The sequence below is a fragment of the Paenibacillus dendritiformis genome (genome assembly GCF_945605565.1).
GTDB lineage: Bacteria > Bacillota > Bacilli > Paenibacillales > Paenibacillaceae > Paenibacillus_B > Paenibacillus_B dendritiformis_A.
On the sequence record NZ_OX216966.1, the window covers coordinates 1,024,945 to 1,255,630 of the forward strand.

The window sequence follows — 230,686 nt, forward strand, 5'->3', positions numbered from 1 at the left end:
TATGATCTTATTTTGTACGATGGGCAAGGGGCCCATGTCGAGGAAAATTACTTCGGTTCCACAAACAAGATCGGCCTTGCCGTTTCTGCTCCTTTTGCGGACGCGGTCATTGTCAACAATCATTTTGACGGTTCCAAGATTGTAGCGGTGAATGACGCCGTCTTTACAGGGAACAAGATGAATGATTCCATTGCCAGTTTTCAGGGGCCGAACATTCAGGTGAACGGCATGACGCTGACGGACGCCGTATTCCGGGTGGATGGCAAGGAGAAATTCGGGGTGAAGGTGTCTGAACTTACGATTTACAATAACAAGAAGAGAGAATCCGGGCTGATCGTTAACGGCATGCCCAGTGAGTTCAGGGACGTGAAAATCATCGGGGAGTCCACCCTCCGGGTGATAACAGGCAACGCCCCGGGAGGCAGTGTGTTTCATAATCTGCAGGTGCTCGGATATAATTCCACGTACGGCTTGAGCCTGCCCCCTGGAACGTATACGGATTGCCGGTTCGAGAATGCCGATACCGGAACGTTGGGAGCGGTCTTTATCAATACGGCCGGGAAATACGTGTTTAATAACTGCACCTTTGTCTCCGCTTCTATGGCAACGAATAATGTGATAGCAGACCATAAAGATCTCGATTTGTCCATTAAAAATTCAACCTTCGAGGTTCAGGGAACTGCCCCGGCGATCCGTGTTCAGGCCGTCAAAAAATTTGTGTTCGAAAATAACCTGGTCAATGCCTTTTATTTGGATAACAGCGATATTGAATTGGTCAAGATCAATGATTATAGCAAACGCCAATTAAAAGCGCCTGTGCGGAGCGCGGCAATTCGGGGGAACACGATTCGGAGCAACAGGCCGGCCGCGGGAATATCGACAATCAACGCAGGGATCGGAGCGCCTGTATATACGGTGGAAGACAATACTCTTCATACCGCGAAACTGGCTTTAAAACCGAACGATAAGTCCCAGAACAATCAGGTTGAATAAAACTGCACGCCGTGCTTCGACCGCCTAAGGATCGGATTCTGTGACAATCACGGAATTGTCACAATCAAGGAATTGTTTATTATTGACATGTTCTTTATTGAGAACTAAAATAGGTGATATCGTTCTTAATAAAGTCCAATCCGTGATTAGGCAGGTGAACTTCGTGATGAACGATGAAGCATTTACATCCGACGGCAAGATGGCGGTCAGAGAAATTAACTTGAAGGAAACATACGGTGTCCTCCAACGGCGTTGGTGGATCATTCTCGTATCCATCATCATTTGTGGCGTGTTGGGCGGTCTTTATGTTTCCAGGCCGAAGCCGGCCGTGTATGCATCTTCAGCACGTATTATCCTGTCTTCCAGTGAAATAAACATGAGAGGGACCATGCTGGTCATGATCCGTGAACCGGTCGTGATGGAGCGCGTGATCAAGGAATTGGGGTTGAAGCAGTCGCCCGAAAGCTTGCGAAAACAGATCTCCGTAACCAGCGTCGATAACTCCCTCGTTACGTTGGTAACGGCTTACCATGAACATCCCGGGCTGGCTGCTCACATCTCGAATGCTGTTGTCGAGGCTTTTAAGCAGGTAGCAGCCGAAAGTTTAAAGTTTCATGGCGTGATCCTGCTAAGCGGAGCCAAGGAGGATCCCAACCCCGTTCCCGTGAATAAGCCGAGTTATGCAGGGCTGTATATTGCACTGCTTGCAGGGGCCATTGCAGGTGTGGGCCTGATCTTTGTGATGGATTCGCTGGACGGCTCGATACGTTCGGCGCGCGAATTGGAGAGACTGCTGCAATTGCCGGTACTGGGACAAATGGACTGTGTGCGCAAGAGAGATATCCTTCGCACGATGAAGAGCGAGAACATGGGTCAAGGGGGAAGAGGTGAATCCCTTGGCACATGAGCGGAATCGTTCCAACGCTATACTGGTGGATTACAGCACGATAACTTATCATCATGCCTCTTCAGCCCAAGCGGACCAATACCGCGTTCTGCGCAACCATATTCGATTTGCTGTTACGGACGCTCCGATTGCTTCGTTGGCAGTTACCTCGCCCCGACCGGGAAACGGAAAGACGACGGTGGCGGTCAATCTCTCCATTGCTTTCGCCCAGCGCGGCGATCGGGTGTTGCTGATTGATGCCAACGTTCGGCGTCCGGCCATTCACCGGATTCTGAATGTGAAGGCTGGCCCGGGTCTGGCAGAGGCTGTGGGACAGCGAGCGGTTATTGAGGAAGTAATCCAAGAGACTCTGATCGAGAACCTGTGTGTGATATCCAGTGGCTCAGCGGTTACGCAGCTGCTGGATTTATGCGATTCATCGTTCATGGACCAGCTTGAGCTGACACAGGATTTTGATATCGTTCTGGTGGATTGCCCGTCCGTGCTGTCGGCCAGTGAGGCCAGTGTGCTGGCCAGCGGATGCAGGGCGACCTTGCTCGTGATTGAGAACGGCAGGACGTCCGCCGAGGATGCTCTTGAGGCCAAGAGACTGCTGGAGTTTGGACATGCCCGAATTGTGGGCACGTTTTTCAATAAAAAGTGATCAGATACATGGTAACAGCGGGTTCTGTATATCGTTTTGTTCGTTATTACGAACGAATTGGCAAAATGTTCTGCTGGAGTGAAGGCAGGCCGCACAAGAACAGCACAAGAACAAAGGGGAAGGGGGAGTGAACGCATTGACTTACAAGCAAAGGCTTTCGCTGCTCGCCATGCTGGATTCGCTTATCGTCCTGTTATCGATTTACATCAGTTATTTCCTCGTGTCCGCGACCGTCATGGTATTCGCGGACCCGTTGATCGTAACTTCTTCCGTCGCGCTGCTGCTTGGATATCATCTGTTTGCTTTTGTGTACAACTTGTACAAGAAGGCGTGGGAATATGCCAGCATAGGTGAGCTTGTCGGCATCGTCAAAGCGGTAACGCTGTCTAGTCTAACGGGTGTAGCGGTACAGTACATGGCTGTTCAGGAATTTCATGTGCGGTTAATGGCCGTGACCTGGATGATCATGATGATCCTGATTGGGGGTTCGAGGTTCTGCTGGCGCTTAATGCGCAATGTTCCCCCGAAGCAGGAGCAGCGAAGCCTTTACAGACGCACTCTGATCGTGGGCGCCGGCTCGGCGGGAACGATGGTGGCAAGGCAGTTGCTTCATTCCCCGGATCAGGATATGAGGCCGGTGGCTTTTGTAGACGATAATCGGCACAAACATGGCTTGGACGTGTTGGGGGTGCCCGTCGTCGGCGGCACGCGTGCCATCGAACGGATTGCCAGGGACTATCAGATCGAACTTATTGTCATCGCCATCCCCTCTCTTAACAAACCCGGGCTGAAGGCTATTTTCGATGAGTGTGCGAAAACCAAGGCCAAAACCCAAATTATTCCCATGATTGAGGATATCGCCAGCGGCAAGGTATCCGTCAGCCAGTTCAGGGATGTGCAGGTGGAAGATCTGTTGGGAAGGGAACCTGTGCAGCTTGATCTGGCAAGCATCAGCGATTATGCAACAGGCAAAGTGATCCTGGTAACGGGAGCCGGCGGCTCTGTCGGCTCGGAAATATGCAGGCAATTATCGAATTTCAATCCTCGCAAGCTGATCCTTCTCGGGCACGGAGAGAACAGCATTTATTCCATTGAGATGGAACTCCAAAACCTTTTCAAGGATAAAAGCATTCAGTTCTATACGGAGATTGCCGATTTGCAGGACGAGAGCAAAATTGTCCAGGTATTGAACAAGCACAGACCGGATGTCGTCTATCATGCCGCAGCCCATAAGCATGTTCCGCTGATGCAGCGGCACCCGGAGGAAGCGGTGAAAAACAATGTTATCGGCACTTTGAATGCGGCCAAGGCCTCCAGTCAGGCAGGCGTGTCGACGTTTGTTATGATCTCTACCGACAAAGCCGTCAATCCGACAAACGTCATGGGCGCAACGAAGCGGATCGCGGAGATGATCATTCAATACATGGATGAGATAAGCCCCACCACATTTGTAGCTGTGCGCTTCGGAAATGTCCTGGGAAGTCGGGGGAGCGTCATCCCGCTGTTCAAAAAGCAAATCGAGAGCGGGGGGCCGGTCACGGTCACCCATCCGGATATGGTGCGTTATTTTATGACGATTCCGGAAGCCTCGCGTCTCGTTATTCAGGCCGGGGCTTTGGCCCGGGGCGGCGAGATTTTCGTGCTGGACATGGGCGATCCGGTGAAAATCGTGGATTTGGCCAAAAATGTGATTCGCCTGTCGGGATATTCCGTTGAGGAAATCGGAATCGAATTTACGGGAATCCGCCCGGGCGAGAAGCTGTATGAGGAGCTTTTGAAAGAAGACGAAGTACATGAGCAGCGGGCATATCCCAAAATTTATATCGGGAAGTCTTCGCAGGTCAACTTCAAGGAAATCGAGTATCTGTTGCAAGTATACGACAAGCTGCCTGCTGATGAATTGAAACAAATGCTCCTTGATCTGGCCAACAAAAAAGTGAAGCCGAGGGAGCTAGTAAAGACGAGTTAGACCGGGAGGTGAGCATGGTAATGAGCAAGGTCAAAAAAGCTATCATACCGGCGGCCGGACTTGGTACGCGTTTTCTGCCGGCTACGAAGGCAATGCCTAAAGAAATGCTTCCTGTCGTGGATAAACCAACGATTCAATATATCGTAGAGGAGGCCGTCGAATCCGGAATCGAGGATATTATTATCGTGACGGGCAAAGGGAAGCGCGCCATTGAAGATCACTTTGATAATTTCCTGGAGCTGGAGCAGGTGCTGTTCCAAAAACAAAAGCTGGAATTATTGAGCGAGGTACAGAAGCCGGCTCAGATGGTGGACATTCACTACATCCGGCAGAAAGAACCGAAAGGACTTGGGCATGCGATATGGTGCGCGCGCAAGTTCATAGGTAATGAGCCGTTCGCTGTCCTGCTTGGCGACGATATCATTACCGCGGAGAAGCCTTGCCTCCAACAGATGATGGAAAAGTACGACAGGTATCATTCATCTATTATTGGAGTCCAGCGCGTAAGAGATGAAGAGGTGTCACGCTATGGAATCGTGGACGGCATCAAAGTGGAGGAAGCCCTGTATCAAGTGAAGCATCTGGTGGAAAAGCCGCGGCAAGGCACGACACTGTCCGATCTGGCCATTATGGGAAGATACATACTGACCCCGGAGATTTTCCGTATTTTGGCCCGGCAGGCCCCCGGCGCCGGCGGCGAGATTCAGTTGACGGACGCATTAGACACCCTGAATCAGGCGGAAGCGGTGTATGCTTACCAATTTGACGGAACCCGCTATGACGTGGGCGAGAAAATGGGATTTATTCAGACAACGATTGAATTTGCCTTAAAACGCGACGATCTCCGCGGTGATCTGCTGAACTATATGTCCCATGTTCTGGCGAGGGAGACCGTGAATGTCGAATAAAATACTGTTCTGTGCCACGGTCGATTATCATATAAGCTCGTTCCATATGCCCGTGCTTCAGTGGTTCAAACAACGGGGATGGGAGATTCATATCGCGGCGAAAGGCGAACGGGAGCTTCCGTATGCAGACCGGAAGTTCGACATCCCCTTTGAACGTTCTCCCTTTCGCTGGCGGAATCGTGAAGCCTACCGGCAGGTAAAGCGGCTGATCGAGCATCATGGTTATCAGATTGTGCATTGCCATACCCCGGTGGGCGGTGTTCTGGCGCGTCTGGCCTCAAGACGTGCCCGGAGACAGGGGACGCAGGTCATGTATACGGCGCACGGGTTTCATTTCTGCAGAGGCGCGCCGCTAATCAATTGGATGCTTTATTACCCGGTGGAAAAGCTGCTGGCCCGTTCGACCGACTGTCTCATCACGATCAATCAGGAGGACTACCGGTTGGCCGTTCGCCGGCGCTTCAAGGCGGCGCGCATCGAGCATGTGCATGGGGTTGGCGTGAGCGGCGAACGTTTTTATCCGGCACTTCCGGAAGACAAGGCAAGCCTGAGGGAGCGGATGTCATTCGATCGGAATGATATTTTGTTATTTTATGCGGCCGAGTTCAACCGCAACAAGAATCATCAGCTGCTTATCCATGCCTTGGCCCGAATACGGGAGCGGGCCCCGCAAGTAAGACTGCTCTTGGCGGGAGAGGGCGCATTGCTGGAAGCCTGCAAAAGTGTATCCGCGAAATTGGGCGTGGATCGGCATGTTCACTTCCTCGGGTATCGTAACGATATTCCCAATCTGCTGCATATGAGCGACATTGCCGTCTCCGGCAGCTTGAGGGAAGGACTGCCGGTTCAGATGATGGAGGCGATGGCCTGCGGGCTTCCGGTCATCGCCACCCGGAACCGGGGGCATCTGGAGCTGGTATGCGACGGACGGAACGGTTATATTGTTCCTCCTCAGGCTCCTGAGCAATTTGCGGAACGCATCGCAACCCTTGCGGCTTCTGCTGACCTGCGGGAGAACATGGGGAGGGAAAGTCTTCAGATGTTCCGGAAGTATGAGCAGAAGGCAGTCCTCCATGAGCTGGGGCTGATCTATGAATCCCATATGCACAACTTGACGGAAGGGGAGGAAAAAGCATGTCAGGTCCTGTAAGAGTGCTCCATGCGGTCGTCAATATGAACCGGGGCGGGGCCGAGACCCTGATCATGAATTTGTACCGCAATCTGGACCGAAGCAAGATTCAGTTCGATTTCCTCACCTGCAAGCCGGGGGTATACGACCGTCAAATTGAACGGATGGGCGGCAAGATATACCGGATTCCGTATATTTCAGGCGTTGACGTCATAGGGTATTGGCAGGCATTGAGCAGCTTCTTCAAGGATCATGCCGGCTACAGACTCATTCACGCTCATATGGACAAGATGAGCGGTTGGGTTCTGAAGGCGGCGCGTCAGGCAGGCATTCCCTGCCGCATTGCGCACAGCCATAATACGAGGAGCGAAGGGGGCTTTGCCGCCAAGGCATTCAAATGGTACGCGGGCCAAAGCATATCTTCATCGGCAACTCATCTCTTGGCCTGTTCGCAAGCCGCTGCCCGTTGGCTCTTCAAGCAAAGTTCAGACACGGCAGGCATCGTGAAGAATGGAATCGAACAAGAGCGTTTTTTCTTCCGTTCCGAAGTAAGGGATGCCGTGAGAAAGGAGTTGGGGATTGGCGAGAGCGCCTTTGTTCTGGGGCATGTCGGGCGCTTCCAGCATCAGAAGAATCATGCGTATCTGATTGAGGTGTATGCCAAGGCAAGGCCCATGCTGAACGACTCCGTGCTTCTTCTAGCGGGTGATGGTCCGCTGCGCGATGAATTGCAGCGCCAGACGGAACGTTTGAAGCTGGAGAATAGCGTGCGTTTTCTGGGTGTGCGAAGCGACATCGACAGATTGCTTCAGGCATTGGATCTGTTTGTTTTTCCCTCGCGCCATGAGGGCCTGCCGTTGACGTTAGTCGAGGCTCAAGGAGCGGGACTTCCCTGCATCATTTCGGATAACGTCACGCGGGAAGTTGATCTGGGGCTGGGGCTAATTCAGTCTCTATCCTTAAAAGATCAGCAGGCGTGGGTGGAACGGGTGCTTGAAGCTGCCCGCGACGGCGCCAGCAGGGAGATTCCAGGGGATGCCCTGCGGATGCAAGGCTATGATATCCGCGACACCGCACGCTGGCTCGAGAATTATTATTTATCGATGGTGAGGTAGGATGCGAACATTAACGGTATTTACCCCTGCATATAACCGTGCTTACTGCTTGACGCGTTTGTATGACAGCCTCGTTAGACAGAACAGCGGCGAATTTGAGTGGCTTGTGATTGATGACGGATCTACCGATGAGACACCGGAACTGGTTCGGGCCTGGATTGCGGACAACCGGATTCCTATACGTTATGTCCGTCAGGAGAATCAAGGCATGCATGGAGCGCATAACACGGCTTATGACCAGATTGAGACCGAGCTGAATGTCTGTATCGACTCCGATGATTATATGCCTGACGGCGCGGTGGAGAAAATTATAGATTTCTGGCGCACATACGGCAGTGATCAGGTAGCCGGCATCGTTGGCCTGGATTGCGCACTGGACGGAACCGTGATTGGGACGCGGCTTCCGGAAGACAAGGCAAGGTCCACGCTGTTCGATCTGTACTACAAGCATGGCGTTACGGGCGATAAAAAGCTGGTGTACCGTACGAAACTTACGAAAATGTACCGCTATCCCCTGTTCGAAGGAGAAAAGTACGTTGGATTGGCCTACAAGTATTACATGATTGACCGCGATTATGAGCTGCTGCTGATGAATGAAGTCCTGTGCTATGTAGAGTACATGCCGGATGGGGCTTCCCGGAATATGCTGCGCCATTATCGCAATAACCCGAGGGGATTCGCCTTCTATCGCGTTCAGCTTATGAAGCTCCCTTTCGCGGGACTTTCCTTTAAATTTAGACAAGCGGTGCATCATGTCTCAAGCTGCTGCCTGGCCCGCAGTCCGGCCATGCTCCTCGAGTCGCCCGCAAAGCTGCTTACCTTGTTGGCGCTGCTGCCCGGATTTGCGCTTTATGTATTTATCGTAGCAAAGACGTAGCGTGTGATTGGATGGGAGAGGAACCCTGCGATGACGATCATATGGCTCACGCTTCTGATGGTTTTCATTTTTTCATATACAGCCAGGTATTTTGCGGTATCCCTTCCCCATAGCCCAATACCTATCCGGCCGAACCGGCTGCTCGTTGCCGCGGTATGCTTCGTCATCGTCATGGTTGCGGGGCTGAGGAAGAATATCGGGGATACGTTTTTCTACATGCATGCTTATGCGCTCAAAAATTTCACATGGGCGACCATCGCAACAGAGAAGGATGTTGGCTTCAATCTGTTCCAAATGCTTCTGAAACAAATTTCAGAAGACCCGCAAATCCTCATTTTTGTGACGGCACTGATAACGAATGTATTGATTGTGGTTATGATGCACCGCTATGCGAGATTGTTTGAACTGGCGATGTACGTATACATCACGTCCGGCGCATTCATTGTCTCCATGAACGGCATCCGGCAATACATGGCGGCCGCATTACTCTTTGCCGCGACAGCTTACTTGCTGAACGGCAGTTGGAAGAAATACATGGTTGTGGTGGCGCTGGCCTCCGTTTTCCATATGAGTGCGCTTATCCTTATTCCTTTATATTTTATCGTCCGCAGGGAAGCTTGGACCGGCATGACTTTTGGCTTGCTGGCTGCCGGTGTTCTCATCGTCGGTCTGTTCAACCAATTTTCCGATGTGCTGTTCTCGGCACTCAGCGAGACGCAGTATGGGGAATATAAGGAGTTTAAGGAAGGGGGGGCTAACATCATTCGGGTCGGCTTCTATATGATGCCGCTGCTGGTTGCCTATTGGGGAAGAGATAAGCTGCGAATGTTGTTTGCTGACATTGATATTATCGTCAATTTGTCGTTGATCGGGTCATTTTTTATGCTGATTTCTACGCAAAACTGGATTTTTGCCAGACTGGCCATTTATTTTAACTTGTATCAGATTGTTCTGACATCATGGATCGTCATGGCTTTCCGCAAGAAGGATCAGAAGCTTATTTATTTGTGCATTCTGGTTATTTACGGCATCTACTTTACTTATGAAAATATGTTTGTTCTCGGCATTAAATATCGCAGTGATTTCTTAATCTGGTTTCATTAAGGGGGCAAAGGGCTTGGACGGAGCGGAGAAAATTCCCCGGGTTGTGCATTACTGCTGGTTCGGGCGCGGCGAAAAACCGAAGCTGATCAAAAAGTGTATTCAAAGCTGGCAGAAGCATCTCCCGGATTACGAGCTGGTCGAATGGAATGAAGATACTTTTGACGTCAAAGCCAATCTTTATGCAAGGGAAGCCTATGAGGCGCGCAAATTCGCGTTCGTTAGCGATTATGTCAGACTCCATGCCTTGTATCATGAAGGCGGGGTGTACATGGATACGGATGTGGAAGTGATCAAGCCGCTGCATCGCTTCCTGGTGCATGAAGCCTTCTCGGGATTTGAGGACCATCAATTTTTGCAATCAGGAACGATGGGGGCCGTTAAGCATCATCCCTGGATCGGAGAGCTGCTTCAATATTATGCCGACAGGCCTTTTCTGCTTCAGGGCGGGGATGTGTTCGATCTGACGACGAATACGGCCATCATGAGCCGGATCAGCCAGAAGCATGGATTGAAGCTTAACGGACAGCACCAGACGCTTCCGGGCGGGGTTGTTTTTTATCCCCGATGGTTCTTCAGTCCTTACGATTATATCAATGGAGGCAATTACATCAACGACGATAGTTACACGATCCACCATTTTGCCCAATCGTGGCTTCCTGCCCATGTCCGCGTAAAGAGCTACATCAAGCGCAAAGCAAGCCGCTTGATCGGTGCGGAGAACATTGCAAGGCTTAGAAGGATATTATCGCAAAAAGGTGCGCAGTCATGAAACGCATATTTGATTTTGTTATTGCGATTGTGCTGCTGGTGTTATTGCTGCCGCTGCTGGCCGTCATTGCGTTCTTGGTACGAATGCGAATCGGTTCGCCCGTTATGTTCCGTCAGATTCGACCGGGGAAACATGGGGTCCCGTTTTATTTGTTGAAGTTCAGAACGATGACGGAAAAGACAGACAGCTCGGGCCAGCCGCTTCCGGATCATGACAGGTTGGTTCCGTTCGGCCAGTTCCTCCGGAAATACAGTCTTGACGAGCTTCCCCAGATATGGAATGTGGCCAAAGGGGATATTAGCCTGGTGGGGCCAAGACCCCTTCTTATGGAATATCTGCCGCTGTATACCGAAGAGCAGGCCAAGAGACATTGCGTGAAGCCGGGCATCACGGGCTGGGCCCAAGTCAACGGACGCAATGCGATCTCCTGGGAGGAGAAGTTCAAGTACGATGTCTGGTATGTGGAAAACCAAAGTTTCTGGCTGGATTTGAAAATTTTGTGGATGACGTTCTTCCACGTATTGAAGCCCGGAAACATTCAACATGGCAACCATGTTACGATGCCGGTATTTAAGGGCACCGTGAACTATGAACAGGAAAGGTAGAGGAGTCGGCAGATGACAGCGAACCGGAGAATATGGCTATCGCCCCCACATACGAGTGGAAGGGAACAAGACTTGATTAACGAAGCCTTCACTACGAATTGGATTGCTCCACTCGGGCCTCATGTCGATGCGTTCGAGGCGGAAATCGCGGCTTATGCCCAAGTGAAGGGCGCGGCTGCCGTCAGTTCGGGCACCGCAGCGATTCATTTGGCTTTGACCTTGCTTGGCGCAGGGAAGGGCGACCTTGTATTTTGTTCCAGTCTGACGTTTGTAGCCAGTGCGAATCCAATATCATATACAGGCGCGAAGCCGGTGTTTATTGATTCCGAACCGGAGACCTGGAACATGTCTCCTTCGGCCCTGGAGAGGGCGCTGAATGAAGCGGCACGGGCCGGAAACCTCCCCAAAGCGGTGATCGTCGTTCATTTATATGGCCAGAGCGCCAAGATGAATGAAATTATGGAGGCGTGCGGACGTTATGAGGTTCCGGTCATTGAGGACGCGGCAGAATCGCTTGGTTCTCTCTATTACGGCAAAGCCAGCGGGTCTATGGGACGCTTTGGCATTTATTCATTCAACGGAAATAAAATCATTACTACCTCAGGCGGCGGAATGCTTATATCCAATCATCCGGACGAATTGCGCCGGGCGCGCTTTCTTGCCACGCAGGCAAGGGAACCGGCGTTGCATTACCAGCATCAAGTGACGGGCTTCAACTATCGAATGAGCAATGTGTTAGCGGGAATAGGGCGTGCGCAGCTTCAGGTGCTGAATGAACGGATTGAGGCGAGGCGGAGCATTTTTGAAAGGTACCGGAAGGCGCTGGGGGGAATAGACGGAATTCATTTCATGCCTGAACTGGACAACACCCGATCGAACCGATGGTTAACCGCCTTAACTATGGATGGCCGGATAACCGGCGTGGCTCCTGGCGAGTTGATCCATGCGCTTGAAGCCGTCAACATCGAGAGTCGCCCGGTATGGAAGCCGCTGCATCTGCAGCCGCTGTTCCACGATTGTCTGTTCTATGCTCATGGTGAAGGGAAGCCGGTGTCAGAGCAGCTGTTCGAGACCGGGATTTGTCTGCCTTCCGGTTCGGGAATGAGCGAGGCGGACCAGCAAAGAGTCATTGACTGCATCCAAGAATTCTTGTCCCTTCGGTCCGCGAATGCCCAAGTCTACAGATAACGCTCCCCGGGGTGCCGGTTTCTCGCGATTGTGGCGGGTATGCCGTAAGCGATGGAGCAACCGGGAATATCATGAAGAACGGCGGCACCGGCACCGATGACGCAATGCTCGCCAATGATCACGCCGTGGATCACGCTTGCGCCGATAGAGATCATGCTGTAGTCGCCAATCCGGACTTGTCCGCCGGTCGCGGCATTCGGGGCGAGCGCCGCATAATGTCCGAGCCGCGAGTCATGATCGAGCGAGGATCGGGTGTACATCACACAATGGTCTCCGACGATGGCATCGCTGCCGATTACGGCGCCGGCCATGATAACGGAGCCTTCGCCGATTCGGGCTCCTCTCGCGATAGAAGCCTGCGGGTGGACGGCCCGAATGAAGCGAAAGTCAGGCATGACCTGTCTTATGCTTTGTGTGATGCGATAGCGGGTCCAGTTGTCTCCAATGGCCACGATTCCTCCCTGAATTTGTTGCCGATGCGCGGACAAGTAATCCAGATCTCCAACAATTTCGTATCCATAGCACTCGGTACCAGGCGGTTTATGGCTGTCGAGGATACCAAGGATTCGGTATTCCCCAGTCTTCTCAATCACGTCAATGACGGCTTTGGCATGCCCGCCGGCACCAAAAACAATAATATCGAGCATTAACTTAGATCCCTCCTCTAGTTAAGGTGAATCGGGGAAGAATGGCAGTAGGGTGTTGTTCTTTAATAAGAACAATTATAGATTGTTTTGTTCTTTAAAGCGAGCGATATCTGACTGAAGGAGTAAGTTCATGGAGAAGTCCCTTATCTTGGACACAGACATGCTGACGAACGAAATGAAGTTGATTCTGGAGATTATTTCAATTGATCGTCCCGAGGATTTGCGCAAGGACAAAGCCGGGCTCTTTCAGGACTGCAAGTGGGATGCATTTTTTCGGCTTGCGATGCATCACCGAGTCTATTCCGTGCTGTATATGCAGATGAAGGATATGGGCGATGATATGGTGCCTCCGGCGGTCATTCAACGTCTGTACCGCCAATATTGCGCCAATACGCTCCGAATGCTTCATCTGAGCAGCGAGATCGAACATATCGGCAAGGAATTGACCGGAAGAGGCCTGCGTTGTTTATTTTTGAAGGGACCTGTCCTTGGCCAGGATTTATATGGAAGTATCTCGCTTCGCACCTGCTCGGATCTGGATCTCCTCGTTCCCTTGGCCGAATTAGTTAGGGCGGAAACGATACTTATCACGCTAGGGTACGAGAAAGATGACTACATTGAGTCCGTACTGGGGGACTGGAAATGGCGGCACCACCATCTGACCTTTTTTCACCCGGTCAAGGGCATCAAGGTTGAGCTTCATTGGCGGCTGAACCCGTTCCCGTCCAAGGAACCAAAATTTAACGACTTGTGGCTCAGGAAGCGAAGAAGCACGCTGTTCGGCAGCCCGATCTATTATTTGGGCAGAGAGGATTTGTTCGTCTTTCTCGTGACCCACGGCGCCCGCCACGGCTGGTCGCGACTGCGCTGGCTGCTCGATATCAAGCAGCTTCTTAACCAACAGCCGGATCACGGCCAGATCATGAATAGATTGAGGCGGCGCCGATGTATACGCGCCGGAGGACAATCTGTCGTCCTGGCCTCGTCGCTGCTTCAAGCGCGGTTAGCCCCGGAACTGCATCGGCTTGCAAGCAGGCGGAGATCGGTGCGGCTGGCCCAGGACGCCATGTTCTATCTGTCGCAGATGGTTCATCTCCATAAGGAGCCGGTACCTGAAGAAGTCGGAGCCTACCATAAGCGCCATCTGTTTGCGTTAATGCCGCTGCGGCATAAATGCTTGTTCATTCTAAGCTTCATGCTGCCTTATCCCGAGGATGTCAAGGTCATTCGATTGCCGAGAATGCTTCATTATATCTATATTCCCTTAAGGCCCTTCTTGTGGGCATGGAGAAAAAGCGTGGGTGTACAGAAATGAAAAGAGTATTGTTCGCATCCTTCGATATGGAGGTTGGAGGAGTCGAGAGAAGCCTGGCTGGTTTGCTGGAGCATTTTGATTATGAACGCTATCAGGCGGAGCTGATGCTGTATCGCCATCAAGGCGATTTTATGCCTTTGCTCCCCGAACAAGTCCGGTTGCTGGAGGAGCAGCGAGCCTATGCCACATTCCGCAAGTCCATCGGCGACATTATGAAGAGCCGGCAGCTGCTGATCGGGCTCGGAAGGCTGACCGCAAAAGTGCATGCCGATATGGCCGGGAAAGTGAGAGGGTTTGCAGAAACGGGATATCATCAGATGCAGCTGATGTGGAGATATACCCTTCCCTTCCTGCCCCGGAACAAACAGCTCTACGATGCGGCTGTAAGCTTCTTATGGCCCCATTACTATGTTGCCGAGAAAGTCGATGCCCGCACGAAAATAGCCTGGATTCATACGGATTATTCGACCGTAGCTACGAATGTGCGCTCTGATTTGAAGCTGTGGAGCAAGTTCGATCATATCATCGCCGTATCTCCTTCATGCAGGGAAGCCTTCTTGGCAAAGTACGAAACCCTGAGAGACAAGGTGACGGTAATCGAAAACATTATCTCTCCGGACTACATCAAGATGATGTCCGAGGTGTCTGTTGATTCACCGATGGCAGCGGATCCGCGCTTCAAATTGGTCACCGTCGCCCGTTTGTCGCACGCCAAGGGAATCGACCAGGCTGTCATGGCCTTGAAGAAGCTGAGAGAGAAGGGGCTTGAGGACATTGCCTGGTACGTTGTGGGTTACGGAGGGGACGAGGAGATGATTCGCGGTCTCATTGCGAAAAATCGGCTGCAGGATCATTTCATTTTGCTGGGCAAGCAGTACAATCCCTATCCTTTCATCAAGCGAGCCGATCTCTATGTACAGCCTTCCCGTTACGAGGGGAAAGCCGTAACCGTAACCGAAGCCCAGATTTTGGGCAAGCCTGTTCTGATTACCCGCTATCCTACGGCACAGAGTCAGGTTGCCGACGGCAAGGACGGATATATTACGGACTTATCGGTCGAGGGCTTAGCGGAAGGGATTGAGCATTTATATCGAGATCGGCAGCTAAGATGCCGGCTCGCGGACATGTGCAGCAGGACTCAGTATGGCAATGCGGGCGAACTCAATAAACTATACGCATTGTTGGATGACAATGGATAGGAGGCGAGGCTATGGATAACATCCTGCTGCTCGACACCTCAGTCGGTTCCTTGAATAAAGGGGATGAGATCATCATGAAATGCGTGAGGCGCCAATTGTCTGGTATTACGCGCCAGGCCAATGTGTTTACCGTGCCTACACATCTTTCCCCCTTCGGCTGGTTCCAGGTGATGCGAGATTCATTACGTGTTCAATTCTATACAAGAGCCAAATACAAGTTCGTCGGCGGAACGAATCTATTGACCATGGACATGTTCACCCATTTCCCGCAATGGAATATTAATGTGTTTAATTATCGTCCGTTACAAGGCAGCATTCTCCTGGGGGTGGGGGCGGGCAAAGGAGAAAAAATAAAACGGTACACGAAAATGCTGTACCGCAAGGTGTTGTCCCATGAATATGTGCATAGCGTTCGAGATGAACGAACCTGGAGATTCGTCACAGATTTAGGGCTCAAAGCGTTAAATACGGGATGTCCGACGATGTGGGCATTAACGCCCGAGCATTGCCAGGATATTCCTAAGGGGAAATCGGATGCCGTCGTGTTTACGTTGACAGATTACGCAAGAGCGCCCCGTCAAGATCAGCTCCTGATCGATCTTCTGATTAGAAGTTATAAAAAAGTATATTTCTGGGTGCAGGGAGCCGATGATTATGCGTACTTTCATACGTTATCGAATACCGACAGCATTCACGTCATTCCTCCTTCGCTGGAAGAATATGAAGCTGTGCTCAGCACGGATGTCGACTTTGTAGGCACGCGCCTGCATGCCGGAATTTATGCGATGCGCCATAAGAAACGTTCCATCATTATTGCGGTTGATGAACGGGCCAGAGGAATGAGTGAGACATACGCCCTGAATACCGTTGACCGTACGGATCTCGCCGGCCTTGAAGCCATGATCCATTCGGAATTTGCGACGAATGTCCGGATGAACCTGGAGGCCATCCAAGCGTGGCTGGATCAGTTCAAGCAGCGGTAAGACCGGTCTTGAAGGAGGAAACCCATGATACAACTGACACGGGAACAAATCAAAGTAAATCATAACCGTGTGGACTATTTTTTTCAGGTGGACCCCAGGCTTCAAAAATACTTCAGAGCAAGCAATCATTTATTTATGAAATATAACTATGATATCTCGGGTCTTCCAGCAAGCATATTGTCGATTCCGTTTGCAGCGAACATGATGCCGCTCGCGTGGCTTACGGATGCGACGCTATACGTCGACGAACTGGATCGTTCCTTCTATGACTGTCTTGCGGAACTGAAGCAGGCATATCAGAAGATGTTCCCCCACTTTCCGCTCAAGGGGCAAATCAAGGTGGGGCAGGTTTCTACCTTTGATTATCAACCGGAGCATGAAGCTGCCGTGCTATTTAGCGGGGGATTGGACGCCTTGACGACCTATATCCGCCACCGGGATAAGAAGCCTTTTCTCATTACGGAGTACGGATGGCATGAAGGGGAATGTGCAGACAGCGAGGTATGGACGGCAGACCGTGAGCATGCGGAGGCTTTTGCCCGCAAGGAAGGGCTCTCCAATATCCTGGTGGAGTCCAACTACGGCACCTTCGTCTATCCTCAGCGAATCGACCGGGATTTCCGGCGCTCGCTGGGGGACACCTGGTGGCATGGACTGCATCACGGTCTGGCGATTATATCGGCTGCGGTTCCTGCAGCCTGCTTGTTACAGGTGAAAACGATTTACATTGCGAGCTCGCATACGATCGGCAACACGTATTCATGTGCTTCCGACCCATCGACGGACAATCTGATTCGTTACGGAGCGGGAGATGTGTTCCATGACGGATACGAGCTGTCCCGGCAGGATAAAGTCAAAGTGGTTGTCGATCATTATGCCAATACCAATGACAAGACCGCGGTCCGGGTATGCTATCGCAACACAGAAAACTGCTGCCAATGCGAGAAGTGCGTAAGAACGATCATGGGGATTGCGGCAGAGGGCCATGACCCGAATGACTACGGTTTTCCGGTGCCTTATGAGCTCTCCGGTTTTCTGAAGCGGTTTTTGAAGCGGGAGGTCAAGTTTTTCACGAATATCCAAATCGAACGGTTATGGAAGCCGATTCAGGAGCGCATGCGGGAGAACCCTGACAACGTGAAGGATCAGGATCTGCTGTCTTGGTTTCCGGATTACGATTTTGTGGCCCAGCGAAGAAAAGAACGGTTCCGCTACCGTGTCACGCAATTTTTCCCGATCATCAGAAGGAAAGTGAGAACGGGTTTGCAGCAAATCCGTGAAACCAGGTAAAAGAGCAGGTACAGGGATGAGAATTCGAAATTCGCTTTATAACATTTTTTTTGGTCTGCTGGGGCAAGCCATTAGCACCATAATGGGTTTTATCGTTAGAACGGTTTTTATATGGACGCTTGGTATTGAGTATCTGGGAGTGAGCGGTCTGTTTTCCGATGTGCTCATGCTCCTGTCTCTAGCGAATCTCGGTTTTGAGACCGCCATCATTTACAGCTTGTATCAACCTCTTGCCGATCGGGACGAGGCCAGGATAAAAGCTTTTATGCATTTATTTCGAAAAGCCTATCTGTTCATAGGTATGCTTGTGCTCGTGCTGGGGCTCTCCCTGATTCCTTTTCTTGATGTTTTCATTCGGGGGGAAACGACGGTTGCTTATCTCGAAGTCATCTATGTCTTATTTCTGCTCCATTCCGTGTCCACCTACTTCTTCGCTTATAAACAGGCCCTAATTGTGGCCGACCAGCAGCAGCATGTGATATCGCGAATCCATAGTGTGTATGTGATTGCCATGAACACGATCCAAATCATCGTGCTTCTCTTTACGAAAAACTACATTCTGTTCCTTGTCATCCAAATCGGAATGAGCGTTCTTAGAAACAAGTATATTTCCCGTGTGGCCGACCGAAAATACGAATTCCTGAATGAGCCGGTCAGCACTCCTTTGGACAAAGAAGAGAAGAAGACCTTTTTTCAAAACCTGCGCTCCCTGCTTATGTACAAAGTGAGCGGCGTTGTCATCAATGGGACGGATAATCTGATTATTGCCAACCTATTTGGCGTCATATGGGTCGGACTCTATTCCAATTATTATTTGATTCTGACAACCTTAACTACATTTCTGAGCTATTTCTTCTATTCTCTCACGGCCAGCGTGGGGAATTTGAACGCTACGGAGGATAAGGAGAAGAAGTTTTTCTTCTATCGTGTGTTACGCTTGGCCAACTTTTGGGTGTTCGGGCTTTGTGCCGTATGTTTGTGGAATTTGCTTGATCCGGTGATTGTTTTATGGCTCGGAGGTTCTTTTGTCCTCGGCAAGGAGACCTTGCTTGCGATCCTGCTCAATTTTTATACGACGGGGATGCAAAATGCTTCGACCATGTTCCGGGATACGACGGGCATGTTCCGAAGGGGAAGGTACAGCCCGTTGATCGCAGCGGCAATGAACATCGCATTATCGATTACGCTTGCACGCTTCATCGGGATGCCGGGAGTGTTCCTCGGAACTGTCATTAGCCGATTGTTAACCTATTTTTGGGTTGATCCTTATTTGCTTCATAAGCACGTATTCTTTCAACCGCTGCGCCCTTACTTTACCCGTTACGGACTGCATGCCGTGTTAGTTCTTCTGGCGGCATCCTTATGCGGCTGGCTTGCAGAATTACTCACGCTGCCGCTGTTATGGGATATCGCCGTCAGGGTCCTGCTGTGCTTGTCCGTAACGAACCTGATCTTCTATGTGTGCTTTCGCAAATCGAGCGAGTTTATCTACTTAACGAACATCGCCAAGGCGAATCTGGGAAAGCTGTCGATCCTTACTAAATTCAATCCGGTCATACGGAGAGAGGAGACAAGGTAATGGCCATTATGATCACGGGTGGCGCCGGTTATATCGGAAGCCATACTTGCGTAGAAATGCTGGAGGCGGGATATGAAATCGTCGTTCTTGATAATTTCTCCAACAGCCATCCGGAAGCGATTCGTCGGATCTCGGATATTACAGGCAAAGGATTTGCTTTTTATGAAGCGGATCTTCTCGACGAGCAACGCTTGAATCGGATATTCGAGGGACATCGCATCGATGCCGTGATCCATTTTGCCGGCCTGAAAGCGGTTGGGGACTCGGTTCAGGTGCCGCTTGAATACTACCATACGAATCTTACCAGCACGCTGGTTCTGTGCAGGGCGATGGCCAAGCATGGCGTGTACAACCTGGTATTCAGCTCATCCGCCTCGGTGTATGGGGTACCGGAATGTGTTCCCATTTCGGAGGAAGCCAGCCTTGGGGCGGTGAGTCCCTATGGAAGAACCAAACAAATGATTGAGCAAGTACTGCAGGATCTGGCTTCTTCTGACCCGAGATGGAGAATTTCCATTCTCAGGTATTTCAATCCCGTCGGTGCACATAAAAGCGGAAAGATCGGAGAGAGCCCTAATGGGACGCCCAACAATTTAATGCCGTTTATTACGCAAGTCGCTGTGGGGAGATTGCCGTCGCTTAAAGTATACGGCTCCGATTACCCTACAAAAGACGGAACGGGAATCCGAGATTATATTCATGTCGTGGATTTGGCGCAAGGCCATCTGAAAGCATTGGAGCATTTGGATCATACCAATGGGGTCGAATTTTACAATCTGGGTACAGGTCGGGGGTTTACGGTGCTGGAGATGATCCATTCCTTCGAGAAGGTGTCGGGGATTCAGATTCCCTATGAAATTGTGGGGCGAAGACCAGGGGATATCGGGATATGCTATGCTGATCCGACCAAGTCCCATATGAGCCTGGGGTGGTTCCCGAAATACGGCATTATCGACATGTGTGAGGATAGCTGGAATTGGCAAGTTCACAATCCGCAAGGGTATTGCGAGAGGATCACGGCCGGGTAATCATCGAATTCGACAAAACTAGTGCTCCAGAGACGACATACTATGACACCATGGAACGTCAAATATCGTGTATAATACTACTTAATAAGTATATATTAGGAAACGATGAAATGCGCTTGTTGTCTGGGCACTTTAGGCGCGTGGAGTTAGTGGTGCAACCGGCCGAGTACATTCGGGAGGCAATGCAGTCATGGTTGAAGCGGTTCCAGGTAACAATGAACAATTGGACAAGGATTGGGTAGCTATTATTTTAACTGCGCGACAAATGGGCCTTTCCATTGCGGACATTCGTAAACTTCTTCGCGATTTTCAGGCACAATCTGATCCCGAATGGCCGCTCCATGTCAATTCAGAAGCATAACTCACGATTGTTGACATTATCGAAAAGAAATCTCCTTCGTTGAGGCATGTTTACAGATAACGCGTGGTGAACTCAACAATCGGAGATTTCTTTATTTTTGGCTGCGTCAACGCTAGGGAGCATCATGACTCTTCGCGTGTTAGCTTCCACTTATTATATTCCAGAAATTCTTTGAATTGCTCTTTACTTACGCCAGAAGCCATCGCTTCTTTTACGAGATTAGTCCATTCTTCATCCAACGCCTCAGCTTCATTCGAAGCTTCCTTGTCTTGCAGCAGCTCCTCAACTGAGACCCCGAGAATAACACTAATCTTCTCCAGAAATTGAATGGAAGGATTCTGCTGAATTCCTCTTTCAATTGAGCTTAAATAGGATTTTGCGACACCTGCTCTTTCGGAGAGTTCTGACAGTGAGTAATTTTTCTTCCTTCGAAGGATTTGAATCCGTTCTCCGATCATGATTTAACCTCCGTGTATACATCTGCTTGTCCCTATTATATCCGATTTCCCCCACCTCCGAAAGCGGCTACAGCGTATAGACGTTAACAGGCTGCGCCTCTTGATTTTGTAAAAGATTTACAAATATGCTCTTTTTTTCTGAGGATAATGACAAAAAGGTTCCCTGTTCAACCAATTTCCCGTCATGTATGACTAAAATTTGTTCCGCGTTTTGGATGGTGGACAGCCTATGGGCAACCACAATGACCGTAATGCGATCCTTCAACCGATGTAAAGCGGTCAGAATCTTTTGTTCATTCTCCGTATCCAGTGCGCTTGTCGCCTCATCCAGAACAAGGATCGAAGGCTGCCGGATGATGGCTCTTGCCAGGACCAGGCGCTGCCGTTCTCCTCCTGACAAACGAATGCCTCGATCTCCAATGAGCGTCTCCAATTGGCGAGGAAGCTTGCGTACAAATTCAGCCGCCGAGGAGAAATCGAGTGCTTCCCACAGCTCGATCTCCGTGGCACTCGGTTTAACCATCAACAGGTTTTCTCTTATGCTCGCATTATAGAGAAACGGATCCTGCGCCACATACCCGATGGAGCGTCTGTACGCGAGCAGATTGTCATTCGTGATCGCCATGCCATCCACGAGGATTTGACCGGATTCAGGCTGCATCAGGCCCATTAGGAGGTCGATCAACGTGCTCTTGCCGGCCCCTGATTTGCCAACGATAGCGGTCATCCCTTGGGCAGGAATATGAGCGCTGATATTTTGCAAAGCATACACAGGCAGTTGCGGCTGATAGCGAAACGAAAGATTTCTGACTTCGATTCCTTGCATAACGAACCAATGGCCAGGTCCCGGAGCGGGCGATTCTATAAGCGTAATCGCCTGATCTGCGGCTAATTTGCAGTCATGCTGCAATTGCTGAAGAGCCTGGAAGGCCGGGATGGTCGAGGCCAATTGTTCCAGTTTGGATTGAAGGCTGGTAAATCTCGGCCATAACCTGGCAAAGACCAGAATAACGATCAACAAAGACGGCCCTTCACTCGGAAAAAAGCGAAATGACGTAAAGATAAATCCGGCGATAAGCAGTGAGGACGATATTTTATACAACAGCTGGGAATTCAGCCGTAGCCGCACATAATCCAGCTGCTCTTGCATGGTTCCTTCGGTAAGCTGCTGGTGCCACTCCAAGCGGGAGGGTTCCAGGTTGTTGCTCTTTATATCTTTCATTCCTTGAAGCTGGTCAGTGATTCCTGCCAGATAGGCTTGGGCGAGCTTGGACGTCTGGCTGCCGAGCTGCTTGGATTTGCGAATAAATCCGCGGGAAAGAAAGGCAAGCATGGCTCCGCAGGCAATAACGAACAGCGTCATCTTCGGTGAGATCCAGAAGGCGAAAATAATCTGAACGAGGGTAAACAAGGCAGATGTAATGAATTGGAGGAGCAGACTGATTCCCCCCAAGACTCTGGCGGTTTCGGTCGTTAGGGCATTCACCAGATCGGAAGTTCTGCGGTGTAGGAAAAAAGACCATTGCGCTCTTAGAAGAGCGCTGTAGTTCTCGTAGCGCAGTTGTCGGCTGAAATGTTGCTCTATCTCGGCATTGCGGATCGTAACGGCCCGATGAATGAGGTTTTGTGTGACGACAATCAGCAGGTATACCGTTAGAATGATGGCTAGGGAAGCAGCCTGTGGCAAGCTGTGCAGGATGTTCAAAAACCGCAGCCTGTTCTCCCAAGCCGGCTCTGACAACAGAACGCCGCCAACCGTAAGCATGGGGATGAGCAGAAGAAATGTCATGCCCTCCAGGAGACTGCTGATCACCATGCCGATAATGTTGATGCTTAATCGTAACCCTGCCGTTTTATGAAGCCGCTTCATGTAAAGAATAATCGAATTCATGAGTCTGTCCCTGCGCTCTTCGCGAATTTCTCCACCACGACGAACTGCTTCATCATCTCGGCGCCGGTAATGTATATCGAGCCGCTGCGAAGCCAGGCGTGTGCGATCAGTTCACCGTTTTTATTTTTCCCGGTTCCCAAATATAACGTGCTGTGCAGGTTTCTTTTCTCAAGCATCTTCATGCCTGCTATCGCTCTTACCAAGCATTTGCTCTCCCAGAAAGTGTGCCGGCTCGCGATATGGATCGCGCTCCGAATATGCTTCATGGTTTTCGTATCCGACGGATCATGGACTTCTGGCGTTTCCATGGATCGTCTCCCCAGCAACGGCGAGATCTTCGCGAACGGAAAATACAAAAGAATGCGCGCCCAGCCCAAATAAAGAAAAGCTTCCGCAAATAAAAGGAATGTCTTCCGGTCAAACAAGCATAACCATATCCATCTTCTCAACCGGTTCATCGTTGCTTCACATGCCGTATCAAACCCTCATGTTCCAAATCCGAGAGGAACAAGAGAATGTCTTCCTCGCATTCCGACGACTCCACCTCATATTCGGATAAAATGGATTGAATAATGTGTTCCGCCTTCACGGGCGTGATAAGCATGTCCCAGATCTCGCCGCCAAGCGTACCGAGATTATAGTATTTTCCCTTCTGGACGCTTAACATCACTTTTTCGCCGGCCATATCGCTAACGATATGGCCCTCGCATTGAACAAGCGTATCGACAGGGGTGATCGAATGAAGTTTGCTCATTGGTCATTCTCTCCTTGCCGGGTAATGTTTAAAATGTGCGATGTCAGATCAAGCGTGCTGAATCCAACCATGGGACGGTGTAAACGGTACATCCCGATCTGGTGAACGAAGGATGACAGGGTCTTGAAGTGCCATTCCATCAATCCCAGCGGCTGCACCAAAAAATTACGGTACGTATGGTGAAAGAGGACGCGAAAGCGCTCCATCCCCTGGATCGGCGCAATATGAGTTGCGGCATCCCATGGAACCAACTCAAAGATACTTGCCAACGGAAGAGGTTCATCATGAAAGTTGGACCCCACGGGCACGGCAAATTTCGTATTCCGCTCATAAAGCGGGGTGTAATTGGCATTGTCCATTCCCATGTGCTTCAGTGTGTCCAGCCATAATTTTTGCTGTGGGTAAGAAGGAACAACCCAAGGAGAGCCTTGAGTCATCACGACGGGAATAACATCATCGCTAAGCAGCGGATATCCCTCGGACACCAGGTGCAAGGCCAAGGTCGATTTGCCCGCCCCGGATTCGCCGATAATGGCATAGGCCTTCCCGTCAATAGCTACGGCGCTGCCGTGCAAAGGCATAATTTTGCGCTGCAGCAAGATAATGCCCATACAAGTCCCCAGAATAAAAAGCCGAACCCAGTTCTCTTCCGCCTGATCGAACGGAGAGACCAGGATGGAGGAGGCATCCTGTACCGCATATATGGCAGCCCCAGGTACCCGAAACATAACCGTACGGCCGTGATCCAGAATAGCGAAGTTTCCATAGAAATGAATGGAGCTGTTCCAGAGAGGCTGCAAGTCTGTCCGCCGTACCGTAATGTTGTCCAGAGGCTCGCGCTCGCCAGCCGGAGGCAGTTCCGGTAATACAAAGTCGCTCTCAATACGGAAGCCAAAAGCTTTATAATGGTCAGTCCTTACCGCTGCTCGTTCGGTCATGCTCATCTCTCCAAGAGTTTGTAAAATGAGAACAGGGGAACCCTTATACCCGTTGAGATGTATAAGGGTACCGCACCAGTAACCGCATTCATTAAGCCAATTGTCTAGCTATCGTAATGCACGTCTTCATCCGGGTCCGGCTGGAAAGCATCCGGGGTAGAGGTACCCGGGCCAGCCATGGTCTGATGAACATCCAACACTTCAAGGGACGGCTTGCTGTACTGCTTTTTCATGGTTACACCTCCTTTCCTGAGATTCTTGACAGGAATTTATGAAAGATGAACCCGCGCATCAGCACGCGGAACTTCAGATCGAACGCAAGCTCCGGCCGCGGGCGATGCCGGATATCGTCCAGCAGCTCCTGAAGCAGGGGGGCATTCAGATAATAAGAAGCTTGCGGATCGCCAATCATCTGTTCAAGATCCTGGATGAATTCACTCCAGTCAGGCATGAGCCTGAACACGCCGTCAGCGCCCTGCACGCCGCGTCTTTTGCGATTTAATCTCACCTTGTCGGGCAGGTAGCGGGCGGTTGCCCTGCGTATCAGCGAACGGTCGACGCCTTGCTGAACGAATTGTTCATCGGGTACCGACAGACAGAAGCGGACGACCCGCAAATCATTGGTGGGATCCCTGTCCCAGATTTTATGCTTAAGGGAAAGCTTCGTGCCGATCGTTCCGTTAATATTCCAAAAATACAGTTGATTAAAGTGATCCTTGCGGATGTCATACGCATTCTGAGTCGATGATCCCCAGACGTCCATGCCGCAGGCCTTCATGCAGTCAGTTACATTGGTTTTTCTGGCGAAGTCCGGGTTAATCAAGACCGGCAGCGCAGGGTCGCCTCCCGGAGCAATCAGCGGGGCGAGCCAAGGAAAGCTCTTCTTGCCGACGATTTGAAGCACTTTCCAGGGATTGGCCCCAAGCGATTGGCAATAACGTCTGTGCTCCCAGAAGAACGACACGAGACGCCCCTTCCTTAGCAGACTGGCCTGGTAATCCATGGCGGGCCCCCAGGAAATGGTCCAGTTCCCCCTCTGTCCGGTAAGCATAACCCCGATGTCCCGGGCAGCGGCTTGTTCATAGATTCCCTTAAGCCAAAAAGAGTTCTCGAAAAATTTATACGGCATCTCCAGTGTATCAAGCCATTCGTCAATGACGGAATAAGGGTTGCTTGACGGATAACTGGATACATTCATCTCGATATTGCCTACATGCTCCGCCGTGGACCGTATGTATTCTCTTTCATCCGCAAAACGGTTGCATGAAGTGAAATCGGAAAAGCCTTCGACCGGGTAATAGCTGAAGGTATAGAGAGGCTTGTTGTTGGCTTTCAACATCGGTGCGGCAAAGCTCACAACCGAACCGGAATCAAGTCCGCCGCTTAGATGTGCTCCGACCTGGCGGAACGTTCTTAACCGAGCTTGAACGGCAGTCTGAAAAACATCACGGAACGCTTCCTCATATTCCTCGTTGCTCGTAAGCACAAGCTTGTCAGTATGCTGCAGACGGCAATATTGTTGAAAGATTACTTTCCCATTGGCAACGAAAATGGAATGCGAAGGGGGGACCTGCTTAATGGATTGATAAACGGTAGAAAATGAATCTACGGCGTCTGTCGTGATCGGGATAGCAAGGAATTGGGAAATCCAGTGTTCGTTCAAGTCTCTTGTAACGTGCGGCAGCTTAAGCAGAGGCTCCATGATGGTACAGAATGAGAACAGTTCCGGGGATTGATGAAAGTAAAGGGTCCGTGTTCCGGAAAAATCCCTTGCGCCAAACATCGTGCGATCCCTTCCATCCCAAATGATAAAAGCGAAATCCCCTACGAGATGTTTGGGCATATCATGGCCCCATTTCATATATGCTTGGAGAATAAGCTGGCTGTCCGTTATGGTCTGACGAGCCTGCTTGGATAGTTGAAGCTGGTCTGCTAATTCGTCCTGATTATCAATAATCGCATCCGAAGTAATGGCGAGCGATGTAACCGGATCATAGTAGGGGAGCACCTCGCTGATGGATTGCGGCGTAATGCACTGCTGGAGGCTGCCCAGAAATAAGGAACCGTTACTCAAACTAGTTACATAATCAGCGGGAAAGCGCCGCAAGGCATCGATCATTTGTCTGCCAAGTCCGGGTTCCAACTTATCGTGTTGAAGGTGATAAATGCCTGCTACTGCACCCATCGTCGTTCTCCTCCAGATACACGTTTTGTTCTTGTGAAAGAACGATAAAAATAAAATTGTTCTTAATAAAGAACATGAATAAAGAGTAACATCCCTCTTTAAGGATTGTCAACCCTGAATCATCCCATTCGAGGCGGAGCAATATGTCACCTTGTGGTTGATCATGTTCATATATGTTTTATAATGAAGTAAACGGTTATGCAGCGGAGGTAATGATATGCTTTATTACGTTTTCGCCTTCCTTCTTTCTGCTTGTATCGTCCTTATGCTTATTCCTCCATTCAAGAAACTGGCCTTCCGCATCGGCTTCGTCGATCAGCCGCAGGCGGATAACGAACGGAAAATACATAGGCAGCCCATTCCTTTATTGGCGGGGGCTGCGATTTTCATCGGCTTTTGCGTCACCTATGTGCTATTCGTCCCGCATTCCTTGACGAAGATGGCCGGCATTCTCGGCGGCGGGCTGCTCATCCTGTCCATCGGCATGGTGGATGACTGGTACAAAACCCGGCGCAAGGACTTCCCCGCGCTGCCGAAGCTTATCGTGCAGGTAGGGGCCGCCGCTCTGATCTACGCCTCGGGAATCGCTTTCATCGGCTTCAACAACCCGTTCACGGGGCAGTTCGTTTACTTGCCGGAATGGCTTCAGTTCCTGCTGACGGTAACCTGGATATTCGGGGTGACGACGGTCATTAACTTTTCGGACGGGATGGACGGTCTGGCTGGGGGGCTGACTGCGATCTCGGCAGGCACGCTGTTCGTCGTCGGCATCTCGCACGGACAAGGGACTCCGGCGATGATGGCCTTGATTCTGGTTGGTGCGGCACTCGGATATTTGCGTTACAACAAGCCGCCGGCCAACGTCTTTATGGGCGATGCGGGGGCGACGTTTCTCGGCTTCATGCTGGGGGTGGTGGCGCTCGACGGCGCGTTCAAGCAAGCGACGCTCTTATCGCTCTTCATTCCGATTCTCGCGGTGGGCGTGCCGATATTCGACAATATTTTGGTCGTCATCCGGCGGATGCTGAACGGGCAGCCGATATACAAAGCGGATGCGACCCAGGCGCATTACCGTCTGCTTGCGGTCGGATTGAATCAGAAGCAGGTTGTTATCTTCTTGTGCCTGCTGAATCTTTGCTTCGGGCTGACTTCCATTATTTTATCGCTGCTGCCTGTCTGACGGATGCAGCGCTTGGCGGACGTAGACCCGTCTCACACGAATGCCAACAACCTATACACCATATGAAATCAGGTGAATGCGTATGACGGAAGAAGAAGTGCAGGCTCCCGGCTGGGACGCGATTGATGCGAAATTGAAGGAACTGTACGGGGACACGGAGCCGCTCCATTATGGCACCGTCCTGCCCTTTATGCTGGGCGGCGAAGATCCGCTGGACGGGATCAGCGTCTATGCGCAGACCGAGCCGGTGCCGCATTGGCATTATGTCACATACGGCTTCTCGGAGCTGTACGAGAAGGAAGGGGATGACCCGGACATCAGCGGCTATGGCTTCGAGCTGACGATGCGGCTGAAGCGGGAGGGGGAGGAGGAGCCTCCGGCATGGCCGATGAATATGCTGCAGAATCTGGGCCGGTATGTATTCCGGTCGGGCAATGTGTTCGCGGCAGGGCATTATTTGGATGCGAACGGACCGATCGAGCTTGACTCGGACACGGAGCTGAGGGCGCTCTTCTTCATGCGGGACAGCGAGCTGGGCGAGATGGATACGCCGAACGGAAGCGTGGAATTCCTGCAGGTGGCCGGCATTACGCTGGACGAGCTCGACATGATGAAGTCATGGAGAAGCAGCGGCTTCCTGCCGATGATGGAGGAGGTTCTGCCGCTGGGCATCACCGACATGAAGCGGACGTCGGTGCTCCGCAATCCGGCTATCGCCGCCAGAGCGGAAGAGGGAATTCAGAGGGACGGCTCCGGGACGGGCAGCCTGTTCATCGATAGTCTGGCCTGGCAGGAGGAGAAGAAGTTCCTGCGGGGGGCGGCTTTTACGATTGAGATCGGGGCGAAGCAGGCACCCTCGGTTGCCAACATATTACGCGGCCGCATTCCATACCGGGAGCCGCTGTATTTGATCGGCCCGAACCAGCATGTCGCCTGCCTTCCCGGCGACGAGCCTCATGCCGTCGTGCAGGACGACGCTCTGGAACTGCATCTTAACGAGCAGGCGCTGGAGGAGCTGGCTTCCCGGCTCGTGCCGCGTCAAGGCTCGTTCACGCTCGCTTCCTTGCCGAAGGTGCAATTCCACATCGTCAAGACCGAAATCCGCAATCCGAACGGCGAGGTCGTCGAGACGATCGGTTAACGGAATCGAATAATATGGCGCTGAGATGCCCTCTGTCTTCTCTGAGAAGATGGGGGGCTTTTTTCCATCAAAAAAAGAGCCGCGCAGGCACGGGGAAATGCGTTCGCCGTGCGCGGCCCTTCGAAGAGGGGCTTGATTATAAAAGCTTGAACAGGGAATGGGCCGACAGTTACTGGCGAATGCGCTGCTCGATCTTCCCTGTAATGTCTTTCTTCGCCTTCATGTACTGTTCGACCACTTCATAGAGCGTGACGCCGGTATCGAGCGATTTTTTGTTCATGAACATGGAATATCCGTCACCGCCCGCGATCAGGAAGTCGTTCGTCGCGACATGATACGTTGTATCTTCTTCCAGCGCCTTGCCGCCTACCTTGACATCGGTCACGCGGCTTCCCTTCGGCTGCTTCATGTCGAAGGCGAAGGACATGCCCGCAATTTGCGGGAAGCGTCCGGAGCCGGACTCGATTTCGCTCACGCCGTTTTCGAGAGCCGCCTTCAGGTCGCTGCCCTTCACTTCAACGACAGCCAGCGTGTTCGGGAACGGCAGCACGTCGTACAAATTCCGCTTCGTCACATCGCCCTTCATAATGGTCGTACGGATGCCGCCCGAGTTCGTGATGGCCAAATCCGCTTCGAAGCCAGGCATTGTACGGGTGCGTTCCAGCATCGCGTCCGCCACCAGGTTGCCCATGATCGTCTCCTGCTTCCGCACTCTCGACCGGTCCCCGTCCAGATCGACGCTCGCGGTCGCGATTTTTTCATTCAAGAGCGAATCGGTCTCTTTTTTAAGCGACTCGACGATGGCGGATACGGCCGGGTCGGGCTTCGTCGCTTCGTCATATTTGAGCAAGCCGCCGGAGAAATGAACCAGATCTTCGCCATGATAGTACAGGTCTACCCGGCCCAGCGACTTGGCGTATTCCCAATCCTGTACAATGTAAGTGCCATTGACCAGCTCCGGCTCATCGACCGGGGTATGGGTGTGACCGCCAACGATGATGTCGATGCCGGGAACCTGCTTCGCCATCTCCCGATCATACTCCAGGCCGGTATGGCAGAGCACGATGACATGATCGGCCTCTTGGCGCAGCTTCGGCACCCATTCCTTCGCGACTTCGATCGGATCCCGGAACGTCAGACCCTTCACATTGTCGGGATGGGTAACGATCGGCGTGTCCTTCGTGACGAGGCCGAGGATGGCGAAGGTCTTGCCACCCACCTGCTTCTTGACATAAGGCTGAAGCAAAGGCTTGCCTTCCCCGTCGAAGACGTTCGCGGCCAGCACAGGGAATTCGAACATCTTCGTCAGCTTCGCGAGCTGCTCATAGCCGAAGTCATATTCGTGGTTACCCGACGCCATGAAGTCGTAGCCGAGGGCATTGGCCAGCTTCGTTGCCGTTTCCCCTTTGGACAAATTCACGTAAATGGTGCCTTGAATCATATCTCCGGCATCCAGCAGCATCGTATTCGGATTTTCCTCCCGCAGCTCCTTCATCAGGGTGGCGAGCTTCGCATAGCCCATTTCTTTCGCTTTGGCATCTTCGAGAACGTGGCCATGCAGATCGTTCGTATGTCCGATCGTGACATGCGTCGTAATCGCGTCGCCGAGCGCCTTGAAGAACTGGTCGCGGGTCACCTTCTCTCCGGCCAGATCCAGACGTAACCCCGCTTTTTCCGCCACGGTCTGCAGCGTTGCCGCATTGGCCGGACGATGAAGCTCTGTCCACTGCTCCGCATCGACGATACCCTCTTGCTTCGCCCACGTAAGCGACTTGGCGGCCCAGTGCTTGATCGCCGGATCGGCAGCCTTCACGGACTGCACCGCGTCCTGTACGCGTGCGAGCATCGCGATGGCTTCCACAAGAGTGATCGGGCGCTCCAGCGCGAGCCCGTCTTTGGTCCCGAAGATGTAGTTCTTGTCCTGCATCCATTGGATATGATCGATAGGGTGGATCGGCGCCGCAAATAAGGAACCGGCGAACAAGGCGCTCATCAGAGTCGTCAGTACCGCGGCTGTGCCAAGCTTCTTTTTGTTCATAAATGACCTCCGTCGCATACGAAATCGTGAAGATGTGAGAGAACTCGATATGACATATATATTTATCGTAGGGCATGCGAATGAGGGGATTGTTAACGGAAGTTATCGTTTTTGTAAAGGCGGGTGCGGTCAGGGGATAGAAAAGCAAGGCCGTTCCGGTCACAGGTGACAGGACGGCCTTGCCGCATAAAGCTGGATATACATGCACGGGGCAGGTCCCGGCATCACTTCGGCTTACAGTTCGTCGAAGCCGTTGTCATCGCCAACCTTGCCGTAGTTGCGCGATTTGGCTTCGAAGAAATCAGTCTTCGTCGAATTGAGCGCCTCGTCGGAGAAGGGCTTAATCCATGGCATGCAGTTCACGTCGACGCCTTCATAGGCCTTCTCCATGCCCATCAAAGCGAGGCGGCGGTTCGCGATATATTTAATGTAATCGCTCAACTCGCGCAGATCGATGCCGCGGATATTGCTGAGCGTATAATGCGCCCAGTTCGTCTCCAGCTGAACGGCCCGGTCGATCGTATCGTAGACGAACCGGCGGTTCGCGTCGATATTCAATTCCGGGAAATCGCGCAGCAACTGCTTGAACACTTCGCCGAAGAAGTAGCAGTGCTGATTCTCGTCGCGCTGGATGTATGAGATCATCTGGCTCGTCGCCATCATCTTCTGGTCGCGCGCGAGATTGTAGAAGAAGGCGAACGTGCTATAGAAAAATACACCTTCGAGAATCAGATCCGCAACGAGCGCTTCAAAGAACGTCTGCGGCGTCGGATTGTCCCGGAATGTCTGGTAAATGTCCGCGATGAAGCGGTTCCGCTCCAGCAGCACGGCATCATGCTTCCAATATTCGAAAATCTCCTTCTGCTCCTGCTCCGACACGAGCGAGGACAGCACATAAGAATAAGATTGATTGTGAACGACTTCCTGCTGGGCAATAATGGCCGCAATGGCCTCCAGGGAGGAATCAGTGAAAAACCGCTTCACATCGCCGACGAACATCGTCTGCATCGAATCGAGCACCGCCAGCAGCGAAATGTTGATCTTGAAGGCACGCTGCTCATCCGGCGTCAGGTTCGGAAATTGCTGGGCGTCCTTGGACATCGGAATCTCATCGGCGATCCAATGGTTTAACAGAAGCACCTTGTACAGCTTGTACATGTGCGGCATCCGGATATCGTCCCAGTTCAGGATGCCGGAGCATTCGCCCAAAATAATGCGGGTCGATTGGTTCGGCGCCTCGGTATTGAATATTTTTTGCAGTTTCAGCTCGCGATCGAGTAAAGTCATCCATTTTCTTCCTTTCCGCACATAATCATTATTCTATCTGTCGCCTGGGGGAGGGAGCCGCTCCCGAAGAAGCGGGATTCCTTCCGGAGAAGCGAAGCAGTCCCCGAAGAAGCGGGACTGCTTTCCGGAGAAGCGAAGCCGCCCCCGGAGGCAGCGGCCGTCTGGCGTTCGCTTTACGAACTGCACGCTTCGCATTCCTCGACGGTAAGCGCCTGGCTGCGCACATAGTAGGTCGATTTCAAGCCCGCCTTCCAGGCATGCAGATGCAGGTTAAGGAAATCGACGGCCCGGATATCCGGACGGACGTACAGGTTGAAGCTCTGACCTTGGTCGATATGGCGCTGGCGGGCTCCCGCCATGCGGATGGACCAGTTCTGATCGAGGCGGAATGCCGTCTTGTAATACCACATCGTCTTGTCGGACAAGTCCGGCGCCGGATTGGCGATCTTGTACGTGGTCTTCTCTTCATAGCTGAGCAGCTCGTATACCGGATCGATGCTCGCGGTCGAGCCGGCGATGATCGAGGTGGAGCCGTTCGGCGCGACCGCCATCAGCCATGCGTTGCGCATGCCGTTCGCCTTGACCTCGGCAGCGAGCTCGTTCCACTGCTCGGTCGTCACGAAGCGGCCGGGGCGCGTTCCGGTCGTATATTCGCGCTGTTCGAAGTAGCGGCCGTTCTCCCATTCGGACTGAGTGAACAGCGGGTAGGCGCCTTTTTCCTTCGCCAGCTCCATGCTCGCCCGCACCGCCAAATAATGAATCCGCTCATACAAATGATCGTTATACTCCACGGCCTCATCCGACTCCCAGGCGATGCCTTCCAGCGCAAGCAGATGATGCAGCCCGAAGGTGCCGAGCCCGATCGCGCGGTAGCGCCGGTTCGTATGCTGGGCTTGCAGCACCTCGATATTGTTGATGTCGATGACGTTGTCAAGCATCCGCACTTGGATCGGCACGAGGCGTTCGAGCACGTCGGCCCGCACAGCGCGCGCCAGATGAATCGAGTTCAGGTTGCAGACGACGAAGTCGCCCGGAATCTTGCTGATGATGATGCGGGCCCGCCCGTCCTCCAGCACGAGCTCTTCCTGCTCGATCGTCGTCGGCGACATGTTCTGCATAATCTCGGTGCACAGATTGGAGCAGAAGATCGTGCCATGCGCCTTGTTCGGGTTGGCCCGGTTGGCGGTATCCTTGTAGAACATATAAGGCGTTCCGGTCTCCAGCTGAGACTTCAGGATGCGCTTCATGATGTCGATGGCCGGCAGCGTAATGCGAGACAGCCGGGGATTCGCCACCGCCTCGGCATACTTCTCGCGGAACTGCCCCTGGCCCGCCTGCTCGTCATAGAAATCTTCCAGTCCGAGCGGACGGCCGTTCCCGTCGGTCCAGCCCATCGTCTTCTTCACTTCATGCGGGCAGAACAGATGCCAGTCTTCGCGCTTCTCGACCGCTTCCATGAACAGATCCGGGATGCAGACGCCATGGAAAATATCATGCGCGCGCATGCGCTCGTCGCCGTTATTTAATTTGAGATCGAGGAAGGACAGAATGTCCTTGTGGTACACGTCCAGATAGACGGCAATGGCGCCCTTGCGCGTGCCGAGCTGGTCGACGCTCACGGCGGTATTGTTCAGCTGGCGAATCCAGGGGATGACGCCGGAGCTGGTATTTTTGTGGCCGCGAATATCGGAGCCGCGCGCCCGCACCTTGCCGAGATAGACGCCGATGCCGCCGCCCATCTTGCTCAGCCGGGCCACGTCGGTATTCGAATCGAAGATGCCTTCCAGCGAGTCGTCCACCGTATCAATGAAGCAGCTCGACAACTGGCCGGCGACCTTCTTGCCCGCGTTCGCCATCGTCGGCGTCGCGGCGGTCATATAGAGATTGCTCATCGCCCAATATGCTTCCTTGGCCAGCTCGACCCGGCGCTCCTCCGGCTCCTGATGCATCAGATACATGGCGATGATCATGTAGCGCTCCTGCGGCAGCTCCATCGTGCGCCCTTCGAAATCGACGGCCAAATACCGCTCCGCGAGGGTGAGCAGCCCGATATAGTCGAACAGCTCGTCGCAGGCTGGATCGATCGCCTGGCCCAGCTCGCGAATCTGATCGGGCGTATAGGCTTCGAGCAGTTCCTGACGGTAAATGCCGATATCGGCCAACTGCTTAATCAGCTTGTAGAAGTCACCGTACGGGCGATCGGCGTACGCCTTGTAGCTGCGGTGCAAGGCTGCTTCCTTATACAGCTTCGTCAGCAGCGCGCGCGCAGCGACGAACTTCCATTGCGGCTCCTCGACAGAGACCAGCTCCAGGGCGGTCATGATGCAAGCCTGTGTGATGTCGGATGCCTCAACATGGCTGTGGCGCAGCTTGGCCAGGACGCCCCGGTGCCAGCGTTCGCGGTCCAGCTCCGGGTAAGCGCCCATGATGCGCTCGCCATAACGCATGATGCGGTCCGCATCGAACGCGAGCGAGCGATTATTCGGTTTGTGTACGGTCTGAACGGTATGATTGGTGGTTAGCATCCGTATTCCTCCTCGAAAAAGAGCAATAAAAATAGCCGTCCCTTCGCGAGAACAGCTCAGGACGGCATGGCAAAGCCGTATGTATCCGGGGGGTTCTAATCATGGCGGCTCTCCATATCTTGGACAAGACGCAGCTCCCCCTGCAACCACGCAGCTGCATTCGCCCGCCGCAAGCGGTACCGCAGTGCAGCGCGCGGCCTGAACACGTTCCCTATTCCGCGCAGGGAAATGAATGTGCTGCGATACAGGCAGGTCTCCTGGCTGGAAGCCGTATACCTCGGCGGCCTTCCCGGGACATTCGTCCCAGTGGACATAGAAAAGGCCGCTCTCTACAGAGCGCCTGTTCTGCCGGGTACTTGCTGCCGGAACGGTGATGACCATTGCTCCGGAAGCGCTTCTTACAGTGGCGGGACCGCGACGGATTCGCACCGTCTTCCCTATTAAGCCGGGGCCCGACGCGCATCGCTTTGTCGAACCGCAGCACCTGTATCGTTCAATATGTTGTTATACTCATGATAATATACTACAACATATTGGGGAAGTAAATAGGTTTTAGGTGATATTCCGCATAGGAAAACGACAAGATTTGAGACAGTTCCGTGCGTGGTCCGGGCCTTAAAAAACACCAGCGCAGCAAATACCGCCCCATAGTGGCGGCCGTCTTTCTGTCCTAGAATAGAGGAGATGGAGGATATTCAAAGCAACCAGGATTACCCAGAAAACCACGGTTCGAAAGGGAGTAAAATCGCCGGAACTGAACCGGTACGAGCGGGAGATCCATCTGTTGAATGACCGCTATGTCGTCATTGTCGACGGGTCGATCTGGAAGCGGAATGGGCGGGGCCCGATGTCTATTATCATCTCGAAGTGCTTGCGGCCGCGGCATGCTCATAGGCGTGCAAGGGCCGGGGGAACGGAAAAGCCGGTCGAGAAGGCAGGATCTCGTCCGGCTTGCGGTGAAGGGAGGGCGAGGCGACATGGTATGGAGTTGGAACATTTGAAGAAGGAAAGGATGAACGTTACAATCAAGGTGATATTTGCATAGATGCTTGATGAACACCTACAAGACAATCGGGAGGGGGATGTATCTTGGACGCTCTAGCCATCGTCATCTTGTACCTGCTTGTTATGCTGTCGGCCGCTCCCATGTTTTACCGGATTCATAAGCGGCTGAACCGCATTGAGGAGCATCTGGCACGCACCAGTGACTTCAAGCGGCTGTCTTGACCACGGCTTATGCTTCCGATCTCCGGCCCGTTCGGGACCGGAGATGTACGCTCCCGCAGCCCTGAACGGCAGCGGCGGAATGGTGGCCGAAGATAACGCAAGCAGGCGGGGCCGCTGACGCGGCCCCGCCTGGAACAACTGGGGTTCAAGATGCAGTGAGTATCGTAAATGGATTACCAGCCGCGATCGTATTGCTTCGGTGGAGCAAGCTCCTGGCGCAATTGTTGCGCAGCCTGACGCGGCCAGTACGGATCCCGCAGCAGTTCGCGGCCGAGGAAGATGAGATCGGCCCGGGCATTGCGCACAATTTCTTCGGCCAAGGACGGTTCCGTAATCATCCCGACGGCGCCGGTCGCGATGCCGGCCGATTGACGGATCGCATGCGCATATTGGACCTGATAGCCCGGATACGCTTCGACCGGATGAGGGACGACCCCGCCCGAACTGCAGTCGATCAGGTCGACGCCCTGGTCCTTCATGCGCCGCGCATAGTCAATGTATGCCTCGATTGCGTTGCCGCCTTCGGCATATTCATTGGCCGAGATGCGCACGAACAGCGGCTTCGACCAGGTGATGCGCACCGCTTCAATCACTTCGCTCAAGAAGCGGTAGCGGGCGTCGGCGCTGCCGCCGTAGCTGTCGGTCCGCTGGTTCGTCAGCGGGGACAGGAACTGGTTGATCAAATACCCGTGCGCGCCGTGAATTTCGATCACGTCGAACCCGGCTTCCTCCGCCCGCCGTGCGGCGTCAGCGAATGCTTTGATCGTCTTGCGGATGTCCTCCAGCGTCATCTCCTCCGGCGTCTCATAGGCTTCGCTGAAGCGCAGCGCCGAAGGGGCGATGATTCCGGGAACAGTTGCTTTGCGCCCGGCGTGGGCGAGCTGAATCCCGATCTTGCTGCCGTGCGCATGGACCATGTCGGTCAGGCGGCGGAGCCCGTCTACATGCTCATCGCTCCAAATGCCCAGATCCTTCGCGCTTATGCGTCCGCCTGGTGTGACAGCGGTCGCCTCGATCATGATCAGGCCGACTTGTCCGACGGCGCGGGACGTATAATGGACCAGATGCCAATCGTTGACCATCCCGTCCTCATTGTGGCAAGAGTACATGCACATCGGCGACATCACGATACGATTCGGTATCGTCACGCCGCGTAACGTTAGCGGTTCAAATAATTGGGGCATGGCTATCCCTCCAAAGAATCATGTTCGAGATTGTACTTCCAATCCCATTATACCCCTCCAAGTATGCAGGAAACAAATCGGCATCCATGTCGAAGGATATTGCTTGACGCAGCAATGGTTATGGCGTGTGCTTCCGCAGCCAAGAGAGGCAGTCTGACGTAACCTCATCCCGGTTCTTCTCATTCAAGAGCTCATGCCGCGCCTCCGGGTACAAAATGCATTCAACCTCGCGAATCCCGAGCTCGCGATACATCTCGGCCAGCCGCCGTACGCCTTTGCCGTATTGGCCGACCGGATCGCGGTCGCCGGCAATGAGCATCACCGGCAGATCCTTCGGAATGGCCTGCATCGTCTCGGGGCGATGAATCTCCTGCAGCAGTCCGAAGAAGTCCCGGTAAAAGCCAATTGTGCTCAAAAATCCGCATTCCGGGTCAGCCACATATTTATCGACTTCCTGTTCATCCCGGCTCAACCAGTCGAAGGAGGTCCGGCTCGGCCGGAACGTGCGGTTGAAGCCGCCGAATGCCATGTTGTCAATCATTTTGCTGCGGTGGCGGGAGCCGCGAGCGGAGGCAACCAGCTTCGTCAGCGCGACTCCGGCGTACAATTCGGGCCCCCGCGGCCCGTTGCTGCCGCACAGTATGACGCCGTTTATTTTGCCGCCGTGCTCCGCCAAATATTTCTGGGCCAAAAAAGATCCCATGCTGTGCGCAAACAAAAATACTGGCAGCCCGGCCTGCTCAGAATGAATGATCTCGGTCAACTGCGCCATATTGCGGACCATCCATGCAAAGCCGTCCTCGCCGACATAGCCGAGGTCTTCGGGCCGCTCTGCTGTCCGGCCATGCCCGCGGTGGTCGTTGCCATAGACAACATAACCCGCCTCCGTCAAGGCTTCGGCGAAGCGGCTGTATCGCCGGGCCGTCTCGGTCATGCCATGCGCAATCTGGACGACCCCGCGCACAGGCTGCCCTTCTTCCGGATCCCAGCGGTACACATGGACGCGAACGCCCTCCGGGTCGGTGAACGTGAACGTATTGGATAACATATAGAACGCCTCCCGTATTGGATCGGCGATAAGCTGCGGCGCAAGGGGAGCAGCCGGCAGCCTATTGCCGGTTCGTTAGGTCCGCTCCTGTCATTGCGCTCAAGGGACCTAACATCGTTACCTTCCATTATATCTTCGGACAGGGAGGGAAATCCATGATTCTGATCCTTCTCTTTGTTCCTTGCTTTCCCTGCTTAACCGGTTCTTCGAGGCCCTCTTGATGCTGCCAGATGTTCTTTTCAACTCCTTTTGCTCAATATCCCATTCGCTCAGTCTTCATTTCTTATCGTGCTCCGTATTCTTTTGCTCAGTCTCCCTGTCGTTCAGGTAAAACATATTTCCTTAACATGTACCTTACGATGAGTCTCCCACTCGGTCAGGAAGAATCTAATCTATTCGATCAGTCTGAACTAATCCTGAGCTATGGGGATATCGGCCTTAAGAGGACTAATATGGTTGCTGGTTTTCCTGAATACTGGGGATAAACTGTGATAGGACAGTATGGGAGTGAAAACTTGCAGCCTTTCCTGAGCGATGGTCGTAAAAGGGCAAATCCGGTGAGAGAAAAACAGTTTTCTTCCTGAACAACGGGGATAGCAATCATAAGAGGCAGTGGAGAGGTTTGTCTCCCTTTCCTGAGCGACGGGAATATTGGCCATAAGACGGGAATATTGGCCATAAGAAGTAAATGAGTAGAATGGAGGGAAGATGGAAGAGGATGGTGAGGCAGGCGTTGCGGCGTTGACCGCCTCTTCGCGGCGGCCCCCAGATATGATACGATGGTACAGAATCATATCAAGACATACTGTGCAATCAGGAGGCCTGCCGATGTTCACACCGAGCCAATATTCCGGTCAGCCGGATCAGGATTATCCGCTGCTCCATAAGCAGCTTCTCGCCTTAATCGAGGGCGAGCCGAATCTTATCGCCAACCTGGCCAATGCGTCGGCCCTGCTCTGGCAAGGCTTGAAGGAGATTAACTGGGCCGGATTCTACTTAATGGACGAGTCCAAGGAAGAGCTGGTGCTCGGCCCGTTCCAGGGCTTGCCGGCCTGCATCCGCATTCCGCTGGGGCGCGGCGTGTGCGGAGCCGCCGCCCGGGAGCAGCGAACTCTCGTCGTCCCGGATGTCCATGCCTTTCCGGGCCATATTGCCTGCGACGCGGCGTCCCGTTCCGAGATCGTCGTCCCGATGATGAAGGAAGGACGGCTTGTCGGCGTGCTGGATATCGACAGTCCGGTCACGGACCGGTTCCAGGAGCCGGATCGGGAGGCACTGGAGAAGATGGTCGAGGCCTTGATGAGGGAAGCGATTCTGTAATCTCAGATTGTAATCGCATATGGACAGCGCGATCCTGAATGGACGCGCTGTTTTTTTGTGACATGAGGCGAGATTGTGAATTTGACGCGATATTCATGATTTTGAAATATTTGTTGTGATCGTACGCACTCGGCCCCGCTTTCCCGTCTAGTATGTTGAAGACAGAAATCCATTTTGACAGGGGGAAGCGCGAATGTTCTGTCATCAATGCGAGCAGACGCCGACGGGCGGCTGCAAGGTTGTCGGAGTGTGCGGCAAGGACGAGACGATAGCCAGTCTTCAGGATACGATTGTGTTTGCGTTGAAAGGCATCGCGGCGTACGCGACGCATGCACGGCAGTTGGGCTATGTCGATGAAGAAGTAGACGCGATTACGCATGAAGCTCTTTATATGACGTTGACCAACTCCAATTTCAACTTGCAGGAGCATCTGGACATGGCGATGAAGGTAGGGGGCGCGGCGATCCGTATTATGGATGTGCTGGATCGGGCGCATACGGAGCATTTCGGCGTTCCCGTGCCGGTTACCGTCCCCCAGAACAAGATAGAGGGCAAGTCTATCGTCGTGACGGGGCATAACTTGTATGCGCTGGAGGAATTGCTGAAGCAGACGGAGGGCAAGGGCATCAACATTTACACCCATTCCGAGATGCTTCCGGCGCATGGGTACCCTGCATTGAAGAAATACCCGCATTTGAAAGGCAATATCGGCAAAGCATGGTATGATCAGCGCCGTCTGTTCGAGCAATATCCGGGCGCTATCCTGGCTACAACGAACTGCGTCATGCCGATTAAGGGGACCTATGCCGATCGCTTCTTCTCCTATGACGTGGCCGGGCTCGAGGGCGTGACCAAAATCGTGAATGACGATTTCACGCCGCTGATCGAGCGTGCGCTGGCGCTGCCTGCGGCGGACGTGGACAGCGAGCTGACATTGACAACGGGGTACCATCATGAGACAGTGCTCGGGCTTGCGCCGGAAATTATTCAGGCCGTCAAGGATGGCAAAATCAAGCGTTTCTTCGTCATCGCCGGCTGCGACGCGCCGGGCAAGGGCGGCGAGTATTACCGCGAGCTCGCGACATCGCTGCCGAATGACACCGTCATTTTGACCACATCGTGCGGGAAGTTCCGCTTCAATGATGTCGATTACGGCACGGTGGCAGATACGGGCATTCCGCGTTATATCGATCTGGGGCAGTGCAACAATTCCGGCTCCACGGTCAAAATCGCGGCCGCTCTTGCGGACGCCTTCGGCTGCAGCGTCAACGAACTGCCGGTGTCGATCGTGCTCTCGTGGTTCGAGCAGAAAGCAGTGGCGATTTTGCTTGGCTTGTTCAGTCTGGGCATCCGTGATATTCGCATCGGGCCGAAGCCGCCGGAATTCATCTCGGAAGGCGTGATGAACGTGCTCACCGATCTGTTCGGCTTGAAGCTTATCGGCGATGCGCAGGAAGATATGAAGGCGATGCTCCGTCTCGTCTAGATGTTGAACGGGATAAATGATTTATGGAGTTAATCGATTGCGGCGCGGTCCCTGGCGGGGCCGCGTTTTTTGTTCGATGGGATTAGTCACAGCTTCTGAATGGCTCATCTGGCGCAGCTTCTTTTTACTGCTGATGTGATATCCGCTATAGACTCCAGGGGAGCCTTCCGATACGGTAAGCAGTGGCATGCCGGGTCGATGCCCGGCACGCACATGCAATCAGCAGAAGGAGCTGCAAGGATGAAGACGATTGTCGCTGCGATCAATGCAAAATATATTCATACCGCGCTGTCGCTGCGCCTGTTGAAGGCATATGCAGAGGATGAATTCGAGATAGATATGGCGGAGTACACGATCAAGGACCCGGTGCTTCATATTGCGGCCGATTTGTATAACCGGAAGCCGGATGTGGTCGGCTTCTCCTGTTATATATGGAATATCGAAGCGACGCTGGCTGTTGCCCGGATCTTGAAGCAGGTGCTGCCTCATGTCCGCATCGTGCTCGGAGGACCGGAGGTTTCCTTCGACCCGGGCTATTTTCTTGGGCGGGAGCCTGCTGTCGATATTGTCGTGACGGGCGAAGGCGAGGCCGCATTCAAAGCGCTGCTCGGCTGCTTCGCCAATGGCCTGCCGGTCGGTACGGTGGCGGCCATTGCTTGGCGGGAGGGCACACACATTCGCGTCAATCCGCCGCAAGCCAAGCTGGACCTGGAGGATATGCCGTCTCCATACCGGTTCGAGGCGGATCGGGCCGAGCTCGGCAAGCGCATCGTTTATTTCGAGACGAGCCGCGGGTGTCCGTTCAACTGCCAGTTCTGCCTGTCCAGCACGGAGACGGGAGTCCGCTTTTTTGACAAGGAGCGGGTGAAGGCCGATTTGAAATATTTGATTCAGGCAGGAGCGCGCACCATCAAGTTCCTCGATCGTACCTTCAATATTAACCGCGATTATGCGCTCGATATTTTCCGGTTCCTGATCGATCATCATGACGGCTGCGTGTTCCAATTCGAGATTACCGCCGACATTATGCGGCCGGAGGTGCTGGAGTTCCTGAACAAGGAGGCGCCGCCCGGCATCTTCCGCTTCGAAATCGGCATCCAATCGACGAATGAGGAGACGAACCGGCTGGTCAAGCGCCGGCAAAATTGGGATAAGCTGTGCCGCACTGTGCGCCTCATTAAGGAGGGCGGCAAAATCGATCAGCATCTCGACTTAATCGCCGGACTTCCGGGAGAGGACTATGTGTCCTTCAAGAGGACGTTCAATGATGTCTTCGCGCTCCGGCCCGAGGAGCTGCAGCTCGGCTTCCTGAAGCTGCTGCGCGGCACGGGCTTGCGGGCGGATGCCGGCCGGTACGGCTATCAATATATGGACCACGCCCCCTATGAAATGCTGGAGAATGATGTCCTCCCGTTCTCGGATGTCCTGCGCATCAAGCGGGTAGAGGATATTTTAGAAAAGTACTGGAATTCGCATCGAGCCGATTATACCGTCAATTATTTGACGCAGCACTCATTTGCGACGCCGTATGATTTTTTTCAACAATTCGGAGATGATTGGGCGGAGCAGGGCTGGGAGCGCATCGGCCATCAGCTGCATGATCTGTTCCTGCGTCTGGAGCAATTTCTGGAGCGGGCGCAGGTGCCGGATCTGGAAGTCATTCGCAGTCTGATGCGGTTGGATTATATGCTGCAGCATCGCCACAAGCCGCGCACCCTCTGGTGGACATCCCCGTCGAAGGCGGAGGTCGGGGCCTGGCTGAAGCGATTGGCGGATGCGCCTGAGCAGCTTCATGCCGGCTTCGGCAGCCTGGAGCTGACCGAGCAGGCGCTGCACAAGCATGCCATGGTTGACCTGTGGCCATGTGATGCGGTCCGCTTGGTGGAGACGGGAGAAGCGGATCGTTCCGCCCCGAGCGCCGTGATCGTCCTCTTTGGCGAGGCGGCGGCTGCGGCGGAACGGCGCCATTTGCCCCGTTGGTATGCTTGCCCTGCGCTACCAATAGACATGTAATTTATGGGAATGAATAAAAAGTATTGCAACTTTTCGTCGATTTATTTATAATAATATTCGTTGTTAAACTGCTGGTGTAGCTCAGGGGTAGAGCAACGCACTCGTAATGCGTAGGTCGGGGGTTCAATTCCCTTCACCAGCACCACTTACATGTCGATAACGGCGCGGCTTCCGGGTTCCGGGGGCCGCGCTATTTGTATGCTCATCTACCGAACATCTACCCTTTATCCAGATAAAGCGGCTTTTTCTCCTCAATTTGCTGTCCAGTGATTGAATCTCCGACATTGCGAAGGACAGCAAATAGAGCGTGTATGCAAATGATCGCAAAAAAAGACCTTGAAAGGCACGAAGCCACTCAAGGTCATTTAGACTAAGCATGAATTGATGCCCAATTTTTAAATATTTCCAGTATCTCTCTAAGATTGTTTGGTCCACCGTACCCCTTAAAAGTGTTTTCTTCTACAAAACAATGAATCCAATCGTTGTTGCTACGTTCTATAATTGTTTTTGGATATTCCTTTTCCTCTAGATTAGTTTCATTTAAACTAATTTCTACAGACCAACCGGGGTTATCCAATGTGGCAATTCTTAGACCATAACTATGCTCCCAGTCGTTATCGCAGTTCTGTAAAAACCAATTCTCCAACCAAATTAATATATCCATTTTTAATCACCACTTCATAGGGGTTTCTTTCCCTGATTTTCTAGGTTCTCTAACTCCTCCCGGAGTCTTAGGATCATGGACGTGTGGTTCTTTAATCTTTTGCCCAGTTACTTTGTTAAAATGACCATCGCCTTTGCCAACACCGTCATACCGTTTTACTTGTTCCCACTTATTTGGGCTATTCGTATTAGTTTGTGGTTTATACGTTGAGTAGTTTGTTACATTTCCATTAGAGTCTCGTTTAAATGTAGTGTGTGCTCCAGTTGCAGAGTTATCAGGTTTTAGATTGTTTTTTGCTCTTCCAACATTAGACGCCTGGTTAGAGCCGCCGCCTCCCCCTGTAGGCGCCCTCATCGGAATATTTCTTATTCCCCCGGCTCCGCAATTATGCGTCCATATTTCCAGCTCTGTTACAAAATAATTATGTACTCCCTGGACACGGAAGTTATACACGGTGGTAATACCGTTCTTAATCGCGATACGGTCGATCGGATAGAGGTTGCCTTCTGGATTTTGAAGCAGGTCACCTACCTTAAGGTGTCTTGCCTCAACCCAGCCTTGGCCGGGCACCCAGAACGGATGCTCTTCCGTTGTCGTTATCGTTATTCCTTTGACCGTAATTCGGTACGTCTCGTATGCTTGTCTTTTGAACAATTCAACAACCGTATTATATCCTGTTTTCCCTGTTCGTTCATCCTTCGTCAGGACAAAATCACCGATGCGGATTTCTTCAATAGGCTTGAACCCAGCCTTCGTTTGTACCGGGGTGCCGGCAGAGAAGCAATGTAAATTGCAATTAGCGATGGATTGAGCAGAAGCAAGAGGAAGACTCGTTAATGAAAGGATAAAAAATAGCATCAAAGAAATACTCTTTTTCATGTTTTTCTCCTTTTTTTCAAAAATTTAATCGGATACTGCGTTCCTGATTGGTCACGGAATGCTGTCGTCCATACACTTCATGTCCATTCTCCGGTTGAGATCAAGCAAACGGACAATAATCATTTCTTTCCCCCCTTATCTCGTCAAACAGCGAAATTGTCTGTATATGGTGCTGGATGACGGATGGAATCTGCATTTGTCAAAAAATGACGTTTTTGAGTATAACAAAAATGGTGTTTAATGTATTTAAAGTTTTGTAATAATTACCTGTAGAATTGTATTGTGGAAATGTTGGAGAATTGAAGTGCCGAATGTAGTAAGTATTGTAAGCAAATAAAAGAGCCAGGGAAATAATTCCCGTGGCTCTGATTCGGCTTATATTACTGTGTATCGGAAAAATTTAGTTGCTTTTCAAGACATCAATTAATCTTTTTGTCCAACTAAAGTCTGTTTTCGTAATTGTATTATCTCCGTATACTTTGCCATCTCTATCGATGGCATAGATAAACATTCCTCCCTTAGGGCCATCTTCCGGTTGCCAAGCCGCATATTTGTAAGCTCTGCTTGTTTCAAATGGTTCCAGAGCATCACCCCAGTTTGCGCCTAATTCTTCCTGAAAAGATATTCCCGGAAGAAACTGATCAGGGGAGATTGTATTTTTATAAGTTGCCCATGTAGTATCTAATCTACTAGGGGTTCTGCCATAAGCTTGTAGAAACAAATAATCACAAAATGGGGCTACTTTTTTGAATAGGCTGTGATTGTCTTTGTTTGTATCATAGATAAGCAGTTTGCCGCTATTCGACACTGGCCCTAAACGTTTAGACAGAGCTTCAAAAGTACCAAATGCTTTTGTTTCTTTTTCTTGGGTTAACGTTTCCTCCATATCAATATCTAAGCCATCTAAATTGTAGGGAGTTAAGTATTTATCAATTAAGGATTGCGCGTAATCATCATATTCTTTGGATGTGGGCGTTGTGCCCATACTAGGTACGTTATATAGCTCCCTTATATCTATCGTGCGTATCACTTTGGTTTGACGTTCGTGCAAGGCAGGCACATATGTATCACGAAGCGTGTCCCAAAATAATTGTTCATCTGTACCTGGCTTAACATAGTGGAAGACGGAAACGATATCGACTCCTTCAGGAATATCTGTCATAGCTGTCACATTAGGATCTGGGAGAGTTGAATTTGCATCATGAGGCATGGTTACGTCACGCCATGTTCTATAGTATGCCATCATTACAGGAGCTTTTTGAGCTTCAGTTAACTCGTTTACTAAAGAAGTTGAAGGACTAGCTGTAATAATTGAGCCGCCCATTAAAGATAAAATTAAAACTGTCGACAAGATTAACAACATTGAGGTTTTCTTCATAAAAGATAACTCCCTTCCTTAATGATAATATTTGAGACAATAAGGTAAGCGGTTACATTTCAGAGGAAATTCCGGTTCTCCTTGCTCTAATCACACTCAACCTCAGGTTTGCAACAGCAAAGGATGGAGAGCAGCCATACCATGTGCTTCTTTCGATTTCTGCTCTTATCTGGATTTAATAAGCGATGATGGACTTCGAGATAGTCCTTGGTTTGTGACACCAGCTTGCGCTATACTTCCCCCAAAATTTTAAAACCTCCTCATCTGTTTGAAAAAATCAAGATTGGAAAGAAGCACTTCAATAGCTAGTCAATTACTATGAGTCTTTTATATTATCGTATAGAAACACAAAAAAATTAATAGGCCGAAGAATTTTACGATCAAAAGGCCGTTGATTTTATGTTTGACGACGATGCTCAGGCGGTTGGGATTATGGTTTTAAATCGGCCGTTAGAGCTTATTGAGTGACAATTTCTCATTCAATCCACAAGAGCCGTTGAGGAGAATATTTCACGTCTCTTTTTCTTGTAAGAAAGAGAGTGCAGGGCAAAATGAAAAAGAGAGAGCAGGGAAACTCTGCTCTCTGCCTCTTGACTCGAAAAAGTAAAATCAATTTCGTCTTAAAACATCTGTCGCATCCGCAGCTTGCGTGTTAATCCTCGAACAGGTCATTCATCAGCTCATCGATTTCTTGTTTTCGTTTCTTGGTCTCTTCTTTATCGAGGGTGAACTGATTGCCGTTAATGATCACGACGTCTCCTGCCTCGGCTTCTGCCGGCAGCAAATATTTTGGATACTCAACGGTATGGCCATCCACTTCAATCACGGCCAGATCGCATTCGAATCGGTCGATTATCCCTTTAATCATATGGATTACCTCACTGTCTCGAACTTTATTTTTTTGCCATCGCTGATAGCGGTTATGGTTCCTTGCGTGTCTGTCCGGAATGTTTTCACCTTTGCATTCTTGAGCCTGTCCACCGTTGCTTTCTTGGGATGGCCGTACTTATTGTCCGTTCCCGCGCTAATCACTGCGTAGGTTGGTTGTACGGAGGACAGAAACTTCTGTGACGTCGATGTGTCCGAACCGTGATGGCCTACCTTCAGCACGTCGGCGCGCAGCTTTTTCGGATGCTCCAGCATATCCGCCTCGCTTTTGGCTTCAGCATCACCGGAAAAAAGGAAAGAAGTGTCTTTATACTTCAAGTGTAACACGGCGCTCCATTCGTTTAAATCCTTGCCGTATTCCTTAACGGGGGCGATAAATTCAGCCGTAATGCCTTTAAGCGGGATGGTGACTCCACTCTTGGCCGTCTTGATTCCCAGTTTTTGCTTTTTGACGGCTTTCAAGAAGTCCTCGAAGGTTTGCGTTGTATGGGATACTTTGGGGGCGTAGACGGCTGTGACCTTGAAGGCGTTGATCACATCGTCCAGACCGCCGATATGATCGGCATCCGGATGTGTCGCAATGACCACATCAAGCTGCTTGACGCCAAGATGCTTGAGGTATGCCACGACATCTTGTCCCTTATCATTGTCTCCGCCGTCAATCAGGATATGCTGCCCTTGCGGCGTTCTTATGTATGTGGAATCTCCCTGTCCGACATCCAAATAGTAGACTTGCAGCGTGCCGGCCTTTTGCTTTTGAGGGAGAATCAGTGACGTGCCGGCTTCTTTTTGATTCGATTTCTGCTTATCGGCCTTTCTTATGCTTCCATCCTTGTTATGATAATGGTATTCCCCGTCTTTCAAGCCCCATTGCGCGCAGTTCGTGCGGCAGGTATGGCCGCCGTTCGCATCGGTCTTGCCGGGATGCGCCAGCAGGGCAGGGGAAAATAGTGCGCACAGCAGTGAAAACATCAGCGCTATCGATACGTATGCTTTTCTCATGGTGCCTCCTCTTTCCGATCCTTTTCTCATCGAAGGATTAAGATATATCTATCATATCATCCCTGCGAGAGCAAGATGAGTACAGAAGCGCTTAGAGAAAAAAAAGCATTCCGTGCTCTGCCTTCCTCTGGGCGTGGAACCTGCTGGACGTATAAATTCACGCATGCTAAGATATAAATAGAAGAGGAGCCGTGCGGGAACACGACTCCAGTGCAATGGCCGCTTCAAAGGCGGTGGCTAGTTCAAAGGTCCAGAAATAGATCGCTACCTTTGCCGGGGGCGGTCTATTTCTTTGTGTGCAGGTATATTAGCAGCGTCACCACAAACGTCAATAACGCGAATATCCACAGCCCAAATTGGAACATGATGGATAGTGCTTCATATACGCTCACAGGCATCACCTCCCTTCCGGGAGATTAGCCGACCGCCCATAAAGCCATTCTATTGCCTATTTATTATACTATATTTTTCCTGAGAACTTCCATGTCGATAAACGCAGCTTCCGGTTAACGGGGCTGCATTATTTGTTGCGCGCGGAAATGTGAATACCCTGAGCGAACGGGAGAGCGATCAAAAGGCGGCTGGGACCCACTCTACATCAAGCCGTTCTCAAGCGTGTCACTCGTTCGACGACGAACAGGGGCTGGATTGTCCAGCCCCGTCTCCCGTCTATATTCCGTGCGGCTTCATGCTATTTGGCAGCATGCTCCGCTTTTCTTCTTACCGGAATCCATACTTCGCAGATCGATTCGGTCATCTGTTCGTTCACCCAGTAGTATTTCTCGATGCACGGTCCTTCCACTTGTTCGAAGTTCGTCGAAGGGAACCATTCGGAATAGATGCGCCGCCATACATTCTGAATTTCCAGGCCGCTGTCGGGCTTCTCAGTCAGTGTCTCCCGGCTCTCGAATACCGCGTACGTACGGGCAGGCACGTGAAGAAGGTCGAATTCGGTGGGAGCCTCTACTCCTGCGGGAAGATCGAATCCCATCATATAACGCTTGGTTCCATCCTCTTGAAAATCATAAAGGTAGCCGTAGAGCAGATTGCGAAACGGCCTGCCGACAATCTCATTAATCCTGTCGTGAGTTCCGTCATTCCAGATTTGATCGCCGAACGGGGGAATTTCCTTGAAGGGATCCGCATGTATGACGATGCTTTTGCCGATAACGGTAGACTCCAGCTCTTCTACTAGACGATAGTTCAATTCGCATTCTCCTTTGATCTCGATATGAAAGGAGATTCGTGAGAACGCCTTGAGCTTCACATCCCGCTTTTTGGCACCGGACGGTGTCACGCCATGCAGACGTTGGAACGCCTTCGCGAACGCCTCCGGGCTCTCGTAGCCGTACTTGAGCGCGGCATCGATGACCCTGCAGTCCGTTCCCGCCAGCTCTTCCGCGGCAAGCGTCAGCCGCCGGTTCCGGATATACTCGGTGACTGTGAAGCCGGTCAGGACATGGAACATGCGCTGAAAATGATAGCGGGAGGACAACGCCGCCTGCGCGATATCCTCGATCTCAAGCGTGTCGGTCAGATGCTCCTCGATATAATCGATGGCCTGGCGAAGCAGGTGAAGCGCCTCCATTGAACATCCTCTCCTTTCCCATTCAGTGTAGCGGAGAGGAAACTGTTCTTCCTGTCCTTGCGTGCGCCGATTTGTCTGATGAAGGATATATCGGCGATTATATCGATAATCTGCTGGTTTCGGGGCTTGAACATGTGGAGGGAATTGCTGCTATTTTACAGGAATTTCGGCTCAATGAATCCACATCCCTAGGAATTGCTGCAAATCTACATCATTTTAGGCCCTTTTGCTTCAAGCCGAAGCGAAACGGGTGAAATTCCTGCAGTTTTGCAAGATTCCCTTTCTGGTAAAATCGTCCGTATCGATTTGCTGTATTTCCGCAGGATTTCGTTTACCGAATAGGTGTAGAAATCGTCCAGTTAGCAGATTTCGCTTACCGAATAGGCGTGTCTGGAGAAATCGTGCAGTTTTGCGGATTTCGCACCATAGCGTTTTAAATCGATTTTTTTACTGAGAGACGAGATCCGCCACATAAAAAATGAAGTGCCAAAAAAACCCTTGGACTTTCTCAACAGCCTGAAATCTCCGTGTTTTCCGTGTTTTCTTCGCAATTTTTTTGCAATTTTCCAAAAAGGAAAGCCAAACGCCCTTCTATATGCTCTATATAGGTGAGAGGGAAGGGAGATAAGGATGCCGCATGGATATAGAGAAACTGGTGAGGAAAGCCCAAAAGGGCAACGATAAAGCATTCCTGATGCTGTATCAGCAGCATGAGGCAGAGATTTACCGGACCGCCTATATGTACTTGAAGAACAAGCAGGACGCGCTCGATGTCGTTCAGGAGACGGCCTATCAGTCCTTCAAATCGATCGGGAGCTTGCGAGAGCCGCAATATTTCAAAACATGGATCCTCAAAATTGCGATCCACCGCGCCATTTACATGCTCAAGCAGCGCAATAAAGTGATTCCGTTCCCCCCGGAGTTCGCGGAACAAATCGGCAGCTCCAGCGAGGATGACATTCCCCTCTCTTTAACGCTGCAGAATCTGCTCGATGAACTGGATACTCATGAGAAAAGCGTCATCATGCTGAAATACTACCAGGGGTATACGTTCAATGCGATCGCTGAAATATTGGAGATGCCGTTAGGCTCGGCCAAGACGATATTGTACCGGGGCTTAAGCAAGCTGCGAAAAAGCGTAAAGAGAGGTGAAATCTCGTGAGTCGTCATCAACGCATTGTAGATGAAATGGAGAAGATCGAACTGCCAGAAGAGCTGCATCAATACAGCAAGCTGGGAACCGCCCGCGCCAAGGGGGAGCTTGGCCGTTGGAGCCGCACCCGTAAAGGGGTAAAGGCGGCTGCTGCCACCGTTGCAGCCCTGCTGTTAGCCGCAGCGGTCGGCGCGGCGACGTCGCCTACATTTGCGGAGGTGTTGAAGTCCTGGTTCTCGCTGCAGAAGGCGGACGGCGGCTTGAAGCAAGCGGCCGACGACGGCTATGCCGAAACGGTGAATAAGCAAGTCACCGATCAAGGGATTACGCTTCGGGTGAAGGAAGCGATTCACGATGTCTTTCGCATCTCGATTCTGTTCGGGCTGGAACAGGACGGCAGGCCGCTGAACTCCGATCTGCTGTTCGAGACGTTCATTCCGGACGGCACCGATGACGACCCGTACGTGAACCGATATGAGATTGTCGATGACGAGGGGAAGGTGCTGCCGCTGTCTCTGCAGCTGCTTACATCCGGGAATGACCGGATATTGACGCTGGGGCTGGACGACCTCGTTCCCGGACATGAAGTTCAGTCCCTGTCTGATCTGCCCGATCGGATTACGGTCCGCTTCGATATCAATCAGATCGGCAAAACCCGCGGGAAATGGCATCTCGAGGTGCCGATCGATCTGTCCGCGGCGAAGGCGTCGTCCGCTCTCGTTCCGCTTAACCAGCGCTACATCTCGCCGCTTGGCTTCAGCATCGACTTCAAGCAGCTGCGGCATAGTCCGAGCAAGTCGGAATTGCTGCTGCAGGTCGACGAGACGCAGGCCTGGAGAAGCGCGAAGAAGAGCGATCCGATGTTCCGGTATGAGATTAAGGATGGCGACGGGAATATCGTCGCGGCCATGGACGGGCTGCGGCGCGGAGAGCTGGACTTGGGGAGCAGGAATGTGCTCAAGCGCTTCCTGAATGCCCAGGGGAGCACCGGGCATATGAACTATCGGCATGCCTTCCTTCCTTTCCATGATGCGAAGGATATGACGCTGGAATTGACCGCGATCTATATGGAGGAACGGGCGGACAAGGAGCTGATTATCGGGCTTGAACCGGAGGCGCTTCGGAAGGAGCCGCTTGTGAAGGAGGTGAAAGGGAAGAAAGTTACGTTCAAAATGCGGGCCAAGGAAGACGAAGCTCCGGAACAGATGAAGGATGGACGCAGCGTCTTTGCAGGCAAGGGATGGGTGCTTGAGGTCGATCAAGAGCTCGGCTCAGATACGCTTGATCTGCAATGGCGCATGGAGGACGGGCAAGGGAAGCCGGTACAGGCACAAAGCGTGACCGAGCTAGAGCAGGATGAGTCGGGGAATTACCGCAACCGCACGATGTTCTTCTTCGAGGGCCAGACGCCGGTGCCTGACCGCATCACCCTGCATGTGGACAGATGGACGAAGAAGATACCTGTGAGCTGGAGCATTCCGCTTGTTCCGTCGTCTGAGAAGCTTCTGCCGCTGGACGAAGTTCCGATATACGAGATGACCGTTGACGAATTGAAGCCTGACATGGTGCAAAAAGCGGAGCAGGCGCTCCGGGAGCTCGCTCCGGGCAGGACGGCGGAGCTGTACGGCGTCACGGAATATTCGGATCGTTGGTTCCTCTACGCGAAGGATAACAGCAGAAGCGTCGTGATTGTGGAGAAGGCGACGATGGAGCCGATCGCTGTACAACGCGCCATTGCCTATGGCGAACTGGACGAGAAGCTGAGGAAGACCGTGGAAGACACCTTGCGCCAGCTCAGCCCGGATCAGCCGATCGTGTTTGAGGAAGCGGCGCGAGAGAAGTCCGAGGTGAATAACCGTTGGGTGCTTCACAACGAGCACGCCGACATCATTATCGATGCGCTAACGGGCAAGCTGATGGAAGCTTCGCTAAGCTATGAGCCAGGGCGATTCGATGCCGAGGCGAAGGCCGTTGCGGACAAAGCGTACTCTTCTTTTGCGCAAGGAAGAGCATTGGAAATGACTCATATGGTTCAGAGAATGACGCCGACGCGTCATGTATGGGAGTTCTACCGGGATATGAGCCTATTGGCGACCGTCGACGTGAAGACGAACCAGGTGCGATCGGTCGAACAGAGCTTCAAAAATGACCATCCTGGCGATGACAAAGCGGCCGGCAAAAAGTATGCCGAACCGCACTATACTGCAGAGCAAGCCATAGCGAAGGCAAGTTCGGCCGCGAAGGAAGTGTTCGGCATCGATCTGGAAGGATATGAAGTGAGCGTCCGGTTGAACGAATATACGTTCACGCGCCAAGGCGGCACGACAGTGAGAGGGACCGTGAATGCCAAGGGCGAGTTCTGGAAGCTGGAGCGGATCCCGGAAGAGGGAAATCAACAATCATGATGGTTATAAGATAAAGGAGGACTTTTTCCATGAAAATGAATAAATTACTCGCGGTAACACTGGCATGCAGTCTATTCGCAGCAACCCCTGTCTTCGCTGCGCAAGCCGCTGTGAACAACGAAGGACCGCAGACGGTTCAGTTCGCGGATATGGATCGCAAACTTGCCGAAGCGGCGGAAAAAGCCATTGAGCAATACGGCAACGGAAAAGCATTTGAACTGGAAGAAGCGCTAAAGGGCGAACAATTTGTAGACGAGAAAACAAAAAGAGGGATATGGTATATCTCGGCCAAGGATCGGAGCGCCGTGGTATCGCTTGATGCGGTGTCCGGCGAAGTGCTGACGGTGTCGCTTACTTATGATATGGACGAATTAACGGGAGATTACGAGGCGAAGCTGAAGTCTGCGCAGGCGGCTGTCAAGCAATTGAACGGCAAGGGAGAGCTTTCCTTTGTGCGCGCACACTTTTTTAAGGACAATGAAAAAGGGAAAGAAAGTGAGACGCTGTCCTTCCAGAGCGAAGACGGACAGTTCATCGCCATCGATATGAAGACAGGCAAGCCGGGGAATTATATTTTGAAACATAAAGCGGCGGATGTCGATTCCAACATCATCGCAGCGGCCGAACAGGCGGTCAAGAGCATGGGCGTGGCCAAGGCGCAGCCATTTACCGAGATTGAGCACCGCCGAGTAGACGGCGCTGCGGCCGGTGAAGTCTGGGAGCTGAAGCGGACCGTCGACGTGAACGGCGATAAGAGTAAAATGAAATCATTCATGACCGATGGGCAAGGCAGAGCGTTCGTCGTGAAAGAGTCGGTCATTATTGAAGCAAAGACAGGCAAGCCAGTGTCTGTAACGATCCCGTCGAACGAAGCTGGCAAGAAGACGAAGACGCTGACCAAGGAGGAAAGCATCAAGCTGATGAAGCCAGTGGCGAAAAAGTTGTTCGACGTAGACTTATCCTCTTATACCTTGAAGATCGATAAAGACTGGGGAGATTATAAGTTCAGCAGCAAAGGCAAAGAGACGATCGTTGCCAAAATCAATCAAGCCGGCGAACTCATTCGCATCGAGCGCAAAGTCAAGAAATAAAAGAGACGATGTTAAGTGTAAAAAACTGCCTTCTGGCCCCATTGGGACCAAGAAGGCAGTTGCTGCGGCTACAGATCAATGAGCATCTGAAAATCATATAAATACACTTCCGGCGAGATGGCATCCTTCACCTTCGGAATGCGCAGCTCCTGCTGCAAGGAACCGTCCGCCAAGCGGTACTGCTCCACCTTATGTGCTTGAAGAGCGGCATCATAGCGGAACAGGTAGTAATGATTCCCCCGCGCATACCCCATCTCCTGGTTCCGATCGAAAGTCGGCTTGAAGCCGGCGAGGGAATACGTCTGTCCGGCCGTGCGCGTGTCCAGCGCGAAGGGGAAGACGGTTCCATAGCCATCCACGTAGTACAACTTTCCCTCTGCCATGCCGAGGCTATTCGCGCTGAGCGAGAAATAGCGATTATCCAACTCTTCTCCATACGTATGCAGCGGATAGACGTTGGCCGTATGCGAAGCGGTATCGATCTCCATCAGCTGCAGCTTGACGCGATTGTCCGGGTTGCGCGTGGAAAAGACAGCATACAGCTTCTCTTGAACAGATACGATGTCAGTCTGTACGATCAGAGACCCGGTATCGATGTCCAGCAGCGGGTATTTGGCAGAAATCAGCTGGTCATGCCGAAGCACTATGGCGACCAGGCTCAGCCCTTGAAGCGACGCGTGATCGGAGGTTAAGGCGTATACCGCGTGCCCGTCGCTGCCCTGGGCTTCGACGAAGTCGCGGATTTCCCGGCAATAGTGATGGTTGCTGTCTCCCCACCGCAGGATGGATACGTAATCGTCATTCGGAGCGACGCCTTGATTGAACAAGGAATAATATTGCTTGCTGCCAGTCAGATAGCCTGACATTTGCCGATATCCGGCGCTTACCGCACAGGGGGAGGCGTAGGAAGCGGACTTCGCCTCGTTCGTTTGCACCTCGATCCCGTGTTTGCGCTGGATGACCAGACTGCCCTGAGCGGGAAGCTTGACCGGAGAACCCCATTCCAAGCCTTCTCCAAGGATGGTCTGGATGGATCCTTCTCGGTTAATACGAACAAGATAGGATGTCCCCTTATTGTAGTACTCCTTCGGCAGTGAGGTGGAATAATAGATAAGGGCGATGGTATCGTCGAGCCGTATATCGATCGGAGATGAGGGCAGAGAAGCTGGGTGGCTGCATGAGAGCAACGTACTGGAGAGGATGAGCAGGCAGAGCAGCAGAGACATCCGCTTAACGATTCCTGGCGGCTTCGTATGGTTGGATATCATAGTGGAGCGGGCTTATTCAATAACTTTTCAAGGTGAGGAACATAGGGGAATCTCGAATATCGACCGGATAGACGCCCAGGCCGCCATCCTTATCGATATCGATCTTCGCTTTTTCTTTGAAGGCGCACCATACGAGCTTGGAACAGTTCTTATCCCCGATGCACGAAGTCGCGCGATTCGTGGCGAAATTGTAGGAGTAGCTCTCGCCGATGCGTCCGTGCGACCAGTCGGCGGCTTGCTCCCTTGCGGAAGCGCTTGCATATTGCGACTTCGGAGTCAAGATTTTAGAGCCTGCATCGACGCGCTTGTCGATGAGCTTCACCTTGCGCACGCCTGAGCCGGGTACGGATTCCACGATGTAATCGGGGGTGTAGTAGATGCCGACATGTCCGTGCGGGATGCCGGCTGTCGAGGCCGTTTCGAAGAAGACATTGCCTTTGCTGCTGGACGCAAGCTGATAGGCGCCGTCGCCTTTGCCGCCAAGCACCGCTATTTTGTTTTGCGGTTCGGGCATCTTCGTGTGCAACTCGTCGTACATTTGGCTGGCGATGACATCAGGCGGAAGCTTGGTGACTTGGGAAGCGTATTCAATTTCGGATACGAGCTGCTCCTTGGTGACATGCGGATACACGTCCAGAATACGCTCCAGGACATCGCCGTCCTTCCCGCGGGCGCCAACCGTTGCAGGTACGATCAGCACGAGCACGAGAATGGCAAGCACAACCTTTTTCATTACAATCCCTCCTAGCATGTAAAGTATACTTTCAAGGATAGTATATAGGCGATGTGGAAAAATATTCAAAAAATTTACTTATTTATATGGCATACGCCGGCTTTACTGCTTCAGCCACTGATCGATCTGGCTGCGAGCTTGACTTGCCCAAGCTAGTTCCAAGTGATTGAGCGGCAGCGTGACATTGCCCGTGACGCGGCCAATCCCTTGTACGGATGCCGCGCTTTGCACGAATACGACGCCATCGCTTGGTCCCGTATGCTCGTTATGCATGTTCGGGATATCGTTCTGATTGCCGGATAACAGATACGTTGAGATGCTGGCTGGAATGCCGGCCCCCAAGATGGCATCGACCAACGATCCTTGCTGCATGGCGGCATCGATCCCGTCTCCTGCGGTGAAGAAGCCTTGCCCGCCATAGTAGGTCGTATACCAGTCCTGTTCGTTGGCAGGAAGCGGGTGGACATTGGCCCATTTGGCCAGCATTTGCTTCTGTCCGGGGAAGAAATCGCCCGTCGTCGTTCGGTAAATGGAGAGCTCGGGGTGATTGCGCCATACGCCGTAGCACATCATGCGCGTATGAGGCGAAGGGGCGTTCGCGCTGCCGCCGCATTCGGGGATAATGCCGTAATTGAACGTCCAGCCGTGCCGGAATATAAGATCCGTGCCCTTATTCGGATTGGCGATCAGAATCAGCTTGCGGATATCTCCCGCATAGGCAGTGCCGCCCGGCTTGCGAATGGATGACGCGTACATGCGGGAGGCGAACGCGCCTTTGCTCCAGCCGATGACATCGACCTTGCTCTCGCCGGTCACATTTTTCATGATCTGAATGGCATCGTGAATAAGCTCTGCAGCATAATAGTTGTCCCCGTGCTTATGTCCGAAATTAATGGCGAATACTTTATATCCTTGGCTAACGAGGAACTGCATAAGTCCCGTGTTCGGGCAGGAGGAAGCCCCGCATGTATTCGGACCGAACTCGTTCGGATTGGCCCAGGCCCGATCCGCATTATCATTGGCTCCATGAACAAGAAGGACCGGGGTTGGGATCGGATTGGTCTGATACTGCGGCGCATAGTAGAGGAGAAACCGGCTGGAGCGCGGCTGCTTCACGCCGTCGAAGAAGAGAAGACGCTGGCCAATCTGATCCCCCCGTCCATCCTCAGGATAATGTTCTGGTACGAACATCGGGTTGTTGTCTTGCCAGCGCTCCACTTTGCTCCATCCATTGGCGATCTCGGTATACGTGTGTTCCAGCATGAGAGTGGTTCCTGAGGCTTCGCCAGCTTGTGCGGATTCGACGGTTGCCAGAATGGTACAGACTAACAGCGCCATGATGCTAATGGCAGACATCCATCGCTTCGTCATGACATCCTCCCTTTCATTAGCTGCAATCACGCAGCGTGTATTGGTAATGAGCGCCTCGCGGCACATCACGGTCACGATACAGGAAGGCGGTTACAAAGGAGTTGCTTATGAAAGGTATGGTATAATATGGATTCGAGCGAGGAGATGAGTGGCTGTACCGGCCTGCATAGGAGGAATAATCGTGAAGAAGACTATGATTTGGAAAAGGATTCAAGGAGATGGAATGGAATATTGCACTCATTCCTTTGGAACCGCAACTAGAATAGAAGGGAAAGTCATCTCTGCCGAACCGGGCGATCGTTCATTCGTGGAATATACAGTGAGTTGTGATTCGGATGGATGCACCAGGGAAGTAACTGTTCGTTATGAGGAACCGCACCAGACTAGAACGTTGCGGCTGCAGCGCGATGATCAGGATCATTGGACCGTGAATGGGGAGCCTAGAGACGATCTGTCCGGGCTGAAGGACATCGATATCGGCGTTACCCCGTCCACGAACGTGCTTCCCATTCGGAGAATGAAGCTGGCCGTAGGGGAGTCCGCTGCGGTTACGGCGGTATGGATCTGCTGTCCCCAACTAACGGTCCAGCCCTTGAAGCAATCCTATGAACGCTTGGAAGACAATGCGTACTTATACCGATCGATCGCAAGCGGCTACACGGCACGGCTTGAAGTGGATGATAACGGAATGATCCTTGCCTACGAGGATCAATGGGCATGCCGATAACCAAATTGATCAAGCAGGATATTTTTATCTTGACCCTATGTATCCTTTTCCATTAACATAGAAAATATAAAGGGGAGTAGCTGTTCAATAAAGTCGTCATTACGAGGATAACACCTCCGGCTTTGTTGGCAACGATGATTGCTAGCGAGACCTTTACCATGACGGTAAAGGTCTTTATTTATGGCCTTTACCGTGATCGGTAAAGGCCATTTTTGTTTTTTAAGGGGTGTTGCCCGGGATTGTTCATAATTGTGAGCCATTAAAGAAAGGATATATATGACATTCGAGATAGGAGAGGGTACTATGGATTTCTTAACAGCAGACTTCTGGTCTGCGCTTATGGCCATTGTCATTATCGATCTGGTGCTGGCGGGAGACAATGCGATTGTCATTGGGCTGTCGGCGAGGAACTTGCCGAAGGAGCATCAGAAAAAAGTTATTTTTTGGGGGACGTTCGGGGCGATTGCCATTCGTTCGCTGCTTACGCTTGCCGTCGTATGGTTGTTGAAAATTCCGGGTCTGCTGCTGCTCGGCGGGGCGATGCTTATCTGGATAGCGTATAAGCTGCTCGTTGAAGAGAAGAAGCATGACGTGGCTTCGGCAGCCAGCATCTGGGCGGCCATTAAGACAATCATTATCGCGGACACGGTCATGGGTCTCGATAATGTGCTCGCCGTAGCCGGCGCGGCTCATGGCGATTTCATTCTTGTCGTGATGGGACTGCTGATTAGCGTGCCGATTGTCGTATGGGGAAGCACTTTGATTTTGAAGTGGGTGGAGCGATTCCCCATCATTATCTATATTGGATCCGGGGTGCTTGCCTGGACGGCGGGTAAAATGATCACCGATGAACCGTTAGTGAAGGGCTTTTTCACGGAAAATCCGGTATTGAAGTGGGGACTCATCATTGTGATCATCGCCGGCGTGCTGGTAATGGGCAGAATGAAGAAGCAGAAGCAAGTGAAGCAAGCCGCTTAATAACCAGGCCGCTTCCTGTGGCCATACCATTAGAGAGAAAACATCACATCTTTTTGGCGGAGCACCTCAGGGTGCTTTTTTATTATACGCAATTCACCCTGCCTAGGTGAACATTGTTCATTGATGTACTATAATATACATATGAATAAAATGGAACTTAGTTTCATTGGATGGAACAGATTGAAGGATGGATTGAAGTATCTTATTTTGACGAGGGAGAGTGAATGGAATGGACAGTAAAGAACGATTTTCAAGCCGAGTCGACGCCTATGTGAAGTATCGGCCCAGTTATCCGGCGGAAGCGATCTCGTATTTGTATGACACGGCAGGCTTCCGTCCGGAAGACGAGATTGCAGATATTGGGGCGGGGACGGGAATCTTTTCGAAGCTGCTGCTTGCACGCGGGAGCCGCGTCATTGCGATTGAACCGAACCAACCGATGCGGGAAGCGGCAGTCCAAGAGCTTGGCCATCATGCGCATTATCGCGCGGCATCCGGGGCTGCGGAAGCGACGGGGCTGCCAGACAGCTCCGTCGATCATATCGTCTGCGCACAATCGTTCCATTGGTTCGATCGCGGCGCCGCACAGCTGGAATTTCGCCGCATATTGAAGCCGGGCGGCAAGGCCGTGCTGATCTGGAACTCGCGCTTGCAGGAGGGGACCCCATTTCTGGAGGAATACGAGCAGTTGCTGCTTGCGTATGGTACGGATTATGAGAAGGTAAGACATAAAAATATTTCCAAGGAAGACCTGTCCTCCTTCTTCCAGCCAGGGAAGCTCCGGGATGCCCGGTTTTCGATGCGGCAGCTGCTCAATCTGGAAGAGCTGGGCGGACGGCTGCAGTCCTCTTCGTATGCGCCTCAGGCAGGCCATCCGAATTATGAGCCGATGATGGCTGAATTGAAGAAAATATTTGAACGGAACCAACAGAACGGGGTCGTATCCTTTGATTACGAGACCGAAGTATTTTGGGGAGAAGTATAAGATGAAGTGCAGGTATAAGGAGCAAGCCGCTCCGCATATGTTTTGCTAATGAGAGAGAGGGGAAAGCCCCTCTCTTTTTTACAGCCTGGATGATGCTGTATATTGACACATTCCAAAGATATGATAAAATCAGTATCACTTATAAAACTCATTGAATTACTCGGTTTAAATCCGGGAGGAGGCGTCATTGGACTGATGTTGATTACGGGGTTGCTATGCGGGGCGCTGCTTGGGTTCGTTATGCAGCGTGGGCGATTTTGTCTGACCGGCGGTTTCCGGGATATGTACCTGACGAAGGACAACCGGATGTTCTACGCGCTGCTCATTGCCATCACAGTGCAGAGCATTGGCGTGTTTGCGCTGATTCAACTGGGCTTGGTCGAGTTTTCCGCCGGTTCGTTCCAATGGCTGGCGACGGTGGTCGGTTCGTTTTTGTTCGGTATCGGGATTATTTTGGCCGGGGGCTGTGCCACCGGGACGTGGTATCGGGCCGGAGAGGGCCTGATCGGAAGCTGGATCGCCCTGTTCGGATATATGGCGATGAGCGCAATTATGAAGTCGGGCGCGCTGCTGCCTGTCAACAGTAGTCTCAAAGCATACAATGCGCCGACGAACTCCATTCCGGACACATTCGGCCTGTCGGTGTGGCCTTTCATCCTCATCCTGGCGCTGCTTACGCTATGGCTGGTCGTCAGACAGCTGCGCAAGCCTGCCGTGGCGATTCCGTCCTTGCCGGCGAAGCGCACAGGGCTCAACCATATTTTGTTCGAGAAGCGGTGGCATCCCTTCGTTACGGCGGTGCTCGTCGGCCTGATAGCGATTCTGGCCTGGCCGCTTAGCGAAGCGACGGGAAGAATGTCCGGCCTTGGCATTACGACGCCATCTGCGAACGTGCTTCAGTATTTGGTGACGGGAGACAGCGAGAAGTATGTGAACTGGGGCGTCTTCCTGGTGCTTGGCATATTGGCAGGCTCCTTCCTCGCTGCCAAGGGGAGCCGTGAATTCCGCTTCCGGGCGCCTGACGCCAAGACGGCGTTATCCAGCTTCGGCGGCGGCCTGCTGATGGGGTTCGGAGCGAGCTGGGCCGGGGGATGCTCGATTGGCAACGGCCTGGTCATGACCGCCATGATGACTTGGCAAGGATGGACTTCGCTTCTCTTTATCCTATTGGGAACGTGGACCGCATCGTACTTCGTCTATGTTCGCCCGCGTGCGAAGGCGCGCAAAAATCAAACTGTATCTTATCAGACAACGACGGCGTAAGCCGAGATCGTAAGGAGGAAGAATGATATGGGGAAAAAACTGTCTGTACTCGGCATGGTATGTCCGTTTCCTTTGATTGAGGCCAAAGAAGCGATCGAAACGATAGATAGCGGCGATGAACTGGTTATCGAATTCGATTGCACCCAGGCAACCGAGAGCATTCCGCGCTGGGCTGCCGAGGCGGGCCACCGCGTCACCCAGTTCGAGCAGATCGATGATGCATCCTGGACGATTACCGTGCAGAAGAAATAAAGTGCATATCATCTTCACGAAGGAAATGCCGTTGCGGCATTTCCTTTTTTGTCGCGTTCGGGCGGCGGCATGGCTTCCAGGACGATGGGCAAAATAAAAGAAGCCGAAGCGCAGCGTATGCAGAGAGTGCACATGAAGTGCAACATGTTCTCCGAAAAATCTATGTCGGTTATCATTTGTCCATATTATACTTATGTTAGCAAAGTTGAAGGAGATGAACATACGATGTCAGCTATACGTATCGGTATTGTAGGTTACGGCAACCTTGGAAGAGGAGTCGAGAAGTCGATTCGGCAAAATCCGGACATGGAGCTTGTCGCTGTGTTTACCCGCAGAGATCCGGGCGCGGTACAAGCGAGCGTTCCGGTTGTATCATTGCAAGAAGTGGAATCTTATACAGATAAAGTCGATGTCATGATCTTGTGCGGCGGCTCGGCTACGGATCTTCCGGAGCAGGGGCCTGAATTGGCACGCCTGTTCCATACGGTGGACAGCTTCGACACGCATGCCCGCATTCCGGAGTACTTCGAAGCCGTTAACGGTGCGGCACAAGCGTCGGGACATGTGTCCGTCATCTCCACGGGATGGGATCCAGGCTTGTTCTCCCTGAACCGCCTGCTGTTCGAAGCGGTGCTTCCGCAAGGCGCGGAATATACCTTCTGGGGACGCGGCGTCAGCCAAGGCCACTCGGATGCGATTCGCCGCGTGGAAGGCGTCAAAAACGGGGTGCAGTACACCATTCCTTCCGAGGAAGCGGTAGCTGCTGTCCGCAGCGGGGATCAGCCGCAGCTGTCGACGCGCGATAAGCATCTGCGCGAGTGCTTCGTCGTGGCCGAGGAAGGCGCGGACAAGGCCCGCATCGAAGCGGAAATCAAAAACATGCCGAACTACTTCTCCGACTATGAAACGATTGTGAACTTCATCAGCGAAGAGGAACTGAAGACGAATCACTCGGCGATGCCTCACGGCGGCTACGTGCTGCGCAGCGGCGTGACTGGCGAAGGCACGACGCAATTGATGGAATTCAGCTTGAAGCTGGGCAGCAATCCGGAGTTCACGGCGAGTGTGCTCGTCGCCTACGCACGGGCGGCACACAAGCTGGCGGCACGCGGAGAAGCCGGCGCACGCACCGTATTCGACATTCCGTTCGGCCTTCTGTCGCCGAAATCGCCTGAACAGCTCCGCAAGGAAATGCTGTAGGATCGAGCGCCATTTTCGATGAACATCAACGCAAGCCCTCGCCGGCTTGCGTTTTTTGTCGTGTCCCTATGATGTCCCCTTCCAAGCCCTTATGCTCAATATCCCCTTGGTTCAGGGCGTTAGTCCGTCTCATATCCCTTTATTCCGCTATGCTATGGAAGTGAGAAGCTCTGCTGCATATCCCCTTGTTTTTCTATGGGCCGCTTAGGCCACTTCGGGCCCTGCTGGAGGCCGCTGCGGGCTGCTTCGGCTCGTCTTCTCTGAGTGGATGGGATAACGACCAAAAGACGATAAATACCTGAGAGAATGGGATAGCGGAAAAAAGGACTCTGCCTACCTGAGATTGGGATAGCGGACAAAGAGCTCTGTCCACCTGACGGAACGGGATAGAGGACATAAGGGGGCAAAAAGAAAGACGCCCATCTCCTGCCCCAAAATAGCGGAGAAAGGCGCCTTACAACGATGCCGTTCACTTATCCCAATGCTTCTTCAGAAATTCGTCACGGCCGGATTGAGCGCGGTCGGCCGCGTAATGCTCAGGATCTTTGCGGTAATAGTCCTGGTGATAGTCCTCAGCCGGATAGAACGGGCCGGCATCGAGAATGGGCGTGACGATAGGCCGGTCGAACCGCCCGCTCGCCGCCAGTTCCGCGCGGGAAGCTTCGGCCAGACGGCGCTGCTCTTCGGTATGGACGAAGATGGCGGTCATATAGGATTGACCGCGGTCCTGGAACTGTCCGCCGTCATCGGTCGGATCGATCTGCGCCCAATACAGCTCGAGCAGCCGGCTATACGGGATGATAGCCGGATCGAATGTGATCTGGACGGCTTCGAGATGTCCGGTCGTCTGGGATTTGACCTGCTCGTAGGTCGGGTGCGGAACATGGCCGCCGGTATAGCCGGACAGGACGGCATGCACGCCATCCCATTGATCGAAGGGCTTCACCATGCACCAGAAGCAGCCGCCGGCGAAGGTGGCCAATTGGGACCCGTCCTGCCGCGGCGTATCGTGTTGGGAAGCAGAGGCATCTGCAGCGTATGTTGACATGTCGTTTCCCCTTTTTCACAGAGTGGTAGATGGTTGAGATGAGCACGTGACGGCGCAAGCGCCGCCGCCATCCCGCGTCTTCTGTTCACAGTGTAACCTGAAGCGGACAGGCTGCCAAGGGGGAACGAGGGAGCGGCAGGCTCTCCGTCAATACTCCAGATGCTCCTTGTCGTCGATCCGCTTGCGGAATACATAATAGCTCCAGATCTGATACCCCAATACGAACGGAAGAATCGTCAGGGAGACATAGGTCATCACTTTCAGCGAATAGGCGCCGGACGCGGCATTGAATACCGTCAGATGAAAATCAGGGCTGAGCGAGCTGATCATCACCCGCGGGAACAAGCCGATGAACACGCTGCTCATGGACAAAATGATGACCGCCCCCGTCATGACGAACGCCCAGCCGTCCCGCTGCCGCTTGATGAACCGGCCTGCCATGACGAGCGCCGCCCCGGCCAGAAGCGGCAGGGCGATCCATTGCGGTCCATGCACAGTATAAATGTCGGTGCTGACATAGGTCATGACGGCGAACATGAGCAAGAAGGCGGCGATGGCAGGCCCCAGGTCGCGCGCCGCCTTCCGGGCCCGGTCCCGCAGCTCGCCGGTGGTTCGCAGCGTAATGAAGACGAGGCCGTGCAGCATGCACAGCAGGACCGTGGCCGCCCCGCCGGTGAGCGCATAGCCGTTCAGCAGGTCGAAGAGGCTGCCGAGCATTTCCTTGTTGCCGTCGATCGGAACGCCGCGAATCAGGTTCGCGAATACGACGCCGAGCAAGAAGGGCGGGAGCAGGCTGCCGATGAAAATCGCGGCGTCCCATGCTTTTTTCCATGCGCCATGGTCCATCTTGCCCCGGAATTCAAAGGCGACGCCGCGGGCAATCAGCGCGAGCAGCAGCACGACGAACGGGATGTAGAAGCCGCTGAATAACGTGGCGTACCATTCCGGAAAAGCGGCGAACATGGCGCCGCCGGCCGTAATCAGCCATACTTCATTCGCATCCCAATACGGTCCGATCGTGTTGATAAGGATGCGGCGCTCCCGGTCAGTCCGGCCGAGGAAACGCGCCGTGATGCCGACGCCGAAATCAAAGCCTTCCAGGAAGAAAAAACCGACAAACAGCACGGCCACGAGAATAAACCAAAATTCATTTAGCGATAGCATGTGCATCCTCCTTCCCGAACGGATCGTAGGTGCGGGACAGTTCGTCCGGCTTCTCATCCCCGTCCTTGCGAATGACCTTCACAAACAGACACGCGTCGATAATGGCCAGAACCGCATACATGGTGGTAAAGGCAATCAGCGAAAAGAGAAGTTCGCCCGCGGTCACGGTAGGCGAAATTGCGTCTTCGGTGCGCATGACGCCGAAGACGACCCACGGCTGGCGCCCCATCTCCGCCATGAGCCATCCGGTTGAATTGGCCAGGAACGGAAAGGCGATCGCGCCGACCATCAGTTTCAAGAACCAAGGCCGCTGCTCCAGCTTCCGTGTGCGGGCCAGCACCCAGCCGTAGATGGCGATCAGACACATCAGGCCGCCGGCGAATACCATCGTGCGGAAGCTCCAGAAGGTCATTTTGACCGAAGGAATGTAATTCCCGGGCCCGTATTTTTCCTCGTATTGCGCTTGGATCTGGTTCATCCCTTCCACGCTGCCGCTCAGCTTGTTGTGCGCCAGAATGCTCAGCATATACGGGACTTGCAGATTGAATGATGTTTCTTGCTTCTCCGTATCGATGCGTGCGAACAGCGTGAACGGCGCCGGATCCTCGCTTGTGTCCCATAAGGCTTCGGCGGCGGCCATCTTCATCGGCTGCGACTTGATTATATGCTGGGCTTGCTCATGGCCGATGAAGGCAACGAGCAGGGCCGAGATCAGGCCCACCATAATCGAGACGCGGAACGATAGCCGGAACATCTCGGGATTGTGCCGCTTCAGCAGCTTCCATGCGCTGACGCCGGCCATGAAGAACGCGCCGGTAGCGAGGGCGGCGAATAACGTATGCGGAAATTGCAGCCATAGCTGCGGATTGCGGATGATCGCCCAGAAATCGCTCATCTCCGCTCTTCCGTTCTGGAATACGTAACCGACCGGGGCATGCATGAAGGAGTTGGCCGTCAATATCCAGAAGGCCGACAGCATCGTGCCGATCGAGACGAGCCAGATGCATGCCAGATGGACGCGCTTCGACAAGCGATCCCAGCCGAACACCCATAGGCCGATAAACGTTGATTCCATAAAAAAGGCGAGCAAGCCCTCGATCGCCAGCGAAGGGCCGAACACATCGCCGACGAAGCGGGAATAATTCGACCAGTTCATCCCGAACTGGAACTCCTGCAGAATGCCGGTGACGACACCGACCGCGAAATTGATCAGAAATAATTTGCTCCAAAACTGGGCGGACTGCTTATAAATGTCCTTGCCTGTCCTGACGTAGAACGTCTCCAATACGGCGATTAAGAATGCCAGGCCAATCGTCATCGGGACGAAAATGTAGTGGAATAGCGTCGTCGATGCAAATTGGATCCGTGCGAGAATGACCTGATCCATAACGGCCTCCTTTAGCTGAATCATGTTCTGGTTGATAGATGGCCTGCCAGGTGCCCACGTCTTGTGAATGAGTTCACGTAAAAGATGGCACTTGTAGCGCTGGCCGTACGCGGCGCAGCGCGACGTTCAGGGAGCGGTGCCCCTTATGTTCGGTGCGTGGTCTGGACGTTAACTGTTCGACCGCGCCGGAAGACGGGCGATGGCCAGGCGATCGCTTATGCCTGATCATAGTCCAGACGGTGCTGCGTGTCGCCATCCACTTTTACAGAGCGGAGTCATCCATGTTCAACACACTGCCACATAGTTGACAACGTTTCGATGAAATCGGCCTGCGCTGGGGAAATAGACAAGATGGTATACTTATATTGTGTGATAAAAATCACATACAAAGCACAACAAGAGGTGGATCACGATGTGGCAACCGGATCGTTCCAGCAAGCAGCCGTTATATCAGCAGATTGCCGCATATATAGAACAGAGAATAAGCTATGGGGAATTCCCGCCGGGAAGTCTTCTCCCTTCGGAGCGCAAATTCGCCGAGCAAATCAACGTCAACCGGAGCACCGTCGTGCAAGCCTATGAGGAATTGCGCGCTTCCGGAATGATCGAAAGCATGGTCGGGAGCGGAACGCGGGTAAGCAAATCGAGATGGGGCGCCGCTCCGAAGGACATGCCGGACTGGCTTCAATATGTGGATGGGGGCGCGGCCATGCACCCGCACCAATCTTGCTTGCGGCTTATCCGTCAAGAACTGGATTCGGGACGTCCGCTCATCGACTTCGCCAGCGGCGAGCTGTCCCCGGATTTATCGCCCAATGAGGCCATCCGGCAGTTGCTGAGCGAGCATGCGCTGCATGAAGATCTGGGCTATGACCATCCGCAAGGCTACGTGCCGCTGCGGCAGGCGCTGGCCTCGTATTTGAAGCAGTACCGCGGCATTCGGGCCACGGAATCCTCGATCCTGGTCACTTCGGGATCGCATCAGTCGCTTTATTTGATTACGAAGCGTCTGCTCAGTCCGGGCGATGCCGTTGCGATCGAAGACCCGTCTTATTACTATTCGCTCCCGATGTTCCATACGGCGGGCCTGCGGTTGTTCCGCCTGCCCGTAGATGAGAAGGGCGTCTGTCCCGAAGGGATCCTGTCGCTGCACCGGGAGCATCAGATACGGATGATTTTTGTGAATCCGAATTATCACAATCCGACCGGCCGCGTGCTTGATCCGGCGCGCCGGGAACGGCTGCTGGAGATTTGCGGGCATCTGGGGATTCCCATCGTCGAGGACGATCCGTTCAGCTTGACCTCGTTCACGGGCAACCCGCCGCCTTCGCTTAAATCGAACGATGCCGGCAGCACCGTGCTGTATATCGGATCGCTTTCCAAAATCGTCGCTTCGGGCTTGCGCATCGGCTGGATGGTGGCTCCCCAATCCGTGGTGAGCCGGCTGACGGACGAGAAGCAGCAGATGGATTTCGGCCTGAGCGTGCTCCCGCAGCGCATTGCGGCGCAATTGCTGGCCTCGGCCCATTTTGAAGGGCATTTGCTGCGGTTGCGGAAGGAGCTGTCGCACAAGCGGAATCTGCTGCTTGACGCCCTGCATCGCGAGCTGCCCGGCGAGCTGTCCTACACGCTGCCGCAAGGCGGCCTGCATCTGTGGTGCAGGATGAGGCGGCCCGTCGACGATGACAGACTGCTGGAGGAGGGCCTACGGCGGGGAGTCGTCTTCGTTCCGGGGAGCGTCTACGGATCGGAGCCGGGCTATGTCCGGTTCACGTTCGCGCGCCCGCAGCCCGGCCAGATCGGCCGCGGCATCGCATTATTCGCGGAAGCGCTGCGGGCCGCAGGAAGATAAATGAGGATAAGCTTATGATTTCATGCGAGAACGAACAAAAAGAGCGTGCTCGTCCGGCCGGGCCGGGAGCACGCTCTTCTATTGTGGGCGCAAACGCTAGGAGCGTTCGACAATCGTATTATAGGTGGTGCGGTCGGTATGCTTCACCAGCTGGACAAGCAGTTCCTTCGCCGCATCGATATCGTCGGTGTGAACGATCGAGGCTGGCGTATGGATATAGCGTCCGCACACGCCGATGACGGTCGCCGGCACGCCTTTGCCGCTCAGGTGAACCTGTCCGGCATCGGTGCCGCCCGGAGATACGAAATATTGGTACGGAATGCGGTGAGTATCCGCGATATCCTGTACGAATTCAAGCAGGCCGCGATGCGTAATCATCGTCGGGTCATAGATGCGGAGCAGCGCGCCCTTGCCAAGCTGTCCGAAGGAGTTCGGGTCGCCGGTCATATCGTTGGCGGCGCTGCAGTCGAGCGCATAGAAAATATCCGGCTGAATGAGATTCGCCGCGGTGCGCGCGCCGCGAAGGCCGACCTCTTCCTGCACGGTCGCTCCGCAATAGAGGACGTTCGGCAGGGCGAATTGCTCGCGGTGCAGCTCCTTCATCAGCTCGATCGCCAGCCCGACGCCGTAGCGGTTATCCCATGCCTTGGCCATAATTTTCTTCGGATTGAGCAGCGGCGTGAACGGACAGACCGGCACGATCTGAAGCCCCGGACGGATGCCCGCCTTCTCGGCTTCCTCGCGGCTGTCGGCGCCGACGTCGATATACATATGCTTCACGTCGACCGGCTTGTTGGCCGTCGCTTCATCCAGCAGATGCTTCGGAATCGATCCGACGACGCCAGGGATTGGCCCGTTCGGCGTAATGACCTCGACTTGCTGGGCGAGCACGACTTGTCCCCACCATCCGCCGAGCGGCTGGAACTTAATCATGCCGTTCGCCGTAATCTGGGTCGTAATGAAGCCGACCTCATCCAGGTGGCCGGCCACCATGACGCGCGGACCTTGCTCGTCCCCGCGCATGACTCCGAATACGCTGCCGAGGGCATCGTGGACAAATTCATTCGTATATTTGGACAATTCTTGCTTCACCAGGGCGCGAAGCTCCCGTTCAAAGCCGGGGGCAGACGGGAATTCGGTCAAGGTGCGGAATAAGTCTAATGTTTCTTGCTGCATGATTGCGAGCTCCTTCCTTCCAGGCCAGACTAGCAGCCTGCATCGATATCGGTGGATTCTGCCTATTCCTCAGTATGGACGGGTTGGCGTCCCGTTGCAACCTCGATCTTCAAAAAAAAGCCGCCTTCCGCATCGGAGCGGAAGGCAGCAGCCCTGTCAGGGCAAGCGCCGCCGCGGAGAGGTCATCCCCGCAGGCAGAAGCGCTTGCTTGAAGCCGCGAACGGGATAACCCAGCCCGCAGCGATGCCTGGCACAGCTCCGGGCAAGACGCGGCTAGGCTTGCTTCGATGCGATGAAGGCGTCGATTCGCGCCATCACGTCTTGGCGAAGCGCCGTCAGGCGCTGCTCGGCATCGGCAGCCGACGTGCCCTGCACGGCGAAGTACATCTTAATCTTCGGCTCCGTCCCGGAAGGACGCAGGCAGAACCAGCTGCCGTCCTCCAGATGGAACTTGATCACGTTCTCCTTCGGCAGGCCATGCAGGCCTTCGGCATAGTCTTCCGTTCGGGCCACGGCGGTTCCGCCCACGGAGGATGGCGCATCTGCCCGCCATTCGTCCATGATGCCGCCGATGATGGCCACGCCCTCGACTCCCTTGAGCGTGCGCGTCTCCAGCGCCTCCAAATAGTAGCCGTGCTGCTCGTACAGGCCTTGCAGCACTTCGTACAAGGTCTTGCCCTGCGCCTTGTAGTAGGCGCCCGCCTCGCAGATCAGCATCGCGGCGATGACTGCGTCCTTGTCGCGCGCGTAATTGCCTGCGAGATAACCGTAGCTCTCTTCATACCCGAACAGGAATGTGTGTGCCCCGGTCCGGTCGAATTCGGTCATTTTCTCACCGATATATTTGAATCCGGTCAGCGTATTGAAGACCGTCATGCCGTACGACTTGGCAATGGCCGCCCCCAGCTCGCTCGTCACGTTGGTCTTGATGACGGCTCCGTTAGCCGGCAGGGCGCCTTGCGCCTTCATGGCGTCCAGCAAATAGTGGACCATCAGCGCGCCGGACTGGTTGCCGGTCAGGACGACGTATTCGCCCTGCGCGTTCTTCACGACGGCACCCATCCGATCCGCATCCGGGTCCGTTCCCATAATGATGTCCGCATCCCATTCCTGCGCCTGCGCGATCGCGATGGAGAAAGCGTCGCGTTCCTCCGGGTTCGGCGATTTGACCGTGGAGAAATTCGGATCCGGCAGCTCCTGCTCGGGGACGACGCGCACTTGCTGAAAGCCGAGGCGATCCAGCACGGCGCGCACAGGCTTGTTGCCCGTTCCGTGCAGCGGGGTGTACAGCACGCGGAATTGATCGCTCGTCTGGCGAATCGTCTCCGGATTCCGGCTGACGGCGGTGACGGCCGATATGTAAGCATCGTCCATAGCCGAGTCGAGCCAGACAATCAGCCCTGCCGCTTCCGCCTCCGCCCGATCCGCCTTGCGGATGTCGGCGAAGCTGTGAATGCCGCGAATCTCGGCGATGACGAGGCCAGCCGTGTCCTTCGTAATTTGTCCGCCGTCGCTGCCATAGACTTTGTAGCCGTTATATTCCGGCGGGTTATGGCTGGCGGTAATGACGATGCCGGCGCTCGCTTGCAGATGGCGCACGGCGAAGGAGAGCTCCGGCGTCGGGCGCAGTTCCGGGAAGATATAGGCCTTGATTCCGTTGCCGGCGAGGACGAGGGCGGCCTCCAGCGCGAATTCCGGGGAGAAATGGCGGGAATCATACGCGATCGCCACCGACGGAGAAGAGGAAGCGCCCTTCAAATATTGGGCCAATCCCTGAGTCGCTTTGCCGACCGTATATACGTTCATCCGGTTGCTGCCGGCGCCGATGACGCCGCGCAGACCCCCGGTGCCGAATTCGAGCTCTTTGTAGAAGCGATCGGTAATCTCCTGTTCATTGCCCGCAATTCCGGCGAGCTCCGCCTTGGTCGCCGCATCGATCGACGCGTCGTTCAGCCAGGCTTCATACCGCTCTTGGGCCATCGTGTTCATAGTCATTGCGTTCATATCCTCCTTCAATACCCTATATTTGTTGAAGACAATGATTATCGAGATAAGGATGTATCTGGATGATGCGGCAGCCGCCAGGCGGTAAAGACACCGGCATGGGCATTAACCAGGGATGCCGCATTGATCTATTGTACTGGATTCAACCGCGTTCTGCATGTGAAAAAAAAGGGGACAAGCCAAAAAACCGGCCGCCGCGCAGTCCAATCGCTGCGGAGCGCATCCGGTTCAGAAGCGTGCAAGCAAAGCAGCCCCCGGATCGGTCCGAGGGCTAATGATTCGTATTCACTTGGGCGATATGCCGCCCCAGCTTCTTCAAGAGCGTGGTCAACTGCTCTTGCTCCTCCGCAGGAAGCACCTCCATAAGCTGGTGCAGGGCCTGGGCATGCTTGGGGAAAATATCCTGCATCAAGGCGGTTCCCTGTTCCGTCAGCTCGGCATAAATGACGCGGCGATCCTGCACGCAGGGGCATCGCTTCAAATAGCCCTTCTTCTCCAGCTTATCGACGACATAGGTCATCGTGCCGCTGGCGAGCAGCACTCTGCCGCCAATCTGCTGGATCGGGGTAGGGCCTTTATGATGAAGAAGCTCCAGAACCGCAAATTCGGAAGGGTTCAGCTGATAACGCTTCATGTCCTGCTGCGCGAAATCCATCAGCGACTTCGACGCCCGCGACAGGACGACGAATAATTTCAAGGACTGATCGACACTCGCCGCTCCGCCGCCGCCGTGGCTTTCCTTTTCGCTCACTTCGAATCGTTCCTTTCCTCCAAAATGAATGTCATTCTTCCCTATAGTAACAGATTCACATCGATAACGATAATATCCGTTAATATCTTGAAATCGAGATGAATAATATCATACCACACGGCGCATGTCAACGCATAAAACGGCCATGCCCTCCACAATCTAACGGGTAAGGAAAGATTGTCCGGTACAGGGGGGATCCGCCTTGGAACAGCTGACAGGACGCGCCAAGAAGGTCCAATGGTCCAATGAAGGCACGGAAAATATTCAAATATTGAAGCAGCTGTTCGAACGCTGTTCAGACGTCGTCTTCTCGCCCATCAAGTTACAGAACGGGGAGGAAGCCACGCTCGTGTACATCGACGGGCTGATCGACGACAAGAGCCTCGATGAGCATGTCGTCCAGCCGCTCGTCACCAGATACCGGGAGCCGGAAGGACGGCCTCCCCGGGCCGAGGACGTTATCGATACCCTCTTCACCTCGAAGGCGGAAGCCATCGAGTCGATGGATCAAGCGCTGGAGCTGCTGCTGAACGCCTATACGCTGCTCGTTACGCATCAGACCTCGTTCGTCATCGCGATCGAGGCGATGCAGTGGGACAAGCGGGAGATTCAGGAACCGGAAGCGGAAGCGGTCGTGCGGGGGCCGCGCGAAGGATTCGTGGAAAATATACAGACGAATACGTCGCTGCTTCGCCTTCGCATCCGTACGCCGAGCCTGAAGATGGAGACGCTCAAGAAGGGGCAGATGACGAAGACCGCGATCACGTTCGCCTATATCGAGGGCGTGACGAACGAGCAGCTTATCGAAGAGGTGAGGCGGCGCTTGAACAGCATCTCCCTCAACAGTGTGCTCGACAGCGGCTATGTCGAGCAGAGCATCGAAGATAATCCGTACTCCCCGTTCCCGCAGGCGGTCACCACCGAGCGGCCGGATGTGGCTGCCTCGCATCTGCTGGAGGGCCGGGTCGTGATCCTGGTTCAAGGCTCCCCGGTCGTGCTCATCGTGCCGGCCTTGTTCGCCTCCTTCGTGCAAGCGGCCGAGGATTTCTACGAACGGGCCCTATTCGGGACAGCACTTCGCCTATTGCGCTATGTCTCCCTGTTCGTTGCTTTGCTCGGACCGTCCTTGTACGTATCCATTATTACCTTTCACCAGGAGATGATTCCGACCAATCTGCTGCTGACGATGGCCAAGGCCCGTGCGCATGTGCCCTTTCCCGCCTTGATCGAGGCGCTGCTGATGGAGGTCATGTTCGAGGCGCTGCGCGAAGCCGGGGCGCGACTGCCGAAGCAGATTGGTTCGGCGGTCAGCATTGTCGGCGCGCTCGTCATCGGCCAAGCGGCGATCTCGGCGGGCCTCGTGTCGGCGCCGATGGTCATGGTGGTGGCCATCACGGGGATCGCTTCCTTCCTCGTTCCGCATTATACGATGGGTATCGCCATCCGCCTGCTCCGCTTCCCGATCATGCTGCTGTCGGGCTTCCTTGGCTTGCTCGGCCTCATGATGGGCGTCATTCTGCTGATGACGCATTTATTGACGCTCAAGTCGTTCGGGACGCCTTACTTGACGGGGTTCTCCCCGATCCGCCTGCGGCAATTGAAGGATACCTTGCTGCGGCTTCCGGTATGGGTAGAGGATCTGCCGATGGAGCGCGCCGCGTCCAGACAGCAGCCGAACCGGAGGGAGGAAGACGATCCGCACCCTTGAAGCGAATTCGCATGAGCTGCAGAAAGGAGGCATGTCATGCCGAAGAAGATGCCGAACCTCCCGCGAACCGTCCGCCATGTCTTCCTTGGCGCGCTGATCGTCCTGATGGGAGCGCTGCTTGCCGGCTGCTGGGATCGGACCGAGATTGAAGATTTGACAATCATCTTGTCCGCGGCCTTCGACAAGGCCGAGGAGGGCGGCGTTCAAGTGAGCCTGGAAGTCTTCGTCCCCAAGAGCGGCGGAGAGGATCAAGATTCTTCCGGTTCCGGCGGCGAGAAGGGAGGAGGGGACACGACGTATTTCTCCGCGAGCGGATCGACCGTCGGCGAAGCGCTGTACAATCTTCAGAACAATGTGCCCCGCTATATTTTCTGGGGGCATGCAGAGATTTATTTCATCAGTCAGGACTTGGCCAGAGAAGGGCTGCTCGAGCATATCGATTTCCTGCTCCGCTTCCAGTCGCCGCGGCTGCATGCCTTCGTTTTCCTGACGGAGGGGAAGGCGAGCGACTTTTTGCGGTTCAAGACGATGCTCCATGAGAACGTGGCCGCGATGTTCAAGGATTTGGCCCGATCGCGGACAGCGCTGGGCGTCTCGATGCTGGAGGCGGCGCAGCGGCTGTACGGGGAATCGAAGGCGGCCTACGCGCCGCTTGTGGCCTGGACCGCGAATCATTTGGGCGGCAAGGTTCCTTCTGTTGTGGGCATGGGTATTATTTCCAAGGATCGGTATGTCGGCAGACTGTCCGAGAAAGAGACCGAGGGCCTGATGTGGCTTCGAGGGGAAAATAAACGCCTCTACGTCTCTTACTGCGATGCGCCCAAGGAATGCTTGTCTCTCCGGGTAAGGCGCAATCTGGTGGATACGATGCCGCACTGGGACGGGAAGAAGCTGACGATGAGGATTCGCATAAGCGCGAACGCGGACGTCGTCCAGAACAATTCCCGCTTCGACATTACGGACATGCTGCAGAATGAGCAGGCGGAAAAAGAGCTGGAGAGGCAGGTTATCAAGACGGTTCAGCAAGCCGTTCGCACGACGCAGGAGAAGTGGCAGACCGATATTTTCGATTTCGCCGAGAAGGTCCACCGCAAATATCCGAAGGAATGGAATGCCTTCATGGAAAAGGAGTGGAGCCGAATTTACAGCGAGATGGCGCTCGATACGAGCGTATCCATGAATATCGCCCGTTCGGGCAGCGCGACGAGCCCAATGAAGAAAAAGGTGGGGGAAGACTGAATGGGAATGAAGTTTTTTACAGGAATCAGCCTGATCATTTTGCTGATGCTGGCGTTCGAATGGCTGCGGCGCAAGCATACCGGCAAGCGGGAGCAAAAGGCTTTCCTCGCTTTGACCGCGTTCGCATGGGGGTGCGGCCTGACGATTTCTTTCATTTCCAAGCAGAATCTGCCGCGGCAGGTGATCGATTGGATCTATTTGCCGATCTTGTTGTGGATGAAGGGGGGAGAATGAAGCGATGGAACGGGGCAGGATTACATGGCCGCAATTAAGCATGCTGTTGTATTTGATGGTCGGAGCGACTTCGGTGCTGGCGCTGCCTACCTTTTCCGCGCAGTTCGCGGGGCATGATATGTGGATCTCCCCGTTCATCGGATCGGTGACCGGCTTCTTCACCTTGGCGGTAGTGCTGAAGCTGCATTCGTATTATCCGGATCTGACGCTGGTGCAGCAAGCGGAGCTTCTGCTCGGGCGGTGGCTTGGCGGAGCGGCTAACATCATCGTCCTGCTCTTCATCTGGCACGGCACCGGCTTGATTACGCGCGAATACGGGGAGTTCATCGTCGGTTCGGTCTTGATCCGAACGCCCCAGCCGGTCGTTGTCTTCTGCTTCATCTTTATTTGCGCGGTGGCGATTCGGGGCGGCATCGAGGTGATCGGCCGATTCTCCATGCTGATTGCGCCGGTGTTCCTCGGATTTATCGTCGTCGTCCCTCTTATGCTGATTCCGAACCTGGATGTGATGAAGACGTTCCCCGTGCTGGAACATGGGTGGAAGCCGGTCTGGGAAGGCTCGATTCTGCCGCTCACCTGGTTCATGGAGTTCGCGCTGGCCGGTCTCATTCTCCCCTTCGTCAAAGGGAACCGGAGCAAGTGGAAATGGGGCATGTCGGCCGTGGCGCTAATGCTGTTCACGATGGTCGTCACCAATTTGACCTGTCTCTGGTTTTTCGGGACGCTGACCTCCATGTTCACGTTTCCTATCTTTGCCGCTTCCCGTTATATCAGCCTGGGCGATTTTTTCGAGCATATGGAAGCCATCATTATGGTGCTGTGGGTGCTGAGCGGCTTCGTGCAGGTGATTACCTGGTACTATATCCTGGTCATCGGCACCGCGCAGTGGCTCAAGCTGGAAGACTACCGTCCGATCGTGTTCCCGATCGGCCTGCTTATGGTGATTATGACTTTTTGGATTACCGATAATATGCAGGACATGATCGACTTGTTCATGACGACCGAGCCTCTCCTCTCTGCCACGGTGCAGATTGTCTATCCTGCGCTGCTGCTCGCTCTGGCCTGGTTGAGGCAGAAGGGGAAGGGCAAGCACGAGGGACCGAGCGGCGGGAACGGGCCGAAGCCGGAGCGCGGGGCAGCGGCAGCAGGGGCCAAAGGCCGGTGAAGGCGGAGCAGGCATCTTCTTGCGGATGAGGGCGAATTCGCGCCCTCCCTTGTCATTCCGTTCCGGTGCGAAGCCGGGATTCAAGGGAGGGGCGGCCGGCGGCAGCGCTGCGGCTACGGTGAGGCATAAGGGGAAGGCCCGCGGCGGGCGACAGCGAGCGACAAGGCAAGCAGGGCGAGCAGCAGGGCCAGTCCGATCGAGGTATAGAAGATAGACGGCGCCGATTGCTGCTTCACGGCAATGGCGGCATACGCCCAGACGAACACGAGCACAAATAGCGGATCGCGGTTCGGGCCTCCGACAACCCAGGCGAACAGCGCCCCGGCGGCCAGCAGCAGGAGCGCCCAGGTCTCGTCCCCGCGCCCGAAGCCGTCCCATCCCGCATTGGTCAAGACAACGGCCGTATTCACGAGCAAAGCGGTGCTTACCCAGCCGAAATAGATGCTGAACGGCAGGCGCACCCACAGCCGCTCCGCGGCCGGCAGAGAACCTTGCCGCCGGGTGCGGGCGTAGAGGAACAGCAGGCTGAGGAATAAGCCGGCCATGGCAAGGAGAGACAGCCAGATGCGATCATACATATAGTGCCACAGCAGAATCCAGGCGATATTGAACAAGCAGCTGATGATGAAAAGCGGCCCGATGGCTTGCAGGACGGGCTTGGACTGGTTGGCGGTGCGCGCCTGATAGACGGCATACCCGATCAGCAGCCCATAGATAAGCATCCAGATGCCGAAGGCATAGCCGGCCGGCGTAATAAGCGTAGGGAACATATCGGAAATGCCGCCGGTCGTCTTGCCGTTCAGCGGCACGAATTCGGCCAGGGCGTTGACGGCGATCATCGCGGCCAGCGCGAGGATGTTCCACCAGCGGTAGCGGGACATGGCGCTCCCTCCTTGTACAACTTTATATTTGGGGTTGAACATACATACTATTACAGAATATAACCGAAGCCGCCCGAAAATAACGGTGCTGTCCCGCAATCTTTCAATTTTGTCAGCTAGTACCGAAAAGGGAAACGGCGCCCCTGCCGGCACGTATAGAACGAAGGGCCGGACTTGCCGGCCATTCTATCGGAACGTGAAAGAGGAGAGACCATGAAATGGATTCGTCAATTCCGCTGCGCGTTGATTCAGCTGCTCCGCTCCAGGCAAGGGGCATCCAAAATCGCGTTAGGTCTGGTGTTCGGCTTTGTTCCGTGCTGGTTCCCGACCTTCGGCCTCGGACCGGCGATCTCGATCGGATTGACGAAGCTGGTTGGAGGAAGCGTGACCGGCGCGCTGCTCGCGGCAGGGGTCGGCTCGTTCGCTTGGCCGCTGCTGTTCTATATGAATTATGCGGTCGGCTCGCTGCTGATGTCGCGCGGCCGTCATGTGGAGCTGCCGGATTCCCGCCCCGGCGAAGGCTTGTACGTCGAAGCCGCCGATGCTGTCCATTCGTGGAGCGAGGTCGGCCTCGATTTCGTCGTCGGTTCCGTGGTGAACTGCATCGTCTTTACCGCAGCGGGATTTTTTATTTTCCGCTATCTGGTGCACCGTTACGGCCCGCGAATGCTGCGCATGATGCGCTCGCGCCCGAAGGCCCGCGCCGAGGCCGCCTGATGACGCTGCAACGTCCCCGTGCGGCGCCCGGAAAAACCAACAAGACCCTGAATTTTCTGCCCGATGGCGTAGATTCAGGGTCTTGCTTTATCTATTTCATGAACCGCCATGCTGCTTGCGGTACAGGTTGGGGGAGACGCCCTCCACCTTTTTGAACACTTTGCTGAAATATTTCTCGTCCTGATAGCCGACCATCTCTCCGACCTGGGCGATGCGGAGATGGGGGTTCAGCAGAAGCCGCTTCGCCTTCTCAATGCGGATGCCTGTCCAATAGTCGGACAGATTAATGCCGAACTGCTGCTTGAACTTGCGGGAAATGTATTCGCGGCTGACGTAGAACCGCTGGGCCATATCTTGCAGCGACAGATCCTCGTTATAATGCTGCTCCACGTAGCGGGCGATATCGAAAATAATATGCTGCTCCCGGCCCTGCTGGGCGGACAGGGCAGCGGACAGGCGCTGCAGCGCTTCCAGCCAGTGCCGCTCCCATTCTTCCCAGGTCAGGCCGTCCCGATCCGCCAGCTGACGGAGCGGATCCTCCGCCTCCAGCTGCCCGACCAGGCCGGAGGCCGTTGCGCTGTCCGGGGCGGCTTCCTGCACGAGACGGGTGCGAAGCGCCTCCCATTCCTTCAGGCACTGCGCCCGCATCGCGGGCGTCAGCACGCCGCGGCTGCGCAGCGGCTCGCTCCACCGCCGGACGGCGGCTGCGAGCTGATCGGCCTGGCCGCTCTGCGCCGCCAGCGCCCAATCGTCCGCAGCGGCGGACAAGCGGACGGGCGCAGCGTCGGCCTCCGCCTCATCCGTTCCGCCCCGGAACGGATGCACCTCGAGGCCGGCCTCCATCAGATTGCGCCGCGCCAGGGCTTCCTTGGCCTGCGCGTAGGCCGCGTTCAGGCCGGCGGGGAAGGGCTGGCTGCCGCTTGTCCCGAAGTGCAGCTTCCGCTGCACCGTCTGCGCCAAGCCGGCATTGATGCCCTGGAGCACGGCCTCCAGCTCGGCGGCGTCTTCCCATAGGACGATTGCCAGCTCGCTTCCGGTGCTCCAGTAGCGGAACGCCGCGCCCCGCACGCGCCCGGGCGGGTTCACGAAATCGGCGGTGATGTTGACCAGCGTGTAGAACAGCAGCTGGACATCATCGCCGAATTTGCCGCGGAATTCGCGGCTTCCCGCCGGCACGCAGGCGATCGCGAGCCGGATGCGGGAGATGCCGGCCGGGAGGCCGAATTCCGATGCCAGCCGGCGGACGTTGGCTTCATACACCGCCGGATCGTCGAGCAGGCTCGACCAGAGCTTCTCCGAGACGAGCGGCTTGAACTCGTTCACCTGCATGCGCTGCATATGGCTAGCCTGCCGCTCCGCCTCCTCGTGCCGCCACGCCTCCACGGCCTTGGCGACCGCTTCATTGATCGCCTCGGGATCAATCGGCTTCAGGATATAGTCGATGCCGCCATGCTGGAGCGTATGGCGCACGAGCGCGAAGTCGTCGTGGCCGCTGATGGCAATGACCTTGCAGGCGGGCGCATGTCGGCTGATCCATTCCATCACCCCGGTTCCGTCAAGCCGGGGCATCATCATGTCCGTCATGACGATCTGGGGCTTGCAGGCGGCCAGCAGCTCGATCGCCTGCTTGCCGTCCTGTGCCTCGTGGATCGCCGTGATGCCGTGATGCTCCCAGTGCACCAGCAGCCGAATCGCCTCGCGGACATGCTTCTCATCGTCAATGATTAACGCTTCCATTCGAGTCTAGCTCCCCCTTGATGAGTATCGTGATGCGGGTGCCGTGCGGCTCGACGGCCCCGATCCGCAGCTTCGCCTGCCCGTTGCTGAACAGCTGCAGCCGCGTCAGCACGTTGACGAGCCCGATGCCCGACGAGGTCTCGTCGGCTGCGGCGTCGCGCCACAGATCGTGGCTCGTGCGGATGCCGAGCCGCTCCGGATGGACCTCCTCCAGCCGTTCATTCAGCTCGATTCGCCGCTGCAGCGCCATGCCGCGGCCATTGTCCTCGACGGTAATCTCGATCATTCCCGCCTCTTCGCCATCGGCAGGCCGGCTGATGATCCGGCTGGCAATCCGCAGCCAGCCGCCGGAGCGCTCCTGCTCCAGCCCGTGCTTGAAATAATTTTCGATCAGCGGCTGGAGCGTCATCTTCGGCACGGACAGATCCAGCGTGGCCGGATCGAGGTCGAAGCGCGCATCGAAGGCGTTCTCGAACCGCTGCGCCTGCAGCTGCATGTAGGCCTTGGCATGGTCGATCTCCTCCCGCAGCGTCACCGTGCTCTCGTCCGTATACATGCTGTAGCGCATCATGCGGGCGAGCGCCGTGACGAGCTTATAGATCTGAGGCGCCTTGTGCTGAAGCGCCAGCGTGCCGATCGATTGCAGCGCATTGTTCATGAAATGCGGATTGATCTGGGCCTGCAGCGCTTTCAGCTGGTTCGTCTTGTTCGCGATCTCCAGCTGGTACTCGCGCACGATGAGATTGTTGAGCCTGTCCATCATATTGCGGAAGCGCTTGGACACGACGCCGATCTCGTCATTGCCGGCAGGCTGGATGTCGACGTTCAAATTGCCGGTCTGCACCTGGCTAATATAGCGGACGAGTTGGCGGATTGGGCGGGTAATGCGGAACGACACGATAATCGTCGCGATAATAATGACGACGAGCGAGAGCGCGATCAGCAGCATGTTGACCACGGCGGCCCGGTTCGCTTCCTCCAGCAGCACATGCTTCGGAATGATTTTGATCAGCGTCATATTGACCAACGGCGTCTCGACCCGCTCATGAACGAAGAGAGAGCCGTCCGCTTCGATGCTGCCGCTTGGCGATGCCAGGAATGGAGCCGGATTATGTCCGGTCTCCTGGAACGGGCGCCCGATCGCCTCCCGATCCCCCGAATAGAAAATGACACCCTCATCATCGACCAGATAGAACTGCTCCTTGTCCCGGGCGTAGAGCTGCTCCGCAATCCGCGACAGCGCTTCCAACTTGACGTCAATGGACAGGTAGCCAAGCCGCTCGCTTGACGGCATGCGGTAGATGGGACGGTGGAGCGTGAACACTTGAATGCTCGGGAAATAATAAGGCGACGCGTTGAAGCCGTACATTCCGCTCAGATGGGTCGGCTGCATGCTTATGCCGTCCTGCGCATAGCGCCGGACGTTCTCGTCGAGCGCAACGTCATGCATGCGGCGCGGCAGGCTTTGGATGACGAGCGTAGCCCGCTGCTGCTTGTTCCGGTATAAATAAACCTGCCAGATGTCGCCCATCGCGGCGGCGATATTTTGCAAGGAGACATAGGTATTCGCTTCCGCGGTGTAATCGTCATAGCCCAATTCGAGCTGCCTGAAAAATTCATGATCCGTATAGACCGCCAGTGAGGTCCGGTTCAAATTGTCCAGGAGGTTGCCGAGATTGGTCTTCCCCTGAAACATAAGCTGACGGTTCTCTTCGATAGCCCGCCGCTTCAATGAATCGGTCGTATAGCTGTAAGACACGACCATCGTCGCGACCGTCGGCACGATCGTCGCAATCAGCATGAACAGAATGAGCTTGGTGCGGATGCTGTTCCAGCGCATGGATGTTCAACTCCTCCGGTCACAGTGTACCCGTTCGGCGGGGAGCGGTCAATATATTGCACCTTTTCGTTCACCAGTATCGGTGGCAACCGCTTTCATTGGGCCTCATACTAGAGGTATTCCTGAACACGAATGAAATTTATGACATGAAAAGGGGAGAGGCGAATGTCGCGCAAAACATGGTCTCAAGTCGGACAACAGCTTTTTTTCATCGGCCCGGCGGCATTCTTTTTTACCGTTATCGTTGTCTTTCCGTTCCTGCTCGGCATGTACTATTCCTTCACCGATTGGAATGGAGTGTCCGGGTCGGTAACCTGGGTAGGGCTCGATAATTTTAGACAAATCTTCGCGAAGGACTCGGATTTCTTCCCGGCCTTCTGGTTCACGCTGCGCTTCACGGTGGCGGGTATCGTATTGACGAACCTGATCGGCTTCCTGTTCGCTTACGTGCTGACGAAGCCGCTCAAGCTGCGCAATGCGCTGCGCACCGTCTTCTTCATGCCGAACGTCATCGGCGGCCTGCTGCTCGGCTTCATCTGGCAGTTCATCTTCGTCAAGGGCTTCGCCGCGATCGGCGAGCTGACGGGCATCGGCTTCTTCAATCTGCCGTGGCTCGGCGACGAGACGACGGCGTTCTGGGGCATTATTATCGTCTTCGTCTGGCAGACGGCCGGTTACTTGATGGTGATCTACATTGCGGCGATGACGAACATTCCGAAGGACGTGCTCGAAGCGGCCGAGATTGACGGCGCTTCCCGCGGGCAGGTGCTGCGTCACGTCATCGTGCCGCTCGTCATGCCGGCGGTGACGGTCTGCTTGTTCCTCGCCATTTCCTGGTCGTTCAAAATGTTCGACCTGAACCTGTCGCTCACGAAGGGCGGCCCGTTCAAATCGACGGAATCGGTCGCGCTGAACATCTATCTGGAGGCGTTCCAAAATAACCGCTACGGTCTCGGAACGGCCAAAGCGCTCCTGTTCTTCGTTATCGTCGCCGTTATTACCCTGATTCAGGTGAAAATCACCAAGAGCAAGGAGGTGGAGAGCTGATGGAATCCGCGCGCAAATACGGCGGCCGCCTGCTCCTGACCGAGGGACTGATGGTGCTGGCCGGACTCGTCTTTCTCGTTCCGTTCTATTTTTTGCTGGTCAATTCCGTCAAATCGTTCGGCGATCTGCTGAGTAATGCCGCAAGCTGGCCTGTCTCCTTCGAATGGGAGAACTACCGCAAGGCGTGGGAGATGACGCAATTCCCGCAGGCGTTCGGCAATTCGCTGCTCGTCACGGTCGCCGGCATTCTGCTTATCGGCCTCTTCAGCGCCATGGCCGCTTACCGGATGGTGCGGCATAATTCCCGGTTCAACCGGTTCCTGTTCATGGTGTTCGTCGCGGCGATGGTCATTCCGTTCCAGTCCATCATGATCCCGCTGGTCAAGGTAACAGGGGCTTTGCATCTGATGGACAGCATCTGGGGACTGCTTATCTGTTATCTCGGCTTCGGGGCGCCGCTCTCGATCTTCCTGTTCCACGGCTTCGTTAAGTCGGTACCGGCGGAAATTGAAGAGGCGGCAGTTGTCGACGGCTGTTCCCCGTATGCGGTCTTCTGGCGGATCGTGCTGCCGCTGCTGAAGCCGATGTTCGTGACGGTGGCCATTTTGAACAGCTTGTGGATCTGGAATGACTACCTGCTTCCGTCCCTCATGCTGCAGAGCGCGGAGCTGCGCACCATTCCGCTGGCGACCTATGCGTTCTTCGGGCAGTACACGAAGCAGTGGGATCTGGCGCTGCCGGCGCTCGTTCTGGGCATTACGCCGATTGTCATCTTCTTCCTGGCGATGCAGCGCTACATTATCGAAGGGATTACGGCCGGATCGGTTAAAGGTTAAAGGGTAAAGGGTAAGCTAAATGCCTCAACCGGTACGTCATTACCCATCAGCCGCAGGCCGAGACGTTCCTGATCTTCAATGGTCAATGAATTGCACCTGTTCGGTCAATTCTCTCGGTGTAACCGTTTGCAAAAGGGGCCTATACTGGAGAGGAATCAAGCGGCTCTCACTGCCGCAGACGACGTACCGTCGGCATTCATAACCTTGATAACACGGATAAGCTACACAACAGCATCAAAATCAGGTGTACACAAAAGGGGAGGTCTAGCAAATGAGACGAATGGCACAATGGTCGTTGGTCATGCTTCTGGCGGTATCGGTGATGCTCGCAGGCTGCGGAGCGAAGGACACCAGCGGAGATTCTTCCTCCGCATCCGGGACGGATGGCGCCAAGCAGGACGTGAAGACGGTGAAGATTTTCCAATTCAAGGTGGAAATCGCGGAGGCGTTGAACCGGCTGAAGGGGGAATTCGAGAAAGAGCATCCGAATATCAAGCTTGATATTCAGACGGTCGGCGGCGGAGCCGATTATGGCGCCGCGCTGAAGGCCAAATTCGCGGGCAATGACGCACCCGATATTTTCAATAACGGCGGTTTCCAGGAGCTGACGACCTGGTTCGAGCATCTGGAGGATCTGTCGGATCAGCCGTGGGTGAAGGATGTGCTCCCGCTGGCGAAGGAACCGATGACCCAGGACGGCAAGCTGTACGGCATGCCGATGAACCTGGAGGGGTACGGCTTCATCTATAACAAGGATCTGTTCGCCAAGGCGGGAATTACCGAATTGCCGAAGACGCTGGCCGAGCTGGAGGATGCCGCGAAGAAGCTGCAGGCAGCCGGGGTTACGCCATTTGCCAACGGCTATCAGGAATGGTGGATTCTCGGGATTCATAACTTGAACGTCGCCTTTGCGCAGCAGCCGGATACGAATGCCTTCATTCAGGGGCTGAGCGATGGCGGCGCGAAGTTCAAAGGCAATTCGGAGTTCGAGAACTGGGTGAACCTGCTTGACCTGACGGTGAAGTATGGCAACAAAAACCCGCTGACGACCGACTACAACACGCAGGTGACGCTGTTCGCCAAGGGCGAAGCCGCCATGATGCAGCAGGGCAACTGGACCCAGGTTCAGATCGACGGCATCGATCCGAACTTGAATCTCGGCGTGCTGCCGCTGCCGATTGACAATGACGCGGCGAAGAATGACAAGCTGCTCGTCGGCGTGCCGAACAACTGGGTCGTCAACAAGAACTCCAAGGTGAAGGAAGAAGCGAAGACGTTCCTGAACTGGATGGTTACCTCCGATATCGGCAAGGAGTATATTGCCAAGGAGTTCAAGTTCATCCCGGCCATGTCCACGATCGACGCGACGGCGGAGGATCTGGGCGACATCGCGGCCGATGTGATGAAGTACAGCCAGGACAATCGCGTCCTGAGCTGGAACTGGTTCAAATACCCGGACGGCGCCACGCAGGAATTCGGGAACTCGATCCAGGCCTATGTCGCGGGCAAGTCCGACAAGGATAAAATGTTCGATGAATTCCAAAAGGCTTGGGACAATCTGAAAAAGTAGTCTGCACCTCCAACCGGATATGTCGCATCAGGGGCTGTTCCCGCTAAGGGAGCGGCCTCTTAGCGGCTTGCACCAATCGTTTGCACCGATCGCTTGCGTCAAACGATCACACTGAACGATTGCCCGATCGATTGCACCGAGCGATTGCATCGAACAAATACACTGATCGAATACATTAATCGCTTTCGCCGATTCGAACGTTGCCGTGTGTTGTGCGATGAGCCCGGTTGAGCTGGATGCTTAGGATGATCTCTGTGGGCGGGCGCGAGATGATGCATTCCGTAAACGCATGCAGCGCGTGCTGCCATCCCACTTACGGGGCGTGTCTCTGAGGTCCCTCTGAAGTGTCTCTGATCCGCTTCTGAAGCGCATCTTCGGATAATTGATGCAAGAATGCAGTATTTCCTCGCTTTACACATCCATTTCCACCAAATTCCTGCAAAAGCGCAGCATTTTCCCTTCAAATTCGAAATTCGAGGCCAATTCGGCCCAAATTGATGCATATTTGCAGCATTCCATTTGTCGCAAATCGGCTTGGGGTGGAAACCTGCATATTTGCAGCATTTTTGGAAAGAGCCATCGATAAAGGCTACTAAATTGCATGAACCCACATTGCGACTCAGTACCACCAACTGCCAACACGACTCCGTACTACGGCCCTGTCTTGCCACACACCAAGACGACTCTGTACTACGGCGCTGTCTTGCCACCCACCAACACGACTCCGTACTACGGCCCTGTCTTGCCACCACCAACACGACTCCGTACTACGGCCCTGTCTTGCCACCCACCAACACGACTCCTACGGCGCTGTCTTGCCACACACTAACACGACTCCGTACTACCACTCAGTCCACCACCCGCGAACACGAATCAGCGCTGCGAATCTGTACCGCCACCATGAACGTGAACCCTCAATGCGGCTCTACATCGCCAATCGCCAGCGCCCGATCGCCAATCCCGGATTGCCCCACGATCAGATCGTTTTTTCAAGTTCATCGCATGGCCTGAGAGCCGGGGCAGGGGGCGCCCCCCTAGGGCGAACCTGGCGGAACAGGGGGAACCGCATCGCCCGCTGCGTTTTAATCCGCATTTTGCCGCATGAGTTTCGGTTTGTACCATAGGACAAGCAAGACAATGAACAACGTGACAAGGCAAGGAGAGCGTGATTATGAATATATTGATTGCTGATGACGAGGCGCACATGCTGAACATTCTGCAGGCGTATTTCGAGCGCGAAAGCTTTCGCACCTTCCCTGCGGCGGACTCGGATCAAGATGCCATGTATGGGCAAGACACCGTCAAGGCAAGATCGGCCCTCATCTATGACGGCGGGAAGCGCATCCCGTTCGACGCGGCTTCCGTTGCAGCCAAGGGAAGATTTCAGTAACGGCGGACAAGGCTCCGGGCAAAAAACAATTGACGATCTCCCTTCCTATTCTTATAATACCCATTAAACATGTCTGAATTATAAGTTATCAGGAGGGCGGATCATGAACGAACAATCTTGGATCACATTGCGGGACTGGGATGTCTACGCAAGCTGGGGCGTTGCCCTGCTGCTGGTCATTCTGCTTTGGTGGCTGGCGAAGAACAAGGTCGGCTTCGGCCTGCGCGTGCTGCTGGCGATGGCGCTCGGTCTGACGTTGGGGGCGTTGTTCGGTCCGGCGGCTTCGGACATCAGCATTCTGGGCTCCCTGTATGTCAGCCTCATCAAAATGGTGGTCATGCCGCTCGTCTTCGCCGCGATCATTACAAGCATCACGTCCGTTAAAGATCCGGCCGTTTTGAAAAAGCTCGGGACGAAGACCATTGCTCTCTTCCTAATTACGACCGCGATCGCGGCGGTTATCGGTCTGGGGACGGCACTCGTCATCGATCCCGGTTCCGGCATCGCCCAGAACGGGGATGCGGCGCAAGATTTCCAGGTGCGCGAGATTCCGAGCTTCCGCCAGGTGATACTTGATCTCGTCCCGTCGAACCCGATTAACGAGATGGCTCAAGGCAAGGTGGTGCCGGTCATTATCTTCGCCGCTTTCATCGCCGTCGCCATCATATTCGAAGGGACCCGGAACCCGGAGCGGGTTCAGCCGGTTCGTTCGTTTTTCCAATCGTTCTCTCATATTATGTTCCGGGTCACCAAATTCGTTATCCGGCTGACGCCTTACGGAGTGCTGGGGCTCATGACATCGATGTCCGCTAAATATGGACTGTCCACCTTGAAGGAATTGGCCTGGTTCATTATTGCTGTCTATGCGGCGTGCCTCATCCATATGATTATTACGTTCGGATCGCTTGTCGCATTCGGCGCCCGCGTCAATCCGATCCGGTTCTTCAAGAAGGCGTATCCGACGATGGCAGTTGCGTTCACGACGCGCAGCAGCTACGCGACGCTGCCCGTCAACCTGGAGGTGATTACGAAGCGGATGAAGGTCTCGGATCGGATAGCCAGCTTCGTGGCGCCGCTCGGGGCGACGATCAACATGAACGGCTGCGGCGGCATCTATCCGGCCATCGTCGCCGTGTTCATCGCCCGGGTCTACGGCATTGATCTGAATATCGCCGATTACCTCCTCATCATTGGCGCCGCGACATTGGCTTCGGTCGGCGTCGCCGGCGTGCCTGGCCCGGCCTCGATCTCGACGACGGTCGTGCTGGTGCAGGCAGGACTGCCGCTCGAAGGCTTCGCGCTTGTGCTCGGCGTCGATGCGATCGTCGATATGGCCCGCACCACGGTGAACGCGACCGGAACGACCGTCGCCTCCCTGCTTGTCGCCAGCAGCGAGGGCGAATTCGACCGCGAGGCGTTCCATCACGAGCCGGACGGGGCGATTGACTTCAACACGGAATCGGCGCCAAGCCAAGGGACCGTATCGTTGTAACCTCGAAATGCAGAAGACAACAACGACTGCGCTTTTCCTTATGAAGCATGTGCGGGCCATAAGGCCCCCAACGAAGAACCCGCCAAGCCGGTTAGGCCTGGCGGGTTCTTATGTTGAATCAGGAGGCTGGGACATCGGCGGAGCGATGCGAGAGTGGGCGGAATGTGCGAGCCTCTTCACATTCCGAATTCGGGCCGGGGCCGTTGGCGAGGAGGTGCTCCTGCTCCTTCTCTTGCTTCAGCGGCTGCTCCTGTACCGGCTCCTGCTGGCGCACTTGCACCGGCTCCTGCTGGCGCTCCTGTACCGGCTCCTGCTGGCGCTCCTGCACCGGCTCCTGCTGGCGCTCCTGCACCGGCTCCTGCTGGTGCTCCTGCACCGGCTCTTGCTGGCGCACTTGCACCAGTTCTTGCTGGTGCTCCTGCACCGGCTCTTGCTGGCGCACTTGCACCGGCTCCTGCTGGCGCTCCTGCACCGGCTCCTGCTGGCGCACTTGCACCGGCTCCTGCTGGCGCTCCTGCACCGGCTCCTGCTGACGCACTTGCACCGGCTCCTGCTGGCGCACTTGCACCGGCTCCTGCTGGTGCTCTTGCACCGGCTCCTGCTGGCGCACTTGCACCGGCTCCTGCTGGCGCTCCTGCACCGGCTCTTGCTGGCGCACTTGCACCGGCTCCTGCTGGTGCTCCTGCACCGGTTCCTGCTGTTGTTGCACTTGTTGCTGTTTTTCTTCTTGTACTTCTTGTACTTGTTTTTCTTCCTGTTTCTGTTCCAGGACGGCTATCTCTTCCTGGTGCTGATCATGAATTTGGACAATCTTGTGCTCTGCCTTACCATATCGCTGCCGCGCCAAATACATCGCATAGGCGATTGGGTACGTCAATGCATTCCGGTACGCTTCCTTATCGCCAATCTTGCGGAACAGATCCCGGCTCGGCTTCGGATTGACCTCCAGTAGCCATATCTTGCCTGCCTTATCGACGGCCAGGTCGATCCCGAGCTCGAACAGGGAACCGATCTTGTCTTCAATCACTTCGGTCAGGCGCTGCGCCAGACAGCGGCATTCTTCTTCAATGGCTTTCGCCTGCTCAGGCCCGAAGTGCTTCTCCATGAACGGAAGGAACGGCAGCGCTGCACTGCCTCGTTGACCCGCCAGATTGGAATTCGGGCTGCGCGGCGTGCCGACGCGGATAGCCATCCCTGTCGTCACCCATTCGCCCTCTCCGTTTTTTTGATGAAGGACGCGGGCGTCGGCGGTTCTTTCGGGCAGCAGTTCTGTATCAATGCCCTGCTGAAGGACGAATGAGCCGTTGCGAATGCGCTGCGACCGGGTCCAATGCGCGAGCCAGCGAACGACCTGGCCCCGATGGCGGAGCCGGACATTGCGCAGCCCGAAGCTTCGTTTCCGCCCCCATACTTCATACCTGCCCTGCTTCGCCTGGATGCGGACGACGCCCATCCCGCCGGTTCCATTGCCCGGCTTCGCATAAATAAGCGGATAGTGGGCCAGCATGCTTCTCAGATTTCGTTCGGAATAAGGCAATGTCTTCGGAAGCCAGTGGGCGGTTCTTTCATCGGCGGAGAACATTTCCAACGCTCTGGACTTGAGCACGAATTTATCGTTGGCATAGGGGAAAAGCGAACGGTTCCGCATGATGCGGAAGGCGGTGTTCCAATTGCTGCGTCTCCGATCGATGACGATGTCGGGCCAAGGCTCCATCGCGGCGGTCCAGCCGGAACGGGTGAACTTGAACCCGCGAATCTGCTTGCGGCGGGGGCGGATGTCTGATTCATTGAATACGTACACATTGGCCCCCAGCTTCCTGCCGATCTCCACCCATTGGCGGAATACGAAGGATTCCGTGAACCGGGTGCCCTTGCGGTAGGTGAAAATTCCAATGACCGGATGTCTCTGCTTCATCTGATATCACCTCCTTGGCCGAGAAAGTGGCGGCCGAGATTGTGACTGCGGTTCAATGCGGCAATGCTGATTCCGTTGCAGGTACAGCCCATGGGCGGGCTGTCCAAGTTGATTGCACGGCGGCTCCCTCCGTATGCGATCGTACTATAGCATATCGCCGGGACCGGAGAAGTGTGACTGTCTATTCAGGGAAAGCGGTAAATCTCTTGCTATTCGAAATCGCTGATAGAATGCGATATAATAGACTCTCAATCTAGCAGCAAGCTGCGAGTCAAGATTGAGAGAGGGGATACTCGAATGAACCAGAACCGTATGGCAGTCCGGTGTCTAATCGCAGCATTGGGTGCAGCCCTCTTGCTTAGCGGTTGTCAGGCATCGAGCAGCAGTCAGGCGGGAACGCCGCAATCAGGCCAGACCGAGGTTGATCCGGCCCTGACGCCATCTCCCGATCCTGATAGTTCAGCGGATCCCGGGAGCGATACGGGCAACGACGGAACCGTCGACGCCATTGCGCAGATGAAGTCGGAATTCGCCTTGGCGAATACGGTACAGGAAGTGGACGGACGAGCCATCGTAACGAATGAAGAATCGAAAATGGTTGTCGTCAATAAGCAGCGCTATTTGCCGGATGGGTATGAGCCTCCGGATTTGGTAGAGCCTAATGTGAAGTTCTCGTTCGATGAGCCGCATGAGAAGCGCCATATGCGCAAGGAAGCGGCCGAAGCGCTGGAAGCGCTCTTCGCCGGAGCGGAGCAGGAGGGCATCACGCTGAACGCCGTCTCGGGCTACCGCTCGTACCAGCGTCAGCAATCGCTGTTCAACCATTATGTCGAGACGCAAGGGAAAGAGTACGCTTCCCGCGTCAGTGCCGTCCCGGGAACGAGCGAGCACCAGACCGGGTTGGCGATTGATGTATCCAGCCCAAGTGTAGGCAACGTGTTGGAAGAGGTATTCGGCGATTCGGAAGAAGGAAAATGGCTTGCGGAGCACGCTCATGAATATGGCTTCATCATCCGCTATCCGAAGGATGGCGAATCGATCACCGGCTATGTATACGAGCCATGGCATATCCGCTATGTCGGGAAGGAAGCCGCCGACGCGATATATAGCGAAGGAACGACATTGGAGCAATTTTTGCAATAGCAATTATTCATATTCGAAAAAGAAAGCCGGAGATGGGGTGGACCGTCTCCGGCTTGTTTTGTGCCTTGGGCGGTTGAACTCTTGAATCTGAGTCCTTGGACCGTCCATAAGCGGTTGTCTGCGGTCCTCTGGCACGGCATCAGCAGGCGGAGAAATAGAGTTGGGAGAATTGGAGAAAACAGATGTAAAGTTTCTGTATATGAGCGTATGGGATAATGGACAAAAGGAAGCGAATATGATTCTAAGGGATAATGGCCCAAAAGGCAGCGGCAAGGGAAGAGAAAGGGCAAACGCCACGCAAAGAACCGGAGGAAGCTTCCCTTCCCCCGGTTCTCTATGCGTGTGGATTATTCTTTGGCGTACGGCTGCTCGTCGCGGCGCTCGTCCGCCAGCGATTCGATGCTGTGGCGGCGGCGTTCGTTCTTCGCCTTCAGCTGCGCTTGCTCGCCTTCGCTTATCTCCTCTGCATGCTCCGACAAATACTGCTCGCTCTCCCGCAGGTTCTCTACGGTATTGTCGATTGCATTCTGAATATGCGCTGCATTGTCCGCGCGGTTATCCGGCTTTGGCATATGCAAGGCCTCCTTTGCCTTCCCGAGTATGGTGGACGCGGCGCGGCAAGACAGACGGCCCTGAAGGCCCGTCTGAGCATGCCCGCATTCGTCGCGTCATTTGATAAGGTGCATCAGCCGCCCGCTTTTTATGCTGGACGGCTGCTGCGCCTTAGAGGAGTACCATGCTGCCAAGGCTTCCGGACTCCGCTGCGGGAGAATAGGAGCGCGAGCTTCGCACACGCTATGGCGCTGACGTGATGTCGCGCAGAGACAGGCCGTTCTCAATTCCTTTAAGCCAGTCCTCTTGATTGTAAGATAGTATTTCTTTGCGCAAATCAAGCATTTTCCGATCCAGCTCATCTACGGCTCTGGCCGCTTCCGTCAATTCCTTAATGACATGAGAAGGCACCTGCTGCTCGAATTTATAATAAATGATGTGCTCCAGGCTCGCCCAGAAATCCATGGCCAGCGTCCGCAGTTGGATCTCCACATATATCCAGCGCGTATCCTCGAACAGGACAAGCGGCACCTGGAGAATAATATGAAGGCTTTGATAGCCATTCGCCTTCGGATTGGCGATATAGTCCTTGATTTCCGTAATGCGGATATCGTCGCGGGTCTTCAAATGATCGAGAATCAGGTAGATGTCTTTGACGAACGCGCATACGATCCGCATTCCGGCGACGTCATAGATCTTGTTCACAATCGAATCGAGGGTGAGCGGAAGGCCCTTGCGCTGCAGCTTATTGAAAATGCTGCTTGGCTCCTTGAGACGTGTCTTGATATGCTCGATTGGCTCATAGCCGTTGCGAAGCTTCCACTCCGCTTGGATGACCTTGATCTTGGTCTCCAGCTCTTCCAGAGCCAATTGATACAATGTCGGCAGCTGCTTCACTTCTTCGTACTGCTTCATAATGATATCGGTCTGTGACATACGAATCTCCTCGTGTAATTGCGTAGTATGCAAGAGACATCGGCAAATGGCTTACCGGATATGCCCGTATGCTCCTTCTATTGTAACGGATTCGGGGGCAGAATATCAAAGGACGCCCATCTGGCACTCCTTGTTCGGCTGCTTCGGAATGAAGCCGCGGAGACCGCAGGTTTGGCCAAAAAAGGCATCTCCTTTCCCATAGTAATCGCGGGTTCCTTCGTAGTATAATAAATCACCCCCGATACACCATGGGCCAACATGAGCGGGCTTGCGGGGCGCTCGATTTGTGAAGCAGTTGTTGTACATGTTCTGCATAAGTTGCGCATACGTTGAACAAGAGGCTTGGTCTGGTACCGGCTCTGCACGGCAACGGATGGCATGCCCGCCATGGAAGAACGGAGGGAGCATTACCCGATTGTGTGAAGGGTCTGTTTCGATCCGCGCCGTCCTGTGTATAGGGTTAAGGGGCCATGTTCAACGGTGGGCATGGAAAGGGAGGGAATGCTTATGAATCGAATATTGCAAAAGTTAAAGGAAGGCGCCAGCAAAGCATCGGAGAAGGCGCAAAATGTCATTGAAATCAATCGTCTGCAATCACAGATTGCGGCCCGGCGCAAAGAGATCGAGCAGAATGTGTATCTCATCGGCGAACGGGTATATGATGCCTATAAAAAGAAGGATTTAACGCTAGCGGAAGATGAGATTATGGCGCTTGGAGACGCCAACCTGCTGCTGGAAGAAGAGATCAAGCAGCTGGAATGGAAGGTGAGCGAGCTGCGCCATGAGAAGCGGTGCGAATGCGGAGAAGTGGCGCCGTTAACGTCGAATTACTGCGCTTCCTGCGGCCGGAAGCTGCCGGAGGCGCCGGAGGATCTGTTCGAAGAGGACGAAGAATGGGGCGAGGAGGAAGAGGAGACGAGAGTCTATACGCATCATCCGTCCTCTGTCTCCGAATCGGCTCCCGCCGCGGAAGACGACGTCCGGTGGCAGCCTCCGCAGCCGGAGGAAGACGAGGAGAGCGAGGAGGAAGTTCGTTACACGTACCATCCGGACCGTCTCTCGTCTCAACCGAAAAGGCAGAAGGAGGAATTCTCCATCCCGCCGCTGGAGTCCAGCCGGTCCGGACGGGAGATGAATATTACCGTCGGTGGCAGGCCGGTCACGAAGAGGCCGGAGGAGCCTGCCGATCGCCGCTGCCCGAACTGCAACTCCGCCGCAGCTCCGGAGGCGAAGTGGTGCGAGCGCTGCGGCACGCCATTTGTATGAACGGGGCAGAGCCGCGGGACGGCTTGAAGAGAACCTGAGGGTTCTCTTTTTTATGCGGACTGTCGACAAATAGCGACGGTATTCGATGAAAAAATCTCCGGTTTGAGTTACAATGACAACAGGGAACGCCAGGTGAACAGCCTTGGTATCTGACAGATGTATTCGTAGAGTGGGAGGCTGGCCTGATGGAAGGACTCGTATCGCATTTACGAGCGCTCGGGTTCACGGAAATGGAAGCAAAGATTGTCGTAAGTTTGTCTGAGCAGGGCGCGATGACCGGATATGAAATTGCCAAAAAACTGGGGGTATCCCGTTCCAACGTCTATGCCGCGCTGCAGCGCCTCGTCGATCAGGGCGTCATTCTTCACCGCAAAGGCGATCCGTCGCATTATGCGGCGCTTCCGGCAGAGGAACTGACGAAGCTGCTGGCGACTCGTCTGGAGACGTCCCTTCGCTATGTGGAGAAGCATATGCCTGCGGCGGAAGCGGATGGCAGCTCCTTCTACAGCGTCGAAGGGGAGCGGGCCGTATCGGATACGATCAAGCGCACGCTGCATGAGGCGGAACGGGAGATTATCGTCGATGTATGGCCCGATGAAGCGGCCGAGCTGCGGGAGGAGCTGCTGCTGGCGGAAGCGCGGGGAGTGAAGGTGCTGTGGTCGATCGCCGGGCATGAAGGCCGGACGACCGAACGGATTTGGCCGATGTCGGGGGCTGTGGAGAGCGAGCCGCGTCATTTCGCTTTTGTCGTCGATCGGCGGGAGACGCTGATTGGCGCGCGGGGCAGCGCCCACGCCACCAAAGCGCTCTTGACGGAGCACCCTGCCGTGACGCGCCTCGTCCTGAGCCATTTTTTGCAAGAGGCCGTGCTGTACGAGCTGGAGCGGGAGATGGACCTTGACGGCCAACGGCGCTTCGGCGAGCGTATTGAGGAGATTATGGCCAAATATTTTGACTAATTTTCGAACTTTGTGAAAAATGAAACAAATTCCTGAAACGTGAATCAACTCATTGCGTATTGATTAATATAGGAAGAAATGTGATGCGTCGCTCTGCCAGGCCAAGCTTTCGAGAGAACGTGATGCGCGGTGCATCGGGCGTGGCGCGACGGGCAGTCTACCATCTGGATGGAACCAAGCCGGGCGACAGCATAGAGGAGGAAGTCAGATGGAATGCATTGTTCATTTTGAAGCCGTACACCGCGGAGAGGGAGAGATTGCGAAGCTGCGCGGGCTGGTCATGACGGAGGAAGGGAAGAAGCCGACGCCGCTGGAACTGGAGGAGATGTTCCAGATGATGGGATATAACGTGCGCTGCGCGGATGAAGACAGTCTGATTTTTGTGCCTAAGACGAGTGATGGCGATATTGAAGAGCTTCGCGTCAAGAAGCTCGATATCGGGGAGGAGTCCTACACCCCGGACATGCAGCTGCGCGCCATTGCCGAACAATTGATGAGCAAGCCGAGCCGGCCGATGTAACGGAACGGACTTGGCTTGCGCTGCGTTCGAATGAATAGAAGCAAGGCCTTCTTCCCGGACATGCGGTGATCCGCATGCTGAGAAGAAGGCCTTGCTTCATTCCGGCCGGCTAGGCGCGTGCGCCGGACTCGTCCAGCATGGACGTGCAATGAGCGCAGCGTACGGCCTCCTTCGGAATCTCCGAGAGGCAGTACGGGCATTGCTTCGTTGTCGGTTCCGCCGGCGCTTCCTCTGCTTTGTTCCGGCGGTGCAGCATATTCGTACCCTTCACGATGAGGAATACGCAGAGGGCGACAATCAGGAAATCGATGACGACATTGATGAATTGGCCGTAGGCAACGACGGCAACCCCGGCTTCTTGCGCTTGGGCAAGCGACATCGAAGAGACGGGTTGTCCATTCACGACCAGATCCGGATCGAGCGGAATGAACAGATCCTTGAAGTTCACGCCGCCCAGCAGCTTGCCGATCGGCGGCATGACGAGATCGTTGACGACGGAGGTGACGATTTTGTTGAAAGCGCCTCCGATAATCACCCCGACGGCGAGATCGATGACGTTGCCCCGAACGGCGAATTGCTTGAACTCTTCAAAAAAAGAGCCTACTTTTGATTTGGCCATCCGATATCATTCTCCTTTCACGAAATGAACTAGCTGTCCTGTCCGGATGATGCCATAAGGCCGTCATCATGGCAGCGGGCGCAGCGCGCCGGTCAGCGTGTGCGCTGCGGAATCATCATCTGCAGCTTGCCCGGAGCGGCAGCGGCGTGCAGCGGGGTAGCCGAGACGCACTCTCCGTCTCCGTATGTCCATCGGCGGACCGTGGAGCGGATGCCTATTTGCCGGCCACGCAACATTGTAACATACGGAAGCGTCTGATGGCGTCCCGAATATACGGTCGGGAAGAGCCGGAGCAGCGCCCAGCGGCTGCAGCCGTGCACGACGCAGACGTCCAATATTCCGTCCTCGGCTTCCGCATCCGGGCAGATGGGGATGCCGCCCCCATAATAGGGGACGTTGGTAATGGCGGCCAGCCAGACGCCCTTGAAGGAGCGGGCCTCGCCATCCACGACAATGTCCGCGTCTGCAGGCTGGAAGCGGAATAAGGTGCGCAGCATGCCGTACACATACGCGAGGGAGCCGATGCCAAGGCGGTTGAACCACCTTTTGTAACGGCTCGCATTCACGTATTGCGCCACGTCCGCATCGAATCCGGTCGCGAGCGCGGTGAGTGTCCATTGACCGTTCGCATCAATCAGATCGACGATGGAGCGCTGTCCATGGAGAATCGTATGCAGCGCCTCCAGCGGATCCGTCGGGAGGGAGAAGCCGCGCGCCGTATCATTGCCCGAACCTGCGGGGATAATGCCCAGGGTGGCTTCCGTGCCGACCAGCAGCGGCAGCAGGCGGTGAATGGTGCCGTCTCCCCCGATCACGACGATGAGAGCGCCGGGATTGCGCTCCACATACTGCCGAACCGTCTCCTCCGCTTCTTCTGCCGTCCGTGTAATACTGGAGTCGTAAGGAATGTCGAACCGCCGCAGACAGTCCTCTACGCTGCGCCAGATCCATATTCCTCTTCCGTTCCCCGCATTGCGGTTCACCACAAACAGCATCATGCTCTCTCCTATGTTAAATCGAGTCCAACACGATGCTGGACTAGGGTCAACTTATGATTCTCTTATCATAGCAAAACATGTGGTAGTTTGCGTGAACTTTTTGCAAGGAAGTTCCCGGTAACGAGCAGGAAAAATAAGGGATTCGTCGAATGGATCGAATGGGCCATCGTATTCGAATGGACCATGATCGCCAATAAGGAGTCCAGGGAGGCTGCTGCCGCATGTCCATGTTCAATCGTTTCTTGGCAAGCGCGATGTACGGAGGAAGCCAGATTGATACCTTGCTGGAGCGGGGGCGCTATGCGCCGGGCGAGCAGATGCGCGGCATCGTGAAGCTTCGCGGCGGCCCCTTGTCCCGAAGAATCGAAGGGATTCACCTGATTTTGCAGACCGATTTTACGGAACCGTACCTTCCGGACGGCATGTCGAGGAACTGCACGCTGATGCGTTATCCCGTCTGTTCCTATGTGAGCGTGGAGCCGTTGGAGACGAAGGAGATTCCTTTTCATATCCAGCTTCCGGCCCATTTGCCCTTGACTATCGGAGATACGTCTGTCTGGCTGCAGACGGCCATGGAGACCGGGGAGGCGAGGGAGCCTTCGGATGAGGATCGGATTGAAGTGATTCCGAGCGTGGAGCAGAGCATTGTGATCGATGCAGTGAACCGGCTGGGCTTCCGGCTGCGAAGCGTTCATTGTCTCCCTTGGATTGGAAGCGGTTTCTCTTCATTCGTACAGCCTTTCGAATTCATCGCCTCCTCTTCCTTCCAAGAATTAATCTCCGGTCTGCGGCTTGTGTTTCGGCGCGGGGCGGAAGGGATGGAGCTGTACGTCTATACGGAACCCGCATGGGAAGAAGTGAGGCTGAATCCGCTGGCCGCTCCCCTCGAGACCGACCATAGAATTAAGCATTACAATCTGTCCGATATGGAGTGGCGGCTGCTCGGAGCGGAGGAGCTGGCGGAGGAACTGGCCGAATGGATTCGCACCCAGTATGGATATGTAACCTGAACAGAAGACGAGGGGCCCGCAGGCCCCGGCATCGTCAACTTATTTATCGCCCCGATCGATGTGCTTGCGCGGATGCATCTGCTTCGGCGGTTCTTCTTCCGCTTTTGGCACGAGCCGGGGATCGGTCCGGCCTTCATGGTGATTGTCAAACATGAACTCCTTCAGCTCCCACTCGGACGCGCCCAATTGCGGATCCGAGGGAAAGTGCTGGCCGCGGTGAAGCACTTCTTCCCGTCCCCATTCATTCGCGTATATGCCGTCCACCTCGACCCGATCGCGGGACATGGGATGCATCTTATATTGATTATGCTCCTGTTCTTTTGTCATCGGTGCGCAGCTCCTTTTCTTCAGCATCCGTCTGCTGCGAGGCGGTGCCGTCGCGCAGGCTCTCTATTATAGATGCCCCCGGTCAGCGAATTGTATCCGGGTCCGGCTCGCTGTACGGCTGTCTGGGTGCGGACGTTACCTTTCCGCGAACCAGCGGGACGGGAAGAGCAAATAAATAATGGAAATCGCGGCGAACAGGCCAGCGCTGATCCAGATGACCGTGCCGGCGGATGATGCGTTCGCGATGACCCCTCCGATAACGGGGCCGAGCAGCACGCCGATCCCTTCCACGGTCGAGAGCAGGCTCCAGCCCAGACCTTTATGCCCCGGCGGGACATACAGCGCCAGCAGCGCGTTCCAGGCCGGCAGCACCGCGGAATAGGATATTCCGAGCAGCACGGCCAACCCGTAAGCGAAGATGACCGACGGATAGAGAGACAGCGAAGCGAGCGCCAGGCCGAAGATGCCGAAGCCGATAATAAGGAACGGCTTGCGGCCGACGCGATCCGACCATTTGCCCATCGGGACGAGCCCGAGCACGGTGAAGCCGCCGCCAAGCACGAGCAGAACGGAATACTGCTGGCTCGAGAAGGAGAGCGCCTCCGCGGCGAAGGTCGGCAGAATCGGGACGAGCATGCTCGCTCCCAGCGTCTGCAGGATCATGCCTGGAAGAAGCGGCTTCATCGCCTTCAGCTTTACTACCAGGGCGTCCCACTGCTGCCGGAACGGAACGGGAGCCGCATCGGCCAGCTGCTGTCTGCCGCCGCCAATGAAGAAGCTGAGCACCCAAGCGATACCCGACAAGGCGAACAGAAGCAGATAGGCGGTCTCCGGATGCTTGTCCACGATCAGGTTGAGCACGACCGGGCCCGCCCCCATCCCGACAAGCCAGATCATATAGAGGAATCCCATTTGCGCGGCCCGGTTCTCTTCCTTCACCTTGGTGAGGCATACGATCCATACCGGGGAGATGCCGACGCCGTACAGGGCGGCTGCAGCGATGAACAGCCAGTCGCTTGAGCCGTAATAGAACAAGCCGATGCCCGCGAATGAAATCAATAACCCGGCATTGATAATGAGACGGGGGGAGAAGCGGTCAAGCAAATATCCAATCCCCATTTTCAAAATCGTATCCGTTAAATAATGAGCCGTAATGGCGGTTCCGATAATGGCCAGGCTGATATGCAATGTATTTTTTCCATAGATCGGAATAAATGAAATCAGGGCAGCCCCCCGAACGAACTCCACAAAAAATAAAATAATTGCCAACAACGCGATGTCTCTGCCTAATCCAAGTCCCCGTAATCCCTTCAAGCAAGTAACGCCCCTTTCCTAATTATCCCATTATAGCGTGTTCGCCAACCGCTTGCCACCAAGCGGGACAGGGCGGGCAGGAGCCAATGCTTCAGCGCCTGTCGCCGGAGGAAGCGGGAGTCATTTCAAGAGTGAAATAGCGGTTCGCTGCTAGGGTGCCCGATTCATGGCTTGGCGAACAATAGCGGTGTGTTTTTGCTGCGCTGTCGAATATGTTATAATAGAGAAACGGTTGCGAAGTTCCAGAAAGAGAAGCGATACGTCCAGGCTATACTCCATTGCGGAGCATGTTCTACAACGCTTTTGGGAGGGAATTTTCATGGCAACGAAAGGTCACAACGAAGTGAAAGAAAGTTTGTTGGAGATGACTCGCATTTTCCGTCCGAAGAATCCGCGGAAGTTTGTGAGGGAGTATATCCGGAAGTACCGGATTATGGGAGGCTATGAAGACGAACTGACTCATCTTGTAGAGCTTGAGCTTGGCAAGATCGACTCCAGCGTGTCGTAATTCACGCAGTCATGGCAGAGATGCAGGCGGATGGATGTATCGGCCGTGTGCAGGACGTGCGGCAATCAGGATAACAGCGTCATTTTTTAGATATAGAGATAATGAAGCGCTCCGAGCAGGTCGGAGCGCTTTTTTTGCGTCCTGGCGGCGAGGCGCGGGCCTTACCGCATATAGCGGCGCAGATCTTCCCGGATAATGTCCTGCACCGATTCCAGCGACTCCCCCGGATAGGCTCTCAACGCGTGAATCGATACCGAATTGAACAACTCCTTATTGGCGCTCGTATATACTTTGGCGATACTCGGGTCATGCCGCCGAATGGCCGTGTTCACCGAATGCAGGAATTCATCGGACAGATCGTCCATCCGCTCCAGCGTGCGCATCGGACTGTGCCTGGTTACGGCCTGGGGATTCTTCTTGTCGAACTTCCGGCTTGTCTCGATCCGTCCCATGCCGTACTGCTCGCGGGTATTGTTGCCGCCCCGCCCCTTCACTCCGTTGGCTGTCCCTTCGAACGTCAGAGCCACATAGGCGGTGTCATTCCACTTCAGAACATAACCGGCTGCGACGCCCTCCATATTGCTGACCAGCGCGCTCAGCGGACGGTCTACATACAATGTATTGGGACGATGCAATTCCTGCCGGGCGAACTGTTTCCGCTCCAGGCTGTTGCCTTTGGCGCTGTAATCGGGCGTGGCGATATCGGAATCGTTCGGGGTCGACGGCCTTTTTTCCAGGGGCTGCACCGTCTTCCGGTTCGCGTAATTGGCAGTTGTATTTCCGTCATAGGATCTCGTTTTCTCGGAGCGATAGCCGATGCAGCCAGTCAAGCCGACGGCAATGCATAGCACACAGATGGTATAAGTGACAATTGAGTGAACATTCCGTTTATTTTTGTGACCGTTTTTTGACGACACAAGCATCCCTCCTTCATGATTTACTTTATTTTTCTGAAAAACGGGTATAAGTATGCAGGGAGCACCGCCGTCAATGTTTGAGAATCGGAAATTTGACAACATCTTCTTGCTTTCGACACAATTCGAGGGGTGTGAATTCATTTTGTAAGCGTTTGCATTTGTTGATATAACGGGCCAAAATGACTTTCTGAACACTTTGTGAACTCCCTCCGAAACATTGACAAATAAAATTATGGTAATTATATTTAGGTAAGTGATTGTATTAATTGACAGGATTACGACATCCGTGCTAGAGCCGGTGACTCCATGGGGACCGGTTGGATAGCTATGGGCATGCGTAAGCGTATGCATGCTCCTGCTGCCTGACACGGTCGAAGCCTTTCTTCCGTAGCGATTTGAAGCGTGCCGAGAGGATTGGAATTCCGCGCGTGGAGCATAATGTATACGTTCGCATGAATGTATGCTGATGCTTTCGGACAGAAAGGCAAGTGAAGGGGCATGAGATGCGGTAATCAGCGAAAACGTACAAAGTGGGGTTGATCAATGATGAAACGGTGGCATGCAGTGAAGCGACTCCTTCCTCTGTTAGCCGGGCTCGTCTTGCTACTCAGCGCTTGTGGCCGCGCGGATTTGTCCGCTCTCAATCCACAGGGTCCGATAGCAGAGGGCCAGTTCGGTCTGATGAAGATTGCGATTTCGATTATGACGCTCGTAGTCGTTGCCGTATTCGCGCTTTCCATTTATGCCGTCATCCGCTTCCGCAGACGGCCGGGTGACCAATCGATTCCGAAGCAAGTAGAAGGCAATCACAAGATGGAGGTTATTTGGACCGTCATTCCGATTCTCCTCTTGATTATTCTGGCAGTTCCGACCGTGAAGTACGTGTTCGCCTTCGCTGAAGATTACAGCAAAGATCCGGACGCTATCAAGGTGAAGGTAACTGCGCACCAATTCTGGTGGGAATTTGAATACCCTGAACTGGGCGTACATACAGCACAGGATCTAGTCATCCCGACAGGGAAAAATGTAGCGGTCGAGTTGCGGACGGCCGACGTTCTCCACTCGTTCTGGGTGCCTGCTCTCGCAGGGAAGATGGACACCAACCCGTCGGGCAACGTAAATAAAATGTATTTCAGCGCGAATGATGTTGGGGTATACCGGGGCAAGTGCGCGGAGTTGTGCGGACAGTCCCACGCCTTGATGGAATTCAAGGTCAAATCGGTAAGCGAAGAGACATTTAACGCTTGGGTTAATGAGATGAAGGCAGAGCCGAAGCCGTTCGAAGGCGACGCGCAAGTCGCCGAGAGCTTCAAGCAGAACTGCCTGACCTGCCACGCTATCGATAATGCGCCTTCCCTCGGCCCGAACTTGAAGGGTACAGGAAGCCGCGAAGCTGTTGCCGGCATAATGCTCAACCGGGATACGATTGACGAGCCGCTTGAGCAGCAAGTGGTTGAAGATCATTTGCGCCAGTGGATTCTGAATCCGCAGAAGGTGAAGCCAGGGAATACGATGCCTAAATTCGAGGGCGTATTGTCAGAGAAAGAGCTGGACGGCATTGTAAAATATCTGGCGGAATACAAACTTGATTCTCTGAAAGAAATCAATAAGCAATAGAAAAGCATCTTCTAGGGGAGGTAACGACCTTGGCTCACACGGTGAAGCGTCATCGCGGCTTAATGGATTGGCTGACGACGGTCGACCATAAGAAGATAGGTATTCTTTACCTTATTGCCGGAGGCTTCTTCTTCGGTATCGGCGGTATTGAGGCCATCTTGATACGTATACAATTGATCAAACCGAATTTCGAGTTCGTGGATGCACAGTTATTCAACGAATTGATTACGATGCATGGAACGACCATGATCTTCCTGGGCGCCATGCCACTGATATTCGCATTAATGAATGCGATTGTACCGCTGCAGATCGGGGCGCGCGACGTTGCGTTCCCGTTCCTGAACGCGCTCGGCTTCTGGACGTTCTTCTTCGGAGGAGTGCTTCTGAATCTGAGCTGGCTGCTGGGCGGAGTGCCTGATGCAGGCTGGACTTCCTACGTACCGTTGTCTAGCACCGATTACAGCCCTCACCACGGGGTAGATTTCTATGTTCTCGGTCTGCAGATTTCCGGTCTCGGAACGCTGATTGGCGGCATCAACTTCCTGGCTACGATTATTAACATGCGTGCGCCGGGTATGTCGTTCATGCGGATGCCGATGTTCACCTGGACGGCGTTCATTACGTCCGCGCTTATTTTGTTCGCTTTCCCTGCCGTTACGGTAGGTCTCGTATTGCTCATGTTCGACCGCCTCTTCGGAGGGAACTTCTTCTATACGCCGAATGGCGGTAACGTCATTCTGTGGCAGCATATTTTCTGGATTTTCGGCCACCCGGAAGTATACATTCTGATTTTGCCGGCGTTCGGGATTATTTCCGATGTCGTCAGCACATTCTCCCGCAAGCGTCTGTTCGGTTACAGCTCCATGGTCTTCGCTACCGTGCTCATTGGATTCCTGGGCTTCATGGTCTGGGCGCACCATATGTTCACCGTAGGTCTTGGACCGGTCGCGAATGCGCTCTTCTCGATAGCGACGATGCTGATTGCCGTTCCGACGGGGATCAAGATATTTAACTGGGTATTTACGTTATGGGGCGGTTCGATTAAGTTCACTACCGCCAACTTGTTCGCCATCGGCTTCATCCCTACGTTCGTCATGGGCGGGGTAACCGGGGTCATGCTCGCCGCAGCGCCTGCCGACTTCCAGTTCCATGATACCTATTTCGTCGTGGCCCACTTCCACTATACGATCGTAGGCGGATTGATTCTCGGTCTGTTCGCCGGCTTCCATTACTGGTGGCCGAAGATGTTCGGGCGGATGCTGAACGAGACAATTGGTAAAGCTACGTTCTGGATGTTCTGGATTGGCTTCCAGTTGACGTTCTTCATCCAGCATTTCCTCGGCTTGATCGGGATGCAGCGTCGTGTCTTTACGTATTTGCCGAACCAAGGCTTCGATACGATGAACCTAGTCAGTACGATCGGGGCGCTGATGATGGGCGTTGGGGTATTGCTCTTCCTGGCCAACATTGTTATCTCGCACCGTCAGAAGCAGGTTGTGGGCAACGATCCTTGGGAAGACGGACGCACGCTGGAGTGGACGATTCCATCTCCGCCGCCGGAATATAACTTCAAGCAGACTCCGCTTGTACGCGGATATGACGCTTGGTGGAAAGAAAAGATGGATGGCAATAAGGCCATGACGCCGGCCGAACCGGTAGGCTCCATCCATATGCCGTCGCCTTCGATCTTGCCGTTCATAATGTCCGTCGGCCTGTTCATCGCCGGCTTCGGATTCATGTTCGCCAAGGACGATTTCAAAAATGCGGCACTGAACTTCTTGTTCAACAACCATCTCATAGCGATTTTCGGATTGGTGATTACTTTTGCCTGCATGGTCGTTCGTTCCGTCAAAGACGATCACGGCTATCATATTGAACCGGAAGAGTTGGAGCAGAAGGGGGTAAAAGCATGAGCGCACCTGCACACCACGCAGACGGCCACTGGCCTCACGAACCGGAAAAAGCGACGTTAGACGGCCGCAATAAAGTGATTGGCTTCTGGCTTTTCCTTGGCGGCGAAGCGGTGTTGTTCGGTACGTTGTTCGCGACGTTCCTCGCGCTCCGCGATCAGATTGGCGACGGACCGGCTGCCAGCGAGCTGTTCCAGCTTCCGATGATTGCGGCCGCGACGGCTATCCTGCTGGTGAGTTCCTTGACGAGCGTATTCGCGGTTCAAGCTCTGCACCGCAAGGACGTCAAGTCTTTGATTACATGGCTTATCGTTACTGTCGTCCTTGGCTTCTGCTTCTTGGGATTGGAGATTTACGAGTTCGTCGAGTACGTCCATGAAGGCCATACGTTCACGACAAGCGCCTTCAGTACATCGTTCTATACGCTGGTCGGCTTCCACGGCGCGCACGTTGCCTTCGGCGTCGTCTGGATCTCCATCCTGATCGGCCAGCTCTTCAAGAAAGGGCTGAACCTGGTTACGGCGCCTAAAGTATACGTGTCGGCTATCTACTGGCACTTCATCGACGTCGTATGGGTATTCATCTTTACGGTTGTCTACTTGATGGGAAAGGTGGGGTAAGCGATGGCAGCTCAAAACGTGGCATCCAACTCGTCGAATCGCCGTCATAAGCATGAAGGAAAGCAAAAGCATATCATTGCTTTTCTCTTCTCCATCGTACTGACGCTTATCGCCTTTGTAATGGTAGCTTCCGCCGGTATCGTGAACAAAACCTTCACCTATATTCTGCTTCTTGTCATGGCAGTGCTGCAGGTCATCATTCAAATGGCCTACTGGATGCATATGAAGGACAAAGGCCATATGCTGCCCATTGTCTTTATGATAGGTGGAGCTTTCGTCGCATTCCTGGCGATTGTTATGGCCGTATATTGGGTCTGGTGGTAAGCCGAATCGGATATTTAGAAAGAGGGGGCGCACAGGCGTCGCCTCTTTTTCCGTAATAGAGCAAAATGTGGCGAAATGATGGCATCCGCAAGAGAAGGAGATGAACGAGATTGTTGGAATTAACGAAATATTTTAGCGCGTATGATGTATGGAGTCCGTTGTTTCTTGTCTCTTCGGTGCTTGTTATCATTCTCTATCTGGGAATTACGGGCCCGTATAGACGAGTGTTCGCCCAGACTGACCCAGTGCCCGTAGCCAAAAAGCTGATGTTCATCAGCGGCGTGCTGCTGCTGTATCTGGCCCAGGGAGGCCCGATTAACTTGATGAGCCATATTATGCTGACGTTCCATATGCTGATGATGGCTCTGACGTATATTATTGTGCCGCCTTTGATCTTATTGGGCATCCCTTCCTGGTTGTGGCGCTACCTGCTGGATCGCAAGCCGCTGCGGCGGCTGAAAGGATTGATGCACCCGATCCTGATGGCCGTGCTGTTCAATGCGTTGTTCTCGTTCTACCATGTGCCGGTGGTTCATGACTATGTGATGACGAATTATGCGGTTCATATTGTGTATTACATTGTCCTGTTCGTTGCAGCGATGATGATGTGGTGGCCGATTGTCGTGCCGGTCCCGGAGTGGGTTATCTTGACAGACGTCAAGAAGATGGGCTACATCTTCTTGAACGGCGTCCTTATTACGCCGGCATGCGCGCTCATTATTTTTGCAAGCGAGCCGTTGTACGCGACTTATGTGGACAAGGAAACGTGGATTCAAGCGATGGGCTACTGTCTAACCGGCGATCCGAGCAAGCTGCTGGCCGCTTTTGACGGCCCTGAATTCTTCAACTGGTTCTCGCCGGTGGAAGATCAGCAGCTCGGGGGCATCGTGATGAAGCTGCTGCAAGAAACCATGTACGGCTGCATTCTGTATTATGTATTCATTCACTGGTACCGCAGAGAAAGCAAAGAGGATGACGATATTGTGGACACTCTTCCGGAAGGGCAGCTCCATTCATAGAATTGGTTTATAATAAAAGGCAAGTCTGAGTTGAGGTAGAGGAGGCATACCATTCGTGGATTTGTATAATCTCATGCCTGCGGTAAGCACGACATTTATCGTCATTAGTGCGATTCTGGTCGCGATCGGCTGGGCGCTTATCATCAAGGGCAAGCGCGAGGCGCACAAGAAGACCATGATCGCGGCAGCCGTAGCCGCCCTTCTGTTCTTTATCATTTACGTGTCACGGACCATATTTGTCGGCAATACATCCTGGGGCGGCCCTGAAGGATTGAAGACGATCTATCTCATTTTCCTGCTGTTCCATATTGTGCTCGCTACCGTGGCGGCGGTATTCGGCATTACGACATTAGTGACCGGATTCCGATCCAAATTCAAGATTCATCGCAAAATCGGAAAAATCACCTCGATCATCTGGTTCATTACTGCCATCACCGGCGTTACCGTATATACGCTTCTTTATATACTGTACCCTGGCGGCCACACGAAGCCGGTGATCGATGCAATCTTCGGCTGAGCCCTAATCGAGCCCTTATGCCTGTTTCTGTGAGTGGAACTCGGCATAAGGGCGTTTTGTTTGATAGGTTTAGACAAGGACTCATGGCCGGGTTCCATGCCCGTCTAGCATTCCGTGCGAAGGAAGCTCCTTCGCACGGAATGCTTTTTTTATGGGTGTCAACCTGAAAGCGCATACCGTCGGAATCGAGTATTGACAATAAAATGACGAAGTGAGTATACTGTGTATAAAGATATACACAGTAAGCACAGTACTGCATGGAGGCAGAGAATCAAGATACAAGACACGAGGTTGTTCGCGTGCCTATGGATGGATGCGAGAAGTGAGGGGATATCGGTGAAGAAGCAGTGGAAGGATGCGTGGATGCTGGTCAAGACGGACCTGATTCGCTTTAAATGGGGGGCCTTGTTCACGCTGCTGTTCAGTGTTTACATGGGAGCTATTTCGACGTTGATGCTGAATGGCTTGTTGAAATCGGATCAGGAGGGCGATACTTTAGTTCTGCGGGCGGTCTTTGATTTTGTCTACCTTATCACCTTGCCGAATTTCGGCTTCTTTTTCTCTCGGCGAAACACGCGCTATTTGCAGGAGGATTCTCATACGAAATGGATGAGGAAGCTGCGCATGCTGCCGATTGATGTGGGTACGATCGCGCTATCACGCTATATGATGCTGGCGGTTGCCTTCGTTCTGAATATGACGGTGTTCTCCATTGTGCAGCTGATGATAAGCGATAGTCTGCAATCGACCTTCTCGCCTCTGTCGTTCATCGCCTATGTGCTTCTTCTGACCGCGTACGCCGTCGTGGTTCAGACGGTGTACATCCAGTTTGAACTGGGCAAGCATGCCGGTGGCTACCTGCGACTCGTCTTTATTGTAATGTTCATCGTACTTGCCCTCTCTGTTATCGTGGCCTTGTCCGGTGGAAGCATGATGATGGCGGTCATCTATATCGCCAAGCATTATCCGTGGGTAAGCGGCTTGATCGCCGCAGGCGTCATTGTCCAGACGTTCATTATCGGCATGGCCGTCACCCGGAATACGATTCGCAATCGGGATCTCGACTAGACGGGCATAGCCTTTGTAATGTGAAGATACCAATATGAAGAGTCAGGGGGTGGGCAGGCGGTGTTCATGCCGATCAACATTAATGAGAACAGCTCGGAACCGTTATATGCACAGATTACGACTCAGCTGCGCGCGTTGATTTTGAGCGGTTATCTGGATGAAGGGATGCTGCTGCCGTCCATTCGTGAATTTGCCCACCAATTAAGGTGCAGTGTCATTACGGTCCGAAGAGTATATCAAGATCTGGAAGCGGAAGGGCTGCTGCGGACGAAGCAGGGGACGGGGACGTTCGTTGCTCCGGTCGGGGCCGGCGAGCGGGAGCGATACCGCAAGCAGGCCGTGGAAGATGCGCTCTTGGAAGCGGTCGAGGCCGCCATGAGGTTAGAGATGTCCGCTGCAGAGCTAGCGCACATGCTGGAGGACCTGATCCGGCAGAAGCAGATGAAGTAATCCGGAATAAGGAGAGAATGCGATGAACATCGAGCCGGTCATAGTATTGAAGGACGTGGTAAAGCGCAGGGAACGGCTGCACATTGGACCATTGAACATCCAGATTCCCCAAGGCTGCTGCACTGCGATTGTAGGAACGAACGGGGCCGGGAAGTCGACACTGATGGGCATGTTCATGGGCTTCATCAAGCCGGACAGCGGCACCGTTGCGCTCTTCCAGGAGACCTATCAGCCGGAGCCGGACACGTCTGTCAAGGCGCGCATCGGTTATGTGGCGGAGAGCCCCAATTCGGAGGAGGATGATCTCACCGCGGAAGCGGCGGCAGCCTTCGCCGCCTACTGGTATGAGCGATGGGATTGGCAGCTGTACCATCATCTGATGGCCCGGTACGATATCCCCCCGAAGACGAAGCTCAGGAAGCTGTCCAAAGGGATGCGCCGCAAGCTCGATCTGATCCTGGCCATCTGCCCGCAGCCGGATCTCCTGCTGCTGGATGAGCCGTCTTCCGGGTTCGATCCGATTTCATGGCGGATGATGATCGAAGATTTGAATTCCTATTTGGAAGAAGGCCAGCGATCCATTGTTATTGCGACGCATATTATCGAGGAAGTGAAGCGGCTGGCCGATTATGTTCTGTTCCTTCACAAAGGACAGGTGCTGCTCGTGATCGAGAAGGATGCGCTGTTCGATGCCTGGAAGGAATTCTGGGTGGAAGGGGAGGCCGAGGATTATGCCGGCGTTCCGGGCGTAGTCAAGGCGATCCAGGAGCGGCACGGGGTGCGGCTGATTGCCAGCCAGGCGGAGCGGGCCGATGCGTTCCTGGCGGAGAACGGCATTATCCCGCGGCAGACGGCCGGCATCGAGCTGGATGATATTCTGGCGTATTTAATTGAGTTGAATCAGGAGGTTCGAGGCAAATGAAGCCATTGGAGTTGAAACAGGTCGTGAAGCAGTATGCGGACAAAACAGCCGTCAACGGCTTGAGTCTGGATGTGGAAGAGGGGGAAATTTACGGGCTGCTCGGCGCGAACGGAGCCGGGAAGACGACGACGATGCGGATGGTGCTCGGTCTCATTTACCCGGATGGAGGGGAGATACGATATAACGGCAAGCCGTTCCATACCGAGCTGCAGCGCACGCTGGGATACTTGCCGGAAGAGCGGGGCATGTATCCGAAGATTCGGGTAAGCGATCAGGTGACCTACTTGGCGCAGTTGCGCGGAATGCCGCGCAAGGAAGCGGACCGGAATCTCAAATATTGGCTGGAGCGCTTCAATGTGCCGGAGAACTACAACAAGAAGATTGAGGAGCTGTCCAAGGGGAATCAGCAAAAAATCGGGTTCATCGCAGCCATCGTGCATAAGCCGAAGCTGCTCATTCTGGATGAGGCGTTCAGCGGGCTTGATCCGGTCAATGTCGAGCTGCTGAAGGAGACCGTCAAGGAGCTTCGCGACCAGGGCACGAGCATTCTGTTCTCGACCCACCGGATGGAGCATGTCGAGGAACTGTGCCGCAATGTGACGATCTTGCAGAAGGGCAATGCGGTCGTCCAAGGCTCGCTGCGGGAGTTGAAGTCCCGTTACCCGCGGGAGCAGGTGCTGCTTCGCGCCGCCGGAGAAGTGGAAGGGCTGGCCTCGATTCCGGGAGTAACCGATGTGAACCGGACGGAGGAAGGATACCGGATTCGGATCAGCGGCGAGGCTGTCGCGCAGGAGATTTTGCAGAAGGCGCTCGCCCAAGGTCCGATTCAGCATTTCGAAGTGAAGGAGCCGACCTTGAATGAAATCTTCATCAAGGCGGTAGGAGGTGATTCGAATGAATAATGTATGGACGGTTATCGGATTTACACTGCGGACCAAGCTGATGACCAAATCGTTTCTTATTTCGACGCTCGTTCTGGCTCTGCTCATTAGCGTGGGCGCCAACGTCCCGTACTTCATATCTTTATTCTCGAATAACGAGCCGACTACGATCGGCGTCGTCTCCGGGCCGCATCCGGATATCGCGAAGTCGCTCACCGATCATTATGCCAAGCAGGAGAAGGCGGATTTCCGCTTCGTTCCGTATACGGATGCGACGGATGAGCAGTTGAAGAAGGATGTGCAGGCGGGCAAAATCGATGGGTATATTACGTTCGAGGACAAGGCGAAGGGAGAATTTCCCCTTGTCGTCTATTCCGGGAAAGACGAGCTCGGCATGGAGAAGGAATCGAAGCTGACGGGCACGCTCACGCTGATTAAGACGGAGTGGCTGGTCAAGGATTCGCTGACTCCGGAACAGATCGCCCAATTGAACGAGCCGGTTCAAGTCGAGAACAAGACGATCCTGAAGGAAGGCGGTCAGGCCGGCGAAGAGAAGAACCCTGCCAAAAAGGGGGTCTCGGTTGCGGTCGTCACTGTGCTCATCATCTTGTTCTTCATGACAAATACGATGACGGGGAATATGATCGCGTCCGAGGTTACGCAGGAGAAAAGCTCCCGCATTATGGAAATTCTCATTACGAGCGTCTCGCCGCTCGCCCAGATGTTCGGGAAGATTATCGGCATGTTCATCCTCGGGTTGATGCAGATTGTGCTCTTCTTCCTCGTCATGATCGGGAATCTGATGCTGCCGCATAATAATGCGCCGCTGAAGGCCATTAACTTCGATATCTCGATGATCGATTGGGGTGTCGTAGGCGGCGGCTTGCTGCTCTACGTGCTGGGCTACTTCCTGTACGCGACCTTGTTCGCGGCGGTCGGCTCGATCGTTAGCCGGACAGAAGATCTCGGCCAAGCGATTATGCCGATTACGATGCTGACGTTGGCGGCGTTCTATATTGCCATCTTCAGCATCTCGACGCCGAATTCGCTGCTGGTCAGAATCTCATCGTATATTCCATTCTTCACGCCAACCTCGATGCTGCTGCGCCTCGGCGCAGGCGAGGTGGCCTGGTGGGAATTCGGGATATCAATTGTTATCCTCCTCGCCTCGGTCTTCGTGTTCGGCTGGCTGGCGGCGAAGATCTACCGCACCGGCGTCCTGATGTACGGCAAGCGCCCGTCGTGGAAAGAGATCCGCAAGGCAATGAAGGCGTACAAGATTTAAGCTGACACTCCCTGTGGGTAAAGGCTATCAGTGAGGCAAATCATAATTACCGTTGAATTTCCCTGATGAACTGCATCTTGGTTTGTCAGGGATTTTCTGCGTCATGAAGATGGTATAATCCGTCTCGATTCCTACCTTGTCAATCTGCAGCAGGTGCGCGAGATTGAAGCTTGGACCAAGGACAGTTATATTTTGAAGCTGGACGATAAGACCGGCTCCACCGTTCCGCTTTCCAGAAGCAAGTATATGGAACTCAAAGGACAATTCAAGATTTGACATGTTGCCGTTCGTCGTGGATATGCCGCCTTTCACCCCCCGAAAGGCGCGTTTCACGGCGTTTTTGCTGCAGATTCGCAAGGTTGGCATTATGCTGAATGCAGCGTGGACGGGAAGGAGGATGCTGTGAAGAAGACGATGATGAGACTGCTGGCGGTGCCTGCGCAGTGTGGTACCGCCGGGAAAGAAATCGATACGGGCAAGCCTGATACCATAGGCGCAATATATGGGGGGAAGAAGGATGGATTTTATTTTTAATGTTTTGGAAAATGTGAAGGAGGCCAATGTGCTGCTGCAATCGGCCGCGGTGTTTCTTGTCTCGATGGTTCCTTTTCTGGAAGGATATGTAGCTGCGCCAATCGGCATTATGCTTGGGATGTCGCCAATCCCGGTCATGGCTGTCGCGCTGATCGGGAACTGGTTGTCCATCATGCTCATTATTGTTCTGTATGGCAAATGGAGCGTCGGCAGGCAGGGGACGGGAAGCGGAAAGCGAATGGAGAGGGCCCGGAAGATATTCGGCAAATATGGCGTGCCGGGCGTGGCGTTGATCGGTCCGCTCGTATTTGGCCATCATATTGGCGCGTTCATTTCACTGGTGTCGGGGGCACCCAAGAGCTATGTGACCTTGTGGCAGACCATAGGCGTTGCCCTGTGGACGGTCGGCGCGGGCGCATTGGCCATGCTGGGCATCGATATCGTCAGTCACCTGAGATAGATGGCGAGATGGCGCACGGGCTGATTGCATTTGCTTTGGATAGCGCTGCTCCCGGCTCCGGTTTATTTTACTCGGTTTGCTGCTGAACAGGGGCAAAGGACGGTAGCGTCAGTATGTCAAGTCTCTCATCCAAAATGAGCGCAGACATAGAAATTCCTGTAAGGGCGGAAGTTTTCGCTGCCGCCCCCTCTGTGTAACCGCCCCTTCCGGGCTTTTTTTATTTTGTAAAATGAGAATCAGCTTATTGCTAAATTCGTGAACAAAGGTTACAGTAATAAAGCAAGTCGTTCATGATATGATTCCAATCTATCGTTTTTCGTAAGGAGGGAAGAGGATAGAGCATCGTTGTACATAGGGGAAGCGGGATTATTATGAAATATTGTAAAGACGCTCGTATCATTTGATTGCCGAAATGGGATTAAATACAACGGGAGGGTTGCTGGAATGAAGAAATTGAAAGCGTTAACATGTTTTCTTGCCGTCATGCTGCTAAGCAGCGCATTCTCCATGACGGCGTTCGGCGAGGCGGCGCAGGGGCCGAAGCTGAAGCTGCGGCTGATGGAGACGACCGACATTCATACACATATTGTGAATCATGATTACTACCAGGATAAGGAAACCGACGAGTTCGGCCTGGCGAAGACGGCTTCGCTCATTACGAAGGCGCGTCAAGAGGTGGCGAACAGCATGCTGTTCGATAACGGGGACCTGATTCAAGGCAATCCGCTGGGAGATTATGCGGCCCAAATCAAGCCGCTTCAGGACGGCCAGGTCCATCCGGTGTTCAAAGCGATGAATCTGCTGAAGTACGATGCGGCCGGGATCGGGAACCATGAGTTCAACTATGGTCTGGAGTTCCTCGATCGCAGCTTGAAGGGATCCGCGTTCCCTTACGTGAATGCCAATGTTTACATCGATGATGGCGACAACAACCCGGACAACGATAAAAATTATTTCAAGCCGTATGAAATCTTGACGAGAACGTTCAAGGATGACGCTGGCCAAGACGTTACGCTGAAGATCGGGGTCATCGGATTCGTGCCGCCGAAGGTCATGGAGTGGGACAAGGCGAACCTGGAAGGCAAGGTTGTCGTCAGGGACATTATCGAGACCGCGGAGAAGTTCGTGCCGAAGATGAAGCAGGAAGGCGCCGATCTCATCGTCGCGATTCCTCACTCCGGCTTCGACAGCAGCCCGCGGAAGGGCAATGATGACAACACGGTCTACTATTTGACCCAGGTCAAAGGAATCGACGCCGTCATGTTCGGGCATGACCATAACGTCTTCCCGAGTCCGGACTTCGAGAACATCGAAGGGGTCGATGTGAAGAAAGGAACCATTCACGGGACTCCTGCGGTCATGCCGGGATTCTGGGGTGATCACCTTGGGATCATCGATCTGACCTTGGAGAAGTCCAACGGGAAATGGACCGTCGTCGACAGTCAGTCCGAAGCCCGTCCGATCTATGATAAAGCGAATAAGAAGCCGCTTGTCGATGCCGATCAGCGCATCGTGGATGCCGTGAAGGCGGATCATGAAGGCACGATCGAATATGTGCGCCAGCCGATTGGGGAGACGACGGCGCCGATCAACAGCTTCTTCTCCGTCGTGCGCGACGATCCATCCGTTCAGATCGTTTCCAATGCCCAGAAATGGTATACGGAAAAATATATTCTAGGCACTTCCTATGAAGGAATTCCGGTTCTGTCGGCGGCAGCTCCATTCAAGGCAGGCGGACGCTGGGGCCCGAGCTATTTCACGGATATTCCGGCAGGGACACTGGCCGTGAAGAGCGCGGCTGATCTGTATGTGTATCCGAATACGGTGAATGTGGTGCTGCTCAATGGCGATGAAGTAAAAGAATGGCTGGAGCATGCGGCTGGGCAATTCAACCAGATTGTGCCGGGCAAGGCGGGAGAGCAGCCGCTCATCAATGAAGAATTCCCAACGTATCTATTCGATGTTATCGACGGCGTTACGTACCAGATCGACGTGACGCAGCCTGCCCGCTACAATCGGCAGGGTCAACTGGCGGCGCCAGACTCGCACCGGATCGTCAATCTGCAATATAACGGGAAGCCGGTGACGAAGGAACAGAAATTCCTGGTTGCCACGAACAATTACCGTGCGAGCGGCGGAGGCAACTTCCCGAATCTGGACGGATCCAATATCGTGATCTCTTCGCCGGACGAGACACGGCAAATCTTGATCGATTACATCGCGCAGAACAAAAAAATCAATCCGACTGCGGATAACAACTGGTCCTTCGTCCCGATTCATGGGGAGGCCGATGTCACGTTCCGCACGTCTCCGAAGGCCCAGGAGGCAGCGGCTCAAGCCGGAGGCATGCAATTCATCGGGCTGGAGAGCGACGGCTTCGCCAAGTTCTCGCTGGACATGTCGGCGGGCGAGGAGCAGCAGACGACGCCGGAGAAGCCATCCGCTTCGGATGCCCTTGTTCCGGTGCGGACGAAGGCGGAGGAGGGAGGCATCGACATCGTCTATAACAACAAGACGAAGACGGTAACCTTGACCAAAGGCGATGCCACTGTCATTTATATCTTGAATTCGCACGAGATTCAGGTGAATGGCCAGAAGCAGCCGGTTCAATCGAAGCTGACGGACAATCGGCTATGGCTGCCGGAATCGATTCTGCAATCATTGAGCGCGACCGCTCCGGCGGCCAGCTAAGACGCGCACCGGATGCGATAAGACCCTGTCTTCGTCGGACAGGGTCTTTCTATATCGGAAGCGCTACTTCGGATTAATATACTTGTAGGCGCCGCTATGGTGAATCTCCGCGTTAATCTTGATTGAGGCGATTGAGTCGGGAGTAAGCCGAATATCTTTTCCGTTGCCGAGGGCTTTCCACAGCTTCAGCTTCTTGCGGTACACCTCGTTTTTCAAGTTATAAATATCAATGCCATGCTCCAACCCCTTCTCGAACGTATGGCGGATATCTTTTTCGATTTTTTCGTTCAACATGCGGCGCAGCTTCGCAACCGGAATATTTTCCAGCATTTCGTCCAGATGTCCGGATACCTTCAGGCTGATATGAAAGACGGGCTGATTGTTCTTCATCGATACTTGAATCCGGCTCATCGGATAGTACATCGACAGTACGGCTTCCGGCTTCTGTTCGTTGCCGACGACCACGGGCGTGCGCGCCGTTGTCCTTGTCAGCCAGCGCAGGCCCATCAGATCTCTCCATGATATCCATTTCTTATTTTTCCCGTTCACGATGATATAAGCCCCGTTGATTAAGTACTGTCCGCTTGGCTTCCCGTTTTCGACCCATTGCGTCTCTTGCGTGATCAATGACGGGAGGATAACGGAGGAATCCGGTTCTCCCAGTTCCGATGTCACCTTCTGCAGCGCGAGCGGGGCGATGAAGGAGCTCTGCTGATAGACGTCCTCCGGGTGATGAAGCAGAGACGTGAGCGGCGAAATGTTGAACACATTCGTGACCGACAGCAGCTTGTCCAGGGGCTCCTTCGTGCCGAACACCCAGGGCGTATAACGAACTTCCCGGTATCGGCGCAGCGCGTCCATCAGGTGGTTGATATCATGCTTCATCGCTCTCTCCGTAATGATAAGGGCGGAGGTATGCTCGAACAGAACGCGCAGCGGGGAGGCAGTATAGATGGCGTTAATGGCCATGTCCAGCGTGTAGCCTGTGGCGCGTCCAACCCAGATCGGAGCAGGCTCGTTCGCTTTCGTCTCCTGTTTGGCAACGTTCATGAAGTCGAGCGATTGCGTGTAGATAACGTATTTTCCGCCCACATAATCGATGCCGATGGCCGCAATGTAGTTAATGTCCTGAATATTTTTGGCATCCCAGCAGCCGGGCAGACCGAGAAGGATCATTGCCGCGAGCGGGAGGATGACAACCCGCTTCCATCTAGCGTTCATCTCAAGAATCGCCCCCTTTTCTCGTGTTGTCCTGCTCTCTCGTCAAATTAGAGGAACGGTACTTGTCCATATTGAGCGGTACGCGGAGCAGCGCCTTCCACATGTCTCTCCATTGGGGTGGGGATACGGGGGCAAGATACGGAATGCCGTAAGACATAATCGTTGATAAATAGAGCAAAATGGCCATTACGGCCAGGAAGAAGCCGAACATGCCCATCAGCGAGCTGGCCAGCAGCACGCCAAGCCGCAGCACGCTAACCGTTCCGCTCAGAGATTGATTGATAAGCGTGAAGGTAGCGACGGCCGTTACGGCTGCGACGACCAGCGTAGTCGGGGAAGCGAGCCCCGCACGGATCGAGGCGTCTCCCACAATTAGGCCGCCGACGACGGCCAGCGTCTGCCCCACGGCCTTAGGCAGTCGAATGCCGGCCTCCCGGAACAGTTCGAACATACCCAGCATGAACAGCAATTCCATTGTCGCAGACATCGGCAGACCACTCCGCGCAGTCGACACGGTGGCCAGGAGCGGGAACGGGAGCTGCTCCACATTGTAAGCGCTAAGGGCGAGCCAGAAGCCAGGGGTGAAGATGGAGATGACAAGTCCGCACAAGCGGATGATGCGCTGGAAGCCGACGAAAAAAGTCGGAAAATGAACATCTTCCGGTGACTTCAGGAGCAGCCATAGGCTGGAAGGCCCGATCAGCGCCATAGGCGAGCCGTCGACAAGGATGACGAATCTTCCGCGGCTCAGCGACTCCACCACATAATCAGGGCGTCCGATGTAATCCATCAGCGGGAACATGGAATAATTGGAGTTCAGCATCAATTCGCCCAGTTGGGAGCTGCCGACGATTATATCGGTATCAATCGCATGAAGCTGCTTCCTTACGATATCGACCAGATCCGGCCGAATGACATCCTGCATGTAAAGCAGGCCGACCTCGGTCTGCGAGCGCCTGCCGATAATAAACGTCTCATAGTTCACGGACTGGGTGCGAAGGCGCTTGCGGATGAGTGCTATATTCGTCGCCAGACTCTCCGTAAACCCATCCTTCGGACCTTTGATGGAAACTTCCGTATTGGATTCTTCCGGCTGCCGCTCCGGCCGCTCGGAAATATCAATGAAGTAGACTTCATTGTCCCCATGCACATAGACGATCAGTTCTCCGGTGAACAGCTTCCGTTCCATCTCCGTCAGCCCTGCCCCCGGAGGCAAAGGAAGCAGAGGGATGAGACGGTTACGGCTGACGGCCTGCGAGACGGAGGGCCCATCCTGCAGCATAAGATGCAGCGCGGGAACGACAGCCTGATTCAACTGCTTCATATCGGTCATTCCGGAGCAGTAGATTAAGGTGAGATGGATGGTCTTGGCGGCCGGACCGAATTCGTAATTTTCCGACTTGATATCGGAGCATTCCGCGAAATAATCTCGAATGACTTTGAGCGTAAGCGGAGAAGAGGATGATGAATTGGCGCTCATGCTTGAAGCCTCCTTGCTTATAGGTCTTTGGGGCGCGGCTTCGTGCCGCGCCGGGAACGGAACCAGCTCATCAGGAACAGGAACAGAGATAACAGGGTAAGGCCTGCGGTTGTTCCGGGCAAAACGAATAATTCGAGAATTTTGAAAAACAACATATCGCTTAGATGCAAATTGACGGCAATCAGCAAGGTAACCCCCGAAAAGATGCACATCAGCATCCGGTGGAAGAGGGAATGGAGCGGAAGCAGTTCCACGATCAGAAAGAGCATGAACGAAATGCGTATAAACGCGCCCGACATCCATTGATAAATGGACAGAAAATCGATATGTTCAATATATTTGCTGACCGAAACCAATCTCCACTGCTCGAATGCCGGGTAACGGATATTGGCCGCCTCCTTGATGCCGAAATTCGTAATCGATCCGATGAGCGGCCCGATGGTCAATCCGCATAAAATAAGAGCAAGCACAGCGATTCCCCAGAAGCGGGGCATCTTGGAAATGCGGTGCTGGATTAGAATCAGGAGAAACAGTTCGGCCAGGCCCGCTCCGATGTACAGCGTTCCGCGAACCGCCGGCATATACCCGTGCTCGAACAGCGGGAACATTAAGGAGTAATCTTTATATTTGGCATTGGCGAACATGATGAAGTATCCGAACAGGAGGACAAACGGAAGCAGGATCCCCGAACAAATGGCAATGGATCGCAGGCCGGCCAGTGCCCCGAAAATACAGAGAAGCAGAAGCGATACCGTAAGAACGAATAGGGGGGTCTGCGGCAAATACGATGTTTTGGCCCAGTTCACGGTATCCTTCACCGTGACAAACGCGCTGATCCATAAATACAACCCAATGACAGCCGTAACGCACCAGGCAACCGCAGGGCCGAAGGTCTCCTTCATCCAAGGGAACAACGCCTGCTGACCCTTGGCCTTCATAATCCATCGCAGCAATGGGATCCAGGCCAGGACGACAATCATCAGAAGCAGAACGCTCAACCATCCGTCTCTGCCGGCTTGCTGAAGCAGGAGCGGAATAATGATGACATGATTCAGGAGCCCGGTTGACAGCATCATGATGAAGCATAATTGAAGATAGGTGATAAATTCCGAGCCGCGGTTCATGGAGATCATCCTTTTTGGGTATGATTGACATCCTTAGAATGAGCCGGCAAGGAAAAAATTAATCATAAAGCGGAAAAAGCTATAGCCAAACCGGCCGGTTCCGGCTATAATACAGCTAAATAACTTAAAGGCAATGCTACCGTGACAGGTACAACCTCGTGATTTATCGCGCTGGCTGTGCCTTTTTTTGTTGTCCGGCCATGCCTTCGGTTATGGCATATTGAGATGATGTACAAGGGAGTGGGCACATGTTAAGGGAAGCGGTGTATCATCGTTCCAAGCAAAATTGGTCGTATGCCTATGATCGCGAGACGATCCATCTCCGGCTCCGCACGAAGCGGGATGATGCCGTGAAGGTGGAAGCGATCGTGGTGGACAAATATGCGTTCAAAGATTCGACAGAGTTCATTCCGATGCATATTTTTGCTTCGGATGCCTTGTTCGATTATTGGGAGGCTGCGTACCGTCCGCCGTACCGGCGGTTGCGCTACGCATTCCGGATTCAGGGCAAGGACGAGCAGGTGTATTTGACGGAACGCGGGTTTTTCGAGGACTTGCCTTGGGACTACTTCGAGTCGTTCGAGTATCCGTTCCTCCATCCGAACGATATGTTCGAAGCGCCTGCCTGGGTGAAGGAGGCCGTCTTCTATCAGATCTTCCCGGAGCGGTTCGCGAACGGCGATCCAGCCAACGACCCCGAGAAGACCGAGGCATGGGGCGGGGAACCGAAGCCGGGCAATTTCTTCGGCGGCGACCTGCAAGGGGTTCTGGATCATCTTGATTATTTAACGGAGTTAGGCATTAATGCCATTTACTTTACGCCGGTCTTCGAAGCGACGACGAACCATAAGTACGACACGCGGGATTATTTGAAGGTGGACAGGCATTTCGGCACCAATGAGAAGCTGAAGGAATTGATCATGGCGTGCCATGAGCGGGGAATCCGGGTCCTGCTTGATGCGGTGTTCAATCATGCCGGCCGCACGTTTCCTCCGTTCGTCGATGTGATGGAGAAGGGAAGCGAATCCCCGTACGCAGACTGGTTCTACGTGAGAGACTATCCGCTCCGCGTTGTGGACGGCAAGCCGACCTATGAGACGTTTTCCTTCGAGCCGCTCATGCCGAAGCTTAATACGAGCCATCCGGAGGTGAAGCGGTATTTGCTGGAGGTGGCGAGATATTGGGTAGAGGAGATCGGCATTGACGGCTGGCGGCTGGATGTGGCCAATGAGGTCGATCACCAATTCTGGCGCGAATTCCGGCAAGTCGTCAAGCAGGCGAATCCGGACGCCTATATTTTGGGGGAAATATGGCATGATTCAATGATGTGGCTGCAGGGGGACCAGTTCGATGCCGTCATGAATTACCCATTCACGGATGCGGTGCTGAACTTCTTTGCCCGGCAGACGACGGATGCCCGCGCGTTCGCGGATTCCATCGGGTCGATACTGGCGAGCTATCCGCAGCCGGTGACCGAAGTGTCCTTCAATTTGCTCGACAGCCACGATACGCCGCGCCTGCTGACGCTCTGCGAGGGAGATGTTCGTCCGATGAAGCTGGCGGCGCTGTTCCAGTTCACTTATCCGGGCACCCCTTGCATCTACTATGGAGACGAGATCGGCCTGGAGGGCGGACCGGATCCGGGCTGCCGCAAATGCATGGTATGGGATGAAGCGGAGCAAGACCGCGGTCTGTTCGCCTTCTATCAGCGGATTATCGCGCTTCGCCGCAAGCATGAGGCGCTGCGATCCGCGCGCATTCGCTTCCTGCATGCCGAAGCGGAGGGCAGGACTTTGATGTATGAATTAACGGGAGCAGATGGCAGCTTCCTGATCGCGATGAATGCAGGAGATGCTCCGGCCGAGCTTCGGCTGGAGACGGGAACGGTAGCAGAGGGATCATGGTCGCTGGAATACGGAGAAGGCATTCGCATCGCTGCTCAGCCGGACACGCTGGAGGTGGCCTTGGATGGCTTCGGTTTTGCGGTTTTTCGCATGAAAAGCGATATTGACAATGCTCAATGAAAACGTATACAATGCAACTAAGCCAGACGACAATTTAAGGGCAATGCTTTCGGCGGCTTAGCCGAACAACCCCGGTATTCTCTTTGAAGCTTGAGTGAAGAGATACCGGGGTTATTTTGTATAACGATGTGCCAGCGAAGCTATTGCCGGATAAGGGGATGATGCGAACGGCAGGGGGTCCTTCGTCCGTTTGTGCAATCGTTTGAATAAATCCGGAAATAAGGCAGGCCGATGCGGTGCTGGAGATGACTCTCGGCGGCTCGCTGCCTTAACTAACCACGAAGCGGATGATGTGCACAAGAAAAAATCGGTTGTTTTCACAAGGGAATTTTTATGATTGCAAAGCGGGTTTTGTCATTTTCACCATTTGTGCAAATGTTCATCTTTTCAGATCTTTCATTTTTTTCTTAAAATGGATCTTATAAGGAATTTTCAGCATTAAAACAAAAAAGAAGAGATGATACGTTCAAAAAAACAAACGTTTGCATGAAAGCATGACTTCATCGGAACCAACCAGGGAGAGGGGTATGAACATGAAGGGGAAAAAGCTTGGCAGCTTGTTCATCGTAATGGTCATGATGTTGTTGATGATGTCGGCGTGCGGACCGCGGCCGGATAGCGGGGCGCCTGCGACAGAGGAGCCGGCGGCACAGGGCGAGGCCAGTGAGACGGCGTCCGGCGGCGGAGCGGCTGGCGACGAGGAGCTTGTTCCTGAACCGGGAGCGAAGCTGGTCATCTGGGAAGGACCGGAGCAGAAGGAGTTCCTGGAGACGATGGCCCAGGAGTTCACGGCGAAGTACGACATTCCGGTCGAGATACAGGAGATCGGATCCGGCGAGCAGATGGCGAAGGTGAAGACGGACGGCCCGGCCGGGCTCGGAGCCGATATTATGGTGCTGCCGCATGATCACTTGGGAGAGGCGGTAGCTGCGGGACTCGTCATGCCGAATGATTTCTATGCGGAAGACACGATGAACAACTTCGCGCCGGCCGCGGTGGAAGCGGTATCATTAGACGGCATCATCTACGGCTATCCGCGCAATATGGAGACCTATTTGCTCTACTACAACAAAGATTTGGTGAAGGAAGAGGATCTGGCCTCGTGGGAGAGCATCATCGCTTTTGCAAAAAAAATCAACGATGCGAAGAACAATAAGTTCGGGTTCCTGTATGAAGTCAATAACTTCTACTACAACTATGCCTTTATGGCCGGCAACGGCGCTTATGTCTTCGGCAAGAACGGCACCGATCCGGCCGATATCGGCCTGGGTACGCCGGAAGCGGTAGAAGCGCTCCAATTCTACCAGAGCTTGCGCGAAGCGATTCCGATCAAGGCCGCGGATGCAAGCGGGGATGTCAAAACAAGTCTGTTCCAGACCGGCAAGCTGCCGATCAATATGGACGGCATCTGGCAGCTGGGCAACTTCACGAAGGAGAAGCTCGGCTTCGAGGTCGGCGCGGTTCCGCTGCCGCCGATGCCGAACGGCAAGGCGCCGAAGCCGTTCCTGGGGGTCAAAGCCTACTTCGTCAGCACCTTCTCCGAATATCCGAATGCGGCGAAGCTGTTCATCCATCATGTGACCTCTCAGGAAGCGATGGTGAAGAACTACGAGCTGTCAGGCATCATTCCGGCGCGCAACGGCATGGAGAACGAGCCGGCCATCCAGGCGAATCCGAATGCGCTGGCGTTCCTGGAGCAGTTCAAAAACGTCGAGGCGATGCCGTACATTATTGAAATGCGCTCCGTATGGGGACCGCTGACCGCCACGCTGGAGCCAATCTGGGAGGGCGGCAATGTAGAGGCTATTCTGAAAAAGGCGGTGGAGGACGTCAAGACCGCGATTGCCCAACAGGGCTGATAAGATCGATCATCACTTCGAGCGCCGTCACCTCCCCCTTGGCGGGCAGGTGACGGTCTCATTCATCGGGGGGATTGACTCATGAACAGACACCGCGGCATCGCCGCCGTGCTATCCGCCGTTATTATGGGCGCTGGTCAGATCTATAATCGGCAGTTGGGCAAAGGCCTCGTTCTGTTGGCCATGTATGCCGGAGGCCTCTATTTTGCCTTCATGAATCTCGGGCATGCGTTATGGGGCCTGGCTACGCTCGGGGAACGGAAGCAGGAGCTGAAGCTGGTCGGCAAGGTGTATCAACGGGTTGCCGGCGATCACTCCATTTTTCTTCTGATTGAGGGACTCATTATCGTATTTGTCGTCATCGTCTTCATCATGCTCTATATTTACAATATTCGGGATGCCTACCGGAACGGGGCGCTGCGTGAAGCTGGCGGACAGCCGCATACGTTCGGACAGTCGTTGAAGCATATGTTCGAGAAGAACTTCGCGCAGTTGATTCTGTTCCCGCCGCTCTTGTTCGTGTTTTTCTTCAGCGTGCTGCCGCTGATATTCAATATCTTGATTGCCTTCACGAACTACTCTTCGCCGAAAAATCTTCCGCCCGCGAATCTGGTGGACTGGGTCGGGTTATCGACCTTCAAAGATTTGTTCGCGCTCAGCGCCTGGGCCAAAACATTCTACGGCGTCTTCTCCTGGACGGTGGTATGGGCCATCCTGTCCACCGTGACGACGTTCTTCGGCGGCTTCGCGGTCGCCTTGCTCGTGCAGCAGCCGATTACGCGCTTCAAGGCGATGTGGCGCACGCTCTATATGCTGCCGTTCGCGATTCCGGGCTTCGTCTCCCTGCTCATCATGCGCAATATGTTCAACGCGCAGTTCGGGCCGGTGAACCAGTATTTGCGCTGGCTCGGGCTGGAGGGGCCGAATTGGCTCTCTGATCCGGTCTGGGCGAAGGTGACGATTCTGCTCGTCAATCTATGGCTCGGGTTCCCGGTGTCGATGCTGCTCATCATCGGGATATTGACGACGATTCCGCGCGATCTGTACGAGGCGGCCGAAGTCGACGGGGCATCGCCGTTCCAGAAGTTCCGCAAGATTACATTCCCGAGCGTCATGTTCTCGCTTGCGCCGATTCTGATCGGCCAGTTCGCCGGGAACTTCAATAACTTCAATGTCATCTATTTGATGACGAACGGGCGGCCGGCCAATAGCGACTACCAATTTGCCGGCGAGACGGATATTTTGATTACGTGGCTGTACAATTTGTCGATTAACAACGGCAAGTACAATTTCGCCGCGATCGTCAGCATTATCATCTTTGCCATTCTCGCTACGATCTCATTGTGGAATTTCCGGCGCACGCGCTCGTTCCGAGAGGAGGATGTTTACCGATGAACCGATGGAGAAAAAAGACCTGGTCCGTCATTACCCATATCCTGCTTGTTCTTATCGCCCTGTTCGCCCTGTATCCCGCGATCTGGGTGATTCTGTCCTCCTTCCGGCCAGGGACATCCCTGTTCAGCGAGTCGCTGATCCCGGATCGGTTCACGCTCGAGCATTATCGTCAGCTGTTCATTAAGTTCCCGTTCGCCGACTGGTACGTGAACACGCTGAAAATCGCCGTCGTCTCGATGGTATTCAGCACCTTGTTCGTCTTGCTGACGGGTTATGCCTTCTCGCGCTTCCGCTTCTACGGACGCAAAGGAATCATGAGCTTCCTGTTCATACTCGGCATGTTCCCTTCCTTCATGAGCATGATTGCCGTGTACATTTTGCTGTTGAACATGAACCTGCTGAACAAGCACTCGGCCTTGATGCTCGTCTACTCTGCAGGCGCAGCGATGGGGTATTTGCTGGTCAAGGGCTACTTCGACACGATTCCAAAAAGCTTGGAAGAAGCGGCGCGGATCGATGGAGCGAACCATCTTACCGTGTTCTTCCGCATCTTCCTGCCGCTGTCGCGCCCGCTGATCGTCTTCCTTAGCGTGACCTCGTTCGCCGGCGCCTTCAATGACTTCATCTTCGCGCAGATGGTGCTGCGCACGAAGGAGAAGCAGACGCTGGCGGTCGGGCTCTACAGCATGGTCAGCGATCAATTCGCGACGCAGTTCACCATCTTCGCCGCGGGCTGCGTGCTTGTCGCGCTGCCGATTACGATCCTGTTCATGTCGATGCAGCGCTTCCTGGTCGAAGGTCTGACGGCGGGAGCGGATAAGGGATGAAAATAGGGAACAGCCCATGCGGGCATCGACAGGGAACGTCCGCCTTCGTCCGGCGGATGCGGGGCGTCTTGGCTGCGATCTGCCTGGTAGCGGTGCTGGCCGCCGGGTGCGTCTCCACGGAGCCGGAACCGGAACGCACTCCGCCGGCTGACAGCGCGGCGGGCCAGCCAGCGGATAGCGCGGCAGGCACAGCCGCCTTCGCCCTGGACCGCGCTCAGCCGGCGATGGGGAAGAGCCGGGGCGTCTATTACGAGATCTTCGTCCGCTCCTTCCACGATTCGGATGGCGACGGCATCGGCGATCTGCGCGGTGTGAGCGAACGGCTCGATTATTTGCAGGAGCTCGGCATCAAGGGCATCTGGCTGATGCCGATCCATCCGTCAACGAGCTATCACGGATATGATGTCACGGATTACTATGAGGTGAATCCGGAATACGGGACGCTGGATGACTTCCTGGCGCTGACGGAAGCGGCGCATGAGCGGGGCATCGAAGTGATTATCGATCTGGTTGTGAACCATTCGAGCAGCGAGCACCCGTGGTTCAAGTCCGCACTCGGGGACAAGAACAGCCCGTACCGGGAATGGTATACTTTTGCAGACGGCACCCGCCCGGAGGAATCCCAATTGGGGGCTTGGGGGCAGAAGGCATGGCACGGAACGGGCGATAACAAATATGTGGGGATTTTCTGGGAAGGAATGCCGGATCTGAATCTGGATCATCCCGATGTGCGTGCCGAGATGATCAAGATCGGACAATTCTGGCTGAAGCAGGGCGCGGACGGATTCCGTCTCGATGCGGCGAAGCATATCTATGAAGACTTCCAATCATCGGTCAACAATCCGGATGTGGTGAAGAAGAATCAGGCCTGGTGGCAGGAATTCCGCCGCGGTCTTAATGAGGTCGATCCCGATGCTTATCTGATCGGGGAGATATGGGATGCCGCGAGCGTCGTCGGGCCGTATCTGGATCACGCGCTCGATTCGGGCTTCAACTTCAATCTGGCGAAGATGCTGGTCAACGCCGCCAAGCTGGAGCGCGCCTCCACGATTCCGTCGGTGCTGAGCAAGACGTATTCCTTCTTCAGCAAGCAGTCGGAGGGCGCCTTCGTCGATGCCCCGTTCCTGACTAATCACGATCAGAACCGAGTCATGAGCGAGCTGGACGGACATGTGGAACGGGCGAAGATGGCAGCCTCGCTCTTGTTAACGATGCCAGGTAATCCGTTCATCTACTATGGAGAAGAGATCGGGATGCGCGGGGTGAAGCCGGATGAGCAGATTCGCGAGCCGATGCTGTGGTCCTCCGACAGCAAGGCGCAGGGACAGACCCGTTGGCAGCCGTCGAAGCATGTGAACGGCGTCGTGCCAGTCGAGGAGCAGCTGAAGGATCCGTCCTCGCTGCTGCGGCATTACCAGACTATGATCTCGTGGCGCAACGAGGAGCCGCTGCTGGCCGATGGCGCGATCCTGCCGTATGCGGGCGCGCCGAATGAAGTGCTGGCCTTCATTCGCCTCAATGAGGACGATCAAGTGCTCGTCCTTCATAACTTGTCCGCCCGCGAGCAGACCGTCGACCTCGGCGCCCGCCCGGATCTGCCGTTCCGGGAGATCACCCGGTCGACGAAGGAGGAGGCGGCGCTGCGCGACGGCGTCGTGACGCTGCCGCCGTATAGCTCCGTGCTGTTGAAGTAGAGGGGGACATGTTTGAGCAGAGAGGAACACGTCTTATTACTTTTAGGGGTTTACGATAATAGCAAGATGGATACAAGACGAAGGAGGAAGCTGTTATGTCCGTAACGATCATCGATGTCGCCAAGCAAGCGGGAGTCTCTCCTTCGACGGTATCGCGAGTGTTATCCAACCACCCCCGGATCAGTGCCAAGACCGCGCAGCGGGTTCGCGAAGTGATGGCCGATCTCGGCTATCATCCGAACGTGATGGCGAAGAGCCTGGTCTCCAAAGTGAGCAATACGATCGCCGTGCTTCTTCACCGCCCAGCGGAGGAATTATTTCTGAACCTGTTCTTCTCCGAAGTGATGCGCGGCTTGGTCACGCAAGCGAGCCGCGCGGGCTTCGATCTGCTGATGACGACGGGAGCGACGGAGCAGGAGGAGCTCGAAGCCGTAACCCGGCTGGTTAAGGGCAAGCGGGTCGACGGGGTCATCCTGCTCTATTCCCGGCGCAACGACCCGATCGTGTCGTTCCTGGAGGAGCTGCACTTTCCGTTCGTGCTTGTCGGGCGGAGCGAGGAGCACCCGGATATTTTGTCCGTCAATAACGATAATGTGCAGGCCGCCTATGACGCGACCCGCCACCTGATCGATCAGGGGCACCGCCGTATCGGCTTCGTAAGCGGTCCTTCGAATCTGATGATCTCGAAGGATCGGATGGCAGGATATCAGACCGCGCTCAGGGAGGCGGGCATTGCAGGCCGGCCGGAATGGATTGTGGAAGGCGAGTTCCTGCAGGAGAGCGGCTACCGGGCCATGTCGTTCTTCATGAGCCTGCCGGAGCGCCCGACCGCGCTGGTCGCTATCGACGATGCGGTCGCCTTCGGCGTGCTGCGGGGATTGGTCGAGCTCGGCTACCGGGTGCCTCATGATCTGAGTCTCGTCAGCTTCAACAACGTCCCGCTGTCCGAGTTGGCGACGCCGCCGATTACCTCGGTAGATATCGGCATCTATCAGTTAGGCTATACCGCATCCCAGACGCTGATCCGGTCAATCAAAGGCGAGCCGATGCAGAAGCGGCTCATCATTCCCCATCGGTTGATTGTGCGTGAATCCTCTTTGCGGATGATCAAGGAATAAGAGCCGTTCCGGACCTGAGTTCGGCTATGAATACATCAGTGCATACATGGAAGGCTGACAACGGCGCAGTGCCGGTGTCGGCTTTTTTGCATGGGGCACGGGCCGATTCATGCCGGCGGATGAATAGGATGATTGGCAACGATGCATAGTACTGACAGGTGATCATGAATGTGGAATGCGATAGTATCCTATTTTCCAAGCTGGGAAATTTGGCTCCAGGCAGCGATCGGGCTGTGCGTGCCCTATGGAATCTCCCTGGCCGTAAGCAAGACCAAGCATCCGAATCAGGAGGGATCAGAGCAGGAGGGCGGAGCAGAAGACAATCCGGATTTGATTTTTGCGGGTGATCTGCATGCCGAGAGTGCCCGGATCCAAAATTATTTTCAACACCAAAGCGACTTTGATTTGCGCATGTTTTGCCTGGGGAAGTCGGATCAACAGGCAGCAATCTTTTTCATTAAGTGCATCTCGGATAAGGAATTGATTGAGACGCATATCTTGAAATCACTCATGACCGATTTGGCGCAGACGGAGGGCGGTTCGGAAGCCCCCAAGCCTCCGTATTCCAAGCAATTCATCGTGCGGCATGCGTTAACGGTCAGCGGGGTGGAGGAAGTGGACACGTTGGACAAGGCCGTATCCGAGATGCAGCGGGGCAACACCGTGCTGTTAATTGATCAGTGTCCCGGGGCGCTTGTTCTCTCGACGCGAAAAGTATATGCGCGAAGTGTGGAGGAACCGCCGTCGGAATTATTGGTACGAGGTCCGCGTCTCGGCTTCAATGAGAGCATCGAGCATAATCTTGCCTTGCTGCGGCAGCATGGCAACAACGATAATCTGGTTCTTAACTGTGTGCCCGTCGGTAGGCGGGTCAAAAGGGAACTGCTAATCACCTATGTTGCCGATATCGCCGATCCCAATCTTGTCCGCGAGGTCATGGCAAGAATCAAGCGAATCGATCTGGACGACGTTCAGGATACCGGTTTTATCGAGCAAATCGTAGAGGATAACTTCCTGTCTCCGTTCCCGCAGGTGCAGAGCACGGAGCGGCTCGACCGCGTCCTCGCCGCCTTGCTGGAAGGGCGAGTGGCGCTCATCCTGGACGGAACCCCGTTCGCTCTCATTGTTCCGGTGACCTTCAATATGCTGCTGCAGAGCCCGGAGGACTATTATGAACGCTGGATGCCCGTCACGCTGCTTCGTATCCTTCGGTATTTCGCGGCATTTATTTCGGCGTTCGGCCCATCGTTATATATTTCTTTCATTTCCTTCCACCAAGGATTGATTCCGACGAAGCTGGCACTGTCGATTGCCGAGACGCGGGCGGGGGTGCCGTTCCCATCGCTGATCGAGGTATTGATTATGGAAGTGGCCCTTGAAATAATGCGGGAAGCCGGTCTCCGCCTGCCGAAGCCGATCGGCCAGACGATTGGCATCGTGGGGGGCCTGGTCATTGGCGAAGCGGCCGTCCAAGCCGGCATCGTCAGCCCGATCATGATTATCGTCGTTGCCGTGACCGCGATATCTTCTTTCGCGATTCCGCAGTACAACGCCGGCATCACATTGAGGATGCTCCGCTTCGGAGCCATGTTTTTCGCCGCCGTATTCGGCCTGTATGGCGTCATTCTGTTCTTCCTGGCGCTCTGCAGCCATCTGGTGAAGCTGAAGAGCTTCGGCATCCCTTACGTGAGCCCGGCGGCCCCTTACCGTCTCCGGGATTGGAAGGATTATTTCATGCGGGCGCCGCTGCGCTGGATGACCCGCCGGCCGAAGATGTTGCATGTCCAGGACCAGGTACGCAAAAAGCAGCAGGAGGAATGAAAGCGTGAAGATGGGCAGAGATCAGGGCATCACGACGCAGCAGGCGGCCGTATTTATCGGCAACTTCATCCTTGGGGTCGGCATACTGACGCTGCCCCGGGAGGCGGCCGAGAAGGTACAGACACCGGATATTTGGCTCTCCGTCATTCTGGGAGGGCTGCTGGCCATGCTGGCCGGCATCATTATCGTCAAGCTTGGAGAGCATTTCCCGGGCCAGACCTTCTATGAATACAGCGAATGGATTGTCGGCAAATGGCTCTCCCAAACCATCAACCTCGTCGTGATCGTCTATTTTATCGCCACATCCGGGCATGTCGTGCGCTCGCTGTCTGAAGTGACGGTCTTGTTCCTCCTCGAAGGGACCCCGCGGTGGGCCATCATCCTGTCCTTTATGTGGGTCGGACTTTACCTGATACTCGGCGGCCTTTCCGCCATCGGCCGTTTGTTTGCGATCATTTTTCCCATTACGGTGCTCATCTTCGTCATCATCGCCGCGATGAGCTTCAAAATATTCGATCTCGACAACCTGCGCCCGGTGCTTGGACTTGGCATCATGCCGGTATTGAAGGGCGTCAGGACGACAGGACTGTCGTTCACCGGGTATGAGATCATGCTTATTTTGCAGGCGTATATGCTTCGCCCCCGGCAAGCGGCCCGTGCGGTGGTGTTCGGGGTGTCCATTCCGCTTCTCTTCTATGTGACGACGGTCATCATGGTGATCGGGGCGCTGTCGGTGGAAGGCGTGGTTAGCCGGGCTTGGCCCATGATCACCTTAATCCGGAGCTTTGAATTTCCGGGTATTTTTTTCGAACGATATGAATCGCTGATGCTTGTCATCTGGATTATGCAAATTTTTGCAACGTATGTCATTACGCATTACGCGGCCGCTAAGGGGTTGGCAATCATGCTCAAAAAAGAGCTTCGACCGATTCAGTATGTGATGATTCCGATCGTGTTCATTGCCGCGATGCTGCCGAAAAGTATTAACGATCTGTTCCAGTTCGCCGACAATATCGGCAATACCGGAATCGTGCTGTTCGGGGCGCTTCCTGCCGTACTGCTCGGGATCGTGAAGCTGCGGGGTGGGAAACGTGGGCAACAAGCGACCTAAATGGAGGATGCCGCTGTCATGCGCAATGATTACGCTGCTCCTTCTGGCCGCAGGCTGCTGGAGCGCCAGGGAGATTGAGGAACTGGGAATCGCGGTCGGCACCGCGGTCGATATCGGCGAGAAGACGGAACTGCAGCGGAGTCTGGAAGAAGAAGGCGGCAATTATTCGAAAAAAAACGTGCTGACGATGACTTATCAAGTCGTCGAGCCGGGGGGCACCGCAGGGGCGGGGAAAGGGCAGCAGGGCAGTCAGAAAAAATATCGCAATATTTCGGTCACGGGCGATTCATTATATGAACTGACGCGGGAAATATCCTTGAGCCGCGCCCGTCCTATTTTCGGCCAGCATCATAAGGTCATCGTCATCAGCGACAAGCTGGCGCGGACGCACAGTTTGCGCCAACTGCTTGATTTCTTCATGCGGGAGCAGGAATTTCGCCCGAGCTGCCGCCTGTTCATCAGCAAAGGAGAGGCACGCAAGACACTGGAGCTCAAGGACACTACCGAGTTCCCCGCCATGCGGCTGACCGGCATCAGCGACAATCAGTACCGGAACAGCCGGCTGCTGCTTCCGATGCCGTTAACGAAGGCGCTCCACGAGATCAATGCATCGTCCAGCTTCCTGCTGCAGAACCTCATTACGGCGGAGGGGGAAGTGAAGCTGGCCGGGGCTGCGGTCATCTATGGCAAGACGGGGAAACTGATCGGATTTCTCGACGAGGAGGAGCTGGAGGCCGCCAACTGGGTCACTGGGGACATCAGAGGCGGTGTCGTCAAGTCTCGTCACGAGCGGACCGGGGATGTCAACCTCTATGAGATTACCTCGGTCAAGAGCGATATCCGTTCGCGCATCGAGAACGGCAGGATTGCGTTCGATATCCGGATCGAATCGGAGGGTCGGCTTGGCGAGCAGTGGTCGAGCGAGAACGATAATTTCGATTCCCGGAATCTCCAGCAGGTCGAGGCGGACGCGGCCAAGCAGGTGGAAGCCCGCATCGCCAAGATGCTTCATAAAGTGCAGAAGGAGTACCGGGCCGATGTCCTTCGCCTGGGCGATCATGTCCGCATTCATTATCCCCGCTTGTGGACGAAGTGGAAGAAGGATTGGGATGAAATCTTCGCGGATGCCGAGATCCGGTACAATCTGAGGTTGAAGGTTAAGGAGTTCGGCACCACGAGCATCAAGACCAGATAAAAGGATGGGGCGGCATAGCGGAAGAGGGCGGAGCGGGCATATTCCTGCGCCCTCTTTTTTGACGCGGCGTCCGGCCGCTTTCGCCCATTCGGGGCGAACTCCGTTACGCTGCACGACCCGTTTTTTTGCTCTCTTTTCTTCTATCTTTCGTTGATTTTGTGTAAACTGAAAGGATACAGAATGCGGCCTTCTCCTTGAGAAGCCGTGAAAGTGGAGGTACGTGCGCTTGTCACAACTGGGATTATCCGTTAAGACATTCAACCGTGTAACCGAGCAGATGAAGCGCCGTTTTCGCTACGCGATTTTGGAACAGGGCTGGCGCTATTACCGCAAGCAGGCCGTGCTGGATTTGGCGGCGGAGGAGCAGGCAGACGGCGGGGAAGATCAGGATCAGTGGATAGCGGCCGAGGTCTATGAGACGAAGCGCTACCGCGTCCGGTTCAACTGCACCGCCGTCAAGCGGAGCCAGTGCACCTGTTCGGAGGAGGGCGGCTGCAAGCATATGGCCGCCGTTTATTTTCAGCTATGTGACGAGTTGGGGAAGAAGCCGGAATTGTATCTGGCGGAATTCCGCCAGGTCTATATCGAAGAGGAACGCCAACGCATGGTGCTGCGCAAGCGGGCAGAGCATAAGGCGGAGCTCGAGCGGCGCAAGAAGGCTTGGCAGATGAGTCTGTCCCCGTCGTCTCCGGCTCAAGAATGGCATGATTTTTTTCACCGAAAATATAGTAAGCCCTTCACCGATTACCATTCCCCGGTGACCGATATCGCGGCGTGGGCTCAAAATGAATTGTACCGCGAGGAAGAACGCTTTCCCGAGCAGGTCGTTCCGTTGTACCGCATGCATGTGCTGCTCTTCCTGCTGCGGCAGTTGTCCATCCGTTACGGCCAGGGCGGCTCCCGAATCTATCCGGGGCGGGACGCTCCGGCCGCGGAGACGGTCCGGCCTTATATGGAGGAGCTGCGGCGGCTGGCGGAGTCTTACGACCCTTCCGCCACTCCTGCCGCCTATGAGCCGCATGTAGCTGCCCTGGGCGAGATCGCGGAAGCGGTGGCCTTGTCCGAGGAAGAATCGGCGGTCGATGGACTGGACGTGCTCGCCTTGCTCTGGTCGACGGTGCTGAACCGGCCGGACTGGATGGAGGAGGCGCACCGCAGGCTGGAGCGGATGCTCGTTCCCGTCTCGTCGCTGCGTCCGCGGCGCCGGGACGCGATCCGGGTGGCGCTGGTCCATTTGGAGGTGCTGCTCGGACGCGAAGCCGAGGCGGTGAAGCGGCTGAGCGAGCTGACCTATCACAACGATCCCGGACGGTACTGGGGTTACCTGCGCGAGCATGAGCGCTCCGGGCGCTACGATCGGATTGTCTATTGGCTGGGCGCCCTCGCTCCCCTTATCCGGCAGTCCGGTCAGAGCGCCGATCTCGAGCAATATTGGGAATTTTGGAAGCGGGTCTACGAACGGATGCCCGATAAGGACGGTCTGGAAGCGCTCGTCCTGTCCCTGCTGCCTGGGATCTATCCGTACTTGTCTTCCTTTTTGCTGGAGCAGGGACGGTACCGCGACTGGGCGGAAATTCAGCTGCTGCAGCGGATCTCGCCGGCTGAGATCGCCGCTGGCGAACTGGAAGCGATGGAGCGCGCCGCCCCGGAGCTGCTGCTGCCGTTGTTCCACCAGGCGATTGAACGGCATATCGAGGAACGGACGAAGGAGCATTACCGCGAGGCCGCGGGCTTGCTCCAGCGGTTGAAGCCGCTCTATGAAGCCTGCGGCGCGGCCGGGACATGGGAGCTGTTCATGGAGCGGTTCACGGCCCGCTATGCCCGCTTGCGGGCGCTGCACAAAGAGTTACGAGAAGGAGCGCTCTTGACATGAAGGAACAGGGAGCTTGGAAGGTGGAATGCCTCTCCCGCCGGCAGGGCGGATTTCTGCTCCATCACGGGGAGTTCAGACGGGCCCTGCGGACGTTCAAGCATACGCTGTTTGGCTGGCACCAGCCTTCCTTTTACGGCACGATGCTGGACGAGGCGGAGGAAGGGCGCGTCTCGGGCATTGCCGTCTCTCCCGTCATGCTCCTGGAGCTGGCGGAAGAGCCGATCTCCGTCCGGTGGGCGGGGATTGCATGGGGAGACAGCTTCCGCATCGCGGCGTCGGCCGCCCATATCTATGCGGAAGTGCTGCGGGACGGCCGGTACCGGCCGTCATTTGACTTGTGGAAGCAGGGGAAGCGCGGCTGGGATCTGCAGCTGACGATGGAGGAGCGCCTGGCTCTGGAAGCGTTGGAGCAAGAGGGGGCCGCCCTCGGGGATCCGGGCCTGGCCCGCTGGTTCGACGACCTGATGGCTGACGCCCAGACCCGCCGTGACGATCATCCGGACGTATGGCGGATGATCGCGTCTGTGAGGCCGGGCATCGAGACGCTCCGCCTTCCCGAACGGTCTGCGGCCTGGTGGGAGGAGGCCGACTGGCTCGAGGCGATCGGCTGGGTGAGGGACGAGACGCCGTTCCGCCTCATGCTGCGGCTGGACGAGCCGGAGGAGGAGCGTGCTCCGTGGAGGCTGCGCGTGCTGCTTCAAGACAAGCAGCAGCCTGCCGTGCAGTTGGCCTGCGCCTATATTCCCGAAGGCCGGGGCTACCGGGCTGCCGCGGCGGAAGGCCAATTCCCGGAGGCATGGCAGCCCTATGTTGACAGCCGCGTGCATCATGAGACGGACAAAATCATCCGTCTCCTCCCTTGGCTCGCCCCGGAAGAGGCCGGCGGCGGGCTGAAGACGCTGCTGACCGAGGCGGAGGCGTGGCGGTTCCTCGCGGAGGGCAGCCTTGTTCTGACCGATGCGGGCATTCTGGTCGCCGTGCCGGCCTGGTGGCAGCGCGCGCGCCGCTTGCAGACGCGGCTGAAGGCGAAGCTGTCCGGGAACGGCTTCACCGGGACGTCCTATATCGGACTGGAGCAGATGGTGCAGTTCGACTGGAAGCTCGCCATCGGCGACTCGCAGTTCACGGAGGAGCAATTCCGCGCCCTGCTTGAAGAGGATCGGCGGTTAATTTATCAGGACGGACAATGGGTGGCGCTGAACCCGGAGGAAGCCGCGCGGATTCGGCGCATCATGATGAAGGCGGAGCGGGACGGCCTGTCGCTGGGCGAAGTGCTGGAACTGCAGCTGGCTGCCGAGCGGGAAGTACTGGAAGAGGAGGATCCGCTGGAGCGGGAGGATGCCGTTCGCCTGGAGCTGGAGCTGAACAGCTATCTTCAGACGTTCATCGACAAGCTGAAGCATCACGACTCCATTCCGCTGTGCGAACCGCCTGCCGGTCTGCGCGGCGAGCTGCGCAGCTACCAGGTCCAGGGCTTCTCCTGGCTTGCCTTCATGCGGCGCTTCGGGCTGGGCGCCTGTCTCGCCGACGATATGGGGCTGGGCAAGACGATTCAGTGGATTGCCTATATGCTTCGCATCCAAGAGGAGGAGCCGGAGAAGGTTCCGTCCCTGCTCATCTGCCCGACCTCGGTGATGGGGAATTGGCAGAAGGAACTGGAGCGCTTTGCGCCGAGCTTGAAGGTGCATTTGCATTACGGGCTGGATCGGGCCAAGGGAGAAGGCTTTGCCGCTGCGGTCCGGCAGGCGGATGTCGTCATTACGACGTATACGCTGGCGCTCAAGGATCGGGAGGAGCTGCGGCAGATCGTCTGGAGCTCCCTCTGTCTCGACGAAGCGCAAAATATCAAGAACCCGTATGCCAAGCAATCGGTGGCCATTCGCAAGCTGCAGGCCAGACACCGGATCGCCCTGACGGGAACGCCGATCGAGAATCATTTGACCGAGCTGTGGTCCATCTTCGATTTCTTGAACCCGGGCTACCTGGGGTCGCTTGCCCATTTCCGCCAGACCTACATTCTGCCGATCGAGCGGACTCGCGATAAGGAATGGATGCAGCTGGTGCAGCGGCTGGTGCAGCCGTTCCTGCTGCGGCGCATGAAGAGCGACCCGGACATCCAGCTCAATCTGCCGGAGAAGCACGAGGCGAAGGTGTATGTTCCGTTGACGGCGGAGCAGGCGTCCTTGTACGAGCAGACGCTGCAGGATCTGTTCGCGCCGATCGAGCGGATGGAGATGTTGGAGCGGCGCGCTCATATTCTCGCCGCCCTGACGAAGCTGAAGCAGGTGTGCAATCATCCCGCGATGCTGCGCAAGGAAGGGCCGGCCGGATGGAGGCCGGAACGCTCGGGCAAGCTGGTCCGCCTGCTGGAGATGCTGGAGGAGCTTCGCTCGGAAGGCGAGCGCTGCCTCATCTTCACGCAGTATGCGGAGACGGGCCGCCTGCTGCAGGCGGTGCTGGAGCGGGAGCTCGGCGAACGGGTGCCGTTCCTGTACGGCGGCGTGCCGAAGAAGGAGCGGGACCGGATGGTCGAGCAGTTCCAGGAGGAGAGCGCCGCAGGCGCCGAGCGCGCATCGGCCTTCATCCTCTCGCTGAAGGCCGGGGGCACGGGATTGAATCTGACGGCGGCCAATCATGTGTTCCACTATGATCGGTGGTGGAATCCGGCGGTCGAGAATCAGGCATCCGACCGGGCTTACCGCATCGGCCAGACCCGCAACGTTCAGGTGCACAAGCTCATTGCGCTTGGCACGCTGGAGGAGCGGATCGATGATATGATCGAGCAGAAGCTGCAGCTGAGCGAGCAGGTGATGAGCAGCGGCGACAAATGGATTACGGAAATGTCCACGACGGAGCTGCGCGAGCTGTTCGCCCTGCGGAGTCATTGGATGGAATAACGGAGGCGTCCCCGCTTAGGAATGGGGGCGCCTTTTTGGCATTGCACCGCATCCTGGGATGCCCAGTATCCCCCTCATTCCCCTCATACTTTGCATGCCCTGCATACACTGTATACACTGCATGCCCTGCATGCCCCTCATGCCTCGCCCAGGAAGAAGCATTCCAATTGCCGTCAGACGGGCCAGCGGGACAAATCATGCGATTTTACAGTTTTTTATTGTCTCGCGGGGTCTATTTGCGACATTTCCTGCAGAAATGCAGGATTTCGCCCCTTTTATCGCAGCCAGAGCTGCAACGTGTTGAAATTGATGTCATTTTGCAGGATTTGATCTTCGGGGATTTTGGTCGCCGAAAAATTCCTGCACTTTTGCAGCATTGGTGGGGCGGAACGGAGCAGGGGACGTACTTCAAGCCGAGGGCTCGGGAAAAACGCGGCTGGGCTGTCGACCGAACCGCCCTAGATGATGGCTGATTGGCTGGCGCTTTAGAGTAGGCTGTTGTTTTCCTCCGGCTATCTGCATAACTTTCCTTTTTTTACAAAACCTAAGCGGAGTTCTTGTTCACGATCCTGTGGCTCCCGCTCCCGGATCTGCTGATCCGTAGCTACCGATGCCGTAGCTACCGATGCCGTAGCTACCGATGCCATAGCTCCCGATGCCGGTCCAGATGCCGGGGTTGCGGATGCCGGAGTTGCCGGTCCCCGGATCTCCCGATCCCGAGTTGCCGGCCCCCGGATCTCCCGATCCCGAGTTGCCGGTCGCCGGAGCCGGAGCCGGCTCTCCCGATCCCGGAACTCCCGGTCGTCAGGGCCACCGATGCAGCCGCAACAGGGGAAGCCGGCTTGGGAGCGCCCTCAAGGGACAAGTAGGAGGGGGACAAGTAAGAGAGGGTCGAGTAAAAGGAGGATGCAGGATGTGCAGAAGGTTCTCGCTCACGGCCGATTTGCCGGACATCATTCAACAATTTGAGGTCGACAAGGTCATGATTCATTACCGGCACCGCTATAATATCAGCCCCACCCAGACCGTTCCCGTCGTGCTGCAGCGGCATGGCGTGCGGGTGCTGGACGAATACCGCTGGGGAATGGTTCCGTTCTGGGGCAAAGACTCCTTGAATGCGGACATTTATTCCGTTCAGGGCAATCCGGCCTATTGGAAGGTTGTCGAGCGCCAACGCTGCATTATCCCGTGCAGCGGCTTCTATTATTGGCGGCGGGAAGGGAAGAAGAGCTTCCCTGTCCGGACGGTGCTCGGCGGCAAGGACGTATTCGGCGTGGCAGGGCTGTATGAGCAGTGGAAGGATGCCAAGGGGCGGGCCCATTCCACCTGCACGCTCGTTATGACGCGGGCCAACGATCTGGTGGCAGAGTTCGATGGTCGAATGCCGGCCATTCTGGAGCGGGAGGCGATCGACGCGTGGCTCAATCCGGCCGTGACCGAGGTCGAAGCGCTGGCCCGGCTCCTGGTGCCGTATGATCCCGCGCGCATGACGGCCTATCCTGTCACCGTCCTCGTCAATAACGAGGAGTACGAGACGTCGGATTGCATTAAGGAAGCGACGGATTTGAAATACGCCTACGTGAAGCCGTAACTTCGGACCCGGCTCCGCTCAGCGGGAAAATTCCGCCGCGCTTCAGAGCCAGTACCGCTCAGCAGAAGTGGTTCGGTCCATCCGGACGCTGCTCTGTCCGGTTCTTGTTCGGTGCGTGCTTCCGGATGACGCGTCTGTCCGATGGCATGGAATATGCTATCATAGCGACAGGAGAAGAACAGGGAGAGGAGCGGAAGGGATGGAGCGAGAAGAGGACATAAGAAGTCAGGTCGATGCAGCAGGCAACGCCGGATATACGATATTTCGCCCGTTGGAGCCCGGGGAGCGGTTGCCACGGTCCCTCTACCGGATGGACGCCGTGTCGCTGGCGCAGGCCTTGCTCGGCATGGTGCTCGTCCGGCGCTCGGCGGCAGGCATCATTCGCAGCCGGATCGTGGAGACGGAGGCCTATGTGGGCCCCGAGGACAAGGGCTGCCACGCTTACGGCGGTTTGCGGACCGCCCGGACGGAGCCGATGTTCGCGGATGGCGGAACTTCGTATGTCTATTTTATTTATGGCATGTATCATTGCCTGAATGTGGTCGCGGAGCAGAAGGACAAGCCGGAGGCGGTGCTTATTCGGGCTGTGGCCCCCTGCACGCCGGAGGACGAAGCGAGGATGCGCTCGTTCCGCGCGATCCGATCCCGCAAGCCGGCCGACCTGTGCAACGGCCCCGGCAAGCTCTGTATGGCGCTCAATATCGATAAGAGCTGCAATGCCCTGGATTTGACGGTCAGCGAGGAACTGTGGCTCGAAGCGGGGGTCTGCCCGGGCGCGGATGGCATCGTGGCCGCCCCGCGCATCAATATTCCGTATGCGGAAGAGTTCGCAGACAAGCTGTGGCGTTATTACATACAGGGCGATCCCTATGTCTCCGTTGTTGATAAGGAGGCCGTGCCGCTGTGGAAGGCGATGCAGGCGGAGCGGTAGAAAGCCTGCTGGAATAAGCCGCTCGCCGGGCAGGGGGCCAGGAACGGCGGTTTGTTTCCAGCGGATGAAGACGCTGTGGACTGCAGGGGCACATGGAATAGAACCGTCAGGAGAGAGTCCCTCGTTCCTGGCGGTTTTGTGCTGTATAACGAGATAAAACGGAAACTGGGAGATAATGAATACGAGCCCTGCTTGGCAGCGGATAAAGAGCGACTCGCCTAAAATAAATTAATAGTCAAACAATCGCTTGAATATTAGAGGGAGATCGGATATAGTACAGATAAGGACATATTCAATCATTCGTTTGATTGTTTGAAGAGTGCTCCATTTTTACTTATCCTTAACGATTTCATGTTCTATATTGAGCCCCACATAACGAAATGGAATGGAGTGATGAACTTGTTGGAAGAGAAGCGGCAGCAGGCCGATATGAATGGCTCCGGAACAAGCAAAGACGACGTGTGCGATATTGTATGCTATGACGCGGAGAAGATTCGGCAGCTGCAAGGACGCGTACAGGAGGATGAGGTTCAAGGGATGGCGCAGATGTTCAAGGCGCTGTCCGATCCGACGCGGATGAAGATGGCGTGGCTGCTGGATGAGGGCGGCGAGCTGTGCGTATGCGACATGTCTATTCTGACGAAGCAGTCGATTGCGACCACGTCGCATCATTTGCGCTTGATGAAGTCGCTGGGGATCGCGACCTCGCGCAAGGAAGGGAAGAATGTCTTTTATTCCCTGGCCGACCACCATATTCGGACCTTAATTCGCATGACATTGGAGCATATGAGGGAGGAACATTGCCATGAAGACACAGGAGCGGGAGAGAACAGAAGTTGACGAACGCGTTGTCTATAAAGTGCAAGGGCTGTCTTGCGCCAATTGTGCGGCCGGGCTGCAGGAGGAGATCCGCCGGCTGGAGTTCGGAGAAGACACCGTTCTTAGCTATAACAGCTCGACCTTGAAAATGCATCGGCGCGTTGATGTGGATAAGGTGCGGCGCATCCTTCGTTCGGACGGAGCGCGATTGGTGGAAGCGTCGCAAGCGGCCGGAGCGGCAGCCGCAGGCGGGCATGCCCATGGCCATTCGCATGGCGAAGGCTGCTGCTCCGACGGAGCGCACAGCCATGAGCATGGACATCACGATGCGGAAGGACACGGCCATGGCCATGATCACAGCCACGGCAATATGAATCGGATGAAATGGTTTCTCGGCATTTCCGGCGCCTTGTACTTATCGACCTTCGTACTGGACGGCCGCCTGCCGGCTCCCGTCCTCATTGTCATCTATCTGGCTGCGATGGCGCTTAGCGGCTACGTTACTTTTTTGAAGGGTGCCCGCAATCTGCTGCGGTTGCGCTTTACGATGGATACGCTGATGACGGTTGCGCTGACCGGGGCGGTGCTCATCGGAGAATGGAAGGAAGCGACGCTGGTTGCGATTCTGTTCGGACTGAATGAGATGCTGGAAGGCTACGGCATGGAACGGGCCCGCCGTTCCATGGAGACCCTGCTTGCCGTCGCTCCGAAGGAAGCGACCGTCATCCGGAATGAGCAGACCGTGTCGATTCCGATCGAGCAGTTGGTCGTTGGCGATATCGTACTCGTCCGCCCGGGCGAGAAGATTCCGTCCGACGGGACGGTCATGGAAGGACGCAGCGCCGTCGATGAAGCGGCGATTACGGGTGAATCGCTTCCCGTCGCGAAGGAAGTCCAGGACACCGTATTCGGCGGCAGCGTGAATACGGACGGGGTCCTGAAGGTGCGAATCGACAAGGCGTACGAGGATTCGTCGCTTGCCAAGATTTTGCACCTCGTGCAGGAGGCGCAGGACACGAAGACGCCGACGGAGCTGTTCATCGACCGCTTCGCCAAGGTGTACACCCCGATTATTATGGTTGTCGCGGCGCTTGTCATCGTAATCCCGCCCCTGTTCTTCGACGGGGATTGGTATAAATGGCTGTATCAAGGCTTGGCGGTTTTGATTGTCGGCTGTCCGTGCGCCCTGGTGCTGTCGTCGCCGATCGCTATTGTCAGCGGCATTACCCGGAACGCTCGCAACGGGATTCTCGTCAAAGGCGGCGTACATCTGGAGCAGCTTGGCAAGATCGAAGCGCTGGCCTTCGACAAGACCGGGACGCTGACCAAAGGCGAACCGGCCGTGCACGAGGAGGCCGTCTACGATGCCGGCCGTTTCTACCGGATTGCCGGCGCGGTCGAGCAGGCTTCGCTTCACCCGTTGGCGAAGGCGATTATACGCCATCTGGGAGCGAAGCGGGAGACGGCATTCGAAGAGCCGTCGGAGAGCGAGACTGTGCCCGGAGAAGGCATCCGGGCGGTTGTCGGCGGTTCCGCGTATTGGGTAGGCAGCGAGCGTGTGCTGGACATCGTCCAGGCGAGCGGATCGGCTGCCGAGCGCATCCGGCAGGCCCGGGACGAAGCCGAACGCATGAAGGCGAAGGGCTTGACCCTGGTCGCCGTCGTCTCGGAGCAGGACGGGGAGCCGCTTGGCCTGTTCGGGCTCGCGGACGAGATTCGTCCGGAGAGCCGCGCTACCGTGGCTGCGCTGCATGAAGCCGGCGTGAAGCATACGGTGATGCTGACGGGCGACCACGCCCAATCGGCGAAGCAGGTCGCGGATGCGGTTGGCGTGACCGACTGGTTCGCGCAGCTGCTGCCGCAGCAGAAGGTCGGCAAGATCAAGGAGCTGGCCTCGAAGTACAAGGTCGCCATGGTTGGCGACGGCATCAACGATGCGCCAGCGCTCGCATCCGCCCAACTGGGCATCGCTATGGGCAAAGGTACCGATAGCGCCGTCGAGACGGCCGATATCGTGCTGATGCAGGATCACCTCGGCAAGCTGCCGAATGCAATCCGGATCTCGAAGCACGTCAACCGGATTATTCGCTGGAATATCGGCATCGCGCTCGGCTTGAAGATTGCGGCGCTGTTGCTTACGATTCCAGGGCTGCTCACGCTGTGGATCGCCATTCTTTCCGATATGGGAGCGACCATTCTCGTCACATTGTTGGGCTTGACCATTCTGCTCGGCAAAGATAAAGACGTGGCCGGCGTCAAATAAAACCGAATTTGCCATTACGATATATTCAGACCTTCCCTTGACGTCTCCGGAAGAGACGCGAGGGGAGGTCATTTTTTGGCGTTGGGGCACAGCTGGTTGGAAGGGCGGAGCATACAAGGGTAAGGAAGGGCAGGCCAAGCGGTACCGGAACATGCTGCTGGAGACAGGATCGTGTAAATGGAGACAACTATGGAAATAACTTTACAGAATGTATGAAGAGAGGAGTGGGTATACAATGACGACAGTCGAACATGGCGATCGCCCTGGCCGCCGCAGGACCCGGGAATCGGCATGGAGGGCAGCACTTCAATCGATGCGGGGACAGGGTCAGCGCTTCAGGCGGACTGCCCGTCTGCCTTGGGCAGCCGTCCTGCTTGCCGGAGTCCTGCTGCTTGCTGCCGGCTGCGAGAAGAGCGAGCCGGTGTCAGGAGAGGCCGCGTTCCATGCCGGCGAGCCGATGGCGGAGGAGCGGGCACTCGATGCGCCCTGGATCGCCATGAAAAATATGGTCCGCATCAATACGAACGATCCGGTGAAGGCCGCGGTCTACGTGTCGCGTACGGTATGGCCTGCCGGAACGGATAATCAGCGGCCGAACGCCGTCGTGCTGGTGCCGAAGGAGGACTGGGCCGTTGCGATGGCGGCGGCGGATTTAATCCATTTCCCGAATAACGGGCCCTTGCTCTATCTTGACGCCGAAGGCATTCCCGACGATACGCTGGCAGAGCTGAAGCGGCTGAAGCCTGCCGGCTCTCCCGACAACAATGGCATCCAGGTCATTGTCGTCGGCAAGGTCAGTGATGACGTCCTGAAGGAGCTTCGCGGGCTGGATCTGAAGGTCGATGCGATTCCGGGCGACGATCCGGCCCGCGTCGCCTCGGCCATCGACGCCTATTATACGCGCGTAAGCAAGGAACAGCCGTCCTCGGTCATTATCGCTTCCAGCGAAGATGCAGCCTACGCGATGCCGGCTGTCAACTGGATAGCCCATATGCCGGAGCCGGTGCTCTATGTGTCCCGGCAAGGCATTCCGCAGGCGACTGCCGACGCCCTCGCCAAGCGGCGCAAAAAAGCCGTAATGTACGTGTTAGGCCCGAAGGAGCTCATTCCCGAGGAAGTGCTGGAGCCATTAAAGGCTTTTGGCAGAGTGGAGCGGATAGCGGCGGACAATCCGATCGATCTGGCGATCGCGTTCGCCAAGTACTACGATCCGCAGACAGGCTTCGGATGGAGGATTAGGACGCCGGGACATAATTTCTCCTTCGTGCGCGAAGGCGATGAGCAACTGGCGGTCATTCAGGCGCCGTTCGCCCATCTGGGCAAGCACGCTCCGCTGCTGTGGACGAGCGGAGGCAAGGTCCCGCCGCAGGTGCAGGCCTATCTCGAATCCGTTCGTCCCCGCTATAAGGAGACGCCGGTCGAAGGGCCGTTCAATGCGGCCTGGCTTACCGGAGCGGCGGAGACCGTGATGCCGAGCGTGCAGAGCGCCCTGGACGCGCTGCTGGAAATCGAGGCGCAGTCCGGAGCGGGGCATGGCGGTCACGGCCACTAAGCATTGATTCGCACCTCTGCACGCTGAACGCCTAGACAAGAGCGCGAGCCGGATGATCCGCTCGCGCTCTTGTCCTTCATCCGCGCAGCGGCTTATGCGCCGCGAACCGCAGCCTTGCGTAGTCCAAGGTCCATTCGTCCCCGCTGTACAACGAAGGCCGGCACCGTTCTTTAACGAGGCGGAACAGGCGGCCCGACTCCTTCTCCCCCACGGCGCGGACGAAGGGCTTGGCGAAGCTCTCCAGCCAGTAATCCATTCCGGCATCGCCATCCGGCAGCACGGTAGGCCGATTGAAATGAACGGCCATATCGACATGGAAGCCGGCCGCCTCCAGCCGCGAGGCGTATTCCCCCAAGGGAGGGAAATACCACGGATGGAAGGCAGAGGCTTCGATTCCGTATTCGGCAAGCAGCACGTCCTCGATGGCTTGCTCCACGGTCCGGATATTCCCCCGGCCGCCGAACTCCCCGACGAACCGCCCTCCCGGCCGCAAGCATCGCCATACTTCGGCGAGAACCTGGTCCGCCGCCTTCATCCAGTGCAGCGCCGCGTTCGAGAATACGGCATCGAACGCTTCAGCCAGCGTGTCAGGAAGGGGACATTCCGCGTCCGCGACCATGAATCGCAGCTCCGGGTATTTGCTGCGCGCCTGTGCAATCATCGCCTCCGATTTGTCGATGCCGACCACATGAGCGCCGCTCTCCCGGATGCGGGCCGTGATATCTCCGGTGCCGCAGCCGACATCCAGCACCGATTCCCCTGCCATTGGCTGGAGCAGGCCAATCACATTTTGCCCATGGGCGGACACGAACCCTAGCTTGCTGTCATACAGTTCAGGACACCACTCATCTGCCATTACTAGCTCACTCCTTTTTGGCTTCGGTATGGCTTGATTATGGCACAAACTACTTTATTGATTAAATATATGAATCCTATTATTTTTATAACTAATAACAATAAGTTAATTTATTATGTTAACAAACAGTGACATACCTCACAGATTTGAAGAGAAAATTATTAAAACAAATGGAAAATTGTCCGTATATCTATTACAGTTAAGAAAGGAAGAAACAAGTAGAAAAGGGTGAATCCATTGGCAAAAACTACGAAACACCGAGCGACCTCAAGCTCGCGCAAAGGAAAAAAAGGAAATGACCGCGCCTTTTTGTTAATGATCCCCATCGCGATTGTCGTTTTGGCCGTTCTCATTTATGTATTGAATCAGCAAGGGGAGAAAATGAAGCAGGAAGAGATGGCGAACCAGCCTCCGGTTGAATTCAACATCGAGGGACAGCCTACGCTTGGGAATGCCGATGCCGCCGTGTCGATAGTGGAATTCGGCGATTACAAGTGCCCGGCCTGCAAAATTTGGAATGATACCGTATACCCTCAATTGAAAGCGGACTATATTGACACTGGCAAAGTGAAATTCACGTTTTTGAATAAACTCGTCATTCCGGGCTCCGAATTGGCGGCCGAGACGGCCGAAGAGGTGTTCCGCCAGCAGCCGGAAGCGTTCTGGTCGTTCCATCATGAGCTGTACCGCGCGCAGCAGGAAGAGAGAAAAGACTGGGCGACCGCGCCGTTCCTCGTCGATTTCGCCCAGCGTACTGTGCCGGATCTCGATACGGCCCAGCTGGAAAAGGCGCTTCAGGATCGCACGATGCGGGATGAAGTGATGAAGGACGAACAGCAAGCGGCTCAGGCCCAGGTCCACGGCACGCCGACGGTGTTCGTGGACGGTGTGGAGTTCAACGGCGATTATCTTGATTATGAAGGCCTCAAAGCGATGATCGATAAAGCTTTGGAGCAGGCGAAATAAACGGAACTGGGGGAACCGCTATGTCGAGCATTCGAAGATATGCTTTGCATCTCGCTTGGCTCGTCGCCGTCATCGCGACGGGCGGCAGCTTATATATGAGCGAAATTCTGCTCTGGGAGCCATGCAAGCTGTGCTGGGTACAGCGTATCTTCATGTACCCGCTTGTTCTGCTGCTGGGGATTGCCGCTTACCGCGGCGACCGGGGGATTTTCCGCTACACCTTGCCGCTGTCGATTATCGGAGGCTCGGTGTCCATTTATCATTACATGGTGCAGAAAGTTCCTGGCATGGAGGAGATCTCGCCTTGCCGGACCGGCGTGCCTTGCGGTTCCGATTACCTTGATTTATTCGGTTGGATTACGATTCCGTTGTTGGCTCTCGTTGCTTTTGTCTTGATTACGATCCTGTTGTTCACCGCGAGTAAGGACGAATCCGAAGAGTAGAGACAAACCATACCGTTCATCAATCATGGGGAGATGACAAGATGAAATTCGGATTTCAGGCGAAAATGGTGTTGGGGTTGCTGATCGTATCGGCGGTCACGTATGCGACCAGCGGATTTTTCATCTTTATTTTGAAGCCGGTATTGGCGCCGGATATGAACGCCGTGGTCTATGATGCCATTATTTTTGCGCTTGGCATCTTCTGGACATGCTTCCTTGGCTGGCTGGCCGCCCGCTTCATCGTCAAGCCGCTGACCCAGTTGGCGAAGGCGGCTGACGAAGCGGCGCAGGGCAATCTGAATGTCGACATTCCGGCCTACCGGTTTCATGATGAGATTCGCGTTCTCGTCGAATCATTCGGGACGATGATACGTAATCTCCGTAGCATGATTGCGGAGATTAAGCAGAGCGTGGAGATCACGACGCGCAATACGGAGATGCTGGGGGATGCGATGTCGGCGGCCGCCGAGCAGATTGAGCATATTTCACGGACGGCGGAGGAGATGAACCGGGGGGCCGAGCAGCAGGCCGAATGGACGGCCGAATCAGCGGCGACGGTCGAGCGGATCCACGAATCCGCGCTGGACGTGCAGCGCCAGGCAAGCGACACCGAGCGGATGACCTCCGACATGCTGGGAGCGCTGGCCGACAGCGAGGACATGCTCAAATCGATTATCGACGGCATGCTTCATGCCGCGGAATCCGGCCAAGCCTCCATTCAGACGGTGGAACGCCTGAATGATCAGGCCGCCCAGATTGGGGATATCTCCATCGCCGTGCGGGAGATCGCGGATCAGACGCATCTCCTCGCCTTGAATGCTTCGATCGAAGCGGCCCGGGCCGGAGAGCAGGGGGCCGGCTTCGCGGTTATCGCCTCCCAGGTGCGCAAGCTCGCCGAACAGAGCGCTGAAGCCGTCGGCAGCATTAACGAGCGCATCGTACATATGCAGTCCCAGGTTGAAGAAGCGGTTCGGCTCATTACCGCACAGGTGGAGATGGTGAGCGTCGAAGCGGGAAAAAAAGACGATGCCGCGGAAGCGCTTCACACGATTGCGGAAGTAACCCGGCGGGCATCCTCCTCAATGCGCGATATTGCATCGGCGGTCGGACAGCAGACCGAGCAATTTGCAGCTACCCTCGGGCAGACGAAGCAGATGGCCGTCGTCGTGGGAGAGATGGCGTCAGGCACAAGGCAGGTAGCGAGCGCCACGCAGGAGCAGACCGCGATGATGCAGGAGATCGCGGCATCCTCGGAAGTGCTGCGAGAACAGGCAGTCCGCTTGAAGCGGCAGACGGAAGTGTTCCGAGGCTGAGCCTCAAGCCGAATGGGATAATGGACTTGAACGAGACTTGCACCGATATGAGCGGGGCAAGTCTCTTTTTGCAACATTTGTGCATGCAGGTGGCAAAAAAATTGCATGTTCATTTGCAGGAAAACCGCTATCATGAAGGTAAGGTCTGCTATAGATCGAAGGAGCAGGTATTATCAGGATGATATCGGCGAAGGAGAGAAACCAATGACAACGCTTTCTTATGACCAAGGGCAATTTACGATGGGAGACCGCCCCATTCAGCTTATTTCCGGTGCGATACATTATTTTCGCGTCGTGCCGGCCTATTGGGAGGATCGCCTGCGCAAAATCAAGGCGATGGGCTGCAACTGCATCGAGACGTACGTAGCCTGGAATCTGCATGAGCCGCGCGAGGGCGAGTTCCATTTCGAAGGCATGTCGGATGTGGCGGAATTCGTCCGTCTCGCCGGCGAGCTTGGCTTGTATGTGATTGTTCGCCCAAGCCCGTACATTTGCGCCGAGTGGGAATTCGGCGGCCTGCCAGCTTGGCTGTTGAAGGATGACATGAGATTGCGCTGCAACGATCCGCGCTTTTTGGAGAAGGTGGCAGCTTATTATGATGCGCTGCTCCCTCAACTGACGCCGCTGTTGGCTACCAAGGGCGGTCCGATTATTGCCGTTCAGATCGAGAACGAATATGGAAGCTACGGCAACGATCAGGCCTATCTGCAAGCGCAGCGGGCGATGCTGATCGAGCGCGGAGTCGACGTGCTGCTGTTCACCTCGGACGGCCCTCAGGATGATATGCTGCAGGGAGGCATGGCGGAAGGCGTGCTCGCGACCGTCAACTTCGGTTCCCGCCCGAAGGAAGCGTTCGACAAGCTCAAGGAGTACCAGCCGGATGGGCCGCTTATGTGCATGGAATATTGGAACGGCTGGTTCGACCATTGGTTCGAACAGCACCATACCCGCGATGCGGAGGATGCGGCTCGCGTGCTTGACGACATGCTCGGCATGGGCGCCTCCGTTAATTTCTATATGGTGCACGGAGGCACGAACTTTGGCTTCGGCAGCGGCGCCAACCACAGCGATAAATATGAACCGACCGTTACAAGCTATGATTATGATGCGGCGATTAGCGAGGCCGGGGATTTGACGCCGAAGTACCATGCATTCCGTGAAGTTATCGGCAAATATGTCTCCCTTCCGGAAGGAGATCTGCCGGCGAATACGCCGAAGGCGGACTATGGTTCCGTCCCGGTTACCCGCCGTGTGAAGCTGTTCGATACGCTGGAGCCGATGACGGAGGTCCGGGACAGCATCTGTCCGGAACCGATGGAGAAATACGGCCAGAACAACGGCTTCATTATGTATTCGACTCGCGTCAGCGGGCCGCGTCCAGAGAGCCGGTTAACGATTCAGGATGTGCGGGATCGGGCGCTGGTCTTTCTCGATCGCAAGCTGGTTGGCGTCGTGGAGCGCTGGAATCCGCAATCGATACCGGTCACGATACCAGAAGGCGGCGCTCAACTGGACATCCTGATCGAGAATATGGGCCGGGTCAATTACGGGCCTCAACTGTACGACCGCAAAGGCATAACGCACGGGGTGCGCTTGAACGGACAGTTCCTGTTCCATTGGCAGGTCCGTTCGCTGGAGCTGGAGACGCTGGCCGGCTTGAGCTTCGATGCGGCGGCTGCTGCGGCATGGGAAGAGGAGCAGCCCGGATTCTATGAAGCGAAGCTCGTTATTGAGGACGAGCCGAAAGATACCTTCCTTCGTCTGGACGGATGGAAGAAGGGCGTTGTCTTCATGAACGGCTTCAATCTGGGCCGTTATTGGGAAGTAGGCCCGCAGCAAGCGCTCTATGTTCCGGCCCCGGTTCTGCGTCAGGGCGAGAATGAGATCATTGTGTTCGAGCTGCATCGGGAAGGGAAGCCGCTGCGCTTTGAGGCAGCTCCGTCACTGTCGAAATAAATAGGCTTTCGTTCATATAGATAGCCAAAATATTGCATGTTGATTTTCTAGCCAAAGCGTTATGATGGGAAAAACGTTGATGTTCAACCGCAATTTCAGTTCCAGCAGCAGCGGTTCGCCAGCGCCGTGAACCATGCGAGCGGCAGAGGAGTGAGAACTCGATGTATATTGGCTTGAAAAATATGTTCTACAAGGAAACGCGCACATGGAAGGGATGGATCCATTACACCCAGCATGCTTCTGATGGCAGTGCCCCGCATGAGATAGCCAGTTGCAGGCGGGACAGCGCCGCGTTCCAGGTGCTTGTGGCGGATGATCAGCCTTTTCTGCTAACGACGCGGCCGGATGCGCTGTTTTGGAAGGGGGGCGCGCTTCGCATCGCCCGAATCGAAGTGACGGCCGAGGGCGTTCACGTACAGCCGGAGATCAAGCTTATCGGCTTCATCGAAGATGATGACGGCACACCGAAGGCCGATCTGCTGCTGGAGGATGCCCATATTCATGTGCAAGCCCGGCAGGTGCAGCCGGTATGGGTGGAATGGCATGCGGACGAGAAGATGAAGCCGGGCACCTACGAAGGCAAGGTGCGCATCTACACGCATACGTTGTTCGAGGACGAACAGCTGGCAGGAGAATGCGACTTCCGGTGGACCGTATTGCCTGACACGCTGCCCGAGCCGCACGATTACCGGTTTTATCTTGATTTGTGGCAGCATAGCTCCAATATTGCTCGCAAATACCATACCGGGTACTGGACGGAAGAGCATTTCTCCGTGCTGGATGCGTACCTGGAGAGCATGGCCCAGTTGGGGCAGAAGGCATTGACCGTCATCGTATCCGAGATTCCGTGGTCCGGACAATTCTCGCATAACGACCGCGAGCCGTCCGATCTGTTCGAGTACAGCATCGTCGGCGTCAGCAGAAGCGCGGACGGAGCCTTCCATTATGATTTTTCCTCGCTGGACCGATATATTGCGCTTGGAGAGAAGCATGGCATTCGCGAGGAGATTGAGGTCTTCGGGCTGTTGAACATTTGGCAGGAAGCTGAATCGGGTTACGGTGCCATTGTCGAGGGGGCTCCCGACGGTGTAAGGGTTCGATACTACGATGAAGCGAGCGGAACATACCGCTTTATACGGGAAGATCAGGACTTGAAGGCGTATGTTCAGGCGTTGGAGCAGCACTTTGTCACGACCGGCCGGATTGATCGCGTCCGCATTTTGGCAGACGAGCCGGCAGAGTACGATCTGTTCAATCGCCGCCTGACCTGGCTGCGCAGCGCGGCTCCTTCCTTCCGTTACAAGGTTGCGATCAACCACGTTGAGTTTGTGGAAAAAGGCTTGGAAGGCGTATCCGATTATGTGCCCTTGTTCAATTGCGTCGTGAAGGAGCATCAGCGGCTGATGGACCAGCGTCCGTCGATCGAGGGCAAGCTGCTCTATTACGTCTGCTGCAACCCGGCCCGCCCGAATACGTTCCTGGCTTCCCCGCCGCTGGAGAGCCGTCTCATCGCTTGGTTCGCGGAGCGCCTTGGCACGGATGGCTTTTTGCGCTGGAACTATACCGTCTGGCCCGATAAGCCGCTGGAACGGATCGCCTACCGTTCTGAAATATGGAAGGCCGGAGATACGAATTTCGTCTACCCGGGTCCGCTCGGCAAGCCTTTGCTATCCCTGCGTTATAAATGGCTCCAGCGCGGCATCCGTGACTACGAATTGATGCAGATCATGAAGGCAGAGGGCAAATCCACCCAGGTGCAGGCTGCCCTTGACCGCGTTTTCCGGTATGGAGACATACTGGAATGCGATCCCGAGCGCGGAGCTGCTCCCGAAGCCATGTACAGCCTCAAGGCCGAAGATTACGACAGCCTGCTGTTCCAGCTTGCATCCGCCCCGGCTCAGGCCTAACATATTGAATACAGGTGGCATCCGCACTTTGCGGGTGCCGCTTTTTATTTTGGAGGACGGAGAGTCGTCGAATAGAGGGGGGATTGTATCCCTTATAGACATTCTCCCCGCGGCTCAGGAAGGGAAGCAGGTGCACGTGGCGCTTATGAGCAATCACCCCGTGGCTCAGAAAGGGAAGCAGGTAGGTGCGGCGCTTAGGTGCGATCTCCTCGCGGCTCAGGAAAGGAAGCAGGTGAGTGCGGCGCTTACGAGCAATCTCCCCGCGGCTCAGAAAGGAAGCTGGTGAGTGCGGCGCTTACGAGCAAACTCCCTGCGGCTCAGGAAAGGAAGCAGGTGCATGCGGTTCTTATGAGCAATCTCCCCGCGGCTCAGAAAGGAAGCAGGTGCATGCGGTTCTTATGAGCAATCTCCCCACGGCTCAGAAAGGAAGCAGGTAGGTGAGGCGCTTATGAGCAATCTCCCCGCGGCTCAGAAAGGGGAGCAGGTGGGTGCGGTGCTTATGAGCAATCTCCCCGCGGCTCAGAAAGGAAGCAGGTGGGTGAGGCGCTTATGAGCAATCTCCCCGCGGCTCAGAAAGGAAGCAGGTGGGTGAGGCGCTTATGAGCAATCTCCCCGCGGCTCAGGAAGGGAAGCAGGTGGGTGCAGCGCTTATAAGCAATCTCCCCGTGGCTCAGGAAGGGAAGCAGGTGGGTGCGGTGCTTATGAGCAATCTCCCCGTGGCTCAGGAAGGGAAGCAGGTGGGTGCGGTGCTTATGAGCAATCTCCCCGTGGCTCAGAAAGGAAGCTGCGTGCATGACTCTTATGATCAATCTCCCAACGACTCAGGAATGAATCGGTCCGGTATGGATGTAGATGCAGGCTGCTTTTATTCGCTGCTTTTGCTTGAAAATGGGCCTTCATTCGTAAGGTGCAAAGGACGTAGTGCGGTAAAAGATGAGTATTTGGCAAGAACTAATGACCATGGGGATGCTGGGTTGATGTACCGCCATCCCCAAGTTATGAGTCGATGGGATATTGACTAAAAGGACTTGAGATGGGAGGTCTGCGGAGGCAGAGGGGCAATCCGCTAGCGGCTCAGGAACGAGTAAGTTGGGTAGGAAAGCAGGTGCAAGGGTTAGAGCAGTTATTGAGTTAATCTAGAGGGAACGAAGGCGGCCAAGAATATTTAACGTGCTGATGTACAGGTTCTCCCGGTGGTATGAGCCGATGGGATAGTGCCCAAAAGGGGAGAAAGAGCCAGCTGTGGAAGGGGCTATTGAGATGATGAGTACGCAAGTAGCATGGCTAGGAGAGTCTTCCAGAGGCGGTCATCCTGGAACAAGGCGGGAACCGATGACTGCCCCCGAGGGTTCCGGTTCCGGGACGAGTGCATGTCGGGCATGCACTCCCCGGTTGGCTTGGCTGTGAAGCATCATGTGGCGCGATGAATGGACGCATGCGCTGCTTCTTCTTGGGCTTGGTATGCGGGATATGGCTGTTGAACCGAGGCCGAGTCTTGGTGTTTGCTCGGATCGATTTCCTCCATTTCGCGGGCAGTAGGAAGGCCGGTTTGTTGGATGACGAATTGGGTTACTTTGTCGGCATACCGTTCTTTGTCATAGCAATAGGCAACCGCATGGGTAGCTTGGTCTATCAGCAGCAGTTCCTTGGGCTCGGGCTTGGCCTCGTACATATCGATGCTCATTTTGGTCGGGACGAATATATCCGCTGCTCCGTGGATGAACAGGATCGGAAGCTTGCAGGTTCGCATTACCTTGATCGGGCTGACATCTTGCAAGCGGAATCCGGCTTTGCTTTCCAGCAGGATGTCGATCAGCTTCATGAAGGGCCAGGTCGGAAGGCGATTCAGTACGGTGACCTGATGGCGTATGAGCTCTGTCAGATCGGAATAGGGACAGTCGGCAACGATGAATTTCACGCGCGGATGAGGATTGGCTGCGTACTCCAGCACGGTGCCCCCGCCAAAAGACTGGCCATGCAGCCCGATGGTGCAGTCCTTTCCTTTATTCCCGATAATCCATTCTACCCAGGCTTCAATGTCGCGCTTTTCCTTCAATCCGAAGGTGGTGCGGATCCCCTCGCTCTGTCCGTGCCGCCGCTGATCGATCAAAAGGGCATTGTACCCGAGCTTGAAGAACATGTTCATGAATTGGGCCGACCACGGAAGGGCGGATGTGTATCCATGCACGATAATGATAATTCGATCGGAATAGGGATGCTTTTCAATGTACGTGCCGTGAAGCTTCAATCCGTCGTGGCTGCGAATAAAAATTTCTTCTTTGTCGCAATCGTCGAACTCTTTTTTGGTGAAGACGCGATACTGCTCCAGCAGCTCGAAGCAATTGTCGTAGGTGGCTGGTTTTTTGCGGGTCATCTGATGGACGGCATATCTCGGAACAATCCATGCGATTAGAACGAAGATAATGATGAGGGTGGAGGCCAGGAAGATGTAGATCATATCCGCGTGTTCCCCTTGTCAGTTATTGTCGAGACGATGTTACTAGGTTGTGCAGGAAAATGGCAATTTACACATCCCCGGGTGACCTGACACTGCCGCTCGCCTAACCGGTCACGATTGGCGTTCGCGGTAGAGGTTCTATACAATGGGGAAAAAGAGATGCGAAAGGATAAGACACCATGTCCGAACTTCATTCAACTCATTCGACATTTATCGAGCGTAATCCGAAGAAGGCGCCGCGCCGGCTGCTTATCGCCGGAACTGGAAGCGGGACCGGGAAGACGACGGTCACCCTTGGACTGATGCGGGCGCTTACCCGCCAGGGATGGAAGGTCCAACCGTTCAAATGCGGGCCGGATTACATCGATCCGACTTATCATACCGCCGTATGCGGAGCAAACTCTCGCAATCTGGATGAATGGATGTGCGGAGCGGAAGCGATGAGGTCGACCTTCCTCCGCCATTCCGCCGCGGCGGATATCGCGCTTATCGAGGGCGTGATGGGGATGTACGACGGGCGCCGAGCCGACAGCGATGAGGGGAGCGCGGCTTCGATTGCGAAGAAGCTCGACTGCCCGGTGCTGCTCGTCATTGATGCGTCAGGCATGGGGCGGAGCGCCGCGGCGATCGTGCTCGGCTTCCAGCAGCTTGATCCTGAGGTCCGCCTGGCTGGCGTCATCGCGAACCGGGTTGGCAGCGAAGGCCATGGCAAGCTGATCCGGGAAGCGGTAGAGCAGGTGTGCGGCGTGCCGCTGGTGGGCTATGTGCTGCGGGAAGACGGATTGCAGGTGCCGGAGCGGCATCTCGGTCTCGTCCCGGCCGTGGAGCGAGGCGGGCTGGAGACGCTGTTCGACCGGATGGCCGACGCCGTCGAGGCGCATACGGATATAGAGGCGCTGCTGCAGATTGCAACGGTTGCTGCGGCGAATCGGGAGGAGGCGGTCAACGGAGGCGGCGCGATGGAGCGGCCGGACGCGGCCCCCTTGTCCGTGCATGAAGCGGGCCCGGCGGGAGGAGCCGGAACGGATGTGCCGACCGGCGGGTCGGAGCGGCGACTGCGGCTGGCGCTCGCTTATGATGCCGCGTTTCATTTCTATTACGCGGATAATCTGGAGATGCTCGAAGAGGCAGGCTTCGAGCTGGTGCGGTTCTCGCCCCTCCTGGACGAGCCGGTGCCCGAGGATGCCGACGGGCTCTATATCGGGGGCGGCTTCCCCGAGGCATTTGCCGAGCAATTGGCGCGATGCGGCCGGACGCTCGGTTCGATACGGGAAGCCGTGGAGGCGGGCATGCCGACGTTCGCCGAATGCGGCGGGTATATGCTGCTGATGGAGCGGCTCCTTACCGTCAACGGCGAAGTCTGCCCGCTGGCCGGTCTGCTTCCGGGCGAGACGCGGATGGGAACGAAGCTGGCCGCGCTGGGTTACCGGGAGGTGACCGGCACGGACGGTAACTTCTTGCTCCGGGGCGGCACGGCGAGAGGTCATGAGTTCCATTATTCGACGATCGAGGAGCCTGAGGCCGGGCCGAAGCAAGCTTATCCTCCGGCCTATCTGTCCCGGGGAAGGGCCGGAGAGAAGCCGGAAGGAGCGGTTCATCCGGCCGGTCTGCCGCTCGTTGCCGGGTATACGCATCTGCATTTCGCGTCGAATCCGGAGATCGTGGCGAATTGGCGCCAGGCCTGTGTCGCATTTCGTCAAAAACGTATATAATGAATCAGTACGGGTCTAAAAATGTCAAGGCCAGTATACGATATCCAGCTAGCTATGCCGCGATTGCGGCAAGTGCCGACTAGCGCCAACTATATGTTGACATACTTCATGCATATATCTATGCAATGATCGAAAGGATTTGGAACCGATGTGTGGCATTGCCGGAATCTATCATTTTCATGATCAACAACCATCCGAACATATCATTCGCAGCATGATGGACCTGATCCATCACCGGGGACCGAACGATGCGAAGCTGTGGATCGGCGACCGGGTCGGCCTGGGCTTCCGCCGGCTGTCCATCATTGACGTTGCTGAAGGCGCGCAGCCGCTGAGCAACGAGGATGATTCGGTATGGATTATTTTTAATGGCGAGATATATAACTATTTGGAGCTGCGTGAGGATCTGCTCAGCCGCGGCCATCAGTTCAAAACCAATACAGATACGGAATGTATCCTGCACTTGTATGAAGAATACGGAACGAAGTGCGTCCACCATCTCCGGGGGATGTTCGGCTTCGCGATCTGGGATCGGAACAAGCAAGAGCTGTTCCTGGCCCGCGATCATTTCGGCATTAAGCCGCTGTACTATTACATGAACGACGAGATGCTCGCCTTCGGGTCGGAGATCAAGAGCATTTTGGCCGTGCCGGGCGTGGCCCGTCAGGTCAATATGAATGGCTTTTACAACTATTTGACCTTCCAATATGTTCCCGATCCGGAGACGATGTACGCCGGCATCTATAAGCTGCCGCCGGCTCATTCTATGACAATTCCTCTGGGCGGGCAGCCTGTTATCGAGAAATATTGGGACCCGATGTTCGAACCGGTCGATCGTCCGCTTACGCAGGTTATCGACGAGATTCGCCACGTCATGCGCGATTCGGTAGAGCATCATCTGCACAGCGAGGTCGAACGCGGATGCTTCCTGTCGAGCGGCATCGACTCGACGATTACGTCCACGCTCATGCGTTCCATCGAGCCGATCAAGACGTTCAGTGTCGGCTTCGAGGGGCCGAACAATGAGACGATTATCGCCCGCGATACGGCCCGGCAGATCGATACCGATCATTATGATCGAATGATTACGCAGGAGATGTATTTCGACGCGGTACCGCGCGCGATCTGGCATTTGGACGAGCCTGTAGCCGATCCATCCGCGATCGCGCTGTACGAGGTTGCGCGGCTGGCGAAGGAGCATGTGACGGTCGTGCTGTCCGGGGAAGGCGCGGACGAACTGTTCGGCGGCTATCGCATCTACCGCGAGCCGCATTCGCTGCGCTATCTGTCCTGGATGCCGGAAGGAATGCAGCGCGTCGTGAACAAGATGGTGCGTGCCGTACCGTTCTCTTTCTATGGGAAAAACTACTTGCTGCGGGGAACGACTCCGCTGGAGGAGCGCTTCCTGGGCAATGCCAATATCATGACCGACGATGCAAAGGCCGAGCTGCTGCGCGTCGGCGCGGAAGAGATAGCGGCCTACCAGAAGCCGTTCGATATCGCGCGCCGTTACTATGATCGCACCCGCCATCTCGATCCGGTGTCGCGGATGCAATATATCGATATGAATCTGTGGATGCCGGGCGATATTCTGATGAAGGCGGACAAGCTGACGATGGCGCATTCGCTGGAGCTGCGCGTGCCGTTCCTGGACCGGAAGGTGTTCGACGTGGCCCGTACGATTCCGGCTTCCTACCGGATTGCCGAGAAGACGACGAAGTACGCGCTCCGCAAGGCGATGGAGGGCATTATTCCGGATTCGGTGCTCCACCGGCCGAAGCTCGGCTTCCCTGTCCCGATGCGCGATTGGCTGCGTACGGAGCGGGCCGGCATCATGTGGGAGGAACTGGCTGCGAGCGGCATCGATCCGCTCGTCAACCTGAGCGCGGTGGAAGAAATGTTCAGCCGCCACCGCAACGGCCAAGGCGACTACTCCCGCAAAATCTGGGTGCTCTACGTGTTCGGACTCTGGTACCGGACGTATATGCGGAAGCAATAATCCGGTCCGGTGTAAAGAATATGATGAGTTGAAAGGCGCTTCTCCTTGGAGAGGCGCTTTTTTTGGTGAGCCAGGGGAGACAATATCGCGATATCAAGCGAAGTTTTTTGTTGGCATTACTCTTTTCGATACCTTTTACGGTGAGTGATGTCCTGTTTTTTCGATGACATATAAAAATGCAAGCTGCAGGCCGGACTCTCCTCGGAGATATGGCTTGCAGCTTGTTGTCTTTAGGCTGGCTGGGCGGAATTCCGGTCCGACCCTTCCTTGGCAGGATGGCGTCTTCGGCCCGGGTCGTCGCGGGAGATACGGCCGCTGCCGATCAGCAGGGAGATGACGATGCCGGCGATGATGAATCCGAGTCCCGTCAGAAAGACGGATGAGAAGGAAGCCGACCACGCTTCCTTCAGCGTGTTGAGCACGGCAATCTTGGCTTGGCCTTCGAGCGGCAGCATCGCCGGGTTGATCAGAAGCTGATATAAGGTGTTCGAATCCGTTCCGATCCTGTCGAGGACGGCCTGCGTTACCGGATCGGCGTTCTGTATGGCTGCGGTGATGTTCCTTGCGATATCGGCGTTCATAATGACGTTGAAGAGCGTCGTGCCAATGGTGCTCCCGATGGAACGGAAGAAGGTCGTCGCCGAGGTGACGGTACCGAGCTGTTCGCGGGGGAATGCGTTTTGGACGACGATGGTAATGAGCGGCATCACCAGGCCCATTCCGAAGCCGAGCACCATCATGAAGCCGTAGGCCGTGAATGGAGTCGTATGGATGCCCATGGTGGACATGAGCAAGAAGCCAAGGGCGCTGATCACCATCCCGGAAGCCATAACGGTGCGGTAAGGGAGCTTGAGCACAAGCCGGCCGCCGAGCACGCTGGCGATGATGAGCGCGATCATCATCGGAGTCATGGTGGATCCGGCCTGGGTCGGCGTGACCCCGAGGACGCCCTGCATGAACATCGGCACGAACATAATGGCGCCGAACATCCCGAGCCCGACCAGGAAGCCGAGCCCGACGGCGACATTGAAGACGCGGCTGCGGAACAACGACATGTCGATAATCGGATCGGCCGCGCGGTGCTCGATCGGGATGAAGACGAGGAACAGCGCCAGGGCCACGCCAAATATAAACAGACTGTAAGGGGATGTCCAGGCATACTTTGCATGATCGAGCGACAGGCCGTACAGCAGCAGCACGATTCCCGGAATGAGCGTGAAAATGCCGAGCCAGTCAATGTGAACTTTTTTGTTCTTGTCGCGTGGGCTGCTCATCGATTTCATTCCGATAAAAATGAGCGCGGTCGAGACCAGGCCGAAGGGGACGTTGATGAGAAAAATCCAGTGCCAGCTAATATGATCAACGATCAAGCCGCCGAGAAAAGGCCCGACGATGGAACTAAGCCCGAAGATGGCCCCGAACGCGCCCTGCCACTTCGCCCGCTGGGCCGGGGTGAACATCATCCCGATAATCGTCTGGGACATGGGCATAAGCAGGCCGCCTCCAATCCCTTGAATGGCGCGGTAACCAATCAATTGGCCCATGTTGACCGCGGTTGCACAAAGGAAGGAACCGATAACGAAAATAATCCATCCGGTCAAATAAATAAACCGGCTCCCGAACAGATCCGCCAGCTTGCCCGAGAGCGGGATGACGGTAGTCGAACAGATCATGTACGCCGTCGTTACCCAGGCGAAGATGGCGAATCCGCTTAATTCCTTAATAATGGTCGGCATGGCCGTGCCTACGACGGTCTGTTCCAGCGAACTGAAAAACATCCCCATTATGAGACCGATGAGAACCATGTTGCGTTGAGATTTCGCTATGTCCTTCACCGCCATGAGTGGCCTCCTTTCCGTACGCTGCGCGTCTTCGAAGAGGGCTTCGCCGCGCTTGCTCCGTCTTTACTTTCTTCAGGTTAAGCGGTATGATGCTAATTGAATTTTTCAGTGGACGGGCAGGTAAAGCGCCATAAGGTCTTCCCGATCTGTATTAAGTTGGGTTGGGCCGTACGATTTTATGCGTCTGCGCCGGTTCGGAAGGTTGGAAGCCCGTCCCGGCGGGCGCTTCTAAGATAAGGGGGGAGGACTTATGAGCTGGCTGCTTCGCATCGACCCCTTGACGAAGGGAATATGGCTGCTAAGCACCGGACTGGCCGTCATGATCAGCACGCAGGTGGAGTGGCAGGCCGGCTGGTTCCTTGCCGTTCTGCTCATCGCGCTGACCGGAAGCGGGTGGACAGCGCAGCGCTGGAAGATGGTGGGCGTATGGATTGGCGGTTTCGCCCTTCCGCTAATGCTGTTCCAGTGGCTGGTCCTGCCTGGCGATACGCCGTGGCTGACGGCAGGGAAGCTTACCTTGACGCGGGAAGCCGGTCTCCAGTCGTCCGCGCTGACGCTGAGGGCGATGTCGTTGTTCCTGTCATCGCTCGTCTATGCGGGAACGACGGCGCCGCGCGATGTCGTCCTCGCCATGTCACGCTACTTGCGGCTGCCGGACCGCTTCGCGTACGCGGCAGCGATCGCGCTGCGCTTCGTGCCGATTCTGCTGGCCGAGACGGCCCGGATCCGGCACGCTGAGCGCCTGCGCCGCCTCGTTCCGCCGCACAGCGTGGCGGAACGGCTTGAACGGCTGCAGCGCGTCATCGCCGGTGCGGCTGCGCATACGCTCCGCCGCGTGCAGGACGTGGCCACGGCGATGGAGGCGAAGCGCTTCGGCGCCGCCCCGCGCACGTATCGGCGCCGGCTCGTCTTCGCGGCGCCGGGTATCGGACTGGCCCTGGCTTCGGCGTTAGCAGCCGCCGCCACCTGGTGGTACGGCTAAGCGGCCGGCAACCCGTACCGTCCCGGGGCTTTGGGTCCCGGGCAGAGGCAGGCCCCGCTTTTTTACTTGCATTTCCAGCGCATGGCTTGTAACGTGTAAAGAAGAAATGGGATGCCGGATTATCGCATCCTTCCGCATTAGGGAGACCATAAGGGAGAGTTGACCACAGATGACATCATCCAACACGCGATTATGGCGTTCGCTGACCTTGAGCGAATGGGTTCTCATGGCCCTGCTGGCCGCGGCGAACGGGGTGCTGACGAGCGGCTTGTCCTGGCTGAACAAGCTGCTGCACTCGTTGGGCGGGCCGATGCTGACGTCATCCATCGTAGGGTTATATATGATTTACGGCCTGCTGGCCGCCTATATTATTCGCAAGCCGGGCGCGGCGATGCTGACCTACGCGCTCGGCGCCGTCGTGCAGATTCTGCTCGGCACCGCCTACGGCGCCTGGTCTGCGATTGTAGCCGCGCTATGCTACGGCATCGTCATCGAGCCGCTGCTGTATCTGTTCCGTTACCGGCGCTACGATTGGCCGGCCATGCTCTTTATCGGCTTGGCGGCGGTCCCGATCTGGTTCGTCGTCTCCGCCTTCATGTTCGGCTACATTTATTATGAGACGTGGGTATTGATTGCGACGCTCGTGATTCGCTGTCTCAGCGGCCTTGCGCTCTGCGGCGCATTGACGAAGCTGGTTGGCGATCGGTTGGCGCCCGCGCGGGCTGTCCGCCCGTTCGCTCTGGGGAAGGCCTGCCGCGAGCATCGGGGATAGGGGGCTTCCACGATGGGATTTTTGCGTGAAGAGGTCATGCGCATCGAGCGCGTGACCTTTACCTATTTGGGCGCGGACGAGCCGGCCCTCCGCGATTGCAGCTTCACGCTGCGTCGGGGCGATATCGTCTATATCGCCGGAGCGAACGGAAGCGGCAAGACGACGCTGTGCAAGCTGCTGGCTGGCGTGATGCAGCCCCATGAAGGCACGCTGCAGGGGAAGGCGGCGCTGCCGGAGGGCGAGACGACCGCATTGGCCGGATTGGCTTTGCAGGATGCCGACTCTCAGCTCATTCTCGGCACGGTGGAGGACGAGCTGGCCTTCGCTCCGGAAAATATGGGGCTGCCTGCGGATGAAGTGAGGCGCAGAGTGGAGGAGCAGCTCGAAGCGTTCGGGCTCAAATCGCTGCGTGAGGCGCCGATTACGGATCTGTCAGGGGGAGAGAAGCAGCGGACGGCTCTCGCTGCGGTCATGACGATGGAGCCGGAGGCGCTCATCCTGGACCAGGCCTGGAGCCATCTGGATGCGGCCTCCCGGGAGCGGCTCCTCCAGACGCTTCGCGCAGGGCGTCAGGCCGGGCGAACGGCGGTGTTGGCCGGGGCCCGGCTGGAGGATTGGATCGGGCGCCTGCCCGATGTGCGGCTGCTGCTGCTGGAGGAGGGGCGCATCATCTATGATGGCGGCTTGCAAGAAGCGGAAGCGGCGGCCGCACTGGACAAGCTGCGGGCCGCCACGCCGGCGCAGCCGTCAGTGCGGGCCGACGCTGTCCCTGATGACCGGGCGGACGGCAGGCGGCTGCCTGGGGAGCACCCAGGGAAAGCCCCCGTCCTGCAAGTACGGGACGTAGCGTTCCGGTACGGGAAAAGGCGGAAGGATAACGCCAGCTTGAACGGCCGGGAACAGGCGCTTCGCGAGGTCTCGTTCGAGCTGTACCAGGGACAATGCCTGCTTCTTCGCGGATCGAACGGAGCAGGCAAATCAACCTTGTTCAAACTCCTGACGAAGGGCATGCCGCGGCAAGCGGGACGGATGTCCGGGGAGATCCGGCTGGCCGGCAAGCCGCTGCCGCGCTGCTCCGTGTATGAAGCGGCCCGTCTGATCGGGTATGTGCCGCAGCAGCCGGAAGCCGGATTGTTCGGCCGTACCGTCGAAGAGGAAGTGCTCGATGCGGCCGCCATGGCTTGGCGGAGCTGCCGCTTGACCGCCCCGGTGCCGCCGGCGGAGGCCAAGCTGGAGGAATCGGTTGCGTCGATGGCGGAGGAATTGCTCCGCACAACGGGCCTGTCCCGTTACCGCTGCCACCATCCTCACGATCTGCCTGCGGGAGCCATCCGGCTGCTCAGCGTCGCGTTGGCCGGCCTGCACCGGCCCGCCCTGCTGCTGCTCGATGAGCCGACAGCAGGTCTCGATGCCGGGAGCGCCGCGTTGATACGCGACTGGTGCCTAGCGCAGGCCGAGCGGGGCTGTGGCTTGATCGTCATCACCCATGATGATATCTGGGATGAGACTGCTCATCCGCAGTTGGCTTCAGTCTATATGGAAGCGGGGCGCTGGCTTGGCACGGACGGACGGGGGAGCGGAGGGCCGGAACAGCGTTAAGCGAATTCGTCTGGTTCGTGGGCCGGACAAGGGCATGATAAGATAGCAGATAGCGGCAACATGCGTGACGATATGCAGGACCAATGTGAATGGAAGCGGAGAGCAAGAGAGAAGGGGAATGAAGCAATGGGAAGCACTGCAACGATGCAGGCCGGGCGCGAACGGAAGCTTGTGACGCTGGCCTTGTTATTATCTACATTTTTGGCGGCGATTGAGGTTACAGTCGTCAGTACCGCGATGCCGCAGATCGTGTCTGATCTGGGCGGACTCAAGCTTATCAGCTGGGTCTATTCCGCCTACTTGCTGACGACGGCCATCTCGACGCCCTTGTTCGGCAAGCTGGCCGATCTGTTCGGCCGCAAAAAGATCTTTATTTTTGGCTCTATTTTATTCGTCGGCGGCTCCATGCTGTGCGGCTTATCTTCCAATATGACGCAAATGATTCTGTTCCGGGCCATTCAAGGCATCGGCGCCGGCGCTGTCATGCCCGCCACCTTCACCATCGTGGCGGATATCTTTACTTTGGAAGAACGCGCCAAAATCCAGGGGCTGTTCAGCTCCATCTGGGGCATAGCCGGCCTGGTCGGCCCGTTGGTCGGCGGATTTTTTGTCGATTCGCTCTCCTGGCACTGGATCTTTTTCTTCAACGTGCCGTTCGGCATTATTTCGGTATGGATGATCGCCAAGCTGTTCCATGAGAAGGTGGAGAAGAAGGACAAGCCGATCGATTACGCTGGCGCGGCGACCTTCTCGATCGGGATGACGGCCTTATTGTTCGCCATTATTACCGGGGGGCAGAACATTGCTTGGACATCCCCCTGGATGTTCGCGCTGCTCGGCTTGGCTGCGTTGTTCCTCATCTGGTTCTGCCGGATCGAAAAAACAGCGCAGGAACCGATGGTTCCGTTCCAGTTGTTCCGCAATAAGGATATCGCCATCTCCAATCTCGTCGGCTTCCTTGTCAGCAGCGTGCTGATTGGCATCAATTCGTACATGCCGCTCTGGATTCAGGGCGTCATGGGGCATAGCGCCACCAGCTCCGGCATGGCGCTGACGCCGATGTCCATCGGCTGGCTCATCGGCTCGATTATCGGAGGCCGCATGCTGATCAAGAGCGGCCCGCGGCTGACCTCCTCCCTCGGCATGACGCTCATTGCCGCCGGATCGATATGGCTCGCCTCCATTACGGGAGCCACGTCGATGTGGGTTATTGTCGCGCTGATGACGGTATCGGGACTCGGCTTCGGGTTCTCGATTACCGTGTTCACGATTATCGTCCAGTCGTCAGTCGAGTGGAATATGCGCGGCGCTTCCACGGCGTTGAACACGTTCGTGCGGACGCTCGGCCAGACCATCGGCATCGCGGCGCTTGGCACCTTCCTGAATGAACGCATCGCGTCCATGGTCAGACAAGCCGGGCCGGACATCGCTTCGCGCATTTCGGATGATGACCTGAACAAGCTGTTGAACCCGGAGAGCGCGAGCCAACTGGCGCCGGATGTCATGAACAGCCTGCGCACGTTCCTGGAGACCGGGCTCGAGAATGTGTTCCTCGTGATGGCGGCCGTCGCCGTCATCTGCCTCGGCTGCACCTTGATGATGCCGAAGGGCAAGCTGAACAGCAAATAGCATCGATTCGACCGTCCCTTACGGGGCGGTTTTTTTGTGCCTAAAAGACGGAGTTTTAGGTGAAGGTCCAGTCCAAATACTGGGCCAAGGTCTAATAATAGACTGGCCTGGCGGTCATTACTTGGAAAAATATGCCCCGTTACAATGAGGATGAGGGAGGTTGTTGTTGCCATATGAATCAATAGTCCGGTAAATCATGTAACGAATACATAGCTGCCGATCAAAACATTGGACAAGGAGAATGGAAAGTGAAAAAGGCAAGTCTTATCGTTTTAACCGCAATCATATTTCTCATGTCAGCGGTACCCGCTTTTGCGAAGGAAGAGGAAAGCAGTTCTCATCAAGAGCTTATGAACGTTCGGGCATTTACGAAGCTGTATGGATATGTAAGGTTTTTTCACCCAAGCGATGAGAACACCCAAATCGATTGGAAGCGTTTTGCCATCCATGGGGTGAGCAAAGTAAGGGCTGCAAAAACAAAGGATGAATTAACAACAACATTGCAGGAGCTTTTCTACCCGATCGCTCCGACGATGAACCTCACGAAGCAAGACAACGCAACTCGGCTCAGCCCGCCTGCACAAGCCAAAAATTTGACCGCGTGGCTTCACGAAGGCGTCAAAATGGATATTCCCCAATTGGATCTATTATACAAGAGCGAGCGGCCGCAGTCCGCTGATCTCAGCGAGATTAAGCTCATGGACCAATTGGCGGAAGTAGAGCACGTTTTACAGCCGGGAGAAACGGTTGTCAAACCGATCGCCCCGGGTATATTCGCCCACATTCCCCTCGTTCTCTATAGAGACGATAAAGGTACATTAGGCGCAACGCCGAAATCGGCACAAGAATTGACACAGCTGCAACAGCAGCTTTCACGAATCGATTTGGCGAAAGCTTCGTTAGATGACACAAATGTCCGCTTGGCAAACTTCGTCATTACCTGGAATGTTCTTCAGCATTTTTACCCTTATTTCGATGTTGTGAAAGTCGATTGGGAGCAAGCGTTAACCGACGCGCTGCAGCAATGCTTGAAAGACCAGACAACCGATCAGTTCGTGCAAACGATGAAACAAATGCTGGAGAAAACCCGCGACGGGCATAGCGGTATGCTTGGTCCTAAGAATCAGACAAGCGACCGGGCGTACTTCCCTTTCCGTGTCGAATGGATCGAGGAGCAAGTAGTCATTTCGAATGTAAAATCAGGAATCGATCTTAGGCGAGGGGATATTATCCTAAAGCTGAATGAGAAAAGCGCCACAGCTTATTTTAAAGAACTGGAAAAATATATTGCCGGAAGCGAGCAGTGGAAACGTTATACCGCCGCAACTCAATTTTCGGAAGGGAGTATCGGAAAGGAAGCAACACTGACGGTTCAACGCGGAGAGCAGAAATTTGAAATTTCTCTTTCTTACACAAGCAAAAATATTATGGAAGTTGATGATTTTATCCGTCCTGAGCCCATTGACAAAGTCGCTGACGATATTTATTACGTCAACTTATCCAATATAACGATAGATATGTTTAAGGATAGGCTACCTGAGTTAGAAAAGGCAAAAGGAATTATCTTTGATATGAGAGGTTATCCAAATGTTATGCAAGACCTGTTATCGTATTTAACGGATGTCCCGCTTCAGCTCCCGTCGCAATATGTTCCAATATCCGTATATCCGGATCAAGAAAAAGCAGGTTTCCGTCTTGATCGAATGTCGGTTGAACCGTCGCAGCCAAAACTGAAGGGTAAAATGGTATTTCTTACGTATGGAGGTGCTATAAGCCGAGCCGAATGGTTACTGGGTGTCGTTGAACATTACCGACTGGGGGAAATTGTCGGAGAACCGACTGCGGGAGCCAACGGAAACGGAAATGGAATGGAACTGCCGGGCGGATACAACATATTTTGGACGGGCCAGAAAGTATTGAAACAAGACGGCAGCCAGCATCATCTCGTCGGTATTCAGCCTACCGTGCCGGTGAAGCGAACGATTAAAGAGCTTCGTGAAGGGCGCGATATCTATATGGAAAAAGCGATCGAAGTCATTAATGCTGCCAAGAGTACTCGATAGTTCAGGCTGTTGGAAACCCCTGTTTTTACGAAGGGGTGCAGATGTCCATTTACCTAATCAAAACTTGGCACTCAAAGCGTTTTAAGTCGATTTTTTCTACTGAGAGACGAGATCCACCATATAAAAAATGAAGTGGAGAAAATTCCCACATACTTCTCAACGCCCTGATTTTACGGGATCCAAGAGACCGCGTCGGATCCTGGGGGCATCATCGACTCCAGGAGGAATCATCGCCTCGTTGCCTTCAGGAGAGGAGGCATCGTTGCCTCTCGGGGCTTGAACGTGTCGAGGGAATTGCTGCAATTTTACAGGAATTTCGGCTCAATGAGTCCACATCCCGAGGAATTGCTGCATATCTACATCATTTTAGGCCCTTTTGCTTCAAGTCGAAGCGAAAAGGGTGAAATTCCTGCAGTTTTGCAGGATTCCCTTTCTGGTAGAGTCGTCCATATCGAATTGCTGTATTTGCGCAGGATTTCGCTTACCGAATAGAAGTGTCTGGAGAAATCGTGTAGTTTTGCGGATTTCGCCTACCGAATAGACGTGTCTAGGGAAATGGTGCAGTTTTCAGGTCGTTGGAAAACCCCTGTTTTTTACGAAGGGTAGAGATTGTCCATTTTCCTACTCAAAACTTGGCACGCATAGCGTTTTAAATCGATTTTTTACTGAGAGACGAGATCAACCACATAAAAAATGAAGTCCCAAAAAATCCCTTGAACTTCAGATGGCCAATACGTTAGACAGCGAATTGGATGGTTTGAATTTCACGATTGATCAAGCAAAGTCGAGCGGTAATACATGACTTCCGCGAAATCAGCCAAAGCATACTTTGATCAGATTGATGCAAATAAAAAGGAATTTATGTCGTACGACCAATCCGCTCATTATCCGCAATTTGAAGAAAAAGAAAAATTCGCAAAGTGGATGGTGGATTCGTTCGCACCGACTGAATGAGTGGCCTCTAGCGTATGCCGTCCCTTACGGGGCGGTTTTTTTATGCATAAAGTAGGAAAATATGGATTTGTGTCGAATGGATATAGGGGAATTGTCGAACTACCTTCAGCCAAAGGAGTCGTCCTCTATGCCGTATACCTCGGTACTGCCGAACTCAAGCCGTACGGGTCTTGCTTACATCTCGCTTATCCTGCTGGGGGTCATCGGCTCCCAAGTCGCAATCAAGTTCCCGTTCGGCGTGGAATTTGCTCTGAGCGGGGCTTTCTTCCTTGTGGCTTTCGTCTTATTCGGTGCAATCCGAACGATGGCGTTCGCCGGACTGGCCGCACTGGTCCTCTATGTCGCCGGATATGATATCGATATACTGGCGTTCATCGGATTGGAGCTTGCCGTCGTTGGTTTTCTCTATCGCCGCAGACGGAGGCTGTTGTTCTGGGACAGCTTGTTCTGGCTAGCGGTCGGAGCTCCGGGAATCGTGCTGCTGTTCTTCATGCGAACCGGCGTGTTCGGGACAGAGGCCATGCTTCAATATATGATGTCCGCTGTCAACGGCATCGTCAATGCGATGCTCGCCGATATGCTGATTGCCTACGTGCCGTGGCAGCGCCTCCTCGTACGCAGCGCCGACCGGCCGATTTCTCTGCAGCGGGTTATCATTCATCTGGCGCTGGCCGCGGTCTTGCTCTCTTTCCTGTCGCATATGAAGCTGGGCAGCATGAGCTTGCTGACAGAAGTGGAGCGCGAAGCGTATGCCCGCTTGGAGGAGCAGTCGATCCGGGCCGAGGAAGCGCTGCGGGAGCTGGAAGGATCGAGCCGGCGGCTGCCTTGGAGTGTGCCTGCCGTATGGGCGAACGTACCGCTGGTGGAGAGTCTCCTGAAGGAGGAGTCGCTGGACGGCGCCATCAAGTTCGCATTGACGGACAGGCATGGCGAAATGTTCGCCTGGAGCGACCGCATGTGGGCAGACTACCGGCATCGATTGTATGAGGAGGCGGGAGCGGTGCGAACCGCCCTTCCCCTGCCCAAAATGTTAGCATCGGGAGATGGAGTGGAGCGGATCCGGGTCGCCGGCTTCTATCGTGTCCTGCCGGGGACGGAGAACTACCACTACGCAACCGGCCGCTGGAAGGACGGCTATTATGTGCTGGAACGCTTTGGCGAGGCCGGAAGGGCAGGGGCGGTGACCGCCTTTCTCCCGAATGATACGTTCCTGCCGGAGATTCTCTCTTCTTATGTCTGGGAACTGGCTCTTATGCTGGCCGTGTGGGGCATCGTAGCGGGGATCGCGGTTATGGTCAGCCGTTCTCTCATTCGCTCCCTTGACGGGTTGAACCGGATGACGAGCGTTGATCCGGATACGTTCACGGACTGGGAGAGGCAAGCGTGGCCGCATAGCCGCGTTCGCGAGATTCGGTCCCTGATGTTGAATTTCCGCGCGATGGCCGAGAGGCTTACCGCGCAGTTCCGGGAGCTTCACCGCATGAATGAGCATCTTGTGCAGCAGACGAAGCTGCTGGAAAAATCGGAAGAGCACTTGCAGCGGTTGGCCTATTACGATCCGCTCACCCAGCTGCCGAACCGTCATTATTTTACGATAGAGATGGATAAGGCGCTGGAACGGGCCGAGGTAGACGCCACACCCCTGGCTTTGCTGTTCATCGATCTCGATCGCTTCAAATACATTAACGATTCGCTCGGCCACAAGATCGGCGATATGTTGCTCGTCCGAGCCGGGCAGCGCCTGCTCCATTGTCTGTCGAAGCAGGAGGGAGCCCATCTGTGCGCCCGGTTGGGCGGCGATGAGTTCGTCATTTTACTGGAGCAGGGAACACGCGAGGAGGCCAAAAAATTGGCGCAGCGCATCCTCCAGCATTTCCGCGAGCGCTTCTGCATTCACGCGCATGAGCTGTTCGTCTCGGCTTCAACCGGGATCGCGCTCTATCCCGATGACGGGAATACGCTGACAGCCCTGTTCAAGCAAGCCGATACGGCGATGTATGCGGCGAAGGAGCGGGGCGGGCAGACCTACATGTTCTTCGATCAGATTCATCCGGATCTGGCTTCCGGGCGCATGCTGCTTGAAAGCTTGCTATATAAGGCGATGGAGCGGAATGAGCTGACGCTTCATTATCAGCCGATTGTAGATCGCACAGGGAAGGTCGTCGCCGCCGAGGTGCTGCTGCGCTGGCTGCACCCGCAGCAAGGCTATATATCGCCTTCGCAGTTCATTCCGGTCGCGGAAGAAACCGGTTTAATCATTCCGATTGGCGAGTGGGTGCTGCGCAGCGCCTGCATGCAGCATCGCCAATGGAGGGAGCAGGGCATGCCGCCGCTTCGGATGTCGGTGAACGTGTCGCTGAGGCAGTTTTTGAATCAGGATTTCGTGGCGATGGTGGAGCGGATCGTGCAGGAGACACAGTTCGAACCGGAGCAATTGGTGCTGGAGATTACGGAAGGCTATGTGCACAAGCATGTCGGACAAGCCAACCATGTCCTGCGCCAGCTGAAGCGGCGCGGCATGCACATCGCCATCGACGATTTCGGAACAGGCTACTCCTCGCTGGAGCGGCTCAAAACATTGCCGGTCCATACGTTGAAGATAGATCGTTCCTTCGTCCGGCATCTGTCTGCGGATCCGGTCAATGCATCGATTGTGCAGGCTGTCATTCAACTCGGCCATAGCTTGAATCTTACCGTGATAGCGGAAGGAGTGGAGACGGCTGAGGAGTTTCATTACTTGGAGTCATTAGGCTGCAACCATTTCCAAGGCTACTATATCAGTCATCCGCTGCCTGCCGCGGAATTCGCGGCGCGCTTCCGTCAATTCTCCCAATATGCGGACGGGAGAGCCATCGCGGAAGCCGCGGGAGGACAAGCTTAATATTACTCGCAACAAGCAAAGAAACGGCATTCGCAACCGCGGCCGTTTCTTCTCGTTTTACCCCTCTTTTTTTGTGACAAGACTGAGCTTTTCCGCCTGAATGCCCAGCTTTTTGAGCAGTAGTATCGCTTGGGCCTTCTCTTCCAAGGTCAGTCCGCTTAATGCCCGGCGTAGGGTCTGGGCCTGCTTCGGCAAAATATTCTGCATCTCTGCCCGGCCCTGTTCCGTCAATTCGGCGAAGATGACGCGCCGATCCTTGGAGCATGGGTGGCGCTGCACCTGGCCGTTGCGTACGAGCTTGTCGATGACGTAGGTGACATTGCCGCTCTGCAGCAGCAGCTTCGCTCCAATTTGTTGTATCGGCTGTGGTCCTTTATGATAGAGCATTTCGAGTACGGCAAAGTCGGTCGGGTTGTAGCCTTGTTTTTTGCAGCCTGCAGCGGCATGATCGGAGACGCTCTTGAAAGCTTTGGAGAATACGCGGAACAAATGCAGGGCTTCATCGGTGTCGCGTTGCGCCCGTTCAGACATAGTCCTTTCCACCTCGCTTTACTGGTTACATCTTCATCGTATAAGCTTAAGGTGATGTCCAACATGTCATAGATCACACTTTCGGCTAAAAAGTGCAATAAATTTTGAATATTAAATTTGATCGAGATCTTTCGGCTCCATTCGGTGAATAATGGAGAGGAGCTTACCTGAGGAGGCGGAAAAGAATGAGCTATTCGAAAAACATGCTGGCTTGTCATGTGGAACCGGATCTTCAATTGACATGGAAAGAGATGGAGGTCCCGACCTGCGGTGAGGGAGAACTGCTCGTCCGGGTGCATGCCACGGCGCTGAATCGGGCCGATCTGCTGCAGAAGCGCGGGAAATATCCGGTGCCGGAAGGGGCGTCTCCCGTACTCGGCCTCGAAATGGCAGGTACGGTGGAAGCCGTCGGTCCAGGAGTAACGGGCTGGAAGGCGGGAGACCGGGTGGCGGCGCTGCTTCCGGGAGGAGGCTATGCGCAATATGCGGTCATCCCGGCCGATATAGCGATGCCCGTCCCGGCGGCTCTCACCTTGGAGCAGGCGGCCGCGCTGCCGGAGGCTTACTTGACCGCCTACTTGAACCTGTTCCAGCTCGGGAAGCTGGAAGCCGGGGAATCGGTGCTCATCCATGCCGGGGCAAGCGGCGTGGGGACGGCTGCGATTCAGCTCGCGCGGGCTGCGGGGGCGAGAGTCGCCGCCACGGCCGGGACGGAGGAGAAATGCGAGCGGCTGAAGGCGTTGGGAGCAGAGCTCGTCTTGAACTATAAGACCGAGCCGTTGGCCGAGACGGTGCTGTCCTGGACGGAAGGCGCCGGCGTGAATGTCGTGCTGGATCCGGTATGCGCCACGTATTGGAATGATCATGTGCGCTGCATGGCGATGGACGGCAGGCTGGTCCTGATCGGGACGCTGGGCGGATCGAAGGTGGAGGTGGACTTCATGTCCGTTATGCTGCGCCGCTTGCATGTCATCGGGAGCACGCTGCGCGGCTTGCCTCCGAAGCGCAAGAGCGAATTGACGAAGGCGTTCTGGAGCTTCGCCGGGCCATCGCTGGAGCGCGGAGAGTGCCTGCCGGTCATCGACTCGGTCTGGCAGCCCGAGCAAATAAATGAAGCACATCAGCGGATGGAACGTAATGAAAATGTAGGGAAAATCGTTCTCTTGGTGCCTTAAGCCAGAAGAGAACAAGCAAGCAGAAGAAGGTGCTGGCATGATTGTATTGGATACACGTATCGAAGAAGCGGGCTATGACAAAGGAGATCCGACGATACGCAACATCTCCTTTCAAGTACATGCAGGGGAGCTTGTCGGACTCATCGGGCCGAACGGGGCCGGCAAGAGCACGACCATCAAGTCCATTCTTGGCATTATGCGCGAGGTCAAAGGGGCCATTCGCATCGGTGACGGAACGGGGACATACGCCTATGTGCCGGAGCAGCCCGTCCTGTATGATTCGATGACGCTGTGGGAGCATCTGGAGCTGGCTGCCGCCGCCCATGAGCTGCCGGAAGCCGAGTTCCGGGAGCGGGCAGAGGAACTGCTGAGCATCTTTCAATTAACCGAAGTGAAGCATCATTTGCCGACCAGCTTCTCCAAAGGAATGCAGCAGAAGCTGATGTTGATTATCGCCTTCCTGCTCAAGCCTTCCTTATATATCGTGGACGAGCCGTTCGTCGGCCTTGATCCGCGGGCCACCCGGCGCTTCCTCCGGATGCTGGAGGAGGAGCGGAAGCGGGGAGCCGGCGTCCTGATGAGCACGCATGTGCTGGATACGGCCGAGCGGGTCTGCGATTCCTTCGTGCTGATCCATCAGGGGCGCATTGTCGCCTCCGGCACGTTGGATCAGGTCCGGGGAACGAGCGGGCTGCCGGAAGGAACGCTGTTCGACTGCTTCGAGGTGCTGACTTGAAGCGGCCGGTCTCCGGGCCGTGGAGGCTCGCTCTGTACCGATGGTCGACGAATGCCGCATATCAATGGAAGGCGCTCCGGTCCGCGCTGGATTGGACCGTGTGGCTCTATATCGCCATTCCGGCGCTGCTGCTCGGCATCAAGTTTTATTATGATTGGTGGACCCTTCCGCTGCCGGCGGACTGGATTGTGCTGCCGAGGGAAGTATGGCTGCTGCCGTTCCTCCTGCCGGTGCTGTCCGGAACGCTTCATACCTGGAGCGAAGCGGGCGACGTGCTGTTCCTTAGGCAGAAACAAGCATGGTGGAGCCGGCTGGCCGCCTTCGGATTGCTGACGTACACGGTCCGCAGCGTGGTGATGACAGGCATTATCGGAGTTGTGGCGGCCCCTTGGCTGATGAAGGGCTACGGCCTGTCTGCCGGGGAATTGGCGGCTTTGGGCGCGGGAAACGCCTCCTTATCCATATTATCGGCATGCCTTCGCAACCGCGTGCAGACGGAATGGCACGGCTGGCGGCGTTGGGGGCTCGGTCTGTTGGCGGGCTCTGTCGTGATTGCCGCCTATTGCGGGCTCGTCTACATTTTGTCCATTCATCCATTCCTGCCGTTGGGCGGAGCGCTGCTGCTCTGTATCCTGGCCGCGCCGTTTATCCGGTATCGCCTGCATGTAACCCATGCTTTTGAACGCGATGTCGAGCTGGAGAGCCAGGCACGGATGAGACTGACCGCGCTGCTGCTGTCGCAGAGCATGGATAAGCCTGTGCGGCGCAAGCGGAAGCGGGGACTGCTGTTCCCGCGCTCGGGATATTTCATGAAGCGGAAGCATGGCGGACAGGTCATCGGCTCTTTGGCTGTGAAGTCATTGCTTCGCAGCCGCAATCATTTTTTGTTCTATTTGCGGTTTGTCGGGATTGGGTTGTTCGCTGCCGTTACCTGCGTCAATTCTTTGCCAGGCCTGTATTATTTCATCGTTCCCGTCCTGTGCGGCGTACTCAGCTATTGGCTGAGCTTATATTGGAGGGAATTCATTGAAGGAGATGTGCCTTCGATGTTCTCGTTCCGATCGTCGCATCTGCAGCAGGCGGCGGCTCATATGATTCAAGTGCTGGCGTCTGTTCCTGGCTTCCTCTGGGCGCTGGCAGGCGGGCTGTTCATTGCGCCGCCGCTTATGGCTCTCGGCATGGCGCTGCTGGGCGGACTGGCCGCCGGGGCGCTCGGAACCGTCATCGTGCAGATGAAAGGCTGGAAGCAGAAGACGAAGGAAGAGAAGCACGGTCATTCTGGGGCGTGAACCGATGAACGGATGAGATTCCGGTCTTGCGGGCATATTATGTCCAAAGCGGAGAAAGAGGAGGGCAAGACATGGAAGCAGCCGCTATCCGGTTCCGGTTCTCGGATGCCGCGAGTGCCCGATTGGCCTTCGACACCTTGGAAGAACTCGGTTATGAGCCGGTCTATGACGGCGATCACCGCACGGAACTTCATATTCATGTGGAGAAAAGAGATCTGACCTCGGCGATGGAGATTGCCGAGGCTCACGGCGGCACGCTTGTGGAAGAAGGAGATATGACCGAATCCGCAATCGTGAATGATGCCTATAATATCGATCTCATTCCGATCCCGGCACATGTGATCAATGAGGATTGGGCAGACGACGACCGGTATGCCTTGGCCGCATCGAGTCATGATGATCTCGCAGCGCGGGAAGAGGACGCGATGGGCTGGAATGACGATACGAACCAGTTCCCTGGAGGGATTCATATCTAGGGCAACGCAAGAAGCGGCTTCGCTCCCCGGCGACAGGGAGTGGAGCCGCTTTGTTGCTTATTGGAGGGCGGCGGCATGCTTCCCGGCTGTATATCCGGTAGCGAATGCGGCCGTAATGTTATAGCCGCCCGTATAGCCATGCACATCAAGAATCTCGCCGCAGAAAAAGAGTCCTCTCATCAGCTTCGACTCCATCGTGCGCGGGTCAATCTCCTTCAAATTGACTCCGCCGCCCGTGACGAACGCTTCCTCCAGCGACAAGGTGCCGTTCACCTTGACGGGGAAGGACGTAATCAGCCGGCACAGTTCTTGCAGCGGCTGCTTGCGAATATGATCGCGGGTCACACTCTCCTCGATGCCGGCCTGCTGGAGCAGGATGGGCACCATCCGCTCGGGTACCAGGTGCTTGAGCACATTTTTGAGCGCCTTCTTCGGCTCCTGGCTCCACCGCTCCATCAGCTGCCGCTCCAGCTCCTCCGGACTGAGCTCCGGCTTCATGTTGATGGTCAGCAGGACCGTCTCCTGTCCGGTGCGCTTCCGCTCCTTGACGACGAACTGGCTGCAGCGGAGCGCGGCTGGCCCAGACAGCCCGAAATGCGTAAAGAGGAGATCTCCATCGTGCTGAATGATCTTTTTGCCCTTGGCGTTCCACACCGTAAGACGGATATCTTGAAGCGACAGGCCTTGCAGCAGCTTCTCGCGGATAAAATAAGCTTGAGAGGTTAGCGGCACCTCCGTTGGATACAGCTCGGTGATCGTATGTCCGGCAGCTTCGGCCCAAGGGTAGCCATCGCCGGTAGAGCCTGTGCGGGGAACGGACTTGCCTCCCGTCGCAATGATGACCGACTTCGCGCGGATGATAGTGCCATCCGACAGGCGGACGCCTTCCACGGCGCCGCCCGCGTAGAGCACCTCAGACACGGGCCGGTTCGTCATCATCGAGACGCCCCGCTTGCGGACTTCCCCGATAAGCGCTTCGACCACGGTCTTCGCCTTGTCGGACACCGGGAACATCCGGCCGTTATCCTCTTCCTTCAACGCGATGCCGAGTCCTTCGAAGAAGCGGATAATATCCTGATTATTGAAATGAGAAAACGCGCTATGTAAAAATCTCCCGTTCCCCGGAATATGCCGAATCAGATCATCCAAATCTTTATTATTCGTCACGTTGCACCGTCCGCCGCCCGAAATGCCGAGCTTGCGGCCCAGCTTGTCCCCTTTGTCGATCAGCAGCACGTCCGCGCCTTCACCCGCAGCAGCAATACAGGCCATCAATCCTGACGGTCCGCCGCCGATAACTATAATATCGGTCTCTTTCATGTCGTATACTCCTTCACCGTCGTTTCGTCCCTTATTGTATCGCATTATGTAGAAAAATGCCTAAAAGATCGGTTTGCTCCATTGTCAAACTTGGCCATTTATGTTTTAATCAATGCATTCCACAACATGCCAGAGGAGAGAAATCATGTACATCGCTTTGAAGGAAACCCTTCTGCAAGTTCTGATTGCTTGTATACCGGCGTTCTCCTGCCAGCTATGTTCCATTCGGTCGGCGCGACCGTTACTGACTCGGCTTGCTGTCGGATCGGCTTCCGTGATTTCCGTGTTTCTGTGCATCCTGTTCTCCTTCCATCATGCGGAGGCTTCGCAGCCATTCGATTTTCGGCTGATTCCTTTTATGCTGGGCGTGCTATACGGCGGATACCGCATCGGATTGGTTATGGTGGCCCTTTATACCATTTTTATTATCGCTTTTCCACTATATCAACCGGCGGGGAACCAATGGGGAGATGCCCTGATTTATTTAACCCCGCTATTGTTTATTACCATTAACAAATTCCGTCAGTCCGGCTTGCGAATGCGGCTTGCCATCATTATTTCCTTCTCGCTGCTCGGTATGCTCGTCTACAGCATTGTCTACGCAGCGTATCTCTGGACCGCTCCGGTTGAGACCGCTGTCGGAGCCCTCGGCTCTCCCTTTATCGTCTTATTCGGCATCGTGTTTCTGCTTACCGCGTGCTTGGTGCTGTATATGATGGAAGGCACGAGAGAGAAGACGTTCCTGCAGCAGGGATATCGGATCGTCTCCCGTCAATACCGGGAGGAGGTCGAGAAGCTCAAGCAGATTCTCAATACGGCTCCGCTCTGCGTCATTGCCATCGATGCGGATACCCGCATCACCGCTATCAACGACATGATGATCGAAGGGATCCAGCTGCAGGTTCCCGGCGTGACGAGGGCTCAATTAATGGGGCGTCCACTGAGGGATCTGCTGCACAAGATGGGAGATGAGCCGAATAAGTTCATTATCCTGCAATGGGCTTTGCAAAAAGGGGCCGTCGAAGGCGAAGTCGCGCGCCTTGGTGAACGGGATTACTACATTTTGGCGAAGTCCATCTACAGTCAAGAGACCGGGGAGATTGTCGGTGCGGTCGGCATGGCACATGATGTGACTGAGCTGTCCAAGCTGCGCGCCGAGATCGGCAACATGGAGCGGCTGCATCTGGTCGGCCAGATGGCTGCCAGCATTACGCACGAGATCCGCAACCCGATGGCGGTCATTCGCGGGTTCATGCAATTAATCCAGGAGAAGAGTCCCGACAATATGAAGGACTATTACCGGATTGTTATGGACGAGATCGACCGTGCCAACGGGATCATCAACGATTTCCTGGCGCTGGCGCAAAACCGTATCGTGGAGAAGGAAATGGTCCATCTGCATGATATTATAAAGCAGCTGTCGCCGCTGCTGTGGGCGGATGCCAATCTGCGCGGCCAGGAGATCATCTATCAATTGGGCGAGAATATTCCGGAGCTGTACTTGGATACGAAAGAAATGAAGCAGCTTATTCTGAACCTGTCGCGCAATGCGCTGGAATCGATGGAGTCGATGGAGAAGCGGGGGACATTAACGATCTCGACCCGTGCCGTGCCTCAAGGCGTGCAGCTGCTTGTAAGTGATACCGGGACAGGAATTCCGGACTCCGTCATAGAAAAGCTGTTCGAGCCGTTCTATACGACCAAGTCGAAAGGGACCGGACTAGGCTTGCCGCTCTGCTTGAGCATCGTCGAACGGCATGAAGGAACAATTGATATTGATACGTCGGAGAGAGGGACCACGTTCGTGGTCACCTTCCATCTCGATCCGAAGCGGCGAAGAGAAGCGCAGCGGGAGCAGGAACATCATCCGCAGGACGCGTTGAACGCGCTCTAGTCGTCAGCTATCATAGATGAGGGAGGTGAGCGTGTGAACGTAATCCAGATCGGCAGCTTGACGATCAACGGCGATTTGCTGGCAAGCTTCGCGTCCTTCCTGATCGCGGCGCTCGTCATCTCGCTCCGGGTCCGCATGGACAAGGGATTGAGTCGCCGCTATGCAGACTGGGCCTACGGGGTCGCCTTCATCTGTATGTTGAATGCGAAGTTCGGCTTCCTGTGGGACGCACCGTCGATTCTGTGGGAACAGCCGCGCACGCTGTTATTTCTCAGCGGAATGTCTACGAACGGCAATATGCTGCTCGTACTCGGCCTCATCGTCTGGACGACCGTATACGTGAGACGGAACGGCTTGTCGTATCCGGTGCTGTCGGATTTGCTCGCCTATGGGCTGTTGGCATTCCTCGCGGCTTATGGCTGGCTGTACGCGCTGCAGGATAGCGCGGCCCCAGGATATACGACGCTGCCGATGCCAAGCGGCATCTTCCCAAGAGGTCTGCCGCCTGTCGAATCGATGCTCGCCCTGCTGTTGCTGGCGGGAATATGGATGAGGCGGCGTCCGCCCGGCAGCTTGTCGGATGCGCAGTGGACCTTCGTCCCCGTAGGGGCGTTCGGCATGCTTGCCAGCTTTCTGAAGACTCATGAGACGATATGGATGGGGCTCGCCCCTGAACAATGGCTGTGCGTTGTCCTGCTGGCTGCCGGATATATGGTTGTTCGGCACCGGGAGAAGACCGACACGGAGACAGGGATGGAGACGGAGACGGGGGCGGATACATCGCCTGAGCGCTCCGCGGACATGGAGGAAGGATAGGCTTTTTTGCAGGTGCGCATACTAGATGCGAGACTGCATGAAGGAGGCCTATGGAGATGCAAGAGAGTCATTCCAAGGAGCAAAAGCAGCAGGAACAAGCCAACCGGACTGCCGACACACGCGGTAAAATACCGGTTGACAAAAAGCTGGAAGGACCGAACCGTCCGTCCACATAAGCGCTAACGGCGCAAGATAAGGGAAAGCCGTTTCCGGAAGGAACGGCTTTCCCTTGCTTTACTCCTGTGCAAATGGTTAAAATATTAACGATAGCACTATCTGGTGACGTCTATCGGGGTAACTATTTTCGGGTTAGGAGTGAAGTGAAGAATGTCTATGTCTTTTGAGCAATATATGCGCGATATGGTGCAGCCGATGCGCAACGAATTGACATCGATTGGCTTCGAAGAATTGCGGACGCCGGAAGAGGTGGAAGCGAAGCTGCCGACGGCGAAGGGAACCGCGCTTGTAGTCGTGAACTCCGTATGCGGCTGTGCAGCGGGACAATGCCGTCCAGGCGTGCGCAAAGCGTTGGAGCATGAAGTGACGCCGGATCATTTGTTCACCGTTTTTGCAGGGCAGGACAAAGAAGCTACGGCACAAGCGCGCGAATACTTTGCGCCGTATCCGCCGTCTTCCCCATCGATCGCTTTGATGAAGGATGGCAAATTGGTCCATTTTATCGAACGCCACAGCGTAGAAGACCGCTCTGCCGAGCAGATTGCAGCGGATCTGACAGCAGCATTTGATCGCCACTGCCGCTAATGCGCAGTCTCATCCCCGCGTTGCTCTGATGCGGGGATGTTTCCATAAATACGAGCAGATCGTGAACAGGATGGATCGAAGGGAGATATCCAGATGAGCCTACAAGAGGAAATCATCAATCGGTTCGGAGTCAAGCCCCAAATCGATGTAGATGCCGAAATCCGCAAACGTGTTGATTTTTTGAAGCAGTATGTGACCAACGCAGGTGCGAAAGGGCTGCTGATCGCCATTAGCGGCGGAATCGACAGCGCAGTCGCCGCCGGCTTGTGCAAGCGCGCCACCGACGAGCTATCTGCGGAATCCGGCCAGGAGTACATGACGCTGGGCGTGTTCCAGCCCTATGGGGAGCAGGTTGACATTGCCGACAGCTATGCCGTCGCGGAAGCGTTTCAGTTGAAGCATACCGTCGAGACCAACATCGAAGAAGCGGTGAACGAGGTTGCGCTTGAGGTCGAGCAAGGCTTCAAGGGACTCGGTCAACCGCGCCATATCAGCGTTCCTGGAAAAGGGAACATCAAAGCGCGGATACGGATGGTCGCCCAATATGCGCTGGCGTTCGACCTGAACCTGATCGTCGTCGGCACGGACCATGCATCCGAAGCGTTGACCGGCTTCTACACCAAATGGGGCGACGGAGCCGTGGACATCACTCCGCTGTCCTCCCTGAACAAGCGCCAGATTCGCCAGCTTGCCGAACGGCTAGGCGTCCCGCGCAGCGTCATCGACAAAGTGCCGACCGCCGGCCTCTGGGAGGGGCAGACCGACGAGAAAGAGCTGGGTGTCTCCTACGAGCACAACAGCGACTACCTGGAGGGCAAACCGGTTCCCTCCGACGTTCAAGCGAAGCTCGAACAGCATTATCGCAAAACCGAGCACAAACGCGCCCCGATTCCTGGCATCTAACCGTCATACAAAATAGGCGAGGCCTAAGCCTGCCATATTCGCGTTTGAACGAAGAAGACAAGCACATGAATCGTGCTTGTCTTTTTTATATCTAATAAACCATGCAAGGAAGCTATGCCGAACGCAGAGCTTGCTCCCTCTGGCTAGAGGATACTGGCTCTCCTTAGCATATGGTGGCTGCTTCACTTTCCGTTATTATCCCCACAACGCCCTCTAGAGACAGCATACTTCTCTTGCATACTCGCTTATTCAGCAGCTCTTTGAACTTATCCAGAACAGGGGGAAGTTTGAAACGGCGTTTTTTTGCTTGATGTCGGGTTAGCTGCTTACTTTGAATAATGAAGACACCTCTTTCAGGGGCGGGAGAAAAGTATGTTTTCAAGGCCTTTTGCTCACGATCCCCTTGACTCATAAAAGAATAGAGGAACAGCTTGCTTGCGGTGAAATATGAAGGAGACCGTGTTTTGGAAAAGGAGCAGAAAACATACTTCCTGGCATTCCCCCCAATCAGACGTCATCTTCCGAATTGAAGAACTTACATAGTCAACAGTCAGAGAAGCCGTTAACCGAACCGGACAGCACCGCAATATCGTGAAGCAGCAATTGTATTATGAGCAATGGGGATAGTGACGAAAAGGCCCAAAAAGAGATGCTGTCCAATATCCAATCCCCCCAAGAATACCTCCCAACAATCACCCTGGAAGCTGGCGAACCGGTAAGCAGGTATGAGCAGAGGGGATAGCGGCGTAAAGGAGTTGGGGTAAGCCGCGACGGGACGACGGCGACGGGACGACGGCGGAAGGACGACGGTGACGGAACGACGAGGACGGAACTACGGTGGCGGAACGACGGGGATGAAACGGCCGAAACCAGAGCTGCCCGACCCAGAAAGGATTCGTCCTGACCAAGGGAAGAGCCGCTGTGGCGGCAGTCTTAGCCGTGACGCCCCGTCGGCGGCCATTCTTGTTCGTTCAGCCTGATAGTGTTTGGGTGCCTGGCAAGCCCGTGCGCTTCCGCTGAATCAGGAAGGAGATAAGCCACGTGCATAGCGGCAGTATCCATAGAAAGACGGCAAAGAGCGCGTATTGATGGACAGGCACATTTAGAATTGTGGCGCAGAGGACGGCCAGCATATTCCACGGGATCAGGGCAGCGAAGACAAGCGCCGTGTCGGCGACGATGCGGGAGAGCTGCGCTGGCGGGAAGCGGGTGGCCCACAGCGGCAGCACGCTCCGTCCTGACATCATGATGGGCAGAGTTTGCGTGCAGGAGACAAGCGCCAAGATGAAGCCGAATAAGCCGATGCGCGCCGTGGCCCCGGGCAGGGACGGCTTCGCGCCCAAAAAGGAGGCCATATACGGCTCCAAGGTGCGCGTCGACTCCAGGATGCCGTTGAAGGCGCCGGCCATCGCAATCAGCAGGACGAGATCGACCATATTGAGCACGCCTTTCGTATGCAGCGAGGGCAGCGAGGCATGGTCATATCCCCACAGCAGGCCGTTCCACCATGTCAGCGGATCGTGGCCCTGGAGCCAGGTGCCGAGAATGATTGCCGTCACGATGGAGAGCAGGAAGGCGTACCGCGTTGTAACCCGTAATAAGATGGCCGCGACCAGAACGAGAGCGGGCAGGATCAGCAGCGGGTGAAATGCAAAGGCATCGCGATAGGCTTCCATCTGCAATGCCTCGGCCGGAACGATCCATGCTCCCGTCCAGTCGAACAAGGCGAAGACGGCCGTAGCCGCGCCGAGGCCGAGCAGGGTTGTGGGCAGCATGGCCCTCGCCTGGAGCTTGACGGGGGTTCCCGTTGAATCGGCGACCAAGCGGTGGGCGCTCGAGAAGGGGGAGGTGCGATCCCCGACGAACGCACCGGATACGAGTGCCCCGGCCATAAGGGGCAGCGGCACGCCAGCCACCGCTGCGACTCCCATCATCGGGATGCCTACTGCGCTCAATGTTCCTGTCGAGGTGCCCAGCAGCATGGAAAATAGAGCGGACAACCAGAAGGTGAGCGTGGTCATCCAGGCCGGATGGATCCAGGACAGTCCCTGTTCGATTAGATAAGGGATGGTTCCGCTGATCGTCCAGGCCGGAATCATCAGGCCGACCATAAGCAGAATCCAGACGACTTCCATCGTATGGAGGGCGCCCGCACGCATATAGCGAAGCAGGTCGGGCCAGGGATGGCCCTGCTTGCGCGAGCAGAGAGCGAGCACAAGGAAGCCGGTAGCAAAGCCGGCAATATGCGGCAGACCGAGCAGATAGGCAGCGGTAAGGCCGCCTATCGTCGTCAGGACCGATACAGCGAGCTGGCGCGGGGTCAACATAAGTACACAGCAACTCCTGTCTATGTGTAAAAATTAGCGGGCCTGCAGCCACTGAACGGTTGCTTCAATGGCGGCCTCCAGCTCCGGTGTCGTGCCTTGGAACGGGTGAACCGTGTTGAACGTATGGCCGCCCCCTTCGATCGTAATCCACTCCGCTTCCGGATAGCTGGCGACCAGACGGGCCGAGCCGTCGCGAAAGCCCGGCAGATCGTCCGAGCCTTGGATGAGCGCCAGAGGGAAGCCGGCATCGCGGACGCGATGAATCAGGTTATATTTATCGCGATTGGCTTCCAGGTCGTCCAGCAGCAGACGGGACAACGGAAGAGCTTCGCCCGTGCGGGCGTTAATGACCTTGGATTGCCCCTTGTCCCGCATTTCCTGCTTCTGCTCCGCGGAGAATAAATCCATATTCGTCACGCCATTCCACGTAAGCACGCCTGCGATATGATCCGGATGCTCCAGCGCATACAGCAGGCAGCTTGCCCCGCCCCGGCTGTGGCCGAGCAGATAGAGCGGCATCTCCTTCGACCAAGAAAAGCTTCCGCCTTGGGCAGCCAGCCATTCCGGGAATTCGGGGGATCGAACCCAATCGAGCAGCGTGGCAAGGTCGGTCTGCTCCTCTCCGTACGTATTGATCGCGAACCGCTCCGGCTGATCGAAGCGGTCAAGCGAAGGGCCGACGCCATTATGCGAAAAATTAAAGGTTATCGCAAGCAGTCCGCTGCGATTGGCGATCTCCTCCGCTGCATAAGGGAACATTCCCCAATCCTTGAACCCTTTGTACCCGTGAGCAATGAGAAGCACTGCCGGGCGCTGCGGTTGCGCAGGCAGAAATACGTCCCCGCGCAGGATGCGGCCGTCCTGCCCTGAACAGGTGAATGCATACTTCAATCTAGCCAACCTCCTTGCCTTCCATCTTATTTTTACCCATTGTACCATACCCCTGAATTGGAGCAGAATGTCATTTTCATGTTGACAGGAATCTCTATACTTGTGTACTATGTGTATTAGTTGTGATAGTACACTTTTGCTTTTGGTTCGATCAGCAGAAAGGGAGGGTGTCCATGTTTCGTCTGCAAGAGCAGAGCGCTTCGCCGATTTATGAGCAGATTGTGGACCAGATGAAAGCGCTCATCGCGACGGGAGCGCTGCAAGCAGGAGAGAAGGTGCCCTCGGTGCGCGAGCTGTCCGCCATGCTGCTGGTTAACCCGAATACGGTCAGCAAGGCTTATCAGGAGCTCGAACGGCAAGGGGTGATTGTGACGATGCGGGGCAAAGGCACGTTTGTCGCTGAAGCGGCTTCTCCCGGCATGGCGGAGGAACGGAAGAAGAAGCTGAGAGAGGACGTCAAGCGGATCGCCCTGGAAGCGAAGCATCTCGGACTGGAACCGTCCAGTCTGCTGGACATGGTGGAGCAGGCATGTCATGAATGGTGGAGGGAAGAATCATGATGCAAGTGGAGGCTGTACATAAATCGATTGACAGCAAGCCCGTCCTGCGCGGCGTCAGCTTCGGCATCGAGCCGGGGCGCATCGTCGGGCTCGTGGGCCGGAACGGAACCGGCAAGACGACGCTGATGCGGACGATGGTCGGCATCTATAGCCCGGATCAGGGCAGCGTCGCTTTTGACGGGATTAGCGTTCACCGCTATCCGGAGCTGAAGCGGGATATCGTCTTTGTCCCGGATGCGCCGACGGCGCTGGAATCGTATACGATTCGGGAGTGCGCCAGCTGGTACGCGCAAATTTACCCGAATTTTGATCTTTTTTATTTTACGGAGGCAATGGAAGAATTCAAGCTCCCGCTGCACAAGCGGGTACGGTCGCTGTCGAAGGGCATGAAAATGCTGTTCAGCGCGGCTCTCGGGCTGGCTACGAAAGCGCGGCTGATTCTATTCGACGAGCCGACGAACGGGATAGACGCGGTAGCGAAGAAGCAGCTGTTAAGTCTGATTGTCGGATCGCTGGATGAAGAGTCTTCCATCCTCATCTCATCGCATATGCTGGATGAGCTGGACCGCATCGCTGATACGGTTGTCCTGCTGCGGGAAGGACGGACCGAGGAAGTGTGGGAGCTGGAGCAGCTGCGGCAGCAAATCAAGAAGCTGCAGATCGTGTTCGGCAAGCCGGAGCCGCCAGCCTGGCTCTATGAGCCGGATGTATTCGTCCTCCAGCAGGTCGGCCGGGTGTACACGGTGATTGTGGAATCGGAAGCGGCCTTGGAGGCGTTGAAGCGGGAGGAACCGATGCTGATAGACGAGCTCCCGCTCTCGCTGGAAGATTGGTTTACATGGAAGTCGGGAGGTGACGGGGGTGCTGCATAATTGGTTTGTCCGGCCGCTGTGGAGGAAGGAGATTCGCCAGACATGGGGCTTGCTCGGGTTGATGCTGCTGCTTGGATTCTTTGCCGTCTTGTTCACACATATGCAGCAATGGTGGTTCCAGACGCCGGAGTATATCCAGCATAACGCCTCGATATTCGACCGAGACACGGATAATGCGGTGAGTTGGGCGTTTTCCGAAAAGTATGCCATTTTCCAGTTCGGTCTTGCACTGATCTGCTTTTTGCTGGCTTTGTGGCAGATGGGCTACGAACGGCGCAGCCACATCAGCGAGCTGGGGTTCGCCTTGCCTTATCCGCGATGGCTTATCTATGGCACGAAATGGATGGTAGGCGCCGCTTATATCATCTCGTCCGTGTTCGTCATCACCGTGCTGTACGCCGTCATGCTGTGGGCATCTCCCGTCGGCTCTCATTTTCACGTCATGGTTTTCATAAAGTACGCGTTCCATGTTATTTTTGCCGTCCTGTCGGTGTATACGTTTATGCTGTTCATCGGTTCCTTCACAGGCAGCTGGACCGCCCAGGCGGTGCTGACCCTCATTCTTTTCTGCATTTATGAGTTTATGGTTTTGATGCTGCACCAGCTTGCCTATGTTTTCTTTCTGGTTCCGATCTACCAGCGTATGGATTTGCGCGGGACCGTATGGGAAAAACTCAATGTCCTGGGGTGGATTACCGAAGAAATCGATCGGTATCCGTACGGATTCGTCGGCGTGTCCGCTCTGCTGCTGCTTGTCGCGGGTCTTGTCCTGTATAACCGCAATCCGCTGGAGAACAACGGCAAGCTGATCTTGTTTCCTTCGGGGGAGAAGGTGCTGATTGGGGGCTTCGTCCTGTGCGCCGCTCTGCTTGGCGGCAATATCGGTTATGGTCTTGTCTACCCGGGCCGCTTGGGATACTTGATTGGGGCCGGATTCTGTTTTCTGCTCGGGTATCTGATCATCCGGACTCTGACTCGGATGAGGCTGTAGCGGGCAGGGATAATAGAGCGGGCGGGAGCGGATGTACAAGCTCCCGCCCGTCTTGCGTTTAGCTGAGGACGCGGCGGAGCGCCCGCTCGGTGCGGGCAGCGATGTCGCGGACATCGTCCGGCTTGGCGCACAATGGAAGCCAATAGTAGAGGGTGTCCCCGAGCGGGCGGAGAATCAGTCCCTCCTCGAAGCCCGCCTCGTACATGGCCGCCCCGATGCGCCGCTCGGGCGGGAAGGGCTGGCGGCGTTCGGCATCCAGGTACAGGTCGAACGCCGCCACGAGCCCAAGCTGCCGCACATGGGCGACATGCGGCAGGCGGGCCAGGCCGCGCAGGGCGTCCGCCAGCGCGGCAATGGTAGCCTGCGCCCGTTCGAGGACGCGCTCCTCCTCGAACAGGCGCAGCGAAGCCAACGCCACGGCGCACGCCACCGGATTGCCGGTGAAGCTGTGGCCGTGGAAAAAGGTCTTCGCCGCGTCATCGTCATAGAACGCGGCGTACAGCTCCTCGCGGCACAGCGTCGCCGCGAGCGGCATGACGCCGGCGGTCAGCCCCTTGCTGAGACACAGGATATCGGGGCTGACCCCGGCATGCTCACAGGCGAACATGACGCCCGTTCGCCCGAAGCCCGTCGCCACCTCGTCGGCGATGAGGTGGACGCCGTAGCGGCTGCACAGCTCGCGCACGCCCTGCAGATAGGCGGACGGCGTCATAATCATGCCGCCGGCTCCCTGCAGCATCGGCTCCACGATCAAGCCTGCGATCGTGTCGCCCTTCTGCTCGAACAGCTCGCGCACCGCGGCGAGCGCCCGAGCCGCCACCTCGCGTTCGCCATCGGCTCCCGCGGTGCGCGCCTGCCGCAGATCGGGCGCCGGCAGGCGGTGGCCGTGGAACAGCAGCGGCCGGAACAGCGCGTGGTAGCGATCGACCCCGCCCACGCTCACCGCGCCCAACGTGTCGCCATGATAGCTCCCGTCCAGGTACGCGAACGTCGTTTTCTCCGTTCGCCCGGTATGCTGCCAATATTGGAACGACATTTTGAGCGCCACCTCGACGGCCGTCGAGCCGTTGTCGGAGTAGAACACCCGCGTCAGCCCTTCGGGCGTCAGGCGCACGAGCTGCTCGGCCAGCTCGATGCCCGGCGCATGCGTCAGCCCGCTGAACATGACGTGGTCGAACGCGTCAAGCTGATCGCGAATCGCCGCCTTGATGCGCGGATGGCCGTGCCCATGCAGATTGCACCACCAGGAGGATACTGTATCATAATACCGCCGACCGTCCGCATCATAGAGGAAGAGGCCTTCGGCCTTTTCGATCAGCACATGATCGCGATTGGCGTAATCCTTCATTTGCGTAAACGGATGCCATACATACGCCCGATCCTTGTCAAGCAATTCCCGCTTCAGATTCTTTTCCATGGAACCCATCTCCTTCGTGTTCGGTAAGTCCGTAAACTTCTCTGCATTTGAATGTAAACCGTATAATCTAAATATAAGGTTAACAAATGATGAAAATAGAGACAATACCTATCGGCAAACGGCAGGGGGATGCTCCCGCGGCGGATAGGTTTTGGGTACCGTGGAACCGGCCGCTCATGGCCTGTTCTGCTCCTCGGTCTCCAGACCGAGACATAAATTATTCCGCAGCATGAATGCGATTTCAGGCGGCGGACGCTTCAGGGGAAGAGGAGCGCCATGTATGCTCATAGATAGAAGAAGGAGGAGGGAGAAGCGGTGAATCGGGTAGTGTATGAGGTCGAACAAGTGAACCAGCTCTATAAAAAGGGAAAGGTCAAAGCGAATATCGACATTTCGCTCCAGGTGCAGGAGGGCGAGATTTTGGGTGTTCTCGGCCCGAACGGCGCAGGCAAATCGACCTTGATCAAGCAAATGATCGGACATTTGAAGCCGACGTCGGGCTCCGTGCGGTACGAAGGAATCGACGTCAGCCAGCAGTCGAAAAGGGTCGCGCAGCAGGTTGCCTATTATTCGCAGGAGCCGCATGTGCTGTCCTCGCTCCGGGCGCGCGAAGCGCTCGTATTCACCGGGCGGCTGCGGGGGATGGCCAAGGCGGAAGCCGAGCGGCAGGCCGAGGAGCTGCTGGAACTTATGGGGCTTGCCGATAAGGGAGGGAAGCTGCTGCGGCAGTTATCCGGCGGCCAGCGGCGGATGGTTGGCATCGGGACGGTCATGATCGGCCGGCTGCCAGTACTCATATTGGATGAGCCCACGAATGAGCTCGACCCGGCCAATCGGCGGCTGGTCTGGAATCTGATCAAGGAGCGCAATAAGCAGGGCGCTACCGTCATTCTCGTCACGCATAATGTGCTCGAGGCGGAGCAGGTCGTCGATCGGGTCGCGGTGATCAATCACGGCCGGCTGCTGGCGAACGATACGGTCGCGAAGCTGAAGCAGAAGGTCGATCAGCGCCTCAAGTTCGAGCTGACGACGGAATTCGGACGCCGCGAGGATACGATGCGGGCGATGGAGCGCTGGGGGAAGATGCACAGCAACGGAGAGAACCGGCTCATCCTGCTGGTGAACAAGGAGGACGCCACTCAAGTGCTCGATTATATCGTCCATTCTCCGGAATTGCCGATTGAGGAATATGCCGTGAAGCCGCCAAGCCTGGAGGATGTCTATTTTCATATTGACCAAGAGGTTGAAAAGGAGGTGATGGGAGCATGAATCCGGCGATTACTCCACATCCGAATTCGGAAGCGGCATCCGCTCCGCTGCAAGGTCCGGGCCGCGCGCTGACCGAGCTGTCCATCCTGTTCCGCATTCAATTCGCCATCATCCGGGACAGTTGGGCGTGGGTGCTGCTGATGGCGACGATGTTCCCATTGACGACGATGATGTTCATGACCTTTTTCACGGACAATCCGAGCGAAGAGATGATTACTCGGATCATTGCGGGCAACCTGATTTTCGGGGTCATCGTGATGGGGATGAACAGCATGGGCCAGGAGATTTCATGGCAAAAGCATCAAGGGCACTTTACGTACTACGCTTCGCTCCCGATCTCCAAAATGAGCTTCGTCATCGCCAATCTGCTGCGCGGCTTGATGAGCACGCTGCCGTCTACGGTCATTTTGGCCGTCATCGGAAGCGTTGGCTACGGCATCGCCTTCCAGGTATCTTGGGGACTGCCGGTCGTCATTATTTTGTCGCTGGCCAGCGTCGTCGGCATCGGGGTGTGCCTCGGCTTCTGGTCGCCGAATCACCAGCTGACGAACATGATCTGCCAGGTGCTCATGATGTTCATTACCTTCCTGTCCCCGGTCATGATGGATATTCAACAGCTTCCGCTGCCTCTGCAGTGGGTGTCGTATCTGTTCCCGACCACCTACGCGGCGGATGCGATGCGCACCGTCCTGCTGATTGGCTGGACCGACGGCGTCATGTGGAACTGTATTGTCCTGCTCGCCTACAGCATCGTCACCTTGTTCGTCATTAACAAGCTGGTAAAATGGCGGGTGAGCGAGTAGACGGCAACATGTGCGCGGCAGCCTCGCAGGAACCAACCTCTCAGGAACCGAACGGGCCATGCGGAATCGGATGCAACACCACCAGCCCGCTATGCCGGAGGTAAGCTTGCTTCTTACGGCTTCTCAGTTGTATGCTCTCTATATACATTCAAGTGTAACCGAAAAGAAAGGAAAGAGGTTCGTGATCTACGGTATAGGGCATGACATATTGGAGCTGAAACGGGTTGCCCGCCTGTTGAATGGCTCAAGCGGAGAGCGCTTCCTGCAGCGGATCTTGACTGAAGGCGAGCGGGAGGCGCTCGCGCAGCGGGAAGCGCGACGTGCGGAGTGGGTCGCCGGACGGTTCGCGGCGAAGGAAGCCGTCGTGAAGGCGTTTGGCACCGGAATCGGGCCGATGATCGGCTTCCTGGATATCGAAGTATTGTCCGATGCGCTCGGCAAGCCGCATGCCCGTCTAAGCGAGGCAGCCTGGAGCCGGCTCGGCCTATCCGGCGCCTCCTGCCGCATTCACGTCAGCATCTCCCATCAGCCAAGCCTCGCCTCGGCGCAGGCGATCGTGGAGCAGCTGCCGGAAGAGGGCGGCTGACACCGGCCTCTGGCGGCCTGCTCGGCCGTCGCATAGCTTCGCATCGGCGGGCGAAGCCCCGTTCCCCGTTCCAGGGGGGCGGGGCTCTTTGGTGTAAACAGGCGTATATTGCAATCTCATGGGGCTTCCTCCATAATGGGGGTAAATTCCAATGCGTGGCGACGGATAATCACCGTGGGAGGAAATGAATACAAATACCGATGACAAAACAAAAACGCACTTGGAGCCTCGCGAAAAAAGTGTATTGGACGACGGCAGTCGGTTTTTTCTTATTCACGGCATTGTTCATGGTGCTGCAATTGATGTTCTTCGAGCCGTATTCCCTGAGGGTACGGGCCAATGAACTGGAAAAGGAATTCCGCAGCATGTACGAGGAGCTGGGGGATGACAAGGTCGATGCCGTATGGATGAAACGCATCGCATCGTTCGACATGGAGCACTATTCCTTAACCGGGGTTGTCGTGAAGGATGGGCGAACGGTCAATGTTTTCCTGGGCAGCCGGCCGCAAGCTGCCGTTCCGATACGTGTCGAGAGCGACTTTCATATTTCGCTGTATCCGACCTTGCCCGGCTCCGAGATTACGCTTCCGGCGCCGGCAAGACCGTCCTCCTTTTCCGGCAATGCGCTGGGCGTGAAGGTGCCAGACGGGAAGGTTCCGGGCGCGAAGATGGACGGGAAGGAGCCGCATGCAGGAGAAGGCATGATTCCGGGTATGCCGGTCCAGCCTACAAAGTGGTTCGGTCCGGAGACGCTGCGTTTGAAATCGGTGCTGCAGGAGAAGCTGAAGGACATGCTGCGCAAGCCGCTGCGGGAAGGGATTGCCGTCGAGCTCTACGATCGGGGAATGACCGGGAATCAGAATGAACGGGTGTGGGCCGCGATGGCGCCCATGCCGGACAATGGAGGCAAGCAGCAATATATGATAACGGTATCCACGCTGCAGCCCGTCTCCGATGCGTCCTCGCTGCTTAGCGGGTTCTACCGCTACTTCTTCCTGGCGGCGATCGTGCTGCTGCTTGGCTTCGCTTTTCTGTTCACGCGCATGATCTCCCATCCGCTCGTCAAGCTGAACGAGATGGCGAAGCGGCTGGCCCGCCTTGATTTCTCCGCGCGTACGGAGATGAAGCAGCGCAAGGATGAGATTGGAGAATTGGCCACGACCTTCGACTATTTGGCTACCGAGCTGAACGGCATGATGGGGGAGCTGCAGGCGGCGAATGAGCAGCTGCAGCGGGATATCGAGAAGGAGAAGCAGCTGGAGCTGCTGCGCAAGCGGTTCGTCGCCAACGTATCTCACGAGCTGAAGACGCCGGTCAGTCTGATCCAAGGCTACGCGGAAGCGCTTCGCGACAATGTAGGCCAAGGGGCGAAGCGGCATAAGTACGCCTCGGTCATCGTGAACGAAGCGGAGCGGATGTCCCGCCTCGTGAAGGATCTGCTGGATCTGTCCCAACTGGAGAGCGGGCACTTCGATCTCTGGTGGAGCAATGTTCCGCTGCGCTCCACGCTTGCGTACGTGCTGCAATTGGTGGAACCGTTTGCAACGGGGCGGGTGCTCCGGTTGGACTGGCTGCCGGAGGATGAGGTTATGGTGCGCTCCGATCCTCAGCGGCTGGAGCAGATCGTGACGAATGTATTGACGAACGCGATTCGCCACACCCCGGAGGGAGGGCGGATCGACATCCGGGTGCAGAGCGGCGATGAGCCCGGCTTCGTCCGGATTGACGTCTGGAATGAAGGCCAACCGATTGCGGAAGAGCATCTTCCCCACGTGTGGGATGCATTCTATCGCGCGGATGCGTCAAGCAGCCGCCAGGGGGGCGGCAACGGCATCGGCCTGTCGATTGTCAAGCATCTGCTTGACCGGCATCAGAGCCGGTATTCCATTGCCAATACCGATGGCGGCGTTATGCTGACCTTTACGTTGCCGGTCGCGCCAACCTCGTGACCGCCATCAACACAAAACGCAGACAGGATCGTACTCCTACGCTTCCGTCTGCGTTCTGCCTGTCCGGCCGGCAGCCGTGCCTCGACCTCGGCTTGAGCCGTGCCTCGCTACTTCTTGCCGGCCAGCCATTCGGCGACCTTGTCAATGTCGTCCGGATCGATATTGCGCTGCGCAGGCATGCGGCTGCCCCCGTTATTGATCGTATTCACGATGTCTTCCTTCGACAGACGTTCCCCGACCTTTTGCAGGTTCGATTCCGGCCCCATCAAGCCTTGCAGTGAATCGCCGTGACATTGCATGCAGCGCTGCTTGTAGACGGCGACGGCTTCCTCCGGCCCTTCCAGCGTAGAGGCGGACGACGATCCGCCGCAAGCGGCGAGCAGCATGCTGATTCCGAGCAGCAGCGCTCCGCATGCCGCGGCGCGCGCCGATAATTTGCGTGTGCGCATGGAACCCTTCCTTTCCCGTACTTTCCGAATTGTCTATGATCTTGTACTCAGTATAGGAAAGGAATTCCTCAAAAAGCAAGCTTTCCGCCGCAATGTTGCAGAAGGTTCACAACTGGCCTACAGCTTCATGCCCATCCGGCTCTTGTAGCGCTTGATCAAAATTTGCGTCTCCACGCTCATAATACCGGGAAGGGGGTACAGCTTCTCTTGCAGAAATTGCTCCATTTCCCGGTTTGAAGCGAACAGTCCATGCATATGCAGCTTGCTCGGGCCCGTCATATGATACAGGCTCGTCACGCAGGGCTCATTCGCTAATTGCTCTGCGACCTTCATCAAGTATTGGGGCTCCACCTCGACATTGAAAAAAGCCGACACCCGGATGCCCAATTTTTCCGGATTGATGACGATCGTGAACTTCTCCAGCAACCCGTCTTCCATCATCGCCTGTACCCGGGCCTGCACGGCCACGCGGGACAGGTTGACCTTCTTGGCCAGATCGGTATACGAGATCCGGCTGTTGCTGTGCAGCGCCGATAAAATCATCTTATCAATCTCATCGAGCGATGAAGCGGGGATATCGTCGAAGGAGAACATGCGAACACCTCCTGAAGTTCGTTAACCTGCTCTGCCCAACGCCAGACTTATCAGCAGTATGACGAAGACGAGCGATGTGATAGCGACATACATATAGTCTTTCTCTTTGGCAAAGACAAAAATCGAAATAAAAACCCGCACGACCGGGGTCATGATGAGAAGCAGCAAGCCGCCCATCATAATCGCATAGGCTCTGCCGGCGGCGATGCCTTGTATAATCGCCGTGACGGTGGTCGGATATTCGCCCTCCGGATAGCCGCTCACACCCGTAACAAGGAACATGATGAGTCCGGTCACAATGACAGCTGCGCTCGTCAGGACGCCGATTCGCAAAAACGAGCTGACCGCGGCTTCGACATCAAGCATTTGCTTCTCTTTATCCTTCGGTTCGTTCATCCTTGACCACCTATCCCTTGTATAATCATTTGGATGGCGACATAGGCCAGTATCGGCACGAACAGCTTGCGAATCGTTTTGTTTTTCAAGCGCTGCATAATGCGCGTGCCCAGGGTGGCTCCAATCAAGACGCCGAGTGCGACTGGAGCGGAGATGACGGGATCGATGTCGCCGCGGAACAGGTAGACGCCGGCGCTGGCCGCTGCCGTTACCCCCATCATCAGATTGCTGGTTGCGCTGGATACTTTGAGCGGCAGCTTCATGAACAGATCCATAGCCATCACCTTGAAGCTGCCGCTGCCGATGCCGAGCAGGCCCGAGATGACGCCTGCGCCATACATGACGCCGAAGCCGCCGTATGGGTTGGCCACGGTATAGTGCACTTTCTGCTGAATCGCTTTGTCATAATAATGGCTGTGCAGATTCAGCTTTGTCGCCAATGGATGGGGTTCGACTTCGGTCGGCAGATCGGACTTGGCCTTCTTCAGCATGGCCAAGGCAGAGTACAGCAGCAGCAAGCCGAAAATGACATAGAGCCAGTCAGGCGCGATAATCGCCCCCAAAAAAGCACCGGTAATCGCGCCCACCGTCGTCGCGATTTCAAGAAACATGCCGACGCGGAGGTTCGTAATCCGGTCCTTGATATAAGCGATGGCAGAGCCGCTGGACGTCGCGATGACGGAGATAATGCTGGCTCCGATGGCATGATTGATGTCGACGCCGAACAGCAGCGTCAATGCGGGAGTGACGATAATGCCGCCGCCAAGCCCAAGCACGGATCCGACGATTCCGGCGAAGACGGAAATCAGCAGCATTTCAAAAGCAAAGAGAGTCACGAACGCATCTCCTTTCTAAGATAGTATAAACGGAGGCCAAGGAGAATTATTTTGTCGAAAAAACAGCGATATTCCATCGTTACGAAATAAAAACTCCCTGGATATATTACGATGTGTACAAATATATCACATAATGACTTCGTTTTGTTGGTGATTTCGAAAAATTACTTTCTATTTTGTGTGAGTCTTGTTCGAAGACCTATCAGACTGGGGCAAAAAAGCGGGGGAAGGGATTGAACAAATGCGTAAGGTTGTTTATCGTTAAGATCGTTAAAAAGTAATATCCTTAATTTTAACAAACGAGAACGGGAGGCCGTCATGAACGAACAAAAGCGTTATTTCAGCCGGGAGCTGCTGAGTTGGTACCGTGCGAACCGGCGGGATCTGCCTTGGCGGCGCCATTCGAATCCGTATTATACATGGGTATCGGAAATTATGCTCCAGCAGACTCGCGTCGAGACCGTCAAGCCTTACTTCGAGCGATTCATCGCTCTTTTCCCGACGGTCGAGGCGCTGGCCGAAGCACCGGAAGAAGAGGTGCTGAAGGCATGGGAAGGACTCGGCTACTATTCGCGAGCCCGCAATCTTCAAGCTGCCGCGCGCGAAGTGAAGGCGCAATACGGCGGCAGCATCCCGGACGACAAGGCCAAGGTCTCGGCCTTGAAGGGTATCGGGCCGTATACCGCGGGTGCGATTATGAGCATCGCGTTCAACCGGCCCGAGCCGGCCGTCGATGGCAATGTCATGCGGGTGCTATCGCGCTACTTCCGCCTGCATGACGACATCGCCAAGGCCGGCACCCGCGCGCATATGGAGCATCTGGCGCAGGAATTGATTCCCGAGGGGTGTGCCTCGGAATTCAACCAGGCGCTGATGGAGCTGGGCGCGCTCGTCTGCATGCCCAAATCCCCGGCGTGCCTGCCATGCCCGGTCATGGAGCATTGTGCCGGACGGATTGCCGGCGAGGAGCTGATGCTGCCGGTGAAGACCAAGGCGAAGCCGCCGAAGCCGGAGCTTCGCTATGCAGCTATCGTGGAAGGCGCAGGGGAGCATGCGGGCAAGGTGCTGGTGCGCCAGCGCCCGGACACCGGACTGTTGGCGCGTATGTGGGAACTGCCCCATTTGCTGGCGCCGAAGACGGGAGGGCTGCTCGACTTGCGCGAGGAAGAAGCGATGGAGGCGTTGCGGCATGGGATGCAGTCGGAGGGCGTGCGGCTGAAGCCGATCGGGCATTGGACCGATGCAGAGCATACGTTCAGCCATATCCACTGGCAGATGCGCGTGTACCGTTGCGTAATAGAGGATACATCAAGCGGAATTGCTGGCGGCAAATATGCCTGGATCGGACCGGAAGAGATGGAGCGATTGGCGTTCCCGAACTTATTTTTACGACTATTGCATGCTTATTTCGCCGAGCGAAGACAGAACGGATAGCATTTTTATTTCCGCAGCGAACCTATGTTATAATAGACACCATTACGAAAAGGCAGGCCGACGGCAGACGTCATCCTGCCTTTTCGATTTGAAGTGAGGGTGAGTGTGTTCATGGCTCAACGAGAAATCCTTCCTTTTGGAGATCCGATACTACGCAAAATATGCCGTCCAGTTACCGAGGTGAACCGCCGGATTTTGGCGCTGCTGGATGATTTGAAAGATACCCTCTATGCCCGCCCCGGCCGGGCAGGCCTGGCCGCGCCGCAAATCGGCGTGCTGCGGCGCGTGCTCGTCATGGACTGCGGCGACGGCCTGATTGAATTGATTAACCCGCAGCTCCTGAAGGCCGAGGGGGAAGAAGACGGGATGGAAGGGTGCCTGTCCTATCCGGGGTATTACGGCCGCGTAAAGCGATATCAGTACGTCAAAATCAGCAGCATGGATCGCAACGGGGAGACATTCACGCTGGAGGGAGAAAACCTCCTGGCCCGCTGCATCCAGCATGAGATGGACCATCTGGACGGGAAACTGTTCATTGACCATGTGACCGACAGCCATCTCGTCCACGAAGCCACCCATCAATATGTCCCGCTGCTCGACGTAATTCGTCTCTCGAACGGTTAATAATAGATATAGTCATATTTCCCGTACTGAAAACCGACCGATACGGTACTGCCGCCCGGCATCCCTGCACGACGAGTAATGCGATTATTATTCAAGAGGGCCGCCGGGTATTTTGACATGGAGCAGGCTGCAACCGAACAAAGCGGCTGAGTATTGGCTGAGAAGTAGTTTAGCAAGCCAAGACAAAAGTAAATGCAAAAGACAGTAGTGCAGTAGCGTGCAGCATGTACAAGATAATACAGTAGACAGCAAAAAGTACTGGGATAGCTGAATATCCTGAGTTGAAGATGCCGCACAAGATAGTAGGGTTTAAAGTTCTTTTGGTCATTATCCCATCCACTCATAAAAAGGGCACCGTAGCGGCACCGCAGTTCTTGCTGCGTCGTAATTACATCAACTGAAAAGTTTTCGGGAGAATAAAACTGCAGCCTTCAATCTCTCTAAGCCTAAGTTATTTCTAATTTTGCAGTCACACAGTCACCACTTCGCATCACCGCCATGCACGCATCACCATATGCACGCATCACCATATGCACACAGTCACCACCTATGCACGCATCACCGCCATGCACGCAGTCACCACCTATGCACACAGTCACCACCTATGCACACAGTCACCACCATCAGGCAGTCACCGCCATGTAAAAACGCGTATCGCCGGGAAATGGGCCCCATCATAAAAAACTCTCTTTGTTTTTAATAGAAGCGCACCATTTGTCACACCGAAGTCCAACTCCGCTGACCGGTCTCCCTGCAACAGATCAAACGTCCAGAAGAAGTAACGGCAGAGTCGATCGTTGATCAAACTCGAAAAGTTGAGTATCGGCCAGATGAACCCAGTGAGCATTAGCCAGGGGAGGACTACCCGCTATGCAGCGGAAAATACATAAGAGGTGTTCGAAACACTCGCTTCACGGAACGATAAGCATGAACGCAATAAATAGCCCCACGATGATAATCCACGGGCTGCGGCATTATAGCGGAAACAGAACTCATCCAAGTATAACTGGAGGTATGTAGATCCGATGCCGTGAAACGTATTATTCATCCACTGCCAGGCACGTTTGAATGTTTGGTACAGGAAGCTGTTGCGCTTGACATGGAAGTTATAGCGAATAATGGAGACGGTAGAATCGCTATGAGCATGAAGCTTGGCGAATTCATCACTGCCTGTGCGCAAGAGCGATTTGCCCGAGCAATGCACACGGTCAACTATCTTCATCTTGATCCTCCGGGAATGGGCTCCCTGATCATCCATTTCGATATCAGGAGCTGGATTGCCGGCATCTGAATTGACGGATTCCACACTGCCGGACTCAGCAACAATAATCGGGCACTCCCGCTCATGGAGAAGGATAGGGGAATAAAAGGGCCGGCCATAGAAAGCTACGATGCCATGGACCTCCCCCTTCAACGGCTGAGCAGCGTCGGCACGGTTAATGGCCGTTCGTATCTTATGGAGCATTGACCAAGCCGTCTTGTAAGTCACTTCAATGAGGGAGCGAAGTTCAACTGCATTGATTGTTATATCGGTACGGGAGACGATCCAGATCGCCGTAAGCCACTTCCACAGCGCCGTACGGCTTCCCTCCATTATCGTTCCTGCTGTAAGCGAGGTTTGATGACGGCAAGCGCGGCAATCATAGAGCGGCAGCCGACGAGTCTTGATGACATAAGCCTCGCCATGATGGCAACGCGGGCATACAAAGCCAGAGGGCCATTTCATACGAAACAAGAAAGAGTTGATCTCGGCTTCATTATGTAACAGCTGCAGCAGTTCTTCCACGCTATTAATCGACTCCCAGACGCCCATGCCGTCTCTGCCCCTCCAAAAGAAAAAATGAGAACGTATATTCTGTTTTTATTATACCGAACTAACGTTCTTATTTCAAGTGCTTTTTTGAAAATTAATCCAATAAATTTGGGTTGCGGTGTCCACGATTAGTATCAGAATATGTGAAGGATTTCAAACACTTAATAAATAGCCTGCGGAAGCGAATTAATAGATGTAAGGTGCGTTTCTTGGACAACAAGCATGCTTTTTTGAGACGAATAGCTCTCAATTTCCTTTGCGTCACTATCCCATTGCGTCACCTTGAGTGGAGGGGATAATGGACAAAAGGACATAAATATAGGCACTGCTCGATTCGACAAAAAGGAAATTCTGGGCAAAAGCAAAAAGGAAATTCTGGGCAAAGCAAAAAGGAAAGTCTGCGAAAATCAAAAAGGGAAGTACAGGGGAAAGGAACTGCTGACGTGAAGCAACTAGTGAGATTAGACGTGGTCAGGTACGAAGCTCGCGCATGGCCAGGGTGGTGCTGAGGTGTAATGTGCTTATGGCCGGGTGTGGCGAAGGTGATGACCGCGTAGGGTAAGGCGGCTGCTGTGAAAATGATTCGAACGAGGCAGCGTTAAGGGTAATGAGCAATAGTGGAGTGTCAACAGTAAATGATTGTTATATCAATTTACGTAGTCGTACAGCTCCAACGCAAGATGCTGAAGGCTCTGGAAGTTCGTCTGATGAATGAATTCGGTCTTCATTACCTTAAATGTAGTTTCAGTAATGGCGTTATCATAAGGACGCCTTTTCATACTTAAAGAACGATCGATCTGGAACGTAATAAGTTGTAGTGAATGTATGAGTACGTTGCCACAATTTTTAACAAAAAATGTTGCAAACTGTTGATAGATTTCACACTTGGAGCTTCTATATATTTAAACGTATAGGGAGATGAAAAATATGATTAGTATGAATATTCGTGTTTTGCGTAAAAAGCATAAAATGAGTCAGGAACAATTAGCTGAGAAGGTAAACGTGTCACGACAGACCGTAGCAAAGTGGGAAAACGGGGATGCCTTGCCCGATATTTTTAAATGCAAGATACTCGCTGATATTTTTCAAGTAACCTTGGATCAATTATCCCGGAATATGAGTGAAGAAGAGGCGAATCAGATCGGTCCCAAGGGGAAGCAGTTCTTTGGTGTTGTGAAGGTAGGGGATCGGGGACAGATTGTGATTCCCAAACAGGCACGCGAAATGTATCAGATTCAAGCTGGTGATAAGCTGATTGTCTTGGGAGAAGATGCGACAAAAGGAATTGCTCTCTTAAAAAGTGAGAATTTCATGGAATTTGTAGAGATGATCCAAAAAGCTGAGCGGGAGGTAGATGAATCAGAATGAGCAAAATTGTATTTTTTTCGATACCCGCACATGGTCATACCAATCCGACCATTCCGGTGGTAACCGAGTTAGTCAATAGAGGACATCAAGTTTGGTATTATTCCTTTCTAGAATTTCAGGGGAAAATAGAAGGTGCTGGCGCTGCATTTATTGCTTGTGATGAATTCTTGCCCCAGCTATCACATAAAGAATTGAATCGTAAGGTTGGCAAAGATTTTGCAGCATTGATTGAAATGGTTGCCGATACGACCATTGCTTTGGATGAAAAGGTTTGTAAGGAATTAAGGGAAATTCAGCCGGATTGTATTGTATCCGACTCTTTATGCTTTTGGGGAAAATTATTTGCAAAAAAACTAGGAATTCCATATATTTGTTCGACTACTACCTTTGCTTTTAATCAGTATACAGCGAAACTGATGAAGCGGGGTTTCATAGAATTATGGAGAATGATCGTGGGTTTGCCCCGAATAAACAAAAAAATTCAGTTGTTAAAGGATCATGGGTATGAAGTAGAGAATTTTGTCTCGATTATTCAAAATAATAATGAAACGGACACCATTGTTTATACTGCGAAAGAATTCCAGCCGATGGCGGGTACCTTTTCTGAGCGATATGCTTTTGTCGGACCATCCATCAGGCAGTCTCCGCCGGTACAGAATAATAAAAAAGATAGAAAAATAATCTACGTTTCCCTTGGGACTATACTTAATCAAAATCAAGATTTTTACCAAAACCTTATCCAGGCATTTGCAGATACGGACTATGATGTTGTGATGTCAGTTGGTGAAAAAACTGAGATTTCTTCTCTTGGCACCATACCAGGAAATTTCACTGTGAAAAACTTTGTGGATCAGATATCGGTATTACAGACAGCAGATGTATTTATTACCCATTGCGGCATGAATAGTGCGAATGAAAGCCTGTATTTTGGAGTTCCAATGGTTTTATTTCCGCAACATAGCGAACAAAGAGTAGTGGCTGATCGGGTTGCTGAACTGGGTGCAGGATTAAAATTGAAAGGAAAGAAGCCAAAAGATTTGGCAACAGCGGTATCTGAGGTGTTCGCGAATCGGACATATCAGGAAAATGCGCAGAAACTGTCAGAAACTTTTCAGAATGCTGGCGGTGCAGTAGAAGCAGCCAATGTGATTCTAACTAAAATTCGAGAGAAATCCTACAAGTGACCCATATAGCTAGACAGGCTATTTCATTAAGCAATCTTTAGGGCATGAATTAGGCTCATTTTTTTCTGGTGAACGATTGTCCTTCTCTGAGAAGGAACCTAGGAGGACAGCGGGAGTGCCAGTAGGTAGGAGAACGGAAGTGACCTGGGAGGGACGGGGGTGCTAAGTGAGCGGCGTAAAAAACCGGAGGCAAAGGCCTCCGGCTAATGGTGTGACTCTCTGAGACAGCGAGGGCACTTTCGTGAAAAGGCATCAGTTGGCGTCGGCTGCGCAGCGGAAGCCGAGGTTGCCGGTGGAGCTGTCGGGGGTGTTTTTGCTCCGTGCCCCGACGCGGTAGCGGTTGCAGTATGATTTGTGACACAGGTAGGAGCCGCCCTTCATTACGCGTTCCGTTCCTGTCTGCGGTCCGCGCGGTTGATCGGCAGGGCCGCGCTCGTCCGGGTTCGCGGTGAACCAATCCGCGCACCATTCCCATACGTTGCCGGCGACGTTGTACAGCCCGTAGCCGTTCGGCTCGAAGGCGTCGACGGGAGCTGTGCCGATGTATCCGTCGCTGGCGTTGTTTTTGACGGGGAATTTGCCCTGCCATATGTTGCAGCGATGCTCCCCGTCCGGCTTCAGCAGATCTCCCCAAGGATAGCGTCTGCGTTCCAGTCCGCCGCGAGCGGCGAACTCCCACTCGCTCTCGGTGGGGAGGCGCGTGCCGGCCCATTCACAGTAGGCCTGGGCATCATGCCATGACACGTGGATGACGGGATGGTTCATCCGTTCGGCGACGCTGCTGCCGGGGCCTTCCGGACGATGCCAGCAGGCCTGGCGGACGCCAAGCCACCAGGGGGTTCCCTGCGGGCGGCCGATGACGTGCTTCTCTTCCAGATCGGGAGCAAGCAGATGGAAGACGTAGGACCAGCCGAAGCGCTCCGCTTCGGTTACATAGCCCGTCGCCGCGACGAAGCGGGCGAATTCTTCATTCGTGACGGCATAAGGAGCAATCCGGAAGGGGCCGACCGTCACTTCCCGGATCGGTCCTTCCCCGTCCGCCGGGAACGATTCGGCATCCTCCGAGCCCATGGCGAAGGTGCCGCCTTCCAGGAGGATGAAGGTGTCCCGGGACGGGCGCGACGCAGCTTCTCCGTCCCAATTGGCCAGCAGCTGCCGTGCGTCCTGGACAGAATCGTCCGGCGGGACGGCAGCTGCAGTATTGTCCATGCTCGTCGAAGAAGTGGAGGCATGGAGTCCGGAGCAATCGGGGCCGGCTTGTCCGCTCAGGCGATCCCCGGCTGCCGGTTCTGCCGAGAGGGAGGTGCCGCGCGCTGCGGCGCAGCAAGGCCGCGGTGAACCGTCTGGATGTTGGTTGATTGGAGTCATCGTGCTCGCCTCCTTGGCTGAAATAAAATCGCTTGGACAATACGATTGCAAATCATATTTTACGGCCTATATTGTATTTGTGCTCTTCTGCGTCTTCCGTGTATGCGATGTGCAGATGTGCACTCTAGTGTCTGAAGGCAGTGTCGGCTTAAGTGAACTCTACTAGGTGTATTAGATCGTCATGCGGCCGCTTCCCTAGCGAGTCCGCAAGGCAGTGTCATGCTTACGTGCATTGTACTATATGTGCATCGCCGGAGAAGGCGAGATGGGCGCCGTCAGTTGATCCAGCACCATGAGCGCTCCGCCGACGGCCAGGGCTTCTTCGCCGTAGCTGCCCTTGCTAAAGACGACTTGATATTGCGGGTAATGATAGGTTTTGCGAATCGCTGTCTGCGTCGCGGTATAGAAATAGAGATCGTTAATATTCATGAACGGTCCGCCCAGCACGACGCGCTCCGGATGGAGTACATTGAGCAGGTTGGCAAGCCCGACGCCGAAGTAGGTTGCCGCTTGGGTAACCAGCTCGGTGACCAGCGGATCGTGCTTCTTCAGCGCCTCGATAATATGCGGGAACGCGGCGGGCTCCCCGCGGGGCACGATATGCTCGAGCAGGCTGCGCCGGCCGATGCGAAGCATCGCGTTCGTCTCGCGCTCCAGCGCGTAGATGGTGGCATAGGAGTCAAGGCAGCCGTAATTGCCGTTCGCGGAACGGTTAGGGATGCCGTCGGCCTGAATGATCATTTGGCCGAGCGCGCCCTCCATGTCGACGGCTCCGTAGATGAGCTTGCCGTCGGACATCATCGCCGAGCGGAGACCGATCCCGACATGAACGTACAGCATGTGGCGCACGTCCATGGAGCGGTTCGCCCAGGCCTCGGCCCGGATGGCCGTATTCGCGCCATTGTCCAGCAGCACGGGCAGCTGCAGCCGCTGCTCCAGCTCGGCGACGATAGGGACGTTCTCCCAGCCGGGCGCAGGGAAGTACTCCGGTTGCAAAATGACGCCGTCAAACCGGTTGAGCGGTCCGACAGCGCCGATGCCAAGACCGAGTGCCGTATCCGAATTCAGCCGGTACTCGTCCATCCATGTATGAATATGAGCCGCTACCCGCTCGATTAGCCGATCCGGCGTCATCTGTTCGTTCATCTCGATGACGTGGACCGCCTTCATCTGTCCGGCCGTGTCCAGCAGGACGAGCCGGGACGAGGTCCGGGAGATGTCGAGCCCGAAGGCATAGCCGTACTCCGCACGAACACGGTACAGAATCGGACGCCGCCCGCCCGTAGAGGCGCCGAAGCCGCTCTCCACAATAAGGCCGAGCGCTGTGAGCTCATCCAGTACACGGGTCAGCGTGCTGACGGTAAGTCCGCTGTCGCTGACCAAATCATTTTTCGATATTTCCGGCGCCCGGCGGATTCGTTGAAACAGTTCTTTTCCCTTTTTGGAAGGGATGCGTTGCTCCAATGCGTTATCCATAGATTACCATCCCCGCTATTCCAGACAATATGATGACCGTGATTGGATGCAATCGAAGCCGAATCAGTGCGAACAAGGCTGCGATAAACAAAATGACCGGCCAGGCCGAACTGACGGTCCAGCCGTCCAGGTAGCCTGCGCCACGCGTCATGTTGACTGCCGCCAAGGCAATCAGCGCCACGACAGCCGGCTTCATTCCGTCCAAGGCGGACTGCACCCAATGATTATCATACACGCGATAGAAAAATGTGGCAACGGCGAACATGATGATAGCTGACGGCAGCGCGATGCCGAACGCGGCCATGAGGCTGCCCGGCCATCCCGCCGCGGTATAGCCGACATATACGGCGCTGTTCATCGCGATAGGCCCGGGAGCCATGCCGGCCAAGGCGACGGCTTCCGTATATTGTGAGGCGGTCAGCCATTGGCGGCTCAGTGCTTCATGCTCGATCACCGGCAGCATGGCATAGCCGCCGCCGAACGACACGAAGCCCAGCTTGAAAAACGTCCAAAATAAGTCCCATAGCATGCTGCATCCTTCTTTCTGGCCGATTCGGGATTGATCGTCTATCCTTGTTCCTGCTTGACCTGCCGGGAGGAGGAAGGCGGATGGAGCGAAGAGGCGGCATAGGGATCCTTATGGCGCCGTAGTCTGCGGTGCCGGAACCATTCCGCCACGAGGCCGGCAGCCGCTCCGATGGCAAGCACGGCAATCGGATTGAACGGAGTCCACAGCAGCAGGGCGACGGACAATAAGGAGACCGTCCAGCCGAAGACGTGGCGCAAGGCATCTCTCCCCATGCGGAAGGCCGCGTATACGATCAGGGCGATGACTGTCGGCTTAATGCCCGCAAGTGCTCCCTGCAAGTAAGGATTGGTGCGGAACCAGGCGGCTGTCATCCCGAGCGCGAGCATAATGAGGACGGTGGGCATGGCAATGCCCGTAATGGCTGCGATGAGACCGGGAAGGCCTGCAATCCGGTAGCCGACAAGAGCGGCAACGTTCAGGCCGATCCCCCCGGGGGCGGCCCCGGACAAGGCAGTGATTTCCCCCATTTCCTGCGCCTCGAGCCATTGGCGCTTCTGGGTCACTTCCCGGTCGATGACCGGCAGAATTGCATACCCGCCGCCGAAGGTGGTCGGGCCGATTTTGAGAAACGTAATAAATAATTGCAAAAGAAGTGCGGGATAACCCGGTGATTTTCTGGCGAGCGGAGTGTCGCTCATCGCTTCATCTCCATTCTTGTGACTGAAATGCTTTGCTATGTCTCTTCTGCTAGTATAACTGACTTTTATCCAAAATGGAATAAAGTTAAAAGACAAAGGGCGTTATTTCCAATAAAAAGCTTGTTTTGGACTGGTTTGGAAGTGGGGGAAGGAGGGGGATGACCAATCTTTCATTCGCTGTGGTAAAATGATGACAGAATGATAGGGCTTACAATTGAACTTATTTTTATTAGGTAAAGGAGAATGAACGATGACAGTCAACGAGACGACGCGTCCGAACGTTCTGCTAATCACGGTGGATCAAATGCGCTTCGATTGCCTGAGCATCGCCGGGCATCCGCTGGTGGAGACGCCGAACCTGGATGAGCTGGCCCGAACAGGCGTCCGGTTCGATCGCGCCTATACGGCGACGCCGTCGTGCGTTCCGGCGCGGGCGGCGATTTTTACAGGGCAGTCACAGACCTCCCATGGGCGGGTAGGTTACCGGGACTGCGTTCCCTGGAATTATGAGACGACGCTTCCGGGCGAATTCGCGAGCGCAGGCTACCATACCCAGTGTGTCGGGAAAATGCATGTCTATCCGGCGCGCAATCTGCTTGGCTTCCATAACGTCGTGCTGCATGACGGCTATTTGCATCATAACCGGAACCGCAATACGCCATCGCAGGCTCATTTCGATGAAGTGGATGATTATGTAGCCTGGCTAAGAGAACGCGTCCCAGGAGCCGATCTGACCGACCTCGGCCTCGATTGCAATGCTTCGACGGTGGCCCGTCCGTGGCATTTGCCCGAGATGCTGCATCCGACCAATTGGACCGTTACGCAGTCCATCGATTTTGTGCGGCGCCGTGATCCAGGCAAGCCGTTCTTCCTATGGATGTCGTTCGTGCGCCCGCATCCGCCATTCGATCCGCCGCAGGCGTATCTCGATATGTACAAGGATGAGGAGATTCCGGATCCGCCGGTCGGGGATTGGGCGGACACGGCGGATGAAGCACGGGAAGGGCTCAGCCCGATTACGTCCCGCGGCATTGTGCCGAAGCGGAGGCTGAAGCAGGCGATGGCCGCCTATTATGCGCTGATTACGCACTTGGATCATCAGATCGGCCGCTTCCTGCAAGTGCTGGACGAATACGGGGAGCTGCGGAATACGGTCATCCTGTTCACGTCCGATCACGGGGAGCTGCTGGGCGACCATAATTTGTTCCGCAAGTCGCTGCCGTATGAAGGAAGCGCCCGCGTGCCGTTCATTGTGAACGATCCGGGCAACCGTCTCGGCTTGAAGCGGGGCACGGTCGTCGAGGACGTCGTCGAGATGCGGGATATTATGCCGACGCTGCTCGATGCCGCAGGCGTGCCGGTGCCGGCGGGGGTAAACGGGAAGAGCGTGCTTGCGGCAGCGCGCGGCCGGGAGCGGGAATGGCGCGAATATTTGCACGGCGAGCATGCCCAAGGCATGGCTTCGACGCACTGGGTGACGAACGGCAAGGAGAAGTTTATCTGGTATTCCCAGACCGGCGTGGAGCAGTATTTTGATCTCGTCCATGATCCGCAAGAGCTTCACAATGCGATCGGCGATGCCGCCGTCCAGGACCGTGCAGCGTATTGGCGGCAGTTGCTCGTGCGGGAGCTGAAGGACAGGGAAGAAGGATACAGCGACGGGGAAAAGCTGATTACCGGATGTACGCCGGTCGCGTGTCTGTCTCATATTTTATAAGGAACAAGGCCAGCCTGGAGAAATCAGGCTGGCCTTGCGGCTTAATAGCGCTGCAAAATAAGCTGGGTCTTCAGTTGGTCGACCGGGAGCAGCCAGCCCGCTTGGGCCAGGTCGGCTTCCAGCGCCGCTTTTTTGGCGGCGGCCGCAGCGCCGTCCGCTTCCTTGAAGGAGGCCTCTACGATGTAATCAAAGCCGGTGCCGGCTTCATTTTTAATCGCCCATACTTCAATGTCGATTTTGTCGCCGTCCCACAGCCCGCTGGAGCGGGTGGCGTTAACAGGACCGTACAGCTTCTGAACGGCTTGAAGCTGGTTCACGCCCCATTGCGGCGCGCTCCAATTGACGAATTTGCCGGGCGCTTCATCTATCGCCCAGGTGCGGGAGGTCGGCAGGTCAGGCAAGGCTATGCCGCTGAAGCCGTCTTTTTTCACTTTTTTCTTGCGGGAAATGCTCAGCGTCTGCTTGGTGTACCCCCAATCGACCTGCGCCTCATAATTTGTGTCGTCCGCGGTAAAGCCGTCCCTGGCCGCCTGAGCGAGAGCCGCATTCAGATTGCCGTTCTCTACCGGATAGCGCTTCTTGTACACGAGCTCGAATTTGTTGCTGGCGTCGTTCTCTTTTTTGCGGAGACGGACATACCAGCCTTCTTGATTGATGCGCTGATCATTCGTGTCCAGGAACTGGACACGGATCTTCTCGGCGGCCCCTGTCTGGAAATAGGTCCGGACAGCGGGAGTCAGCTCGTGATTGGCATCGAGCACAAGGCTCGGATCCAGGAACAGTTTGACTTCATAATCGGGCGTCATCGGCTGCGGTGCCGCTGCGGAGGAAGCGGGCGCCGCGGATGCTGCGAAGGAAGTGAACGCGATGAGGACCGCGAGGATCCCGATCCAAGCGCGGTGATGAAGGGAAATTCGGTTGGACATCTGTATTCCACCTTTCCGTTCCAGGTTATATCCGGATGGAGCATCCGGGATGCAACGAATACAGCCCTTGGTAGCCGAGCTGGCCAAGCTTGTGCCGCAGCCGGTCGGTCATTTCCTTGGGCGCATGCGCCAATATCGTCGCGGTGGACGGTATGGCGTCCATCATATGCCGCACATCGGGCAAGCCTTGATGGATTTTGTAGCGGAACCGGCGCACCTCGCAGGTGGAGCCGGCCGCGACGGCCGCTCCGAAGCTGTCTCTGCCAAGGTGTCCGGTGAACAGCACGGCGTTGCGCTTCCGGGTGTTGAGCTGCTCGTAATAGAAGCGCGATGCGGGAGTATGCATCATGCCGTCGGTGACGAGAATGACCCGCGGCGGTCCCTCCAGCACCCGCATCCGCTCGTCATCGCTGCCGACGAGAGTGAGCAGCGGAGAGCGCAAGCAGCGCTGCAGGCGCTCCACGGCGTCGGCCTGGAACCATTCCGGCCATTGCCGGTACATGCCGGCCGCGTCCGCGATGGCGGACTCGACCGCCAGCGGCTGCCCGGGGAAGCGCTCATGCAGCCAGAGCAGCAGCTCCTGGCTGCGGCCGAACAGCGGAACGGGCAGCAGCACATGTCCGCCCCGCTGGAGCACTTCTTCGATCTTGGCGGCCAGTTGGGACAGCAGTTCCTGCTGCCGCCTTGCATCTTCGCCGTAGGCAGCGTCGATAATCGAGACGTCCACCTTCTCTGCCGCTGGCAGCGTGCGGCCGGAGCAGGAAGGCCCCGGCGGTTCCGCCTTCAGCAGCAGCGATTCGGCGCAATAGTCGCCGGAATAGAAAATTCGCTTGCCCCGGATGTCGAGCAGGAGCCAGATGGCTCCGAGCGCGTGGCCGCTCGGCCCCCAGCAGGCCCGGACCTGGGGCGAAGCGGCGAACCATTCTCCCGGCGGGGCTTCGTCTTCCACGTAGCGGAAGCGGATGAGCCGCACATCCTCTTCCCCGTAGGGGACCTTCGCGCCGGTGCTCTGCGCATAGCTGCGCCAGGCCTGGAAATAGGCGGGCAGCTGCGACGCGGTCGCCCTGGACGTCCATACTTCCCCGGCATATCCGGACCGGTACAGCAGGGGGAGGGCCATCGAGTGATCCTCATGGGCATGCGACAGGAACACGGCCTCGATGGCATGAATCCGGTCCGGGTCAAGCAGGGGATAGACACCTCCTTCCTCCTTTTTGCCGCCGCAGTCGAGCAGCACGGCGCATTCGTCATGTTGTATGTAATAGCAGGAACGGCCGTGTTCGCCCGCTCCTCCCCATACTGTCACATTCAACATCTGTCCATCACTTCCTGTCCGCCCCGAAGTAGTTCAATACAAGAAGCAGAATCGTCGTCAAGCCGAGCGAGACGACCGCCATCGCCATGCCGAGCGAGACTTCGCCCTGTTCGAACTGGGCGAAAATATAGGTCGCCGACACCTGCATCGAAGGCGGCAGAATCATGAGCGAAGCGACCAGCTCCCGGATGGAGATGGTGAAGCTCATCATCCAGCCGGCCAGCATGCCCGGCACGAGCAGAGGCAGCAGAATGCGCCGGTAGATGTAGGCTCCGGTGCCGCCGAACACCCGGCCGGCCTGAAGGAGCGAGCGGTCGATCTGCCCGAGGCCGGACTTGATATATTGCACCGAATAGGGCAGGAACAGCACCGCGTAGGTCAGGACGACCATGCCGTAGGTGTTGTACAGCGGCAAGGGCATCCAGGGCGAATTCCAGAACAGAATGAGCCCGACGACCAGGACGATGCCGGGGACCATGTTCGGCAGCAGGCTGAAGGCGTCGGTCACGCGCTGTGCGGCGGTGGAGGCCGAGCCGATGATCAAGGCCAGGAACAGGCCGAGCAGCGTGCCGATCGACGCGGAGAGCAGCGCCAGGCCGACACTGTTGCCCAAGGCTTGCATGCCGGGGGAACCGGGGCGCAGCAGCTCCGCATAGTGGGCCAGGGTGAAGTTGTCCCAGGCCAGACCGTTGCCGCGCAGCTTCTGCAGCGAGGCGGCAAGGATCGAGAAGTAGGGCACGCCGATGGACGCGGCGAGCAAGGCGGCCACATAGCCCCAGGCGGCTCCCTTCCTCCAGCCGGTCAGGCGTTGCTCCGTATCGCGCCCGCCTCGGCCGCCGACGGTCGGGTAGTGGAAGCGGCGGGTGATGACGCTCTGGATGTACCAGAACAGCAGACAGCCGCCCAGCAGCAGGGAAGCCAGGGATGTCGCCTTGCCGAAATCGATCGGCCAACTGGAAATATAGTTGTGAATCTCGCTCGTCATGACATAGAAGCCGATCTTGCGGCCGAAGGTGGCCGGCGTGCCGAATTCGGCTATCGTCTTGACGAAGACGAGCAGCGCTCCCATGGCGTAGCTGGACAGCAGGAGCGGCAGGACGATGCGCCGCAGCCGATAGCCGTAGCCTGCGCCGTGCAGCGCTGCAGCTTCCTCGTAGCCGGTGCCGATCCGCTGCAGCGCGTTCCGCAGAATCAAATACAGGAACGGGAACAGATGCAGGCTCATGACGGCGACCATGCCGAACAGGCTGAAGAACAGCGGGGTGACCGCTTCGGCGGACGGGAGCAGCTGCTCCAGGAAGCCGCGGCGCTGCATGAATAAAATCCACCCCATCGACCCGATGTAAGGCGGGGTCATGAACGGGATAATGAGCACGACATCGAGCCAGCCGTGGCGGCCGATCGAGGTTTTGGCCGACAGGATCGCCATCGGCAGGGCCAGCAGGGTGGCGCCGAGCACGACCCATGCCCCGAGCTGGATCGTGTTCCACATCACCTGCGCCAGCTGCGGGTTCGCCATCACCCGGAACGGCGCCGTCAGATCGATCGCCGTTCCGGTCCGGATGCTCGTCAGCAGGACCATCCAGAGCGGAGCGGCGATGAGCGCCGCCAGCAGGACAACGGCAAGGGCCGCTCCGAGCGTTCTATAGTTCCATCGTGTTGTTGCCATATCGGCGTCTCCGTTTCATTATGGTTTGTACAAGTCGAGGAAGCGCGCGCTAATCGCGCCGCTATTCGCATTCATCCAGTCCCAATCGATATTCAGCACCGGAATATCGGCCACGCCTGCGCGATCCTTGGCCGGAATGTCCTGGCGCCCCGGCAGCAGATAGGCGTCGGCGACCAGGTTCTGGGCTTCATCGGATAGCAAGTAATCGATGAATTGCTTCGCGTTGTCCGCATGCGGCGCATCCTTCAAGATCATGGCCGGACGCACATTGATGACGGTTCCGCTCGCAGGATAGACCATCTCGACCGGCTCGCCCTTGGCCTTGGCGCTGTAGGCCATATAATCGACTCCGGCCAGTACGGCGCTCTTGGCCCCGGTAATGACCGGGTCGAGCGCTTCTTTGTTCGCGCCCGCCATCTCGACCCCGTTCGCCTGCAGCTGCTCGAACAGGGACCAGCTGTCTTCGCCCTTGTCATTCAAGTACCCGGCAATGAAGTTGAGCGCCGAGCCGGACAGCGAAGGGTCCGGAATCGTGACGGCTCCCTTCCATGCGGGCGCGGTGAAATCGGACCAGTCCTTCGGCGGCTCCTGAACGAGCTTCGTATTGTACGTAATGCCGAGAGCCGATGCGCTGTAGCCGAAGAAATGATAATCCGGGTCCATCCAGCCCTTGTACAGCTTGTCGGCGCCGGCGGCTTCCTTGTAGCTCTGGGTCCAGCCGGCCGATTTCATTCCCATCGCTGATGGCCAGGAGGCGAGGATGACGACATCGGCAACCGGGTTGCTTTTCTCCGCTTCCAGCCGCGCCAGCACCTTGCCGGTCGTGCCTTCGAACTGCTCGATCGCGATGCCGGTCTTCGCTTCGAAGCCCTGCTTGATCGCTTCGGATAAATTTTTGGGTCCAGCGGTGTAAATCACCAGCTTGCCGCTATCGCCGGAGTCTGTCTTCGCGGCCTGCGGCGCGGCGGGCGCGGATTCCCCGGATTGGGCGGACGGCGCGGCCGAGCCGCAAGCGGCGGTCAGCCAGGCCAGCATCAGCACGGTCACTAACGACATCATGCGCAGAGAGAAGCGTCCGTTCTTTTTCATACTGCAATGTCCTCCTTCTTGTTCATGCCATGGATATGCTGCGGGGAGACGTATACGGTGACAGGGGAGCCGACAGGCAGCCGTTCCTGGTGGTAGGCCGTCCACACTCCGTGTGCCTCCACTTCAATATGAATCTCGTACCGTTCTCCCATATAGCCGGTGTGAATCACTTTGCCCTTCCAGGAGCGATCGTGTGCGGTACCGGTCCAGCGCACATGCTCCGGTCGGAACATCTCCAGCTCACCGTCAATCCAGTTCGATCGGCCGACGAAGCGGGCGACGAACGGATCGGCGGGAGCGCGGTAAATATGCTCGGGCGCTGCCGCCTGAAGGATCTTCCCGCCCCGCATGACGATAATCCGATCGGACATCGACATCGCTTCGGACTGGTCGTGCGTCACATACAGGGCGGTCATGCCGAGAGCGCGGACCAGTGCCATCAGCTCCGCCTTCATCTCCTCCCGCAGCACGGCGTCGAGCGCGCTGAGCGGCTCGTCGAACAGAATGAGCTGCGGCTCGGTCACGATGGCGCGGGCAAAGGCCACCCGCTGCTGCTGCCCGCCGGACAGTTGAGACGGGCGCCGCTGCTCGAAGCCGGCGAGGCGGACCAAGCGAATCGCCTCCTGCACCTTGTCCTTCAAGCCGGCGGTGCGTCCGGCCGCACGCAGCCCGAAGGCGACATTTTCGAATACGGTCATATGCGGCCACAGGGCGAAATCTTGAAAAACCATGCCGAGCCCCCGCTTGTGAACCGGCTTATGAATCCGCTTCGCTGCCGAGAAGATCGTCTCTTCCCCGAAGCGGATGTCTCCGCTGTCCGGGGTCTCGAGTCCGGCGATCAGGCGGAGCAGCGTCGTCTTGCCGCAGCCCGAAGGGCCGAGCAGCGTCGTGAACTCTCCGGACCGAATCGTGAGCGATACGTTCTCAAGAGCCGGCGCTTTGCCGAATGACTTGTTCAAGCTCTCGATATGAACATCCATGAGATGGTGCCTCCTTGCGTTGCGTTCTCTTACCTTCGATTAGCCTCATTGTACAGGCGGATGTTCATGCTCATGTTTTCGTGATGTAAAGGTATAGTTAAAGTTTTTGTTAATATCTTTCGCATAGCATAGATTTTCTCTATGATGGGAGCATGGCGTTGACTTGACGGAGGGAGGAGCGGTTCCGTGAACATTATGAAGCTGCAGATCGTGGCGCTGCTGGCCAAATATCAAAAAATTACGGCGGTAGCCGAAATATTGGGCGTCAAGCAGCCGACCGTCACATTCCATCTGAAAAGTCTGGAGGACGAATTCGGCATGCCGCTGTTCGAGTCCCGGAGCGGGAAGCTGGTGCTGACGGAAGCGGGCGAGGCGCTGTATCATTATGCCCGTCGCATCCATGCCTTGATGGAGGAGACCTACCATGTCATGGGGGAGTTCACGGAGGGCGGCCGGGGCACGGTGCGGATCGGCGCCAGCCATGTGCCGGGGGCGTATTTGCTGCCGGATGTGTTGAACGCCTTCGCCACGCAGTACCCCGACGTTACCGTGCATCTGGAGATTCAGACGGCCCCGGCCATCGAAGAGAGGCTGCGGCAGCATGAGCTCGATATCGGCATAATCTCCTCGCAGCCGTTCGAGGCCGACGATCTCCATCAGCAGGTCTGGCTCGAGGACGAGCTGGTGCTCGTCGTGCCGCCCGGGCATACGCTGGCGCAGGAAGGAGCGCCGACGGCCGAGCGGATCGGGACAGAGCCGTTTATTTTCCACGATACCCAATCGGCGACGCGGCGCATCATGCTCGAATGGGCGGACGCTCACCGGATCAAGCTGACCTCGCGGCTGCACATGAACTCGATCGAGGCGATCAAGCGGGCCGTCATCCATGGGCAAGGCGTGACGCTGCTGTCGGAACGGGCCGTGAGCCAGGAGGCGGCGAGCGGGACGCTGATCGCCATCCGCCTGCCGGATCGGAAGCTGAAGCGGTACATTTACCGCTGCCATCACAAGGAAAGGTGGATGTCGCCGCCGGTGAAGGCGATGTGGGACATGCTGCAGCAATACGAGGGGAGAAATAGATTATGCGGAGATTTTGCAATAAAATGAACCAAGGGCTTGTACAGTGAGAGAAAAGAGAGGTGAAGGCATGGGGAAATGGGCCACCGCCGCCATCTATATGCTGGCTATGGCCGGAATCTGGTTCTGGCGCGAGGAGCTGCTTCAGTGGATAGAGAGCCTGAAGTCCTCCCGCGATGCGGCCACCGCCGTGCAAATGTTCGTCCTGGCGGCGATCGCTTCTCTTTTTCCCGTCATCCCGTTCGGGGTCGTCGGGGGCATTATGGGAGCCGCGTATGGACTATGGCTTGGCGGGTTGATGAATACAGCCGCTTCGACGCTGGGAGCGGCCGTCCTGTTCCTCGCGGTCCGGCACGGCTGGCAGGAGCAGGGCAGGCGCTATCTGGATCGGGTTCCCCTGCTGCATAAGCTGAACGCCGCGATGGAACATCGCCCGGCGACATCCGTCTTCATCGCCCGTATGATTCCGGTGCTGCCTGCTGTCGCGATCAACGTGTATGCGGCGCTCGTGTCGGTGCCGTTCGTCGCTTTCCTGCTCGCTACGGCAGCAGGCAAGCTCCCGGTGATGCTGGTCTTTGCCTTCATCGGGGAGCAGGTGCTGGAGGACGGCATGAAGATTCCGGCTGTGCTGCTTCTCTGCGCGGCGATGGCGGCTGGATTCTATGCCGTATACCGTTATCGGGCGGGCTGGCGCCGGAAGGAGCGGACGGAACGGTCTTGATATGGACATGCAAAAAGGGACCGTCCCCCGGGTCTGACAAGACCCGAGGAACTGTCCCTTATTTTCGTTTCTTATTTTGCAGCTGCTTCGTATTTCTTTTCAACTGCCGGCCAGTTGACGACGTTCCAGAACGCAGCGATGTAGTCCGGGCGCTTGTTCTGATATTTCAGGTAGTAGGCATGCTCCCATACGTCCAGGCCGAGAAGCGGAGTCTTGCCTTCCATCAGCGGGCTGTCTTGGTTCGGAGTGCTGGATACGGACAGCTTGCCGTCTTTGTCGACTGCCAGCCAAGCCCAGCCGGAGCCGAAGCGAGTCGTAGCCGCTTTTGCAAAATCTTCCTTGAACTTGTCAAATCCGCCAAGCTCCTTGTCGATTGCTTCCGCCAGCTTGCCGGATGGTTGTCCGCCGCCGTTCGGTCCAATCGTCTCCCAGAACAGGGAGTGGTTCGCATGGCCGCCGCCGTTGTTGCGGACTGCCGTACGGATGCTCTCAGGCACGCTATTCAGATCGGAGATGAGTTCCTCAACGGATTTGGATTGCAATTCAGGCGCAGACTCCAATGCCGCATTCAAGTTCGTCACATACGTGTTGTGGTGACGGTCATGGTGAATCATCATCGTCGTCTCGTCGATGTGAGGCTCCAGTGCATTGTTCGCATACGGAAGAGCTGGTAATTGATGTGCCATTCGTTCATTCCTCCCAAAAAATATGTAAGTGATATATTCTCATTTAACCATGAGTCGGGCTAATAAATCAACATAAATGTTTCAAAAGTCAGAGCTTTGTCATAGGGCCTGACTTTATATCCTTACCCAATATAGGATGCTTTCAAACGTAGCGCCGGCGCTCACAAGATTCGTCACAAAATTGGCACAATTGCCAATTATTTATACCTATGGACCCGAAAGCAATGTAAACGCTTTATTTAAAACGCTTACACGAGAAAAACCGTGTTTTTTCGGCGTTTTTACGCGAATCTGAATGATAAAGAAGGAATTTCGCGATTTTTGTCGTATTTGTAAATACTATATATAATGATATGAGAGCAAAATGGATGTCCGTTGGCGTAGACTGTTTGTTCACAGATAGAGAAGAGAACCGTATATTTTACACCAAGCTCAGGATGAGGGAGAGTAAGACATGAACGTTCGATCCTTTCGTTTGGCGGATTATTTGCCGGCTACTCAGTTATTGAAGGAATCGCTGTCCGAGGAATGCTGTGAGAAGACCCTGGATGCCTTTGCGCGCCAGTTGTCCTTGGATGGAGAGCTTGTGATCATCGCGGAACAGGAGAACCCGAATGGGGAGACGATCATGGTCGGGCTGGCTATCGGCACCATTGATCGCAACAACGGGTACTACTATCGTCTGGCGGTGCACCCGGAATTCCGCAACCAAGGCGTAGGCAAAGCGCTTGTCGCCGGAATGGAGCAGAAATTCCAGCAGCGCAAGGTCCGCAACATTATGATTGCTGCGGATGAGCATACGGAATTCGTATTGCCTTGGTTCGAGGCATTGGGATACGGGGCCCAGCATGTCTTGCGTTCATTGAAGCAGCTTCGGATTGTTACCGGCTAGCTGTCTCTGAATTGAACATTTGTCGCCGAATGGGAAGGCATATCTTTACAACCGTTGCAATCGGGGTGAAGATATGCTTTTCTATTAATAATAAGTGAAGAGAAATGAAGTAAAGCCGAGGAAAACGCATGGAACGTTATGAGAAAGCCCTTGTGAAAAGTTTCAAACACGATGGCCATTTGCACCGGATGTGGCTGGAGAACTGGATCGTGCCCTCCTCGCTCGTGCATCCCGAGCATGCCGCTGAAGGAATGTTCGTGCTGATTAACAGCCAGACTCCGATCAGGGAAGCGGACGGGAAGCAGTGGAACAGCAAAATTCCTGCCGTTACGTTCCTCATTCCGAAGCAGTGGTTCAATGTGGTGGCGCTGATTGAAGATCACGGCATTCGCTACTACTGCAATATTGCCTCGCCGCCATACCGTACGGACAACATTTTCACCTATATCGATTACGATCTGGACGTCATTCAAATGCCCGGCGGCCAGGTCAATGTGGTGGACCAGGACGAGTATGAACAGAACCGGCATGTATACCACTATCCTGATCTGGTGGAGCGGAAGATCAGTGCCGGCCTCGAAGCGGTGCTGGAACGGATTCGGCATCGCCAGCCTCCGTTCTGGGACGATGAGGTGCGCCGGTACTACGACGACTGGAAGCAGGCGATCCAGCCGGAATGAGGGGATTCCTCTGCAAGCAGCAGACTGGCGGAGCTAGGAATGCGGCAGGGGATGAATGGAAATGCAGGGAAGTCAGACCTTAACAGGAGCGGCGCCTGCTCTGGGGAATCCGGTACCCGGAGCTAGGGGGCCGTTCTGCATTTAGAGCGGCGCGGATCCGCGCCGTGACATCAATCGAAGGAGGTGAACGGGATGACGGAACAGAAGCACACGGTACGATGGACACCATACGGGACAGACCAAGCGGCGGGGGCCGAGGCGAGTCCGGAAGCGGATCGCTGGCAGCGGCTCAAGCAGGAGATTATGGATGCGGCGCCTTCCATGGGCATCGACCAGGTCGGGTTCACGACGGCAGACCCGTTCACCGAATTGAAGGCGCGCCTGCAGCATTCCATCGATCAAGGATATGCGTCCGGGTTCGAGGAGCCGGACCTGGACAAGCGGACGAAGCCTGCGCTGCTGCTGGACGGGGCGCGCTCCATTATCGCGATCGCGGTCGCTTATCCGTCCAAGCTGGAGGGCGGTCCGAAGTCGGAGCCGGGCGCGTACCGGGGGATGTTCGCCCGGACCGCATGGGGACTGGACTATCACCATGTGCTGAGGGACCGGCTGCAGCGGCTGGAGCAGTTCCTGCGCGAGAGGGTGCCGGAGGTGCAGCTGAAGAGCATGGTCGACACCGGCGAGCTGTGCGACCGGGCGGTCGCCGAGCGATCCGGCATCGGCTTCAGCGGCAAAAACTGCTCGATTATTTCCCCAAAGTGGGGATCTTGGATATACTTAGGGGAAATGATTACGAATCTGCCGCTGCCGCCGGATCACCCGCTGACCGAGGATTGCGGGGAATGCACGCGCTGCCTCGATGCCTGTCCGACAGGAGCGTTCGTCGGGCCCGGGCAGCTCAATGCGCAGCGCTGCATCTCGTTCCAGACGCAGTCGAAGGAGATGCTGCCGCATGAGATGATGGTCAAGATAGGCAACCGGCTGTACGGCTGCGATACCTGCCAGATCGTATGCCCGAAGAATCGCGGGCTGAATTGGACCCATCATGCCGAGATGCAGCCCGATCCGGAGCAGGCGAAGCCGCTGCTTGTGCCGCTGCTATCGCTGTCGAACCGGGAATTCAAATCCCAGTTCGGCAGCAGCGCGGCGGCGTGGCGCGGCAAGAAGCCGATCCAGCGCAACGCGATTGCGGCGCTTGGCAATTTCCGCGAGCGCCAGGCCGTCCCGGCCTTGGAAGGGCTGCTGCGCAACGATGAGCGGCCGGACATCCGTGCCGCCGCGGCGTGGGCGCTTGGCCAGATCGGCGGGCCGGATGCCAAGCGCATATTGAAGGCGGCGCTAAGCCGTGAGGAGGAACCGAAGGTGAAGGAAGCCGTGATGCAAGCGCAGGAGCGCGCTGAAGCTCAGCAAGAGCCGCTGTATGTGCAGGAGATGGAGAGCCCGATCGGGCCGCTGACGTTGGCCGCGACCGCGACCGGATTGTTCGCGATCGAGTTCGGGGACGCGTTGTCGGTGGCGGAAGGGCTCCAGCGGCGGGCGGCCCGCAGCTACGGCCGGGTCGTGCTGCAGCGCCATCCGGAGCGGCTGCAGGAGGCCAAGCGGCAGTTGGAGGAGTATTTCGCGGGAACGCGCCGCGAGTTCGATCTGACGCTCGATATCCAGGGGACGCCGTTCCAGCGGCAAGTATGGCAAGCCTTGACCGACATCCCTTATGGGGAGACCCGGTCCTACAAGCAGATCGCGGAAGCGATCGGCAATCCGGGGGCGGTGCGGGCCGTCGGCGGAGCGAATAATCGCAATCCGCTCTCCATTATCGTGCCCTGTCACCGCGTGATCGGCGCCGACGGCAAGCTGGTCGGGTATGGCGGCGGCATGGACAAGAAAATCACCCTGCTCCGTCTCGAGGGCATTCCTTGCGGGCAATGAGCCGCAGGGCGACTCCAAGACAGATTCCATTCGTTTGTCATATTGGAAGGGACATGCTATCATAATGGCGGACGAGTTCCGCGAAGCCATGCCTTCTCACGGATAGATCGAAGTGAGTGTTCAAAAGCCGCGCTTCCTCGAAAGACGGTTTTTTGAATGACCTCATCTAACTAATTTTTGTTGGGGTGACCATAAGCAGATGATTTGGGTTGTAGGGATTATCGCACTCATCGTGGGTGTCATTATCGGCTTTGCCGGCGGGGTGTTCTACCTGCGCAAGCAGATGGAGAAGATGCAATCGGATCCGCAAATGCTGCAAAAAATGGCAAAGCAAATGGGCTATAATTTGAATGCGAAGCAGATGCAGCAAGCGCAGAAAATGATGCAGCAAAAAAAGAGAAAATGAAATAACGGAACTGCCCGCGTCCATGGGCACGGCAGGCGGGAGGAGGCACTATTATGGCTGGCTTGAAAGACTATGTCAATTCAAAAGTCGGTGAAAATCGCGAGCAGATCGAACATCACGTAAAAGAAATTTTAAGGCTGATCGGCGAGGACGTCGATCGGGAAGGACTGAAGGAGACGCCGGCGCGTGTCACCCGCATGTACGAAGAGATTTTCGGCGGGTATGAGGTCGACCCGCGCGACGTGCTCGGGGTTACCTTCGACGAAGCCCATGAGGAGCTCGTTATCGTCAAGGATATTACGTATTACAGCTTGTGCGAGCATCATATGGCGCCGTTCTTCGGCAAGGTGCATATCGGCTATATTCCAAGCGGACAGGTGGCCGGCCTGAGCAAGCTGGCGCGGCTGGTCGAAGCGGTCACGCGCCGTCTGCAGGTGCAGGAGCGGGTCACGTCGGAAATTGCGGATATTATGGAAGAAGTGTTGAAGCCGCACGGCGTGATGGTTGTCGTCGAGGGCGAGCATTTGTGCATGTGTTCCCGCGGCGTCAAGAAGCCTGGCAGCAAGACGGTTACGATGTCGACGCGGGGCAGCTTCAAGGACGATGCGGCGCAGCGCGCGGAATTTTTGTCACTGATTAAGCAGTAAATTGGTGCTTTAGGGTTTGAGCAGAACCAATGGAACCCGTTCCGGGCAAAGGGGCGGGTTTTTTGCTTGGCTTTATAGGAACGGTTGAGAGGGACGTGGGCGTGTAGTGCTTGAGGCGCGCTTGCGGCAGAGCGCAGCATGGAAGAGGAGGACGAAGGAAATTCTATGACAAAGACGGATGTAGAACTGACGGAACGCAGCGAAGAAGCGGTGGAATTAACTGAAGAGCAGGCGGAATGGCATCGCCTCTATGAAGCGGCGGCAGCCTTCAAGAAGCAAGGAAGCTGGAAGTGGGTGTCCGACTCCGAGATCTTCGGCGTATGCAACCCGGAGGATGGAGAGGTCGGATATTGCACCATTATGGGATCGAACGAAGAGTTGTTCGGCCTGGCCATGTTCCGCGGCGGCGAAGGGCTGGAGAGCCTGCAGGACATGATGCTGGAGCGGGACGAGCGTTATGGTTGGCTGAATCGGCAAAAATGTATCATGGTGACGTTCGAGGATCGGACCGAGCTGGACAAGCAGGATCTGGCGCAAATCAAAGAGCTTGGCTTCCGCTTCCGCGGACGCAACGCCTGGCCGCTGTTCCGGGCTTATGACCCGGGGCTTGTACCATGGACGCTTGACCGGAAGCAGGTCCGCTTCCTGGCGAACGCCTTGGAGCAAGCGGTGGAGCTGGCTGCTCGATGCAAGAAGGACAAGCAGCTGCTCGTGCCGCCAGTCTCCGGGCAGCTGTTGGTCCGCGCGCAGGAGAACGGGGAATGGAGCGAAGGGTGGCGCGATCCCGAGTTCGTCCTGAAGCGCCCGGCGAAGTATGAATACATCGACGACGCGAAGCTGACGGACCTCGTGCGCCGGATTCCGGAGAAGCGGGGGCAGTGGGAGACCGATTATTTCTTCGCACCTGTCGCGGTGCAGGGCGAGGCCGAGCGGCCGTATTACCCGCGGCTCTGCCTGTGGGTGGATCGGCTGGCCCGCAGCGCGGTCGGCTTCCATGTCGCTTATGAAGGAAATTACGAGCAGGAATTCATTGATCATATGATTCAGTTAATCGAGGAGAAAGGGGCTCGCCCGCAAAAGCTCATTATCCGGTCGAACGAAGGCCTGGATTTGTTCGAGAAGACGGCGCAGCGGCTGAAGATTAAAATTGAACGCGAGCCGCGCCTTGTCTATCTGGAGGAAGCGCAGGCGGATCTGTTCGATTATTTTGCCAAAAACGAATCTTGATTGCTAAGCCGTGTGTTCTAGCAGGATGCACGGCAGCCAACGGGAGTGTCTTATAGGCATTGCAAAATGATTGAGGTGATGAGTTAACAGAGAATGTGGATGCGAGAAAAACGGCTGCGCGCAAAACGGCGGAGGATGGATGAAGCAGTGAAATGCTGCGTGGATGCAGCAATTTCTGCTCTTTCAGCCGCTATTTGATGAAATTCCTGCAAAAGTACATTATTTTCAACGATTTTTTTCTTTTATCGATTGGATAGTATGAAATTGATGCCGTTTTGCAGGATTCCCTGTAACGGAGTACATGTCATAAAGGAAAGGTGAATTTTTGCAGTTTTTCGGCGAGTCGAGCTTTGAGAATCAATGGGGGGACTGTCTCACTGTAGTGAAATACTACTTTTGGGACATCCCCTTTCTTTTGGATTAAGCGGGTTATTGGGTCAGGCATCTTTTTACTTCGCATGCATCCATTGACGGGAATAGGGCTGGCCGATACAATGTAGAGAATTGAATCGTATTCTTCGTATAATTTTGGAAATAGGGTCCAACCGTCTCTACCAAACTACCGTAAATAGTTTGACTACGAGGAAGAGAATGCCTGTCACGAGGGATGATCCCCGCAAGGATAGGCTCTTCTTGCTCCTTGCCGTCAAACTCTAGTTGCTGGACTAGAGTTTTTTTGTTGTACCCGTATCGCGCAATCATCCTATAAAAAGAAAAGGAATGTGAAATCGAATGAATTGGAGCAAGCAACATTGGAGCAAGCGGATTGCCGCAGCCGCCAGAACGGCACCAGCTGACCTTGTCATAACGAACGGAAAGATCGTCGATGTCTTCAATCTGGACATTATCGAAGGGAATGTCGCGATTGTGGACGGCATCATTGCAGGCATCGGCGGCAGCTATGAAGGCGCACGCGTCATCGATGCGGAGGGCCGCTATATCGCCCCGTCCTTCATCGACACGCATGTTCATATTGAATCCGCCATGGTCACGCCTGCTGAATTCGCTCGCGTCGTGCTCCCTCACGGCGTCACATCCGTCATTGCCGATCCGCACGAGATCGCGAATGTGTCCGGGACGGACGGCATTCAATATATGCTGGACGCTTCCGAGAATCTGCCGCTGGACGTATACATCATGCTGCCATCCTGCGTTCCGTGCACGCCGTTCGAGCATGCTGGAGCGAAGCTCGATGCGGCCAGCCTGGACGCATTCTACGCGCACCCACGGGTATTGGGATTGGCCGAGGTGATGGATTATCCATCCGTGCGCCGCGGCGATGACGGCATGCTGGACAAATTGATGTCCTCGCATCGGCATGGCGGAATGATTGATGGTCATGGCGCAGGATTGAATGAAGAGGCGATTAATGTATACCGGGCGGTCGGCATTCGCAACGACCATGAATGCGTGACGGCTGAGGAAGCCAAGGCGCGGCTCCGGCGGGGCATGTATGTCATGATTCGCGAAGGCTCGGTCGCCAAGGATGTCGAAGCGCTCATCCCGGCCGTGACCGCCAGCAACGCGCGCCGCTGCGTGTTCTGCACCGATGACAAGCATTTGGACGAGCTGTTGCGGGAGGGCAGCGTCGACCATAATGCGCGTCTGGCCATACGCTGCGGGCTTGATCCGCTGCAAGCGATCCAGATGGCTTCCCTGAATGCGGCCGAATGCTTCGGATTGCAGACCAAAGGCGCAATCGCCCCCGGGTATGAGGCCGACTTCTTGCTGCTCGACGATCTGGAGCGCTTGACGATTGCCCAGGTGTACAAAGCCGGCAAGCTGGTGGGCGAGAACGGCCAATATACCGGGCCGCAGCCGCAAGCGGCCGCAATCCCGGCTGGACTATTGAAGTCGGTTCATCTGCCAGAGATAACGGAGCAGGATCTGCAAATCCGGCTGCAGGGAGAGCGCCGCTGCCATATTATCGGCATCAATCCGAACAGCCTCATTACGTCGCATCTCGTGGAGGAGGTAGATGTGGAGGATGACTGCTTCCGCCCTTCCGTGGCCAAGGATCAATTGAAGATCGCCGTGTTCGAGCGGCATCACCATACCGGTTGCATCGGACTGGGGATCGTCAAAGGGTTCGGCATTCAATGCGGAGCGATCGCCTCTACCGTGGCGCATGACTCCCACAACCTCGTCGTGGCCGGCAGCAATGATCGGGATATGCTGACCGCCATACAGGCGCTGCGCGATATGGAGGGCGGATTGGTCGTCGCAAGCGACGGCGTCGTGCTCGCCGCCATCGAGCTTCGAGTAGCAGGCTTAATGTCGACCGGCGATTATGCCGAGGTGCTCCGTCATATGGAACAGCTCCATCAGGCTCTATCGCGGATTGGCGCTTCCGACGAGTTCAATCCTTTTGTTACGCTGTCCTTCTTATGCTTGCCCGTCATACCCGAGCTGAAGCTGACGGATATGGGCTTATTCGACTTCGCTGCCTTCAAGCATATTCCGGTAACGGAAGAGAGCCGCACCGCCGATTACGTGTCGCGTTGATGCTGCTGCATGCAGGCTTGAACCCCCGTTCATCCGATCGTAAGGCATAAGTTCGATAAGCTCGGAAATCACCGCAATAAAAAAGACCGGGGGCAGATCATCTCCTCCGGTCGTGCTTTGCATTGAAACATCACCAAAAATAGGTTGTCTATGTAACATAAAGCATGCTTAATAGCTTGTCCATCGCTTGCAGCCGCATCCATCCTGTGGTACGATATCAGGTGCGGCATAATATTATGATGAACAAATATATTTTTACCCAAATATATAATATCATAACGCACGGGGTGTTGTCAACTGGTTAAGCAACCCGGTGCCGCAAATTCGTAATCTTTAGTAAAGCGGGTGATCAGATGGACCCGAATCATCGGGAGTGGCAGTTGGAGGAAGCGCGGGCTGTCGAGGTAATGGAGAAGATTGAGCAGCGCATCATTCCGCTGCAGGAAGAGATGGGCACGGTCAAGCGCGAAGTCGTGGATCTCCGCCGCGAGTTCTGGGACGACGTCAAGGTCAATCTGGATGACGTGAATGAAGCCATCGAGACGCATGCCAGCTTGAAGCAGCAGGCGGAAGTAATGGCCGAGCGCGAGCGCAGGCATCTGCATGCGGCTCAGCAGCTTGATGTGTGGAAGCGGATGGCGCAATCCCCTTATTTCGCGCGGATTGATTTCCGGGAGGAGGGGGAAGCGGAGGCAGAGCGAGTGTATATCGGGATCGGCTCGTTCCGGGACAAGGACGACAACTTCCTCGTCTATGATTGGCGGGCGCCCGTGTCCAGCCTGTATTACGACTATTCGCCGGGCCCGGCCCACTATGAGACGCCGGTCGGCCGCCTGTCGGGGGAGATGGGGCTCAAGCGCCAATTCATCATCACGGAGGGCCGGTTCCGGGGCATGTTCGATACGGGGCTTACGATTGGCGACGAGCTGCTGCGGCAGATTCTCAGCCGGCCGTCCAGCGCCCATCTGAAAAGCATCGTCGCGACGATCCAGCGGGAGCAGAACCGCATCATCCGCAATGAGCAGAAGCGGCTCATGGTCGTCACCGGCCCGGCGGGCAGCGGCAAGACGTCGACCGCCCTGCAGCGGATTGCGTATTTGCTGTACCGGTACCGGGATACGCTGCAGGCCGATGAGATCGTGCTGTTCTCGCCGAATCCGATGTTCAACCGCTATGTTTCGACCGTTCTGCCGGAATTGGGGGAACGGAACATGCGTCAGACGACGTATCAGGAATATGTGGAATACCGGTTGGCCGATTCCTTCCGGCTGGAGCACCCCGCCGAGCAGATGGAATATGCGCTGAGCGCCGGGGAACAACCGGAATACGCGGCGCGAATGGAAGGGATACGCTATAAAGCGGGAGCGGCTTTCTTCCGGGTGCTCGGGCGCTATGTGGAGCGGCTCGGACAGGAAGGCATGCGGTTCCGCGATCTCCGCTTCCAGGATCGGACGCTCATATCGGGGGAAGCGATGCTGCGCCAATTTTATGAGCTGGACGCGTCCCTGTCGATCCCGAACCGGCTGAGCCAGATAGCGGAATGGCTGCGGGGCGAGCTGGTCGCCGCCGCCCGCCGGGAACGGAAGGCGGACTGGGTGGAGGAAGAGATCGAGCTGCTCGACAATGAGGATTATGTAAGGGCGTTCCAGGAGCTGCAGCGCCGCCACAGATATACGGAGGAGACGTTCGATGACTTCGATCGCGAACGTGAATGGCTGGCCCGCCAGATCGTGAATGAGCGCTTCAAGCCGCTTCGCGCGGACATCAAGCGATTCCGCTTCGTCGATATGCCGGCCATCTACACGCAATTATTCGCCAGTCCGGACATCGCGGCCAGCCTGGCTGGAGAAGAAGGGCTGCCTGAGCGCTGGGCCGACATCTGTGCTCTGACGGCCGAACGGATGAACCGGGGCGAGATGGCCGTAGAGGATGCGACGCCATACTTGTATTTGAATGAATGTCTGGAAGGCTTCCATACGAATACGTCGATCCGGCATGTTTTCGTGGACGAAGGCCAGGACTACGGGGTCTTCCAGCTCCATTTCCTCAAGCGCCTGTTCCCTCGTGCCCGGTTCACGGTGCTGGGGGATGAGGATCAGGCGATTTACCCGCATGCCGAAGGAGCGGCGGCGGTACCGCTGCCGGCGTTGGCGGAAGTGTTCCCGGCCGAGGAGACGGAGTCGTTCCAACTGACCCGCAGCTATCGTTCGACCCGGCCGATTATGGAGCTGGCCCGCCGCATCATTCCAGGCGGCGAGCGGATCGATACGTTCGAGCGCGAAGGTCCGGCGCCGACGCTGACAGGAATGCAGGACAGGGAGGAATTGAACGCCCGGGTCGCCGCGCGGATGCGTGAGCTGCTTGCCGCCGGGCACCGCAATGTCGCTCTGCTCTGCACGACGGCTCAGGAGAGCCGCGAGGCGTACGAGGCGCTTCGGGAACTCATGCCGCTGCGGCTCGTTCATCAGGAGACGGTGACCTTCGAAGCGGGCGCGCTGGTCATTCCGTCGTACCTGGCCAAGGGCGTCGAGTTCGATGCCGTCGTGCTGTACAATGCATCTGACGAAGGCTACGGCCGGGAGAGCGAGCGCAAGCTGCTATATGTGGCGTGCACGCGGGCGATGCATGAGCTCCATATCTACTATATGGGGCGGCCGAGTCCTTGGCTGGAAGGCGCGCTTGCGGGAGCGGACGAAGGGCAGGCACAGGCCTGAAGCAAGAACCGGAACGGAAGGGCAAGAAGGAAGATATAAGCTGCCTAGCGCTGCATGGGTTCGCCGCAATGGCGTCCATGCGGCAGGGCAGCTTTTTGGTACATAGGGAAGGGAGGAGTGAAGGCTGATGATGGAGGGGCCTCACCCCATCAGACGCACCAGCCAGCCGTACCAGGCCAGGATCGACTGGGCGCGCCTGTGCTGGGTCGACGGGTTCAACTCGATGCCATGCCGATGCATCATATTCATCGCGTCCAATTCGGGAATCGGTTCGCCCCGCGTCAGGCTGGCGAGCAGAATGTCGCGGATGGCCGGTCTGGCGAACAGCTTGCGCAGAAGCGCCTCATGCCGTTCCTGCACCGTGAGCTGCATCAGGGCGCGGCCTTCCCCGGTCAGGCGGACGGCCGTTCCTTCGGGCGTGCGGCAGGTCTCCGCCAGCAGCTCCAGCAGATTGATGATGCGCTCGAACGAGTTCGCCTGCGGGAACGGCACGCCCTCCGGCTCTGCGCCGGCAGGGGTCGCTTCCGCGATGGCGAGCACCCTCTCCTTGGACAGCCCCCCTTCAATGCGGTAGGCGCCTGCGCGCACCAAGGCGATGGAATCATAGCGCATCGGATCCCGGAAGCTGTATTCGAATAAATAATAGACGCCATCCGAGTATAAGAAATAGATCGGAATGACCGGCTTCGTCAGCTGGGGGCGCGAACGCAATGCCCGGTACGGGTAGTACAGCTGGCGCACGCAGAAGTCCTGCGGAATGCTGTTCTTCGCTTCAAGAATTAGAATCTCGCGGTTCGATTCGAAGCCGGCGTCGATCTCCATCTGCTGGCTTCGTTCCACCTGAAGCGGATGCGGATAGCTCCCCACATGGAAGGAGAAGGCGGGGGACCGCATTCGTCCGCTGAAGGTCAGCTCGAGCGGCTCCGCCGGTTCGAGGCCGCGGAAGCGGTGGAGCATGTCGCTCATATGGGCGGTATGCAGCGCATTGGCTTCGCTCGTGGAGCTGCTGCCGTCGGCCTGTACCGTCTCGAAGGCCGGGAACCTCCAGTAGGCCCGGTGAACCGGAAGCTTCTCGATGTCCTCCAACGGATGGAAAATCGGGAAGCGGGCAATCGTGTAATGGCCGTTCGACACGGGCAAAATGCCGAGCCCATGGCGGGCGAAGCAGGGAGACAGCTCGCCGGAGGAATCGAACTTGCACTGTAGCCGCGCCTGCACGCCGGGCTCCAGCCCGTTAATCTGCTGGCTCGTAATGTCGAAATACCCGTTGGCGTTCACTTGGTGCAAAATATCGTAGCGGTCAAATAGCTTCTCCCAGATGAATCTTTTTTCCGCAGCCGGCTTGCCGCCATCTCCTTCATCCCCCCTGGAGCTTCCTCGTGTTCCCGGAATCGTCCCCGTTCCGGCCTTATTCTTCGAGTTGATAATTCATGACAAGCACCTCGTCCACCGCGCCGCGGGCGGTCGCCTTGGAGTTGATATTGCGGCGGGCCTGCACGATATGGAGCGGGAAGCCGTCGTACAGCTCGCGAATATAGTCTGTCGCATGGTTCGACAGCATTACATAGACGCCGCGTCCGTCCAGCTCGCGGAACAGATTGGCCAGCCGCAGCTGCTCGTCCCGCCCGAAGCCGTCCTTCGCATAGGAGGTGAAGGCGGCCGTCTTGGTCAAGACGTCGTACGGCGGATCGAAGTACACGAAGTCTCCCGCCTGCGCCGATTCCACGGCACGCTCGAAGTCGCCGACGGTCATGGCGATATCTGCTGATTGGAAATAGGACGCCAAGGCGCGGATCGTCTCTTCCTGGACGATATCCGGCTGCTTGTAGCGCCCGAAGGGGACATTGTTCTGTCCCTTCGCGTTGACCCGGTACAGGCCGTTATAGCATGTCCGGTTCAAATAGACGAGACGGGCGGCCCGGGTAACGGCGTCCAGCCGCGCGTATTCCTCCGGATTCCGGTCCCAGGAGCGGACCTCATAGTAATAGCTCTCTTCGTTCCGGTGCACCCGCAGCGCGTCGATAAGCGCTTCCGGCTCCCGGCGAATGGTCTCATACAGATTGATCAGCTCGCCATTCACGTCGTTGATGCAGGCGCGCGGCGGCATCAGATCGAACAGCAGCGCGGCGCCTCCGATGAACGGCTCATAATAGGCCGCCTGCGACCAGTCGAGGCGCGGCAGACGGCGGCGGATGTCGGGGAGCAGTTGGCGCTTGCCTCCCGCCCATTTGAGTATCGGTTTCAACATTGCCCTTCACCCCTGTCGGTTATCTGCGTCGTGAGGACTTGCTCGCCCGCAGGCGGGGCAGTCTCTCCTCACGAAAAAAAAGGCGGCCTGAAGGCCGCACGTAAGTTCGCGTATCCTCTTCTATTGTACCGAACGGGAGGGAGAAGACGCAATATCGAAAATGCGGCTCCGGCCGCTCGCTCGGGGAATCTGACGATTCTGCGGACATTAGTACGGCTTCCATACCAGAGTCCGCGCCGCCTGGAACCGTTCGTCGACCGCTGGCCAGTTGACGACATGCCACCAATCCTCGATATATTTGGCCCGCTCGTTCTTGTGCTTCAAATAGTAGGCGTGCTCCCACACGTCGATCGGAAGGAGCGGGATGACGTCCCACTGCGACAGATTCTGATGCTTCTCCGCCTGCAAAATCTCCAAGCGGCGGCTGCGCGGACTCCAGACCAGAATCGTCCAGCCGCCGCCCTCTACCTTCTCCGCAGCCTTGGAGAAATGCATTTTGAACGCCTTGAAACTCCCGAAATCTTGCGTAATCTGGTCCAGCAGATCCCCGGTCGGCTGGCCGCCGCCCACCGGATTCATCGTATTCCAGAAAATCGTGTGCAAATAGTGGCCGGCTCCGTGGAACGCAAGCTCTCTTTCCCAGTGCGTCACCAGATCGAAGCGGCCGGTGCGCCGCGCTTCCGCCAATGCGCGCTCGGCCTGGTTCAAGCCGTCGACATAGCTCTGATGGTGCTTGTCGTGATGGACCCGCATCGTCGTCTCGTCGATATACGGCTCCAGGGCGTCATACGGATACGGCAATGGCGGCAGCGTGTGGCCTCCGATCGGGACGGAGGCCGGCTCCGCACGCAGATAGTACTCTGGCACCGGCGGCTGATGCTGAGGGTGGCCAGCCGGCCATCCTTCAGGCAGGGTATACGGCAGCTCCCGGTACGGCAGGCTGCCGAACGGGGCGTCTTCGCGCGAGCTGCGGGCTTCGCCGTGCTCCTGAACCGGTTGTACCGGCTGAATCCCCTGGGCCGCTTGGGCCGCCTGGGCCGCCTGGGGCGTCTGAGCCGAACCGATGTAAGCCAGAATGCCCGGTGCAGGCGATTGGGGGGCGGTTGCTGTCGGGCTGTGGGAGTCCTCTTCGGATTCACTGTCATAGGCTGTCAAGGGATATTCCGCTTCTGCCGGTGCTCCGGAGCTGCTGCCGCTGTCGACAGGCGGGGCTTCGTGGATGAACGCCTTCGGCTGCACGGCGTGCGCCCCCGGTGCGTCCGGCGGAGCGAAGGAAGACAGCGGCTTGTCTTTCAGAGCGTGCACGACGTTCAGGAAATAGACGGATTCGCTGGCGATGTGATCGAATACGATCGGGGCGAGCGGCACGCTCTGTACGGCACGGCTATACTGCTTCATCGTCTCCAGATGCTTCACGAACTGTTCGGATTGATAGACGGATGCCTTGAGCAGCAGCTCGATCTTGTGCATCGTATCGGAAGGGGTGCTTCCCCCTTGCGACAGAATGAACTGGAGCCAGGCCGAGGCCGCTTCCTCGGTCTTGGTGAAAACAGGCTCCCATTCCCGGAGCACTTGAACATATTCCGGCTCAAGCTGCGGCACGATGGCGAGAATGACCTCGATGTGCTCGCGCTCTTGTTTTTTCCAAAATACGATCTCTTCCAGCACGCGGACAGGCATAAGTGATCCATATATGTACTCCAACGAGCGTCCCTCCTTTACATGTCAATGAGACTCGCATCCATGACCTCTTGTATCTAGCCTATTCCGCCGACGGGTTGGCCTATGCTTCTCCCGCTGCGCCGGCGAAGCGCAAAAAACCCGCAAGCCATAAGGCTTACGGGTGGGCGATCATCGATGCGGCATCGGCGCGGTAGGCTGTGCTCAGAAATGCGGCGGCCTTGCCGAGGTAGTCTTTGCGGTGCGTGCGGTAGATGAGCTCATGCTGCACATTGGGCACGATCCAGGATTCCGACAGCTTGTTGCTCTGACGGGCCGCAATCTGCTCGGCGATCTCGTACGGCGCCTTCGTATCCGCGGTCCCGTGAATGATAAGCGTCGGCATCTCGTAGCTGGTTGCCTTCACTTCGTTGTACGGGATCTGCGCCAGGCTGGTGCCGTTCAGCGCCGGGAAGAAGAAGCGCAGCAGATCGAGTGACGGATGCTTCGG

General features: G+C 55.6%; 200 protein-coding genes, 1 tRNA gene, 1 pseudogene and 3 riboswitches (2 of these 205 running past the window's edge). Of the genes and pseudogenes, 129 read left to right on the top strand and 73 right to left on the bottom strand.

What is annotated here, in order from left to right; genetic code table 11:
- The 12 genes from NNL35_RS04545 to NNL35_RS04600 all read left to right on the top strand — a co-directional run.
- Window positions 1–993 carry the 3' end of a right-handed parallel beta-helix repeat-containing protein gene (locus NNL35_RS04545; protein WP_006678421.1) on the top strand. It extends 1,140 nt beyond the left edge of the window, so only the last 993 of its 2,133 coding nucleotides appear in the window; the start codon falls outside the window, past its left edge; it ends in the stop codon at window positions 991–993.
- A gap of 166 nt (window positions 994–1,159) precedes the next feature.
- Window positions 1,160–1,900, top strand: coding sequence for a YveK family protein (locus NNL35_RS04550; protein ID WP_040732824.1), 741 nt, complete (start codon window positions 1,160–1,162; stop codon window positions 1,898–1,900).
- A complete protein-coding gene (locus NNL35_RS04555; RefSeq protein WP_006678419.1) occupies window positions 1,890–2,543 on the top strand; it encodes a CpsD/CapB family tyrosine-protein kinase in 654 nt (217 codons plus the stop codon). The genes NNL35_RS04550 and NNL35_RS04555 overlap by 11 nt, the downstream gene beginning before the upstream one ends.
- 136 nt (window positions 2,544–2,679) lie before the next feature.
- Entirely contained in the window at window positions 2,680–4,512 is a 1,833-nt protein-coding gene (locus NNL35_RS04560) for a polysaccharide biosynthesis protein (protein WP_006678418.1), read from the top strand.
- Between the two features lie 20 nt (window positions 4,513–4,532).
- Entirely contained in the window at window positions 4,533–5,420 is an 888-nt protein-coding gene (galU, locus tag NNL35_RS04565) for a UTP--glucose-1-phosphate uridylyltransferase GalU (protein ID WP_006678417.1), read from the top strand.
- Window positions 5,410–6,570, top strand: coding sequence for a glycosyltransferase family 4 protein (locus NNL35_RS04570; RefSeq protein ID WP_006678416.1), 1,161 nt, complete (start codon window positions 5,410–5,412; stop codon window positions 6,568–6,570). The genes galU and NNL35_RS04570 overlap by 11 nt, the downstream gene beginning before the upstream one ends.
- Window positions 6,555–7,664, top strand: coding sequence for a glycosyltransferase family 1 protein (locus tag NNL35_RS04575; protein ID WP_006678415.1), 1,110 nt, complete (start codon window positions 6,555–6,557; stop codon window positions 7,662–7,664). Before NNL35_RS04570 ends, NNL35_RS04575 begins: the two co-directional genes overlap by 16 nt.
- Window position 7,665: 1 nt before the next feature.
- The gene (locus NNL35_RS04580) at window positions 7,666–8,541 is read left to right on the top strand and encodes a glycosyltransferase family 2 protein (RefSeq protein WP_254552988.1); all 876 of its coding nucleotides are present in this window, start codon (window positions 7,666–7,668) and stop codon (window positions 8,539–8,541) included.
- Window positions 8,542–8,571: 30 nt separating this feature from the next.
- Complete coding sequence (locus tag NNL35_RS04585) at window positions 8,572–9,645, top strand: EpsG family protein (protein WP_040732816.1); 1,074 nt, start codon at window positions 8,572–8,574, stop codon at window positions 9,643–9,645.
- Window positions 9,646–9,658: 13 nt separating this feature from the next.
- A complete protein-coding gene (locus NNL35_RS04590; RefSeq protein WP_006678412.1) occupies window positions 9,659–10,414 on the top strand; it encodes a glycosyltransferase family 32 protein in 756 nt (251 codons plus the stop codon).
- On the top strand, window positions 10,411–11,019 hold the full coding sequence (locus tag NNL35_RS04595) for a sugar transferase (RefSeq protein ID WP_006678411.1): 609 nt from the start codon (window positions 10,411–10,413) through the stop codon (window positions 11,017–11,019). Before NNL35_RS04590 ends, NNL35_RS04595 begins: the two co-directional genes overlap by 4 nt.
- 12 nt (window positions 11,020–11,031) lie before the next feature.
- The gene (locus NNL35_RS04600; RefSeq protein ID WP_040732812.1) at window positions 11,032–12,207 is read left to right on the top strand and encodes an aminotransferase class I/II-fold pyridoxal phosphate-dependent enzyme; all 1,176 of its coding nucleotides are present in this window, start codon (window positions 11,032–11,034) and stop codon (window positions 12,205–12,207) included.
- Here NNL35_RS04600 and NNL35_RS04605 read toward each other — a convergent pair.
- Window positions 12,198–12,854, bottom strand: a complete 657-nt coding sequence (locus NNL35_RS04605) for an acetyltransferase (RefSeq protein WP_006678409.1) — start codon at window positions 12,852–12,854, stop codon at window positions 12,198–12,200. The two genes, NNL35_RS04600 and NNL35_RS04605, sit on opposite strands and share 10 nt — an antisense overlap.
- A gap of 130 nt (window positions 12,855–12,984) precedes the next feature.
- On the opposite strand from NNL35_RS04605, the gene NNL35_RS04610 reads away from it, so the two are divergent.
- The 7 genes from NNL35_RS04610 (at window position 12,985) to NNL35_RS04640 (ending at window position 20,609) form a co-directional block, all read left to right on the top strand.
- Entirely contained in the window at window positions 12,985–14,169 is a 1,185-nt protein-coding gene (locus NNL35_RS04610) for a nucleotidyltransferase domain-containing protein (protein WP_006678408.1), read from the top strand.
- Window positions 14,166–15,368, top strand: a complete 1,203-nt coding sequence (locus NNL35_RS04615; RefSeq protein ID WP_006678407.1) for a glycosyltransferase — start codon at window positions 14,166–14,168, stop codon at window positions 15,366–15,368. Before NNL35_RS04610 ends, NNL35_RS04615 begins: the two co-directional genes overlap by 4 nt.
- Before the next feature lie 11 nt (window positions 15,369–15,379).
- Window positions 15,380–16,351 (top strand): polysaccharide pyruvyl transferase family protein, encoded by a 972-nt coding sequence (locus NNL35_RS04620; protein WP_006678406.1) that lies wholly within the window; start codon window positions 15,380–15,382, stop codon window positions 16,349–16,351.
- A gap of 24 nt (window positions 16,352–16,375) precedes the next feature.
- Entirely contained in the window at window positions 16,376–17,641 is a 1,266-nt protein-coding gene (locus tag NNL35_RS04625) for a hypothetical protein (RefSeq protein ID WP_006678405.1), read from the top strand.
- 16 nt (window positions 17,642–17,657) lie between these two features.
- The gene (locus NNL35_RS04630; RefSeq protein ID WP_040732807.1) at window positions 17,658–19,220 is read left to right on the top strand and encodes a lipopolysaccharide biosynthesis protein; all 1,563 of its coding nucleotides are present in this window, start codon (window positions 17,658–17,660) and stop codon (window positions 19,218–19,220) included.
- Window positions 19,220–20,248: a UDP-glucose 4-epimerase GalE gene (gene galE, locus NNL35_RS04635; protein WP_006678403.1), complete on the top strand. Its 1,029-nt coding sequence runs from the start codon at window positions 19,220–19,222 to the stop codon at window positions 20,246–20,248. Before NNL35_RS04630 ends, galE begins: the two co-directional genes overlap by 1 nt.
- An 89-nt stretch (window positions 20,249–20,337) precedes the next feature.
- Window positions 20,338–20,421, top strand: a riboswitch (cyclic di-GMP riboswitch).
- Window positions 20,422–20,438: 17 nt separating this feature from the next.
- Complete coding sequence (locus tag NNL35_RS04640; RefSeq protein ID WP_006678402.1) at window positions 20,439–20,609, top strand: anti-repressor SinI family protein; 171 nt, start codon at window positions 20,439–20,441, stop codon at window positions 20,607–20,609.
- A gap of 122 nt (window positions 20,610–20,731) precedes the next feature.
- Here the strand turns inward: NNL35_RS04640 and NNL35_RS04645 are convergent, their stop codons facing one another.
- The 7 genes from NNL35_RS04645 to NNL35_RS04675 form a co-directional block, all read right to left on the bottom strand.
- On the bottom strand, window positions 20,732–21,067 hold the full coding sequence (locus tag NNL35_RS04645; RefSeq protein WP_006678401.1) for a helix-turn-helix domain-containing protein: 336 nt from the start codon (window positions 21,065–21,067) through the stop codon (window positions 20,732–20,734).
- A 67-nt stretch (window positions 21,068–21,134) separates the two neighbouring features.
- Complete coding sequence (locus tag NNL35_RS04650) at window positions 21,135–22,958, bottom strand: ABC transporter ATP-binding protein (protein WP_006678400.1); 1,824 nt, start codon at window positions 22,956–22,958, stop codon at window positions 21,135–21,137.
- Window positions 22,955–23,416 (bottom strand): lasso peptide biosynthesis B2 protein, encoded by a 462-nt coding sequence (locus tag NNL35_RS04655; RefSeq protein ID WP_040732796.1) that lies wholly within the window; start codon window positions 23,414–23,416, stop codon window positions 22,955–22,957. The genes NNL35_RS04650 and NNL35_RS04655 overlap by 4 nt, the downstream gene beginning before the upstream one ends.
- Window positions 23,413–23,712: a lasso peptide biosynthesis PqqD family chaperone gene (locus NNL35_RS04660; RefSeq protein ID WP_006678398.1), complete on the bottom strand. Its 300-nt coding sequence runs from the start codon at window positions 23,710–23,712 to the stop codon at window positions 23,413–23,415. The genes NNL35_RS04655 and NNL35_RS04660 overlap by 4 nt, the downstream gene beginning before the upstream one ends.
- A complete protein-coding gene (locus NNL35_RS04665) occupies window positions 23,709–24,650 on the bottom strand; it encodes a hypothetical protein (RefSeq protein WP_006678397.1) in 942 nt (313 codons plus the stop codon). Before NNL35_RS04665 ends, NNL35_RS04660 begins: the two co-directional genes overlap by 4 nt.
- Window positions 24,651–24,754: 104 nt before the next feature.
- Window positions 24,755–24,883, bottom strand: coding sequence for a paeninodin family lasso peptide (locus NNL35_RS04670; protein ID WP_040732785.1), 129 nt, complete (start codon window positions 24,881–24,883; stop codon window positions 24,755–24,757).
- Window positions 24,884–24,885: 2 nt separating this feature from the next.
- Window positions 24,886–26,835, bottom strand: a complete 1,950-nt coding sequence (locus tag NNL35_RS04675) for an asparagine synthase-related protein (protein ID WP_006678396.1) — start codon at window positions 26,833–26,835, stop codon at window positions 24,886–24,888.
- Between the two features lie 217 nt (window positions 26,836–27,052).
- On the opposite strand from NNL35_RS04675, the gene NNL35_RS04680 reads away from it, so the two are divergent.
- Window positions 27,053–28,015, top strand: a complete 963-nt coding sequence (locus NNL35_RS04680) for an MraY family glycosyltransferase (RefSeq protein ID WP_006678395.1) — start codon at window positions 27,053–27,055, stop codon at window positions 28,013–28,015.
- A gap of 82 nt (window positions 28,016–28,097) precedes the next feature.
- Entirely contained in the window at window positions 28,098–29,156 is a 1,059-nt protein-coding gene (locus tag NNL35_RS04685) for a suppressor of fused domain protein (RefSeq protein ID WP_006678394.1), read from the top strand.
- Window positions 29,157–29,325: 169 nt separating this feature from the next.
- Here NNL35_RS04685 and NNL35_RS04690 read toward each other — a convergent pair whose 3' ends face one another.
- The 3 genes from NNL35_RS04690 to NNL35_RS04700 form a co-directional block, all read right to left on the bottom strand.
- A complete protein-coding gene (locus NNL35_RS04690) occupies window positions 29,326–31,194 on the bottom strand; it encodes a bifunctional metallophosphatase/5'-nucleotidase (protein ID WP_006678393.1) in 1,869 nt (622 codons plus the stop codon).
- Between the two features lie 234 nt (window positions 31,195–31,428).
- Entirely contained in the window at window positions 31,429–32,460 is a 1,032-nt protein-coding gene (locus NNL35_RS04695; protein ID WP_193372694.1) for a ribonucleotide-diphosphate reductase subunit beta, read from the bottom strand.
- A gap of 194 nt (window positions 32,461–32,654) precedes the next feature.
- A complete protein-coding gene (locus NNL35_RS04700; RefSeq protein ID WP_006678391.1) occupies window positions 32,655–35,006 on the bottom strand; it encodes a ribonucleoside-diphosphate reductase subunit alpha in 2,352 nt (783 codons plus the stop codon).
- A gap of 230 nt (window positions 35,007–35,236) precedes the next feature.
- Window positions 35,237–35,509: riboswitch (cobalamin riboswitch) on the bottom strand.
- A 586-nt stretch (window positions 35,510–36,095) separates the two neighbouring features.
- On the opposite strand from NNL35_RS04700, the gene NNL35_RS04705 reads away from it, so the two are divergent.
- Window positions 36,096–36,233: a hypothetical protein gene (locus NNL35_RS04705; protein WP_158000466.1), complete on the top strand. Its 138-nt coding sequence runs from the start codon at window positions 36,096–36,098 to the stop codon at window positions 36,231–36,233.
- Between the two features lie 173 nt (window positions 36,234–36,406).
- Here NNL35_RS04705 and namA read toward each other — a convergent pair whose 3' ends face one another.
- Together namA and NNL35_RS04715 are read right to left on the bottom strand one after the other, a co-directional pair.
- Window positions 36,407–37,417: an NADPH dehydrogenase NamA gene (gene namA / locus NNL35_RS04710; RefSeq protein WP_040732741.1), complete on the bottom strand. Its 1,011-nt coding sequence runs from the start codon at window positions 37,415–37,417 to the stop codon at window positions 36,407–36,409.
- A gap of 118 nt (window positions 37,418–37,535) precedes the next feature.
- Window positions 37,536–38,465, bottom strand: coding sequence for an alpha/beta hydrolase (locus NNL35_RS04715; protein ID WP_006678387.1), 930 nt, complete (start codon window positions 38,463–38,465; stop codon window positions 37,536–37,538).
- An 828-nt stretch (window positions 38,466–39,293) separates the two neighbouring features.
- On the opposite strand from NNL35_RS04715, the gene NNL35_RS04720 reads away from it, so the two are divergent.
- The 4 genes from NNL35_RS04720 (at window position 39,294) to NNL35_RS04735 (ending at window position 43,429) form a co-directional block, all read left to right on the top strand.
- Complete coding sequence (locus tag NNL35_RS04720; RefSeq protein WP_006678386.1) at window positions 39,294–39,785, top strand: GAF domain-containing protein; 492 nt, start codon at window positions 39,294–39,296, stop codon at window positions 39,783–39,785.
- 193 nt (window positions 39,786–39,978) lie between these two features.
- Window positions 39,979–41,271, top strand: coding sequence for a hydroxylamine reductase (gene hcp, locus NNL35_RS04725; protein ID WP_006678385.1), 1,293 nt, complete (start codon window positions 39,979–39,981; stop codon window positions 41,269–41,271).
- A 240-nt stretch (window positions 41,272–41,511) separates the two neighbouring features.
- A complete protein-coding gene (locus tag NNL35_RS04730) occupies window positions 41,512–43,284 on the top strand; it encodes a B12-binding domain-containing radical SAM protein (protein ID WP_006678384.1) in 1,773 nt (590 codons plus the stop codon).
- Window positions 43,285–43,354: 70 nt separating this feature from the next.
- Window positions 43,355–43,429: transfer RNA gene (locus NNL35_RS04735), tRNA-Thr, on the top strand.
- A gap of 225 nt (window positions 43,430–43,654) precedes the next feature.
- Here the strand turns inward: NNL35_RS04735 and NNL35_RS04740 are convergent.
- From NNL35_RS04740 to NNL35_RS04770, 7 genes are all read right to left on the bottom strand, one after another.
- The gene (locus NNL35_RS04740; protein ID WP_006678383.1) at window positions 43,655–43,948 is read right to left on the bottom strand and encodes an immunity 53 family protein; all 294 of its coding nucleotides are present in this window, start codon (window positions 43,946–43,948) and stop codon (window positions 43,655–43,657) included.
- A 6-nt stretch (window positions 43,949–43,954) separates the two neighbouring features.
- Window positions 43,955–44,827, bottom strand: coding sequence for a polymorphic toxin-type HINT domain-containing protein (locus NNL35_RS04745; protein WP_006678382.1), 873 nt, complete (start codon window positions 44,825–44,827; stop codon window positions 43,955–43,957).
- A 400-nt stretch (window positions 44,828–45,227) separates the two neighbouring features.
- Entirely contained in the window at window positions 45,228–46,205 is a 978-nt protein-coding gene (locus tag NNL35_RS04750) for an endo-beta-N-acetylglucosaminidase family protein (protein ID WP_006678381.1), read from the bottom strand.
- A 652-nt stretch (window positions 46,206–46,857) separates the two neighbouring features.
- Window positions 46,858–47,073 carry a DUF3006 domain-containing protein gene (locus tag NNL35_RS04755; RefSeq protein WP_006678380.1) on the bottom strand — a complete coding sequence of 72 codons (216 nt, stop codon included), beginning with the start codon at window positions 47,071–47,073 and terminating at the stop codon, window positions 46,858–46,860.
- Window positions 47,074–47,078: 5 nt separating this feature from the next.
- Window positions 47,079–48,095, bottom strand: a complete 1,017-nt coding sequence (locus NNL35_RS04760) for an MBL fold metallo-hydrolase (protein WP_006678379.1) — start codon at window positions 48,093–48,095, stop codon at window positions 47,079–47,081.
- Window positions 48,096–48,379: 284 nt separating this feature from the next.
- On the bottom strand, window positions 48,380–48,493 hold the full coding sequence (locus NNL35_RS04765) for a putative holin-like toxin (RefSeq protein ID WP_338111431.1): 114 nt from the start codon (window positions 48,491–48,493) through the stop codon (window positions 48,380–48,382).
- 293 nt (window positions 48,494–48,786) lie between these two features.
- A complete protein-coding gene (locus NNL35_RS04770) occupies window positions 48,787–49,683 on the bottom strand; it encodes an AraC family transcriptional regulator (RefSeq protein ID WP_006678378.1) in 897 nt (298 codons plus the stop codon).
- Window positions 49,684–50,338: 655 nt separating this feature from the next.
- Between NNL35_RS04770 and NNL35_RS04775 the strand changes: the two genes are divergently transcribed.
- From NNL35_RS04775 to NNL35_RS04785, 3 genes are read left to right on the top strand one after another with little or no spacing between them, the layout of a single operon-like run.
- Window positions 50,339–50,845 (top strand): sigma-70 family RNA polymerase sigma factor, encoded by a 507-nt coding sequence (locus tag NNL35_RS04775; RefSeq protein WP_254552989.1) that lies wholly within the window; start codon window positions 50,339–50,341, stop codon window positions 50,843–50,845.
- On the top strand, window positions 50,842–53,241 hold the full coding sequence (locus NNL35_RS04780) for a DUF4179 domain-containing protein (RefSeq protein ID WP_006677703.1): 2,400 nt from the start codon (window positions 50,842–50,844) through the stop codon (window positions 53,239–53,241). Before NNL35_RS04775 ends, NNL35_RS04780 begins: the two co-directional genes overlap by 4 nt.
- A gap of 29 nt (window positions 53,242–53,270) precedes the next feature.
- Window positions 53,271–54,332: a hypothetical protein gene (locus tag NNL35_RS04785; protein WP_006677704.1), complete on the top strand. Its 1,062-nt coding sequence runs from the start codon at window positions 53,271–53,273 to the stop codon at window positions 54,330–54,332.
- 68 nt (window positions 54,333–54,400) lie between these two features.
- On the opposite strand, the gene NNL35_RS04790 is transcribed toward NNL35_RS04785, so the two are convergent.
- The 3 genes from NNL35_RS04790 to NNL35_RS04800 form a co-directional block, all read right to left on the bottom strand.
- Window positions 54,401–55,600, bottom strand: coding sequence for a hypothetical protein (locus NNL35_RS04790; RefSeq protein ID WP_006677705.1), 1,200 nt, complete (start codon window positions 55,598–55,600; stop codon window positions 54,401–54,403).
- A gap of 16 nt (window positions 55,601–55,616) precedes the next feature.
- Entirely contained in the window at window positions 55,617–56,333 is a 717-nt protein-coding gene (locus tag NNL35_RS04795; protein ID WP_006677706.1) for a YiiX/YebB-like N1pC/P60 family cysteine hydrolase, read from the bottom strand.
- A gap of 102 nt (window positions 56,334–56,435) precedes the next feature.
- Window positions 56,436–57,704, bottom strand: a complete 1,269-nt coding sequence (locus NNL35_RS04800; RefSeq protein WP_006677707.1) for an esterase/lipase family protein — start codon at window positions 57,702–57,704, stop codon at window positions 56,436–56,438.
- A 181-nt stretch (window positions 57,705–57,885) separates the two neighbouring features.
- Here NNL35_RS04800 and NNL35_RS04805 point away from each other — a divergent pair, with 181 nt between their 5' ends.
- The 6 genes from NNL35_RS04805 (at window position 57,886) to NNL35_RS04830 (ending at window position 63,109) form a co-directional block, all read left to right on the top strand.
- Window positions 57,886–58,431, top strand: a complete 546-nt coding sequence (locus tag NNL35_RS04805) for a putative glycolipid-binding domain-containing protein (protein ID WP_238535371.1) — start codon at window positions 57,886–57,888, stop codon at window positions 58,429–58,431.
- Between the two features lie 303 nt (window positions 58,432–58,734).
- A complete protein-coding gene (locus NNL35_RS04810) occupies window positions 58,735–59,409 on the top strand; it encodes a TerC family protein (RefSeq protein ID WP_006677709.1) in 675 nt (224 codons plus the stop codon).
- 229 nt (window positions 59,410–59,638) lie between these two features.
- Window positions 59,639–60,394 carry a class I SAM-dependent methyltransferase gene (locus NNL35_RS04815; RefSeq protein ID WP_006677710.1) on the top strand — a complete coding sequence of 252 codons (756 nt, stop codon included), beginning with the start codon at window positions 59,639–59,641 and terminating at the stop codon, window positions 60,392–60,394.
- A 195-nt stretch (window positions 60,395–60,589) separates the two neighbouring features.
- Window positions 60,590–61,657: a YeeE/YedE family protein gene (locus tag NNL35_RS04820; RefSeq protein WP_006677711.1), complete on the top strand. Its 1,068-nt coding sequence runs from the start codon at window positions 60,590–60,592 to the stop codon at window positions 61,655–61,657.
- Between the two features lie 27 nt (window positions 61,658–61,684).
- A complete protein-coding gene (locus NNL35_RS04825) occupies window positions 61,685–61,909 on the top strand; it encodes a sulfurtransferase TusA family protein (RefSeq protein WP_006677712.1) in 225 nt (74 codons plus the stop codon).
- A 225-nt stretch (window positions 61,910–62,134) separates the two neighbouring features.
- Window positions 62,135–63,109, top strand: coding sequence for a diaminopimelate dehydrogenase (locus tag NNL35_RS04830; protein ID WP_006677713.1), 975 nt, complete (start codon window positions 62,135–62,137; stop codon window positions 63,107–63,109).
- A 469-nt stretch (window positions 63,110–63,578) separates the two neighbouring features.
- Here the strand turns inward: NNL35_RS04830 and msrA are convergent, their stop codons facing one another.
- From msrA to NNL35_RS04845, 3 genes are all read right to left on the bottom strand, one after another.
- The gene (gene msrA, locus NNL35_RS04835) at window positions 63,579–64,157 is read right to left on the bottom strand and encodes a peptide-methionine (S)-S-oxide reductase MsrA (RefSeq protein WP_006677714.1); all 579 of its coding nucleotides are present in this window, start codon (window positions 64,155–64,157) and stop codon (window positions 63,579–63,581) included.
- A 147-nt stretch (window positions 64,158–64,304) separates the two neighbouring features.
- Window positions 64,305–65,321 carry a cytochrome d ubiquinol oxidase subunit II gene (gene cydB / locus NNL35_RS04840; protein ID WP_006677715.1) on the bottom strand — a complete coding sequence of 339 codons (1,017 nt, stop codon included), beginning with the start codon at window positions 65,319–65,321 and terminating at the stop codon, window positions 64,305–64,307.
- The gene (locus NNL35_RS04845; RefSeq protein ID WP_006677716.1) at window positions 65,305–66,708 is read right to left on the bottom strand and encodes a cytochrome ubiquinol oxidase subunit I; all 1,404 of its coding nucleotides are present in this window, start codon (window positions 66,706–66,708) and stop codon (window positions 65,305–65,307) included. The genes cydB and NNL35_RS04845 overlap by 17 nt, the downstream gene beginning before the upstream one ends.
- Window positions 66,709–67,120: 412 nt before the next feature.
- On the opposite strand from NNL35_RS04845, the gene pdxR reads away from it, so the two are divergent.
- Window positions 67,121–68,560, top strand: a complete 1,440-nt coding sequence (pdxR, locus tag NNL35_RS04850; protein ID WP_006677717.1) for a MocR-like pyridoxine biosynthesis transcription factor PdxR — start codon at window positions 67,121–67,123, stop codon at window positions 68,558–68,560.
- A 96-nt stretch (window positions 68,561–68,656) separates the two neighbouring features.
- On the opposite strand, the gene NNL35_RS04855 is transcribed toward pdxR, so the two are convergent.
- The 3 genes from NNL35_RS04855 to NNL35_RS04865 all read right to left on the bottom strand — a co-directional run bounded on the left by NNL35_RS04855 (window position 68,657) and on the right by NNL35_RS04865 (window position 72,491).
- Window positions 68,657–69,736 carry a M42 family metallopeptidase gene (locus NNL35_RS04855; protein ID WP_006677718.1) on the bottom strand — a complete coding sequence of 360 codons (1,080 nt, stop codon included), beginning with the start codon at window positions 69,734–69,736 and terminating at the stop codon, window positions 68,657–68,659.
- A 273-nt stretch (window positions 69,737–70,009) separates the two neighbouring features.
- Window positions 70,010–71,731 carry a phospho-sugar mutase gene (locus NNL35_RS04860; protein ID WP_006677719.1) on the bottom strand — a complete coding sequence of 574 codons (1,722 nt, stop codon included), beginning with the start codon at window positions 71,729–71,731 and terminating at the stop codon, window positions 70,010–70,012.
- Between the two features lie 280 nt (window positions 71,732–72,011).
- Window positions 72,012–72,491, bottom strand: coding sequence for a MarR family winged helix-turn-helix transcriptional regulator (locus NNL35_RS04865; RefSeq protein ID WP_006677721.1), 480 nt, complete (start codon window positions 72,489–72,491; stop codon window positions 72,012–72,014).
- A 202-nt stretch (window positions 72,492–72,693) separates the two neighbouring features.
- Here NNL35_RS04865 and NNL35_RS04870 point away from each other — a divergent pair, with 202 nt between their 5' ends.
- The 4 genes from NNL35_RS04870 to NNL35_RS04885 are packed head-to-tail and all read left to right on the top strand — an operon-like array spanning window position 72,694 to window position 76,837.
- Window positions 72,694–74,199: a spore germination protein gene (locus NNL35_RS04870; RefSeq protein ID WP_006677722.1), complete on the top strand. Its 1,506-nt coding sequence runs from the start codon at window positions 72,694–72,696 to the stop codon at window positions 74,197–74,199.
- A 36-nt stretch (window positions 74,200–74,235) separates the two neighbouring features.
- Entirely contained in the window at window positions 74,236–75,438 is a 1,203-nt protein-coding gene (locus NNL35_RS04875) for a Ger(x)C family spore germination protein (RefSeq protein ID WP_006677723.1), read from the top strand.
- 6 nt (window positions 75,439–75,444) lie between these two features.
- Window positions 75,445–75,672 carry a hypothetical protein gene (locus NNL35_RS04880; RefSeq protein WP_254552990.1) on the top strand — a complete coding sequence of 76 codons (228 nt, stop codon included), beginning with the start codon at window positions 75,445–75,447 and terminating at the stop codon, window positions 75,670–75,672.
- A 4-nt stretch (window positions 75,673–75,676) separates the two neighbouring features.
- Window positions 75,677–76,837, top strand: a complete 1,161-nt coding sequence (locus tag NNL35_RS04885; RefSeq protein ID WP_006677725.1) for a GerAB/ArcD/ProY family transporter — start codon at window positions 75,677–75,679, stop codon at window positions 76,835–76,837.
- A 113-nt stretch (window positions 76,838–76,950) separates the two neighbouring features.
- Here NNL35_RS04885 and NNL35_RS04890 read toward each other — a convergent pair whose 3' ends face one another.
- On the bottom strand, window positions 76,951–77,718 hold the full coding sequence (locus NNL35_RS04890) for a tryptophan-rich sensory protein (protein ID WP_006677726.1): 768 nt from the start codon (window positions 77,716–77,718) through the stop codon (window positions 76,951–76,953).
- A 213-nt stretch (window positions 77,719–77,931) separates the two neighbouring features.
- Here NNL35_RS04890 and NNL35_RS04895 point away from each other — a divergent pair, with 213 nt between their 5' ends.
- On the top strand, window positions 77,932–78,435 hold the full coding sequence (locus NNL35_RS04895) for a DUF2062 domain-containing protein (RefSeq protein WP_006677727.1): 504 nt from the start codon (window positions 77,932–77,934) through the stop codon (window positions 78,433–78,435).
- A 96-nt stretch (window positions 78,436–78,531) separates the two neighbouring features.
- Here NNL35_RS04895 and NNL35_RS04900 read toward each other — a convergent pair whose 3' ends face one another.
- Both NNL35_RS04900 and NNL35_RS04905 read right to left on the bottom strand, forming a co-directional pair.
- Entirely contained in the window at window positions 78,532–80,172 is a 1,641-nt protein-coding gene (locus tag NNL35_RS04900) for a response regulator (RefSeq protein WP_006677728.1), read from the bottom strand.
- Window positions 80,153–82,012: a sensor histidine kinase gene (locus NNL35_RS04905; protein WP_006677729.1), complete on the bottom strand. Its 1,860-nt coding sequence runs from the start codon at window positions 82,010–82,012 to the stop codon at window positions 80,153–80,155. The genes NNL35_RS04900 and NNL35_RS04905 overlap by 20 nt, the downstream gene beginning before the upstream one ends.
- A gap of 165 nt (window positions 82,013–82,177) precedes the next feature.
- Between NNL35_RS04905 and NNL35_RS04910 the strand changes: the two genes are divergently transcribed.
- From NNL35_RS04910 to NNL35_RS04930, 5 genes are all read left to right on the top strand, one after another.
- A complete protein-coding gene (locus tag NNL35_RS04910; protein WP_006677730.1) occupies window positions 82,178–83,059 on the top strand; it encodes a carbohydrate ABC transporter permease in 882 nt (293 codons plus the stop codon).
- Window positions 83,059–83,895, top strand: a complete 837-nt coding sequence (locus tag NNL35_RS04915; RefSeq protein ID WP_111153998.1) for a carbohydrate ABC transporter permease — start codon at window positions 83,059–83,061, stop codon at window positions 83,893–83,895. The genes NNL35_RS04910 and NNL35_RS04915 overlap by 1 nt, the downstream gene beginning before the upstream one ends.
- 271 nt (window positions 83,896–84,166) lie before the next feature.
- The gene (locus tag NNL35_RS04920) at window positions 84,167–85,465 is read left to right on the top strand and encodes an ABC transporter substrate-binding protein (RefSeq protein WP_006677732.1); all 1,299 of its coding nucleotides are present in this window, start codon (window positions 84,167–84,169) and stop codon (window positions 85,463–85,465) included.
- Between the two features lie 1,171 nt (window positions 85,466–86,636).
- A complete protein-coding gene (locus NNL35_RS04925; protein ID WP_006677733.1) occupies window positions 86,637–86,855 on the top strand; it encodes a response regulator in 219 nt (72 codons plus the stop codon).
- Window positions 86,856–86,958: 103 nt separating this feature from the next.
- Window positions 86,959–88,347, top strand: coding sequence for a dicarboxylate/amino acid:cation symporter (locus NNL35_RS04930; protein WP_254552991.1), 1,389 nt, complete (start codon window positions 86,959–86,961; stop codon window positions 88,345–88,347).
- Between the two features lie 118 nt (window positions 88,348–88,465).
- On the opposite strand, the gene NNL35_RS04935 is transcribed toward NNL35_RS04930, so the two are convergent.
- Window positions 88,466–90,262, bottom strand: coding sequence for a YheC/YheD family endospore coat-associated protein (locus tag NNL35_RS04935; protein ID WP_254552992.1), 1,797 nt, complete (start codon window positions 90,260–90,262; stop codon window positions 88,466–88,468).
- 297 nt (window positions 90,263–90,559) lie between these two features.
- Between NNL35_RS04935 and NNL35_RS04940 the strand changes: the two genes are divergently transcribed.
- Window positions 90,560–91,405: a M15 family metallopeptidase gene (locus NNL35_RS04940; protein WP_006677875.1), complete on the top strand. Its 846-nt coding sequence runs from the start codon at window positions 90,560–90,562 to the stop codon at window positions 91,403–91,405.
- Between the two features lie 347 nt (window positions 91,406–91,752).
- On the opposite strand, the gene tlp is transcribed toward NNL35_RS04940, so the two are convergent.
- Complete coding sequence (gene tlp / locus NNL35_RS04945; RefSeq protein WP_006677874.1) at window positions 91,753–91,977, bottom strand: small acid-soluble spore protein Tlp; 225 nt, start codon at window positions 91,975–91,977, stop codon at window positions 91,753–91,755.
- A 223-nt stretch (window positions 91,978–92,200) separates the two neighbouring features.
- Window positions 92,201–92,893, bottom strand: a complete 693-nt coding sequence (locus NNL35_RS04950; RefSeq protein WP_006677873.1) for a GTP pyrophosphokinase — start codon at window positions 92,891–92,893, stop codon at window positions 92,201–92,203.
- 507 nt (window positions 92,894–93,400) lie between these two features.
- Between NNL35_RS04950 and NNL35_RS04955 the strand changes: the two genes are divergently transcribed.
- The 3 genes from NNL35_RS04955 (at window position 93,401) to NNL35_RS04965 (ending at window position 95,638) form a co-directional block, all read left to right on the top strand.
- On the top strand, window positions 93,401–94,159 hold the full coding sequence (locus NNL35_RS04955) for a zinc ribbon domain-containing protein (RefSeq protein WP_006677872.1): 759 nt from the start codon (window positions 93,401–93,403) through the stop codon (window positions 94,157–94,159).
- Between the two features lie 185 nt (window positions 94,160–94,344).
- Window positions 94,345–95,118 carry a TrmB family transcriptional regulator gene (locus NNL35_RS04960; RefSeq protein ID WP_006677871.1) on the top strand — a complete coding sequence of 258 codons (774 nt, stop codon included), beginning with the start codon at window positions 94,345–94,347 and terminating at the stop codon, window positions 95,116–95,118.
- A gap of 208 nt (window positions 95,119–95,326) precedes the next feature.
- Window positions 95,327–95,638: a hypothetical protein gene (locus tag NNL35_RS04965; RefSeq protein WP_006677869.1), complete on the top strand. Its 312-nt coding sequence runs from the start codon at window positions 95,327–95,329 to the stop codon at window positions 95,636–95,638.
- A 109-nt stretch (window positions 95,639–95,747) separates the two neighbouring features.
- On the opposite strand, the gene mscL is transcribed toward NNL35_RS04965, so the two are convergent.
- On the bottom strand, window positions 95,748–96,257 hold the full coding sequence (mscL, locus tag NNL35_RS04970) for a large conductance mechanosensitive channel protein MscL (protein ID WP_006677868.1): 510 nt from the start codon (window positions 96,255–96,257) through the stop codon (window positions 95,748–95,750).
- 92 nt (window positions 96,258–96,349) lie between these two features.
- Window positions 96,350–97,252 (bottom strand): diacylglycerol/lipid kinase family protein, encoded by a 903-nt coding sequence (locus NNL35_RS04975; RefSeq protein WP_006677867.1) that lies wholly within the window; start codon window positions 97,250–97,252, stop codon window positions 96,350–96,352.
- A 224-nt stretch (window positions 97,253–97,476) separates the two neighbouring features.
- Here NNL35_RS04975 and NNL35_RS04980 point away from each other — a divergent pair, with 224 nt between their 5' ends.
- Entirely contained in the window at window positions 97,477–98,265 is a 789-nt protein-coding gene (locus NNL35_RS04980; protein ID WP_006677866.1) for a sporulation protein, read from the top strand.
- Between the two features lie 39 nt (window positions 98,266–98,304).
- Here NNL35_RS04980 and NNL35_RS04985 read toward each other — a convergent pair whose 3' ends face one another.
- Window positions 98,305–98,592 (bottom strand): hypothetical protein, encoded by a 288-nt coding sequence (locus NNL35_RS04985; RefSeq protein WP_006677865.1) that lies wholly within the window; start codon window positions 98,590–98,592, stop codon window positions 98,305–98,307.
- A 135-nt stretch (window positions 98,593–98,727) separates the two neighbouring features.
- Entirely contained in the window at window positions 98,728–99,906 is a 1,179-nt protein-coding gene (locus NNL35_RS04990) for an MFS transporter (RefSeq protein WP_040732041.1), read from the bottom strand.
- A gap of 319 nt (window positions 99,907–100,225) precedes the next feature.
- Between NNL35_RS04990 and NNL35_RS04995 the strand changes: the two genes are divergently transcribed.
- Window positions 100,226–100,414, top strand: coding sequence for a hypothetical protein (locus tag NNL35_RS04995; protein WP_006677863.1), 189 nt, complete (start codon window positions 100,226–100,228; stop codon window positions 100,412–100,414).
- Between the two features lie 161 nt (window positions 100,415–100,575).
- Here the strand turns inward: NNL35_RS04995 and NNL35_RS05000 are convergent, their stop codons facing one another.
- Entirely contained in the window at window positions 100,576–101,331 is a 756-nt protein-coding gene (locus tag NNL35_RS05000) for a hypothetical protein (protein ID WP_040732039.1), read from the bottom strand.
- A gap of 543 nt (window positions 101,332–101,874) precedes the next feature.
- On the opposite strand from NNL35_RS05000, the gene coxB reads away from it, so the two are divergent.
- From coxB to NNL35_RS05055, 11 genes are all read left to right on the top strand, one after another.
- On the top strand, window positions 101,875–102,948 hold the full coding sequence (coxB, locus tag NNL35_RS05005) for a cytochrome c oxidase subunit II (RefSeq protein ID WP_040732036.1): 1,074 nt from the start codon (window positions 101,875–101,877) through the stop codon (window positions 102,946–102,948).
- A 62-nt stretch (window positions 102,949–103,010) separates the two neighbouring features.
- On the top strand, window positions 103,011–104,861 hold the full coding sequence (ctaD, locus tag NNL35_RS05010) for a cytochrome c oxidase subunit I (protein WP_050979450.1): 1,851 nt from the start codon (window positions 103,011–103,013) through the stop codon (window positions 104,859–104,861).
- Complete coding sequence (locus tag NNL35_RS05015) at window positions 104,858–105,478, top strand: cytochrome (ubi)quinol oxidase subunit III (RefSeq protein WP_006677859.1); 621 nt, start codon at window positions 104,858–104,860, stop codon at window positions 105,476–105,478. Before ctaD ends, NNL35_RS05015 begins: the two co-directional genes overlap by 4 nt.
- A gap of 3 nt (window positions 105,479–105,481) precedes the next feature.
- Window positions 105,482–105,802: a cytochrome C oxidase subunit IV family protein gene (locus NNL35_RS05020; RefSeq protein WP_006677858.1), complete on the top strand. Its 321-nt coding sequence runs from the start codon at window positions 105,482–105,484 to the stop codon at window positions 105,800–105,802.
- Between the two features lie 110 nt (window positions 105,803–105,912).
- Complete coding sequence (gene ctaG, locus NNL35_RS05025) at window positions 105,913–106,821, top strand: cytochrome c oxidase assembly factor CtaG (protein ID WP_006677857.1); 909 nt, start codon at window positions 105,913–105,915, stop codon at window positions 106,819–106,821.
- A 55-nt stretch (window positions 106,822–106,876) separates the two neighbouring features.
- Entirely contained in the window at window positions 106,877–107,338 is a 462-nt protein-coding gene (locus NNL35_RS05030; protein WP_006677856.1) for a DUF420 domain-containing protein, read from the top strand.
- A gap of 309 nt (window positions 107,339–107,647) precedes the next feature.
- Window positions 107,648–108,406: a hypothetical protein gene (locus NNL35_RS05035; protein ID WP_254552993.1), complete on the top strand. Its 759-nt coding sequence runs from the start codon at window positions 107,648–107,650 to the stop codon at window positions 108,404–108,406.
- A 60-nt stretch (window positions 108,407–108,466) separates the two neighbouring features.
- Window positions 108,467–108,856: a GntR family transcriptional regulator gene (locus NNL35_RS05040; RefSeq protein WP_006677854.1), complete on the top strand. Its 390-nt coding sequence runs from the start codon at window positions 108,467–108,469 to the stop codon at window positions 108,854–108,856.
- A gap of 22 nt (window positions 108,857–108,878) precedes the next feature.
- Window positions 108,879–109,778 (top strand): ATP-binding cassette domain-containing protein, encoded by a 900-nt coding sequence (locus NNL35_RS05045; RefSeq protein WP_006677853.1) that lies wholly within the window; start codon window positions 108,879–108,881, stop codon window positions 109,776–109,778.
- Window positions 109,775–110,680, top strand: a complete 906-nt coding sequence (locus NNL35_RS05050) for an ABC transporter ATP-binding protein (RefSeq protein ID WP_006677852.1) — start codon at window positions 109,775–109,777, stop codon at window positions 110,678–110,680. Before NNL35_RS05045 ends, NNL35_RS05050 begins: the two co-directional genes overlap by 4 nt.
- Complete coding sequence (locus tag NNL35_RS05055; RefSeq protein ID WP_006677851.1) at window positions 110,673–111,944, top strand: ABC transporter permease; 1,272 nt, start codon at window positions 110,673–110,675, stop codon at window positions 111,942–111,944. Before NNL35_RS05050 ends, NNL35_RS05055 begins: the two co-directional genes overlap by 8 nt.
- 27 nt (window positions 111,945–111,971) lie before the next feature.
- Here NNL35_RS05055 and NNL35_RS30805 read toward each other — a convergent pair whose 3' ends face one another.
- Window positions 111,972–112,223 (bottom strand): hypothetical protein, encoded by a 252-nt coding sequence (locus tag NNL35_RS30805; protein WP_040732031.1) that lies wholly within the window; start codon window positions 112,221–112,223, stop codon window positions 111,972–111,974.
- A 123-nt stretch (window positions 112,224–112,346) separates the two neighbouring features.
- Between NNL35_RS30805 and NNL35_RS30320 the strand changes: the two genes are divergently transcribed.
- From NNL35_RS30320 to NNL35_RS05070, 3 genes are all read left to right on the top strand, one after another.
- On the top strand, window positions 112,347–112,478 hold the full coding sequence (locus tag NNL35_RS30320) for a hypothetical protein (protein WP_274380412.1): 132 nt from the start codon (window positions 112,347–112,349) through the stop codon (window positions 112,476–112,478).
- A 13-nt stretch (window positions 112,479–112,491) separates the two neighbouring features.
- On the top strand, window positions 112,492–112,938 hold the full coding sequence (locus tag NNL35_RS05065; protein WP_254553972.1) for a small multi-drug export protein: 447 nt from the start codon (window positions 112,492–112,494) through the stop codon (window positions 112,936–112,938).
- A 444-nt stretch (window positions 112,939–113,382) separates the two neighbouring features.
- Window positions 113,383–115,629, top strand: coding sequence for a bifunctional 2',3'-cyclic-nucleotide 2'-phosphodiesterase/3'-nucleotidase (locus NNL35_RS05070; RefSeq protein ID WP_006677848.1), 2,247 nt, complete (start codon window positions 113,383–113,385; stop codon window positions 115,627–115,629).
- A 63-nt stretch (window positions 115,630–115,692) separates the two neighbouring features.
- On the opposite strand, the gene NNL35_RS05075 is transcribed toward NNL35_RS05070, so the two are convergent.
- The 3 genes from NNL35_RS05075 to NNL35_RS05085 are packed head-to-tail and all read right to left on the bottom strand — an operon-like array spanning window position 115,693 to window position 119,454.
- Window positions 115,693–116,850, bottom strand: coding sequence for a Ger(x)C family spore germination protein (locus NNL35_RS05075; RefSeq protein WP_006677847.1), 1,158 nt, complete (start codon window positions 116,848–116,850; stop codon window positions 115,693–115,695).
- 1 nt (window position 116,851) lies between these two features.
- On the bottom strand, window positions 116,852–118,330 hold the full coding sequence (locus NNL35_RS05080; RefSeq protein WP_006677846.1) for a spore germination protein: 1,479 nt from the start codon (window positions 118,328–118,330) through the stop codon (window positions 116,852–116,854).
- A gap of 17 nt (window positions 118,331–118,347) precedes the next feature.
- Window positions 118,348–119,454 carry a GerAB/ArcD/ProY family transporter gene (locus tag NNL35_RS05085; RefSeq protein ID WP_040732028.1) on the bottom strand — a complete coding sequence of 369 codons (1,107 nt, stop codon included), beginning with the start codon at window positions 119,452–119,454 and terminating at the stop codon, window positions 118,348–118,350.
- Between the two features lie 248 nt (window positions 119,455–119,702).
- Between NNL35_RS05085 and NNL35_RS05090 the strand changes: the two genes are divergently transcribed.
- The 17 genes from NNL35_RS05090 to NNL35_RS05170 all read left to right on the top strand — a co-directional run bounded on the left by NNL35_RS05090 (window position 119,703) and on the right by NNL35_RS05170 (window position 144,424).
- The gene (locus tag NNL35_RS05090) at window positions 119,703–121,478 is read left to right on the top strand and encodes a glycoside hydrolase family 13 protein (protein ID WP_006677844.1); all 1,776 of its coding nucleotides are present in this window, start codon (window positions 119,703–119,705) and stop codon (window positions 121,476–121,478) included.
- 533 nt (window positions 121,479–122,011) lie between these two features.
- Window positions 122,012–123,337 carry a sugar ABC transporter substrate-binding protein gene (locus NNL35_RS05095; protein ID WP_040732062.1) on the top strand — a complete coding sequence of 442 codons (1,326 nt, stop codon included), beginning with the start codon at window positions 122,012–122,014 and terminating at the stop codon, window positions 123,335–123,337.
- 81 nt (window positions 123,338–123,418) lie between these two features.
- Entirely contained in the window at window positions 123,419–124,732 is a 1,314-nt protein-coding gene (locus NNL35_RS05100) for a carbohydrate ABC transporter permease (protein ID WP_006677842.1), read from the top strand.
- On the top strand, window positions 124,729–125,559 hold the full coding sequence (locus tag NNL35_RS05105) for a sugar ABC transporter permease (RefSeq protein ID WP_006677841.1): 831 nt from the start codon (window positions 124,729–124,731) through the stop codon (window positions 125,557–125,559). Before NNL35_RS05100 ends, NNL35_RS05105 begins: the two co-directional genes overlap by 4 nt.
- Window positions 125,560–125,615: 56 nt before the next feature.
- On the top strand, window positions 125,616–127,253 hold the full coding sequence (locus NNL35_RS05110; protein ID WP_006677840.1) for an alpha-amylase family glycosyl hydrolase: 1,638 nt from the start codon (window positions 125,616–125,618) through the stop codon (window positions 127,251–127,253).
- Between the two features lie 95 nt (window positions 127,254–127,348).
- The gene (locus NNL35_RS05115; protein ID WP_006677839.1) at window positions 127,349–128,371 is read left to right on the top strand and encodes a LacI family DNA-binding transcriptional regulator; all 1,023 of its coding nucleotides are present in this window, start codon (window positions 127,349–127,351) and stop codon (window positions 128,369–128,371) included.
- 168 nt (window positions 128,372–128,539) lie between these two features.
- A complete protein-coding gene (locus tag NNL35_RS05120; RefSeq protein ID WP_040732025.1) occupies window positions 128,540–130,192 on the top strand; it encodes a spore germination protein in 1,653 nt (550 codons plus the stop codon).
- A gap of 10 nt (window positions 130,193–130,202) precedes the next feature.
- Complete coding sequence (locus NNL35_RS05125) at window positions 130,203–131,303, top strand: spore germination protein (protein WP_040732059.1); 1,101 nt, start codon at window positions 130,203–130,205, stop codon at window positions 131,301–131,303.
- Between the two features lie 25 nt (window positions 131,304–131,328).
- Complete coding sequence (locus NNL35_RS05130; RefSeq protein WP_006677836.1) at window positions 131,329–132,498, top strand: Ger(x)C family spore germination protein; 1,170 nt, start codon at window positions 131,329–131,331, stop codon at window positions 132,496–132,498.
- 220 nt (window positions 132,499–132,718) lie between these two features.
- Window positions 132,719–134,371, top strand: a complete 1,653-nt coding sequence (locus tag NNL35_RS05135; RefSeq protein WP_100226381.1) for an SWIM zinc finger family protein — start codon at window positions 132,719–132,721, stop codon at window positions 134,369–134,371.
- The gene (locus NNL35_RS05140; protein WP_006677834.1) at window positions 134,368–137,268 is read left to right on the top strand and encodes a DEAD/DEAH box helicase; all 2,901 of its coding nucleotides are present in this window, start codon (window positions 134,368–134,370) and stop codon (window positions 137,266–137,268) included. The genes NNL35_RS05135 and NNL35_RS05140 overlap by 4 nt, the downstream gene beginning before the upstream one ends.
- A 197-nt stretch (window positions 137,269–137,465) precedes the next feature.
- Entirely contained in the window at window positions 137,466–137,741 is a 276-nt protein-coding gene (locus tag NNL35_RS05145) for a hypothetical protein (RefSeq protein WP_138985647.1), read from the top strand.
- 440 nt (window positions 137,742–138,181) lie between these two features.
- The gene (locus tag NNL35_RS05150; RefSeq protein ID WP_006677832.1) at window positions 138,182–138,859 is read left to right on the top strand and encodes an SOS response-associated peptidase; all 678 of its coding nucleotides are present in this window, start codon (window positions 138,182–138,184) and stop codon (window positions 138,857–138,859) included.
- Between the two features lie 199 nt (window positions 138,860–139,058).
- A complete protein-coding gene (locus NNL35_RS05155; protein ID WP_006677831.1) occupies window positions 139,059–139,790 on the top strand; it encodes a DNA-3-methyladenine glycosylase in 732 nt (243 codons plus the stop codon).
- Between the two features lie 393 nt (window positions 139,791–140,183).
- Window positions 140,184–140,630 carry an ArsR/SmtB family transcription factor gene (locus tag NNL35_RS05160; protein ID WP_006677830.1) on the top strand — a complete coding sequence of 149 codons (447 nt, stop codon included), beginning with the start codon at window positions 140,184–140,186 and terminating at the stop codon, window positions 140,628–140,630.
- On the top strand, window positions 140,596–142,872 hold the full coding sequence (locus NNL35_RS05165; RefSeq protein ID WP_006677829.1) for a heavy metal translocating P-type ATPase: 2,277 nt from the start codon (window positions 140,596–140,598) through the stop codon (window positions 142,870–142,872). The genes NNL35_RS05160 and NNL35_RS05165 overlap by 35 nt, the downstream gene beginning before the upstream one ends.
- A gap of 235 nt (window positions 142,873–143,107) precedes the next feature.
- On the top strand, window positions 143,108–144,424 hold the full coding sequence (locus NNL35_RS05170) for a hypothetical protein (protein ID WP_006677828.1): 1,317 nt from the start codon (window positions 143,108–143,110) through the stop codon (window positions 144,422–144,424).
- Between the two features lie 76 nt (window positions 144,425–144,500).
- Here the strand turns inward: NNL35_RS05170 and NNL35_RS05175 are convergent, their stop codons facing one another.
- The gene (locus NNL35_RS05175) at window positions 144,501–145,280 is read right to left on the bottom strand and encodes a class I SAM-dependent methyltransferase (protein WP_006679512.1); all 780 of its coding nucleotides are present in this window, start codon (window positions 145,278–145,280) and stop codon (window positions 144,501–144,503) included.
- Between the two features lie 315 nt (window positions 145,281–145,595).
- Between NNL35_RS05175 and NNL35_RS05180 the strand changes: the two genes are divergently transcribed.
- From NNL35_RS05180 to NNL35_RS05205, 6 genes are all read left to right on the top strand, one after another.
- Window positions 145,596–146,246, top strand: coding sequence for a thioredoxin domain-containing protein (locus NNL35_RS05180; RefSeq protein WP_006679513.1), 651 nt, complete (start codon window positions 145,596–145,598; stop codon window positions 146,244–146,246).
- A 20-nt stretch (window positions 146,247–146,266) separates the two neighbouring features.
- Window positions 146,267–146,689 carry a disulfide oxidoreductase gene (locus NNL35_RS05185; protein ID WP_006679514.1) on the top strand — a complete coding sequence of 141 codons (423 nt, stop codon included), beginning with the start codon at window positions 146,267–146,269 and terminating at the stop codon, window positions 146,687–146,689.
- A 41-nt stretch (window positions 146,690–146,730) separates the two neighbouring features.
- The gene (locus tag NNL35_RS05190; RefSeq protein WP_006679515.1) at window positions 146,731–148,002 is read left to right on the top strand and encodes a methyl-accepting chemotaxis protein; all 1,272 of its coding nucleotides are present in this window, start codon (window positions 146,731–146,733) and stop codon (window positions 148,000–148,002) included.
- A 204-nt stretch (window positions 148,003–148,206) separates the two neighbouring features.
- Entirely contained in the window at window positions 148,207–149,958 is a 1,752-nt protein-coding gene (locus NNL35_RS05195) for a glycoside hydrolase family 35 protein (RefSeq protein ID WP_006679516.1), read from the top strand.
- A gap of 182 nt (window positions 149,959–150,140) precedes the next feature.
- Window positions 150,141–151,865 (top strand): DUF4091 domain-containing protein, encoded by a 1,725-nt coding sequence (locus NNL35_RS05200; protein WP_254552995.1) that lies wholly within the window; start codon window positions 150,141–150,143, stop codon window positions 151,863–151,865.
- 599 nt (window positions 151,866–152,464) lie between these two features.
- The gene (locus tag NNL35_RS05205) at window positions 152,465–152,887 is read left to right on the top strand and encodes a hypothetical protein (RefSeq protein WP_254552997.1); all 423 of its coding nucleotides are present in this window, start codon (window positions 152,465–152,467) and stop codon (window positions 152,885–152,887) included.
- Between the two features lie 389 nt (window positions 152,888–153,276).
- On the opposite strand, the gene NNL35_RS05210 is transcribed toward NNL35_RS05205, so the two are convergent.
- Window positions 153,277–154,323: an alpha/beta hydrolase gene (locus NNL35_RS05210; RefSeq protein ID WP_006679225.1), complete on the bottom strand. Its 1,047-nt coding sequence runs from the start codon at window positions 154,321–154,323 to the stop codon at window positions 153,277–153,279.
- A 179-nt stretch (window positions 154,324–154,502) separates the two neighbouring features.
- Here NNL35_RS05210 and NNL35_RS05215 point away from each other — a divergent pair, with 179 nt between their 5' ends.
- The gene (locus NNL35_RS05215) at window positions 154,503–156,035 is read left to right on the top strand and encodes a cobyrinic acid a,c-diamide synthase CobB (protein ID WP_006679224.1); all 1,533 of its coding nucleotides are present in this window, start codon (window positions 154,503–154,505) and stop codon (window positions 156,033–156,035) included.
- 148 nt (window positions 156,036–156,183) lie between these two features.
- Window positions 156,184–158,034, top strand: a complete 1,851-nt coding sequence (asnB, locus tag NNL35_RS05220; RefSeq protein WP_006679223.1) for an asparagine synthase (glutamine-hydrolyzing) — start codon at window positions 156,184–156,186, stop codon at window positions 158,032–158,034.
- A gap of 230 nt (window positions 158,035–158,264) precedes the next feature.
- Here the strand turns inward: asnB and NNL35_RS05225 are convergent, their stop codons facing one another.
- Complete coding sequence (locus NNL35_RS05225) at window positions 158,265–159,875, bottom strand: MDR family MFS transporter (RefSeq protein ID WP_006679222.1); 1,611 nt, start codon at window positions 159,873–159,875, stop codon at window positions 158,265–158,267.
- Between the two features lie 250 nt (window positions 159,876–160,125).
- Here NNL35_RS05225 and NNL35_RS05230 point away from each other — a divergent pair, with 250 nt between their 5' ends.
- The 8 genes from NNL35_RS05230 to NNL35_RS05265 all read left to right on the top strand — a co-directional run bounded on the left by NNL35_RS05230 (window position 160,126) and on the right by NNL35_RS05265 (window position 170,755).
- On the top strand, window positions 160,126–160,857 hold the full coding sequence (locus NNL35_RS05230) for an energy-coupling factor transporter transmembrane component T family protein (protein ID WP_006679221.1): 732 nt from the start codon (window positions 160,126–160,128) through the stop codon (window positions 160,855–160,857).
- Between the two features lie 169 nt (window positions 160,858–161,026).
- Window positions 161,027–161,629 carry an ECF transporter S component gene (locus NNL35_RS05235; protein ID WP_006679220.1) on the top strand — a complete coding sequence of 201 codons (603 nt, stop codon included), beginning with the start codon at window positions 161,027–161,029 and terminating at the stop codon, window positions 161,627–161,629.
- A gap of 12 nt (window positions 161,630–161,641) precedes the next feature.
- Window positions 161,642–163,228 (top strand): ABC transporter ATP-binding protein, encoded by a 1,587-nt coding sequence (locus NNL35_RS05240; protein ID WP_006679219.1) that lies wholly within the window; start codon window positions 161,642–161,644, stop codon window positions 163,226–163,228.
- Window positions 163,229–163,354: 126 nt separating this feature from the next.
- Window positions 163,355–164,857 (top strand): MDR family MFS transporter, encoded by a 1,503-nt coding sequence (locus tag NNL35_RS05245; RefSeq protein WP_006679218.1) that lies wholly within the window; start codon window positions 163,355–163,357, stop codon window positions 164,855–164,857.
- A 248-nt stretch (window positions 164,858–165,105) separates the two neighbouring features.
- Complete coding sequence (locus tag NNL35_RS05250; RefSeq protein ID WP_006679217.1) at window positions 165,106–166,920, top strand: S41 family peptidase; 1,815 nt, start codon at window positions 165,106–165,108, stop codon at window positions 166,918–166,920.
- 324 nt (window positions 166,921–167,244) lie between these two features.
- The gene (locus NNL35_RS05255; protein WP_254552999.1) at window positions 167,245–167,412 is read left to right on the top strand and encodes a hypothetical protein; all 168 of its coding nucleotides are present in this window, start codon (window positions 167,245–167,247) and stop codon (window positions 167,410–167,412) included.
- A gap of 306 nt (window positions 167,413–167,718) precedes the next feature.
- Window positions 167,719–167,874, top strand: a complete 156-nt coding sequence (locus NNL35_RS05260) for a hypothetical protein (protein WP_006678001.1) — start codon at window positions 167,719–167,721, stop codon at window positions 167,872–167,874.
- A 127-nt stretch (window positions 167,875–168,001) separates the two neighbouring features.
- Entirely contained in the window at window positions 168,002–170,755 is a 2,754-nt protein-coding gene (locus NNL35_RS05265; protein ID WP_006678002.1) for a putative bifunctional diguanylate cyclase/phosphodiesterase, read from the top strand.
- A gap of 57 nt (window positions 170,756–170,812) precedes the next feature.
- Here the strand turns inward: NNL35_RS05265 and NNL35_RS05270 are convergent, their stop codons facing one another.
- The gene (locus tag NNL35_RS05270) at window positions 170,813–171,286 is read right to left on the bottom strand and encodes a MarR family winged helix-turn-helix transcriptional regulator (protein ID WP_006678003.1); all 474 of its coding nucleotides are present in this window, start codon (window positions 171,284–171,286) and stop codon (window positions 170,813–170,815) included.
- Window positions 171,287–171,471: 185 nt separating this feature from the next.
- On the opposite strand from NNL35_RS05270, the gene NNL35_RS05275 reads away from it, so the two are divergent.
- The 4 genes from NNL35_RS05275 to NNL35_RS05290 all read left to right on the top strand — a co-directional run bounded on the left by NNL35_RS05275 (window position 171,472) and on the right by NNL35_RS05290 (window position 174,962).
- Window positions 171,472–172,461 (top strand): NAD(P)H-quinone oxidoreductase, encoded by a 990-nt coding sequence (locus tag NNL35_RS05275; RefSeq protein WP_006678004.1) that lies wholly within the window; start codon window positions 171,472–171,474, stop codon window positions 172,459–172,461.
- A gap of 37 nt (window positions 172,462–172,498) precedes the next feature.
- Window positions 172,499–173,197, top strand: coding sequence for an ABC transporter ATP-binding protein (locus tag NNL35_RS05280; protein WP_006678005.1), 699 nt, complete (start codon window positions 172,499–172,501; stop codon window positions 173,195–173,197).
- Entirely contained in the window at window positions 173,194–174,486 is a 1,293-nt protein-coding gene (locus tag NNL35_RS05285) for an ABC transporter permease (RefSeq protein ID WP_006678006.1), read from the top strand. Before NNL35_RS05280 ends, NNL35_RS05285 begins: the two co-directional genes overlap by 4 nt.
- A 71-nt stretch (window positions 174,487–174,557) precedes the next feature.
- A complete protein-coding gene (locus tag NNL35_RS05290) occupies window positions 174,558–174,962 on the top strand; it encodes a hypothetical protein (RefSeq protein ID WP_006678007.1) in 405 nt (134 codons plus the stop codon).
- A gap of 57 nt (window positions 174,963–175,019) precedes the next feature.
- Here the strand turns inward: NNL35_RS05290 and NNL35_RS05295 are convergent, their stop codons facing one another.
- Entirely contained in the window at window positions 175,020–176,282 is a 1,263-nt protein-coding gene (locus tag NNL35_RS05295; protein ID WP_006678008.1) for a BaiN/RdsA family NAD(P)/FAD-dependent oxidoreductase, read from the bottom strand.
- Window positions 176,283–176,556: 274 nt separating this feature from the next.
- Between NNL35_RS05295 and NNL35_RS05300 the strand changes: the two genes are divergently transcribed.
- The 4 genes from NNL35_RS05300 (at window position 176,557) to nadE (ending at window position 180,657) form a co-directional block, all read left to right on the top strand.
- On the top strand, window positions 176,557–178,176 hold the full coding sequence (locus tag NNL35_RS05300) for an ATP-binding protein (protein ID WP_100226390.1): 1,620 nt from the start codon (window positions 176,557–176,559) through the stop codon (window positions 178,174–178,176).
- 33 nt (window positions 178,177–178,209) lie between these two features.
- Window positions 178,210–178,992, top strand: a complete 783-nt coding sequence (locus NNL35_RS05305; RefSeq protein ID WP_006678010.1) for a hypothetical protein — start codon at window positions 178,210–178,212, stop codon at window positions 178,990–178,992.
- A 327-nt stretch (window positions 178,993–179,319) separates the two neighbouring features.
- Complete coding sequence (locus NNL35_RS05315) at window positions 179,320–179,754, top strand: BrxA/BrxB family bacilliredoxin (protein WP_006678011.1); 435 nt, start codon at window positions 179,320–179,322, stop codon at window positions 179,752–179,754.
- Window positions 179,755–179,847: 93 nt separating this feature from the next.
- Window positions 179,848–180,657, top strand: a complete 810-nt coding sequence (gene nadE, locus NNL35_RS05320) for an ammonia-dependent NAD(+) synthetase (protein ID WP_006678012.1) — start codon at window positions 179,848–179,850, stop codon at window positions 180,655–180,657.
- 163 nt (window positions 180,658–180,820) lie between these two features.
- Here nadE and NNL35_RS05325 read toward each other — a convergent pair whose 3' ends face one another.
- From NNL35_RS05325 to NNL35_RS05335, 3 genes are all read right to left on the bottom strand, one after another.
- A complete protein-coding gene (locus tag NNL35_RS05325; protein ID WP_254553001.1) occupies window positions 180,821–181,069 on the bottom strand; it encodes a hypothetical protein in 249 nt (82 codons plus the stop codon).
- A gap of 559 nt (window positions 181,070–181,628) precedes the next feature.
- Window positions 181,629–182,984: a Na+/H+ antiporter NhaC family protein gene (locus tag NNL35_RS05330; RefSeq protein ID WP_006678013.1), complete on the bottom strand. Its 1,356-nt coding sequence runs from the start codon at window positions 182,982–182,984 to the stop codon at window positions 181,629–181,631.
- Between the two features lie 33 nt (window positions 182,985–183,017).
- Window positions 183,018–183,875: an alpha/beta hydrolase family protein gene (locus tag NNL35_RS05335; RefSeq protein ID WP_006678014.1), complete on the bottom strand. Its 858-nt coding sequence runs from the start codon at window positions 183,873–183,875 to the stop codon at window positions 183,018–183,020.
- Between the two features lie 173 nt (window positions 183,876–184,048).
- Here NNL35_RS05335 and NNL35_RS05340 point away from each other — a divergent pair, with 173 nt between their 5' ends.
- From NNL35_RS05340 to NNL35_RS05350, 3 genes are read left to right on the top strand one after another with little or no spacing between them, the layout of a single operon-like run.
- Entirely contained in the window at window positions 184,049–184,435 is a 387-nt protein-coding gene (locus NNL35_RS05340) for a GntR family transcriptional regulator (protein WP_006678015.1), read from the top strand.
- Window positions 184,432–185,307 (top strand): ABC transporter ATP-binding protein, encoded by an 876-nt coding sequence (locus tag NNL35_RS05345; protein ID WP_006678016.1) that lies wholly within the window; start codon window positions 184,432–184,434, stop codon window positions 185,305–185,307. Before NNL35_RS05340 ends, NNL35_RS05345 begins: the two co-directional genes overlap by 4 nt.
- Complete coding sequence (locus NNL35_RS05350; protein WP_006678017.1) at window positions 185,297–186,298, top strand: ABC transporter permease; 1,002 nt, start codon at window positions 185,297–185,299, stop codon at window positions 186,296–186,298. Before NNL35_RS05345 ends, NNL35_RS05350 begins: the two co-directional genes overlap by 11 nt.
- 58 nt (window positions 186,299–186,356) lie before the next feature.
- Here NNL35_RS05350 and bioA read toward each other — a convergent pair whose 3' ends face one another.
- Entirely contained in the window at window positions 186,357–187,715 is a 1,359-nt protein-coding gene (gene bioA / locus NNL35_RS05355; RefSeq protein WP_006678018.1) for an adenosylmethionine--8-amino-7-oxononanoate transaminase, read from the bottom strand.
- A gap of 315 nt (window positions 187,716–188,030) precedes the next feature.
- Between bioA and NNL35_RS05360 the strand changes: the two genes are divergently transcribed.
- From NNL35_RS05360 to NNL35_RS05375, 4 genes are all read left to right on the top strand, one after another.
- Window positions 188,031–188,984 (top strand): ABC transporter ATP-binding protein, encoded by a 954-nt coding sequence (locus tag NNL35_RS05360; protein ID WP_006678019.1) that lies wholly within the window; start codon window positions 188,031–188,033, stop codon window positions 188,982–188,984.
- The gene (locus NNL35_RS05365) at window positions 188,981–189,787 is read left to right on the top strand and encodes an ABC transporter permease (RefSeq protein WP_006678020.1); all 807 of its coding nucleotides are present in this window, start codon (window positions 188,981–188,983) and stop codon (window positions 189,785–189,787) included. Before NNL35_RS05360 ends, NNL35_RS05365 begins: the two co-directional genes overlap by 4 nt.
- A 181-nt stretch (window positions 189,788–189,968) precedes the next feature.
- The gene (gene acpS, locus NNL35_RS05370) at window positions 189,969–190,373 is read left to right on the top strand and encodes a holo-ACP synthase (RefSeq protein ID WP_040732166.1); all 405 of its coding nucleotides are present in this window, start codon (window positions 189,969–189,971) and stop codon (window positions 190,371–190,373) included.
- Window positions 190,374–190,573: 200 nt separating this feature from the next.
- On the top strand, window positions 190,574–192,322 hold the full coding sequence (locus NNL35_RS05375; protein WP_006678022.1) for a sensor histidine kinase: 1,749 nt from the start codon (window positions 190,574–190,576) through the stop codon (window positions 192,320–192,322).
- Window positions 192,323–192,429: 107 nt separating this feature from the next.
- On the opposite strand, the gene NNL35_RS05380 is transcribed toward NNL35_RS05375, so the two are convergent.
- From NNL35_RS05380 to NNL35_RS05395, 4 genes are all read right to left on the bottom strand, one after another.
- Window positions 192,430–192,771: a c-type cytochrome gene (locus tag NNL35_RS05380; protein WP_006678023.1), complete on the bottom strand. Its 342-nt coding sequence runs from the start codon at window positions 192,769–192,771 to the stop codon at window positions 192,430–192,432.
- Window positions 192,772–192,888: 117 nt separating this feature from the next.
- Window positions 192,889–193,365: a chromate efflux transcriptional regulator ChrS gene (locus NNL35_RS05385; protein ID WP_006678024.1), complete on the bottom strand. Its 477-nt coding sequence runs from the start codon at window positions 193,363–193,365 to the stop codon at window positions 192,889–192,891.
- A 21-nt stretch (window positions 193,366–193,386) separates the two neighbouring features.
- The gene (locus NNL35_RS05390) at window positions 193,387–193,761 is read right to left on the bottom strand and encodes a DUF1634 domain-containing protein (RefSeq protein ID WP_006678025.1); all 375 of its coding nucleotides are present in this window, start codon (window positions 193,759–193,761) and stop codon (window positions 193,387–193,389) included.
- Window positions 193,758–194,576: a sulfite exporter TauE/SafE family protein gene (locus tag NNL35_RS05395; protein WP_202947082.1), complete on the bottom strand. Its 819-nt coding sequence runs from the start codon at window positions 194,574–194,576 to the stop codon at window positions 193,758–193,760. The genes NNL35_RS05390 and NNL35_RS05395 overlap by 4 nt, the downstream gene beginning before the upstream one ends.
- 339 nt (window positions 194,577–194,915) lie before the next feature.
- Between NNL35_RS05395 and mutY the strand changes: the two genes are divergently transcribed.
- Window positions 194,916–196,031, top strand: a complete 1,116-nt coding sequence (mutY, locus tag NNL35_RS05400; RefSeq protein WP_006678027.1) for an A/G-specific adenine glycosylase — start codon at window positions 194,916–194,918, stop codon at window positions 196,029–196,031.
- A gap of 111 nt (window positions 196,032–196,142) precedes the next feature.
- Entirely contained in the window at window positions 196,143–196,655 is a 513-nt protein-coding gene (gene def, locus NNL35_RS05405; RefSeq protein ID WP_040732169.1) for a peptide deformylase, read from the top strand.
- Between the two features lie 868 nt (window positions 196,656–197,523).
- Here def and NNL35_RS05410 read toward each other — a convergent pair.
- Window positions 197,524–198,468 (bottom strand): transposase, encoded by a 945-nt coding sequence (locus NNL35_RS05410; RefSeq protein ID WP_006678029.1) that lies wholly within the window; start codon window positions 198,466–198,468, stop codon window positions 197,524–197,526.
- Between the two features lie 647 nt (window positions 198,469–199,115).
- Complete coding sequence (locus NNL35_RS30610) at window positions 199,116–199,247, bottom strand: IS3 family transposase (RefSeq protein ID WP_083835588.1); 132 nt, start codon at window positions 199,245–199,247, stop codon at window positions 199,116–199,118.
- 148 nt (window positions 199,248–199,395) lie between these two features.
- On the opposite strand from NNL35_RS30610, the gene NNL35_RS05415 reads away from it, so the two are divergent.
- Window positions 199,396–199,836 (top strand): helix-turn-helix transcriptional regulator, encoded by a 441-nt coding sequence (locus NNL35_RS05415; RefSeq protein ID WP_254553003.1) that lies wholly within the window; start codon window positions 199,396–199,398, stop codon window positions 199,834–199,836.
- The gene (locus tag NNL35_RS05420; RefSeq protein WP_254553005.1) at window positions 199,833–201,020 is read left to right on the top strand and encodes a macrolide family glycosyltransferase; all 1,188 of its coding nucleotides are present in this window, start codon (window positions 199,833–199,835) and stop codon (window positions 201,018–201,020) included. The genes NNL35_RS05415 and NNL35_RS05420 overlap by 4 nt, the downstream gene beginning before the upstream one ends.
- 252 nt (window positions 201,021–201,272) lie before the next feature.
- On the opposite strand, the pseudogene NNL35_RS05425 reads toward NNL35_RS05420, so the two are convergent.
- The 4 genes and pseudogenes from NNL35_RS05425 to NNL35_RS05440 all read right to left on the bottom strand — a co-directional run.
- Window positions 201,273–202,124 (bottom strand): annotated as a pseudogene (locus NNL35_RS05425) (formylglycine-generating enzyme family protein); the annotation flags it as partial.
- Between the two features lie 501 nt (window positions 202,125–202,625).
- On the bottom strand, window positions 202,626–203,864 hold the full coding sequence (locus NNL35_RS05430; protein WP_006678648.1) for an ROK family protein: 1,239 nt from the start codon (window positions 203,862–203,864) through the stop codon (window positions 202,626–202,628).
- Window positions 203,857–204,393 carry a chromate transporter gene (locus tag NNL35_RS05435; RefSeq protein ID WP_006678647.1) on the bottom strand — a complete coding sequence of 179 codons (537 nt, stop codon included), beginning with the start codon at window positions 204,391–204,393 and terminating at the stop codon, window positions 203,857–203,859. Before NNL35_RS05435 ends, NNL35_RS05430 begins: the two co-directional genes overlap by 8 nt.
- A 38-nt stretch (window positions 204,394–204,431) precedes the next feature.
- Window positions 204,432–205,091: a chromate transporter gene (locus NNL35_RS05440; protein ID WP_006678646.1), complete on the bottom strand. Its 660-nt coding sequence runs from the start codon at window positions 205,089–205,091 to the stop codon at window positions 204,432–204,434.
- 250 nt (window positions 205,092–205,341) lie between these two features.
- Between NNL35_RS05440 and NNL35_RS05445 the strand changes: the two genes are divergently transcribed.
- Window positions 205,342–206,808 carry an arylsulfatase gene (locus tag NNL35_RS05445; RefSeq protein ID WP_006678645.1) on the top strand — a complete coding sequence of 489 codons (1,467 nt, stop codon included), beginning with the start codon at window positions 205,342–205,344 and terminating at the stop codon, window positions 206,806–206,808.
- Between the two features lie 41 nt (window positions 206,809–206,849).
- Here the strand turns inward: NNL35_RS05445 and NNL35_RS05450 are convergent, their stop codons facing one another.
- From NNL35_RS05450 to NNL35_RS05470, 5 genes are read right to left on the bottom strand one after another with little or no spacing between them, the layout of a single operon-like run.
- A complete protein-coding gene (locus NNL35_RS05450; protein ID WP_006678643.1) occupies window positions 206,850–207,734 on the bottom strand; it encodes a hypothetical protein in 885 nt (294 codons plus the stop codon).
- Between the two features lie 25 nt (window positions 207,735–207,759).
- Window positions 207,760–209,049 (bottom strand): MBL fold metallo-hydrolase, encoded by a 1,290-nt coding sequence (locus NNL35_RS05455; RefSeq protein WP_006678641.1) that lies wholly within the window; start codon window positions 209,047–209,049, stop codon window positions 207,760–207,762.
- Between the two features lie 7 nt (window positions 209,050–209,056).
- Entirely contained in the window at window positions 209,057–210,718 is a 1,662-nt protein-coding gene (locus NNL35_RS05460; RefSeq protein WP_006678640.1) for an ABC transporter permease, read from the bottom strand.
- 18 nt (window positions 210,719–210,736) lie between these two features.
- On the bottom strand, window positions 210,737–211,807 hold the full coding sequence (locus tag NNL35_RS05465) for an ABC transporter substrate-binding protein (RefSeq protein ID WP_006678639.1): 1,071 nt from the start codon (window positions 211,805–211,807) through the stop codon (window positions 210,737–210,739).
- Window positions 211,804–212,787, bottom strand: a complete 984-nt coding sequence (locus tag NNL35_RS05470; protein ID WP_006678638.1) for an ABC transporter ATP-binding protein — start codon at window positions 212,785–212,787, stop codon at window positions 211,804–211,806. Before NNL35_RS05470 ends, NNL35_RS05465 begins: the two co-directional genes overlap by 4 nt.
- Window positions 212,788–212,982: 195 nt before the next feature.
- Here NNL35_RS05470 and NNL35_RS05475 point away from each other — a divergent pair, with 195 nt between their 5' ends.
- Both NNL35_RS05475 and NNL35_RS05480 read left to right on the top strand, forming a co-directional pair.
- Entirely contained in the window at window positions 212,983–213,894 is a 912-nt protein-coding gene (locus tag NNL35_RS05475; protein WP_040733159.1) for a LysR family transcriptional regulator, read from the top strand.
- A gap of 40 nt (window positions 213,895–213,934) precedes the next feature.
- Window positions 213,935–214,585 carry a TVP38/TMEM64 family protein gene (locus NNL35_RS05480; protein ID WP_006678636.1) on the top strand — a complete coding sequence of 217 codons (651 nt, stop codon included), beginning with the start codon at window positions 213,935–213,937 and terminating at the stop codon, window positions 214,583–214,585.
- Window positions 214,586–214,656: 71 nt separating this feature from the next.
- Here the strand turns inward: NNL35_RS05480 and NNL35_RS05485 are convergent, their stop codons facing one another.
- Entirely contained in the window at window positions 214,657–215,271 is a 615-nt protein-coding gene (locus tag NNL35_RS05485; protein ID WP_006678635.1) for a superoxide dismutase, read from the bottom strand.
- 454 nt (window positions 215,272–215,725) lie between these two features.
- On the opposite strand from NNL35_RS05485, the gene NNL35_RS05490 reads away from it, so the two are divergent.
- From NNL35_RS05490 to helD, 8 genes are all read left to right on the top strand, one after another.
- Window positions 215,726–216,163 (top strand): GNAT family N-acetyltransferase, encoded by a 438-nt coding sequence (locus NNL35_RS05490; RefSeq protein WP_006678634.1) that lies wholly within the window; start codon window positions 215,726–215,728, stop codon window positions 216,161–216,163.
- Between the two features lie 128 nt (window positions 216,164–216,291).
- On the top strand, window positions 216,292–216,843 hold the full coding sequence (locus NNL35_RS05495; RefSeq protein ID WP_006678633.1) for a DUF402 domain-containing protein: 552 nt from the start codon (window positions 216,292–216,294) through the stop codon (window positions 216,841–216,843).
- Window positions 216,844–217,035: 192 nt separating this feature from the next.
- On the top strand, window positions 217,036–218,769 hold the full coding sequence (gene queG, locus NNL35_RS30325) for a tRNA epoxyqueuosine(34) reductase QueG (protein ID WP_006678632.1): 1,734 nt from the start codon (window positions 217,036–217,038) through the stop codon (window positions 218,767–218,769).
- Window positions 218,770–218,968: 199 nt separating this feature from the next.
- Entirely contained in the window at window positions 218,969–219,175 is a 207-nt protein-coding gene (locus NNL35_RS05510) for a YneF family protein (RefSeq protein ID WP_006678631.1), read from the top strand.
- 53 nt (window positions 219,176–219,228) lie between these two features.
- Window positions 219,229–219,822, top strand: a complete 594-nt coding sequence (gene folE, locus NNL35_RS05515; protein WP_006678630.1) for a GTP cyclohydrolase I FolE — start codon at window positions 219,229–219,231, stop codon at window positions 219,820–219,822.
- A 165-nt stretch (window positions 219,823–219,987) separates the two neighbouring features.
- Window positions 219,988–221,049, top strand: a complete 1,062-nt coding sequence (locus NNL35_RS05520) for a DUF7309 domain-containing protein (RefSeq protein ID WP_006678629.1) — start codon at window positions 219,988–219,990, stop codon at window positions 221,047–221,049.
- Window positions 221,050–221,547: 498 nt separating this feature from the next.
- Window positions 221,548–221,649, top strand: a riboswitch (purine riboswitch).
- Window positions 221,650–221,781: 132 nt separating this feature from the next.
- Complete coding sequence (gene ade, locus NNL35_RS05525; protein WP_006678628.1) at window positions 221,782–223,554, top strand: adenine deaminase; 1,773 nt, start codon at window positions 221,782–221,784, stop codon at window positions 223,552–223,554.
- Window positions 223,555–223,907: 353 nt separating this feature from the next.
- A complete protein-coding gene (gene helD, locus NNL35_RS05530; RefSeq protein ID WP_006678627.1) occupies window positions 223,908–226,268 on the top strand; it encodes an RNA polymerase recycling motor HelD in 2,361 nt (786 codons plus the stop codon).
- A 141-nt stretch (window positions 226,269–226,409) separates the two neighbouring features.
- Here helD and NNL35_RS05535 read toward each other — a convergent pair whose 3' ends face one another.
- The 4 genes from NNL35_RS05535 to NNL35_RS05550 form a co-directional block, all read right to left on the bottom strand.
- On the bottom strand, window positions 226,410–227,546 hold the full coding sequence (locus NNL35_RS05535; RefSeq protein WP_100226419.1) for a type II restriction enzyme: 1,137 nt from the start codon (window positions 227,544–227,546) through the stop codon (window positions 226,410–226,412).
- Between the two features lie 130 nt (window positions 227,547–227,676).
- Entirely contained in the window at window positions 227,677–228,516 is an 840-nt protein-coding gene (locus NNL35_RS05540; protein ID WP_006678625.1) for a DNA adenine methylase, read from the bottom strand.
- Window positions 228,517–228,723: 207 nt separating this feature from the next.
- Window positions 228,724–230,220: a Fe-Mn family superoxide dismutase gene (locus NNL35_RS05545; protein WP_254553007.1), complete on the bottom strand. Its 1,497-nt coding sequence runs from the start codon at window positions 230,218–230,220 to the stop codon at window positions 228,724–228,726.
- A 133-nt stretch (window positions 230,221–230,353) separates the two neighbouring features.
- Window positions 230,354–230,686: the final stretch of an alpha/beta hydrolase gene (locus NNL35_RS05550; protein ID WP_006678623.1), read on the bottom strand. 690 nt of this gene lie beyond the right edge of the window; the window shows 333 of its 1,023 coding nt (coding positions 691–1,023); the start codon falls outside the window, past its right edge; it ends in the stop codon at window positions 230,354–230,356.

Bases quoted from the DNA above. Each gene is read 5' to 3' on its own strand.
- NNL35_RS04550 (WP_040732824.1), top strand. From the start codon at position 1,160: ATGAACGATGAAGCATTTACATCCGACGGCAAGATGGCGGTCAGAGAA.
- galU (WP_006678417.1), top strand. From the start codon at position 4,533: ATGAGCAAGGTCAAAAAAGCTATCATACCGGCGGCCGGACTTGGTACG.
- NNL35_RS04570 (WP_006678416.1), top strand. From the start codon at position 5,410: ATGTCGAATAAAATACTGTTCTGTGCCACGGTCGATTATCATATAAGC.
- NNL35_RS04575 (WP_006678415.1), top strand. From the start codon at position 6,555: ATGTCAGGTCCTGTAAGAGTGCTCCATGCGGTCGTCAATATGAACCGG.
- NNL35_RS04580 (WP_254552988.1), top strand. From the start codon at position 7,666: ATGCGAACATTAACGGTATTTACCCCTGCATATAACCGTGCTTACTGC.
- NNL35_RS04585 (WP_040732816.1), top strand. From the start codon at position 8,572: ATGACGATCATATGGCTCACGCTTCTGATGGTTTTCATTTTTTCATAT.
- NNL35_RS04595 (WP_006678411.1), top strand. From the start codon at position 10,411: ATGAAACGCATATTTGATTTTGTTATTGCGATTGTGCTGCTGGTGTTA.
- NNL35_RS04600 (WP_040732812.1), top strand. From the start codon at position 11,032: ATGACAGCGAACCGGAGAATATGGCTATCGCCCCCACATACGAGTGGA.
- NNL35_RS04605 (WP_006678409.1), bottom strand. From the start codon at position 12,854: ATGCTCGATATTATTGTTTTTGGTGCCGGCGGGCATGCCAAAGCCGTC.
- NNL35_RS04610 (WP_006678408.1), top strand. From the start codon at position 12,985: ATGGAGAAGTCCCTTATCTTGGACACAGACATGCTGACGAACGAAATG.
- NNL35_RS04615 (WP_006678407.1), top strand. From the start codon at position 14,166: ATGAAAAGAGTATTGTTCGCATCCTTCGATATGGAGGTTGGAGGAGTC.
- NNL35_RS04620 (WP_006678406.1), top strand. From the start codon at position 15,380: ATGGATAACATCCTGCTGCTCGACACCTCAGTCGGTTCCTTGAATAAA.
- NNL35_RS04625 (WP_006678405.1), top strand. From the start codon at position 16,376: ATGATACAACTGACACGGGAACAAATCAAAGTAAATCATAACCGTGTG.
- NNL35_RS04630 (WP_040732807.1), top strand. From the start codon at position 17,658: ATGAGAATTCGAAATTCGCTTTATAACATTTTTTTTGGTCTGCTGGGG.
- galE (WP_006678403.1), top strand. From the start codon at position 19,220: ATGGCCATTATGATCACGGGTGGCGCCGGTTATATCGGAAGCCATACT.
- NNL35_RS04640 (WP_006678402.1), top strand. From the start codon at position 20,439: ATGGTTGAAGCGGTTCCAGGTAACAATGAACAATTGGACAAGGATTGG.
- NNL35_RS04645 (WP_006678401.1), bottom strand. From the start codon at position 21,067: ATGATCGGAGAACGGATTCAAATCCTTCGAAGGAAGAAAAATTACTCA.
- NNL35_RS04650 (WP_006678400.1), bottom strand. From the start codon at position 22,958: ATGAATTCGATTATTCTTTACATGAAGCGGCTTCATAAAACGGCAGGG.
- NNL35_RS04655 (WP_040732796.1), bottom strand. From the start codon at position 23,416: ATGAACCGGTTGAGAAGATGGATATGGTTATGCTTGTTTGACCGGAAG.
- NNL35_RS04660 (WP_006678398.1), bottom strand. From the start codon at position 23,712: ATGAGCAAACTTCATTCGATCACCCCTGTCGATACGCTTGTTCAATGC.
- NNL35_RS04665 (WP_006678397.1), bottom strand. From the start codon at position 24,650: ATGACCGAACGAGCAGCGGTAAGGACTGACCATTATAAAGCTTTTGGC.
- NNL35_RS04670 (WP_040732785.1), bottom strand. From the start codon at position 24,883: ATGAAAAAGCAGTACAGCAAGCCGTCCCTTGAAGTGTTGGATGTTCAT.
- NNL35_RS04675 (WP_006678396.1), bottom strand. From the start codon at position 26,835: ATGGGTGCAGTAGCAGGCATTTATCACCTTCAACACGATAAGTTGGAA.
- NNL35_RS04680 (WP_006678395.1), top strand. From the start codon at position 27,053: ATGCTTTATTACGTTTTCGCCTTCCTTCTTTCTGCTTGTATCGTCCTT.
- NNL35_RS04685 (WP_006678394.1), top strand. From the start codon at position 28,098: ATGACGGAAGAAGAAGTGCAGGCTCCCGGCTGGGACGCGATTGATGCG.
- NNL35_RS04690 (WP_006678393.1), bottom strand. From the start codon at position 31,194: ATGAACAAAAAGAAGCTTGGCACAGCCGCGGTACTGACGACTCTGATG.
- NNL35_RS04700 (WP_006678391.1), bottom strand. From the start codon at position 35,006: ATGCTAACCACCAATCATACCGTTCAGACCGTACACAAACCGAATAAT.
- namA (WP_040732741.1), bottom strand. From the start codon at position 37,417: ATGCCCCAATTATTTGAACCGCTAACGTTACGCGGCGTGACGATACCG.
- NNL35_RS04715 (WP_006678387.1), bottom strand. From the start codon at position 38,465: ATGTTATCCAATACGTTCACGTTCACCGACCCGGAGGGCGTTCGCGTC.
- NNL35_RS04720 (WP_006678386.1), top strand. From the start codon at position 39,294: ATGTTCACACCGAGCCAATATTCCGGTCAGCCGGATCAGGATTATCCG.
- hcp (WP_006678385.1), top strand. From the start codon at position 39,979: ATGTTCTGTCATCAATGCGAGCAGACGCCGACGGGCGGCTGCAAGGTT.
- NNL35_RS04730 (WP_006678384.1), top strand. From the start codon at position 41,512: ATGAAGACGATTGTCGCTGCGATCAATGCAAAATATATTCATACCGCG.
- NNL35_RS04740 (WP_006678383.1), bottom strand. From the start codon at position 43,948: ATGGATATATTAATTTGGTTGGAGAATTGGTTTTTACAGAACTGCGAT.
- NNL35_RS04745 (WP_006678382.1), bottom strand. From the start codon at position 44,827: ATGAAAAAGAGTATTTCTTTGATGCTATTTTTTATCCTTTCATTAACG.
- NNL35_RS04750 (WP_006678381.1), bottom strand. From the start codon at position 46,205: ATGAAGAAAACCTCAATGTTGTTAATCTTGTCGACAGTTTTAATTTTA.
- NNL35_RS04755 (WP_006678380.1), bottom strand. From the start codon at position 47,073: ATGATTAAAGGGATAATCGACCGATTCGAATGCGATCTGGCCGTGATT.
- NNL35_RS04760 (WP_006678379.1), bottom strand. From the start codon at position 48,095: ATGAGAAAAGCATACGTATCGATAGCGCTGATGTTTTCACTGCTGTGC.
- NNL35_RS04765 (WP_338111431.1), bottom strand. From the start codon at position 48,493: ATGCCTGTGAGCGTATATGAAGCACTATCCATCATGTTCCAATTTGGG.
- NNL35_RS04770 (WP_006678378.1), bottom strand. From the start codon at position 49,683: ATGGAGGCGCTTCACCTGCTTCGCCAGGCCATCGATTATATCGAGGAG.
- NNL35_RS04785 (WP_006677704.1), top strand. From the start codon at position 53,271: ATGAAAATGAATAAATTACTCGCGGTAACACTGGCATGCAGTCTATTC.
- NNL35_RS04790 (WP_006677705.1), bottom strand. From the start codon at position 55,600: ATGATATCCAACCATACGAAGCCGCCAGGAATCGTTAAGCGGATGTCT.
- NNL35_RS04795 (WP_006677706.1), bottom strand. From the start codon at position 56,333: ATGAAAAAGGTTGTGCTTGCCATTCTCGTGCTCGTGCTGATCGTACCT.
- NNL35_RS04800 (WP_006677707.1), bottom strand. From the start codon at position 57,704: ATGACGAAGCGATGGATGTCTGCCATTAGCATCATGGCGCTGTTAGTC.
- NNL35_RS04810 (WP_006677709.1), top strand. From the start codon at position 58,735: ATGGATTTCTTAACAGCAGACTTCTGGTCTGCGCTTATGGCCATTGTC.
- NNL35_RS04815 (WP_006677710.1), top strand. From the start codon at position 59,639: ATGGACAGTAAAGAACGATTTTCAAGCCGAGTCGACGCCTATGTGAAG.
- NNL35_RS04820 (WP_006677711.1), top strand. From the start codon at position 60,590: ATGTTGATTACGGGGTTGCTATGCGGGGCGCTGCTTGGGTTCGTTATG.
- NNL35_RS04825 (WP_006677712.1), top strand. From the start codon at position 61,685: ATGGGGAAAAAACTGTCTGTACTCGGCATGGTATGTCCGTTTCCTTTG.
- NNL35_RS04830 (WP_006677713.1), top strand. From the start codon at position 62,135: ATGTCAGCTATACGTATCGGTATTGTAGGTTACGGCAACCTTGGAAGA.
- msrA (WP_006677714.1), bottom strand. From the start codon at position 64,157: ATGTCAACATACGCTGCAGATGCCTCTGCTTCCCAACACGATACGCCG.
- cydB (WP_006677715.1), bottom strand. From the start codon at position 65,321: ATGCTATCGCTAAATGAATTTTGGTTTATTCTCGTGGCCGTGCTGTTT.
- NNL35_RS04845 (WP_006677716.1), bottom strand. From the start codon at position 66,708: ATGGATCAGGTCATTCTCGCACGGATCCAATTTGCATCGACGACGCTA.
- pdxR (WP_006677717.1), top strand. From the start codon at position 67,121: ATGTGGCAACCGGATCGTTCCAGCAAGCAGCCGTTATATCAGCAGATT.
- NNL35_RS04855 (WP_006677718.1), bottom strand. From the start codon at position 69,736: ATGCAGCAAGAAACATTAGACTTATTCCGCACCTTGACCGAATTCCCG.
- NNL35_RS04860 (WP_006677719.1), bottom strand. From the start codon at position 71,731: ATGACTATGAACACGATGGCCCAAGAGCGGTATGAAGCCTGGCTGAAC.
- NNL35_RS04875 (WP_006677723.1), top strand. From the start codon at position 74,236: ATGCCGAAGAAGATGCCGAACCTCCCGCGAACCGTCCGCCATGTCTTC.
- NNL35_RS04880 (WP_254552990.1), top strand. From the start codon at position 75,445: ATGAAGTTTTTTACAGGAATCAGCCTGATCATTTTGCTGATGCTGGCG.
- NNL35_RS04885 (WP_006677725.1), top strand. From the start codon at position 75,677: ATGGAACGGGGCAGGATTACATGGCCGCAATTAAGCATGCTGTTGTAT.
- NNL35_RS04890 (WP_006677726.1), bottom strand. From the start codon at position 77,718: ATGTCCCGCTACCGCTGGTGGAACATCCTCGCGCTGGCCGCGATGATC.
- NNL35_RS04895 (WP_006677727.1), top strand. From the start codon at position 77,932: ATGAAATGGATTCGTCAATTCCGCTGCGCGTTGATTCAGCTGCTCCGC.
- NNL35_RS04900 (WP_006677728.1), bottom strand. From the start codon at position 80,172: ATGGAAGCGTTAATCATTGACGATGAGAAGCATGTCCGCGAGGCGATT.
- NNL35_RS04905 (WP_006677729.1), bottom strand. From the start codon at position 82,012: ATGCGCTGGAACAGCATCCGCACCAAGCTCATTCTGTTCATGCTGATT.
- NNL35_RS04910 (WP_006677730.1), top strand. From the start codon at position 82,178: ATGTCGCGCAAAACATGGTCTCAAGTCGGACAACAGCTTTTTTTCATC.
- NNL35_RS04915 (WP_111153998.1), top strand. From the start codon at position 83,059: ATGGAATCCGCGCGCAAATACGGCGGCCGCCTGCTCCTGACCGAGGGA.
- NNL35_RS04920 (WP_006677732.1), top strand. From the start codon at position 84,167: ATGAGACGAATGGCACAATGGTCGTTGGTCATGCTTCTGGCGGTATCG.
- NNL35_RS04925 (WP_006677733.1), top strand. From the start codon at position 86,637: ATGAATATATTGATTGCTGATGACGAGGCGCACATGCTGAACATTCTG.
- NNL35_RS04930 (WP_254552991.1), top strand. From the start codon at position 86,959: ATGAACGAACAATCTTGGATCACATTGCGGGACTGGGATGTCTACGCA.
- NNL35_RS04935 (WP_254552992.1), bottom strand. From the start codon at position 90,262: ATGAAGCAGAGACATCCGGTCATTGGAATTTTCACCTACCGCAAGGGC.
- NNL35_RS04940 (WP_006677875.1), top strand. From the start codon at position 90,560: ATGAACCAGAACCGTATGGCAGTCCGGTGTCTAATCGCAGCATTGGGT.
- tlp (WP_006677874.1), bottom strand. From the start codon at position 91,977: ATGCCAAAGCCGGATAACCGCGCGGACAATGCAGCGCATATTCAGAAT.
- NNL35_RS04950 (WP_006677873.1), bottom strand. From the start codon at position 92,893: ATGTCACAGACCGATATCATTATGAAGCAGTACGAAGAAGTGAAGCAG.
- NNL35_RS04955 (WP_006677872.1), top strand. From the start codon at position 93,401: ATGAATCGAATATTGCAAAAGTTAAAGGAAGGCGCCAGCAAAGCATCG.
- NNL35_RS04960 (WP_006677871.1), top strand. From the start codon at position 94,345: ATGGAAGGACTCGTATCGCATTTACGAGCGCTCGGGTTCACGGAAATG.
- NNL35_RS04965 (WP_006677869.1), top strand. From the start codon at position 95,327: ATGGAATGCATTGTTCATTTTGAAGCCGTACACCGCGGAGAGGGAGAG.
- mscL (WP_006677868.1), bottom strand. From the start codon at position 96,257: ATGGCCAAATCAAAAGTAGGCTCTTTTTTTGAAGAGTTCAAGCAATTC.
- NNL35_RS04975 (WP_006677867.1), bottom strand. From the start codon at position 97,252: ATGCTGTTTGTGGTGAACCGCAATGCGGGGAACGGAAGAGGAATATGG.
- NNL35_RS04980 (WP_006677866.1), top strand. From the start codon at position 97,477: ATGTCCATGTTCAATCGTTTCTTGGCAAGCGCGATGTACGGAGGAAGC.
- NNL35_RS04985 (WP_006677865.1), bottom strand. From the start codon at position 98,592: ATGACAAAAGAACAGGAGCATAATCAATATAAGATGCATCCCATGTCC.
- NNL35_RS04995 (WP_006677863.1), top strand. From the start codon at position 100,226: ATGGCAACGAAAGGTCACAACGAAGTGAAAGAAAGTTTGTTGGAGATG.
- coxB (WP_040732036.1), top strand. From the start codon at position 101,875: ATGATGAAACGGTGGCATGCAGTGAAGCGACTCCTTCCTCTGTTAGCC.
- ctaD (WP_050979450.1), top strand. From the start codon at position 103,011: ATGGATTGGCTGACGACGGTCGACCATAAGAAGATAGGTATTCTTTAC.
- NNL35_RS05015 (WP_006677859.1), top strand. From the start codon at position 104,858: ATGAGCGCACCTGCACACCACGCAGACGGCCACTGGCCTCACGAACCG.
- NNL35_RS05020 (WP_006677858.1), top strand. From the start codon at position 105,482: ATGGCAGCTCAAAACGTGGCATCCAACTCGTCGAATCGCCGTCATAAG.
- NNL35_RS05035 (WP_254552993.1), top strand. From the start codon at position 107,648: ATGGATGCGAGAAGTGAGGGGATATCGGTGAAGAAGCAGTGGAAGGAT.
- NNL35_RS05045 (WP_006677853.1), top strand. From the start codon at position 108,879: ATGAACATCGAGCCGGTCATAGTATTGAAGGACGTGGTAAAGCGCAGG.
- NNL35_RS05050 (WP_006677852.1), top strand. From the start codon at position 109,775: ATGAAGCCATTGGAGTTGAAACAGGTCGTGAAGCAGTATGCGGACAAA.
- NNL35_RS05055 (WP_006677851.1), top strand. From the start codon at position 110,673: ATGAATAATGTATGGACGGTTATCGGATTTACACTGCGGACCAAGCTG.
- NNL35_RS30805 (WP_040732031.1), bottom strand. From the start codon at position 112,223: ATGTCAAATCTTGAATTGTCCTTTGAGTTCCATATACTTGCTTCTGGA.
- NNL35_RS05070 (WP_006677848.1), top strand. From the start codon at position 113,383: ATGAAGAAATTGAAAGCGTTAACATGTTTTCTTGCCGTCATGCTGCTA.
- NNL35_RS05075 (WP_006677847.1), bottom strand. From the start codon at position 116,850: ATGAACGCTAGATGGAAGCGGGTTGTCATCCTCCCGCTCGCGGCAATG.
- NNL35_RS05080 (WP_006677846.1), bottom strand. From the start codon at position 118,330: ATGAGCGCCAATTCATCATCCTCTTCTCCGCTTACGCTCAAAGTCATT.
- NNL35_RS05085 (WP_040732028.1), bottom strand. From the start codon at position 119,454: ATGAACCGCGGCTCGGAATTTATCACCTATCTTCAATTATGCTTCATC.
- NNL35_RS05090 (WP_006677844.1), top strand. From the start codon at position 119,703: ATGTTAAGGGAAGCGGTGTATCATCGTTCCAAGCAAAATTGGTCGTAT.
- NNL35_RS05095 (WP_040732062.1), top strand. From the start codon at position 122,012: ATGAAGGGGAAAAAGCTTGGCAGCTTGTTCATCGTAATGGTCATGATG.
- NNL35_RS05100 (WP_006677842.1), top strand. From the start codon at position 123,419: ATGAACAGACACCGCGGCATCGCCGCCGTGCTATCCGCCGTTATTATG.
- NNL35_RS05105 (WP_006677841.1), top strand. From the start codon at position 124,729: ATGAACCGATGGAGAAAAAAGACCTGGTCCGTCATTACCCATATCCTG.
- NNL35_RS05110 (WP_006677840.1), top strand. From the start codon at position 125,616: ATGCGGGGCGTCTTGGCTGCGATCTGCCTGGTAGCGGTGCTGGCCGCC.
- NNL35_RS05115 (WP_006677839.1), top strand. From the start codon at position 127,349: ATGTCCGTAACGATCATCGATGTCGCCAAGCAAGCGGGAGTCTCTCCT.
- NNL35_RS05120 (WP_040732025.1), top strand. From the start codon at position 128,540: ATGTGGAATGCGATAGTATCCTATTTTCCAAGCTGGGAAATTTGGCTC.
- NNL35_RS05125 (WP_040732059.1), top strand. From the start codon at position 130,203: ATGGGCAGAGATCAGGGCATCACGACGCAGCAGGCGGCCGTATTTATC.
- NNL35_RS05130 (WP_006677836.1), top strand. From the start codon at position 131,329: ATGATTACGCTGCTCCTTCTGGCCGCAGGCTGCTGGAGCGCCAGGGAG.
- NNL35_RS05140 (WP_006677834.1), top strand. From the start codon at position 134,368: ATGAAGGAACAGGGAGCTTGGAAGGTGGAATGCCTCTCCCGCCGGCAG.
- NNL35_RS05145 (WP_138985647.1), top strand. From the start codon at position 137,466: ATGCGATTTTACAGTTTTTTATTGTCTCGCGGGGTCTATTTGCGACAT.
- NNL35_RS05150 (WP_006677832.1), top strand. From the start codon at position 138,182: ATGTGCAGAAGGTTCTCGCTCACGGCCGATTTGCCGGACATCATTCAA.
- NNL35_RS05155 (WP_006677831.1), top strand. From the start codon at position 139,059: ATGGAGCGAGAAGAGGACATAAGAAGTCAGGTCGATGCAGCAGGCAAC.
- NNL35_RS05160 (WP_006677830.1), top strand. From the start codon at position 140,184: ATGAACTTGTTGGAAGAGAAGCGGCAGCAGGCCGATATGAATGGCTCC.
- NNL35_RS05165 (WP_006677829.1), top strand. From the start codon at position 140,596: ATGAAGACACAGGAGCGGGAGAGAACAGAAGTTGACGAACGCGTTGTC.
- NNL35_RS05170 (WP_006677828.1), top strand. From the start codon at position 143,108: ATGACGACAGTCGAACATGGCGATCGCCCTGGCCGCCGCAGGACCCGG.
- NNL35_RS05175 (WP_006679512.1), bottom strand. From the start codon at position 145,280: ATGGCAGATGAGTGGTGTCCTGAACTGTATGACAGCAAGCTAGGGTTC.
- NNL35_RS05180 (WP_006679513.1), top strand. From the start codon at position 145,596: ATGATCCCCATCGCGATTGTCGTTTTGGCCGTTCTCATTTATGTATTG.
- NNL35_RS05185 (WP_006679514.1), top strand. From the start codon at position 146,267: ATGTCGAGCATTCGAAGATATGCTTTGCATCTCGCTTGGCTCGTCGCC.
- NNL35_RS05190 (WP_006679515.1), top strand. From the start codon at position 146,731: ATGAAATTCGGATTTCAGGCGAAAATGGTGTTGGGGTTGCTGATCGTA.
- NNL35_RS05195 (WP_006679516.1), top strand. From the start codon at position 148,207: ATGACAACGCTTTCTTATGACCAAGGGCAATTTACGATGGGAGACCGC.
- NNL35_RS05200 (WP_254552995.1), top strand. From the start codon at position 150,141: ATGTTCTACAAGGAAACGCGCACATGGAAGGGATGGATCCATTACACC.
- NNL35_RS05205 (WP_254552997.1), top strand. From the start codon at position 152,465: ATGAGCAATCTCCCCGCGGCTCAGGAAGGGAAGCAGGTGGGTGCAGCG.
- NNL35_RS05210 (WP_006679225.1), bottom strand. From the start codon at position 154,323: ATGATCTACATCTTCCTGGCCTCCACCCTCATCATTATCTTCGTTCTA.
- NNL35_RS05215 (WP_006679224.1), top strand. From the start codon at position 154,503: ATGTCCGAACTTCATTCAACTCATTCGACATTTATCGAGCGTAATCCG.
- asnB (WP_006679223.1), top strand. From the start codon at position 156,184: ATGTGTGGCATTGCCGGAATCTATCATTTTCATGATCAACAACCATCC.
- NNL35_RS05225 (WP_006679222.1), bottom strand. From the start codon at position 159,875: ATGGCGGTGAAGGACATAGCGAAATCTCAACGCAACATGGTTCTCATC.
- NNL35_RS05230 (WP_006679221.1), top strand. From the start codon at position 160,126: ATGAGCTGGCTGCTTCGCATCGACCCCTTGACGAAGGGAATATGGCTG.
- NNL35_RS05235 (WP_006679220.1), top strand. From the start codon at position 161,027: ATGACATCATCCAACACGCGATTATGGCGTTCGCTGACCTTGAGCGAA.
- NNL35_RS05240 (WP_006679219.1), top strand. From the start codon at position 161,642: ATGGGATTTTTGCGTGAAGAGGTCATGCGCATCGAGCGCGTGACCTTT.
- NNL35_RS05245 (WP_006679218.1), top strand. From the start codon at position 163,355: ATGGGAAGCACTGCAACGATGCAGGCCGGGCGCGAACGGAAGCTTGTG.
- NNL35_RS05255 (WP_254552999.1), top strand. From the start codon at position 167,245: ATGAGTCCACATCCCGAGGAATTGCTGCATATCTACATCATTTTAGGC.
- NNL35_RS05260 (WP_006678001.1), top strand. From the start codon at position 167,719: ATGACTTCCGCGAAATCAGCCAAAGCATACTTTGATCAGATTGATGCA.
- NNL35_RS05265 (WP_006678002.1), top strand. From the start codon at position 168,002: ATGCCGTATACCTCGGTACTGCCGAACTCAAGCCGTACGGGTCTTGCT.
- NNL35_RS05270 (WP_006678003.1), bottom strand. From the start codon at position 171,286: ATGTCTGAACGGGCGCAACGCGACACCGATGAAGCCCTGCATTTGTTC.
- NNL35_RS05275 (WP_006678004.1), top strand. From the start codon at position 171,472: ATGAGCTATTCGAAAAACATGCTGGCTTGTCATGTGGAACCGGATCTT.
- NNL35_RS05280 (WP_006678005.1), top strand. From the start codon at position 172,499: ATGATTGTATTGGATACACGTATCGAAGAAGCGGGCTATGACAAAGGA.
- NNL35_RS05290 (WP_006678007.1), top strand. From the start codon at position 174,558: ATGGAAGCAGCCGCTATCCGGTTCCGGTTCTCGGATGCCGCGAGTGCC.
- NNL35_RS05295 (WP_006678008.1), bottom strand. From the start codon at position 176,282: ATGAAAGAGACCGATATTATAGTTATCGGCGGCGGACCGTCAGGATTG.
- NNL35_RS05315 (WP_006678011.1), top strand. From the start codon at position 179,320: ATGTCTATGTCTTTTGAGCAATATATGCGCGATATGGTGCAGCCGATG.
- nadE (WP_006678012.1), top strand. From the start codon at position 179,848: ATGAGCCTACAAGAGGAAATCATCAATCGGTTCGGAGTCAAGCCCCAA.
- NNL35_RS05325 (WP_254553001.1), bottom strand. From the start codon at position 181,069: ATGAGTCAAGGGGATCGTGAGCAAAAGGCCTTGAAAACATACTTTTCT.
- NNL35_RS05330 (WP_006678013.1), bottom strand. From the start codon at position 182,984: ATGTTGACCCCGCGCCAGCTCGCTGTATCGGTCCTGACGACGATAGGC.
- NNL35_RS05340 (WP_006678015.1), top strand. From the start codon at position 184,049: ATGTTTCGTCTGCAAGAGCAGAGCGCTTCGCCGATTTATGAGCAGATT.
- NNL35_RS05345 (WP_006678016.1), top strand. From the start codon at position 184,432: ATGATGCAAGTGGAGGCTGTACATAAATCGATTGACAGCAAGCCCGTC.
- bioA (WP_006678018.1), bottom strand. From the start codon at position 187,715: ATGGAAAAGAATCTGAAGCGGGAATTGCTTGACAAGGATCGGGCGTAT.
- NNL35_RS05365 (WP_006678020.1), top strand. From the start codon at position 188,981: ATGAATCCGGCGATTACTCCACATCCGAATTCGGAAGCGGCATCCGCT.
- NNL35_RS05375 (WP_006678022.1), top strand. From the start codon at position 190,574: ATGACAAAACAAAAACGCACTTGGAGCCTCGCGAAAAAAGTGTATTGG.
- NNL35_RS05380 (WP_006678023.1), bottom strand. From the start codon at position 192,771: ATGCGCACACGCAAATTATCGGCGCGCGCCGCGGCATGCGGAGCGCTG.
- NNL35_RS05385 (WP_006678024.1), bottom strand. From the start codon at position 193,365: ATGTTCTCCTTCGACGATATCCCCGCTTCATCGCTCGATGAGATTGAT.
- NNL35_RS05390 (WP_006678025.1), bottom strand. From the start codon at position 193,761: ATGAACGAACCGAAGGATAAAGAGAAGCAAATGCTTGATGTCGAAGCC.
- NNL35_RS05395 (WP_202947082.1), bottom strand. From the start codon at position 194,576: ATGCTGCTGATTTCCGTCTTCGCCGGAATCGTCGGATCCGTGCTTGGG.
- mutY (WP_006678027.1), top strand. From the start codon at position 194,916: ATGAACGAACAAAAGCGTTATTTCAGCCGGGAGCTGCTGAGTTGGTAC.
- def (WP_040732169.1), top strand. From the start codon at position 196,143: ATGGCTCAACGAGAAATCCTTCCTTTTGGAGATCCGATACTACGCAAA.
- NNL35_RS05410 (WP_006678029.1), bottom strand. From the start codon at position 198,468: ATGGGCGTCTGGGAGTCGATTAATAGCGTGGAAGAACTGCTGCAGCTG.
- NNL35_RS30610 (WP_083835588.1), bottom strand. From the start codon at position 199,247: ATGAAAAGGCGTCCTTATGATAACGCCATTACTGAAACTACATTTAAG.
- NNL35_RS05415 (WP_254553003.1), top strand. From the start codon at position 199,396: ATGATTAGTATGAATATTCGTGTTTTGCGTAAAAAGCATAAAATGAGT.
- NNL35_RS05420 (WP_254553005.1), top strand. From the start codon at position 199,833: ATGAGCAAAATTGTATTTTTTTCGATACCCGCACATGGTCATACCAAT.
- NNL35_RS05430 (WP_006678648.1), bottom strand. From the start codon at position 203,864: ATGGATAACGCATTGGAGCAACGCATCCCTTCCAAAAAGGGAAAAGAA.
- NNL35_RS05435 (WP_006678647.1), bottom strand. From the start codon at position 204,393: ATGCTATGGGACTTATTTTGGACGTTTTTCAAGCTGGGCTTCGTGTCG.
- NNL35_RS05440 (WP_006678646.1), bottom strand. From the start codon at position 205,091: ATGAGCGACACTCCGCTCGCCAGAAAATCACCGGGTTATCCCGCACTT.
- NNL35_RS05445 (WP_006678645.1), top strand. From the start codon at position 205,342: ATGACAGTCAACGAGACGACGCGTCCGAACGTTCTGCTAATCACGGTG.
- NNL35_RS05450 (WP_006678643.1), bottom strand. From the start codon at position 207,734: ATGTCCAACCGAATTTCCCTTCATCACCGCGCTTGGATCGGGATCCTC.
- NNL35_RS05455 (WP_006678641.1), bottom strand. From the start codon at position 209,049: ATGTTGAATGTGACAGTATGGGGAGGAGCGGGCGAACACGGCCGTTCC.
- NNL35_RS05460 (WP_006678640.1), bottom strand. From the start codon at position 210,718: ATGGCAACAACACGATGGAACTATAGAACGCTCGGAGCGGCCCTTGCC.
- NNL35_RS05465 (WP_006678639.1), bottom strand. From the start codon at position 211,807: ATGAAAAAGAACGGACGCTTCTCTCTGCGCATGATGTCGTTAGTGACC.
- NNL35_RS05470 (WP_006678638.1), bottom strand. From the start codon at position 212,787: ATGGATGTTCATATCGAGAGCTTGAACAAGTCATTCGGCAAAGCGCCG.
- NNL35_RS05475 (WP_040733159.1), top strand. From the start codon at position 212,983: ATGAAGCTGCAGATCGTGGCGCTGCTGGCCAAATATCAAAAAATTACG.
- NNL35_RS05480 (WP_006678636.1), top strand. From the start codon at position 213,935: ATGGGGAAATGGGCCACCGCCGCCATCTATATGCTGGCTATGGCCGGA.
- NNL35_RS05485 (WP_006678635.1), bottom strand. From the start codon at position 215,271: ATGGCACATCAATTACCAGCTCTTCCGTATGCGAACAATGCACTGGAG.
- NNL35_RS05490 (WP_006678634.1), top strand. From the start codon at position 215,726: ATGAACGTTCGATCCTTTCGTTTGGCGGATTATTTGCCGGCTACTCAG.
- NNL35_RS05495 (WP_006678633.1), top strand. From the start codon at position 216,292: ATGGAACGTTATGAGAAAGCCCTTGTGAAAAGTTTCAAACACGATGGC.
- queG (WP_006678632.1), top strand. From the start codon at position 217,036: ATGACGGAACAGAAGCACACGGTACGATGGACACCATACGGGACAGAC.
- NNL35_RS05510 (WP_006678631.1), top strand. From the start codon at position 218,969: ATGATTTGGGTTGTAGGGATTATCGCACTCATCGTGGGTGTCATTATC.
- folE (WP_006678630.1), top strand. From the start codon at position 219,229: ATGGCTGGCTTGAAAGACTATGTCAATTCAAAAGTCGGTGAAAATCGC.
- NNL35_RS05520 (WP_006678629.1), top strand. From the start codon at position 219,988: ATGACAAAGACGGATGTAGAACTGACGGAACGCAGCGAAGAAGCGGTG.
- ade (WP_006678628.1), top strand. From the start codon at position 221,782: ATGAATTGGAGCAAGCAACATTGGAGCAAGCGGATTGCCGCAGCCGCC.
- helD (WP_006678627.1), top strand. From the start codon at position 223,908: ATGGACCCGAATCATCGGGAGTGGCAGTTGGAGGAAGCGCGGGCTGTC.
- NNL35_RS05540 (WP_006678625.1), bottom strand. From the start codon at position 228,516: ATGTTGAAACCGATACTCAAATGGGCGGGAGGCAAGCGCCAACTGCTC.